The 224,076-nt window shown below is 66.7% G+C and carries 214 protein-coding genes and 3 tRNA genes (2 of these 217 only partly in view); 100 read left to right on the top strand and 117 right to left on the bottom strand.

The genetic code is table 11. The annotated features are described in order from the left end of the window. Both C0V75_RS16360 and C0V75_RS16355 read right to left on the bottom strand, forming a co-directional pair. Positions 1–620, bottom strand: the 5' portion of a protein-coding gene (locus tag C0V75_RS16360; protein WP_101922031.1) for a D-alanyl-D-alanine carboxypeptidase family protein. The gene continues 565 nt to the left of window position 1, outside the view; only the first 620 of its 1,185 coding nucleotides appear in the window; its start codon is at positions 618–620; the stop codon falls past the left edge of the window. Between the two features lie 30 nt (positions 621–650). After that, positions 651–1,583 carry an SPOR domain-containing protein gene (locus tag C0V75_RS16355; RefSeq protein WP_254216506.1) on the bottom strand — a complete coding sequence of 311 codons (933 nt, stop codon included), beginning with the start codon at positions 1,581–1,583 and terminating at the stop codon, positions 651–653. Between the two features lie 261 nt (positions 1,584–1,844). Between C0V75_RS16355 and C0V75_RS16350 the strand changes: the two genes are divergently transcribed. From C0V75_RS16350 to C0V75_RS16340, 3 genes are all read left to right on the top strand, one after another. Further along, positions 1,845–1,934, top strand: a tRNA-Ser gene (locus C0V75_RS16350). Positions 1,935–2,041: 107 nt separating this feature from the next. Continuing rightward, positions 2,042–3,661, top strand: coding sequence for a minor capsid protein (locus C0V75_RS16345; RefSeq protein WP_101922029.1), 1,620 nt, complete (start codon positions 2,042–2,044; stop codon positions 3,659–3,661). Beyond that, entirely contained in the window at positions 3,658–3,939 is a 282-nt protein-coding gene (locus C0V75_RS16340; RefSeq protein ID WP_101922028.1) for a hypothetical protein, read from the top strand. The genes C0V75_RS16345 and C0V75_RS16340 overlap by 4 nt, the downstream gene beginning before the upstream one ends. A 443-nt stretch (positions 3,940–4,382) precedes the next feature. Here C0V75_RS16340 and C0V75_RS16335 read toward each other — a convergent pair whose 3' ends face one another. Continuing rightward, positions 4,383–4,991 (bottom strand): TetR/AcrR family transcriptional regulator, encoded by a 609-nt coding sequence (locus C0V75_RS16335; RefSeq protein ID WP_101922027.1) that lies wholly within the window; start codon positions 4,989–4,991, stop codon positions 4,383–4,385. Positions 4,992–5,133: 142 nt separating this feature from the next. Here C0V75_RS16335 and C0V75_RS16330 point away from each other — a divergent pair, with 142 nt between their 5' ends. The 3 genes from C0V75_RS16330 (at position 5,134) to C0V75_RS16320 (ending at position 11,017) form a co-directional block, all read left to right on the top strand. Beyond that, the gene (locus tag C0V75_RS16330; RefSeq protein WP_101922026.1) at positions 5,134–6,264 is read left to right on the top strand and encodes an efflux RND transporter periplasmic adaptor subunit; all 1,131 of its coding nucleotides are present in this window, start codon (positions 5,134–5,136) and stop codon (positions 6,262–6,264) included. Positions 6,265–6,268: 4 nt separating this feature from the next. Then, positions 6,269–9,373, top strand: a complete 3,105-nt coding sequence (locus C0V75_RS16325) for an efflux RND transporter permease subunit (RefSeq protein WP_101922025.1) — start codon at positions 6,269–6,271, stop codon at positions 9,371–9,373. Positions 9,374–9,754: 381 nt separating this feature from the next. Continuing rightward, complete coding sequence (locus C0V75_RS16320; RefSeq protein ID WP_101922128.1) at positions 9,755–11,017, top strand: DUF4010 domain-containing protein; 1,263 nt, start codon at positions 9,755–9,757, stop codon at positions 11,015–11,017. A gap of 154 nt (positions 11,018–11,171) precedes the next feature. Here the strand turns inward: C0V75_RS16320 and C0V75_RS16315 are convergent, their stop codons facing one another. Then, positions 11,172–12,077: a LysR substrate-binding domain-containing protein gene (locus C0V75_RS16315; RefSeq protein ID WP_101922024.1), complete on the bottom strand. Its 906-nt coding sequence runs from the start codon at positions 12,075–12,077 to the stop codon at positions 11,172–11,174. 155 nt (positions 12,078–12,232) lie between these two features. Between C0V75_RS16315 and C0V75_RS16310 the strand changes: the two genes are divergently transcribed. The 9 genes from C0V75_RS16310 (at position 12,233) to C0V75_RS23020 (ending at position 20,823) form a co-directional block, all read left to right on the top strand. Beyond that, entirely contained in the window at positions 12,233–13,387 is a 1,155-nt protein-coding gene (locus tag C0V75_RS16310; RefSeq protein WP_216821471.1) for a BMP family ABC transporter substrate-binding protein, read from the top strand. A 12-nt stretch (positions 13,388–13,399) separates the two neighbouring features. Next, the gene (locus tag C0V75_RS16305; protein WP_101922023.1) at positions 13,400–14,479 is read left to right on the top strand and encodes an ABC transporter permease; all 1,080 of its coding nucleotides are present in this window, start codon (positions 13,400–13,402) and stop codon (positions 14,477–14,479) included. A gap of 4 nt (positions 14,480–14,483) precedes the next feature. After that, a complete protein-coding gene (locus C0V75_RS16300; protein ID WP_101922022.1) occupies positions 14,484–15,407 on the top strand; it encodes an ABC transporter permease in 924 nt (307 codons plus the stop codon). Positions 15,408–15,415: 8 nt separating this feature from the next. Then, positions 15,416–16,093, top strand: a complete 678-nt coding sequence (locus tag C0V75_RS16295) for a cysteine hydrolase family protein (protein WP_173861087.1) — start codon at positions 15,416–15,418, stop codon at positions 16,091–16,093. After that, entirely contained in the window at positions 16,090–17,640 is a 1,551-nt protein-coding gene (locus C0V75_RS16290; RefSeq protein ID WP_101922020.1) for an ABC transporter ATP-binding protein, read from the top strand. The genes C0V75_RS16295 and C0V75_RS16290 overlap by 4 nt, the downstream gene beginning before the upstream one ends. Continuing rightward, positions 17,637–18,314 (top strand): cysteine hydrolase family protein, encoded by a 678-nt coding sequence (locus C0V75_RS16285; RefSeq protein WP_254216505.1) that lies wholly within the window; start codon positions 17,637–17,639, stop codon positions 18,312–18,314. Before C0V75_RS16290 ends, C0V75_RS16285 begins: the two co-directional genes overlap by 4 nt. Further along, positions 18,307–18,639, top strand: a complete 333-nt coding sequence (locus tag C0V75_RS24145) for a cupin domain-containing protein (protein ID WP_101922018.1) — start codon at positions 18,307–18,309, stop codon at positions 18,637–18,639. The genes C0V75_RS16285 and C0V75_RS24145 overlap by 8 nt, the downstream gene beginning before the upstream one ends. 8 nt (positions 18,640–18,647) lie before the next feature. Next, positions 18,648–20,456, top strand: coding sequence for an allophanate hydrolase (gene atzF / locus C0V75_RS16275; RefSeq protein ID WP_101922017.1), 1,809 nt, complete (start codon positions 18,648–18,650; stop codon positions 20,454–20,456). A gap of 193 nt (positions 20,457–20,649) precedes the next feature. Next, on the top strand, positions 20,650–20,823 hold the full coding sequence (locus C0V75_RS23020) for a hypothetical protein (RefSeq protein ID WP_158241859.1): 174 nt from the start codon (positions 20,650–20,652) through the stop codon (positions 20,821–20,823). Between the two features lie 103 nt (positions 20,824–20,926). Here the strand turns inward: C0V75_RS23020 and C0V75_RS16270 are convergent, their stop codons facing one another. The 6 genes from C0V75_RS16270 to C0V75_RS23015 all read right to left on the bottom strand — a co-directional run bounded on the left by C0V75_RS16270 (position 20,927) and on the right by C0V75_RS23015 (position 30,033). Continuing rightward, positions 20,927–21,823 (bottom strand): transglutaminase family protein, encoded by an 897-nt coding sequence (locus C0V75_RS16270; protein ID WP_101922016.1) that lies wholly within the window; start codon positions 21,821–21,823, stop codon positions 20,927–20,929. Then, positions 21,820–24,228 (bottom strand): circularly permuted type 2 ATP-grasp protein, encoded by a 2,409-nt coding sequence (locus C0V75_RS16265; RefSeq protein WP_101922015.1) that lies wholly within the window; start codon positions 24,226–24,228, stop codon positions 21,820–21,822. The genes C0V75_RS16270 and C0V75_RS16265 overlap by 4 nt, the downstream gene beginning before the upstream one ends. 7 nt (positions 24,229–24,235) lie before the next feature. After that, complete coding sequence (locus C0V75_RS16260) at positions 24,236–27,568, bottom strand: DUF2126 domain-containing protein (protein ID WP_101922014.1); 3,333 nt, start codon at positions 27,566–27,568, stop codon at positions 24,236–24,238. Positions 27,569–27,703: 135 nt separating this feature from the next. Then, positions 27,704–28,441, bottom strand: coding sequence for a type 1 glutamine amidotransferase domain-containing protein (locus C0V75_RS16255; RefSeq protein WP_101922013.1), 738 nt, complete (start codon positions 28,439–28,441; stop codon positions 27,704–27,706). Between the two features lie 12 nt (positions 28,442–28,453). Continuing rightward, positions 28,454–29,008 (bottom strand): antibiotic biosynthesis monooxygenase, encoded by a 555-nt coding sequence (locus C0V75_RS16250; protein ID WP_101922012.1) that lies wholly within the window; start codon positions 29,006–29,008, stop codon positions 28,454–28,456. Further along, the gene (locus C0V75_RS23015) at positions 29,005–30,033 is read right to left on the bottom strand and encodes an NAD(P)-binding domain-containing protein (RefSeq protein WP_158241858.1); all 1,029 of its coding nucleotides are present in this window, start codon (positions 30,031–30,033) and stop codon (positions 29,005–29,007) included. Before C0V75_RS23015 ends, C0V75_RS16250 begins: the two co-directional genes overlap by 4 nt. A gap of 75 nt (positions 30,034–30,108) precedes the next feature. Between C0V75_RS23015 and C0V75_RS16240 the strand changes: the two genes are divergently transcribed. Both C0V75_RS16240 and C0V75_RS16235 read left to right on the top strand, forming a co-directional pair. After that, the gene (locus C0V75_RS16240) at positions 30,109–31,029 is read left to right on the top strand and encodes a LysR family transcriptional regulator (RefSeq protein ID WP_101922011.1); all 921 of its coding nucleotides are present in this window, start codon (positions 30,109–30,111) and stop codon (positions 31,027–31,029) included. A 95-nt stretch (positions 31,030–31,124) separates the two neighbouring features. Then, positions 31,125–31,709, top strand: a complete 585-nt coding sequence (locus C0V75_RS16235; RefSeq protein ID WP_101922010.1) for a hypothetical protein — start codon at positions 31,125–31,127, stop codon at positions 31,707–31,709. On the opposite strand, the gene uvrB is transcribed toward C0V75_RS16235, so the two are convergent. Continuing rightward, entirely contained in the window at positions 31,706–33,883 is a 2,178-nt protein-coding gene (gene uvrB, locus C0V75_RS16230; RefSeq protein WP_101922009.1) for an excinuclease ABC subunit UvrB, read from the bottom strand. The two genes, C0V75_RS16235 and uvrB, sit on opposite strands and share 4 nt — an antisense overlap. Before the next feature lie 334 nt (positions 33,884–34,217). On the opposite strand from uvrB, the gene C0V75_RS16225 reads away from it, so the two are divergent. From C0V75_RS16225 to C0V75_RS16215, 3 genes are all read left to right on the top strand, one after another. Next, a complete protein-coding gene (locus C0V75_RS16225; RefSeq protein WP_101922008.1) occupies positions 34,218–34,529 on the top strand; it encodes an ETC complex I subunit in 312 nt (103 codons plus the stop codon). Then, a complete protein-coding gene (locus tag C0V75_RS16220; protein WP_371410697.1) occupies positions 34,526–34,996 on the top strand; it encodes a GNAT family N-acetyltransferase in 471 nt (156 codons plus the stop codon). The genes C0V75_RS16225 and C0V75_RS16220 overlap by 4 nt, the downstream gene beginning before the upstream one ends. Before the next feature lie 41 nt (positions 34,997–35,037). Continuing rightward, positions 35,038–35,114: transfer RNA gene (locus C0V75_RS16215), tRNA-Arg, on the top strand. A gap of 23 nt (positions 35,115–35,137) precedes the next feature. On the opposite strand, the gene C0V75_RS16210 is transcribed toward C0V75_RS16215, so the two are convergent. The 3 genes from C0V75_RS16210 to C0V75_RS16200 form a co-directional block, all read right to left on the bottom strand. After that, entirely contained in the window at positions 35,138–35,533 is a 396-nt protein-coding gene (locus tag C0V75_RS16210; RefSeq protein ID WP_101922006.1) for a type II toxin-antitoxin system HicB family antitoxin, read from the bottom strand. A 33-nt stretch (positions 35,534–35,566) separates the two neighbouring features. Continuing rightward, the gene (locus C0V75_RS16205; RefSeq protein WP_101922126.1) at positions 35,567–35,755 is read right to left on the bottom strand and encodes a type II toxin-antitoxin system HicA family toxin; all 189 of its coding nucleotides are present in this window, start codon (positions 35,753–35,755) and stop codon (positions 35,567–35,569) included. A gap of 99 nt (positions 35,756–35,854) precedes the next feature. Continuing rightward, the gene (locus C0V75_RS16200; protein WP_101922005.1) at positions 35,855–36,208 is read right to left on the bottom strand and encodes a cupin domain-containing protein; all 354 of its coding nucleotides are present in this window, start codon (positions 36,206–36,208) and stop codon (positions 35,855–35,857) included. A 142-nt stretch (positions 36,209–36,350) separates the two neighbouring features. Here C0V75_RS16200 and C0V75_RS16195 point away from each other — a divergent pair, with 142 nt between their 5' ends. Beyond that, positions 36,351–36,923 (top strand): GNAT family N-acetyltransferase, encoded by a 573-nt coding sequence (locus C0V75_RS16195; RefSeq protein WP_101922004.1) that lies wholly within the window; start codon positions 36,351–36,353, stop codon positions 36,921–36,923. 12 nt (positions 36,924–36,935) lie between these two features. On the opposite strand, the gene C0V75_RS16190 is transcribed toward C0V75_RS16195, so the two are convergent. The 6 genes from C0V75_RS16190 to C0V75_RS16165 all read right to left on the bottom strand — a co-directional run bounded on the left by C0V75_RS16190 (position 36,936) and on the right by C0V75_RS16165 (position 42,945). Next, positions 36,936–38,183, bottom strand: a complete 1,248-nt coding sequence (locus C0V75_RS16190; protein ID WP_101922003.1) for a mandelate racemase/muconate lactonizing enzyme family protein — start codon at positions 38,181–38,183, stop codon at positions 36,936–36,938. Between the two features lie 136 nt (positions 38,184–38,319). Further along, complete coding sequence (locus C0V75_RS16185; protein WP_101922002.1) at positions 38,320–39,531, bottom strand: TCR/Tet family MFS transporter; 1,212 nt, start codon at positions 39,529–39,531, stop codon at positions 38,320–38,322. A 43-nt stretch (positions 39,532–39,574) separates the two neighbouring features. Continuing rightward, entirely contained in the window at positions 39,575–40,303 is a 729-nt protein-coding gene (locus tag C0V75_RS16180; protein WP_101922001.1) for an alpha/beta fold hydrolase, read from the bottom strand. After that, positions 40,296–41,084 (bottom strand): 3-oxoadipate enol-lactonase, encoded by a 789-nt coding sequence (gene pcaD / locus C0V75_RS16175; protein ID WP_101922000.1) that lies wholly within the window; start codon positions 41,082–41,084, stop codon positions 40,296–40,298. Before pcaD ends, C0V75_RS16180 begins: the two co-directional genes overlap by 8 nt. Positions 41,085–41,152: 68 nt before the next feature. Beyond that, entirely contained in the window at positions 41,153–42,124 is a 972-nt protein-coding gene (locus C0V75_RS16170) for a threonine/serine dehydratase (protein ID WP_101921999.1), read from the bottom strand. Beyond that, the gene (locus tag C0V75_RS16165) at positions 42,121–42,945 is read right to left on the bottom strand and encodes an alpha/beta fold hydrolase (protein WP_101921998.1); all 825 of its coding nucleotides are present in this window, start codon (positions 42,943–42,945) and stop codon (positions 42,121–42,123) included. Before C0V75_RS16165 ends, C0V75_RS16170 begins: the two co-directional genes overlap by 4 nt. A gap of 231 nt (positions 42,946–43,176) precedes the next feature. Here C0V75_RS16165 and C0V75_RS16160 point away from each other — a divergent pair, with 231 nt between their 5' ends. Next, the gene (locus C0V75_RS16160) at positions 43,177–44,955 is read left to right on the top strand and encodes an ABC transporter transmembrane domain-containing protein (RefSeq protein ID WP_173861086.1); all 1,779 of its coding nucleotides are present in this window, start codon (positions 43,177–43,179) and stop codon (positions 44,953–44,955) included. 120 nt (positions 44,956–45,075) lie between these two features. Continuing rightward, positions 45,076–46,965: an acyl-CoA synthetase gene (locus C0V75_RS16155; RefSeq protein WP_101921997.1), complete on the top strand. Its 1,890-nt coding sequence runs from the start codon at positions 45,076–45,078 to the stop codon at positions 46,963–46,965. A 7-nt stretch (positions 46,966–46,972) separates the two neighbouring features. Here C0V75_RS16155 and dtd read toward each other — a convergent pair whose 3' ends face one another. From dtd to C0V75_RS16115, 8 genes are all read right to left on the bottom strand, one after another. Next, positions 46,973–47,407: a D-aminoacyl-tRNA deacylase gene (dtd, locus tag C0V75_RS16150; protein ID WP_101921996.1), complete on the bottom strand. Its 435-nt coding sequence runs from the start codon at positions 47,405–47,407 to the stop codon at positions 46,973–46,975. Further along, complete coding sequence (locus C0V75_RS16145; protein WP_101921995.1) at positions 47,404–48,327, bottom strand: carbohydrate kinase; 924 nt, start codon at positions 48,325–48,327, stop codon at positions 47,404–47,406. Before C0V75_RS16145 ends, dtd begins: the two co-directional genes overlap by 4 nt. 58 nt (positions 48,328–48,385) lie before the next feature. Further along, complete coding sequence (locus C0V75_RS16140; RefSeq protein WP_101921994.1) at positions 48,386–49,345, bottom strand: phosphoribosylaminoimidazolesuccinocarboxamide synthase; 960 nt, start codon at positions 49,343–49,345, stop codon at positions 48,386–48,388. A 325-nt stretch (positions 49,346–49,670) separates the two neighbouring features. After that, entirely contained in the window at positions 49,671–50,759 is a 1,089-nt protein-coding gene (locus C0V75_RS16135; protein ID WP_101921993.1) for a primosomal protein N' (replication factor Y) - superfamily II helicase, read from the bottom strand. Between the two features lie 3 nt (positions 50,760–50,762). After that, the gene (locus tag C0V75_RS16130) at positions 50,763–51,857 is read right to left on the bottom strand and encodes an SPFH domain-containing protein (protein ID WP_101921992.1); all 1,095 of its coding nucleotides are present in this window, start codon (positions 51,855–51,857) and stop codon (positions 50,763–50,765) included. Between the two features lie 45 nt (positions 51,858–51,902). After that, a complete protein-coding gene (locus tag C0V75_RS16125; RefSeq protein WP_101921991.1) occupies positions 51,903–52,835 on the bottom strand; it encodes a DUF2927 domain-containing protein in 933 nt (310 codons plus the stop codon). Positions 52,836–52,885: 50 nt separating this feature from the next. Then, entirely contained in the window at positions 52,886–54,058 is a 1,173-nt protein-coding gene (locus tag C0V75_RS16120; protein ID WP_101921990.1) for a toxic anion resistance protein, read from the bottom strand. A 163-nt stretch (positions 54,059–54,221) separates the two neighbouring features. Beyond that, positions 54,222–55,619 (bottom strand): DEAD/DEAH box helicase, encoded by a 1,398-nt coding sequence (locus C0V75_RS16115; RefSeq protein ID WP_101921989.1) that lies wholly within the window; start codon positions 55,617–55,619, stop codon positions 54,222–54,224. 329 nt (positions 55,620–55,948) lie between these two features. On the opposite strand from C0V75_RS16115, the gene C0V75_RS24140 reads away from it, so the two are divergent. The 3 genes from C0V75_RS24140 to C0V75_RS16100 are packed head-to-tail and all read left to right on the top strand — an operon-like array spanning position 55,949 to position 57,066. After that, positions 55,949–56,404: a BrnA antitoxin family protein gene (locus tag C0V75_RS24140; protein WP_216821470.1), complete on the top strand. Its 456-nt coding sequence runs from the start codon at positions 55,949–55,951 to the stop codon at positions 56,402–56,404. Positions 56,405–56,437: 33 nt separating this feature from the next. Then, complete coding sequence (locus tag C0V75_RS16105; RefSeq protein ID WP_101921988.1) at positions 56,438–56,857, top strand: putative toxin-antitoxin system toxin component, PIN family; 420 nt, start codon at positions 56,438–56,440, stop codon at positions 56,855–56,857. Beyond that, positions 56,854–57,066, top strand: coding sequence for a pilus assembly protein HicB (locus C0V75_RS16100; protein WP_101921987.1), 213 nt, complete (start codon positions 56,854–56,856; stop codon positions 57,064–57,066). The genes C0V75_RS16105 and C0V75_RS16100 overlap by 4 nt, the downstream gene beginning before the upstream one ends. 141 nt (positions 57,067–57,207) lie before the next feature. Here C0V75_RS16100 and carB read toward each other — a convergent pair whose 3' ends face one another. Then, complete coding sequence (gene carB, locus C0V75_RS16095) at positions 57,208–60,537, bottom strand: carbamoyl-phosphate synthase large subunit (protein ID WP_101921986.1); 3,330 nt, start codon at positions 60,535–60,537, stop codon at positions 57,208–57,210. A 354-nt stretch (positions 60,538–60,891) separates the two neighbouring features. Here carB and C0V75_RS16090 point away from each other — a divergent pair, with 354 nt between their 5' ends. Both C0V75_RS16090 and C0V75_RS16085 read left to right on the top strand, forming a co-directional pair. Continuing rightward, a complete protein-coding gene (locus C0V75_RS16090; RefSeq protein WP_101921985.1) occupies positions 60,892–62,031 on the top strand; it encodes an aminodeoxychorismate synthase component I in 1,140 nt (379 codons plus the stop codon). Further along, positions 61,989–62,612, top strand: a complete 624-nt coding sequence (locus C0V75_RS16085) for an aminotransferase class IV (RefSeq protein ID WP_371410694.1) — start codon at positions 61,989–61,991, stop codon at positions 62,610–62,612. The genes C0V75_RS16090 and C0V75_RS16085 overlap by 43 nt, the downstream gene beginning before the upstream one ends. Positions 62,613–62,882: 270 nt before the next feature. Here the strand turns inward: C0V75_RS16085 and C0V75_RS16080 are convergent, their stop codons facing one another. Both C0V75_RS16080 and C0V75_RS16075 read right to left on the bottom strand, forming a co-directional pair. Next, a complete protein-coding gene (locus tag C0V75_RS16080) occupies positions 62,883–63,518 on the bottom strand; it encodes an alpha/beta hydrolase (RefSeq protein WP_101921983.1) in 636 nt (211 codons plus the stop codon). Beyond that, on the bottom strand, positions 63,515–64,426 hold the full coding sequence (locus C0V75_RS16075; protein WP_101921982.1) for a ring-cleaving dioxygenase: 912 nt from the start codon (positions 64,424–64,426) through the stop codon (positions 63,515–63,517). Before C0V75_RS16075 ends, C0V75_RS16080 begins: the two co-directional genes overlap by 4 nt. Positions 64,427–64,621: 195 nt before the next feature. On the opposite strand from C0V75_RS16075, the gene aspS reads away from it, so the two are divergent. The 5 genes from aspS (at position 64,622) to C0V75_RS16050 (ending at position 68,740) form a co-directional block, all read left to right on the top strand. Further along, complete coding sequence (gene aspS, locus C0V75_RS16070) at positions 64,622–66,403, top strand: aspartate--tRNA ligase (protein WP_101922123.1); 1,782 nt, start codon at positions 64,622–64,624, stop codon at positions 66,401–66,403. A 176-nt stretch (positions 66,404–66,579) separates the two neighbouring features. After that, complete coding sequence (locus C0V75_RS16065; protein ID WP_101921981.1) at positions 66,580–67,062, top strand: DUF1993 family protein; 483 nt, start codon at positions 66,580–66,582, stop codon at positions 67,060–67,062. A 57-nt stretch (positions 67,063–67,119) separates the two neighbouring features. After that, positions 67,120–67,818 carry a GNAT family N-acetyltransferase gene (locus tag C0V75_RS16060; protein WP_101921980.1) on the top strand — a complete coding sequence of 233 codons (699 nt, stop codon included), beginning with the start codon at positions 67,120–67,122 and terminating at the stop codon, positions 67,816–67,818. 243 nt (positions 67,819–68,061) lie between these two features. After that, a complete protein-coding gene (gene mce / locus C0V75_RS16055) occupies positions 68,062–68,466 on the top strand; it encodes a methylmalonyl-CoA epimerase (RefSeq protein ID WP_101921979.1) in 405 nt (134 codons plus the stop codon). 4 nt (positions 68,467–68,470) lie between these two features. Then, a complete protein-coding gene (locus tag C0V75_RS16050; RefSeq protein ID WP_101921978.1) occupies positions 68,471–68,740 on the top strand; it encodes a DUF1467 family protein in 270 nt (89 codons plus the stop codon). Between the two features lie 254 nt (positions 68,741–68,994). On the opposite strand, the gene C0V75_RS16045 is transcribed toward C0V75_RS16050, so the two are convergent. The 3 genes from C0V75_RS16045 to C0V75_RS16035 all read right to left on the bottom strand — a co-directional run bounded on the left by C0V75_RS16045 (position 68,995) and on the right by C0V75_RS16035 (position 71,556). Beyond that, entirely contained in the window at positions 68,995–69,684 is a 690-nt protein-coding gene (locus tag C0V75_RS16045) for an EI24 domain-containing protein (RefSeq protein WP_101922122.1), read from the bottom strand. A 24-nt stretch (positions 69,685–69,708) separates the two neighbouring features. Further along, positions 69,709–70,272 (bottom strand): nitroreductase family protein, encoded by a 564-nt coding sequence (locus C0V75_RS16040; protein ID WP_101921977.1) that lies wholly within the window; start codon positions 70,270–70,272, stop codon positions 69,709–69,711. Between the two features lie 168 nt (positions 70,273–70,440). After that, a complete protein-coding gene (locus C0V75_RS16035) occupies positions 70,441–71,556 on the bottom strand; it encodes a class II histone deacetylase (RefSeq protein WP_101921976.1) in 1,116 nt (371 codons plus the stop codon). A 66-nt stretch (positions 71,557–71,622) separates the two neighbouring features. Here C0V75_RS16035 and C0V75_RS16030 point away from each other — a divergent pair, with 66 nt between their 5' ends. Further along, positions 71,623–71,877, top strand: coding sequence for a DUF167 family protein (locus C0V75_RS16030; protein ID WP_101921975.1), 255 nt, complete (start codon positions 71,623–71,625; stop codon positions 71,875–71,877). Between the two features lie 74 nt (positions 71,878–71,951). On the opposite strand, the gene C0V75_RS16025 is transcribed toward C0V75_RS16030, so the two are convergent. Then, positions 71,952–72,197 (bottom strand): hypothetical protein, encoded by a 246-nt coding sequence (locus C0V75_RS16025; RefSeq protein WP_101921974.1) that lies wholly within the window; start codon positions 72,195–72,197, stop codon positions 71,952–71,954. Between the two features lie 218 nt (positions 72,198–72,415). Here C0V75_RS16025 and C0V75_RS16020 point away from each other — a divergent pair, with 218 nt between their 5' ends. From C0V75_RS16020 to C0V75_RS16005, 4 genes are all read left to right on the top strand, one after another. After that, positions 72,416–73,144, top strand: coding sequence for a M48 family metallopeptidase (locus C0V75_RS16020; protein ID WP_101921973.1), 729 nt, complete (start codon positions 72,416–72,418; stop codon positions 73,142–73,144). Between the two features lie 108 nt (positions 73,145–73,252). Next, entirely contained in the window at positions 73,253–73,507 is a 255-nt protein-coding gene (locus tag C0V75_RS16015) for a DUF6455 family protein (RefSeq protein WP_101921972.1), read from the top strand. A gap of 88 nt (positions 73,508–73,595) precedes the next feature. Further along, positions 73,596–73,958 (top strand): YigZ family protein, encoded by a 363-nt coding sequence (locus C0V75_RS16010; RefSeq protein ID WP_101921971.1) that lies wholly within the window; start codon positions 73,596–73,598, stop codon positions 73,956–73,958. A gap of 28 nt (positions 73,959–73,986) precedes the next feature. Then, positions 73,987–74,349, top strand: coding sequence for a diacylglycerol kinase (locus tag C0V75_RS16005; protein WP_101921970.1), 363 nt, complete (start codon positions 73,987–73,989; stop codon positions 74,347–74,349). 51 nt (positions 74,350–74,400) lie between these two features. Here C0V75_RS16005 and C0V75_RS16000 read toward each other — a convergent pair whose 3' ends face one another. Genes C0V75_RS16000 through rimO form a run of 3 tightly spaced genes read right to left on the bottom strand, consistent with a single transcriptional unit; the run spans position 74,401 to position 76,494 of the window. After that, positions 74,401–74,766 carry a thiol-disulfide oxidoreductase DCC family protein gene (locus tag C0V75_RS16000; RefSeq protein ID WP_101921969.1) on the bottom strand — a complete coding sequence of 122 codons (366 nt, stop codon included), beginning with the start codon at positions 74,764–74,766 and terminating at the stop codon, positions 74,401–74,403. A 46-nt stretch (positions 74,767–74,812) separates the two neighbouring features. Further along, entirely contained in the window at positions 74,813–75,055 is a 243-nt protein-coding gene (locus C0V75_RS15995; RefSeq protein WP_101921968.1) for a CDGSH iron-sulfur domain-containing protein, read from the bottom strand. Between the two features lie 56 nt (positions 75,056–75,111). Further along, entirely contained in the window at positions 75,112–76,494 is a 1,383-nt protein-coding gene (gene rimO / locus C0V75_RS15990) for a 30S ribosomal protein S12 methylthiotransferase RimO (protein WP_101922121.1), read from the bottom strand. Positions 76,495–76,824: 330 nt separating this feature from the next. Here rimO and C0V75_RS15985 point away from each other — a divergent pair, with 330 nt between their 5' ends. From C0V75_RS15985 to C0V75_RS15975, 3 genes are all read left to right on the top strand, one after another. Continuing rightward, positions 76,825–77,853, top strand: a complete 1,029-nt coding sequence (locus C0V75_RS15985; RefSeq protein ID WP_101921967.1) for a hydroxyacid dehydrogenase — start codon at positions 76,825–76,827, stop codon at positions 77,851–77,853. An 85-nt stretch (positions 77,854–77,938) separates the two neighbouring features. After that, the gene (locus C0V75_RS15980; protein WP_101921966.1) at positions 77,939–79,900 is read left to right on the top strand and encodes an AsmA family protein; all 1,962 of its coding nucleotides are present in this window, start codon (positions 77,939–77,941) and stop codon (positions 79,898–79,900) included. Positions 79,901–80,012: 112 nt separating this feature from the next. Continuing rightward, positions 80,013–81,194, top strand: a complete 1,182-nt coding sequence (locus C0V75_RS15975; protein ID WP_101921965.1) for an MFS transporter — start codon at positions 80,013–80,015, stop codon at positions 81,192–81,194. Here C0V75_RS15975 and C0V75_RS15970 read toward each other — a convergent pair. The 14 genes from C0V75_RS15970 to C0V75_RS15905 all read right to left on the bottom strand — a co-directional run bounded on the left by C0V75_RS15970 (position 81,191) and on the right by C0V75_RS15905 (position 99,920). Next, positions 81,191–81,742 (bottom strand): cysteine hydrolase family protein, encoded by a 552-nt coding sequence (locus tag C0V75_RS15970; protein WP_101921964.1) that lies wholly within the window; start codon positions 81,740–81,742, stop codon positions 81,191–81,193. The genes C0V75_RS15975 and C0V75_RS15970 overlap by 4 nt on opposite strands. A 5-nt stretch (positions 81,743–81,747) precedes the next feature. Further along, positions 81,748–82,239 carry a DUF1993 family protein gene (locus C0V75_RS15965; protein WP_101921963.1) on the bottom strand — a complete coding sequence of 164 codons (492 nt, stop codon included), beginning with the start codon at positions 82,237–82,239 and terminating at the stop codon, positions 81,748–81,750. Positions 82,240–82,290: 51 nt separating this feature from the next. Further along, positions 82,291–82,974 (bottom strand): YafY family protein, encoded by a 684-nt coding sequence (locus C0V75_RS15960; RefSeq protein ID WP_158241857.1) that lies wholly within the window; start codon positions 82,972–82,974, stop codon positions 82,291–82,293. 234 nt (positions 82,975–83,208) lie between these two features. Beyond that, positions 83,209–84,135, bottom strand: a complete 927-nt coding sequence (argF, locus tag C0V75_RS15955; RefSeq protein WP_101921961.1) for an ornithine carbamoyltransferase — start codon at positions 84,133–84,135, stop codon at positions 83,209–83,211. A 67-nt stretch (positions 84,136–84,202) separates the two neighbouring features. Further along, positions 84,203–84,439 (bottom strand): hypothetical protein, encoded by a 237-nt coding sequence (locus C0V75_RS15950; protein WP_101921960.1) that lies wholly within the window; start codon positions 84,437–84,439, stop codon positions 84,203–84,205. Continuing rightward, complete coding sequence (locus C0V75_RS15945; protein WP_101921959.1) at positions 84,426–85,610, bottom strand: aspartate aminotransferase family protein; 1,185 nt, start codon at positions 85,608–85,610, stop codon at positions 84,426–84,428. The genes C0V75_RS15950 and C0V75_RS15945 overlap by 14 nt, the downstream gene beginning before the upstream one ends. Positions 85,611–87,702: 2,092 nt before the next feature. Next, positions 87,703–91,098, bottom strand: coding sequence for a Hint domain-containing protein (locus C0V75_RS15940; protein ID WP_101921958.1), 3,396 nt, complete (start codon positions 91,096–91,098; stop codon positions 87,703–87,705). Between the two features lie 121 nt (positions 91,099–91,219). Beyond that, complete coding sequence (locus C0V75_RS15935; RefSeq protein WP_101921957.1) at positions 91,220–92,179, bottom strand: branched-chain amino acid ABC transporter permease; 960 nt, start codon at positions 92,177–92,179, stop codon at positions 91,220–91,222. After that, positions 92,176–93,054 (bottom strand): branched-chain amino acid ABC transporter permease, encoded by an 879-nt coding sequence (locus tag C0V75_RS15930; RefSeq protein WP_101921956.1) that lies wholly within the window; start codon positions 93,052–93,054, stop codon positions 92,176–92,178. Before C0V75_RS15930 ends, C0V75_RS15935 begins: the two co-directional genes overlap by 4 nt. A 3-nt stretch (positions 93,055–93,057) precedes the next feature. Beyond that, positions 93,058–93,768, bottom strand: a complete 711-nt coding sequence (locus C0V75_RS15925; protein WP_101921955.1) for an ABC transporter ATP-binding protein — start codon at positions 93,766–93,768, stop codon at positions 93,058–93,060. Further along, positions 93,765–94,520, bottom strand: a complete 756-nt coding sequence (locus C0V75_RS15920; protein WP_254216504.1) for an ABC transporter ATP-binding protein — start codon at positions 94,518–94,520, stop codon at positions 93,765–93,767. The genes C0V75_RS15925 and C0V75_RS15920 overlap by 4 nt, the downstream gene beginning before the upstream one ends. Positions 94,521–94,572: 52 nt before the next feature. Continuing rightward, the gene (locus tag C0V75_RS15915; protein WP_101921953.1) at positions 94,573–95,892 is read right to left on the bottom strand and encodes an ABC transporter substrate-binding protein; all 1,320 of its coding nucleotides are present in this window, start codon (positions 95,890–95,892) and stop codon (positions 94,573–94,575) included. Positions 95,893–95,927: 35 nt separating this feature from the next. Beyond that, positions 95,928–97,028 (bottom strand): class II histone deacetylase, encoded by a 1,101-nt coding sequence (locus tag C0V75_RS15910; RefSeq protein WP_101921952.1) that lies wholly within the window; start codon positions 97,026–97,028, stop codon positions 95,928–95,930. Between the two features lie 114 nt (positions 97,029–97,142). Continuing rightward, the gene (locus tag C0V75_RS15905) at positions 97,143–99,920 is read right to left on the bottom strand and encodes a LuxR C-terminal-related transcriptional regulator (RefSeq protein ID WP_101921951.1); all 2,778 of its coding nucleotides are present in this window, start codon (positions 99,918–99,920) and stop codon (positions 97,143–97,145) included. A gap of 149 nt (positions 99,921–100,069) precedes the next feature. Between C0V75_RS15905 and C0V75_RS15900 the strand changes: the two genes are divergently transcribed. Further along, the gene (locus C0V75_RS15900) at positions 100,070–100,675 is read left to right on the top strand and encodes a GcrA family cell cycle regulator (protein WP_101921950.1); all 606 of its coding nucleotides are present in this window, start codon (positions 100,070–100,072) and stop codon (positions 100,673–100,675) included. Positions 100,676–100,811: 136 nt separating this feature from the next. Here the strand turns inward: C0V75_RS15900 and hrpB are convergent, their stop codons facing one another. Both hrpB and C0V75_RS15890 read right to left on the bottom strand, forming a co-directional pair. Next, a complete protein-coding gene (gene hrpB / locus C0V75_RS15895; protein ID WP_101921949.1) occupies positions 100,812–103,253 on the bottom strand; it encodes an ATP-dependent helicase HrpB in 2,442 nt (813 codons plus the stop codon). Positions 103,254–103,304: 51 nt separating this feature from the next. Further along, positions 103,305–104,060: a DUF3108 domain-containing protein gene (locus C0V75_RS15890; RefSeq protein ID WP_101921948.1), complete on the bottom strand. Its 756-nt coding sequence runs from the start codon at positions 104,058–104,060 to the stop codon at positions 103,305–103,307. A gap of 182 nt (positions 104,061–104,242) precedes the next feature. Here C0V75_RS15890 and meaB point away from each other — a divergent pair, with 182 nt between their 5' ends. The 5 genes from meaB (at position 104,243) to C0V75_RS15865 (ending at position 107,403) form a co-directional block, all read left to right on the top strand. Next, positions 104,243–105,244, top strand: a complete 1,002-nt coding sequence (gene meaB, locus C0V75_RS15885; protein WP_101921947.1) for a methylmalonyl Co-A mutase-associated GTPase MeaB — start codon at positions 104,243–104,245, stop codon at positions 105,242–105,244. Positions 105,245–105,510: 266 nt separating this feature from the next. After that, positions 105,511–105,798, top strand: a complete 288-nt coding sequence (rpmB, locus tag C0V75_RS15880; protein WP_101921946.1) for a 50S ribosomal protein L28 — start codon at positions 105,511–105,513, stop codon at positions 105,796–105,798. A gap of 114 nt (positions 105,799–105,912) precedes the next feature. Then, entirely contained in the window at positions 105,913–106,254 is a 342-nt protein-coding gene (locus tag C0V75_RS15875; RefSeq protein ID WP_101921945.1) for a hypothetical protein, read from the top strand. Between the two features lie 64 nt (positions 106,255–106,318). After that, positions 106,319–106,849, top strand: coding sequence for a copper chaperone PCu(A)C (locus tag C0V75_RS15870; protein ID WP_173861085.1), 531 nt, complete (start codon positions 106,319–106,321; stop codon positions 106,847–106,849). A 104-nt stretch (positions 106,850–106,953) separates the two neighbouring features. Next, positions 106,954–107,403 carry a low molecular weight protein-tyrosine-phosphatase gene (locus C0V75_RS15865; protein WP_101921944.1) on the top strand — a complete coding sequence of 150 codons (450 nt, stop codon included), beginning with the start codon at positions 106,954–106,956 and terminating at the stop codon, positions 107,401–107,403. A gap of 7 nt (positions 107,404–107,410) precedes the next feature. Here C0V75_RS15865 and C0V75_RS15860 read toward each other — a convergent pair whose 3' ends face one another. Next, entirely contained in the window at positions 107,411–107,725 is a 315-nt protein-coding gene (locus C0V75_RS15860) for a hypothetical protein (protein ID WP_101921943.1), read from the bottom strand. Between the two features lie 200 nt (positions 107,726–107,925). On the opposite strand from C0V75_RS15860, the gene lepA reads away from it, so the two are divergent. Beyond that, positions 107,926–109,725: a translation elongation factor 4 gene (gene lepA / locus C0V75_RS15855; protein WP_173861084.1), complete on the top strand. Its 1,800-nt coding sequence runs from the start codon at positions 107,926–107,928 to the stop codon at positions 109,723–109,725. Positions 109,726–110,076: 351 nt separating this feature from the next. Beyond that, complete coding sequence (locus tag C0V75_RS15850; RefSeq protein ID WP_101921941.1) at positions 110,077–110,838, top strand: hypothetical protein; 762 nt, start codon at positions 110,077–110,079, stop codon at positions 110,836–110,838. Between the two features lie 88 nt (positions 110,839–110,926). On the opposite strand, the gene C0V75_RS15845 is transcribed toward C0V75_RS15850, so the two are convergent. The 3 genes from C0V75_RS15845 to C0V75_RS23010 form a co-directional block, all read right to left on the bottom strand. Next, on the bottom strand, positions 110,927–111,178 hold the full coding sequence (locus C0V75_RS15845; protein ID WP_101921940.1) for a hypothetical protein: 252 nt from the start codon (positions 111,176–111,178) through the stop codon (positions 110,927–110,929). 1 nt (position 111,179) lies between these two features. Beyond that, positions 111,180–111,434: a hypothetical protein gene (locus C0V75_RS15840; protein ID WP_101921939.1), complete on the bottom strand. Its 255-nt coding sequence runs from the start codon at positions 111,432–111,434 to the stop codon at positions 111,180–111,182. A 200-nt stretch (positions 111,435–111,634) separates the two neighbouring features. Further along, positions 111,635–111,787, bottom strand: a complete 153-nt coding sequence (locus C0V75_RS23010) for a hypothetical protein (RefSeq protein WP_158241856.1) — start codon at positions 111,785–111,787, stop codon at positions 111,635–111,637. A gap of 255 nt (positions 111,788–112,042) precedes the next feature. Here C0V75_RS23010 and parA point away from each other — a divergent pair, with 255 nt between their 5' ends. Further along, on the top strand, positions 112,043–112,669 hold the full coding sequence (parA, locus tag C0V75_RS15835) for a ParA family partition ATPase (protein WP_101921938.1): 627 nt from the start codon (positions 112,043–112,045) through the stop codon (positions 112,667–112,669). Here parA and C0V75_RS15830 read toward each other — a convergent pair. Continuing rightward, complete coding sequence (locus tag C0V75_RS15830) at positions 112,660–112,851, bottom strand: hypothetical protein (protein WP_254216503.1); 192 nt, start codon at positions 112,849–112,851, stop codon at positions 112,660–112,662. The genes parA and C0V75_RS15830 overlap by 10 nt on opposite strands. Before the next feature lie 145 nt (positions 112,852–112,996). On the opposite strand from C0V75_RS15830, the gene C0V75_RS15825 reads away from it, so the two are divergent. Next, on the top strand, positions 112,997–114,961 hold the full coding sequence (locus C0V75_RS15825) for an FAD-dependent oxidoreductase (protein ID WP_101921936.1): 1,965 nt from the start codon (positions 112,997–112,999) through the stop codon (positions 114,959–114,961). On the opposite strand, the gene C0V75_RS15820 is transcribed toward C0V75_RS15825, so the two are convergent. The 7 genes from C0V75_RS15820 to C0V75_RS15790 form a co-directional block, all read right to left on the bottom strand. After that, on the bottom strand, positions 114,958–116,616 hold the full coding sequence (locus C0V75_RS15820) for a phosphoethanolamine transferase (protein WP_254216502.1): 1,659 nt from the start codon (positions 116,614–116,616) through the stop codon (positions 114,958–114,960). The two genes, C0V75_RS15825 and C0V75_RS15820, sit on opposite strands and share 4 nt — an antisense overlap. Before the next feature lie 239 nt (positions 116,617–116,855). Next, a complete protein-coding gene (locus C0V75_RS15815; protein WP_101921935.1) occupies positions 116,856–118,946 on the bottom strand; it encodes an NAD(P)-binding protein in 2,091 nt (696 codons plus the stop codon). A 10-nt stretch (positions 118,947–118,956) separates the two neighbouring features. Next, entirely contained in the window at positions 118,957–119,721 is a 765-nt protein-coding gene (locus C0V75_RS15810; RefSeq protein WP_101921934.1) for a carbon-nitrogen hydrolase family protein, read from the bottom strand. A gap of 74 nt (positions 119,722–119,795) precedes the next feature. Continuing rightward, positions 119,796–120,824: an extracellular solute-binding protein gene (locus C0V75_RS15805; RefSeq protein ID WP_101921933.1), complete on the bottom strand. Its 1,029-nt coding sequence runs from the start codon at positions 120,822–120,824 to the stop codon at positions 119,796–119,798. An 18-nt stretch (positions 120,825–120,842) separates the two neighbouring features. Further along, positions 120,843–121,646 (bottom strand): ABC transporter permease, encoded by an 804-nt coding sequence (locus C0V75_RS15800; RefSeq protein WP_101921932.1) that lies wholly within the window; start codon positions 121,644–121,646, stop codon positions 120,843–120,845. Beyond that, complete coding sequence (locus C0V75_RS15795; protein ID WP_101921931.1) at positions 121,643–122,563, bottom strand: ABC transporter permease; 921 nt, start codon at positions 122,561–122,563, stop codon at positions 121,643–121,645. Before C0V75_RS15795 ends, C0V75_RS15800 begins: the two co-directional genes overlap by 4 nt. After that, a complete protein-coding gene (locus C0V75_RS15790; protein WP_101921930.1) occupies positions 122,563–123,618 on the bottom strand; it encodes an ABC transporter ATP-binding protein in 1,056 nt (351 codons plus the stop codon). Before C0V75_RS15790 ends, C0V75_RS15795 begins: the two co-directional genes overlap by 1 nt. A gap of 75 nt (positions 123,619–123,693) precedes the next feature. On the opposite strand from C0V75_RS15790, the gene C0V75_RS15785 reads away from it, so the two are divergent. From C0V75_RS15785 to C0V75_RS15775, 3 genes are all read left to right on the top strand, one after another. Next, on the top strand, positions 123,694–124,488 hold the full coding sequence (locus tag C0V75_RS15785) for a helix-turn-helix transcriptional regulator (RefSeq protein WP_101921929.1): 795 nt from the start codon (positions 123,694–123,696) through the stop codon (positions 124,486–124,488). A gap of 88 nt (positions 124,489–124,576) precedes the next feature. Then, a complete protein-coding gene (locus tag C0V75_RS15780; RefSeq protein WP_216821474.1) occupies positions 124,577–126,061 on the top strand; it encodes an aldehyde dehydrogenase in 1,485 nt (494 codons plus the stop codon). Positions 126,062–126,290: 229 nt separating this feature from the next. Next, on the top strand, positions 126,291–126,680 hold the full coding sequence (locus C0V75_RS15775; protein WP_101921928.1) for a response regulator: 390 nt from the start codon (positions 126,291–126,293) through the stop codon (positions 126,678–126,680). Between the two features lie 10 nt (positions 126,681–126,690). Here the strand turns inward: C0V75_RS15775 and C0V75_RS15770 are convergent, their stop codons facing one another. The 3 genes from C0V75_RS15770 to C0V75_RS15760 are packed head-to-tail and all read right to left on the bottom strand — an operon-like array spanning position 126,691 to position 128,885. Further along, the gene (locus tag C0V75_RS15770) at positions 126,691–127,053 is read right to left on the bottom strand and encodes an Hpt domain-containing protein (protein WP_101921927.1); all 363 of its coding nucleotides are present in this window, start codon (positions 127,051–127,053) and stop codon (positions 126,691–126,693) included. A gap of 4 nt (positions 127,054–127,057) precedes the next feature. Next, on the bottom strand, positions 127,058–128,482 hold the full coding sequence (locus tag C0V75_RS15765; RefSeq protein ID WP_101921926.1) for a cell wall metabolism sensor histidine kinase WalK: 1,425 nt from the start codon (positions 128,480–128,482) through the stop codon (positions 127,058–127,060). Between the two features lie 19 nt (positions 128,483–128,501). After that, positions 128,502–128,885 carry a hypothetical protein gene (locus tag C0V75_RS15760; RefSeq protein ID WP_101921925.1) on the bottom strand — a complete coding sequence of 128 codons (384 nt, stop codon included), beginning with the start codon at positions 128,883–128,885 and terminating at the stop codon, positions 128,502–128,504. A 495-nt stretch (positions 128,886–129,380) separates the two neighbouring features. Between C0V75_RS15760 and C0V75_RS15755 the strand changes: the two genes are divergently transcribed. After that, the gene (locus C0V75_RS15755; protein WP_371410693.1) at positions 129,381–130,034 is read left to right on the top strand and encodes an acyl-homoserine-lactone synthase; all 654 of its coding nucleotides are present in this window, start codon (positions 129,381–129,383) and stop codon (positions 130,032–130,034) included. Here C0V75_RS15755 and C0V75_RS15750 read toward each other — a convergent pair. Further along, on the bottom strand, positions 129,970–131,076 hold the full coding sequence (locus tag C0V75_RS15750) for a PleD family two-component system response regulator (protein ID WP_158241855.1): 1,107 nt from the start codon (positions 131,074–131,076) through the stop codon (positions 129,970–129,972). The two genes, C0V75_RS15755 and C0V75_RS15750, sit on opposite strands and share 65 nt — an antisense overlap. Positions 131,077–131,463: 387 nt before the next feature. Between C0V75_RS15750 and C0V75_RS15745 the strand changes: the two genes are divergently transcribed. The 9 genes from C0V75_RS15745 (at position 131,464) to C0V75_RS15710 (ending at position 141,902) form a co-directional block, all read left to right on the top strand. Further along, complete coding sequence (locus C0V75_RS15745) at positions 131,464–132,807, top strand: NAD(P)-binding domain-containing protein (RefSeq protein WP_101921922.1); 1,344 nt, start codon at positions 131,464–131,466, stop codon at positions 132,805–132,807. A 303-nt stretch (positions 132,808–133,110) separates the two neighbouring features. Further along, the gene (locus C0V75_RS15740) at positions 133,111–134,499 is read left to right on the top strand and encodes an ammonium transporter (protein WP_101921921.1); all 1,389 of its coding nucleotides are present in this window, start codon (positions 133,111–133,113) and stop codon (positions 134,497–134,499) included. 24 nt (positions 134,500–134,523) lie between these two features. Further along, positions 134,524–134,688 carry a hypothetical protein gene (locus C0V75_RS23005; protein WP_158241854.1) on the top strand — a complete coding sequence of 55 codons (165 nt, stop codon included), beginning with the start codon at positions 134,524–134,526 and terminating at the stop codon, positions 134,686–134,688. A gap of 344 nt (positions 134,689–135,032) precedes the next feature. Continuing rightward, a complete protein-coding gene (locus C0V75_RS15735; RefSeq protein WP_101921920.1) occupies positions 135,033–136,799 on the top strand; it encodes an APC family permease in 1,767 nt (588 codons plus the stop codon). A gap of 239 nt (positions 136,800–137,038) precedes the next feature. Further along, positions 137,039–138,175, top strand: a complete 1,137-nt coding sequence (locus C0V75_RS15730) for an aminomethyltransferase family protein (protein ID WP_101921919.1) — start codon at positions 137,039–137,041, stop codon at positions 138,173–138,175. Between the two features lie 74 nt (positions 138,176–138,249). Beyond that, positions 138,250–138,873 (top strand): dimethylamine monooxygenase subunit DmmA family protein, encoded by a 624-nt coding sequence (locus tag C0V75_RS15725; protein ID WP_101921918.1) that lies wholly within the window; start codon positions 138,250–138,252, stop codon positions 138,871–138,873. Then, complete coding sequence (locus C0V75_RS15720; protein ID WP_101921917.1) at positions 138,870–139,835, top strand: PDR/VanB family oxidoreductase; 966 nt, start codon at positions 138,870–138,872, stop codon at positions 139,833–139,835. Before C0V75_RS15725 ends, C0V75_RS15720 begins: the two co-directional genes overlap by 4 nt. An 11-nt stretch (positions 139,836–139,846) precedes the next feature. Beyond that, positions 139,847–140,890 carry a DUF3445 domain-containing protein gene (locus tag C0V75_RS15715; protein ID WP_101921916.1) on the top strand — a complete coding sequence of 348 codons (1,044 nt, stop codon included), beginning with the start codon at positions 139,847–139,849 and terminating at the stop codon, positions 140,888–140,890. A 4-nt stretch (positions 140,891–140,894) separates the two neighbouring features. Next, entirely contained in the window at positions 140,895–141,902 is a 1,008-nt protein-coding gene (locus C0V75_RS15710) for a GlxA family transcriptional regulator (RefSeq protein ID WP_101921915.1), read from the top strand. Here C0V75_RS15710 and C0V75_RS15705 read toward each other — a convergent pair whose 3' ends face one another. Further along, a complete protein-coding gene (locus tag C0V75_RS15705) occupies positions 141,903–142,745 on the bottom strand; it encodes a DMT family transporter (protein WP_158241853.1) in 843 nt (280 codons plus the stop codon). Positions 142,746–142,852: 107 nt separating this feature from the next. On the opposite strand from C0V75_RS15705, the gene C0V75_RS15700 reads away from it, so the two are divergent. The 5 genes from C0V75_RS15700 (at position 142,853) to C0V75_RS15680 (ending at position 152,414) form a co-directional block, all read left to right on the top strand. Then, a complete protein-coding gene (locus C0V75_RS15700) occupies positions 142,853–145,228 on the top strand; it encodes a DUF1989 domain-containing protein (RefSeq protein WP_101921913.1) in 2,376 nt (791 codons plus the stop codon). A gap of 72 nt (positions 145,229–145,300) precedes the next feature. Further along, positions 145,301–145,969 (top strand): phosphoribosylformylglycinamidine synthase subunit PurQ, encoded by a 669-nt coding sequence (gene purQ / locus C0V75_RS15695; RefSeq protein ID WP_101921912.1) that lies wholly within the window; start codon positions 145,301–145,303, stop codon positions 145,967–145,969. Positions 145,970–146,027: 58 nt separating this feature from the next. Further along, on the top strand, positions 146,028–147,791 hold the full coding sequence (locus C0V75_RS15690; protein ID WP_101921911.1) for an ATP-binding protein: 1,764 nt from the start codon (positions 146,028–146,030) through the stop codon (positions 147,789–147,791). Between the two features lie 7 nt (positions 147,792–147,798). Further along, positions 147,799–149,127, top strand: a complete 1,329-nt coding sequence (locus C0V75_RS15685) for a sigma-54 dependent transcriptional regulator (protein WP_101922117.1) — start codon at positions 147,799–147,801, stop codon at positions 149,125–149,127. Between the two features lie 557 nt (positions 149,128–149,684). Next, positions 149,685–152,414: a ribonuclease E/G gene (locus C0V75_RS15680; RefSeq protein WP_101921910.1), complete on the top strand. Its 2,730-nt coding sequence runs from the start codon at positions 149,685–149,687 to the stop codon at positions 152,412–152,414. 190 nt (positions 152,415–152,604) lie between these two features. Here C0V75_RS15680 and C0V75_RS15675 read toward each other — a convergent pair whose 3' ends face one another. After that, entirely contained in the window at positions 152,605–152,853 is a 249-nt protein-coding gene (locus tag C0V75_RS15675; RefSeq protein ID WP_101922116.1) for a sulfurtransferase TusA family protein, read from the bottom strand. A gap of 88 nt (positions 152,854–152,941) precedes the next feature. Between C0V75_RS15675 and C0V75_RS15670 the strand changes: the two genes are divergently transcribed. From C0V75_RS15670 to C0V75_RS15660, 3 genes are all read left to right on the top strand, one after another. Beyond that, entirely contained in the window at positions 152,942–153,700 is a 759-nt protein-coding gene (locus C0V75_RS15670) for a cytochrome c biogenesis CcdA family protein (RefSeq protein WP_101921909.1), read from the top strand. A gap of 61 nt (positions 153,701–153,761) precedes the next feature. Next, positions 153,762–154,991, top strand: coding sequence for a hypothetical protein (locus C0V75_RS15665; RefSeq protein ID WP_101921908.1), 1,230 nt, complete (start codon positions 153,762–153,764; stop codon positions 154,989–154,991). Continuing rightward, positions 154,988–156,337 (top strand): cytochrome P450, encoded by a 1,350-nt coding sequence (locus C0V75_RS15660; RefSeq protein WP_101921907.1) that lies wholly within the window; start codon positions 154,988–154,990, stop codon positions 156,335–156,337. Before C0V75_RS15665 ends, C0V75_RS15660 begins: the two co-directional genes overlap by 4 nt. 105 nt (positions 156,338–156,442) lie before the next feature. Here C0V75_RS15660 and C0V75_RS15655 read toward each other — a convergent pair whose 3' ends face one another. The 10 genes from C0V75_RS15655 to C0V75_RS15610 all read right to left on the bottom strand — a co-directional run bounded on the left by C0V75_RS15655 (position 156,443) and on the right by C0V75_RS15610 (position 164,083). Beyond that, positions 156,443–156,673, bottom strand: coding sequence for an N-(5'-phosphoribosyl)anthranilate isomerase (locus C0V75_RS15655; protein ID WP_101921906.1), 231 nt, complete (start codon positions 156,671–156,673; stop codon positions 156,443–156,445). Between the two features lie 34 nt (positions 156,674–156,707). Beyond that, the gene (locus tag C0V75_RS15650) at positions 156,708–156,923 is read right to left on the bottom strand and encodes a ribbon-helix-helix domain-containing protein (protein WP_101921905.1); all 216 of its coding nucleotides are present in this window, start codon (positions 156,921–156,923) and stop codon (positions 156,708–156,710) included. Next, positions 156,920–157,096, bottom strand: a complete 177-nt coding sequence (locus C0V75_RS15645) for a DUF4169 family protein (protein WP_101921904.1) — start codon at positions 157,094–157,096, stop codon at positions 156,920–156,922. The genes C0V75_RS15650 and C0V75_RS15645 overlap by 4 nt, the downstream gene beginning before the upstream one ends. Positions 157,097–157,099: 3 nt before the next feature. Next, positions 157,100–158,494 carry a class II fumarate hydratase gene (gene fumC, locus C0V75_RS15640; RefSeq protein ID WP_101921903.1) on the bottom strand — a complete coding sequence of 465 codons (1,395 nt, stop codon included), beginning with the start codon at positions 158,492–158,494 and terminating at the stop codon, positions 157,100–157,102. Between the two features lie 159 nt (positions 158,495–158,653). Further along, the gene (locus C0V75_RS15635) at positions 158,654–159,115 is read right to left on the bottom strand and encodes an SspB family protein (RefSeq protein WP_101921902.1); all 462 of its coding nucleotides are present in this window, start codon (positions 159,113–159,115) and stop codon (positions 158,654–158,656) included. A gap of 96 nt (positions 159,116–159,211) precedes the next feature. Further along, positions 159,212–160,483: a chromate efflux transporter gene (gene chrA, locus C0V75_RS15630; protein WP_101921901.1), complete on the bottom strand. Its 1,272-nt coding sequence runs from the start codon at positions 160,481–160,483 to the stop codon at positions 159,212–159,214. Positions 160,484–160,692: 209 nt separating this feature from the next. Next, a complete protein-coding gene (locus C0V75_RS15625; RefSeq protein WP_101921900.1) occupies positions 160,693–161,226 on the bottom strand; it encodes an adenine phosphoribosyltransferase in 534 nt (177 codons plus the stop codon). A gap of 231 nt (positions 161,227–161,457) precedes the next feature. Continuing rightward, complete coding sequence (locus tag C0V75_RS15620) at positions 161,458–162,288, bottom strand: peptidoglycan-binding protein (protein WP_101921899.1); 831 nt, start codon at positions 162,286–162,288, stop codon at positions 161,458–161,460. A gap of 96 nt (positions 162,289–162,384) precedes the next feature. After that, the gene (locus C0V75_RS15615) at positions 162,385–163,257 is read right to left on the bottom strand and encodes an S-methyl-5'-thioadenosine phosphorylase (protein ID WP_101921898.1); all 873 of its coding nucleotides are present in this window, start codon (positions 163,255–163,257) and stop codon (positions 162,385–162,387) included. Between the two features lie 241 nt (positions 163,258–163,498). Further along, entirely contained in the window at positions 163,499–164,083 is a 585-nt protein-coding gene (locus C0V75_RS15610; RefSeq protein ID WP_101921897.1) for a flavin reductase family protein, read from the bottom strand. 96 nt (positions 164,084–164,179) lie between these two features. Between C0V75_RS15610 and C0V75_RS15605 the strand changes: the two genes are divergently transcribed. Further along, positions 164,180–164,665 (top strand): GNAT family N-acetyltransferase, encoded by a 486-nt coding sequence (locus tag C0V75_RS15605; protein ID WP_101921896.1) that lies wholly within the window; start codon positions 164,180–164,182, stop codon positions 164,663–164,665. A 43-nt stretch (positions 164,666–164,708) separates the two neighbouring features. Then, positions 164,709–165,467, top strand: coding sequence for an EcsC family protein (locus tag C0V75_RS15600; RefSeq protein WP_101921895.1), 759 nt, complete (start codon positions 164,709–164,711; stop codon positions 165,465–165,467). Positions 165,468–165,470: 3 nt separating this feature from the next. On the opposite strand, the gene C0V75_RS15595 is transcribed toward C0V75_RS15600, so the two are convergent. From C0V75_RS15595 to C0V75_RS15565, 7 genes are all read right to left on the bottom strand, one after another. After that, positions 165,471–165,830, bottom strand: a complete 360-nt coding sequence (locus C0V75_RS15595; RefSeq protein WP_173861090.1) for an AAA+ family ATPase — start codon at positions 165,828–165,830, stop codon at positions 165,471–165,473. Between the two features lie 20 nt (positions 165,831–165,850). After that, positions 165,851–166,924: an endonuclease/exonuclease/phosphatase family protein gene (locus tag C0V75_RS15590; RefSeq protein ID WP_101921893.1), complete on the bottom strand. Its 1,074-nt coding sequence runs from the start codon at positions 166,922–166,924 to the stop codon at positions 165,851–165,853. A gap of 2 nt (positions 166,925–166,926) precedes the next feature. After that, on the bottom strand, positions 166,927–167,625 hold the full coding sequence (locus C0V75_RS15585) for a molecular chaperone DjiA (RefSeq protein WP_101921892.1): 699 nt from the start codon (positions 167,623–167,625) through the stop codon (positions 166,927–166,929). 31 nt (positions 167,626–167,656) lie between these two features. Beyond that, complete coding sequence (locus C0V75_RS15580) at positions 167,657–168,145, bottom strand: GNAT family N-acetyltransferase (protein WP_101921891.1); 489 nt, start codon at positions 168,143–168,145, stop codon at positions 167,657–167,659. Then, positions 168,142–168,753 carry a VOC family protein gene (locus tag C0V75_RS15575; protein ID WP_101921890.1) on the bottom strand — a complete coding sequence of 204 codons (612 nt, stop codon included), beginning with the start codon at positions 168,751–168,753 and terminating at the stop codon, positions 168,142–168,144. The genes C0V75_RS15580 and C0V75_RS15575 overlap by 4 nt, the downstream gene beginning before the upstream one ends. A gap of 3 nt (positions 168,754–168,756) precedes the next feature. Beyond that, a complete protein-coding gene (locus tag C0V75_RS15570) occupies positions 168,757–170,310 on the bottom strand; it encodes a Ppx/GppA family phosphatase (protein ID WP_101921889.1) in 1,554 nt (517 codons plus the stop codon). A gap of 96 nt (positions 170,311–170,406) precedes the next feature. Next, on the bottom strand, positions 170,407–172,596 hold the full coding sequence (locus C0V75_RS15565) for an RNA degradosome polyphosphate kinase (protein WP_101921888.1): 2,190 nt from the start codon (positions 172,594–172,596) through the stop codon (positions 170,407–170,409). 143 nt (positions 172,597–172,739) lie between these two features. Between C0V75_RS15565 and C0V75_RS15560 the strand changes: the two genes are divergently transcribed. After that, positions 172,740–173,438 (top strand): DUF1194 domain-containing protein, encoded by a 699-nt coding sequence (locus C0V75_RS15560; RefSeq protein WP_101922115.1) that lies wholly within the window; start codon positions 172,740–172,742, stop codon positions 173,436–173,438. An 89-nt stretch (positions 173,439–173,527) separates the two neighbouring features. Here C0V75_RS15560 and C0V75_RS15555 read toward each other — a convergent pair whose 3' ends face one another. From C0V75_RS15555 to proS, 5 genes are all read right to left on the bottom strand, one after another. After that, positions 173,528–173,920, bottom strand: coding sequence for a c-type cytochrome (locus tag C0V75_RS15555; protein ID WP_101921887.1), 393 nt, complete (start codon positions 173,918–173,920; stop codon positions 173,528–173,530). A 121-nt stretch (positions 173,921–174,041) separates the two neighbouring features. Continuing rightward, positions 174,042–174,725, bottom strand: coding sequence for an ABC transporter ATP-binding protein (locus tag C0V75_RS15550; protein ID WP_101921886.1), 684 nt, complete (start codon positions 174,723–174,725; stop codon positions 174,042–174,044). Next, on the bottom strand, positions 174,718–176,001 hold the full coding sequence (locus C0V75_RS15545) for a lipoprotein-releasing ABC transporter permease subunit (RefSeq protein WP_101921885.1): 1,284 nt from the start codon (positions 175,999–176,001) through the stop codon (positions 174,718–174,720). Before C0V75_RS15545 ends, C0V75_RS15550 begins: the two co-directional genes overlap by 8 nt. Before the next feature lie 104 nt (positions 176,002–176,105). Next, complete coding sequence (locus tag C0V75_RS15540) at positions 176,106–176,771, bottom strand: hemolysin III family protein (protein ID WP_101921884.1); 666 nt, start codon at positions 176,769–176,771, stop codon at positions 176,106–176,108. 199 nt (positions 176,772–176,970) lie between these two features. Continuing rightward, positions 176,971–178,308, bottom strand: coding sequence for a proline--tRNA ligase (gene proS, locus C0V75_RS15535; protein ID WP_101921883.1), 1,338 nt, complete (start codon positions 178,306–178,308; stop codon positions 176,971–176,973). Positions 178,309–178,525: 217 nt separating this feature from the next. Here proS and C0V75_RS15530 point away from each other — a divergent pair, with 217 nt between their 5' ends. The 5 genes from C0V75_RS15530 to C0V75_RS15510 all read left to right on the top strand — a co-directional run bounded on the left by C0V75_RS15530 (position 178,526) and on the right by C0V75_RS15510 (position 182,225). After that, the gene (locus C0V75_RS15530; protein ID WP_101921882.1) at positions 178,526–179,011 is read left to right on the top strand and encodes a type III secretion system chaperone; all 486 of its coding nucleotides are present in this window, start codon (positions 178,526–178,528) and stop codon (positions 179,009–179,011) included. A gap of 21 nt (positions 179,012–179,032) precedes the next feature. Further along, on the top strand, positions 179,033–179,686 hold the full coding sequence (locus C0V75_RS15525) for a hypothetical protein (protein WP_101921881.1): 654 nt from the start codon (positions 179,033–179,035) through the stop codon (positions 179,684–179,686). A 160-nt stretch (positions 179,687–179,846) separates the two neighbouring features. Further along, positions 179,847–180,350 carry a fasciclin domain-containing protein gene (locus C0V75_RS15520; RefSeq protein ID WP_101921880.1) on the top strand — a complete coding sequence of 168 codons (504 nt, stop codon included), beginning with the start codon at positions 179,847–179,849 and terminating at the stop codon, positions 180,348–180,350. A gap of 121 nt (positions 180,351–180,471) precedes the next feature. Continuing rightward, positions 180,472–181,563, top strand: coding sequence for an AI-2E family transporter (locus tag C0V75_RS15515; RefSeq protein ID WP_101921879.1), 1,092 nt, complete (start codon positions 180,472–180,474; stop codon positions 181,561–181,563). Further along, positions 181,560–182,225 carry a DnaA ATPase domain-containing protein gene (locus tag C0V75_RS15510; protein ID WP_101921878.1) on the top strand — a complete coding sequence of 222 codons (666 nt, stop codon included), beginning with the start codon at positions 181,560–181,562 and terminating at the stop codon, positions 182,223–182,225. Before C0V75_RS15515 ends, C0V75_RS15510 begins: the two co-directional genes overlap by 4 nt. 35 nt (positions 182,226–182,260) lie before the next feature. Here the strand turns inward: C0V75_RS15510 and C0V75_RS15505 are convergent, their stop codons facing one another. The 5 genes from C0V75_RS15505 to C0V75_RS15485 all read right to left on the bottom strand — a co-directional run bounded on the left by C0V75_RS15505 (position 182,261) and on the right by C0V75_RS15485 (position 186,160). Beyond that, the gene (locus C0V75_RS15505; protein WP_101921877.1) at positions 182,261–182,551 is read right to left on the bottom strand and encodes a DNA-binding transcriptional regulator; all 291 of its coding nucleotides are present in this window, start codon (positions 182,549–182,551) and stop codon (positions 182,261–182,263) included. A 98-nt stretch (positions 182,552–182,649) separates the two neighbouring features. Continuing rightward, positions 182,650–183,495: a hypothetical protein gene (locus C0V75_RS15500; RefSeq protein WP_101921876.1), complete on the bottom strand. Its 846-nt coding sequence runs from the start codon at positions 183,493–183,495 to the stop codon at positions 182,650–182,652. Continuing rightward, positions 183,495–185,450, bottom strand: a complete 1,956-nt coding sequence (parE, locus tag C0V75_RS15495; protein ID WP_101921875.1) for a DNA topoisomerase IV subunit B — start codon at positions 185,448–185,450, stop codon at positions 183,495–183,497. Before parE ends, C0V75_RS15500 begins: the two co-directional genes overlap by 1 nt. Before the next feature lie 81 nt (positions 185,451–185,531). Beyond that, positions 185,532–185,915: a type II toxin-antitoxin system death-on-curing family toxin gene (locus tag C0V75_RS15490; RefSeq protein WP_101921874.1), complete on the bottom strand. Its 384-nt coding sequence runs from the start codon at positions 185,913–185,915 to the stop codon at positions 185,532–185,534. Further along, a complete protein-coding gene (locus C0V75_RS15485; RefSeq protein WP_101921873.1) occupies positions 185,912–186,160 on the bottom strand; it encodes a hypothetical protein in 249 nt (82 codons plus the stop codon). The genes C0V75_RS15490 and C0V75_RS15485 overlap by 4 nt, the downstream gene beginning before the upstream one ends. Positions 186,161–186,231: 71 nt before the next feature. On the opposite strand from C0V75_RS15485, the gene C0V75_RS15480 reads away from it, so the two are divergent. Continuing rightward, on the top strand, positions 186,232–187,119 hold the full coding sequence (locus tag C0V75_RS15480; RefSeq protein ID WP_101922114.1) for an NAD(P)-dependent oxidoreductase: 888 nt from the start codon (positions 186,232–186,234) through the stop codon (positions 187,117–187,119). 46 nt (positions 187,120–187,165) lie between these two features. Here the strand turns inward: C0V75_RS15480 and C0V75_RS15475 are convergent, their stop codons facing one another. Then, the gene (locus C0V75_RS15475; RefSeq protein ID WP_101921872.1) at positions 187,166–187,810 is read right to left on the bottom strand and encodes a glutathione S-transferase family protein; all 645 of its coding nucleotides are present in this window, start codon (positions 187,808–187,810) and stop codon (positions 187,166–187,168) included. 203 nt (positions 187,811–188,013) lie between these two features. Here C0V75_RS15475 and ppk2 point away from each other — a divergent pair, with 203 nt between their 5' ends. From ppk2 to C0V75_RS15455, 4 genes are all read left to right on the top strand, one after another. After that, positions 188,014–188,919 carry a polyphosphate kinase 2 gene (gene ppk2 / locus C0V75_RS15470; RefSeq protein WP_254216509.1) on the top strand — a complete coding sequence of 302 codons (906 nt, stop codon included), beginning with the start codon at positions 188,014–188,016 and terminating at the stop codon, positions 188,917–188,919. Between the two features lie 64 nt (positions 188,920–188,983). Further along, the gene (locus tag C0V75_RS15465; protein WP_158241852.1) at positions 188,984–189,625 is read left to right on the top strand and encodes a DUF1007 family protein; all 642 of its coding nucleotides are present in this window, start codon (positions 188,984–188,986) and stop codon (positions 189,623–189,625) included. Next, a complete protein-coding gene (locus C0V75_RS15460; protein WP_101921869.1) occupies positions 189,610–190,563 on the top strand; it encodes a nickel/cobalt transporter in 954 nt (317 codons plus the stop codon). The genes C0V75_RS15465 and C0V75_RS15460 overlap by 16 nt, the downstream gene beginning before the upstream one ends. A gap of 108 nt (positions 190,564–190,671) precedes the next feature. Then, entirely contained in the window at positions 190,672–192,054 is a 1,383-nt protein-coding gene (locus C0V75_RS15455; RefSeq protein WP_101921868.1) for an MATE family efflux transporter, read from the top strand. 91 nt (positions 192,055–192,145) lie between these two features. Here the strand turns inward: C0V75_RS15455 and C0V75_RS15450 are convergent, their stop codons facing one another. Beyond that, the gene (locus tag C0V75_RS15450; RefSeq protein ID WP_101921867.1) at positions 192,146–192,562 is read right to left on the bottom strand and encodes a hypothetical protein; all 417 of its coding nucleotides are present in this window, start codon (positions 192,560–192,562) and stop codon (positions 192,146–192,148) included. A 12-nt stretch (positions 192,563–192,574) separates the two neighbouring features. After that, positions 192,575–193,777, bottom strand: coding sequence for a pyridoxal phosphate-dependent aminotransferase (locus tag C0V75_RS15445; RefSeq protein ID WP_101921866.1), 1,203 nt, complete (start codon positions 193,775–193,777; stop codon positions 192,575–192,577). Between the two features lie 83 nt (positions 193,778–193,860). Between C0V75_RS15445 and C0V75_RS15440 the strand changes: the two genes are divergently transcribed. Continuing rightward, on the top strand, positions 193,861–194,136 hold the full coding sequence (locus tag C0V75_RS15440; RefSeq protein WP_101921865.1) for a succinate dehydrogenase assembly factor 2: 276 nt from the start codon (positions 193,861–193,863) through the stop codon (positions 194,134–194,136). Between the two features lie 69 nt (positions 194,137–194,205). Next, positions 194,206–194,703, top strand: a complete 498-nt coding sequence (locus C0V75_RS15435) for a MarR family winged helix-turn-helix transcriptional regulator (protein WP_101921864.1) — start codon at positions 194,206–194,208, stop codon at positions 194,701–194,703. 9 nt (positions 194,704–194,712) lie between these two features. Here C0V75_RS15435 and C0V75_RS15430 read toward each other — a convergent pair whose 3' ends face one another. The 3 genes from C0V75_RS15430 to C0V75_RS15420 all read right to left on the bottom strand — a co-directional run bounded on the left by C0V75_RS15430 (position 194,713) and on the right by C0V75_RS15420 (position 199,297). After that, complete coding sequence (locus C0V75_RS15430) at positions 194,713–196,770, bottom strand: capsular polysaccharide biosynthesis protein (protein WP_101921863.1); 2,058 nt, start codon at positions 196,768–196,770, stop codon at positions 194,713–194,715. Between the two features lie 7 nt (positions 196,771–196,777). Continuing rightward, a complete protein-coding gene (locus tag C0V75_RS15425) occupies positions 196,778–197,917 on the bottom strand; it encodes a polysaccharide biosynthesis/export family protein (RefSeq protein ID WP_371410692.1) in 1,140 nt (379 codons plus the stop codon). Between the two features lie 90 nt (positions 197,918–198,007). Further along, the gene (locus C0V75_RS15420) at positions 198,008–199,297 is read right to left on the bottom strand and encodes a capsule biosynthesis protein (protein WP_101921861.1); all 1,290 of its coding nucleotides are present in this window, start codon (positions 199,295–199,297) and stop codon (positions 198,008–198,010) included. Positions 199,298–199,480: 183 nt separating this feature from the next. Between C0V75_RS15420 and C0V75_RS15415 the strand changes: the two genes are divergently transcribed. The 9 genes from C0V75_RS15415 (at position 199,481) to C0V75_RS15375 (ending at position 206,158) form a co-directional block, all read left to right on the top strand. Continuing rightward, a complete protein-coding gene (locus C0V75_RS15415; RefSeq protein ID WP_101921860.1) occupies positions 199,481–200,080 on the top strand; it encodes a riboflavin synthase in 600 nt (199 codons plus the stop codon). Between the two features lie 25 nt (positions 200,081–200,105). Further along, the gene (locus C0V75_RS15410) at positions 200,106–200,678 is read left to right on the top strand and encodes a hypothetical protein (RefSeq protein ID WP_101921859.1); all 573 of its coding nucleotides are present in this window, start codon (positions 200,106–200,108) and stop codon (positions 200,676–200,678) included. 105 nt (positions 200,679–200,783) lie between these two features. Further along, positions 200,784–201,881, top strand: coding sequence for a 3,4-dihydroxy-2-butanone-4-phosphate synthase (gene ribB, locus C0V75_RS15405; RefSeq protein WP_101921858.1), 1,098 nt, complete (start codon positions 200,784–200,786; stop codon positions 201,879–201,881). A gap of 3 nt (positions 201,882–201,884) precedes the next feature. Continuing rightward, on the top strand, positions 201,885–202,385 hold the full coding sequence (locus tag C0V75_RS15400) for a 6,7-dimethyl-8-ribityllumazine synthase (protein WP_101921857.1): 501 nt from the start codon (positions 201,885–201,887) through the stop codon (positions 202,383–202,385). Positions 202,386–202,405: 20 nt separating this feature from the next. Continuing rightward, positions 202,406–202,843 (top strand): transcription antitermination factor NusB, encoded by a 438-nt coding sequence (nusB, locus tag C0V75_RS15395; protein ID WP_101921856.1) that lies wholly within the window; start codon positions 202,406–202,408, stop codon positions 202,841–202,843. Positions 202,844–202,961: 118 nt separating this feature from the next. Further along, positions 202,962–203,291, top strand: a complete 330-nt coding sequence (locus tag C0V75_RS15390) for a hypothetical protein (RefSeq protein ID WP_101921855.1) — start codon at positions 202,962–202,964, stop codon at positions 203,289–203,291. A gap of 129 nt (positions 203,292–203,420) precedes the next feature. Continuing rightward, complete coding sequence (locus tag C0V75_RS15385) at positions 203,421–204,308, top strand: LysR family transcriptional regulator (RefSeq protein ID WP_143710437.1); 888 nt, start codon at positions 203,421–203,423, stop codon at positions 204,306–204,308. Positions 204,309–204,519: 211 nt separating this feature from the next. After that, positions 204,520–205,350 (top strand): YdiY family protein, encoded by an 831-nt coding sequence (locus C0V75_RS15380; protein WP_101921853.1) that lies wholly within the window; start codon positions 204,520–204,522, stop codon positions 205,348–205,350. A 346-nt stretch (positions 205,351–205,696) separates the two neighbouring features. Further along, a complete protein-coding gene (locus tag C0V75_RS15375) occupies positions 205,697–206,158 on the top strand; it encodes an MmcB family DNA repair protein (RefSeq protein WP_101921852.1) in 462 nt (153 codons plus the stop codon). A gap of 4 nt (positions 206,159–206,162) precedes the next feature. Here C0V75_RS15375 and C0V75_RS15370 read toward each other — a convergent pair whose 3' ends face one another. Next, positions 206,163–206,381 carry a DUF6324 family protein gene (locus C0V75_RS15370; protein WP_101921851.1) on the bottom strand — a complete coding sequence of 73 codons (219 nt, stop codon included), beginning with the start codon at positions 206,379–206,381 and terminating at the stop codon, positions 206,163–206,165. Between the two features lie 141 nt (positions 206,382–206,522). Between C0V75_RS15370 and C0V75_RS15365 the strand changes: the two genes are divergently transcribed. Continuing rightward, positions 206,523–206,599, top strand: a tRNA-His gene (locus C0V75_RS15365). A 31-nt stretch (positions 206,600–206,630) separates the two neighbouring features. On the opposite strand, the gene C0V75_RS15360 is transcribed toward C0V75_RS15365, so the two are convergent. The 11 genes from C0V75_RS15360 to C0V75_RS15310 form a co-directional block, all read right to left on the bottom strand. After that, entirely contained in the window at positions 206,631–208,118 is a 1,488-nt protein-coding gene (locus tag C0V75_RS15360; RefSeq protein WP_254216500.1) for an FAD-dependent oxidoreductase, read from the bottom strand. A gap of 16 nt (positions 208,119–208,134) precedes the next feature. Continuing rightward, positions 208,135–208,935, bottom strand: a complete 801-nt coding sequence (locus tag C0V75_RS15355) for a lytic transglycosylase domain-containing protein (RefSeq protein WP_101921850.1) — start codon at positions 208,933–208,935, stop codon at positions 208,135–208,137. A 135-nt stretch (positions 208,936–209,070) separates the two neighbouring features. Further along, the gene (locus C0V75_RS15350) at positions 209,071–209,502 is read right to left on the bottom strand and encodes a MarR family winged helix-turn-helix transcriptional regulator (RefSeq protein WP_101921849.1); all 432 of its coding nucleotides are present in this window, start codon (positions 209,500–209,502) and stop codon (positions 209,071–209,073) included. 30 nt (positions 209,503–209,532) lie between these two features. Next, positions 209,533–211,785 carry a beta-glucosidase gene (locus C0V75_RS15345; protein ID WP_101921848.1) on the bottom strand — a complete coding sequence of 751 codons (2,253 nt, stop codon included), beginning with the start codon at positions 211,783–211,785 and terminating at the stop codon, positions 209,533–209,535. Beyond that, a complete protein-coding gene (locus tag C0V75_RS15340; RefSeq protein ID WP_101921847.1) occupies positions 211,782–212,348 on the bottom strand; it encodes an isochorismatase family cysteine hydrolase in 567 nt (188 codons plus the stop codon). The genes C0V75_RS15345 and C0V75_RS15340 overlap by 4 nt, the downstream gene beginning before the upstream one ends. Further along, positions 212,348–213,391, bottom strand: coding sequence for an ABC transporter ATP-binding protein (locus C0V75_RS15335; protein ID WP_101922112.1), 1,044 nt, complete (start codon positions 213,389–213,391; stop codon positions 212,348–212,350). The genes C0V75_RS15340 and C0V75_RS15335 overlap by 1 nt, the downstream gene beginning before the upstream one ends. 32 nt (positions 213,392–213,423) lie before the next feature. Beyond that, positions 213,424–214,194 carry an ABC transporter permease gene (locus tag C0V75_RS15330; RefSeq protein ID WP_101921846.1) on the bottom strand — a complete coding sequence of 257 codons (771 nt, stop codon included), beginning with the start codon at positions 214,192–214,194 and terminating at the stop codon, positions 213,424–213,426. Continuing rightward, positions 214,191–215,027, bottom strand: a complete 837-nt coding sequence (locus C0V75_RS15325) for an ABC transporter permease (RefSeq protein WP_216821469.1) — start codon at positions 215,025–215,027, stop codon at positions 214,191–214,193. The genes C0V75_RS15330 and C0V75_RS15325 overlap by 4 nt, the downstream gene beginning before the upstream one ends. 52 nt (positions 215,028–215,079) lie before the next feature. Beyond that, entirely contained in the window at positions 215,080–216,150 is a 1,071-nt protein-coding gene (locus C0V75_RS15320) for a PotD/PotF family extracellular solute-binding protein (protein WP_101921844.1), read from the bottom strand. A 346-nt stretch (positions 216,151–216,496) separates the two neighbouring features. Beyond that, positions 216,497–218,656: a trehalase family glycosidase gene (locus C0V75_RS15315; RefSeq protein ID WP_101921843.1), complete on the bottom strand. Its 2,160-nt coding sequence runs from the start codon at positions 218,654–218,656 to the stop codon at positions 216,497–216,499. Positions 218,657–218,701: 45 nt separating this feature from the next. Next, positions 218,702–219,907: an amidohydrolase family protein gene (locus C0V75_RS15310; RefSeq protein WP_101921842.1), complete on the bottom strand. Its 1,206-nt coding sequence runs from the start codon at positions 219,905–219,907 to the stop codon at positions 218,702–218,704. A gap of 218 nt (positions 219,908–220,125) precedes the next feature. On the opposite strand from C0V75_RS15310, the gene C0V75_RS15305 reads away from it, so the two are divergent. The 3 genes in view from C0V75_RS15305 to C0V75_RS15295 are tightly spaced (each overlapping or abutting the next) and all read left to right on the top strand, a layout consistent with a single transcriptional unit that may run on beyond the window. Continuing rightward, positions 220,126–220,962: a xanthine dehydrogenase family protein subunit M gene (locus tag C0V75_RS15305; RefSeq protein ID WP_101921841.1), complete on the top strand. Its 837-nt coding sequence runs from the start codon at positions 220,126–220,128 to the stop codon at positions 220,960–220,962. After that, a complete protein-coding gene (locus C0V75_RS15300) occupies positions 220,959–223,676 on the top strand; it encodes a molybdopterin-dependent oxidoreductase (RefSeq protein WP_101921840.1) in 2,718 nt (905 codons plus the stop codon). Before C0V75_RS15305 ends, C0V75_RS15300 begins: the two co-directional genes overlap by 4 nt. Next, positions 223,669–224,076: the 5' end (the start) of a 6-hydroxynicotinate reductase gene (locus C0V75_RS15295; protein WP_101921839.1), read on the top strand. The gene runs 1,041 nt beyond the window's last position; the window shows 408 of its 1,449 coding nt (coding positions 1–408); it begins with the start codon at positions 223,669–223,671; the stop codon falls past the right edge of the window. Before C0V75_RS15300 ends, C0V75_RS15295 begins: the two co-directional genes overlap by 8 nt.

The raw sequence follows: 224,076 nt of genomic DNA, 5'->3' as shown, positions 1-224,076 counted from the left end.
GCATTGGCCGGGGCGCGGTCCTTGTAGTTGAACTCTGTCTCGGCGAAGATCGGGTAATATTCGGGGAATTCGAGGATCAGCCGTTTGGCGAGGATGCCCAGATCGCGCATCGACATGCGATGTTCGGGATCGGGCCAGCCGGAGGAATTCTTGAAGACCGCATTGGTCATCCCCAGCGCGCGGCCGCGTTCCGTCATCAGCTTGGAAAAGGCCTCTTCGGTGCCTGCCAGGCCTTCGGCCACGACGACGCAGGCATCATTGCCGGAATTGATGATCATGCCGCGGATCAGGTCCATCACCGTGGGGCGATCCGTTTCGTTCAGGAACATGGTCGAACCGCCCATCGCCATGGCCCGTGACGAGACGGCGAAGGTCGTCTCGGGGGTCACGCGGCCATCGCGCAGCGCCTCGAACAGCATGTTGATCGTCATCAGCTTGGACATGGAGGCCGGGGGGAGGGCTTCGTCGGCGTTCTTGTCCAGCAGGACGGTTTGCGTGGAAACGTCATAGACCCAGGCCGCGGTGGCGCGCGTCTCGAAGGCGCGGGCGGGCAGGGCCGCCAGAAGCAGGAGCGCGGCGAGGCTGGCGGCACGGGCGGCGGCACGAAGCAGGCGGATCATGCGCGGGCAGTCCTTTCTTCGGTTGGCAGGTCAGCGGCGGATCGCATAGGCATCGGCAAAGCCCAGGTCCTTGACCTTGGCGAGCAGGGCGTCGCGGGTGCCCGGGCCGGAGGCGGTGACGCTCCACCATGTCTTGCCCTGCGTGGTTTCCTTGCGCGCGGCGGCGGTGAGGCCGGCCTTCTGGAGCGTCTGCACGGCGCGGTTGGCATTGGCTTCCTGCGAGAAGATGCCGATCTGCACTGTCGCGGTGCCGCCCGCAGGGGCCGCAGCCGCCGGGGCGGCGGCCGTGGCGGCCGGGGCGGGGGTGTCCGCGATGACGGGGGCGGCAGGCTGGGCCGCCTCGGCCTCGTCTATCGCGGTGGCGGCGATGGCTTCGACCGACACGGCTGCCGGGGCTGACGCGCCGGAGGCGGCAGCGGCCCCCGTGCTGGCTGGCGTATTGGCTGCCGCGCTGGCGGTGGTGCTGGCGGCCACGGGTTCATTCGCGTCGAGGAGGGGGCGGGAGGCATCGGTTTCGGCGGCAACCTCCTCGCGGCGCAAGGCGGTGACGGAGAGCGTTCCGGGCTGGCCCGCCAGCAGGCCGAGCGCCTCGGCCGCATCGGAGGAGATCTGGAGCTTCGGTCCGGGATTGAAGACCTCGCGCTTGAACAGCGCGCCGATGACGAATTTTCCGTTTGCGGGGTTGCGCAGGATGACGCGTTCGGGATCGGTGGCATCGGGTGAGGCGACCCAGACACCGCCCAGCGAGGGGCGGCCATCCCAAAGCGCCTGATCGGTGACCTGGAAGACCTCTGGCGCTTCGACATCGCGATCGACGAGGGTGACGGAACGGGCCGAGGGGGCGGCGGTCGCCCCGCCGTCAGCGTTCGCCGCCGTGCCGTCCGCACCGCGGCCGAAGGGGTTCTGACCCGGCTGGCAGGCGGCCAGCGCGATGACTGTCGAAAGAAGAAGCGCACTGCGCATCTGCGGAAATCCTGCCATTCCTCGCCCCATTGCCCGCGCGTTCGCGCCGCGCGTGTTCCCGGCCCGTTGCGGACCTGTCGCTTGTGTTTCCTGCCCTTTGCCCATCCGGCCAAGACGGCAGAGCCGTCCGGCAAGAGAGATTACGCAGTGATCATACAGGCAGGCCGGACGGGTGGAAAGGGCAGGGGGGCGGGATGGGCGGAAATCTCACGCCAACGTGGCCTTTCAGAATCGCACGCCGCAGTCTAGTGAGCACCTGTCGGAGGAGTGGCCGAGCGGTTTAAGGCACCGGTCTTGAAAACCGACGTGGGGGAAACTCCACCGTGGGTTCGAATCCCACCTCCTCCGCCAAGCACGACCGAACGCCACTCAAATCCAACCTTCTCTGGGACCGTACCGTTCGTTAACGATTTACGACCCACAGTGAGGTAGGTTCCCAGGAATTTGCAGGGGGAACCATGAGTTCATTTGGCAGCTTCAAACAGTTCGTACGACACGGCGGCCAAGCGACCATTGTCCTCAGCCTTCGTGCGATTGAACCTGCGATGGAGCTAAGGCAGGCGCGGCTGGACAGCTCCGTTACGGAAGCATTCGAACAGCGGCTGCGTGAGCTTGCGGCAGAGAATTGGTCCTTCTTGACGAGAGCGCTCGCGCGTGCGGGCATTGCCGCCGATCCGGTCGCCGAAAGCATCGAGACCGAGGTCGCCTCGGCGCGAGCGTTGTTCTTGGAACAGGCTTCCGCGATCTTGGAAATCGGTGATCCAGCCGTCGCCGAGGCCGACCTCGCGACGCTGGCAATTTGGCTCGCGCGGCAATTCCTGAGGGACATCAACGAACGGCGCCAACGTGAACTCGGGGTGACCCATTACATCTGGCGCAGCCGAGACGATGCCAAGGTCCGAACGGCACATGCTGAACGGGATGACAGGTTGTTTTCCTGGGATGACCGCTTCAGCGACGGACACCCCGGCCATAGCTACAACTGCCGCTGCACGGCCGAACCTGCGATCCTCGATGAGGCAATCCTGCTGACCGAGGTTACGCTTTCGGAAGGCCTTTCGAACCGGATCGCGGATGCGCAAGGCGCAGGCTTGGCTGATGCGGCGGCTGAAGCGGCAGCGGGTGAGGTCGAAGCGCTTTACTCCACATTACGGTTCTCTTGGCTCGGGTATCGGCGGCTCTTTGGAGTCATCACGCCCGAGGAAGAGGCCGAACGCCTTGCAATGCGCGAGGGGCTGATCCGGACCATCGACACGATCATCAGACTTGATGCCGAAACCGCACGCAGCATGGCCGAGGCGTTTGTCGACCACTTTGACGCGCGCCATTCCGACTTGCGCCTGCTTGACCTCGAACACCGTCTGGGACTTGCCTCGGAAGAGTCCCTGCTGATCGCCTACCGGCAGGTGGCCTACCTTGACGCATCGGTGACACTTGGGGCCGCCGCCTTGACCACCGTCGCGTCGCGTCTGGGAATCGGCGTGACGCGGCTTCGGCCAAGGGATGCCATCGTGGCCTTGCGGACGGCTGCCGCGCGTTACGACAGAATGCTAGGCATGCGTCGGGCGACAGTTGTCTCCTATGTGTCCCGGCGATTTGCCGACCTTTCCACGCAAGACCACGGCCCACAACGTCACGAAGGTGCGGTGACAAGGGCAATGCTTGAGGCGCGCGTTCTGCGCGGGATCGACCCGATGACCGGGACACGGATCGATGGCGTGAAAGGTGGGCGGCATCGGGCGCCGAGAGCGGCGTCCAGATTTACGACCCCCGAAGCCTTTGTGGCGGCTGAAACATATGTGCGCAGTACGCCAGTCTATCGGGCTGCGCGCGACGCGGCGTTGTATGATCCTGATTATCAACGCGGATCCTTCGAGGTTGCAGTTCGAATCGACGATGCTTTGGGGCGCAATCTTCTGTCTCAGGTGGAAGGTGTCGTTCTGACAGGTCCACGCAATGGGATGAACTCACTTGGCGTTATCAATTTCGACGACGGGATTGTCATCGCCCAGTTCAGAATTGCGACCACCGGGGAGCCCCAGCTTATCACGATGTTCCCGGTCGGGAGGCGCGAATGACCGTTCCCTACGAATTCATGATGACAACCCACCTGTTCCTGCACACGAACAACTATCGACCCGATGAGTTGAGGGCGGCTGTTCCAAAACGGTCTGAATGGATCGAGCGTGTCCAGCGGCAGTTTGACGAAGTGCTGCACACACGTTCGGTGACAGTTGACTGGTATGCTGAGCATGCCAACGAATTGTTTGATGACGAGGAAACCTTGTACCGATATCTCAAGGAGGTCTACGACTACGTCTTCTCGAACGGTCCCCGGCCCGTGACGGAAGGGTGATTCTTGCTGGAGAAGGTTCGACGTCAGGCCCTCTCGCTCCGCCACTTTCTCTAGCGAAAGCATGCTTCCGATCGGGTTACGGCCGGATGTTTCCGTTGTTTTCGGGGGTTAGGCGGTTCGGACCGTGAATGGCACCGCGCTGCGGCTCTCGTGGGATGGTTCGTCAGCGGTTGTTTCCCCCGGAAGCCATGCGTCGGGATCGGTTGGTGGCTGCCGATCAAGCGCCAGATGTTATTCGTTTTTTCGGAAACTTTGCGAAGGGGCCCTAGCCCCTTTAGCCTTGTGCGAGAACAGCATGACGCCAAGGCCCCCGGCCCTTGCATGGGGACCATGCGGAGCTGCAATCCTTGCCATTTGCGTCGGCTGCTTCGGGCAGCGGGGCGCGGGAAGCCTGCGGCAAGTCCTGAGGCGGCTGGTGGACGGACCCTCGCGGCCCGGAAATGTCACTCGGCGCCGATGATGGATGCGGTGACCTGCATGAGGAAGCCCCACTCATCCGCCATCTCGAACTTGCCCTTGGTCTTGCGGTCGATGATGAGGAAGGAATGGCCGTGGACGCATGTCCAGAGCGTGTAGGCACGGCTCTGGACCATCGGGTCATCGAGGGATTTGCCGAGAACGGCCGCTACGGCTTGCAGGACCACGGCGAAGCAGCCGAACCCCTTTTCTTCCAGATGCGGGTCTTCTTCGTGGCCCTCGGTGAGGCCGAAGACGAGCCGGAAGACGCCCGGGCCGGAGCGGGCGAAATCGACATAGGCCTGTCCGATGGCTGCGATCGCGGCGATGGAGCCGGGGGGATGGCTGGCCCGTGCGGCCTCCATCGCGCTGCGCAGGCGATCCATGCCCTCGCTCGCCACGGCGCGCAGCAAGGCGGGGCGGTCGCGGAAATGCTTGTAGGGCGCGGCGGAGCTGACGCCCGCACGGCGCGCGGCCTCGGCCACCGAGAAGCCGTCGGGACCATGCGTCTCGACAAGGTCGCGGACGGCGTCGATCAGCTGCGCGCGCAGGTCACCGTGGTGGTAGCTGCTGCGCGGAGGGGTCTGGTCGGACATGGCGCTTTCCGGGCTGGCGGCGGAGTTCAGTGCTGCGGGGCATAAGGGCGGAATCGGGCGGGCGATGCAATGGAACTTGCCAAGTAAGTGATGCTTACTTAAGTTAGCGGTGCTTACTTTGCAAGAATCATCTGGAGTTGCCATGGCACGGGTTTCGGGGCGGCCGATTTGGGCGATCGCGGTTTTCGGAGCGCTTTCGCTGGGGGGGCTGGCGGCAGCAGGGGCTGTCATGGTGCCGGGCCGGCAGGATGCGGCGGTGGTGCCGTCCGAGCGTCCGGCGCAGCCCGTGCGGGTGAGCGTGATCCGCTTTGCGGCGGTCGGGCAGGTTGCGCGCTATACCGGAACGGTCCGCCCCCGGCATGAGGTCGGGATGGGGTTCCGCGTTCCGGGCAAGATCGTTTCGCGGTCGGTGGAGGTCGGGGACCGGGTGGTGCGGGGGCAGGTCCTGGCGCGGCTGGACGATACCGATGCGCGGCTGGAACGGGAACTGGCCGAGGCGGAGGCGGAGGCGGCGCGGGTGGATCATCGCCGCGCGCTGGCCGAGGTGGAGCGGAGCGGGCGGCTTTTCGCGGAGGGGCATGTGGCGCAGGCGGCGCTTGACCGTGCGGTGAGCGTCGAGGCGGAGGCTGCGGCCCGGCTGGACCGGGCGGTGCGGGCGTCGGAACTGGCGGGCAACCGGCTGGGCTATGCGCAGCTTGTGGCGGAGGTTGACGGGGTCGTGACGGCGACACCCGGCGAGGTGGGGCAGGTGGTGAGCGCTGGCCTGACGGTGGTGTCGGTGGCGCAGGCGGGGGCCTTGGACGTGGTCTTTGCCCTGCCGGAGACCGAACGCGGCCATTTGGCGGCGGGCGTGGCGCGGGGGACGGTCTGGGGAGAGGGGGGCGATGCGCTTGCCCTGCGGCTGCGCGACATCTCGCCGGATGTGGACCCTGTCGGGCGGACCTATCGGGTGCGGATGGGGCTGGAGGCCCCGGCTGGCGCGGTGGCTTTGGGGCGGACGGTGACGGTCGAGGTGGATTTGGTTGCTGAGGCGCCTGCGGCGGCTGTGCCACTGGCGGCAGTGATCGACGATGGAACGGGGCCCGGCGTCTGGCGCGTGCAGGGCGACCGCGTGGAGCGGGTGGCGGTCGAGGTGGTGTCGATCTCGGGCGAGGTGGCGCGGATCAGGGGGGCGCTGGGCGAGGGCGACGCCATCGTCAGCCTCGGGGCGCAGAAGGTTGATCCGGGGCGGCCCGTGCGGGTGGTGGAAACCCGTCCGATGGCAGAGGGCTGAACCGATGCGGAACCTGAACCTGTCGCTGCTGTCGGTCACCAATCCGGCGGTCACGCTTTTTGCCATCCTCGTCGCGCTGGCGGCGGGGGCGCTGGCCTTCGTGAACCTTGGGCGGGCGGAGGACCCGACCTTCACCATCAAGACGATGGTGGTGACGGCGGTCTGGCCCGGGGCAACGGCGCAGGAGATGCAGGACCTTGTCGCGGAACCCATGGAGAAGCGGATTCAGGAACTGCCGGAGCTGGATCACGTCCGGACCTTTTCGCGCCCCGGGGCGGTGGTGGTTCAGGTGCAGTTGAAGGATTCGGTGCGCGTGGTGCAGCCGGTCTGGTACCAGATCCGCAAGAAGCTGGGCGATCTGCGGCCCAGCCTGCCGCAGGGGGTGATCGGGCCCTTCTTCAACGATGAATATGGCGACGTCTTCTCGGCCATTTACATGGTGACGGGCGATGGGCTGGGGCGGGCAGAGTTGAAGGCCTATGCCGAAAAGCTGCGGACGCGTCTGCTGGCGGTGGAGGATGCGGCCAAGGTCGCGCTGATCGGCGATGTGGAGGAGCGGGTCTGGGTGGAGATCAGCCACCGCAGACTGGCGACGCTGGGGATTTCCCCGCAAGTGATCTTTGATGCCATCGGGCAGCAGAACGCGATGACGGCGGCCGGGGCGATCCAGACGCAGGCGGATGAGGTGCAGGTTCGGGTCAGCGGGGGATTGGACAGTCTTGCCGCGCTGCGCGATCTGCCGATCCAGGCGGGTGCGGCGGTGATCCGTCTTGGCGACATCGCCGAGCTGCGGCGGGGCTATGAGGAGCCGGCACGGTATCTGGCCTTCTTCGAGGGGCGGCCGACCGTGGGGGTCGGTGTGGCGATGGCGGATGGCGCGAATGTCGTGGCGCTGGGCAAGCGGCTGGGGGACGAGGTGGATGCCTTCCGTGCCGACCTGCCGCTTGGGGTCGAGGTGGTGCAGGCCTCGGATCAGGCGGATATCGTGGTTCATGCCTTCGACGAGTTCCTCAAGACCTTCCTTGAGGCCTTGGTGATCGTGCTGGTCGTGTCCTTCGTCACGCTGGGATGGCGGACGGGGATCGTGGTGGCGCTGTCGGTGCCCATCGTGCTGGCCGTGGTCTTCGTGGTGATGCAGGTCTGGGGGATGAATTTCGACCGGATCACGCTGGGCGCGCTGATCATCGCGCTGGGCCTGCTGGTCGATGACGCCATCATCGCGGTCGAGATGATGGTGGTGAAGATCGAACAGGGCTATGACCGCATCGCCGCCGCCTCGGCCGCCTGGTCATCGACGGCCTTCCCGATGCTGACCGGCACGCTGGTCACCGCGGCGGGCTTTCTGCCGGTGGGATTGGCGCAATCCACGAGCGGGGAGTATGCGGGCAACATCTTCTGGGTGGTGGGCATCGCGCTGATCGTGTCATGGTTCGTGGCGGTGATCGTGACGCCCTATCTGGGGCTGAAGCTTCTGCCGCCACCGAAGCCGGGGGCGCATCATTCCGGCTATGACAGCCGCCTCTACCGGGCGCTGCGGGCCGGGGTGACGGCGTCGCTGCGGCGGCGGTGGTGGGTGATCGGGGCAACCGTGGCGGCGCTGGTGGCGACGGCGGTCGGCATGGGCTTCGTGCAGCAGCAGTTCTTCCCCACCTCGGCCCGCGCGGAGCTGTTCATCGAGACGCGGATGCCGGAGGGATCGTCGATCGAGGCGACGACGCAGGCCGCGCTGACGGCAGAGGCGATTGTGAAGGGCGATCCGGATGTGCGCTTTTCCACGACCTATGTGGGGGCGGGGGCGCCGCGGTTCTTCTTCGCGCTGAACCCGGCGCTGCCGAACCCGTCCTTCGCGATGACGGTCATCATGGCGCAGGACAGTGCGGCGCGGGATCGGCTGCGGGCGAAGATCGAGGCGGCGGTGGCGGCCGGGGCAGTGCCGGAGGCGCGGATACGGGTGGACCAGATCGTCTTTGGCCCTCCGGTCGGCTTTCCGGTGCAGTTCCGGGTGATCGGACCCGACCCTGCCGAAGTGCGCCGCATCGCGCGCGAGGTGCGCGAGGTGATGGTCGCCAATCCCGATGCCATCGAGCCGCAATTCGACTGGAACGAGCAGGCCAAGACCTTGCAGGTCCGGCTGGATCAGGACCGCATCCGCGCGCTGGGTTTGAACACGGCGGATGTGTCGAACACGCTTCAGACCCTGCTTTCGGGGGTGAAGGTGACCGAGTATCGCGAAGGGACCGAGCTGATCGACGTGATCGTCCGCGCCCCCGAAGCGGAGCGGGCCGATCCGTCCCGGCTTGGGGAACTGACGGTGCTGTTGCCCTCGGGGGCGGCGGTGCCGTTGTCGCAGCTTGCCGATCTGTCCTACGGTTTCGAGGAGCCGATCCTGTGGCGGCGGAACCGGGACATGGTGCTGACGGTGCGGGCCGATGTCCCGCCTTCCGTTCAGGCCCCGACGGTGACGGCGGCCCTGCTGCCCGCCTTGCAGCCGATCATCGACGCCTTGCCCGCCGGTTACCGGATCGAGACCGGTGGCGCGGTAGAGGAGAGCGCCAAGGCCAATGCGGCGCTGTTCAAGGTGTTTCCCTTGATGTTCATCGTGATGCTGTCCTTGCTGATGCTTCAGCTGCGCAGCTTCTCCAAGCTGTTCCTGGTCTTTCTGACGGCGCCGCTGGGGGCCATCGGGGCGGTGGCGGCGTTGCTGGTCTTCAACGCGCCCTTCGGTTTTGTGGCGCTGCTGGGAGTGATCGCGCTGGCGGGGATGATCATGCGCAACACGGTGATCCTGGTGGACCAGATCGACCACGACCTTGCCGCAGGGGCGAGCCGCTGGGATGCCATCGTGGAAAGCACCGTGCGACGGGCGCGGCCCGTGGTGCTGACGGCGCTGGCGGCGATCCTTGCGATGATCCCGCTGGCGCGGTCGGTCTTCTGGGGGCCGATGGCGATGGCGATCATGGGCGGGCTGATCGTGGCGACGGTGCTGACGCTTTTCTTCCTGCCCGCGCTTTATGCGGCCTGGTTCCGGGTGAGTGCCGGTACGCGCGCCGTGGAAGTGGCAGAACTGCCTTCGGCGACCATCCAGCCGCTCCGGATTGCAGGGGAATGACGAGGGGGGCATGAGGCGGAGTCCCGGATCGCGTTTCGGACCTGCGGCGTTGACGATTTGAGCAGGCGACGGGATGGGCGGGCCTTTGCCGCCAAGCTGGCCTTGCGGGGGGCAAGTCTTGCGTCCGAAGCGAGGGCCATATGTTGCACATGGGGACGCCTCCGTGGCGCACCGCACGGAACATTGGCGGATGATCCTTCCCGGCGCCTCAAACCGGGTCGCCCCGTCCTGGGCATCTGCGGGGACGGCCTGTGTCATCAGGGGTTTGGCAGTCAGCCCCAGCGGTTTGGACGGAAAGATGACTGGCAGGTGATCCAAATCAATGCCGGGGGGGCTGCGCGGCCTATTCTTGGGTGCTGGACCAAGGCCTTGTCGGACCCCATGGAACATCTGCTGATCCCGGATACGCCCGTGTTGAATCTGGTCAGCGCGGTGGCCGTCGGCGCCCTGATCGGCGCTGAGCGCGAGCGGCGGAAGGGCGAGGGTCCGACGCGGTCTCCGGCGGGCATCCGCACCTTCACGATCACGGCAATCTCCGGCGCTGTCGCGTTCAGCCTTGGGGGAATCCTGCTGCTTGCCGTTCTGACGGCATGTGTCGCGGCGATGGCGGCTGTTTCCTATTGGCGCGCGCAGGATCAGGACCCCGGGCTGACCACGGAGATCGTTCTTGTCCTGACGGCCCTTCTGGGGGGCATGTGCATGCAGTCACCCCAGACGGCTGCGGCCATCGCGGTGACTGTCACGGCGCTGCTTTATGCAAAGGCCTGGCTGCACAACCTTGTCATCACCGTGATCTCGAAAGACGAACTGGATGATGCCCTGATCTTTGCGGCGGCGACGCTGGTCATCCTGCCCTTGGTGCCGAACCAGCCGATGGGGCCGTATCTGGCACTCAATCCCCATTCGATCTGGATCGTGATCGTCATGGTCATGGCCATCAGCGCGGCGGGCTATGTCGCGGTCCGTCTGTTCGGGGCACGGTTCGGCCTGCCGCTTGCGGGGGCGATTTCGGGCTTCATTTCCAGCACGGCAACCATAGGCGCCATGGGCGCGCGTGCCGGGAAAGCGAGGGACCTTCTTCCCGCCTGTGTGGCAGGTGCCGTGCTGTCCAGCGTGGCGACGATCATCCAGATGGCGCTGGTGGTCGCGGCCATCAGCATGCCGACCTTGATCACCCTGTCAGGCCCTCTGCTGCTTGCCGGGGGATGCGCTGTCGCTTACGGGGCGGTCTTCATGGGTCTGGCCGCGCGCCATGCGGGCGGCGACACCGGGCGGACGGGCAGCGTTTTCAGCCTGACGACGGCGCTTGCCTTCGGTTCGGTCCTTGCTGTCGTGCTGCTGATCTCTGCCGCGTTGCAGGATCGGTTCGGCGGGACGGGCGTGTTGCTGGCGGCCATTGTCGGCGGGCTGGTCGATACCCATGCTGCGGCCATTTCGGTGGCCACGCTGGTTGCCTCGGGGAAAGTCGCCGCAAGTGATGCAACAGTGCCGATCCTTGCCGGTCTCACCTCGAACACCGTGACGAAGATCGTCATGGCGGGCGCCACTGGCGGATGGGCTTTCGCCCTTCGGGTTGCGCCCGGTCTGGTTCTTGTTGCCATGGCGGGCTGGCTGGGCATCTTCACCGGGCCGCTGTGGCACTGAGCCGTGGGAAATTGCCGTTCGGGGGGCAGATCGCGGACAACAGGACGGTTTCTGACGGCTGCCGATCGGGTGCGGACGGTTCGTGGATGGGCAGGCGGGCCGCTGATGTGGCGCGCGCCTGACAGGGTTGGCGTCTGATGCGACGGCGCTTCGGTCAGCCGTGATACCGCTGTGCAAGGGTGCCTTCGACCTGGGCCGCGAATTTGGCGGCGGCGACGGGCAGGGTGCGGCCGCGCAACTGGCAGAGATAGAGGCGGCCTTCGGGGATGTCGCGGGTATCCACAGGGCGGGAGACCACGCCCTCGGTTCCCGGGGCTTCGGGCAGGCCTATCGGAATCTGGAAGGAAATGAGCTGTTCCTGCGCCGGATAGCGGCGAAGAAAGTCGAAATTGTCCGATTCCAGCACGGTGCGCAGGCGGATGGAAAAGCGCACGAGGGCGAGGTCGATCAGGGCGCGGACGCCGTATTGCGCGGTGGGCAGGCCCACGGGATAGGCCGCGCAATCGCGCAGGCGGACGGTGTCGCGCGCGGCGAGCGGGTGATCGGTGGCCATGACGGCGTGGATCTGCTGGCGGACCGAGGCGAGGATCTGCACCTCGGACAGGCGGATCGGTTCGAAGATCAGCGCGAGGTCGGCGTCATGTTCGACAAGCGCGGCCTCGGCCGCTGCGCGGTCGCGCAGGTGGACGGCGAAGGTGACGCCGGGATGGTCGCGCCGGTAGCGGCCGATCTGTTCGGGCAGGAAGAAGGGCAGGAGGGCCTGTGAACAGGCGATGGAGACATGGCCCCGCCTTGCCCCGGCGAGATCGGCAAGCTGGCTGCGCAGGCGTTCGAAATCGGAGGCCTGATGGCGCAGGTGGGTGACGAGGAGTTCGCCCGCCGTGGACAGGCGGACGCCGCGGGGCAGGCGTTCGAAGATGGGAACGCCCAGTTCCTCTTCCAGCGCCAGCACGCGGCGGTTCAGCGCGGTGGAGGTGATGGCCAGCGCCTCGGCCGCCTTCCGGATGGAGCCGGCGCGGGCGATGACGTCGATGAACTGATGGGGCGTGAGGGCGCGCATGAGTGATGCATTTCTTGCAGCGGTTAAGTGCAAACTTAGCACAAGACGGCATCGGTGCAATTCCGCATTCTGCATTGCAGAAACAATGACAGGGGCGAGTCGCGGGCCGGAACCCGGACCTGGCGCAGCCCCGGAACCCAACATGGAGAGTGTGAATGACCGTCTTCCGCCCGGCCTCCCCGCGTCTGTCCTCCCCGTCGCTGCTGTCGCGGCGCGATCTGTTGCGCGGCACGGCCGCGCTGGGCGGGATGGCCGCCCTTTCGGCGCTGCCGGGCGCGGCGCGGGCGCAGGCGGGGCTGACCGTGGGCTTCATCTATGTCGGCCCGCGGGATGATTTCGGTTACAACCAGTCCCATGCCATCGGTGCGGCGGCGGTGAAGGCGATGGAGGGCGTGACGGTCGTCGAAGAGGAGAACGTCCCCGAGACGCAGGATGTGCAGAAGTCGATGGAATCGATGATCAATCTGGACGGGGCGACGCTCCTGTTCCCGACCTCCTTCGGATATTTCGACCCCCATATCCTGACGCTTGCCCCGAACAACCCGGATGTGCGGTTCCAGCATTGCGGCGGCCTGTGGTCGGCGGACAAGCACCCGGCCAATGTGGGCAGCTATTTCGGCTATATCGGGATGGGGCAGTATCTGAACGGCATCGCGGCCGGACATGTTTCCGTCAGCAAGAAGATCGGTTTCGTGGCGGCCAAGCCCATTCCGCAGGTCCTGCTGAACATCAACTCCTTCCTTCTGGGGGCGCGGTCGGTTGATCCGACGATCACCTGCCAGGTGATCTTTACCGGCGAATGGTCGCTGGCGGTGAAGGAGGCGGAGGCCACCAATGCGCTGGTGGATGCGGGCTGCGACGTGATCACCTGCCATGTGGACGGGCCGAAGGTCGTGGTGGAGACGGCGGCGGGGCGCGGCGCCTTCGTCTGCGGCTATCACGCGGATCAGTCGTCGCTGGCGCCGGAGAAATACCTGACCGGGGCGGAGTGGAACTGGGCCAAGGTCTATACCGACATGGTCACGGCCACGCTGGCGGGCGAGGCGATCCCGAATTTCGTGCGCGGCGGCCTGGCGGACGGGTTCATCAAGATGTCGCCGCTTGGGCCTGCCGTGCCGGAAGCGGGGCGCGCGCAGTTCGAGGCGGTGAAGGCCGAGATCGAGAAAGGCGGGTTCAGCGTCATCAAGGGGCCGCTGAAGGACAATCAGGGCAATGTGGTTGCCGCCGATGGCGAAGCCTTCCTCGAGACCGACCCGGTGCTGGAGGGCATGGGCTACCTGGTCGAGGGTGTCATCGGTTCGACGTCGTAAGGGGGCAAGGTGATGGCGGTGGTCGAGGCGCAGGGGACAGGGGGCGGGGCCATGGCGGCCCTGCGCCGGGCCGAGCCGGTGGTGATCCCGGTTCTGGCGCTGCTGGCGGGGCTGGCTGTCTTTGCGCTGTTCCTGCTGACACAGGGAAAATCGCCCATCGCCTTTTTCGGCTATGTCTGGCAGGGGGCCTTTGGTTCGGCCTTCTCCTGGATGAACACGCTGTCGCGCGCTGCGCCGCTGCTGCTGGCGGCGCTTTGTGTGGCGCTGCCGGCGCGGCTGGGCCTTGTCGTGATCGGGGGAGAGGGGGCCATCGTCCTGGGCGGTCTGGCCGCCGGGGCGGTGGCCCTGCCGCTGGCCGGGGTGCCTGCGGCGGTGGGACTGCCGCTGATGGCGCTGGCCGCGATGCTGGTGGGCGCGGTCTGGATCGGGATGGCGGGCGCGCTGCGCCATTACCGGGGCGTGAATGAGACGATATCGAGCCTGCTGCTGGCCTATATCGCCATCGCGCTGATGAACCACCTTGTGGAGGGGCCGCTGCGCGACCCTGAAAGTCTGAACAAACCTTCGACCGCGCCGCTGGCCGAGGGGTTGCGGGTCGGGATGCTGCCGGGGATGGATGTGCATTGGGGCCTTGTCTTCGGCATCATCGCCTGTGTCGTGGCCTGGGTTCTGGTGGAGCGGACGAGCTGGGGCTTTGCCGCGCGGATCGCGGGCGGGAATGTGCGGGCGGCCGAGGTGCAGGGCCTGCCCGTGGGGCGGCTGATCCTTGGCTTCACGGCGCTGGGCGGGGCCTGCGCGGGGTTGGCCGGGTTCTTCGAGGTGGCGGCGGTGCATGGGTCGGCCAATGCCTCGCTGGCCGCCGGCTATGGCTATACCGGCATCCTGATCGCGTTCCTCGCCCGGCATAACGGGCTGGCCATCCTGCCGGTCGCGGTGCTGCTGGCGGGGTTCGATGCGTCGTCCGGGCTGATCCAGCGGCGGATGGACCTGCCGGATGCCACGATGCAGGTGCTTCAGGGCATCGTGTTCATGGCGATCCTGATGTCGGACGCGGCCTATGGCCGGCTGCCGTTCTTCAAGGCGAAGGGGTAGGGCGATGGAGAATGATCTGGGCTGGTGGGCGGTTCCCCTTGCCGTGCTGGGCGGCGCGATCCGGGTGTCCACGCCGATCCTCTTCGTGTCGCTGGGCGAGATGCTGACGGAACGGTCGGGGCGGATCAATCTGGGGCTGGAGGGGACGCTCGTCTTCGGGGCGATGGCGGGCTATGCGACGGCGGTGATCACGGGCGACCCCTGGGCCGGGGTGCTGCTGGCGGCGCTGGCGGGGGCGGTGTTCGGGCTGGTGCATGGGCTGATCTGTTCGATGGCGCGGGTGAATGACATCGCCATCGGCATCGCGATGATGCTTCTGGGCACGGGGCTGGCCTTCTATTTCGGCAAGCCCTTCATCCAGCCGGTGGCGCCCGACCTGCCGTCGATCCCCTTTGGCTGGTGGTCCGAGGTGCCGCAGGTGCAGGCGGCGCTGAATGTGAATGTGCTGTTCCTGGCGGGCATTGCGGCGGCGCTGGTGCTGCATTGGGGGCTGCGGTCCACCCGGCCGGGCCTGATCCTGCGGGTGGTGGGCGACAGCACCGATGCGGCGCGGGCGATGGGGCTGCGGCCTGCCGTGATCCGGACGATGGCGACGGCGCTGGGCGGGGCCTTTGCGGGGGTGGGCGGGGCCTATCTGTCGCTGTTCTATCCCGGAAGCTGGAACGAAGGGATTTCCAGCGGGCAGGGCCTGATGGCCGTGGCGCTGGTGATCTTTGCGCGCTGGCAGCCGGTCAACTGCTTCTGGGCGGCGCTACTGTTCGGGGGCGCGGGGGCGCTGGGTCCGGCGCTGCAATCGGTGGGGGTGACGGAGGGCTATTACCTCTTCTACGCCGCGCCTTACGTGCTGACGCTGGGCGTGCTGATCGCCACGTCATCGCCGAACCGCGCCTTGGCCGGGGCGCCGGGCGAACTTTCCATCACGAAATGAGGGGCAGGATGACCACGATCAACGCCAATCCCTATGCCTGGCCATATAATGGAGATCTGCGGCCGGAAAACACCGCGCTGATCATCATCGACATGCAGACCGATTTCTGCGGCAAGGGCGGTTATGTGGACATGATGGGCTATGACCTGTCGATGACGCAGGCGCCCATCGCGCCGATCAAGGCGGTGCTGGGGGCGATGCGGGCGAAGGGGTATCACATCATCCACACGCGCGAAGGGCACAGGCCCGATCTGGCCGACCTGCCGCCCAACAAGCGCTGGCGCAGCCAGCAGATCGGGGCGGGGATCGGCGATCCCGGCCCCTGCGGCAAGATCCTGATCCGGGGCGAACCCGGCTGGGACATCATCCCCGAGCTTTACCCGCTGCCGGGCGAGGCGATCATCGACAAGCCGGGGAAGGGGTCCTTCTGCGCGACCGACCTTGAACTGATCCTGCGGACGCGCGGGATCGAGAACCTGATCCTGACCGGCATCACCACGGATGTCTGCGTCTCGACCACGATGCGCGAGGCGAATGACCGGGGGTTCGAATGCCTCGTGCTTTCGGATTGCTGCGGGGCGACGGATGCGGGCAACCATGCGGCGGCGTTGAAGATGGTGACGATGCAGGGCGGCGTCTTCGGCGCGGTCAGCGACAGCGCCAGCCTGATCGGGGCACTGCCATGAGGCCCCCCGTCACGGCCATCGGCGCCGATCCCCTGCCCCCCGGCGCGCTGGAGGTGGAGACGGTGGGGATGACCATGCGCTTCGGCAGCTTTACCGCGCTGGAGGATGTGTCGATCCGGGTGGCCCCCGGCACCTTCCATGCCCTGCTGGGCGAGAATGGGGCGGGCAAGTCCACGCTGGTGAAATGCATCATGGGGTTCTACCACGCGACAGCGGGGCAGTTGATGGTGGGGCGGCGCGAGGCCGAGATTGCCGATCCCCGCGATGCGCGCGCGTTGGGGATGGGGATGGTCTATCAGCATTTCACGCTGGTCCCCTCGCTGACGGTGGCGGAGAATCTTGTCATCTCGCGCGCCGATGCGCCGGTGGTGATCGACTGGGCGAAGGAACGGGCGGGGCTGGAGGCCTTCATGGCGGCGATGCCCTTTCGTGTGCCGCTGGATCAGCCGGTGGCGCGGCTGGCGGCGGGCGAGAAGCAGAAGCTGGAAATCCTGAAACAGCTTTATCTGGGCAGCCGCTTCCTGATCCTGGACGAACCCACCTCGGTCCTCACGCCGGACGAGGCCGACGAGGTGCTGGGCCATGTGCGCGGGCTGTGCGAGGCGGGGGAGATTTCGGTCCTGATGATCACCCACAAGTTCCGCGAGGTCACGGCCTTTGCCGATGAGGTGTCGGTGCTGCGGCGGGGGCGGCTGGTGGGGCAGGGGCATGTGGCCGATCTGAGCCATGCGCAGATGGCTGCGATGATGATCGGGGCCGAGAAGGAACAGCGCCCCGTGGCGCGGAGCGGCCTGCGTGGGGCGCCGATGCTGGAACTGCGGGGGGTGAAGGCGGCGGACCGGTCGGGGTTGAAGGAGATCGCCGTCGAAAGCCTGACTGTTCATGCCGGAGAGATCGTGGGCATCGCGGGGATTTCGGGCAATGGGCAGATGGAATTGATGGAGGTCCTGACGGGGCAGCGCGCCGCGCGCGGGGGCGAGATCCGGGTGCAGGGCGTGCCCTATGGCGCCACACGGGCCGAGGCGCAGAGCCATGCGGTGCGCTACCTGCCGGAAGAGCCGCTGCGCAATGCCTGCGCGCCGAGGATGAGCGTGATCGAGAACATCGCCTTCCGCAGCTTTGACCGGAACGGGGCCGGGCGGCGGTTCTGGCTGTCGGCGAACGAGATGCGGGCGGCGGCGCGCGACCTGATCGGGGCGTTCAAGGTGAAGGTGGCCGATCCCGATGGGCCGATCGCGGCGCTGTCGGGGGGGAATGTGCAGCGGGCGGTGCTGGCGCGGGAACTGACGGGGGAGGTGAAGCTGCTGGTCATCTCCAACCCCTGTTTCGGGCTGGATTTCGCGGCGGTGTCGGAGATCCGCGCGCGGATCGTCGCGGCGCGCAATGCGGGCGCGGCGGTCCTCTTGATGAGCGAGGATCTGGATGAGGTGCTGGAACTGTCGGACCGCGTGCTGGTGATGTCGGAAGGGCGGATCACCTATGAGGTGCCGGCCGCCGAGGCGAAGATCGCCGAGATCGGCCATTACATGGGCGGGCATGCAGCATGAGCGGGATGCGGGTCATCGAGGCGGCGCAGCCCTTTCCCTTTGCCTTCGACAAGGCGAGGACGGCGGTGATCGTCATCGACATGCAGCGCGATTTCGTGGAGCAAGGCGGCTTTGGGGAAACGCTGGGCAATGACGTGACGCGGTTGCAGGCGATCATCCCTGCCGTTGCGGCGCTGATCGGCGGGGCGCGCAAGGCGGGCGTGCCGGTGATCCATACGCGGGAATGCCATCGCCCGGACCTTTCCGACCTGCCGCCCGCCAAGCGGGACCGGGGCAATCCGAGCCTGCGGATCGGGGATCATGGCCCGATGGGGCGCATCCTCATCGCGGGGGAGCCGGGGGCCGATATCGTGCCCGCGCTTTATCCGGTGCCGGGCGAGCTGGTGATCGACAAGCCGGGGAAGGGGGCCTTCTATGCCACCGACCTGTCGGCCCATCTGGAGCGGCTGGGGGTGACCACGCTGATCTTTGCCGGGGTGACGACCGAGGTCTGCGTGCAGACCACCATGCGCGAGGCGAATGACCGGGGCTTTCTGTGCCTGCTGGCCGAGGATGCGACCGACAGCTATTTCCCCGAGTTCAAGGCAGCGGCCATTGCCATGATCCGGGCGCAGGGGGCCATCGTCGGCTGGACGGCGACCACGGCCGAGATCGTCGAGGCGTTGCATGGATGATCCGCAGGCCTTTGCCGCCCTGCTTGGCACCTGGCGCGGGCGCGAATTCCGTCCGTTCCGCGACGGGGTGGAAATCTGCGTGCTGCGCCCCGGTGCGCCGGGCGTGGCGCTGTTGCGCTATGCCCCGGGGGCGGGCGTGCCGCGCCATCGTCATCCGGCGCTGGAGACGATCCTGGTGCTGGAGGGCGTGCAGAGCGACGAGCGCGGGGATTACCCCGCCGGGTCGCTGATCCTGAACCCGGAGGGGACGGAGCATTCGGTCTGGTCCGAAGCGGGCTGCACCGTGCTGATCCAATGGAACCTGCCCGTGGAATTCGTGGCCTGAGAAAGACAATGACCAAGACAGACCTGCCTGACCTGCCCTTCGACGTGGCACGCCTTCATGCCGCCTATGCCGAGGGCCTTTCGCCGGTTGCCGTGATGGCCGAGGCCTTTGCCCGCATTGCGGCGGCAGAGGACCCCGCCATCTTCCTGCATCTGCGTGACCGGGAGGCGGCGCTGGCCGAGGCGGCGGCGCTGCCACCTTTCGATCCTTCGGCCTATCCGCTCTGGGGTATCCCTTTCGCGATCAAGGACAATATCGACGTGGCCGGCGCGCCGACAACAGCCGCCTGCCCGGCCTTTGCCTATCATCCCGAGGCGGATGCCTTCGTGGTGGCGCGGTTGCGGGCGGCGGGGGCGATCTGGATCGGCAAGACCAATCTCGATCAGTTCGCGACGGGGCTGGTGGGGGTGCGGTCGCCCTATGGCGTGCCGCGGAACGCGCTGGACCCCGAGATCGTGCCCGGGGGATCATCCAGCGGATCGGCCGTATCGGTGGCGCGGGGGCTGGTGAGTTTCGCGCTTGGCACGGATACGGCGGGGTCGGGGCGGGTGCCTGCGGCGCTGAACAACATCGTGGGGTTGAAGCCGTCGCTGGGGGCGCTGTCGGGGACGGGGATGGTGCCGGCCTGCCGGACGCTGGATACGATTTCGATCTTCGGGCTGACGGTGGCGGATGCCTGGCGCGTTCATCGTCAGGCCTGCGCCTTCGATGCGGCCGACCCCTGGTCGCGGGTGATGCCCGCCCCGCCTTTGGCGGCGGTTCCGGCGGGGCTGCGGATCGGGGTGCCGGATGCGGCGAGCATCGCGTTCTTCGGCGACGAGATACAGGCCGCTTCGTTCGAGGCCGAGCTTGTGGCCTTGCAGGCGATGGGCTGCCATGTGGTCGAACTGGACTTCACCCCGTTCCATGACGTGGCGAGGATGCTTTATGACGGGGCATGGGTGGCCGAGCGGATGGCCGCGGTGGAGCAGGTGTTCCGCACGCAGCCGGACGCCTTTCATCCCGTGACGGCCCGGATCATCGGGTCGGCGGATCGGCTTTCGGCGGCGGATGCCTTCCGCGGCATCTACCGGCTGGCCGCGTTGAAACGGCAGGCGATGGCGGCGATGGCCGGGCTGGACCTTCTGGTCGTGCCGACGATCCCGACCTTCTACACCGTCGCTGATCTGGAGGCCGATCCGATTGGCCCGAACAGCCGCCTTGGCACCTATACGAATTTCGTGAACCTGCTGGACATGTGCGGGATCGCTGTGCCGACCGGCCCGCGCGGGGACGGGCGCCCCGGCAGCGTGACGCTGCTGGCGCGCGCGGGGGAAGACGCGAAGATCGCGGCTCTGGCGCAGGTCATCCAGACCGAGGCGGGGTCGCCTCTTGGTGCGACGGGCTGGACCCTGCCTTCGGTGCCGGAGCCCAAGGCGGCGGCCTTGCCCGACGAGATGGCGGTGGTTCTGGTCGGCGCGCATATGACGGGGCTGCCGCTCAATCCGCAGATCGCCGGACTTGGCGGGCGGTTTCTGGAGCGGACGCAGACCGCGCCCTGCTATCGGCTGTTCCGCCTGCCGGGGCCGCCGCCTGCGCGGCCGGGCATGATCCGTGCGGCCGAGGGGGCGGCGATCGAGGTGGAAGTCTGGGCTTTGCCTCTGGCGCAGGTTGGGGCCTTCCTGTCGCTGATCCCGTCGCCGCTTGGTTTGGGGAAGGTGGAACTGGCCGATGGTCGCCTTGCCGTGGGTTTTCTGGCCGAGGCAGAGGGGGTGCAGGGCGCGGAGGAGATCACCGCGCTGGGCGGCTGGCGGGCCTTTCTGGCGCGGCAAGGCTGAGGCCGGGCGCGAAGTGCGGTCGATCCCGCCGTGATGCGCCAGATGCTGCAAGGGGGATAAAGCCCCGATCTGAAGGCCGTCGAGGTCGCGGCGGCGGTGGTGCCGGACTGACCTGCTGCCGTTTCTTCGCCTCTCCGCCGTTCCAATGGCCTTTTTCCGGAAGCATTGCGCGGGCTTTCCGAGGTGTTCCGCGATGCTCAAGCGGGTGGGTGTCTATCCGCTGCGGGACCATTATTACGAGCCTCTCTTCAACGATGGGCATCTGAGCGTTGATCTGGCGCAGCCGCGCAAACTGCCAGGCATCGACTTTCGCCTCGCCGAGCAGATTGCGTTCCTGAAGACCTTGCGGTTCCAGGATGAGTTTTGACTTGCCCGGAAAAAGTGGAGAGCACGAGCCGAGGAACGGGCAGGCGATCCATGGGAAACGGGAACAGACCGACGCTGAAGTTTCGGCGTGAAGCGCTGCGGTGTCAGGACGAAGGGTTGCGCATGATCTCGACCAGATCGACGCTGTGGCTGCCCTGTTGTCCACCGCCAAGGCGCAGCATCCCGGCCACCGGGGCGACATCGCCGTAATCGCGGCCGAAGCCGATGCGGATATGGCCGTCACTGGCGAAGCAGGCATTGGTCGGGTCGTAGTCCACCCAGCCGCTGTCCAGCCCCGTCCAGGCCTGCACCCAGGCATGCATCGCATCGGCGCCGGTCAGGCGCGGCTGGCCGGGCGGGGGCTGCGTGCGCAGATAGCCCGAGACATAGGCCGCGGGTATTCCCAGCGCGCGAAGCCCGCCGATCATGATCTGGGCGAAGTCCTGACAGACGCCACGCCCCTGGGCGAAGGCGCGGTCAGGGGGGGTGTCCACATCGGTCGCCTGGCTGTCGAAGACCATCGCCGTGTTCAAGGCCCGCCCGAGCGCCGCAACGGCAGAGCGAACGGTTTCTGCCCCTGCGGTGGCCTGCCGGGCGAAGGCCGCGATGGCGGCATCCTCGGGAATGCGCGGAGACGGTGGCAGGAAATGATGAGGGGCGGCAGGATCAAGGCCGGTATGGGTGGCGATCTCGGCCTGAAGATCGCCGAGCGAGGGTGAAACGTCGAGGCCGGGTGAGGGCAGGCGACGATCCACCTCGGCCGTCAACGTGAGGGCGAAATCGGTCATGCCGGGTGGAAGGGCGATCTCGATCACCCGCGTCCCGAAGAAATCGGTGAAGTCGCGGCGATCCAGCGGATCGGGCGCGAGGGAGAGGCGGCAATTCCGCACCTCCTGCTGCAAGGGCAGGGTGGCGGGCAGGATGCGCAGATGCTGTCGCCCGCCGCCCACCGGGGGGGAAAAGCTGTACTGGATCCTGAGGGTCAGCGCATAAACCGTCACCGCAGGTAAGTCTCCGTCAGAAGGTCGGAGAGGGCGGCCATGTCGCCCCGGAGCGCCAGAAGCGCGGCGCCATCCAGCGTTTCAGGCTGGCTCGTCGCGGCGTCGGTCTGCAAGCGCAGCATGGCGCGGGCGAGGGGGGACAGGACGCCCGAACGGGCAGCACCGGGCAGCATCTCGACCTGAGCGGCCATTCCGTCGATCTGGTTTCTGAGCGACCGGGGATTCATCGGATCGAGGGCGAGAAGGTCGATCACCGTCTCGCGCGAGGCGGCGACGGTGAAGCGGCGGCGATGGGTCAGGATGCTGTCGCCCAGTTCGATGGCCAGATCAAGCGCGCCGGGGGGCGCCTCGGGATCTCCGAGGAGGGCAAGGATGCCTGCGATGCCCATGCCGCGTTCCAGCGTGCGCCCGATGGTCAGGAAGCGCCAGCCGAGGAAGCGGTACATGTTTTCATGCACGAGGCCGGAAAAGCCTGCGAGCTTGCGCAGAAGGATGGAATGGGCGCGGGCGGCATCATCGCCCGGATGCAGGTGGCCACCCATCCGGCGCATGGATTTCGACAGGTCCGAGAGGGCGTTCCAGCCATCGGGCGAGAAGCGGTCCCGCACCTGTGCGGCACTGGCGACGGCGCTGTCGAGCACGGCGATCAGCCCCTGCGGGATTCCCGCAGACGGATCGACGTCATAGGCGCCGAGAAGGCCATCCATCGTCTTGAGCAAGGGCTGCGCGGCCTGGCCGCTTTCGGCAAGCCGCATGTTGCGGGCGCGCAGAAGGCGGACGATCATCTCGGTCCGTTCGACATAGCGGCCAAGCCAGAACAGGTTGTCGGCCGCGCGCGAGGGCAGGGCGCCCGGTTCGGGGCGGGCATAGGCGCCGGCGCGGGCTTCGACCAGGGTGTCGGGCGCAACCTCGCGCGGGCTGACGATCCAGACATCCGCCGCGCTGCCGCCCCGCTGCATGGCCAGCGCAGTTGGGTCCTGCGAGGCGCCGATGCGGGCAAAGCCGCCCGGCATGGCCTGCCATCCCTGCGCGGTGCGGGCCAGAAAGACCCGCAGCGACAGGGGGCGCGGCTCCAGCCGGCCCTTCACCAGCGCAGGGGTTGTGGAGAGCGAGACCACCTCCTGCGCCACATGGTCGGCCCCCTGCCGGTCGAGGATCGCGGCGAGACCGTCAGGGTCGAGCCTGTCGGCAAGGACCGGGTCTTCCAGCCGGTCGAAGGGCAGGCCGGTCCCCAGCGCGGCGCTGAGCACCAGACCAGACGGATCGGCCAGGACCTGCGCCCGTTCCGCAGCGCCGCCGCACCACCAGGTGGCGATATTGGGCATCATCAATTCGCTGCCAAGCAGCCGCAGCGCGAGCTTGGGCATGAAGGCCATGAGAGCGCGCGTCTCCAGCACACCGGAGCCGAGGGCATTGACCATGGTCAGCCCCTGATCGCGCAGCGCCGAGACCATCCCCGCCGTGCCGATCCGGCTGGCCGGGTTGAGTTCCAGCGGATCGGCATAGCCGGAATCCAGCCTGCGCCACAGCACATCGACCGAGCGCAGACCGGATACGGTGCGGACCATCAGCCGCCCGTCGCTGACCACGAGATCCTCGCCCTGGACCAGCGTGAAGCCGAGGTAGCGGGCGATCCAGGCATGTTCGTAATAGGTTTCGTTCAGGGGGCCGGGTGTCAGGATCGCCACCCGCCCGACAGGATCGGGCCGCAGGTTCAGCAGGGCATCGCGGAAGAGGCGGAAGAACCCGGCGAGACGGTGGACATTCAGGCCCTGATAGACATCGGCGAAGGCGCGGCTGGTGGCGACGCGGTTCTCCAGCGCGAAGCCCGCACCGGAGGGGGCCTGCGTCCTGTCTGCCAGCACCCACCATTTGCCATCCGGGCCGCGCCCGATCTCGAAGGCGAGGAAATGCAGGAAATGGCCCGAGCGTGGCTGGATGCCGACCATCGGGCGCAGCCATTCGGGATTGGCGGCGATCAGGGCGGCGGGCAGGTGCCCTTCGGCCACAAGGCGGTTGGGGCCGTAGAGATCGGCCATCACCCGTTCCAGAAGGTCCGCCCGCTGGGCAAGGGCGGCGCAGATGCCGTGCCATTCCTCTTCGGCGATCAGGACGGGCATATGCGACAGGGGCCAGGCCCGTTCGGTGGACTGGCCGGCGCCGTATTGGCGGTAGAAGACGCCGGAATCGCGCAGATACTGATCCGCGCGGGACAGGGCATGGATGCGCGCCTCGTCCGTCATGTCCTGCAAATGGGCCAGCAGAGGTTGCCAGAGGGGCCGGATGCGGCCTTCCGCATCCATCATCTCGTCCTGCAAGCCCTGTGGCGCACGATAGGCCGAAATCCCGAGCGCGGCGGCGGTCGGGGGGCTGCCTGCCTGTTGCTGTGCCGGGCTGCGATCCATCCCCCGACTAGAGGCCGACGGGGCGGCGCAGGTCAAGCGTCATCGGGAATTCTGCCGAACGGGCCTCGGGCAGAGGCGCAAGACCCTGCGCTGGGCCATAGCCGAAGGGCTGGAACCGGGCCAGACGCCGCGCCTCGGCCTCGTTGCCATTGACGGGGAAGGTGTCGTAGTTGCGCCCGCCCGGATGGGCCACATGATAGACGCAGCCGCCAAGCGCCCGGTTCGACCAGGTGTCGAAGATGGAAAAGGTCAGCGGCGCCTGCACCGGGATGGCCGGATGCATGGCCGATGCGGGTTGCCAGGCCTTGTAACGCACGCCCGCGACGGCCACCCCGCCGCCGATGGGTGTCAGCGGGGCCGTGCGCCCGTTGCACAGGATGCGGTAGCGGGAGGGATCGGCGGCGGTCAGTTTCACCTGAAGCCGTTCGGTGGAACTGTCCGTGTAGCGGACCGTGCCGCCGATGGCCCCCGTCTCGCCCAGCACATGCCAGGGTTCCAGCGCCTGCCGAAGTTCCAGATGCGCGCCCTCCACCTCGACCTCGCCACAGAAGGGGAAGCGGAATTCGGCTTGCGCGGTGAACCATTCCTCGCGCAGGTCAAAGCCGTGATGGCGCAGGTCGGTCAGCACATCGCGGAAATCCTGCCAGACCATGTCCGGCAGCATGAAGCGGTCATGCAGCGCGGTGCCCCAGCGGGTGAGCGGGCCCGGCGCCGGGCTGATCCAGAAGCGGGCGATGAGCGCGCGGATCAGGAGTTGCTGGGCAAGGCTCATCCGTGCATCGGGCGGCATCTCGAAGCCCCGGAACTCCACCAGACCCAGCCGCCCGGTGGGGCCGTCGGGGGAGTAGAGCTTGTCGATGCAGATTTCGGCGCGATGGGTGTTGCCGGTCACGTCGGTCAGCATGTTGCGCAGCAGGCGATCCACCAGCCAGGGCTGGGGCGGCATCGTCGGCCCCGGCGGGGGGATCTGGGCCAGCGCGATTTCCATTTCGTACAGCGCGTCATGGCGCGCCTCGTCGATGCGGGGGGCCTGGCTGGTGGGGCCGATGAAGAGGCCGGAGAAAAGGTAGGACAGCGACGGATGGCGGTTCCAGTGCAGGATCAGGCTGGCCAGCAGGTCTGGCCTGCGCAGGAAGGGGCTGTCCAGCGTGCTGCGTCCGCCCACGACGACATGGTTGCCGCCGCCGGTGCCGCAATGCTTGCCGTCGATCATGAACTTGTCGGCACCCAGCCGCGTCAGCCGTGCCTCTTCATAGACGCCGGTCGTGATCGACACGCAGTCCTGCCAGCTTTCTGCCGGGTGCACGTTCACCTCGATCACGCCGGGATCGGGGGCGACGCGGATCACGTTCAGGCGCGGGTCATGCGGCGGGGCATAGCCTTCGATATGCAGCTTCAGCCCCAGCCGCAATGCGGCCGCCTCGGCCACATGGATGAGGTCGAGGTAATCCTCCAGCGCCGACATGGGTGGCATGAAGACACAAAGCCGCCCGTCGCGCGCCTCGGCCGATAGGGCGGTGCGGACATGGCCGTCGATTTCCGTGGTGATCTGTTCGACGCGGGTCTGTGCGGCGCCATCCGCCACGAAACTGGCCCGCGCCTGCGCCTTTGGCACCGGGTCAAGCGGCGGGGGTTCGGGCAGAGGCGCACGCTCGATGGTCGGGTCCATCGGGTTGACATAGGGGTATTGCGCGGGCGTCAGATAGGGCAGGCTGGCCAGCGGCAGGCGATAGCCGACCGGGCTGTCACCGGGCACCAGCAGCAGCTTGCCCCGCCGCAGACGCCAGCGTTCGGAATTCCACTTCCGCCGCCCGCCCTTGCCCTGCCAGGGCTGCACGGGCAGGACATAGCCAACGGGCTTTGTCAGCCCGCGCGCGAAGACCTGCGCGATGCGGTGGCGGGCTTCCGGGTCTTCGAGTTCCGAGTTCTCGGGCGTGACATTGGCGGGAAGGTTGGCTTCCTTGACCAGCCACTCGGCGGGGTCTTCGAAGGCGGGCAGGACGTGATCGGCGGGAATCTCCAGTTCCGCCGCGATCTCCTGCATCAGGGCCTCGGCCTGCCGGGCCGTCGCGCCCTGATCGACGCCTTCCTCGGCGATGAGGTCGGGGTTTTGCCAGATCGGCTGGCCATCGTTGCGCCAGTAAAGGGAGAAGGTCCAGCGCGGCAGCGTCTCGCCCGGATACCATTTCCCCTGCCCGTAATGCAGGAAGCCGCCGGGCGCGAAACGCCGCCGCAGCCGCCGGATCAGCCGGTCGGCGAGGGTGCGTTTCGTCGGCCCCACGGCGGCGGTGTTCCATTCCGCACTTTCGAAATCGTCGATGGAGACGAAGGTCGGCTCGCCCCCCATCGTCAGGCGAACGTCATTCTCGGCCAGAACCTGATCGACCTTGCGGCCAAGCGCATCCAGCGCCTGCCAGCTCTCCTCGGAAAAGGGTTTGGTGATGCGCGGATGTTCCGAGACGCGGGCGACCTGCATGTCGAAGCGGAAATCCACCTCCGGCACGCCTGCGGCGGAAAAGCCCCCCGCGATGGGGGCAGCATGGCGGTAATGGGGTGTGGCAGCCAGCGGGATATGGCTTTCCCCGGTCAGAAGGCCGGAAGTCGGGTCAAGCCCGATCCAGCCTGCGCCGGGGATATAGACCTCGCACCAGGCATGGAGATCGGTGAAATCCACCTCGGTCCCCGAGGGGCCGTCGAGCGCCTTGAGATCGGGCTTCAACTGGATCAGGTAGCCTGACACGAAGCGGGCGGCGAAACCGAGATGGCGCAGCGCCTGCACCAGGAGCCACGAGGAATCGCGGCAGGACCCGATGGCCTTGCCCAGAGTTTCTTCGGGCGTCTGCACGCCGGGTTCCATGCGGATCGTATAGCCCACCTCGCGGGCGATGCGCGCATTCAGGGCCACGACGAAATCGACGGTGCGGATGCGGTCGCGCGGGGTGGCGTCAAGGAAGGCCTGCAACAACGGACCCACCGGATCGGCGCGGCGATAGATCACAAGATCATCCACCAGATCGGCGGGATAGTCGAAGGGCCAGGTCTCGGCGCTGTCTTCGACGAAGAAGTCGAAGGGGTTGTAGACCGTCATGTCGGCGACAAGATCGACCTCGATCTTCAGCTCGCGCACCGGTTCGGGAAAGACGAAGCGCGCGAGCCAGTTGCCGTAAGGGTCTTGCTGGAGGTTCACGAAATGATTGGAGGGGTGGACCTTCAGCGAATGGGACAGGACCCGTGTGCGGCTGTGCGGGGCGGGGCGCAGGCGGATGATCTGCGGGCCCAGCGTGACCGGGCGGTCATAGATGTAATGCGTCAGGTGGTGGATGCTGGCCTTGATGGACATTGAGGCTCCTTCGTTGGAACCAGCAGTAGCAGGCCGGGGCAGGGCTGCAAACGAAAGCGGCGGGTGGGGTGGGGCAAGCATGGTTGCCCCCGCCCGTTTTCCCGCCACTCTGCCTGTTTTTCGATCAGGTCGCGGTCAGCGACCGAGGGCCTGCACCACCAGTTCCGCCGCCGCCGCGCCGGAATACTGCTGCTGTCCGGTGATCAGGTTTCCGTCGCGCAGGGCGAAGGGCTTGAACATGTTTGCGGTGACGAAGTTGGTATCGGCCATTTTCTTCGCTTCTTCCTCGATCCAGAAGGGCTGAATGCGCTTGCCCACGAAGGCATCGGCGAAGGCCTCTTCGGAATTGGCAAATCCTGTCCAGGTCTTGCCCTTCACCAGCAACTCGCCATTCGACAGCCGCGTCTTCAGAAGGATGCAGGTGCCGTGGCAGACGATGGCGACGATCTTTCCCGCCTCGTAGCTGCGGGCGACGAAGGCGTGCAGGGCGGCGTCGTCGATCATCGTGACCATAGGCGACTGCCCGCCAGCGACGAAGATCGCGTCATAGGCGGCGGGGTCCACTTCGGCGATGGATTTCGTGCCCTTGAGCAGCGCCGCATGGGGTGCGGATGTCTTGAAGCCCAGCGAGAGGATGTCATGGGCGGAATAGCCGCTGGCATCTTCGGGGTCGGAATAGCCGTCGGCGACCAGATCGCCGCCCTTTGGGCTGACGATGTCGATCTGATAGCCGGCTTCGGCAAAGGTCCAGTAGGGATGGGTCAGTTCCGCCCACCAGAAACCGATGGGCCAGCCGGTGGTGGGGGAGGTGCCGGGATTGGCGGCGATCATCAGCACCTTCTTGCTGCCGTGGATGTCGATGGATGCAGACATTGTGTTTACCTTTCAATGGGTTGTTGTGCGGGGATAGATGAAGCGGGCGATCCGGGGCGTCAGGCGGGGCATGATGACATAGGTCATCAGCCCGACCTGGATCGTGACCATGACGAACAGGCGCAGCGGCAGGGGCCAGCCCTGCATCAGCGGGCCGAGCGTCAGGTTCAGGATCAGCACCAGCAGGAAAACCACCGCCACCAGCACCAGCGCCATGCGGTGCGGGCTGGGCTGCGGCACCTTGGTCCCCGCGGGCGGATCGAACCAGAATTCGAGGCCGGTCATGCGGTCCCAGACCGCATCGGCGGCAAAGAGATCGGCGCCTTCCTCCAGCATCCGGGCGCGGAAGGCAGAGCGTTCGAAGGCCTCCAGATGCGCCAGACTGTCAAAGCGGAAGAGGCTGCGATAGGCCTCGCCCGGTGCGGCGGGGCGGTGGAATTCCGCCCCCACATAGCCGGGAAAGTCGCGCGCGGCACCTTCTGTCAGGCGGGCGAGCCAGGACTCATAGGCCGCCTCGCGCCCCGGCCTAACCCGGCGGCGGACAAGGATGGTGACGGCTTCGGTCATGCGGAAACCTGAGGCAGGTCGTACCAGTCGGGTCGGGACTGTTCCCACAGGTTCCTGACGATGCGTTTGCCCGTGGGACCATCGACCAGCCCGGCGGAGACAAGCCAGCGCCCGGCGGCGGTGACTTCCTTCAGAACGCGCGCCCCGCAGGTGCCGCAGAAGGCGCGGCGTGATGCCTCGGACGACTGATACCAGACCAGTGCCTCGCCCCCCGTCAGGGTGATGTCGGCGATGGGGGCGGCGAGGAAGGCGTTGAAATTGCCGTGCATCTTCTGGCAATCGCCGCAATGGCAGGCCAGCACTCCGGCTGCAGCGGCGGGAAGGTCGATCTGCACCAAACCGCAATGGCAGGAGGCGTGGAGGGTGTCGGACATTGTTCTCTCCTCTCTGGGGGTGCCTTGGACGGCCGCGAAGGCCCAGTCGCGGCCCTTGCCGCGCAGGATCGCCTGATTGATCCAGACCATGGCCAAGGGTTCCAGAAGCCGCGCCTTGGTCAGGCCGCCGGCATCGAGCGGGTCGAAGCCAAGGTCGCGCAGCAAGTCCGCCGCCATGGCCTTGGCCGCGCCGTCGTCGCCCGCCATGAACTGCACGGGCCGGTGGGGCAGGTGGGCGTTGCGGGCCATCACCTCGGCCCCCACCTGATTGAGGGTCTTGACCACTCGCGCCTGCGGCAGAAGGGACTGCACCCTCTCGGCCCCGCTGGTGGAATGGCCGATCATCAGGCCGAGCGCGCCATCGACCATGCCCAGCGGGTTCATGCAGTCGATCACCACCTTGCCCGCCAGCGGACCGAGATCCGCGATGGCCGTGGCGGCGGCAGCCCAGGGCAGGGCGAGCAGGACGACATCAGCCGCCTCGGCGGCAGCGCGGGGGGCGGCTGGCCTGGCTCCAGTTTCGGCGGCAAGTCGGGTAACGCCCTCTGTCCCCGGGTCGCGCGCGCCCAGCATCACGGCATGGCCCTTTCCCGCAAGGCCCCGGGCGATGGCCGATCCCACATTTCCCGTCCCGATGATGGCGATCTTCATCCGCGTCTTTCCCTTGCTCATCCCGTTTCAGGAGGGATAAGCAGGAGATGACTGAAACAAAAACGAATAAGGCTAATGTCTGAGTTAAGTCAGAATGAACTCCGCCGCCTGGATCTGACGCTGCTTCTGGTTTTTCTGGGCCTGCTGCGGCATCGCAAGGCCACCACGGTGGCGGCCGAGCTTGGCCTGACACAGTCGGCGATCAGTCAGGCCCTGCGGCGGCTGCGCGAGGTGTTCGGGGATGACCTCTTCCTCCGCCGCCCGCATGGGATGGAGCCGACGGCAGCGGCGCTGGCGCTGGAGGCGCCGGTCGGGCAGGCGGTGGAAATGCTGCGCGGGGCTTTGGGGGCGGTCCGGGCCTTCGATCCGGCGGCAGCGCGGGGCGTCGTGCGGATTGCGGCGCTGGACGCCGAACAGGCGGCGCTGGTGCCACGTCTGGCCGGGCATCTGCGGCAGGTCGCGCCGGGGCTGACGCTGTCTGTCCTGCCCTTGGGGCGGGCGGCGGCGGTCGAGGCCCTGACCGAGGGGCGGGCCGATCTGGCCTTCGGCCTGATCCCCGACCTGCCCGAGACGATCTCGCGTCAGGTCCTGTATGACGAAGGCTATCTGGTCGCGGGCCTGCCCGCCGCCTTGCCGGATGCGCCGGTGATCGGACTTGATGCCTATTGCGCCGCCGATCACGTGCTGGTGTCGCCGGGGGGCGATCTGCGCGGGGTGGTGGATGCGCAACTGGAGCGGATGGGGCGGCAGCGGCGCATCATCCTTGGGCTGCCTGCCTTTCTGCCCGCGCTGGCGGCGGTGGCGCAGTCGGGCGCGCTGGTCACCTTACCGGCGCGTATCGCGGCGGCCTTCGCCCCCGGCTTCGGCCTGCGTCTGGCCGAACCGCCCTTGCCCGTGCGCAGCTTTGCCGTTTCGGCCTATTGGCACCGCCGTGACGAGGCAGATGCGCGGCGGCGCTGGCTGACGGAACAGGTGTCCTTGCTCGTTCAACACTAGGCGCGGGCGATGGCCCAGCAACTGCCGAAGAGCCGCCATGACCTCGCCTTGATCCGAATGGATCGTCAACCGAGCTTTTCTTCGCTGTGAAGACCATGTTGACCCCGTTTCTGCTGCTCTTGCTGAGCCTTCTGTCGGCTCTGGCTCTGCGTCCCCTGCCGGGCGAGACGGCCATCCCCCTTTTCCTGCTCGCCGTTGTCGCGTCTCTGGCCGCCTTGATCCTTTTGTTGCGCGCCATGATCGGCAGGCGCCGAAAGGAAGGCCACGACCGTCGGCAAGACTGCGTGGTGATCGACGGGTCCAATGTCATGTTCTGGCAAGACGATGTGCCGCGATTGGCGGCAGTCACAGCGGTACTCGATGAAGTGAAGCGGGCGGGGTTGAAGCCCATTGTCTGGTTCGATGCAAATGTCGGGTATAAGGTCGCCGATCGCCATATGGGCCCGCGCGACCTGTCACGCGCACTGGGCCTGCCGCTCCGGCAGATCAGGATCGCGCCCTCCGGCACGCCAGCCGATCCGCTGCTTCTGGAAGAGGCTGCGGCGCTGGGTACCGGCGTGGTCACCAACGACCTTTACCGCGATTGGGTCGAGGCCTTTCCATCCGTCCGCGTGCCGGGAGTCCTCGTCTCTGGACGAGTCACTGCGGACGGTCAGGCCTTGTTGAAATGGGCCGCTTAGCGCCGCCGCTTGTTCCCGCCGCGCTGGCCTGCGCGCCCTGCCGTGGACCGGCCCGACATCTTGACCGCAGCCTCGGCTGCCTCTTCCACGGCGGACTGCCGCGCAAGGGGATCGTCGGCCACGGCGAGTTCCACCGCTTCGAGCCGCTTCACCTCGTCCCGCAGGCGGGCCGCCTCTTCGAATTCGAGGTTTTCGGCGGCCTTGCGCATCTGGGCGCGCAGCGCATCCAGATGGGCGGCGAGGTTTGACCCGACCATCGGCTTGTCCACCTTGGCGGTGACGCGGGACTGGTCGGTGTCGCCCTGCCAGAGACCGGCCAGAACATCCTCGACATTCTTCTTCACCGTGGTGGGCGTGATGCCGTGTTCGAGGTTGTAGGCCACCTGCTTTTCGCGGCGGCGGTTGGTTTCGGCCATGGCGCGTTCCATGCTGCCGGTGATGCGGTCGGCATACATGATGACGCGGCCTTCGGCATTGCGCGCCGCCCGCCCGATGGTCTGGATGAGCGAGGTTTCCGAGCGCAGGAAGCCTTCCTTGTCGGCATCGAGGATCGCCACAAGGCCACATTCGGGGATATCCAGCCCCTCGCGCAGAAGGTTGATGCCCACCAGCACGTCGAAGGCACCGAGGCGCAGGTCGCGCAGGATTTCGATCCGTTCGATCGTGTCGATGTCGCTGTGCATGTAGCGGACGCGGATGCCCTGTTCGTGCAGGTATTCGGTCAGGTCTTCGGCCATCCGTTTCGTCAGGGTGGTGACAAGGGTGCGGTAGCCTGCGGCGGAAACCTTGCGCACCTCGTCAAGAAGGTCATCGACCTGCATCTCTACCGGCCGGATTTCCACCTGCGGGTCGATCAGGCCGGTGGGGCGGATGACCTGTTCGGTAAAGACGCCGCCGGTCTGTTCCAGTTCCCATGCCGCAGGCGTCGCGCTGACGAAGACGGATTGCGGGCGCATGGCATCCCATTCCTCGAATTTCAGGGGGCGGTTGTCCATGCAGGAGGGCAGGCGGAACCCGTGCTCGGCCAGGGTGAACTTGCGCCGATAGTCGCCGCGATACATGCCGCCGATCTGCGGGACGGAGACGTGGGATTCATCGGCAAAGACGATGGCGTTGTCGGGGATGAACTCGAACAGCGTGGGCGGCGGTTCGCCCGGCGCGCGGCCCGTGAGGTAGCGGGAATAGTTTTCGATCCCGTTGCAGACGCCCGTCGCCTCCAGCATCTCCAGATCGAACTGGGTGCGCTGTTCCAGACGCTGCGCCTCCAGCAGCTTGCCTTCCTTCACCAGTTGGTCAAGGCGGACCGCAAGCTCTGCCTTTATGCCCTTGATCGCCTGCTGCATCGTCGGGCGCGGCGTCACGTAATGGCTGTTGGCATAGATGCGGATCTGCTTGAACGTATCGGTCTTGGCCCCGGTCAGCGGGTCGAATTCGGTGATGGCCTCCAACTCCTCGCCAAAGAAGGAAAAGCGCCAGGCCCGGTCTTCAAGGTGCGCGGGCCAGACTTCCAGACTGTCGCCGCGGACGCGGAAGGAGCCGCGGGCGAAGGCCTGATCGTTGCGGCGGTACTGCTGCGCCACCAGTTCCGCCATGACCTTGCGCTGGTCATACATCTGCCCGGTGACCAGATCCTGTGTCATGGCGGAATAGGTTTCCACCGAGCCGATGCCGTAGATGCAGGAAACCGAGGCGATGATGATCACGTCATCCCGTTCCAGAAGCGCGCGGGTGGCCGAGTGGCGCATCCGGTCGATCTGTTCGTTGATCTGGGATTCCTTCTCGATATAGGTGTCCGACCGGGGGACATAGGCCTCGGGCTGGTAATAGTCGTAGTAGCTGACGAAGTATTCCACCGCATTGTCGGGGAAGAAGCCCTTGAATTCCCCGTAGAGCTGGGCGGCCAATGTCTTGTTCGGCGCAAGGATGATGGCCGGGCGCTGCGTCTCCTCGATCACCTTGGCCATGGTGAAGGTCTTGCCGGTGCCTGTGGCGCCCAGAAGCACCTGATCGCGTTCGCCCGACAGGATGCCCGCCGTCAGTTCCTTGATGGCCGTCGGCTGGTCGCCCGCAGGCTTGAACGGCGTCTGCATCACGAAGCGCCGCCCCCCTTCCAGCTTGGGCCGGGTAAGGACATCGGCGCGTTCGGTCAGGGCATTGGCGTTGTTGTGGGGCATCGTGATTCCCTCGCGGCCGGGCTGGACTGACAGATTTGATCCGTTTTTGTTCCCCTGCAAGAAGCCTGTGGGAAAGATTGCCGGAAGATGAAGGAAGCCCGATCAATTTTCCGGGTTTTTCATGAAAACACTTCATCCTTGGATTGCATGTCATGCGGAAGTGGTGGAGTATGGACGAGCAAGCAGCAAGGCTGTCGGCCGGTCGCACACACCCCACCCACACTCCCCGTGGCCGGTCGACAGTTCCTTGATCCTGATGGGGCTGGGGCAACCTGCCGCTTGCATCCGCCCCGCCTTTTCGCCACAACACGCCTGCACGATCAGGAGGTTGTCCATGCGCGCCCGTATCTATCAGCCCGCGAAGACCGCCATGCAGTCCGGCACGGCCAAGGCCAAGGGCTGGGTTCTGGAATTCGCCCCCGCTTCGGCCCGCGAGGTGGATCCGCTGATGGGCTGGACCTCCAGCGATGACACGCAGGCACAGGTCAAGCTGCGCTTTGATACCCGCGAGGCGGCAGAGGCCTATGCGACCTCGAAGGGGATCGAGTTCGAGGTGATCGAACCCAAGGCGCGCAAGCCGGTGATCCGCCCGCGCGGCTATGGCGAGAATTTCGCGACCGACCGGCGCGGGGCCTGGACCCACTGACGGGCATGTCGATCACGATCACCGAGGAAAGCCCGGTCGGAACCGATCTGGGCCTGCTGTTCGAACGGCACACGGCGGACATGCATGCCGACACGCCGCCCGAATCGATCCACATGATGGATGCCTCGGAACTGGCCATCCCTGCGGTGCGTTTCTTCGTGATGCGCGATGTCGGGATGCCGGTGGGGATGGGCGCCTTCAAGCGGATCGACGATACCCATGCCGAGATCAAGTCGATGCATGTGCTGTCTGAGATGCGCGGGCGCGGCCTGTCGCGCCGGATGCTGGACCATCTGGTGGATGAGGCACGGGTGATGGGATACCGCCGCCTGAGCCTTGAGACGGGGGTGCAGCCCACCTTCATCGCGGCCCGAGCCCTCTATGCCAAGGCCGGTTTCACGGAATGCCCGCCCTTCGAAGGCTATTGGGACGACCCCAATTCCGTCTTCATGACCAAGATGCTCTGAAGGCTTGCCTGACAGCGCGACCTCGGCCAAAAGGGGGCAACGGTCCCGTAGCTCAGCTGGATAGAGCAGCCGCCTTCTAAGCGGCGGGTCGGGGGTTCGAGTCCTCCCGGGATCGCCAGACCAATTCGGCTGACTTGGCCTTCACGTTCCTGCCAGGGCATGTCTCGCGGCGGCGGCCAGGAAGGATGAGCGGTTCATTCCCCTTGCTTTCGCGGTCTGGTCGATGGCGCGCAGGAGTTCGCGTTCCATCGTTATGTTCACCCGCTCCACCACCGTATCGGCGGGAATGTAGGGAATGTGCATGAGCGTAGCGCCTTCCGCCAATGCCTCAGCGACGTGGGGAATCTGGCGGATCGTGTCGAGGGAGGCGGGTGTCACGTCGGGCATGTCCTCAAACCAGAGGTCGAGGGCTTCGGCGGCGGCGGCAGGAACGGCATCCCAGGTGTCGGCTGCGGCGAAACAGCCCGGCAAGTCGGGGAAGGTCAGGCCATAGGCACGGTCGCCGTCCTGATGCACGAGGGCCGAAAAGAACTTCATCTGCGCGTTGTCCCTGTCACTGCGTCCCTTGGGCTAGCGGAGCCCCGCCGCCTCGTAGATGCTCCGCACGAGGCCGAGGGGCAGGTCTTTCTTGGGGTGAGGCAGGATCACTGTCTGGTTCCCCCTGCGGAGTTTCAGATGCGATCCGCGCTTGGACACTTCTTCGAAACCGGCCGCTTTCAGCAGCTTCAGGAGCTTGCGGGAATTCGTCTCAAGCTCCATCATACCACCTAATGTGTATCAAAGTATACACCACGGCGCGCGCTGCGCAATGGTGTATGTACTATCGTGTGTATTGACGGCCTTGGAGAGGATCCTCCATCACTTCAGCTTGATGCAGAAATGCTTGCGCACCGGCTTTTCGATCTTCCACGTCCCGGCAAAGCCCGGTTCCACCACGAAGCCGTCGCCGGGATGCAGGGTGACGGGGGTGCCGCCATCCGGGGTTATGGTGATCTGGCCGTCGATCAGGTGGACGAATTCATAGAGCTTGTAGGTCGCATGCCAGGTGCCGACCGTTGCCTCCCAGGTGCCGCTGATCACGCTCCCGTCGAGCGAGGTGTGCTGCACCCAAGTCTTCATCGTCGGGTTGCCCTCGACCTTCACCCAGCCGTCTAAGTCGGTCACCATCGGTTCGGGGCCGGGGGCGGGGAAACGGAAAACCATGTCGGCCATGTCTGCTGCTCCTGCGTTCATCCTTCGCCCCAGTGGTAGGACCGGGGCCGCAGGCTGGCAAGCCGGAAAGGCGGAACGGGGCTTGCCTGCCGGGCGGGGATGGGCGAGTGGAAGGGTCTGAACTCTGCGGGGAAGGGCGAAGATGCTGATCCGGGGCGCGACGGCGGCGGATGCTGCACATCTGGTGCGGTTCATCAACATGGCGGCGGATGACCTGCCGCTGCATTTCTGGAAGAAATCGGTGGGGCCGCAGGGTGACCCCTGGGCCTATGGGCTGGAACGGGCGGCACGGGAGACCGGCGGCTTTTCCTATCGCAACGCCTTCGTCGCCGAGGTGGAGGGGCAGGTTGCCGCCTGCCTTCTGGGCTATCCCGCCGAGGATGAGCCCGCGCCGATCGACCCCGACACGCCGCCGATCTTCGTGCCGCTTCTGGAACTGGAGGCGCTGGCGCCGGGGTCCTGGTATCTGAACGTGCTGGCAACCTATGAGGCATTCCGTGGGCGCGGCCTCGGCAGCGCGCTTCTTGCCAAGGCCGAAGAGGTGACGCGCGGCCTTGGCCGCAGAACCGTCAGCCTGATCGCCGAGGACACGCATCTTGATGCCCTGCGGCTGTACACCGCCAAAGGTTACCGCGAAGTCGCCCGCCGCCCTGTCGTCAAGGGCGACTGGGCGGTCGAGGCGCAGGAGTGGATCCTTTTCGTCAAGACGGTCTGACCGCGGCGCGCCTCAGGTCTTGTGCGGCAGGGTGGAGGGGGCGCCGCCCTCGAAACGGTTGCCGTGGCGATAGTCGCAGGGCGCCTCCTGCATCTGGAGGTGAAGGCCGGTGCCGGTGAAGGGATGGGCGCGGGCAACATCCTCGTCGAACTCGATCCCCAGACCGGGGGCTTCGGGGGGAAGGATATAGCCGTCTTCCCACTTGATCGAGTTCTTGATGAGTTTCAGGTGGAAGGCCCCGCCCGTCTCGATCGTTTCCGCGATCAGGAGATTGGGGATGGAGGCCGCGAAATGGACATTGGCCGCCCATTCCACCGGGCCCGCATAAAGGTGGGGGGCCATCTCGGCGTTGAAGATTTCGGCCATGGCGGCGATCTTCTTGGCCTCCCATATGCCGCCGACGCGGCCCAGGGCGGGTTGCAGGATCTTGACGCCGCCCGCCCGCAGAAGCGTGCCGAATTCGTATTTCGTCGTCAGCCGTTCCCCGGTGGCCAGCGGCACGCGGACGGATTTCGCGACTTCAGCGAATTCCAGCAGGTTGTCCGGCGGGATCGGTTCTTCGTACCAGAGCGGGTTATAGGGTTCCAACTCGCGGCCCATGCGGATGGCCCCCGGCGTGGTGAACTGCCCGTGGGTGCCGAAGAGGAGATCGGCACGATCGCCCACGGCTTCGCGGATCGCCTTGCAGAAGGCGATGGAGCGGGTGATGTCGGACATGGCCGGTTCATGCCCGCCGCGGATCGTGTAGGGGCCGGCGGGATCGAATTTCACTGCCGTGAAGCCCATGCCGACGAAGCGCAAAGCGGCCTCGGCAGCGGCATCCGGATCCACCCAGAATTCGGCGCTTTCCTTGCCCGGTTCAGGGTAGAGATAGGTATAGCTGCGGATGCGCTCGTTCATCTTGCCGCCGAGCAGGGCATAAACCGGACGGTTGCGCGCCTTGCCGAGGATATCCCAGCAGGCGATTTCCAGCCCCGCGAAGGCGCCCATCACGGTGGGGTCGGGGCGCTGGGTGAAGCCCGCGGAATAGGCGCGGCGGAACATCAACTCGATGTTTTCCGGGTTCTCGCCCTGCATGTGGCGGCTGAACACATCCTCGATCACCGCCTTCATCGCCGTCGGGCCGACAGTCGAGGCATAGCATTCGCCATAGCCCACGATGCCGTTGTCCGTCGTCAGCTTGGGGAAGATCCAGTAGCGCCCGCCCCAGCCGGGGAAGGGTGGCGCGACGACGAAGATTTCGAGATCCTTGAGCTTCATTCCTGTGTCCCGCCCTTGTCTGGCTGCGGACCGGGGGTTTTGCACCCCCGGACCCCCGCAGAGTATTTTTGCCAAGATGAAGCTAGGGGTGGGTTCACGGCATGGCGCAGGGATTTGCGACGTGAAAGTGACGCTTTCAGCCCTTGGCCCGTCCCGTGACATGCAGGATCAGGCAGACCACCATCAGGGCCGAGGCCAGAAGGAAGGGTGCGCCGGGAGAGAAGACGGGGGCGTCCGGCGCGGTGAAGGCGGCGAAGGTCGTGGTCATGATGAGCGGCGAGGTGATCATCGCGATGGCGTTGAGCGAGGCGAGCACGCCCTGCAATTCGCCCTGCGCATCGGCCGGAGCGGCGCGGCTGGCCAGCGCCTGAAGCGCGGGCGTGACGACGCCGCCCAGGGCCGTGAACGGCGTGATGATCAGGGCATGTGCGCCTTGCGTGACGAGGCCGAGGGCGGCGAGGGTCGTCACATCGACCCACATCCCGTAATGCACCGCGCGATGTTCGCCGAAGCGGCGGATCAGCGGCCCGACGAGCAGGGCCTGACCGGCGGCAAAGCTGATGCCGTAAAGGGCGAGCGACAGGCCCACCATCGTGCTGTCCCAGCCGAAGCGGGCCTGTCCGTAATAGGCCCAGATCGCCGGATAGACGTTCATTGCGATGCCGAGGATCAGGAAACAGGTCAGCACCCGCTTCAACCCCGGCAAGCGCGACACGGCGCGCAGCGCGCCGAGAGGGTTGGCTCGCGCCAGGGAGAGGGGGCGGCGGGTGGCATCTGTCACCGTTTCGGGCAGCACGAAGAAGCCGAAGATCATGTTGGCAAGGGCAAGGGCCGCAGCGGCGTAGAAGGGGGCATGCAGGTCGATGGAGGCCAGAAGGCCGCCGATCAACGGGCCTGCGACGAATCCCACCCCGAAACAGGCCCCGATCAGCCCGAAGCGCGCCCCGCGTTTTTCCGGCGGGGTGATGTCGGCGATATAGGCGGTGGCGGTGGAATAGGTGGCTGCGGTGATGCCGGCCACGACGCGGGCAGCGAGGAGGAGCCAGATCGTTGGCGCCATCGCCATGACGAGATAGTCGAGCGACATCACCGCGAGCGAGATCAGCAGAATCGGGCGGCGACCGAACCTGTCGGAGAGCGACCCGATGATCGGGCCGAAGAGGAACTGCATCACCGCATAGGAGGTGGACAGGACACCGCCCCAGATGGCGGCCTGCGACAGGGTGCCGCCCGTCACGCTTTCGATCAGGTCGGGCATGACGGGGAAGATCAGGCCGATGCCGATGGCATCTATGGTGATGGTGATCAGGATGAAGGCGAGGGCAAGCTTTTCGCGGCGGTCGGACATGCGGGTTCCCTTGCCCAGTGACTGCGCCGGAGGCTAGCGCCTGTCAGGCAAAGTTGACAGAGGCATGATGCGCGATGGCGTCGATCCTTCGGGCAAGGGCTATGGGCGCGGCGAAGAAGGGGGAATGGCCACAGGGCAGGGTGCTGATGTGGTCGAGCGGCAGGTCGGCGGCCATGCTCTGCTGATATTCGGGCGGAATGGCGCGGTCATCGGTGCAGCGGATGTAGAAGCGGGGACGGGTCGCCGCGCGGGCGGTGTCGGGGATCGGGGTTTCCTGCGGGCGGATGGGCTGGCGGCAGAGGCGGCGCAGGGCGAGGGAGACATCCTCGGGCGGGCAGTCGTGGTAGAACAGGGCAGGGGCCTGTTCGGGATCGAAGGTGAAGGTGGTGCGGGTTTCGTCGATCCTGAACGATCCGGCGAGCGGTTGGCGGGGACCGGCACGCCGCATCTCGGCCAGCGACAGGCCGGGTTTGGGCAGATAGGCGCAGAGATAGACCAGGGCGCTGACACGGTCGGGGGCGATCTCTGCGGCGGCGGTGATGGGAAAGCCGCCCATGGAATGGCCGACGAGGATCGTCGGCCCCTCCGTCGCCTCCAGGATGGCCCTGGCATAGGCGTCGAGTGTGACGGTTGCAGGATCGGTGGTGTCATCGCCGTGGGACGGCAGGTCGAGGGCGCGGGCGCGGTGGCCGAGCGCCGCAAGCGCCGGGATGACGCGGTGCCAGCACCAGGCCCCATGCGCCGCGCCATGGACGAGAAGGATGTCAGACATGGCCGATCTCCGCCAGGAACTGGGTCACCAGGGCGGCATATTCGGCCGGCTTTTCGACCATCGGGATATGGCCGGCCCCCCGGATGAGGGCGAAGCGGTGGCCCCGGATCAGCGCTGCCGTCTCGCGCACGAGGTCGGGCGGGGTGGAGCCGTCATTGGCCCCGGCGATGGCCAGCGTGGGCAGGGTGAGGGTCGCGGTGGTTTCGTAGAAATCGCTGCCCGCGATGGCGGCAGCGCAGCCCATCCAGCCGTCGGGGCGGGTTGCAAGGAACAGGGCCGACAGGCGGGGAAGGGCCGGGCTGTCCCGCCATCGCCGCCCGAGCCACCGCTCCATCGTGGCATCATGGATTGCCTGCAACCCGCCGCTGCGGACGCTGTCGATGCGGGCTTGCCACTGTTCCGGGCGCCCGATCTTCGCGGCGGTGTTCGACAGGATCAGCGCGCGGATCAGGTCCAGCCGCTTGACCGCCAGCCCCTGCGCGATCAGGCCGCCGATGGAAAGGCCGAGGATCACCGCCTCTTTCAGCGCGAAGTGATCCATCAGCCGTTCGGTATCGCGGATCAGGGCGCCCATGGCATAGGGTCCGGGGGGCGCATCGGATTGGCCGTGGCCGCGCAGGTCCAGCCGCAAAAGGCGGAGGCCGGGGGGCAGCAGGGGCAGGAGGTCATCCCAGATCACAAGGCTGCTGCCGAGCGCGTGAACCAGAACGAGCGGCGCACCGCCCTCGGGACCGGAGATTTCGGCATTCAGCCGCAGATCGGGAAGGAAGATGGGGGCCATGTTCGGAAAGGAAATCTTTCGGGCGCGTTCAGGCGGTCAGACAGCGTAGATAAGTTCGAAAACGATGATCAGCCTCCGTAACGATCCAGCGCCATGCGGAAGGTCGCCGGGTCGACATTGCCACCGGAGGCCGTGCAGATCACGGTGTCGGAGAGGTCGTCGCGGAAGAGGGCCGCCGCCAGCGCGATGGCGCCGCCGGGTTCCAGCACGATGCGCAGATGGGTGAAGGCCAGCGCCATGGCGTGCAGCGCTTCGTCATCCGTGGCGGTCAGGCCGGGGCCGCAGAGGCGCGAGACGATGGGAAAGGTCAGGCTGCCGGGGGCAGGGGTGAGGATCGCGTCGCAGATGGACCCGCTGCTGGCGGGGTTGCGTTCGATGCGCCCCGTGCGCAGCGAGCGGGCCATATCATCGAAGCCTTCGGGTTCGGCTGTCCGCACGGTGAATGAAGGCGTTTCGGCCTCTAATGAAAGCGAAATGCCGGAAGAAAGGCCGCCACCACCGCAACAGACAATAACATCGGCCTGTTCAATATCGAAACTGCGGGCCTGCTCGGCGAGTTCCAGGCCAACCGTCCCCTGCCCGGCAATGACCTGCGGGTCGTCGAAAGGTTTGACAAGGGTCAGCCCCCGTTCCGCCGTCAGCCGGGCGCCGAGGGTATCGCGGTCTTCATGGTTCCGGTCATAGAGGATCACTTCGGCCCCATAGGCGCGGGTATTGGCGATCTTCACCTGCGGGGCATCCGACGGCATCAGGATGACGGCAGGGATGCCGTGCCGCGCCGCCGCCAAGGCCACGCCCTGCGCGTGATTGCCCGAGGAATAGGCCATCACGCCCTTTTCCCGCAGCGCCGGTTCCATGGCGGAGATGGCGGACCAGCCGCCGCGGAACTTGAAGGACCCTGTGAGTTGCAGGCATTCCGCCTTGACGAAGATGCGCCGCCCCGCGACGGCATCGAGCAGCGGCGCATGCAGAAGCGGCGTCACGCGGGCATGGCCTGCAAGGCGTCCGGCTGCGGCGCGGATCATCGCGATGTCGGTCATGCGCATGCCTTCAGGAAGGCGTGGATGGCCGTCAGGCTTTCGGCTTCGTCGAGGAAGGGGATATGGGCGCGGTCCGGCACCTCGGCGAAGATCAGATCGGGGCGGCGGCGCTGCATCTCGGCGGCTGTTTCGGGGGTCAGCAGATCGGAATTCGCCCCCCGGATCAAAGCCAGCGGGAGCCCCGCGCAAGCATCGTAAAGCGGCCAGAGATCGGCGGGCGGGCCGTCGAAGGCGGCAAGGAAGGCATCGCGCAGGGCCGGGTCATAGGTGATCTTCAGCCCCGTGTCGGTGGCCGTGTAATGCAGCCGCGCCTCGGCCAGCCAGCGGTCGGCGGGCACATTGGCAAAGCCGGGCATGTTGCGCGGCAGGGCCTCGGCCAGCGCCTCATGCGTTTTCGAGGCCGGGTTGCGGCCCACATAATCGAAAATGCGGGTCAGGCCGGGGCGGTGAATCTCGGGCCCGATATCGTTCAGGCAGAGGCCGATCATCCGATCCCGGGCGAGGGCCGCCAGCAGCATGCCGATCAACCCCCCGCGCGAGGTGCCAAGGATCGCAGCCTTCGCCACCCCGAGATGATCAAGCAGCGCCAGCGCATCCTGCGCCTCCTGCGGGACGGTATAAGTGGCGGCACCGGTCCAGTCGCTGGCACCCCGGCCGCGGTAATCCATGCGGATCAGGCGGCAGGGCGGCAGATGCGGGCGCAGATAGTCGAAATCCGCCATCGTGCGGGTCAGGCCCGGCAGGCAGAGCAGCGGCAGCCCCTCGCCTTCGTCGGCAAAGGCTAGGCGTGCGCCATCGCGGGCGGTGAACTGCGCCGTCATGGGCGGCTCCGGTCGGTGAGGGGAAGCTGGGGCATCGGTCCTAAACGGCAGGTGGGGCGGAATGCAGATAGATCGGCAGGGGTCCAGTCTGATGGGAAAGGCCTTACCGAAATCCCGGCAGGGCGCACTCTGTCACAGCGGACGGGCCGGGGTAAGAGGGGCGCGACCTTCCGGGCGCTTGCCGCCCGCCCCGACATTTCCTAAACCCGTCGCGCGCAACAGGGAAGAGACATGGCAAGAGACGACAAGGCAGAGGCTCGCGCCGGTTCGAAACAGGTGGGCGCGCTGCGGGGTCTGGCCCCCTTCCTGATCCCCTATCGTGGAATGACGCTGCTGGCGCTGGCCGCGCTGGTGATCACGGCGGGCATGAGCCTTCTTCTGCCGCTGGCCGTGCGCCGGGTGGTGGACGGGTTCAACGAGGATGTCGCCCTGCTGGATCAGTATTTCGCGGCGGCGCTGGCGATTGCGGCGCTGCTCGCGATCGGGACGGGGGTGCGCTACTATTTCGTCACGAAACTGGGCGAGCGGGTGGTGGCCGATATCCGCCGTGCGGTCTTTGATCGCGTGATGGGCATGAGCCCGGCCTTCTTTGAAAAGCTGATGACAGGCGAGGTGGTCAGCCGCATCACCACCGACACGACGCTGATCCTGTCGCTGATCGGATCGTCGGTTTCGGTCGCGCTGCGCAATCTTCTGATGCTGCTGGGTGGGCTGATCCTTCTGTCGCTGACCTCGCCCAAGCTGACGGGGCTGGTGCTGCTGATCGTGCCGGCGGTGGTGGTGCCGATCATCGTGCTGGGTCGGCGTCTGCGGGGCCTGAGCCGGGAATCGCAGGACTGGATCGCCAATTCCTCGGGTGCGGCCTCGGAGGCGCTGGGATCGGTACAGACGGTGCAGGCCTTTACCCATGAAGGGCTGACCCGCGCGCAATTCGCCGAAGTGACCGAGAAATCCTTCCGTGTCGCCCAGACCCGCACGAAGGTTCGGGCGGTGATGACGATGATCGTGATTTTCCTCGTCTTCACAGGGATCGTGGGCGTGCTGTGGATCGGCGCGCGGGATGTGCGCGCCGGCGCGATGACGCCGGGGGAACTGGTGCAGTTCGTGATCTATGCCGTGATGGTGGCGGGATCGGTCGGGGCGCTTTCGGAAATCTGGGGCGAGTTGCAGCGCGCGGCGGGCGCGACGGAGCGTCTGGTGGAACTGCTGAATGCCGAGGATACGGTGCGCGATCCGGTCCAGCCGAAGGCGCTGCCCCGCCCCGTGCGCGGCGAGGTGGTGTTTCAGGATGTGACCTTCCGCTATCCCGCCCGACCGGAGGTTTCGGCGCTGAACGGGGTCAGCCTGCGCGTTTCGCCGGGCGAGACGGTGGCGCTGGTCGGTCCTTCGGGGGCGGGCAAGACCACGATCCTGCAACTTCTGATGCGCTTCTATGACCCGCAGGCGGGGGCTGTCCGGCTGGACGGGGTGGACCTGCGCGACATGGGTCGCGCCGATTTCCGCCGCGCCATCGCGCTTGTGCCGCAGGACCCGGTGATCTTTGCCGCCTCGGCGCGCGAGAATATCCGCTTTGGCCGCCCGGATGCCACCGATGCCGAGGTGGAGGCGGCGGCGCGGGCGGCGGCGGCGCATGATTTCCTGACCGCGCTGCCGCAGGGCCATGACACCTGGCTGGGCGAGCGGGGGGTGATGCTGTCGGGCGGGCAGAAGCAGCGCGTTGCCATCGCGCGGGCGATCCTGCGCGATGCGCGGGTGCTGCTCTTGGACGAGGCGACCTCGGCGCTGGATGCGGAATCGGAACGCGCGGTTCAGGCGGCGGTGGAGGGCCTGTCGGCAGGGCGCAGCGTGCTGGTTGTGGCGCATCGTCTGGCGACGGTGAAGCGGGCGGATCGGATCGTCGTCTTCGATCAGGGGCGCATCGTGGCGGAAGGCACGCATGAGGCGCTGGTGGCCGAAGGCGGCCTTTATGCGCGGCTGGCGCGACTGCAATTCACCGACGGTCAGGCCTGATGCCGGTCTGACGTTGCGTTTGCCCGTGCAGTCCAGCCTTGCGGGGCGGGGACGGAGCCATCATCCTCGGTCGGCACCCTTCGGGAGGACAGGAGGGGCAAGGTGACAGGGGAGGACGTCATGGGTGAATTCGCCAGTCTTGCGGATGTGAAGGCCGTCGAGGCCGAGATGCCGTGGGAGGCGCGCGGGGCCGCGCGCACGATCCATGAATTTCTGGGCCGGGCAAAGGCGGCGCATGGGACAAGGCCCGCGATCAGCTATCAGATCCTGTCCGGTCCGAAGGACAAGGCCGAGACGCTGACCTGGAACGGGCTGCATGCCAAGGTCACGCAGGCGGCGAACCTGTTCCGCAGTCTGGGCGTGACCGAGACCGATGTGGTGGCCTATGTGATGCCCAACAGCCTGGAGACCGCCATCACCCTTTTGGGCGGGGCGGTGGCGGGCATCGTGAATCCGATCAACCCGCTGCTGGAGGCCGAGCAGATCAGCGCAATCCTGCGCGAGACGCAGGCCAAGGTGGTGGTCACGCTGCGGGCCTTTCCCAAGACCGATCTGCCCCAGAAGGTGGCCGAGGCGGTGAAGCACGCCCCCAGCGTGCGGACGGTGCTGGAAGTTGACCTTGCCCGCTATCTGACCCCCCCGAAAAGCTGGATCGTGCCACTGGTCCGGCCGAAGAACCCGGTCTCGCACACGGCCAATCTGTTGAATTTCCATGCCGAACTGGCCAGGCAACCGGCCGACCGGCTGACATTCGAGGAACGGAAGGAAGACCGTGTCGCCGCCTATTTCCACACCGGCGGCACCACGGGGATGCCCAAGGTGGCGCAGCACAAGGTCTCTGGCATGGTCTATAACGGCTGGCTGGGGCAGCGGCTGCTGTTCAAGGAAACCGATTGCGTGATGTGCCCCCTGCCGCTGTTCCATGTCTTCGCGGCCTATCCGATCCTGATGTCGATGATCGCCTCGGGGGCGCATGTCGTCTTTCCCACGCCTGCCGGGTATCGGGGCGAGGGGGTGTTCGACAATCTCTGGAAGCTGATCGAACGCTGGCGCTGCACCTATCTGATCACCGTGCCGACGGCGCTTGCCGCGCTGATGCAGCGGCCGATCGACGCCGATATCTCCAGCCTGAAGAATGCCTTCTCCGGTTCCGCCCCGCTGCCGGTGGAACTCTACAACCGGTTCTACAGGGCGACGGGGGTGGAGATCGTCGAAGGCTATGGCCTGACGGAATGCACCTGCCTTGTGTCGGTCAACCCACCGGGGGGGACGAAGAAGATCGGGTCGGTCGGGCTGCCCTTCCCGCATACCCATGTGCGCATCTTGCAGAAGACTGGCGACGGGTTCCGCAAATGCGCGGTGGATGAGGTGGGCGAGATCTGCGTGGCCAATCCCGGCGTCTTTGAAGGGTCAACCTATACCGAGGTGGACAAGAACAAGGACCTCTTCGCCGAAGGACGGTTCCTGCGGACGGGCGATCTGGGGCGGATCGACGGGGACGGCTATCTGTTCATCACGGGCCGGGCGAAGGACCTGATCATCCGGGGCGGGCACAACATCGACCCGGCGGTGATTGAGGAAGGACTGATGAAGCACGAGGCGGTGGCCTTTGTCGGCGCCATCGGCCAGCCGGATGCCCATTCGGGCGAACTGCCCTGCGCCTATGTCGAACTGGTCAAAGGCAAGGAGGTGGGGGTGGAAGAGCTGATGGCCTATGCCCAGACCCATATCCACGAACGCGCCGCCGTGCCGAAGCATGTTGAAATCCTTCCCGAATTGCCGAAGACGGCGGTGGGCAAGGTGTTCAAGCCCGACCTGCGCCGCATGGCGATCACCCGTGTCTATGACGCGGCGCTGGCCGAAGCGGGGATCGCGGCCCATGTCGGCGAGGTGGTGGAAGACAAGAAGCGCGGTCTGGTGGCGCGGCTGATGCGGAACGGTCCGGTCGATCAGGCCAAGGTGCAGGAGGTTCTGGGCGGCTTCACCCGACCCTGGGAATGGACGGACTGACCGCGCGTCAGACGTCCATCCAGATCGTAACGGGGCCGTCATTGTTCAGGCTGACATCCATGTCGGCCCCGAAGATGCCATTGGCCGTGGGGATGCCCTCGGCCTGCACCTTCGCGGTGAAATATTCATAGAGCCGCTTGCCTTCGTCGGGCTTCGCGGCGGTGGAAAAGCCGGGTCTGTTGCCGCGCAGATCGGCGGCCAGCGTGAACTGCGACACGATCAGGGCGGAGCCGCCGATATCGCGGATGGACAGGTTCATCTTGCCCTGATCATCCTTGAAAATCCGCAGCTTGGCGATCTTGGCCGCCAGCTGGTCGGCCTTGGCCTCGGTATCCCCGTCCATCGCGCAGACGAGGATCAGGAGGCCCGCGCCGATTTCGCCCGTCACCCGGCCTTCGACCGTGACAGAGGCGCGGGAGACGCGCTGAAGGACGGCCCTCACAGCTCGTGCCGCCAGGGCGGATTGGCGCCGGGGCGGGAGACGGTGACGGCGGCGGATTTCGTGCCGAGCGTCAGGGCCGCATCCAGCGTGGCGTCGGAGAGATTGGCCAGCGCGGATTTTGTCAGGGCGCCCGCCTCGTGCAGGGCGGTCAGCGCACCTGCGTTGAAGGTGTCGCCCGCGCCGACGGTATCGGCAACGGTGACACGGGTGGCGGCGACAAAGCGGTTTTGCGTGGCGGTGATGGCGCGGGCGCCTGCCGCACCTTCAGTGATGAAGACGAGTTTCGGCCCCTTTTCAAGAAGTTGCCGGGCCAGCGCCGAGACATCGCCCGCGCCTTGCAGCCAGTGCAGGTCTTCATCCGAGAGCTTCACGATATCGGCGCGGGCGATCATCCGTTCGATGCGGGCGCGGTATTCGGCTTCTTTCCCGGCGATGAAGCCGGGGCGGATATTGGGGTCGATCATGGTGACACGGGTGGCGGCTTCGCGCGCCTGAAGCGCCTCGTAAGTGCTGGCGGCAGGGTCGTTCACCAGAGAGATGCCGCCGAAGAAGAGGGTGGTGATGCTGGCAGGCAGTTTCGGCAACTGGTCCTGCGACAGCAGGCGGCCGGCGGTGTTTTCGTCATAGAAGGCATAGGTCGCCTGACCCTCCACCAGCTTGACGAAGGCGACGGTGGTGGGCCGGTCGGAGCGGGCGCAATGTGCCGTATCGACCTTGGACGTTTCCAGCGTTTCGGTCAGGATCTGGCCCAGCATGTCGTTGGAAATGCCCGAGAAAAAGGCCGAGGGCGCGCCGAGGCGACCCAGCGCGATGGCGGTGTTGAACACCGCGCCCCCGGCATAGGGCGAAAAGGCGGGTTCGCCCAGCGTGGTGGTGCGGGGCAGCATGTCGATCAGGGCTTCGCCACAGCTGAGAATCATTCGGGCCTCCTATCCGTGGCGCGGACCATAGCGGATCGCGCGATGTTAGCGCAAACAGTCAGGCGGTGAACCAGGGCGCAAGGTTCGCGCGGACGCGGGCAAGGGGGGTGTCGCCGCTCGTGTCGGGGGTGAAGGTCTGGCCCGTGATTGCCTCATAGGCGTCGATATAGACCTGCGCCGTCTGGCGGATCATCTCTGCCGGGATTTCGGGGATGTCGTCCTTGTAGGGGTCGCAGCGGGCGGCGACCCAGGCGCGGATCACGTCTTTGTCGAAGGAGGGCGGGCGGGTGCCGGTTTCGAAGGCCTGTTTGTAGCCCGAGGCGATCCAGTAGCGCGAGGAATCGGGGGTGTGGATTTCGTCGGCCAGAAGGATGTTGCCTGCCTCGTCGGTGCCGAATTCGTATTTCGTATCGACCAGGATCAGGCCGCGTTCGGCGGCCATCTGCTGGCCCCGCGCGAAGAGGGCGAGCGCCTTGGCCGACACGTCATCCCACTGTGCCTGGGTCAGAAGCCCTTGGGAAACAATCTCTTGCGCGGTCAGCGGTTCGTCATGGCCGCCGTCGAAGGCCTTGGAGGTGGGGGTGATGATGGGGGCGGGCAGGGCCTGATTGTCGCGCAGGCCATCGGGGAGGGTGTGGCCATACATGGCGCGCTGGCCCTGTTTGTAGAGCGTCAGGATCGAGGTGCCGGTGGTGCCCGCGAGATAGCCGCGCACGACGATTTCGACGGGCAGGATCGTCAGCCGCTTGCCGATCACGACATTGGGGTCGGGGTAGGAGATCACATGGTTCGGGCAGATGTTGGCGGTCTGTTCGAACCAGAATTTTGCTGTCTGGGTCAGGACCTGGCCCTTGAAGGGGATGGCGGCGAGGATGCGGTCGAAGGCGGAGATGCGGTCGGAGGAGATCAGGATGCGGGTGCCATCGGGCAGATCATAGCAGTCGCGGACCTTGCCGAAATAGGGGTTGGGGAGTTCCGGGATGCGGGCCTCGGACAGGATGCGGGTGAGGTCGGTCATCAAGGCCCCCATGGCAGCTATGGCGGGGTGATGGGGCGGGGGATGCGTGGAGTCAAGCGGGGCTTTGGGCGGGAGGCCAAGGCCTTGCGAACGCTGGGTTAATCGGCGGGGAGGGGGCGAAAGGGCTGTGCCGTGTCCTGTGCCGCATTCTGTGCAGCAAACTGTGGCCACGCGCGGTGGCGTCGCGGGGCGTTAAGCTTTGCCCGAGTCGGGGCGATTTCTGGCGCAGAAATCGCGCCGGAAATTGACGCAATTTCCGGGGGTGACGGTTCCATCCGATTTCTGCGGGCAGAAATCGGCGCGGAAACTGCGTCAGTTTCCGCTGTCACCGCGATTGGGTCACCGCCAGAACGATGCCGCCGACGATCAGCGCCGCCAGCACGGCGAAGGCGATCTTCCAGGCGCTGTACGGCCGTTCGCCCTGCACCTTGCCGGTCTGGCCGTTGACCACGAAGCGATAGCTTTTCCCGTTGTATTTGTAGGCCGCCATCCAGATCGGCAGGAGGATATGCTTGAAGGTTTCATCCTTCCAATCCGTCTCGACCCGGTCGATGCGCTGTTCGTCGCCGCCGATATCGGCGCGGACATCCTGGCGGATCACGCCTGCCATCACCTCGCGCCCCATGGCATGGCCATCGGCGAGCGAGACGGTATAGCCCTCGGCGGTGAAACCGGCGAGGAAGTCGTTGCGGAAGGGTTGCAGCGCCGACAGGTCCCAGGGGGCGAGATTGTCGGTATAGGCGCGCGGCAGGCTCTGGCTGGCAAGGATCAGCACATCGTCAAAGCGGCGGGCCACCCAGCCCGAGCGGGCGGACCAGCGGGTGCGGCGGACCTGTTCGGTCTGGGTCTTGCCGTTGCGGGTGACGCTGCGGCTTTCGTAGTAATGATCCCCCCGCGCGCCCGCGTAATGCGACCGTGTGGCGGCGTCGAAGGTCCAGTAGGGGACATAGAGGCCATTCAACGCCCGGCCCTTGCGGGCATAGTCCTGAAGGCCGTTCGGGGCGAACCAGAGGCTGCCCAGCCAATCCGTCATCGCGGCCCGCGCCTGCCCTTCGTTCAGCACGAAAGGCAGAACGGCCTGCGGCTTGATCCGGCGTTCCTCGCCCGTGCCGATGGCAACGGGGGTGGCGCAGAAGGGGCATTCCGTGGCGTGTTTCGCGCCCTGGAATTCCACCTGCGCGCCGCAGGAGGGGCAGGGGGTGATGCGCACCTGTTCCATCTGCGCCGCCGGAAGGTCATCCGACAGGCCGCGCGCGAGGTCGATCTCGTTCAGGGCGCGGCTGCGGGCGGCGGGGGCATCCGGGATGTCCTGCCGGGCGCCGCAATGGTCACAGACAAGTTCGGTGGCGCCGGGTTCATAGCGGAGGTCGGCCCCGCATTGATTGCAGGGCCAGGTCTTGCGGTCGTCCGGCATGGATCAAACCCCGGGCGGCGGGGGCGGGGGGACCGAGGCGAAGAGCCGCGCGAGGTCGGTTTCGGCGGCGGGTTTCCAGCCGTCCATCCCCGCCGACCAGACCTGCGTCGCGCGGGTGAGGCTGCCATTTGCCGCCATGGTGCCAAGGTCGGCTTCGGAGAAGGGGCCTTTGGTCGCGCCATTCTCGGCGATGTGCCAGACCTTGCCGGCGGGTGGCGGGGGCGGCGGGGGCGCGGCCTGCGCCCCGCCCGAAGCCCCCCATGGCCCCATGTTCTGCGCCATGGCCATGCCCATGGCCGCGCCCATGCCCGCCGTCATCGCATCGCCCGCCGATCCGGGCTTGCCCATCGCCTCGGCGGCCGAGAATTGCATGTATTTGTTGAGGTCCCCCGCGATGCCGACGGAGGTGCGCTTGTCCAGCGCCTTTTCCACCTCTTCGGGGAGCGAAATGTTCTCGATATAGAATTCCGGCAGGGTCAGGCCGTATTCGGCCACCTGCGGCGCGATGGCGGTGGTGATCAGCTTGCCCAGATCGGCAGTATTCGCCGCCATGTCGAGGACGGGGATGCCGGAGGAGGCGATGACGCGGGAGAATTCCTGCACGATGATGTTGCGGATCTGGAAGCTGATCTCATCCGCCGTGAATTCGCCGTCGGTGCCGACAATTTCCTGCATGAACTTCGCCGGGTCCGAGACGCGCATCGCATAGGTGCCGAAGGCGCGCAGGCGGACGGGGCCGAATTCCGGGTCGCGCGCCATGATGGGGTTCTTGGTCCCCCATTTCAGATCGGCGAAGCGGGTGGTGGAGATGAAATATACCTCGGCCTTGAAGGGCGAGTTGAAACCGTGATCCCAGTGCTGGAGCGTGGTCATCACCGGCATGTTGTTGGTTTCGAGCATGTAGAGGCCGGGGCCGAAGACATCGGCCAGTTGCCCTTCATGGATGAAGACCGCGGCCTGACCTTCACGCACGGTCAGCTTGGCGCCGTATTTGATCGCGTTGCCGCGCCGTTCAAAACGCCAGACCATCGTGTCGCGCGTGTCATCCGTCCAGTCGATGACGTCGATGAACTCGCCCTTGAGGAAATCGAAAACCATGTCACAGCCTCCTTGCCGGTCGCCTGGCCACGCCAGGCCACCCGCTCAACTTTCGCCGCCCAGAAGCCGGGTCGCAAGCGATTCCACGATGGGGCGCGCCTCGGCCTCGGTCATGCCGGGGCGGAGGGCGGGGGAGTAGAGCATTTTCAGCATCAACTCGTCCTGCCGGGTCAGCAGCGCGAATTCCTCGTCATCGTTGAAGATGGAGGGGCGGGCGGTCGGGCTGTCATTGGCAAGGCCCAAACCTTGGGTGATTTCCTCATGCAGGCAGGACAGGCGGAGGAGATCGGGATGTTCGGCCCGGATCACCGCGAAGGCGCGGGTATAGGTCGCGCCATCCGCCGCCGACATGGCATAGACGAGGCAATAGGTGGAGCGCGGCATGTCGGTGATGGCCGCAACCTCGGAGCCGGAAAGGCCCGGCAGGGCGGCGCGGATTTGCGGGCCAAGGGCGCGGCGTTCGTCTTCCGAGACGATCTGGACGAAGAAATTCGGCGCGCGGTCATCCAGCGCGATGGGATGGCCGGTCAGCCCCGAGAGACGCTTGAGGAAGGAGGCGACGCGGGCAGTATCGGCGGCGCGGCGGTCGGCCGGGACCGAGGCGCCGAAGCGCAGGCCGACGCGGACGGGGCCGGTCCATTTGCGCAGGCGGCTTTCGGTCATGCGCTGCACGGGGCCGCCCGCGGTGCGGGTGTATTCGTCGAAAAGCGCGATGCGGATGAAGTTTTCGGCCAGCATCCGGTCGGTGAAGGGGGTATCGGTGCCGCCGCCATCGGTGCGCAGCAGGCCCTGCGACAAAAGCTGTGCCTGCACCCGCCCGTAATGCGCCGCCGCGACGGCGGAGGCCGGGGTCATGCCGCTGGGCGCGACCACGGTGATCGGGGCGGCCGTCTGCGGCGGGGGGCCGGGCGGCAGGGCGGGTGTGCAGGCGGTGAGCCCTGCCAGCGCAAGCGCGGCGAGGGGCGAGGGGGTCTTCATGATGCGGGTTCGGACTTCGGCTGGAGGGGGAGGGGGGCGAAAGGCGTGTGTCAGGGGGCGGGCGGTCCGCCCGTCGTGCGGGCGCGGGCGGCGGAGAGGGTGTCGCGCAGATCCCCCTCCATCTTCTTCAGTTCGGTTTCGGCAGTGGCGCGGCGGGCCTTGCCTTCATCGGCGATGCGGAGGCTTTCCTCGATCGTGGCGATCAGGGTTTCATTGGCGGCGCGCACGGATTCGATGTCGAAGACGCCGCGTTCCATTTCCTCGCGCACCACGCGGTTGGCCTGTTGCAGGTTTTCCGCGTTTGATTTCAACAGCTCGTTGGTCAGGTCATTCGCCTCGCGCACGGCTTCGGCGGCCTCGCGCGAGCGCTGGATCGTCACCGCCTGCGCAAGCTGGGTTTCCCAGAGCGGCACGGTGTTGACGAGGGTGGAATTGATCTTGGTGACAAGGCTCTTGTCGTTTTCCTGCACGAGGCGGATCGAGGGAAGCGATTGCATCGTGACCTGACGGGTCAGTTTCAGGTCATGCACCCGGCGTTCCAGATCATCGCGCGCGGCGCGGAGGTCGCGCAACTCCTGCGCGCGCTTCACCTGATCGGCTTCGGGCGCGGCGGCGACCTCGGCCTCCTTGGCGGGGATGGTGGTCTGGTCGGTCTCGGCCAGCTTTGCTTCGCCCGCCGCGATATAGAGGGCGAGTTCGTCGTAGAAGCGCAGGGTCTTTTCATAGAGCAGGTCGAGCGCCTTGATATCCTTCAGCAGCGCATGTTCGTGCTTCAGAAGGTTTTCGGTGATGCGGTCGATCTGGCCCTGCACCTCTTCGTAGCGGGCGACGAATTTGGCGATGGGGGCGGCCTGACCGGTGAGCTTGTCCCACCAGCTCCGCTCGCGGCCGAGGTCGAGTTCTTCCGAGGAAAAGCCCCGGATGGTGGTGACGATCTCGCGCAGGGCATCGCCTGCGGGGCCGACATCCTTGTTCTTCACGCCGGCCAGCATGTCTTGCGAGATGACCTGCAATTCGGCCTGCGCCGCGGAGCCGAAGGAGATGATGGATTGCGTGTTGGTCAGGTCAACCTCTTGCATCCGCTGGCGAATTTCGGCGGCGCGGTCGGCGGGGGAGGCGTCGAGGGGAACAATCTCGCCCGCCGGGACGGGCAGGAGCGCGGTGGTGACGGCCTCGACCTCGGCCAAGGCCTTGGCGGCGTCTTCGCGAATGGTTGTCGACATGATCCTACCCTCCTGCCGGGGAGGCGCCCCCGGTCCGTTCCTGATTGTCCTAGGTCATCAAATGGGGGCTGGAGCCCGTGCCGCAGCCTGCGACAGGTTGGCGCGATTTTCCAGTGACCATTTGCGCAAGCGGCGCAGAAAAGCGCCGCCGGCGGGGATGGGATCAGGCCGGCTGGCGGTTGCCCTGACGGCGGGGCTTGCCGCCCTGACCCTGACCATGGCCCTGGCCATGACCCTGGCCCGGCCGGGTCGGGGACTGGCCGCCGCCCATCGGGCGGGCGGGCTTGGCGCCGGGGCGGGGTTGCGGCTTGGGGGCCTGGTTCTTGTGTTCGGGGCGGCCGCCCTGCGGCTTGCCCTGGCTGCCGGGACGGGCGCCGGGACGCTGGCCGCGATTCTGGCCGGGCTTGGGCGCGGCGGCCACGATATCGGCGGCCCAGGGCGCGCCGCCGATCACCGGGATCTGCTTTTTCAGAACCTTTTCAATGGCTTGCAATTCGCCCATCTCGGCCGGTGCGCAGAAGGCCACGGCATTGCCTTCCGCCCCCGCCCGCGCGGTGCGACCGATGCGGTGGACGTAGTTTTCCGGCACATTGGGCAGGTCGTAGTTATAGACATGCCGCACGCCGGGAATGTCGATCCCGCGCGCGGCGACATCCGTTGCCACGAGGACATCGAGTTCGCCATTGCGGAACTCGGTCAGGGTGCGGTCGCGCTGGTTCTGGCTTTTGTTGCCGTGGATCGAGCCGACCTTGAAGCCCCATTGTGCCAGCAATTTGCTAAGTTTCTCTGAACCGTGCTTGGTGCGCCCGAAGACGAGCGCCTGTTCGCCGGGATGCTTTTTCAGATAATCCTCAAGCAGTTTCGCCTTGTCGCCATTGGGGATGAAATGCACCCCCTGCACGATCTTTTCGGCGGGCTTGCCCGGAGGGGCGACCTGCACGCGGACGGGGTCGCGCAGATAGGTTCCGGCAATTTCCTCGATATCCTTGGGCATCGTGGCCGAGAAGAGAAGGGTTTGCCTTTTCAAGGGGATATGCTTGGCGATCTTGCGCAGCGCATGGATGAAACCCATGTCGAGCATGTGGTCCGCCTCATCCAGCACCAGATAGCCGGTGGCCTGAAGCGAGACATCGCCGCGTTCCAAAAGGTCGATCAGGCGGCCGGGCGTGGCGACGAGGACATCGGCCCCGCGGGCCAGCGCCATGGCCTGCCGGTTGAGCGAGGCACCGCCGACGACGGTGAGCACCTTGACGGGGGTGCCCTTGGTGAAAATCGTAAGATTGTCAGAGATTTGCGTGACCAGTTCCCGCGTCGGCGCAAGGATCAGGGCGCGCACGTTGCGCGGCCCCGGCGGGTGGCCGATGTCGAGCAGGCGGTGCAGAAGCGGCAGGCCGAAGGCCGCCGTCTTGCCGGTGCCGGTCTGCGCCAGACCCATCAGGTCGCGCCCCTTCATGATATGGGGGATGGCCTGCACCTGGATCGGCGTGGGGTCCTTGAGGGTGGTTTTCTCAAGGGCTTTCAAAAGCTTGGGCGACAGGCCCAGTTCGGCGAAAGAAGTCATGTCTCGTGTCTTTCCGGCCTTTTGGGAAAGGCCAAAGGGGGCCGCGCATCGGGGCGGCCGGTGGCAGTGGCTGCGCCGATTGCACGGCGCGGAACCCCTGCGTGAAGGTGGGAACCTGTGGCCCGGTCCGGCTCCCCTAAGGGCTGCTCACGCGGCAGCGGAGGGCGGGCGTGAGGGGGAGATGGGGCTTTCGGGGGGCAAAGTCAACCATGCCGTGTTCCGTGCCGCCTTTTGTGCCGCAAACCGTGGCCACGCGGCGGGCGGTGGGGTGAGGGGGTGTTAACTGCGGTCGCTCATGGTCAGGGCGTGATCTGGGCGCGGAGGATGCGATGGAACCGGGGCGGATGCGGGGCAAGGCGGCGGCGCATTATCACTACATGGCCGATGCGATGCGGCGGCTGGAATGGGACCTGCATCACCGCATCGAGGTGACGGGGCGGGTGCCCGTGGAATGGCACGAGATTGCGCAGGAGGAGGGCCGCGTCGGAACAGAGCGGGTTGGGCTGCGGCTGGACAAGGATGTGCTGCGCTTCTTCCGGTCGATGGGGCTGGGCTATGGGCCACGGATCAACCGGGTGCTGCGGGCCTATATGCATGCGCGGCTGGCGGGCGTGATCCGGGGGGCGGAGACAGCGCCGCAGTTCCGGCGGCGGCCGGAGGGGGAGCGGCCGCTCTGGGGCGCGACGGCGGCGGCGCTGGGGGAGGGCGAGGGGCCGGACGACGCCGAGCGCGCGGTGGAAGCGCGCGCGCGGATGGAGGAGAGGGTGCGGGGGATGGGCCTATAGCGCCACAGGTGATGTTACGCTATATTTGACGTCATGCGTTTGGTTCTGGATACGAATGTGCTGGTGGCAGGGGTGCGGAGCCGGAGCGGAGCGTCGAATCCGCTGATCCTCGCGGGGTTTCGGCGGCAGTTCATTTGGCATTGTTCGGTGCCCCTGTTCTATGAGTATGAGGATGTGCTGGGACGGGCCGACCTGTTGCTGGATGCGGGCCTTGATCGCGCGACGGCGACGAAGTTTCTTGGCGTTGTCGCACGTACGATCACGCCCGTCGAAGTAAGTTATCGGTGGCGTCCGCAATTGTGCGATCCGGATGATGAAATGGTGTTGGAAGCCGCGATCAACTGCCGGGCCGACATCGTCACACACAACGCGCGGGATTTCGGGGATGTGCCAGCGCGGTTCGGTCTGTCTGTCCTGTCCCCGGCAGAAGCCTTGAGGAGAGTTCTGGCATGAAAGCCCGTGTTTCGTTGAACCTACCCCGGTCGCTCAAGAAAGCCGCCGAGGAGTTTGCGGCGCGCGATGGTGTGTCGGTGAACCAATTCATCGCCCTGGCTTTGGCAGAGAAGGTCGGGGCTATGGGCGCAGCGGAGTTCTTTGCCGAGCGCGGGAAAGATGCAGATGTCGAGTGGGGAATACGGTTTCTGGAGGGCCGCCCGGAATAGCGGGCATAGGGTCGGCCTTGGCGGAGCAATGGCGGGGAGACCCCCGCCCTACGGGTGTTTGTGCGGGGTTGCGAGTTGCGGCTTGGCGGGGTGAACCCCGCCCTGCCGGGGGTGTAGGGCGGGGTTTACCCCGCCTTTCGCTTACCCCTGCAAGGTCCGCACGCCATACCCTTCACCCCGCGCCTTCATCGCCGCGACGGCGGCGATGCTGGCCGCAGCCGTCGTGAAATAGGGGATCTTGTCCATCAGCGCCACACGGCGGATGTCGCGGCTGTCGCTCACGGCCTGGCTGCCTTCGGTCGTGTTCATCACCAGCGCGATCTCGCCGTTCTTCAGCCGGTCCACGATATTGGGGCGGCCTTCATAGACCTTGTTGACGCTTTCCGCCTTCACGCCCTGCGCCTTGAGCCAGTCGGCGGTGCCGCGGGTGGCCACGATCTCGAACCCCATGGCGACAAGGTCCTTGGCGGCAGCGGCCAGCGCCGCCGTCTTGTCCATGTCCTTGACCGACAGGAAGACGCGGCCCGCCTCGGGGAGCATGGTGCCGGCACCCATCTGGGCCTTGAGGAAGGCCAGCGGGAAGGTGCGGTCCCAGCCCATCACCTCACCCGTCGAGCGCATCTCGGGGCCAAGCAGGGGATCGACGCCGGGGAAGCGGGCGAAGGGCAGCACCGCCTCTTTCACGCTGAACCATGGGGTTTGCGGGTTGGCGAGCGTCAGCGGATCGGCCAGCGGCAGGTCGGTATCGGGGCCGACGCCCGCCGGATAGGGGGCGCGGTGGGGGAAGTTCGACAGCGGCTCGCCCGCCATGAGGCGCGCGGCGATGGAGGCGATGGCAGAGTCGGTGGCCTTGGCGACGAAGGGCACGGTGCGGGACGCGCGGGGGTTCACTTCAAGGACGTAGATCACCCCGTCCTTGATGGCGAATTGCACGTTCATCAGGCCGACCACATTCAGGGCGCGGGCCATGATGACGGTCTGGCGCTTCAGCTCTTCCACCGTTTCGGGCGAAAGCTGGTGCGGGGGCAGGCAGCAGGCGGAATCGCCCGAATGGACGCCCGCCTCTTCGATATGTTCCATGATCCCCGCGACATGGACATCCTTGCCATCGGAGAGGGCATCGACATCCACCTCCACCGCGCCGGAGAGATAGCTGTCCAGCAGGACCGGGCTGTCGCCCGAAACCTGAACGGCGGTGGTGATGTAGCGTTCAAGCTGTTCGTCGGAGCGGACGATTTCCATGGCCCGCCCGCCCAGGACGAAGGAGGGGCGGATGACGAGGGGATAGCCCACCTGTGCGGCGATGGCGAAGGCCTCGTCGCGGCTGCGCGCGGTGCCGTTGACGGGCTGTTTCAGGCCAAGGTCATGGAGCAGCTTCTGGAAGCGTTCGCGGTCTTCGGCGAGGTCGATGGCATCGGGCGTGGTGCCGAGGATCGGGATGCCCTCTTCATGCAGCGCATTGGCGAGTTTCAGGGGCGTCTGGCCGCCGAATTGCACGATCACGCCGTGCAGGGTGCCATTCTCCTGCTCGACCCGCAGAATCTCCAGCACATGTTCCAGCGTCAGCGGTTCGAAATAGAGCCGGTCGGACGTGTCGTAATCGGTAGAGACGGTTTCCGGGTTGCAATTGACCATGATGGTTTCATAGCCCGCGCCGGTCAGCGCATAGCAGGCATGGCAGCAGCAATAGTCGAATTCGATGCCCTGCCCGATGCGGTTCGGGCCGCCGCCGAGGATAACGACCTTCTTGGCCTTCGACGGCCGTGCCTCGCATTCCACATCGCCCATGACGGGGCTTTCATAGGTGGAATACATATAGGGGGTCTGCGCCTCGAACTCTGCGGCGCAGGTGTCGATCCGCTTGAAGACGGCGGTGACGCCGAGGTTGCGGCGGGCGCGGCGGACCTGGCCTTCCTCGCGGCCCGTGAGTTTCGCGAGCCGGGCATCGGTGAAGCCGAGCATCTTGAGGCGGCGCAGCCCTGCCGCATCGACGGGGAGGCCGGATTTGCGGACCTGCGCCTCGGTGTCGATGATTTCGCGGATGCGGGCGAGGAACCAGGGATCAAAGGCCGTGGCGGCCTGAATCTCGTCATCCGTCAGGCCGTGGCGCATGGCTTGCGCGATGACGCGGAGGCGGTCGGGCGTCTGCTGCGACAGGGCCTTGATGATGGCGGCCTTGTCGGGGGCACCCGGAATGGCGATTTCGTCAAAGCCGGTCAGCCCGGTTTCGAGGGAGGCCAGCGCCTTCTGCATCGATTCATGGATCGTGCGGCCAATGGCCATCGCCTCGCCCACCGATTTCATCGCGGTGGTCAGGTTGGGTTCGGACCCGGGGAATTTCTCGAAGGCGAAGCGCGGGATCTTGGTCACGACATAGTCGATGGAGGGCTCAAAAGACGCGGGGGTGACCTTGGTGATGTCGTTGTCCAACTCGTCCAGCGTATAGCCGACGGCGAGTTTCGCGGCGATTTTCGCAATCGGGAAACCCGTCGCCTTCGAGGCCAGCGCGGAAGAGCGCGACACGCGGGGGTTCATCTCGATCACGACCATGCGGCCATCGGCGGGGTTGATGGCCCATTGCACGTTGGAGCCGCCGGTTTCCACCCCGATCTCGCGCAGCACGGCGATAGAGCCGTTGCGCATGATCTGGTATTCCTTGTCGGTCAGCGTCAGGGCCGGGGCGACGGTGATGCTGTCGCCGGTATGCACACCCATCGGATCGACGTTTTCGATGGAGCAGACGATGATGGCATTGTCGGCGCGGTCGCGCACCACCTCCATCTCGTATTCCTTCCAGCCGAGGAGGGATTCATCGACGAGGACCTGGGCGACGGGGGAGGCTTCGAGGCCGCTCTTCACGATGGCCTCGTAATCGTCGCGGTTATAGGCCACGCCGCCGCCGGTGCCGCCAAGGGTGAAGGCGGGGCGGATGATGGCGGGCAGGCCCACGTATTCGAGGGCGGCCATAGCTTCGGCTACGCCTGCCGCGATGTCGAACTTGCCGGAGGGCAGTTTCGGGGCGGCGATGATGGTGGCCTTGGGGTTTTCCAGACCGATCCGATCCATCGCCTCGCGGAAGAGCTTGCGGTCTTCGGCCATTTCGATGGCCTGCCGGTTCGCGCCGATGAGTTCGACGCCGAACTGATCCAGCACCCCCATATCGGCCAAAGCGAGGGCCGTGTTCAGCCCGGTCTGCCCGCCCATCGTGGGAAGAAGCGCATCGGGGCGTTCCTTTTCGATGATCTTGGCGACGACTTCGGGGGTGATCGGTTCGATATAGGTGGCGTCCGCCAGCCCCGGATCGGTCATGATCGTGGCGGGGTTCGAGTTCACCAGGATGACGCGATAGCCTTCCTCGCGCAGCGCCTTGCAGGCCTGGGCGCCGGAGTAATCGAATTCGCAGGCCTGTCCGATGACGATGGGACCGGCGCCGATGATCATGATGGAGGAGATATCGGTTCTTTTCGGCATGGTCCTGTCCCGCATGTGCCATCCCGAGGCGCATGGCCTGCGGGTGGAGGATTCGTGTTCCGCGCAAATTGACGGGTCTTTAGGGGAGCGGGGCGCGGGGCGCAAGGGATTGTGGGTGTCGGCGATTTCTGTCGCAGAAATCGCGCAAAATTCTGGCGCAGAATTTTGCGGCAGGCGGCGGCCCCGCCGGGGCGGAGGCGAAATCTGCGTCAGATTTCGCGGCATTTTCTGCGCCAGAAAATGCGCCCCCGGCGGCGGGGGCGGCGGTTCGGGGCGGCAGGGTGTCGCGCCCGGACTGGTCGGGGGGCGGGGGGGGTGCTATTTCGGCCCTTCGGACGGCTAGTGAGGCGGCGCGTGATCCTTTTCGAACATGGTCCGGGCGGGGTGCCCGCGCTTTTCGACCGGCCGCGCGAGGTGATCGTGGCGCGGCGGGCGGATCAGGTGCGGGCGGCGCTGATGCGGGCCGATCGGGCGCGTGCGGCGGGGGCCTGGATCGCGGGCTATATCGCCTATGAGGCGGGCCATGCGCTGGAGCCGAAGCTTGCCCCGCTGATGCCGCGGCGGCGGCCGGGGCCGCTCTTGGCGCTGGGGGTGTTCGACGGGCCGGGCGCGGCGGCGCCTTTGCTGGCGCAGGCGGCGGCAGAGGCCGGGGGGGCGCGGCTGTCCCGGCTGCGCCGCGGGATCAGCCGCGCGGCCTATGGCGCGGCCATCGCGCGGGTGAAGGGCTATATCGCGGCGGGCGACTGCTATCAGATCAACCTGACCTTTCCGCTGTCGGCGCGGCTGGAGGCGGGGACGGCGCTGGGCCTGTATGGCGCGCTGCGGGCGCGGCAGGCGGTGGGCTATGGTGTCTTCTGCGATCTTGGGGTCGGGCCTGTCGTCATGTCGCGCAGCCCGGAGCTGTTCTTCCGGGTGGAGGGGGGCGTGATCTCGGCCCGCCCGATGAAGGGGACGGCGCCGCGCGATGCGGACCCCGCGCGGGATGCGGCGCTGGCGGCGGAATTGTTCGCCTCGGAAAAGGCGCGGGCGGAAAACCTGATGATCGTGGACCTCTTGCGGAACGACATCGCCCGCATCTCGGAGGTGGGGTCGGTGAAGGTGCCGGAGCTTTATGCGGTGGAGCCTTTCGCGACGGTGCATCAGATGAGTTCGACCGTCGAGGGGCGGCTGGTGGCGGGGGCCGATCTGGCGGGGCTGATGGCGGCGCTTTTCCCCTGCGGGTCGATCACGGGGGCGCCGAAGTTCCGGGCGATGGAGATCATCGCCGAGGTCGAGGGGCGGGCGCGGGGCGTCTATTGCGGGGCGATGGGCTGGATGGCGCCCACGGGCGATGCCGTCTGGAATGTGGCGATCCGGACCCTGTCGCTCTTTCCCGGGGGGCGGGTGGTGTTGAACGTGGGCGGCGGGGTGGTGCAGGACAGCACGGCCGAGGGCGAATGGGAGGAGGCGCTGTGGAAGGCGCGCTACGCGGAAGGGCTGGCGACGTCCGGCTGATCGAGACCTTGCTCTGGGACGGGGCGCGCTTTCCCCGGCTGGCGCTGCATCTGGCGCGGCTGGCGGCAGGGGCGGGGGAGCTGGGCTTTGCCTGCGACACCGGGGCGGTGGAACGGGCCTTGCGCACGGCGGTGGCGGAGCACCCGCTGCGGGTGCGGCTGACGCTGGGCGCTGCGGGGGATATCGAGGTGACGGTGGCGCCCCTGCCTGCGGCAAAGGCGGAATGGCGGCTGGGGCTGGCAGAGGCGCGGCTGGACTCGGGCGATCCCTGGCTGCGGGTGAAATCCACGCGGCGGGCGGCCTATGATGCAGCGCGGGCGGCGCTGCCGGAGGGGGTGGATGAGGTGGTCTTCCTGAACGAGCGCGGCGAGGTCTGCGATGGCACGATCACCACGGTCTTTTTCGACCGGGGGCAGGGGATGCGGACGCCGCCCCTTGCCTCGGGCCTGTTGCCGGGGGTGTTGCGGGCGGAACTGGCGGTGCCGGAAGAGGTGCTGCGGGCGGCGGACCTGCCGCGGGTGCGGCTTTGGGTCGGCAATGCGCTGCGGGGGTTGATCCCGGCTGTCTGGGCGGGCAATTGAACGGAGCGCTGGCGCGCAAGCCTTTCCTGTCGTCGGCGCCTGCGCGCCTCCTCCGCGGTCAGGGGGCCTTCTGCCCCCTCTTGTCCCGCCTGCGGCGTGCCAATTCACCCCCGAGGATATTTGAAGACAGAAAGTGGAGGAGAGGCAGGCGGTTGACGTGGGCCTGCTGTCTGATCCCCATGGCCTGTCTGCGGATATCTTCACGGGGGGAAAGGCCGGGCGCGCAGGTGCCGACGGACGGACAGGCTGGTGCGCCAAGGCCCGGCCGGATCAGGCGAGCAGTCGGCGCAGGGCGCTGATATCCTCGCGCATCACGCCATGGCCTGCGCCCGGATAGGTCTTCACCTCTACCTCGGCGCCGAGGGCAGTGAGGGTGGCGGCCGTCTCCTGCACGCGGGCGAGCGGGATATGCGGGTCGCGTTCATGTACCGAGAGCCAGACCTTGCCGGGGCGGGTGCCGCTATAGGCGAAGCCCTTGGGACGGTGGCCATAAAGCGCCTCGGACGGGCCGCCTTCGGCATCGGCGGTGCCGACGAGGCCGCCGGAGAAGGCGAGCAGGCCGGCAAGGGGGGCGCCGATCCTTGCATAGGCCTCGGCCGCAAGGCAGGCGCCTTGCGAGAAGCCCGCCAGCCAGATGCGATTGGCGGGGATGCCTTCGGCCCGAAGCGTGGCGATGGCGGTTTCGACCTGGGTCAGGGCGCGGGTCACGAAGGGTTCCATCTGCGCCGTGGGGGCGAGGAAGCTGGTGGGCCACCAGCTGTTCCCCGCTGCCTCGGGCGCGATGGCGGCGATGTCGGGGAGGGCGGCATGGGCCATCAGCGACAGGATATCCGCCGCCGAGCCGCCGCGACCGTGCAGAAGCACGATCGCGGTGCCGGCCCCGGAAGAGGGACCGGCGCGTCTCATGCCGGCACCTTGAGCGGCGGCAGGATCGCCTCGATCCGGTCGCGCAGCCGTTCATGCTGCGGCGGCAGCATCAGGGCAGAGCCCATCGTCGCGGCGGGTTCGTCCACGGCGAAACCCGGCGGATCGGTGGCGATTTCGAACAGCACGCCGCCCGGTTCGCGGAAATAGATCGCGTTGAAATACTGCCGGTCGATGACGGGCGTCGTGCGATGGCCGAATTTCAGCAGCGCCTCTTGCCAGTGGTGCTGATCCTCCTGCGTTTTCGCCCGGAAGGCGATGTGGTGGATCGTGCCCTTGCCGGGGCGGGGCACGGTGGGGACATCGGCGCGCCAGATGTCGATGATATTGGCGCGGTCATTGCCCGGTGCCTTCAGCCGCAGCCTTTCGCCGCCGGGGGCGCGTTCGCTGCCCTGCACCTCGTAGCCGAAAGCCTCGGTCAGGAGGCGGGCGGTCGGGTCGGGATCGCGTTCCCAGAGGGTGACGGAATGGAACCCGTTGCGGTCGGTCGCGCCCTCCGTCTCGATCAGTTCGACCGGCGCGCCGTCAGGGTCGCGCAGGGTGATGACGCGCTGACCGAAGCGGAGCGTCGGGGCGGGGATGTGGCGGTCGCCTTCCGAGAGTTCGTCGATCATCATGTCGAATTCCGCCTTCGGGATGGCATAGGCATAGGCCGAGGCCATGCCGGGGCCGGCGCGGCCGGGGCCGGCTTCGGCGAAGGGGAAGAAGGTCAGGATGGTGCCGGGGCTGCCCGCTGTGTCACCGTAATAGAGGTGATAGGTGTCGGGGGCGTCGAAATTCACCGTCTTTTTCACCAGCCGCTGTTTCAGCAGGCCTGCGTAGAAATCCACATTCTCCTGCGGCGGGCCGGAGATGGCGGTGACATGGTGAAGGCCGGGGATCTTGGTCATGGCGTGCCCTTTCGGGTTGGATTGCTGTTGCCCCCCATATGGGGCAGGTGCGGCGATGCGGGAAGCGGGCAGGGATGCGCGGGACTTGTGCAATGCTGCACGGAGGGGCGCGCGGGCGGGGGCGGGCCTTGACTTCGCCCGCGCCAAGGGGTGTATCGGCGCGATGATCCTTTCAGCCTCGTCAGGGGACCCATGATGCACGCCTATCGCAGCCATACCTGCGCCGAGTTGAATACCGCCCATGTGGGCCAGACGGTCCGCCTGTCGGGTTGGGTGCATCGCGTGCGCGATCATGGCGGCGTCTTGTTCATTGACCTGCGCGACCATTACGGGATCACGCAGGTTCTGGCCGACAGCGACAGCCCGGCCTTTGCTGCCGTGGAAAAGGTGCGCGCCGAATGGGTGATCCGCATTGATGGCCGCGTGAAGGCGCGTGATGCGGCGCTGGTGAACCCCAAGATCCCCACCGGCGAGGTGGAGGTCTATGTCACCGGGCTGGAGGTGCTGGGCGCGGCGGAAGAATTGCCGATGCCCGTCTTCGGCGAGGTGGATTATCCCGAGGAAACCCGGCTGACCTATCGCTTCCTCGACCTGCGGCGGGAAAAGCTGCATCGCAACATGATGCTGCGGTCGAACGTGGTGCGGTCCTTGCGCAACCGGATGTGGGGGCAGGGGTTCAACGAGTTTCAGACGCCGATCATCACGGCCTCCAGCCCCGAAGGGGCGCGGGATTTTCTGGTGCCGAGCCGTCTGCATCCGGGCAAGTTCTATGCCCTGCCGCAGGCGCCGCAGCAGTTCAAGCAGTTGATCATGGTGGCGGGGTTCGACCGCTATTTCCAGATCGCGCCCTGTTTCCGCGATGAAGACCCGCGCGCTGACCGTTCGCCCACCGACTTCTACCAGTTGGACGTGGAGATGAGCTTTGTCGAGCAGGAGGATGTCTTCGCCGCCGTGCAGCCGGTGATCCAGGGCCTGTTCGAGGAGTTCCGTCCCGATTGCAAGGTGCCCTCCGACTGGCCGCGCATCGCCTATAAGGATGCGCTGCTGTGGTACGGGTCCGACAAGCCGGACCTGCGGAACCCGATCAGGATGCAGGTCGTCAGCGAGCATTTCCGGGGATCGGGCTTTGCCGTCTTTGCCAAGCTGCTGGAAAATGAGGGGACCGAAATCCGTGCGATCCCTGCGCCGACGGGCGGCAGCCGCAAGTTCTGCGACCGGATGAATGCCTATGCCCAGAAAGAGGGCTTGCCGGGGATGGGGTATATCTTCTGGCGCGAGGCCGAGGATGGATCGGGCATGGAAGCCGCCGGTCCCCTGGCCAAGAATATCGGGCCGGAGCGGACGGAGGCGATCCGTCAGCAGCTTGGCCTTGGCCTTGGCGATGCGGCCTTTTTCCTGGGCGGCAAGCCCGAGCAGTTCGAGGCTTTCGCAGGCCGGGCGCGCAACGAGATCGGGCGCGAGCTGGGTCTGGCCGAGACGGATACCTTCCGTTTCGCCTGGATCGTGGATTTCCCGATGTATGAGAAAACCGATGACGGGAAGATCGATTTCTCGCACAATCCCTTCTCCATGCCGCAGGGCGGGATGGAGGCGCTGATGGGCGATCCGCTGGCGGTGCATGCCTATCAGTATGACCTTGCCTGCAACGGCTATGAGCTGATCTCGGGCGGCATCCGCAACCACAAGCCGGAGATCATGTACAAGGCCTTTGAACTGGCAGGCTACCCGAATTCAGAGGTGGACAAGCGCTTCGGGGGCATGGTGAAGGCGTTCAAATATGGCGCACCGCCCCATGGCGGCTGTGCCATGGGGATCGACCGGGCGGTGATGCTTCTGGCGGATGAGAGCAACATCCGCGAGGTCATCATGTTCCCGATGAACCAGCGCGCCGAGGACCTGCTGATGGGCGCGCCGTCGGAGCCCACGAATGAGCAACTGCGCGAATTGCGGCTGCGGGTGGTGCCGAAGGATCAGTGAGAGAGTCCCCTGCGCGGGGTCTTGAGGGGCGCCTGTGGGCGCCCCTTTTCCTTTGGCATGGGTCGGGGGCGGTGCGTGGGGACCACGCACCCTACGGGATGCAGGCGGCGTGACGCCGCCCTCGCCAAGCCCGCCTTTCCCTGCCAGTCTGGCGCACATCGTTCACGAGGTTGCCGATGCCGCCCCATCCCCCGCTCTATACCGCCTCGGTGCCGGTCTTCCGGCATTACCTCGATCTTGTGGCGCGGATGGCCGAAGGGGCGGGGGTGGCGCTGGATCAGCGCATTGCCGACAGCTTTCCCGCCCGGCAGCATTTCGCCACGGCGGCGGGGTTCGCCCTGCGGGTGGCCTGCCCCCTGGCGGGGCGCGAGGTGCCGGGGCTTCCGGCCGCGCTGGGCCCCCGGCTGGCGGTGGCGCGGGCCACCCTGGGCGCGATGCGGCCCGAGGAATTTGCCGGGGCCGAGGGGCGGGTGATCGCCCATCGCGCGGGCGAGGCGGAGCTGGAGCAGGACGGGGCCAGCTTCCTGCATCTTTACGGGATGCCCAACTTCCTGTTCCACGTCACCATGGGATATGCCAGCCTGCGCGCGGCGGGGGTGCCGCTGGGCAAGGCGGATTTCGACGGGTTTCACCACTACCCTGCGGGCTTTGCCTTCTGATCTTGCGGTGGCCATGCGGGCCGGGGCAAGCTGGCGCAACGGCAGGGGAGACGGGCCATGGCGGGCGAGGTGGTGGCAGGCTGGAGGGCGGCGGACTGGCCGGGGACGGACCCGCTGATCGGGCGTCATGCCCGGCTGGACCGGCTGGATGCCGATGCCCATGCGGCGGACCTTTTTGCCGCTTTCGCAGGCCATGACGATCTGTGGGACTACATGCCCTATGGCCCCTTCCACTCCGCCGCCGCCTATCACCGCTGGGCCAAGGAGGCGACGGCGGGCCGCGATCCGGCCTTCTGGGCGATCACGCCCGAAGGCGCGGCCCATCCGGCGGGGGTGGCGTCCTTCCTGCGGATCACGCCGGACCATGGCACGATCGAGGTGGGGCATATCTGCCTCTCTCCCGCCTTGCAGCGCAGCCGCGCCGCGACCGAGGCGATGTTCCTGATGATGGATTGGGCCTTCACCCATGGCTATCGCCGCTTTGAATGGAAATGCAACGCGCTGAACCTGCCGTCGCGGCGGGCGGCGCAGCGGCTGGGCTTTTCCTATGAAGGGGTGTTCCGGCAGCACATGGTCATCAAGGGCCGCAACCGCGATTCCGCCTGGTTCGCGATGATCGACAGCGAATGGCCGGCTCTGCGCGAGGCCTATGCGGCCTGGCTGTCGCCCACGAATTTCGATGCGGCGGGGCGGCAGCGGGAACGGCTGTCGGATCTGACGCGGCTGGTGCGGGCGGCGTCGGACCCCGCGCTCTAGGCCCGGTCAGCCGGGATAGAGGGTGACAAGCCGCTGGTTCACCGCATCGCGCAGGGGCGGCGGCGGGGCAGGCGGGGCGGGGTGATCGGGCATAGGCTTGCCTCCTGTCCGGGATCGCGCCCCAGCCTGCGCCACGGCCCGTTAACGCGCGGTAAAGCCGCCCCTGCGACCGCGGCACCCCTTGCAGGCCGCGCGGGCCGCACCCATAACCCAAGGCAAGCGAGAGATGCGGGGGAGTGACAGATGATCGGGCGCCTGAACCATGTGGCCATCGCCGTGCCGGACCTGACGGCGGCGGCAGAGCAGTATCGCGGCACGCTGGGCGCAAAGGTCGGCGCGCCGCAGGACGAACCCGATCACGGGGTGACGGTGGTCTTTATCGAATTGCCCAATACGAAGATCGAACTCCTCTACCCCTTGGGCGAGAATTCCCCCATCGCGGGCTTTCTGGAAAAGAACCCGGCGGGGGGCATCCATCACATCTGCTATGAGGTGGAAGACATTCTCGAAGCGCGCGACCGGCTGAAGGCCTCGGGCGCGCGGGTGCTGGGAACCGGCGAGCCGAAGATCGGCGCGCATGGCAAGCCGGTGCTGTTCCTGCATCCCAAGGATTTCAACGGCTGCCTCGTCGAACTGGAACAGGTCTGACGCCATGAGCATCACCTCCGCCATCGTCCTTTATGCCGTGAGCTGGTTCATGGTCTTCTTCATCGTGCTGCCGATCCGCTTTGTCAGCCAGGGTGATGCGGGGGCGGTGGTCCCCGGCACGCCGCCGGGGGCACCGGCCACCCATGTCGTGGCGCGGAAAGCGCGCATGACGACCTGGATCGCGGCGCTGGTCTGGCTGGTGCTGGCAGGCATCGTCACCTCGGGCGTGATCTCGGTGCGCGATATCGACTGGCGCGGGGTGATGGCCGACTGACCGGCCTTCCTGAAGAAGACAGGAGCGCTGACGCGCAAGCCTTTCCTCTCGCCTTCGCGCTGCCGCGCTCCGGCTCGGCGTTTCTTGAGTATTTGGGCCAAGATGAAGACCTTGCCCCTTCATCTTGGCGGGAAATACTCTCGGGGGTGAATTGGCCGCATGGCCAAGAGGGGGCAGAAGGCCCCCTGACCCCGGAGGAGGCGCGCAGGCGCCGACGACGCCAAAAGGCTTGCGGCGCAGGCCGCTCCGCCGGATCAGCGGCGGTTCAGGCGGTGGAAAAGATGGGTGAAGGTCGCCACGCCGAAGACCGGGATCAGGAGGTTCACCAAAGGGATAGACAGGGGCGCGGCCATCAGGATGCCCGCCCCCCAGATCCGCGCCCGGTTGCCGCGCCAGAGCGCCTTTGCCTCGGCCCGCCCGATGCGGCGCTGCGCGACGAGGGTGAAGTATTCCCGTCCCAGCAGATAGCCGTTCAGCGACCAGAACAGCACCGGCACCAGCGGCCCGGCAAAGGGCCAGAGGAAGAGCGCGACGATATTCGCCCCCAGCGCGATGCCGAAGAAGTTCACCGCACCGAGCAGCCCTTCGCCCAGGGTCTGCGCCCTTGCATCGGGCAGGGTGGGGAAATGGCGGTCTTCGACGGCATCCACCACATCCTCGAGGAACAGCCCGGTGAAGGCCGAGGCGACGGGGACCATCAGGAAGACCGAGGCCGCGAGCATCAGGATGATGGACCCGATGGAGAGGAGCGTGTCGAGCCCGCCGACCGGGCCGAGGATCGGCAGATCGGTGGTTTCCGGCACGACCCACTGGATCGCCGTCAGCATCAGGGCGTAAAGCGCCACGAGAAGCGCCAGTGTCAGCGCCACGCCGATCATGACCACGCGGCGGAAGCGGCCATCCGACCATTGCCCCAGCGCGGCGGTGAAGGAGGCCAGAATCATGCCCATCGGATCATACCCATCGGATCAGGCCCATCTGACGACCTGCGCGAGGTCGGGGCGCGGCCGGTCCGGCGCGGGGGCGCCTTTCGTGCCGATATGGACGATCCCCGCCACCCATTCCTGCGGGGCGCAGCCGAAGGCGCGGGTGATGAAGGGGCGGTCATGGCTGACCCAGCCGGTCAGCCATTGTGCCCCCCAGCCGGCCGCCGTCGCGGCGGTGACGAGGTTCAGGCAGAGCGCGCCGGCCGAGAGGGTCTGTTCGATCTCGGGCACCTTCTCGGCGGCCCTGGGGCTGGCGATCACCACCACCGCGCAATGGGAACGGTCGAATTGCCCGCGCCCTTTCTCGATCCGCAGCGGATCATCGCCCAATTCGCGCGCCCGCGCCTCGCCCAGATCGGCCCAGGTGGAGAGGGCCGCGCGATAGCCCACGACCAGCCGCCAGGGGTGCAGGTTGCCGTGATCGGGCACGCGCAGCGCGGCGCGCAGGATCGGTTCCAGCGCGGCGCGGTCGGGGGCGGGGCCTTGCAGGGCCTTGGAGGGGTAGCTCTGGCGGCTGGCGAGGAAGGTGAAAGGGTCTTGGGTCATTGGCGGTGCCTCATCCCCCGGCCTTTGCGCGGGGCGGAAGGGTGGGGTTTCTGGCGGAGCGGGCCCGCAGGCCCGCATTGCTTTTGTCTCGCCTCCGCGCTTTTGCGCTTCGGCTCGGGGTTTTGAGTATTTGGGCCAAGATGAAGGGGCAAGGGGATTTCGGGGCGATCAGGCAGAGGTGAAGAGCCGGTCGAGATCGTCGATCCAGGCGGAGAGGAAGGCGTCGAAGCGGGCATCGGGCTGGCGGGCGGCCAGCGTGGCGGCAAGGGGATCGGGCGCGTCGATCGGGCTTTGCGCGAGTTCGGCGATGACGGCATGGCCGCAGAAGGGGAGATAGGCCTCGGAATAGCCGCCTTCATGGACGGCGACGAGGCGGCCATCGCAAAGCGTTTCGGCGGCCTCGCGCGTGAGGCGGGTCATCTGGCGGAAGGTGTCGGCGGTGGCGAGCATCCGGCCCAGCGGATCGAGTGCCGCGGCATCGAAGCCGCAGGCGATGAGGATGGCGTCGGGGCGGTGGGCGTGCAAAGCGGGCAGGACGAGGCGCTGGAACGCCTCCAGATATCCCTTGTGGCCCGTGCCGGGGGGAAGCGGGATGTTGAGGTTGGTGCCCTTCGCCGCGCCTTTGCCCCGGACCTCGGCCCCGCCGGTATCGGTGGGATAGTTGCGGTCCTGATGGAGGGAGATGGCGAGGATCTCGGGATCGTCGAGGAAGATGGCCTCGGTCCCGTTGCCGTGATGCACGTCCCAGTCGATCACGGCAAAGCGGCGGAAGGGGGTTGCGGCCTGGGCCGCGCGGATGGCGATGGCGATATTGGCCAGAAGGCAGAAGCCGTTCGGCCGGTCCGGAAGGCAATGGTGGCCGGGTGGGCGGCAGAGGGCATAGGCATTGGTCGCCCTGCCCGCCAGCACATCGATAAGCGCCTGTTTCGCAAGGCCTGCGGAGAGGCTTGCGATGTCATAGCCGCCTTTGCCGAAGGGGGCGCGGGGGCCAAGCTCGCCGCCGTCGGCATCCGAGAGGGATTTGAAACGGTCGAGATAGGCGGCGGGATGGACGCGGAGCAGGTCGTCGCGCGCGGCGGGTGGGGCGGAGCGCTGGGAAAGGGTGGCGAGGAGACCCGTCACCTCCAGCAGGTTCTTCAGGCGGCGCTTGGTCTCGGGGCTTTCGGGCAGGCCCGCGCCGGGCTGGACAAGGCCGCCCATCGGCCCGCCGACCGGCAGGGTCAGGGCATAGTTGCCGCCATGGTGCCAGAAGCAGCGTTCGTCGGAATAGAAGGCGGTGGTCATCTGGGGCTTTCCGGCAGGGGGATTTGGCGGCAGGTTAGGCGCGGGGGCGGCGAAGGGCCAGAGGCGATGAAGAAGGGCGAACAGGCGGCGCTGGCGGTGCCGGGGGCGGAATTCGTGGTCCGGGCCGTGCCGCGCGCGCGGGTGGAAAGCTGCGTGCTGGAGGGCGGGGTCTGGCGGATCGCGGTGAATGCGCCGCCGGAGGAGGGCCGCGCCACGGCGGCGGTGGCCGAGGCGCTGGCCCATGCGCTGGGCGTGGCCAAGGGGCGGCTGGTGCTGCTGCGCGGGGCGGCGTCGCGGGACAAGCGGTTTCGGCTGGAATGAGCGGGGGGCCGGGGGCGATTGACGGGATCGGCCAGAGGGGGCGCAGAGGATGAGACGCAGAGGATGGGGCGGCGTCAGCCCTTGCCGGGCTTGGCCTCGATCCGGTAGCTGCCTTCGGGCAGGTCCAGCGCGGCGGCGAGGTCGCGCAATTGCGCCATCGACAGGGTGATGCGGACGGGTTCCTCGGTCATCGGGTCAAGCTGTTCCAGCGTCACGCAATCCTCGAAGGCGAGGATGGTGACATCTTCCATCAGCCCTTCATGCCCCTCGTCGATGAGGGTGATCACGGTGGCGTCGAAATCGTGCTCGATGGTGAACATGGCGCGAGGCTAGCGCGGGCGGGGCCGGGGTGGCAATGGCGAATTCTGAGGGAATTCCGGGGGCCAACCGGGCTGCGACGGACGGGCGGCGGGTCGCTGACGCCTGCGTGATCGGGCGATCCGGGGCTGGTTCGCGCCGTCGGCCTTGCTATCTTGCGCGGCACAGGCAGGCGAGCGCCCCGACCCGAGGCGGGAGGGGGCCGGGACAGGCAGAGGCGATGCGGTCATATCTTTTTGCACTCTTGGCGGTGGCCGGGCTTTCGGCCTGCGTGCCGACCTATCCGGTGGACGGGCCCATGGGCGGGGTCGGGACCCCCGTTCCCGCAGCGGCCCCGGCGCCGCTGGCGCCCCGGCAGGCGGCCTCGAACTTCATCCGCGTCGTCAGCCGGGTAGAGCCGATGACGGAAGAGATCTGCCGCGCCCGCACGCGGGGGGTGAATTGCGATTTCCGCATCGTGATCGACGATCGCCCCGGCATTGGCCCCAATGCCTTTCAGACGCTGGACGAGACCGGGCGGCCGATCCTTGGCTTCACCCTTGCGCTGATTGCGGATGCGCGCAACGAGGATGAGATCGCCTTTGTCCTGGGCCATGAGGCGGCGCATCACATCCTGGGCCATATCCCGCTGACGCAGCAGACGGCGATGGCGGGGGCGATGATGGCGGGCATCCTGGCCCAGGCCACGGGCGCCGATCCGGCGGCGGTGCAATCGGCGCAGCGCCTGGGGGCCACGGTGGGGGCGCGGCGCTATTCGCGCGCCTTCGAGCTGGAGGCGGATGCGCTGGGGACCGAGATCGCCTTCTATGCGGGCTATGACCCGGTGCTGGGGGCGGGCTTCTTCGACCGTCTGCCCGATCCGGGGGACCAGTTCCTCGGCTCACATCCGCCCAATGCAGAGCGCAAGGCGCAGGTGCAGGCGGTGGTGGCGCAGCTCCGCGGGTTCTGAGGCGGCCCGATCTGCGGCCTGAACCGTGTCAGCTTGATCTGCGTCAAGGCGCCGCGGCGCGGGCGGCCGCAGTCTGGGCGCAGCAGGCAGCGCGGAAGGACGGCGGCGATGATCGGATATGTGGAGGCCCCACTGGCCTGGGGCCTGACGCGGGGGATGGGGCGCGTGCTGGGCGTGAACCTTGCCGATGCGGTGATCGAGGGCTGGCTGAGCCGGGCGGAACTGGCCGTGCTGGTGGGCCGCTGCCAGGCCTGCGACCGCGCCCGGGATTGCACGGCCTGGCTGGCGCGTCAGGTGGCGGCCGAGGCGCTGCCCGGCTTCTGCCCGAACAAGGGGCCGCTGGAGGCGATGGTGGCCCGCTGACCTCTGCCCGGGCCGCAGCGCCGGGGCGCGGGAGTTGAGCCATCGCGCAGGACATGACAGGTTTCCGCCAGATCAGGAGGCGGAAGCGATGATCCAGCTTGGCGAAGTGCTGCGCGACCGGGGGTCGCGCTATGCCGTCTCGGGCGGGCCGGTACAGGGCCGCGACGGGGTGGAGGCCTTTCTGGCCGAGCTGAAGCGCGAAAAGCGCTATGCCAAGGCCACCCATAACACCTGGGCCTGTCTTCTGACGGACGGGGGGCCGTCCAAGGGGGATGACGGCGAGGCGGGCGCGGGGGCGGTGATCCTGAAGATGCTGGAACGGGCGGCGCTGCGCGACCATGTGGTGGTGGTCACACGCTGGTATGGCGGGGTGCATCTGGGGGGCGACCGTTTCGCCCATGTGGTGACCTGCGTGCGGGCCTATCTCGACGCGCTGGGGCGGGCGGGGTAAGGCTGGCGCAGGGCTGCGGGAGAGGCGGATGATCGACTGGCTGATGGCGGAGCTGCGGCGGATCGGGAACACGACGAAATGGTCGTGGGAGGGCTGGGTCGCCGCCTGGGCGCGCGAGAAATCGCTGCGGCAATGGACGCTGGTCAATGTGATCTCGGCCGTGGCGGCCTTTGCCATCGAGATGACGCCGGGGGAACGGGCGCTGATCCTGGCGCTGGGGCTGCTGCTGCTGGCGGCGGAACTGGCCAATACGGCGATCGAGGAGGTGGTGGATTACATTTCCGAAGAGATCGACCCGCGGGCGAAACGGGCCAAGGATGCCGGGTCTGCAGTGGTGGCGGTGACGGCGCTGGCGGGCGGGGTGGCCTGGGCGGTGATCCTGATCGGGTAGGGTGCGTGCTGGCACGCACCTAGCCACGTCTGGTGCGTGCGAGCACGCACCCTACGGGCGGCGTTGCCGTCTGAGATGCGCGCGGTAGAGGAGCGGGGCGGCGATCCGGTCGTAAAGCACCGTCAGCGCGGGGCGGATCACCGGCAGGCCCGTCAGGCGGGCAAGCCAGCGCCAGCGCGGCAGCGTGGCCCAGATGGCGCGGAAGGCGGCGAGGCCCGACAGGAGTTCCCCCTGGTGGACGACATGCAGGCGGCGCGCGGCCTGATCCTCGGTCAGGCCCCATTTCGCGGCATCGGCCAGCCGGTCAAAGCGCAGGGGCGCGCCCTCGCGGGCGGCGGCGGCGCGGTAATGGTCGATCTCGAACCGGCAGAGCGGGCAGGTGTCGTTGTAGAGGATGCGGGTGTCTTGGTCGTCCATGGGCGGCAGATAGGCGCGGGCCGCCCCGCGCCAAGCCCCTGCGGCATCAGAGCCGGGAATGCGACCCGTCGCAGAAGGGCGCCTTGGCCGAGGCCTTGCAGCCGCAGAAGAACATCTTCTTCCCCACTTCCGCCGTCACCTTGACGGGGGTGAAGCTGGTGCCCTTGTGGCTGCCGTCGCAGAAGGGCTGGTTCTTCGACTGCCCGCAGGCGCACCAGAAATAGGACTTCCCCGCCTCCACCTCGACCGGGTAGGGGGCTTTCTGGGCGATCTTCGGGATGTCGGTCATCGGCTGGCTCCTTGCTGGCACTCTGCCGCCAGCATCTGCGCCGCGCGGGCGCGGGGTCAAGCCGTCAGGCGACCCCAGAGGTCATAGTCGCCCGCCTCTTCCACCTCGACCGTGACGATATCGCCGGGGGAGAGCGTCTCGAACCCGTCGTCGATGAAGAGGTTGCCGTCGATTTCCGGCGCGTCGGCCCTGGTGCGGCAGGTGGCGCCGTCTTCATCCACCTCATCCACGATGACCTGCATCCTCTGGCCGACCTTGGCGGCGAGTTTCGCGGCGGAAATGGCCTGCGCCTTTTCCATGAAGCGATCCCAGCGGTCCTGCTTCACCTCTTCCGGCACATGGTCGGGGAGCGCGTTCGACCGCGCGCCGGGGACGTTTTCATATTTGAAGCAGCCGACGCGATCGAGCTGCGCCTCGTCCAGCCAGTCGAGGAGGGTCTGGAATTCGGCCTCCGTCTCGCCCGGATAGCCCACGATGAAGGTGGAGCGCAGGGTGATATCGGGGCAGGTCGCCCGCCAGGCGGCGATTTCGTCCAGCGTCTTCGCGGCAGCGGCCGGGCGGGCCATGCGTTTGAGGACATCGGGATGGGCGTGCTGGAAGGGAATGTCCAGATAGGGAAGGATCAGCCCTTCGGCCATGAGCGGGATCAGGTCGCGCACATGCGGATAGGGATAGACGTAATGCAGCCGCACCCAGGCGCCGAGCTGGCCCATTTCCCGTGCCAGATCGGTGATATGGGCGCGGACCTGACGGTCCTTCCAGGGGCTTTCGTCATGTTTGCGGTCCACCCCATAGGCCGAGGTGTCCTGGCTGATGACCAGAAGTTCGCGCACCCCGGCCTCGACCAGTTTCTCCGCCTCGCGCAGGATGGCATGGGCGGGGCGGCTGACCAGTTTCCCGCGCATGTCGGGGATGATGCAGAACTTGCACTTGTGGTTGCAGCCTTCGGAAATCTTCAGATAGCTGTAATGGCGCGGGGTCAGGCTGACGCCTGTCGCGGGCAGAAGGTCGATGAAGGGATCGGGCTGCGGCGGCACGGCCAGATGCACCGCATCCAGCACCTGTTCATATTGATGCGGCCCGGTGACGGCCAGCACCTTGGGATGCGCGCCGGTGATGTATTCGGGCTCGGCCCCGAGGCAGCCGGTGACGATGACGCGGCCGTTTTCCTTCAGCGCCTCGCCGATGGCATCGAGGCTTTCGGCGCGGGCAGAGTCGAGGAAGCCGCAGGTGTTGACGATGACAGCATCGGCGCCGGCGTAATCGGGGCTGATCGCATAGCCTTCGGCGCGCAGGCGCGTCAGGATGCGTTCGCTGTCCACCAGCGCCTTGGGACAGCCGAGCGAGACCATGCCGATGGTCGGCTGGCCCTCGCGCCGGTCGTCGGGGACGGTGGCGCGGGCAAGGTCGGGGCGGAGGTTGGGCGGGTTCTGCGTCATCCGCGCGCCATAGCGCAAAGCGCGCGCCACGGGAAGGGCGGTGATCCGCCGGAGCGGCCTGCGCCGCAAGCCTTTTGGCGTCGTCGGCGCCTGCGCGCCTCCTCCGGGGTCAGGGGGCCTTCTGCCCCCTCTTGGCCATGCGGCCAATTCACCCCCGAGAGTATTTCCCGCCAAGATGAAGGGGCAGGGTCTTCATCTTGGCCCAAATACTCAAGAAAACGCCGAGCCGGAGCGCGGCAGCGCGGAGGCGAGAGGAAAGGCTTGCGCGTCAGCGCGCGTCTTGCTCCGGCGCGGGGGGCGGCATAGCGTCCGGGGGAAGAGGAGACCCCGATGACCGATACCCGCCCCCTGATCCTGTCCTGCCCCCTGCCGCGCAGCCTGCCGCTGATCTTTGCCCCCGACCGGCTGGCCGCGTTGCGCGCGCGCTACCGGATCGTCGAGACGACGGATGCCGACCTGCCCGGCCTGCCCGATGCGGTGCTGGGCGCGGCGCGCTATATCCTTGGGCAACCGCCGCTGGATGCGGCGACGCTGGCGCGGCTGTCTGCGCTGCGCTGCATCTTCAATGTGGAATCCAATCTTCTCAACAACATGCCCTATGATGAGGTCTTCCGCAGGGGGATCCATGTCGTCACCACGGGGGCGGTCTTTGCCCAGCCGGTGGCGGAGATCGGGCTGGGCTTCGCGCTTTCCCTGCTGCGCAACATCCATGGGGCGGATGCGGATTTCCGGGCGGGGCGGGAATTGTGGGGGGGCGAGGGGAACGGGTCGGCGCGGCTTCTGACCGGGGCGGAGGTGGGTATCCTCGGGTTCGGCGATCTGGGGCGGGCCTGCGCGCAGGTTCTGGCCGGGTTCCAGACGCGGCTGCGGGTCTTTGATCCCTGGCTGCCCGCCTCGCGCATCCGCGCGGCGGGGGCGGAACCGGCGGGGCTGGCCGAGGTGATGGCTGCGTCCGATGTCGTCTTCTGCACGGCCGCCGTGACCAGCGAGAATCGCGGCTTCCTCGGTGCGGCGGAATTCGCGGCGATGCGGCGGGGGGCGATCTTCCTGCTTTTGTCCCGCGCCGATGTGGTGGATTTCGCCGCCCTGATGGCGGCGGTGCAGGGGGGCCATATCCTTGCCGCCTCTGACGTCTTTCCCGAAGAGCCGCTGCCTGCGGATCACCCGGTCCGCTCCATCCCCGGCTTTCTTCTGTCGGCGCATCGGGCGGGGGCCCTGGATATCGCCTTCAAGCGGATGGGCGAGATGGTGCTGGAAGATCTTGCCCTGCTGGACCAGGGTCTGCCGCCCATGGTCTGCAAGCGGGCAGAGCGCGAGACGGTGGCGCGGTTCCGGTCGCGGCCTGTCACGGTGAACTGATCCGCCGAAGGCCGCCGATCGGCTTGCCCGGACCGGGCGGCCGGGGATAGCCTTTCGTTGCAGGCGGGTGATTTGGGGGGCGGCGATGCGCTGGATATTCCGGGTGCTGGGGGTTCTGGCGGTGCTGGTCGTGCTGGGGGCGGGGGCGCTGCTTCTGATCCCGTCGGACCGGGTGGCGGCGCTGGCGGTGCAGCAATTCGAGAAGGTGACCGGGCGCGAGCTGAGCATCGAGGGCGGGGTCACCCCCACGCTCTGGCCCGTGCTGGGGGTGGAGACGGGGCGGATCAGCATTTCCAACGCCGACTGGTCGGAGGATGGGCCGATGCTGGTGGCCGAGGGCATGGCCATCGGGATCGACGCCAATGCGTTCTGGGGCGGCGCGCTGCGGATCACCGGGCTGGAACTGACCCGGCCGGAAATCCTGATCGAGGTGAGCGAGGAGGGCGTGGGCAACTGGGTCTTCGGCGGCGCGCAGGGCGGCACGGCGACGGCGGACATGGCCGGGGCGCAGACGCCCTTCACGCTGGACCTCGGTGTGATCCGCGAGGGCAATATTGGCTTTATCGACCATGGCACGGGCCGGGCGGTGCAACTGACCGGGGTTGATCTGGAGGCGCGGCTGGCCGCCTATGACGGCCCGTTCGAGATGACGCTGTCTGCCGAGGCCGGGGGGCAGCCGGTGACGCTGGACCTGGTGCTGGCGGCCTTTCGCGCGGCCTATGAGGGGGGCGTGTCGCCCGTCACGCTGGCCGCCACGGCGGGGGCGGCAAGCATCGGCTTTGAGGGGCGGGCGGGGATGATGCCGGTCAGCGCCGAGGGGCGGCTGGAGGCCGATCTGGCCGATCTGTCGGCGCTGTCGGCGCTTTTGGGGATGGAGCGGCCTGCGTTGCCGCAGGGATTCGGGCGCGACAGCGTGCAAGTGGCGGGCGATGTCACGCTGACGGCGGCCGGATCGGTGCATCTGCGCGCGGGGCGCATCGTGCTGGACGGCACGGCGATCACCGGCGATCTGGACCTGACACCGGGCGAGGATCGGCCCCGGCTGGTGGCGCGGCTGGCGACGGGCGATCTGGCGATTGCCGAGAACGTGGCGGGTGGCACCGGCGCGGGGGAAGGCGGCGGCGCGGTCGCCACGGCGGGCTGGTCGGAGGCGCCCATCGACGTGTCGGGGCTGGCGGCGCTGGATGCGGAACTGGGGCTGCGGGCGGCCTCTCTCGACCTTGGGGCGGTGACGCTTGGCCCCGTGGCGGCGAGCGTGACGCTGGACCGGTCACGCGCGGTGGTGCAACTGACCGAGGTGGGGGCCTATGGCGGCACGGTCGCGGGGGAATTCGTGGTGAATGGCCGCAAGGGCCTGTCGGTCGGCGGCGATCTGGCCTTCCGCGACATCGCGCTGCAACCCATGCTGTCGGACCTGACCGGGTTTTCCCGGCTGGTGGCGACGGGTGACCTGACGCTGGATTTCCTCGGTTCGGGCAATTCGGTTGATGCCATCATGCGCAGCCTTTCGGGGTCGGGTGTCCTGAACCTTGGCGCGGGCGAGATACAGGGACTCGATATCGCGGGCATGATCCGCACGCTGGACACGGGCTTTGTCGGCGAGGGGCAGCGGACGGTGTTTGACAGCCTCTCGGCCAGTTTCGACATCGACGGGGGGGACCTGTTCAACAGCGATCTTCTGATGGCCGGGCCGGTGATCAGCGCCGAAGGCGCGGGCCGCATCGGCCTTGGCGCGCGCGATCTGGAATACCGGCTGCGCCCCACCGCATTGCGCGGGGCGGATGGGGATGGCGGGATCACCGTGCCGCTCTGGATCACCGGGTCCTGGGCCGCGCCGAGCTTTGCCCTCGATCTGGAGGCGCTGGCGCAGGAACGGTTGCAGGACGAGGCAAAGGCGCTGGAGGACGAGTTGAAGGCCAGAGCGGCCGAGGAACTGGGGCAGGTGGAGGGCGAAAGCCTGGAGGATGCCGCGCGCCGCAAGCTGGAAGAGGAATTGCAGCAGGGTGCGGGCGACCTGCTGCTTGATCTTCTGGGGGGCGGGAACTGAGGCGCTGAAGCGGCAGGAACTGAAACGGGGCGAAACAAATCGTCGGCCGACGCCCCCTTCCGCGCCGCGCGCTTCCGGTCTATGGCGGCGCTGAGATATACGGAGCCTGTCGATGTCCGATCTTTCTGCCGCGCGCCGGGGCCGTTGGGCCGTGGCGGCGATGTTCCTGGCCAATGGCTTTACCATGGGGGCCTGGGCGCCGCAGATCCCGCTGCTCTTGCCGCGCCACGGGATCGACGAGGGGACGCTGGGCCTTCTGATCCTTGTCCTTGGCCTTGGGGCCGTGGGGGCGATGCTGTTCTCGGGGCGGCTGATCGCGCGGTTCGGCGTGCTGGCGGTGCTGCGCTTTTTCGCGCTGGCCTTCATCCCGGCGCTGCCGGCTGTGGTCTTTGCGCCGAACCTGGCCACATTGGCGCTGGCCATGGCCGCGCTGGGCGCGCTCCTGGGCTGCATGGATGTGGCGATGAACGCCAATGCGGTGGAGGTGGAGCGGCGGCTGGGCCGGGCGATCATGTCCTCGTCCCACGGGTTCTGGAGCCTGGGCGGCTTTTTCGGCGGGGGTCTGGGCGGTTGGGTCATCGCCCATTGGGGCGCGGGGGGGCAGGCGATCTGGGCGGCGGCAGTGGCGGGGGTCGCCGTTCTGGTGGCGATGCCCTTCCTGATGCCCGACAGCCCGGAACCGGCCCGGCCCGAGGGCGAGGCCGCGCCGCGCGCCGGGCTGCTGCCGCGCGATGCGGCGCTGTGGATGCTGGGGGTGCTGGCGCTGTTCTCGATGGTGCCGGAGGGGGCGGTGCTGGACTGGGCGGCGCTGTACCTTCAGCAGGAGCTGGGGTCGGATGTCGCGACATCCGGTCTGGCCTTTGCCCTCTTTTCCGGGACGATGGCGGTGATGCGCTTTGCAGGCGACGGGGTCAGGAACCGCTTCGGCGCGGTGGCGACGCTGCGCTGGTCGGGGCTGATCGCGGCGGCGGGGGTGATGGGGGCGGCGCTGGCGCCGACCGACACGCTGGCCATCGCCTGTTTCGCCTTTGCCGGGCTGGGGGTGGCGAATATGGTGCCGATCCTGTTTTCCGCCGCCGGGAACCATCCGGGGCTTGCCCCCGGCGCAGGCATCGCGGCGGTGACGATGATGGGCTATTCCGGCATCCTCGTGGCCCCTTCGACCATCGGCTTCGTGGCCGAACATGCGGGCTTCCGCGTGACCTATGCGGCGCTGGCCGCCTGTCTGGTGGTGGTGGCCCTGCTCGCCCCGCGCGGGGCGGCGGCGGATGGGATACGGCCCCTGGCGGCCTAGGCCGCCAGCGCCGCCGCCACCTGATCGGTGGTCACCAGCCGCGCGAAATCCGCGCCCAGCAGCGACAGGGTCACCCGCAGGAGGGTGGCGGCATCCAGCCGTCCGCCGTCATGGGCGGGCAGGTCGAAGGCCAGCAGCGCATCGCCCGGCAGGATCACCTGAAAGCCAAGGTCCGAGGCCGCGCGCACCGTGGAGGTGACGCAGAAGGCGGCAACCGCGCCGATGACGACGATCCGGTCGATGCCCCGCTGGCGCAAGAGCGCCTCAAGCCCGGTGCCTGCAAAGGCGGAGGAGCGGGATTTCCACAGCACCGTTTCATCCGGCAAGGGCAGGGCGCAGGGCATCGGCGCGCCCCCCGGCAGATCGCGGGCGAAGGGGGTGCCCGCCTCGTCATGCAGCACATGGATCACGGGCCGCCCTTCCGCGCGGAACAGCGAGAGCAGCGACGCGACATGCGCCTCGGCCCCCGGATTGGCCTGTTCGCGGCCGGCGGCGATGCGGTCCGCCATGCCCATCTGCATGTCGATGACAAGAAGCGCGGTGGTCATGGCCCTCAGCCCCCCATGTAATCGCCCTTGCCCAGATCCACCCCGTTATGGCGCAGGATGTTGTAGGCGGTGGCGATGTGGAAATAGAATTGCGGCAGGGAGTAGAGGTTCAGGAACGCCTCGCCCGCCATCTTCACCTCCTGCCCGCGCATCTTGATGCGGATCTCGCGCGTTTCGGCCCCCTCATAGGCGGCGGGATCGAACCCGGCCATATAGCCCCGCGCGGCGGCGATGCGGTCCTGCAATTCGGCGAAGCTGGTTTCGGTGTCGGGGAAACTCTTGGGCTCTTCTCCCGCCAGGCGCGCACAGGCGCGGGCGGCGAAATCGCAGGACAGTTGCACCTGTCTGACAAAGGGGAACATGTCGGGAAAGAGGCGGAAGGTCAGCATCGCCTCGGGCTTGATGTTCTTCGCCGTGCAATGCGCCTCGGCCTTGGTCAGGAGGTGCGAGAGGTTGTTGAGGAACCGGTCATAGACGGCGACGGAACGGTGATGCATGAAAGGACCCCTTGTCGGTTGGCCCGACCGTCCGCCCGCCGCCCGTCCGTGTCAATCGCCTTCGTCACCGATCAGATCGCCATTTTCCGGGTCCCAGCGCGTGGCGGCTGCCGGATCATGGCGCCGCCAGTCGGCCAGCAGGGCCGCGCGCGGTTTCGGAAGGCCGGGGCCGATCTCCGGCGCGGCGATGGAGTCGATGCGGAAGGTGCGGAAATCCTGCCGCAGGGTGCAGAAGGCCAGAAGGCAAGTGCCGTGATGCGTCAGCCCCGCAGGCCAGACCTCGCGCGCGCTGCGCGCGCCATCAGCGGCGGTGTAGAGGAAGCGCAGCGCGCGTTCCTCGTGCAGGGCGGTCAGCACCGCCGCCCGCACCGGGCTTCCGGCGCGGCCATCCGGGCCGATGACGGGCGGCAGAAGCGACAGGTCGCCGCCCGCAAGGGCGATATGGCGGCTCCGCGTCGCGGGCGAGAGCGATCCCATCACCTGATGCAGGATCTCGGCCGCATCGCCCAGCATGGACCGGCTGTGGCCATGCTGGCGGATGGCGCGAAGCGCGGCGACCAGCGTCGTGACCTCGTCCGAGGACAGATGCAGGACGACACGTTCCTCCTTGCCCGTCCAGACCAGATGGTTGCGCCCGATGAAGTCCATCGGTGTGCCCGCGGCGATCCAGCCGCGCATCTCGGCCCGCAGGTCGCGCCGCCGGGTCCCGAAGGCCCGGCACAGGCGCCGGGTCACGCGCAAGGTCCCCCTGTGGGACAGAAGGGTGGTGAAAAGGCTTTGCCGGAGCGCGGCATCGGGCGGAAAGATCGAAGGGTGGGGCATGGCGGCAACTCGTTACAGGATACAGATTTGCGGGACCGGGCGCTCCGCGGGAGCGCCAAATTTCTTCGAAGAAATTTGCAAAAATCTTCGAAGATTTTTGGGTTCTTCACTTCCAGAGATGTAGGGCGGGGCTGCCCCCGCCTTTGCTCACACCCCCAGACACCAGCGCATGATGGCCTTCTGTGCGTGCAGGCGGTTCTCGGCCTCGTCGAAGATCACCGAATGCGGGCCGTCCATCACGGCGCTCGTCGCCTCGTCATTCCGATGGGCGGGCAGGCAATGCATGAACAGGCTGTCGGGCTTGGCCCGGCTCATCAGTTGTTCGTTCACCTGATAGGGGCGGAGCTGGTTGTGGCGCCGTTCCTTGGCGGATTCGGGGTCATGCATCGACACCCAGGTATCCGTCACCACAAGGTCCGCGCCTTCGACGGCGGTGAAAGGGTCGCGCTGGATCGTGACCTTCGATCCCTTGTCGCGGGCGAACTGGACGAATTTCTCTTCGGGGTCGAGCGTTTCGGGCCCGGTGAAGGTGAAGTCAAACCCGAACTGCCCCGCCGCATGGAGGAAGGAGGCGCAGACATTGTTGCCATCGCCGCACCACACCACCTTGCGCCCGCCGATGGGGCCGCGATGTTCCTCATAGGTCATCACATCGGCCATGATCTGGCAGGGATGGGTGCGGTTCGTCAGGCCATTGATGACCGGGACGGTGGCATGTTCCGCCATCTCCAGAAGCGTCGCCTCCTCGAAGGTGCGGATCATGATGAGGTCCACGTAACGGCTCAGGACGCGGGCCGTGTCGGCGATGGTCTCGCCATGGCCAAGCTGCATTTCCTTGCCGGACAGGACCATCGTTTCGCCCCCCATCTGGCGGACGCCCACATCGAAGGAAACGCGGGTGCGGGTCGAGGGTTTCTCGAAGATCAGCGCGACCATGCGGCCCTTCAGCGGCGTTTCATCATCGGGCGAGCCCTTCGGGCGGCCATTGCGCGCCGTCTTCATCGCATGGGCGCTGTCGATCATGGCGCGCAATTCGCTGGCGTCGGTCTTGTGGATGTCGAGGAAGTGTTTCATTTCATTCCGTTTTTCTGTGGCGGAGGCCGCCGGGGGCATTCTGCCCCCGGACCCCCTGAGAGTATTTTCACCAAGATGAAGGGGCGGGGGCGAATTCCATCACGAGGACCGGGTCGCCATCCTCGCAAGGCAGGATGCCGCGGGGCATGAAGCCGGCGCGTCGGTAGGCGCGGATGGCGCGGTCATTGGCGGGATCGGGATCGCCCCACCAGTCGCGCACATGCGGCTGGGCGAGCCAGCCCCGCAGCAGCGGGTACTCCGCCCGCGTCACGCGCGGGAAGCTGTAGGCCTCAGGCTGCGGCATCGGCCTTCACCCGGGTTGCGGCGCGGTCGAGCCGGGCCAGCGCCTCGCCGATATCGGCCTCGGTGATGGTCAGCGCGGGCAGGAGGCGGATCACGTTATCCGCAGCCGGCACCGTCAGCAGATGTTCCGCATAGGCGGCCTTCACCACATCGGTATTGGCCGCCTTGCACTTCAGGCCGAGCATCAGGCCCTGGCCACGCACGGCCTCGAACACGTCCGGATGGCTGGCCACCAACCCCTCCAGCCCCTGGCGGAAGCGGGCGCCCTTCTGGCCGACCTCGGCAAGGAAGGCGTCGTCGGCGACAATCTCCATCACCTTCGCCCCCACCGCGCAGGCGAGCGGATTGCCGCCATAGGTGGAGCCATGCGTGCCCGCCACCATGCCCACTGCCGCGCCTTCGGTCGCCAGCACGGCGCCGAGGGGGAAGCCCCCGCCGATGCCCTTGGCCACCATCATGATGTCAGGCGTCACCCCGGCCCATTCATGGGCGAAAAGCTTGCCCGTCCGGCCCATGCCGCATTGCACCTCGTCGAAGACCAGGAGCGCGCCGGTCGCGTCGCACAGGTCGCGCAGGCCCTTCAGGCAGGCATCGGGCAGGGTGCGGATGCCGCCCTCGCCCTGCACGGGTTCGATCATCACGGCGGCGGTCTTGTCCGTCACCGCCGCGCGCAGGGCATCGTGGTCGCCGAATTTCAGATGGGTGAAGCCCGGCATCAGGGGGCCGAAGCCCTTGACCATCTTCTCCGATCCTGCCGCGGCGATGGCCCCGGTGGACCGGCCATGGAAGGACCCTTCAAAGGTGATGATCTCCACCCGCTCCGGCTGGCCCTTTTCGTACCAGTGCTTGCGCACCATCTTGATCGCCAGTTCCGCGGCTTCGGTCCCCGAATTGGTGAAGAAGACGGTATCGGCGAAGGTGTTGGCGACCAGCAGGTCGGCCAGTCGTTCCTGTTCCGGGATGCGGTAGAGGTTCGACACATGCCAGAGCTTTGCCGCCTGGTCCGTCAGCGCCGCCACCAGCGCCGGATGGGCATGGCCAAGCGCGTTCACCGCGATCCCGGCGCCAAGGTCGAGGTATCGGCTGCCATCCTCGGCCCAGAGCCAGGACCCTTCGCCCCGGGTGAAGGCGATGGGCGCGCGGTTATAGGTCGGCAGGACGGAAGCGATCATGGGAGATGTCCTTGGAAGCGAAGCCCTAGCCGTAAAGGCCGGGCAGGGGGGGTGTCAACTTGGGAGGAGCGGCCCGCAGAGGCAGGCCATGGCAGAGCGGCCGACGGTCAGCGTCGGCGTCGGGGCAGCGCGAAAAGGGCGGTGCAAGTGCTCATGCCCGTGGTGATACGGCAGATGCGCGCCGTTGCAAAGCGAAACCTTCGCCCGGCGGGCGTGCCGGGTGGCGAAAGGGGCCGCCATGATTCTGCCACAGTGATTCTGGAAACCTTCAACCTTTGGTTGTGATCCAAGCGTTTCAGAAATCCGGGCGCGGAAACAATCGTTAACAACAGCGCGGATCATCCATCGAATTATGGCAAAAAGTATGTAAACCCGGCCAAAAGTTGACGGGAATATGGCGAAAGACCTAGCGCAGAGGGGCAACCGGATGGAACGCCATCCCAAAACACAGGTCCCAAATGCCCCCCTTTGCCCCCCGTCGTCTTGCCCTCGCCTCTGCTCTTCTGCTCTCTGTCTCGCTTCCCTTTTCGGCATCCGCCGCAAGCGGTGGTGGTGAGCTCTGCGCAATGGCATCGGCTGATCCCGTTGCCTTTGTCGCCCATCCCGAATTCGCCGAACGCCTGATGGAAATGCAGGGAAGCTGTGACGACCTGATCTTCGCGCTGACCAGCGTGACCGGCTCTATCGCCTCGGCCGAACGTGCCGGCAGCGCCGATGCCAAGTCCACCGTCGCAGCCCCCGACTACAGCGACCTGATCACCCGTCTGGAAAAGGCGACCGACGATCTGAACGGCGCGACCGAAACGGTGGCGAAGAAACAGGCGGCGCTCGACCGCACGATCCGCCGCGCCCGCAAGCTGGGCATCGCGGAGGGCGACATCCGCCTCTTCCTCGCGATGGAAGACCGCGCGACGGTTGACGATGACAAGATCCGCTACGAGCGTGTGCTGCCGGACTTCACCGCCGCCAAGCGCCGCGCCCTGGAAAAGGTGCTGGAGGCGCAGCAGGCGCTGGACAAGGCCAATGACGACCTCGCCGCAGCGACCGAAAAGGCCAAGCCCCTGGTCGAGAAGGCGGCGGAACTTTCCGGTCTTGCCGATACGGCGCAGGAAGATCTGGCGGCGGTTCTGGGCGGGATGAGCGCCGAGGAACTGGCCGACCAGTTCCGCCAGACCATCGCCACGGCCAAGGACGAGGCGGCCGCGCTGGCCCAGAAGGCCGGGCAGGTGGAAGCCGAACGCGCCGCCGTGGACAAGGCGCTGAAGGCGGCGCTGTCGAACAGCCGCTATCGCAAGGCCCTGGCTGATGTGGCGGAAGAGGAAGAGGACTATGCCGAGGCCAAGGAAGATCTGGCCAAGGCCCAGGCCGCCTTCGATACTGCAAAGGCAAAATACGATGCGGCCCGCGCGACGGACAGCAGATGCCGGTCGCGGGCCTGCGACGCCGCCGAGGAAGCCGCCAAGCGGGCCGAGCGCAACCTGCGCGAGGCGCGGGAAGAGGTGGAAGACGAGGCCCGGGATCTGGAGGAAGAGAAGCGTGACCTCGCCCGGGTGGAGAAGGAGCTGAAGATTGCCGATCTTTCGGCATCGCTCGTGGCGCTGACCGGCAACCTGACGGAAGTAAAGCAGGCCGAGGCCGCCGCCGCCGCCGCCGCCGAAGCCGCCGAGGCGAAGGCGCAGGAACTGACCCGGCTGCTGGATCAGGCCTGCGCGGCGCTGTCCAAGGCCCGCGCCGCCTCTGCCGAGGCGCAGGCTGCGACCGCCGAGGAAGAGGCCGATGTCCTGGCCGCCGAGGCCGCGCTGAAGGCCGCGATGGCCGAGGCTGAAGAAGCGCTGGAGGGCAGCCCCGAAGAGGCCGCAGCGTTGCAGGCGGTGCTGGATGCGCAGGCCGATCTGACCGAAGCGCTGGCCGCCCTTGGCGCGGCGCAGGACAGCGCCGAGGCGCTGGTGCAGGAGATCGCGCAGATCAACGCCCCGCCCGCCGAGGTGACCGAGGCCGCCGAAACCCTGTCCGACAGCGTCGAGGCCAGTGAAAAGGCCGAGTCCCCTGCGGAAGACAGCCTCGATGCGGCGGAAGAAGCCGTTGCCGATCATCAGGACGCGACCGAAGACCTGAAGGCGGCACTGGACGAGGCCCAGCCCGATGCGCCCGAGGCCGCTACGACCGACAGCGATGCGGCGGCCGATGCCGGCGCGGCGGAGGGGTCCGACGCCAATAGCTGATCCTGCGCGCCCGGCACGATGGGGGCATCGGGGGGCGGGGCGCAGGAGGCCGGACGACAGGGGGCTGTCGGATCGGCCGGGCGGGCCGTGCGAGGGATCGCGCGGCCCGCTTCCTTTTTGGATCGGCCCGATCCGTGGCTGGCCGGAGGCGGGGCAGGGGCCGCCGAAAGCGGGCGCAGCGGCCCGGCCGCGCGCAGGTCGCGCCGCGTCAGCAGCGGATGGGCGCGGGGGCCATAGAGATCGGCCAGCGATGCGCCGATCCGGGCGGCAGCCCGGTCCGGTGCCAGGCGGCACAGCGCGGCGGTGATCTGAAGCCGCGCCAGCCCGCCCAGCATCTTCAGCGTTTCTTCCCCCGGATAAAGGCTTTCGGCAGGGGCTCCGGCAGCACAGAGGATGGCGTGGCGGGGCAGCAGCAGGTGGTGATAGGTCACCCGCCGCACACCCTGCGCCACCCGGCAGCCGCGAAAGCGCAGCTCGGCCAGATGCCTGGCGCGCACCAGCACCGGATCGCCCGTCGCCCTTTCCAGCAACACCGCATGCTGCGGCGACAGGCGCAGGTCGGCATGGTTGCCGATGGCCCCGGCCGGCAGGTGGATCGGGCGCAGCTTCGGATCGGCCGCCAGCGCGGCCGGCCCCAGGGCGCGGCCCCCCGCCCAGATCACCGGCATCGGCCCTTCGGCGGTGGTGACAGGGTCGCCGGGACGAAGCGCCTCGACCGGGCGCCAGCCTTCGGGCGTCAGCAGGGGGGTGCCTGCGGTAAAGCAGGGAATCCCCATCGCCACCAGTTCGCGGTAGCTGTCCACCTGATCGGGGCGGATGCCGGGCAGGACGACCCTCTCTCCCCCCGGAAAGACGAGGATGGCATCCCCGCTGCCATCGCCGACCGTGTCGCTGACCGTGATGTCATGCCAGCGCAGCGGATCGTTCTGCGCATCGCGCAGGGCCGAGACGTCAAGCTGATCCGTCGCCTGCCCGCCGACCCGCGTCAGATCGAAATCGGTGATCGTGTCCTGCCCGCCGCCCGCCGCAAGGGCAAAGACATCCCGCCCGTCGCCCCCGCTGAGCTGGTCATTCCCGCCGCCGCCCGCCAGCCGGTCGCTGCCCAGCCCGCCGGTCAGCGTGTCATTCCCCGCGCCCCCCGTCAGCGCGTCATTGCCCGCGCCCCCCTCGATCAGCAGGGCAGAGGTGGCGGCGCTGGCATTGATCGTGTCATTCCCGCTGCCGGTGCGGACATGGTCGATGTTCTGGAACTGCGTGTTGCCGGCCTCGCCCCCGCTCGCCGAGGTGAAAGTGATGCCGAGCGATTTGCTTTCCCATCCGGCATCCAGAAGGTCGATCCCCGCGCCGCCATCCACCGTGTCATTGTCGGACAGGGCGATCGTGTCATTGCCGTCGCCGCCCTCCACCAGATCGGCACCCGGCCCCGGCTGGAAGACATCCGCGCCCGATCCGCCGAACATCGAATCGTTGCCGTTGCCGCCCAGAAAGCTGTCTGCCCCGGCGCCGCCATAGAGCGCGTCGCCGCCATCGCCGCCGGCAAGGGTGTCGCTGCCGGTGCTGCCGAACAGCCGGTCGTCATTCGCGCCGCCATCCAGCGCATCATCGCCCGCGCCGCCTGTCAGGCTGTCATCGCCCGCCCCGCCGGTGACCGTGTCATTCCCCGTCCCGGCGTTGACCGTGTCGTTTCCTGCCGCGGCCTCGATCCGGTCATCCGGCCCGTCGTCGCCGTCGATCTGGTCGCCTCCGGCATCGGCATAGCCCACCCCCATCGACTCGGCGGCCGCCGTGCCCTCGACGATCCCGTCGGGCAGAAAGGCCGCCACCGGGATCGGGCCGGAGCTGAAGGCGCCGGTGCCGCTGCCGTCGGAATGGCCGGCCCAGGCGACGGTGAAGCTTTGCGTGACAGGGTTCCACAGGACCTGGACCTGATCCCAGTCAAAGCCGTTCTCGTGGCTGAGCGCGGCGCTGGCACCGCTGGCGACGAGGGGGATATCGCCGGTCAGCGGCGTGCCGCTGGCATCGAAGATGCGATAGACGAGGCCGGTCGAGGACAGGAAGGACTGGTCCCCGTCGGCGAAGACAAGGGCGAAGCGCCCGCTGTCGCCGAAGGCGACGATGCGGGCAGGGCCGGGTTCGGGATGGTCTGGGCTTTGCGGCACGTCGATATCGGCGGCGATGACCGTGCCGGTCGCCGTGTCGAGGATGGCAAGCTGCGGGTGATTGTGGCCACCGGGAGAGGTGTCGCTGTTCGCGACATAGGTGATCGCGACGCGGCCGGGGGCGATTTCCGCCATCTCGACCATGGTGCTGTCATACCAGTCCCAGCCATCCACCGCGCCGTTGCCGATGCGGATATCGCCCGTGGCGGCACTGCCATCGGCGTTGAAGATCCGGCCCTCCAGCGTCATGGAGGTTTCGTCATCGCTCAGCCCGTCATTGACCCAGAGCGCCATCCAGCGCCCGTCCGACAGGGCCAGCAGGACGGGCGGCGATTCCCATGGCGTATCCTGCGCCTCGCCGTCGCTGCCCTCCACCTCGGTCGTGGGGCGGATCACCGCGCCTGTCTGGCTGAGGAGGGTGAAGACCGGCTCATCCTCGCCCGCCTCTTCATTGTTGCGCAGCCAGCCGATCACGACATTGCCGTTGGCCAGGGTGATGACCGACAGGTTCGCCAGGTCATAGCCATCCGACCCGTCCACCCCGACCGAGCCGATGGTGAAGTCGCCGCTGTTCCAGCTTGCCGTCGCGGGGTTGTAGATCCGGCCTTCCAGCACCATCCCGCCGGTGTCATCCGACAGCGCGTTGTTGGACCAGACGAAAAGGATCGTGCCATTGTCCAGCACCGTGGTCACGGGCGGGCTTTCGCTGCCCGAGGCATTGCTGGCCTGGATATCCGTCGCGGGGGTGGTGATGGTCAGCCCGGTCGCGCCGGGCGTGGCGATGGCGAAGACCGGCGCCTCGCCCCCGGCGGCGGTGTTGCTGCGGACATAGCTGATGACCACCCGCCCGTCGGGCAGCAGGTCGAGGTCGAGATTGTCCCAGTCAAAACCATCCGACCCGTCGATCGGCGGCAGCGAGGACAGGCTGAACTGCGCGCCGGCCGGGCTGCCATCGGCGTTGACGATGCGGCCCTGAAGCACGAGGTCGGCATCATCGTCCAGCGCATCGTTGGACCAGATGTAAAGCGTGCGCCCATCCTGAAGCAGCAGCATCCGGGGCGGCGACTGGTTGCCGGTGGCGGTGGTGTTGATCTGGGTTGGGCTCATCCTCGGGTCCCGTGCTGTGCCGCCGCGATGCGGGGGCGCGGCCGGATCAGCCTAGAAGGACTTTCCCAAGGGAGGGTTAAGCCGCGCAGCGGCCAGAAAGGGCGGCCGAGGGCGGGGGGGTCTAGCGCCGGGCCAGCCCCGCCAGACCGCGCGGCAGCAGGATCACGAAGAGCGCCAGCACCAGGCCCAGCCCGATCTCGCGCAGGGTGCCGAATTCGCGCAAACCCTCATCCGCCGCCATCAGGAGCGCCGCGCCCAAAAGCGGCCCCCAGACCGTGCCCATCCCCCCCACCACGATCATGGCAAGCAGGAAGAGCAGCATGGAAACCGAAAAGACGATGGGACCCACGACCCCGAAATGGGCGGCGTAGAAAGCCCCGGCCAGCCCGGTGAAGAAGGCCGACAGGCCAAAGACCCAAAGCTGATAGCGCAGCCGCCCGACCCCGCGCGACATGGCATAGCCCGGATTGTCGCGCAGCGCCCGGAAGGCCAGGCCCAGTGGGCCGCGGATCAGCAGGATGCAGAAGACCTGCGCCGCCAGCAGCAGCGCCAGCCCCACATAGTAATGCCCGATGTAGAATTTCGATCCGATCAGGTCGCGGAACCCCAGATCGCCAAAGCGCGAGAAGCCCCTCACCCCGCCGAAAAGCGGCAGGCAGCCCGAGGGCGGGTTGGTGAAGCAGGCCGTGTCATTCACTACGATCAGATAGATGACCTGCGCGATGGCCAGCGTCAGCAGCGCCACATAGGCCCCCTTCAGCCGCAGGCAGGCGAAGCCGATCACCAGGCTCGCCGCCACCGTCACCAGCGCCGAAAGCGGCATCGCCGCCAGAAGCGGCAGCCCGCCGTAATAGGCCAGCATCGCCGTGCCATAGGCCCCGATGGCAAACAGCGCCATCTGCGCCAGCGAGAAGATGCCCGCCACCCCGAGGACGAGGTTCCACTGCGTCACCACGATGCCCCAGATGAAGAACAGCGTGATCTGGGTGACGATGTAGCGCGTGCCAAAGACCAGCGGCACCAGCGCCATCAGCGCGGCCAGCAGGAGGCAGATCAGGACGTCGCGGCGCGCCCCGGTCACAGCCGCACCACCTGACGCCGGCCGAACATGCCATAGGGCCGCCAGATCAGCACCGCGATCACCAGCGCCAGCAGGATCGCAAAGGCATATTGCACCCCGAAGAGATACTGGATCACCGCCTCCAGCAGGCCAAGGATCAGCGCCGCCACCGCCGCGCCCGGCACATTGCCCAGCCCGGCCACGACACAGATCACGAAGGCCTTCAGCATCGGATCGGCCCCCATCGTGGGCAGCAGCCCCGACAGCGACGAAATCATGATCCCCGACAGCGCCGCCAGCGCCCCCGACAGCATCAGGACCTGCGCATAGACCCGCCCGATGCGGATGCCCATCAGTTGCGCCGCCTCGCGGTTCTGGGCCGTGGCGCGGATCGCCAGACCCGCCCGCGTGCGCCCCAGCAGCCAGGCCACCCCCGCCAGCATCGCCGCCGCCACGGCAAGGATCAGGATATTCTGCAAGGGCACCACCACCCCCGCCACCGACAGGCCGCCCGGCAGCGTCAGGGGCTGCGCCTTGGGCTGCGGCCCGAAAAGTTGCAGCACCAGGCTTTGCAGCACCGACCCGATGCCGATGGTGGCGATGAAGATCTGCGTCTCGAAGGCGGGCGAGGCCAGCATCGGCCGCGCCACGAAAAGATAGATCGCCAGCCCCAGGAGCCCGCCCACCGCCATCGCCGCCAGCACCGCCAGCGGCGCGGGCAGGCCCAGCGTCGCCATCACGAAGAAGCAGACATAGCCGCCAAAGGCCAGCAGCGCCCCCTGCGCCATGTTCAGCATGTTCAGCGCGCCATAGACCAGCGCCAGACCGATGGTCGAGACCGCATACATCGCGCCCAGCGTCAGACCGGAGGCAAGGACCTGAACCGCCGTCTCCATCGCTCAGCCCCCCAGATAGGCCGAGAGGATTTCAGGGCGCGACAGGAAATCCTGCCCCGGCCCCTCCCATCCGATGCGGCCATTGTCCATCAGATGCATCCGGTCGGCCATTTCGGCGATCCGCATGGCATTCTCCTCCACGACAAGGATGGTGCGCCCCGAGGCGGCGAGGCTGCGCACGACCTCGTAGATCTGGTCGATCACGATCGGCGCAAGGCCGAGCGAGGGTTCATCCAGCATCAGCACCCGCCCCCCGGCCATCAGGCCGCGCCCGATGCCGACCATCCGCCGCTCGCCCCCCGACAGGGTGCTGGCGACCTGGCCCCGGCGTTCGCGCAGCTTGGGCAGCAGGTCAAAGACCTCGTCCAGCCGCCGCGCGGCCTCGGCGGCGGCGGCGGGCAGATAGGCCCCGAGGCGGAGGTTCTCCAGAACCGTCATCTCGGGAAACAGCATGTCGCCCTGCGGCACATGCACCACGCCCGCCGCGACGATCTGGTCGGGGCGCAGCCTGTCGATCCGTTCACCGGCAAGGCGGATCGTGCCGCCGCGCGCGCGCAGCAGGCCCGATACCGTCCGCAGGGCCGTGCTCTTGCCATGTCCGTTGGGGCCGACCAGCGCGGCGAAACTGCCCTCCGCCAGCGCGAGGTCCAGCCCCCGCAGCACGGTCTGCGCGCCGTAACCCGCCTCCAGCCCCGCGATTTCCAGAAGGCTCATGGCGCCGTCTCCCGCAGCAGCGCCGCCAGCCGGGCCGAGGCGCCTTCGCCCAGATAGACATCGACCACCGTCCGGTCGGCCACCAGCCCGGCGGGCGGGCCTTCATAGATGCGTTCGCCGTGATGCAGGATCATCACCCGGTCCGACAGGGCGACAAGGAAGCGCATCACATGTTCGATCAGGATGATGGTCACGCCCTGCGCCTTGATGCGGCGCACCGCCGCCATCATCTGGTCGGTCTCGGCATGGGTCAGGCCGCCCACGGGTTCGTCCATCAGCAGAAGCTTCGGCCGCGTCGCCATCGCCCCGGCCAGCATCAGCAGCTTGCGGTCCAGCACCGGCAGCGCGCCGGCGACCAGCCCCGCCTTTCCCTCCAGCCCCACCAGCGCCAGCGCGGCCTCTGTCGCCTCCTCCGCCTCGGGCGAAGGGCGCAGCCCCGGCAGGCCGCGCGCCGCCCGCCCGAACAGCGCCCCGACCTGCACATTCTCGCGCACTGTCAGGCTGTCGAAACAGGCATTGAGCTGGAAGGTCCGCGCCAGGCCCGCATGGCAGATCGCTTCGGGCGCGGCGCGGGTGATCTCCTGCCCGTCCAGCCGCACCCGGCCCGATGTGGCCGGGTTCAGCCCCGACAGCACGTCGAACAGCGTGGTCTTGCCCGCGCCGTTCGGCCCGCCGATGCCCAGGATTTCGCCCCGGCGGGCGGTGAAGGACAGATCCTTCACCGCCGCCAGCGATCCGAAGCGCTTGGTCACGCCGTCGCAGACAAGAAGGGCGTCGCTGCCGTCCAAGACCTGCCGCCCCGCGTCACTTGATCCAGGACGGCAGCACGAAGGGGGCTGTGTTGTAGGGCGGCGGGGCGACCAGCAGCCCGCCCTTCGTCTTGTCCTGGATTTGCAGGAACTGGTGCGGCATCCCCAGCGACGGGTCATTGGTCTGGGTCGGATAGGTATAGGCCGTGTTCTCGGCCGGGTTGAAGCGCGTGGTCCCCGTCACGCCGCGCCAGATCAGGCTGCGCATCCGGTCGGCCACCTTGCGGTTCTGATCGGCATTGTCCGGCTCTCCCGTCCCGCCCGCCAGCGCGGCGGCGGTGGCCCAGACATAGCAGCCATCATAGGGCTGCGCGCCCGAGTTATGCCCGGCATTCGCGCCGAAGCGCGCCTTGTAGCGGGTTTCGAAGGCGGTGCCGATCTCGTCCTGAAGCGCGCCGACCACGGTGGCATAGAGCACGCCGACCGAGGCATCCCCCGCGATCTCGCGGAAGGCGGGGATCGAGGGGCCGTATTGCATATAGACGAGCGAGGGCGTCGGATCGGTGGCGAATTGCACCATGAATTGCGCAAGGTCGGCGGGCAGGAAATGCGTCACCGCGATGACCGAGGGCGGATCGGCGCGCAGCTTGGCCAGCGTCGGCCCCCATTCCGAGATGGGCACATTCACCGTCTCGAACAGGCTGATCTCCCAGCCATAGCTGGCCGCCTGTTCCTGGATCGCATTGGCGATGTTGGCGGCATAGACGCCCGCCGACAGGATCACCGCCATCTTGTTGTTGTTGCGCGTGTATTCGCCCCGCTCCTCCAGCCCCTTGAGGAAGGCGAGGAAGCCCGGCCCGTACCAGTATTCCGCCGGATCGCCCTGGAAACTGCCGAAATAGCGATCCGGGTCCGAGGCGATCAGGGCATTGTGGCCGATCGTGGTGTCGTAATGGACATAGATGATCCCGCTGTCGGCTATGACATCCTGGATCGCCGCGCCCGACCCGATGTTGTAGCCGTTGATCACCGCATGCACGCCGTTGCGGTCGATCAGGCGCTGCACGGCCTGCACATTGGTCGCATCGCCCATCTGGGCGGTGTCCTCGAAATAGGGTTCCAGCGGCCGGCCGAGGATGCCGCCCAGGGCATTGATCTCTTCGCAGGCCAGCGTCAGCCCGTTCTGGAATTCCACCCCGTCGGCGGCGGCGAAATCCGTCAGGGGGGCGGCCTGCCCGACGGGTATGGCCGCGCCCTGCGCGCGGGCGCCATCATTCATGGCGGCCAGCATCGCCGCGCTGCCGCCAAGGGCGGCGGCCCCTTTCAGAAAGACGCGGCGGCTGGGGATGATGGAAGGGGCGGTCAACTTCGTCATGGATCTGTCTCCCTGTGTTTCTTGTTGTTCCACGTCTATCGGATATCCGCCAGCAAGGCGGCGGCGGCCTCGATGGCGGCGGCCTGATGGGGTTGCAGCGCCTGCTGCCCCCATTCGGCGATATGCGGCCCCCAGGGATCGGCGACCCCGGTGCGATGGCCGCTCAGTTCCTCCAGCACGGCAAGGCCGCAATAGGGGGCATACATCGCCGAATAGCCGCCCTCATGCGACATCACGATCCGCCCGCCGCAAAGCCTGTCGGCCGCCTCCATCAGCAGCCGGGTCATCTGGCGGAAGCCCTCGGCCGAAACCATCATCCGCCCCAGCGGATCGACACCCCCGGCATCGAAGCCCGACGGCACCACGATCACCTCGGGGCGATAGCGTTCCAGCGCAGGGAGGACGACGCGCCGCATCGCCTCCAGATAGGCGCCATCGCCGCAGCCGGGGGGCAGGGGAATGTTCAGGTTGTAGCCGAAGCCCGCCCCGGCCCCGCGCTCGTCCAGCCCGCCCGACCGGGCGGGAAAGAGATTGTCCTGATGCAGCGAGATGGTCAGCACGCCGGGATCGTCATAAAACGCCGCCTGCGTGCCATTGCCGTGATGCACGTCCCAATCGACCGTCGCCACCCGCCCGACGCCGCGCACCGCCTGCGCATGCAGGATCGCGATGGCCACATTGCCGAAAAGGCAGAAGCCCATGCCCACATCCTGCGTCGCATGATGCCCCGGAGGGCGCACCAGCGCATAGGCATTGCGCACCCGCCCCGCCAGCACCGCATCCATCGCCTCGATCGTGCCGCCCGCCGCCAGCAGCGCGATCTCATAGCTGCCCGTCCCGAAAGGCGTGAGTTCGCTGGCATCGCCGCCGCCCGCCGCGCTCATCCGGCGGATCTTCTCCAGATGCGCGGCGGTGTGAAAGCGCAGGATCTCGGTCTCCGTCGCCGGGCGCGGGCGGATCGCAACCAGATGGTCGCTCAGCCCCGACACCTCGACAAGGTTCTTGAAACGCCGCTTGGTTTCCGGATTCTCGGCATGTTCGCCGGGCTGCACCGTCAGGCCGGGCGGAAAGACCAGCGCCCAGTTCTGGGTATTGTGCCAGAGATACAGCTCGTGAAAGACGAAACCTGTCGCCATGCACACCTCCTGCCGACGCCTGGGGGAAAGCGTTTCACCGGGCGCGGGGATTGTCACTGTCCGAACGGGTAACCGTCGCGCAGGCCACCCCACCCGAACGGGTGAGATTTCCGATCAACCCCTTGGCGCGTCAGAGGAAACACCCATTTCGCGCAGCCGCAGAACGGCCTGGGTCCGGGTCTCGACCCCGAGTTTCGAGAAGATGTTCTTCAGATGCCATTTCACCGTATCGGGCGCCATCTGCAACGCCGCCGAAAGATCGCGGTTGGTCAGCCCCTCGGACAGGCGACGGGCCACCTCGGATTCCTTGGGACTGAAGCGGGGGCGGGCGGCGGGGCGGGGCCGGACCGAAGCCGCGCCCGTGGTTGCGCCCGGGGCCGCGCCCATCGTCGAACCCGGGGCCATCGCCGTGGCCGCATCGCCGAGGATGCGGTCAAGGAAGGTCGCCGCCTCGCTGCGCGACCGCCAGCTCGGCACCTTCTCGCGCCCGAAGAGCAGCACCTCGCGCAGCGGCGCGCCCTCGTCGATCAGGGTCCGCACCGCGCCCTGACGGCGGCAGATTTCCACCGCATCCACGATGGCGGCCAGCGTGGCAAGCCCGTCGCCCGTGGCGAAACAGGCGATGGCGGTGACGGCGCGGATCTGGGCCAGGCGGCGCAGCCGACCTTCCTGCCGCACACGTTCGGCCAGCGCCTCCATCAGCCGGATCGCCGCCTCGGGGCGGCCCTCCGCGATCAGCAGCCGGGCCAGCGCGATATGTTCCATCTCGCAGGCCGGGCGGCGGGCATCGGGGCTGCGCGCCCAGGCCTCGGAGATCCCGCGCGAGGCCAGCACATGCCGCGCCAGCGAGGTTTCCCCCCGCAGGATCAGAAGCCGTACCCGATCATTCAGCGCGGTGGCCGTCAGTCGGCGGTAGCGGCTTTTCACCCCCTGCCGTTCGGCCCGTTCCAGCACGGCCAGCGCCTCTTCCGTCCGTCCCCGCGCGGCGGCCAGCCGCGCGACATGCAGCTTGCAGGCGATGTCATGCACCACGAGGCCGCATTCCTCGATCAGCGGGCGGTGGCGCAAGAGCAGCGCCTCCGCCTCGGCCATGTCGTTCCATTCGTAATGCAGTTCCACCCGGAAGATGCCCGCCAGCGCCTCGGCATAGGAATCCGGGCCAAGCGTTTCCAGCGCGCTGCGCGTGGCGCGGCTGAAATGCTCTCCCGCCAGCGCAAGATTTCCCGCCCCCTTTTCGATCAGGCCGAGGATCAGGTCGGAATAGACCGTGCCGAAAACCGACTGCGCCTCGGCATGGCTGTCGCGGGCGGCGAGGCAAGCGCGCCGCGCCGGGCCATAATCGCCCAGCGAATACAGGCTGTAGCCCAGGATATTGCCCAGCGTGCCCTTCAGGAAGGGCAGATCGTCCGGGATCGTGGGCAGCCGCGCCTCGGCCAGCCGCACGGCCGAGCGCGAGCGTTCCGCGGCACTCAGCACCCCCGCCGTCAGCACCGCCAGTTCGGCCGCCAGCGCGCCTTCGTCCCGCGCGCTCAGCCGTCCCTGCCGCAGGGCAAGGGCAAAGCTGTCCCGCGCCGTCTTCAGCGCCGCCGCCGCCGAGCGCGGGCGGCTGGTCTGGAACTCGATCCAGACCTTGGCCAGCAGCAGCCGCGTTCGCCGCTCGATCAGCGCATCGGGCAGGCGCGACAGCCAGTCCTGCACGCGGGTCAGATGGCTCTGCCGGATCAGCGGCATGCAGCAATCCTCCACCAGCGCCGCCGCCGCCTCGCTGTCGCCCGCCGCCAGCGCATGATGCACGGCATCGGCGGGCTGGTCGCGCTCCGCCAGCCTCTGCGCGGCGCGGCGATGCAGGGCGATGAGGTCCTCGGGATGGCGCTGCACCAGCAGCGTGCGCAAGAGATCGGCAAAGAGATGATGATAGCGGAACAGCGTCCGCTCGGCATTCAGCGGCACGAGGAAAAGGTTCGCCGCCTCGATCTCACGCAGCCGGGCGCGGGCATCCTCCTGCCCCGAGACGGCGGCGGCCAGATCGGCATCGAACCAGTCGAGGATCGCCGTCCGAAGAAGGAAGTCGATCAGCCCCGGCGACAGCCGCGCGATCACGTCCTGCAACAGGAATTCCGCGATATCCCCCGAGGCGCCGGAAAACTGGCGCAGGAACCGCGCCCGGTCCCCCGTCTCGGCCTCGGTCAGCGCGAGGCTGGCCAGTTGCAGCGCCGCGATCCAGCCCTCCGTCCGCGTCTGAAGCGCCAGGATCTCGGGATCGGCCAGCGACAGGCCGCGGCAGCCGTTCAGGAAGGACACCGCCTCTTCCAGCGAAAAGCGCAGCGCCGTCTCGTCCAGCCGCACCACCAGCCCGCGCATCCGCAGCGTCGCGACCTTCACCGGCACATGCCCCCGCGTGGCCAGCAGGATGCGGAAATTGCGCGGCGCATAGGCCAGCAGCGCATCGAGGATCGCCCCCGCCTCGGGATCGGTCAGGAAATGCGCGTCGTCGATGGCCAGGATCAGCTCGCGCCGCCAGGCGGTGATGCCGTTGATCAGCCGCGTCAGGATCACATCCACCAGAAGGGTTGGCGAGGCATCCACGATGGCGGGCAGCGTCGCCACGATCTCTTCCGACACCCGCCCCAGCGCCCCGATGATATGGTCGATCAGCCGGCCCGGTTCATTCTCGCGCTCGCCCAGCGACAGCCAGGCCACGTCGATGCCCCGCGCCTGCGCCGCCTGGCACCATTGGCCCAGAAGCGTGGTCTTGCCGAAACCGGCCGGCGCCGAGACCACCGCCAGCCGCCCCTCCATCACGCGGTCGAGCTGCCCCAGCAGCGCCCCGCGCGCCACGAGGCGGGGCAAGAGCACGGGGATCGCGAACTTGGTGTCGATGAACAGCGGCATGCCCCAGTGTTGCCGCATCTTCCGCCGCAAGGGAACATGCGATGCAACGGGCCGCGCCGGGTCATCGGTGCTTGATCTTGCCACGCGCGGCTTGTATCCCGCACCGTCCCGTCTAGAATGGCGGGGAACCAGTCATCGAAGGGGTTGCCATGTCCTGGACCGACGAGCGCGTCGAGACGCTGAAGCGCATGTGGGCCGAAGGCCAGTCGGCCAGCCAGATCGCCAAGGAACTGGGCGGTGTCACGCGCAATGCGGTGATCGGCAAGGTCCACCGCCTGGGCCTGTCGAACCGCGCCCCCGGCGGGCGCGAGGACGAGGAGGACACGCCCGTCGCCGCCAAGCCCGAACCCAAGCCCGAACCCGCCGCCGCGACCGCCGCATCGGCCGCGCGCGCCGAACCCGCGGCACGCCCCGCTCCGGAACGCGCCGCCACGGCCGCCCCGGCGCCCTCCAATGTCACGCCCCTTCCCGTGCGCAAACCCATCGTGCCCGCCGGGCAGCCCCTGCCGCCGCAGCCCTCCGCCAACGAGATCAGCCCCGAAGCGCTGGCTTCGGTGCGCGAGGTGGAAAAGCGCGCCCGCCGCCTGACGCTGATGGAACTGACCGAACGCACCTGCAAATGGCCGATCGGCGATCCGGCGACGGATGACTTCTGGTTCTGCGGCCTGCCCTCGCTGCCCGGCAAACCCTATTGCGAGGCCCATGTCGGCGTGGCCTTCCAGCCGATGAGCGCGCGGCGCGACCGTCGGCGCTGAGCCGCAGCGCCGGCGCGAAAGTTTCCACTGGAAACTTTCCCCATGCCCGGCCTTTGGCCGGGCGAAAAATTTTCGCCGAAAATTTTTCGGGAAGAGAAGATTTTTCGTACGAAAAATCTTCGCGCCCTGGCGGGCGTCACGTCCCGCGCGGCTTGGCGCGCAGGGTGGGCTCTGCCACGGTCGGGTCTTCGGGCCAGGGATGGCGCGGATATTGCCCGCGCATGTCCTTGCGCACATCGGCATAGGACGCGGCCCAGAAGCCCGGCAGGTCCATCGTCACCTGCACCGGGCGCTGGGCGGGCGACAGCAGCGTGATGCGCAGCGGCGTCCGCGCCGCGCCGACGACGGGATGGCTGGTCACCCCGAACATCTCCTGCAACCGCACCTCGATGCCCGGAACCTCGTCCTCATAGTCGATCGGCACGCGGCGGCCGAGCGGGGTCTCGAACTGCCCCGGCGCGATGCGGTCCAGCGCCTGCATCTGGTCCCAGTCGAGCATCCCGCGCAGCGCTTCGGTCAGGTCCAGCGCGCGCAGATCGGCCTCGGTCCGGGCCCGGCCCAGATGCGGCAGAAGCCAGTCTTCCAGCCCCGCAAGCAATGCGGCATCGGTCATGTCGGGAAAGCCCGCCCCGCCGCCGCGCGCCAGTTCCACCCGGGCGCGGAAGCGCCGGGCAGAGGGCGTCCAGGGCAGGCCGATCTGGCGGAGGCCGTCCAGCGCCGCCCGCGCCACCGCCTCGGCCGGGGCTTCGGGCCATGTCCGATCCTCCAGCACCAGCGCGCCCAGCCGTTCCTGCCGCCGGGTCAGCACCTTGCCCTCGCGGCGCGACCATTCGCAGAGGTCGTGCCAGCGGATGCGGTCGCTGTAGAGCGCGCGCACCTCCGCCTCGCTGATCGCCACTGCCTGCCGCACCGCCGCCTCGCGCGGGTCGCCGTCCAGATCGGTCGCCACGATCAGCCGCGCGCCGGACAGCGGCAGGCCCGCCGCCATCACCGCCCCCTTGCCGCCCGAGAGGACCCAGCGCGGCGCCTCGCCCTTGCGGCGCAGGCCGATCCGGTCGGGATAGGCCAGCGCCGCCATCTGCGCGGGGGACATCCCCGTTTGCGTCCCCTGCGGCACGGCGCGGGCCAGACGCTTCGCCTCGTCCCGGATGCGGTCGATCGTGCCGCGATGGGCCTGTGGCGGCGGGCGGTCCAATGCCTTCAGCCGCGCCAGCAGATCGGGCGGTTCGCCCCGCAGCGGGTCGCGCTCGGCCAGCAGCGCAGCCAGAGGCGCGGCGGCCGGTCCCGCCAGCGCCAGCATATGGGCAAGGCGCGGATGCAGGGGCAGGGCGGCCAGACGCTTTCCATGATCGGTGATCCGCCCCGCGCCATCCAGCGCGCCCAGATCGGCCAGCAGTGCCTGCGCCTCGGCCAGAATGCCGGGATGGGGCGGGGTCAGGAAGGGCAGGTCCGCGCTGCCCCAGAGCGCGAGTTCCAGGGCCAGCGGCGTGAGGTCCGCCGCCTCGATCTCGGCAGGAGGGAAGGGGGCCAGACCGCCCTCTTCGCCCCGCGTCCAATAGCGGTAGCAGAGGCCTTCCGCCACCCGCCCCGCGCGGCCGCGCCGCTGTTCGGCTTCCGCCCGCGTCACCCGTTCCGTCACCAGCCGCGACATGCCGGACGGCGCGTCGAAGCGCGCCCGGCGGGCGCGGCCCCCATCCACCACAACCCGCACATCCGGGATGGTGAGCGAGGTTTCGGCGATTGAGGTGGCCAGCACCAGTTTCCGCCCCGCCACCGGGGCCAGCGCCGCGCGCTGCGCCGCGAACTCCATCGCGCCGAACAGGGGCCGGATCACCACGCCTGCGGGCAGGCGCCCCGACAGCAAACCCTCTACCCGCCGGATCTCGCCTTCGCCGGGCAGGAAGACCAGCAGCCCGCCGGTCTCCGTCTCTTCCAGCGCCTGCTGGACAAGGTTCGCCACCCCCGCCTCATAGCGCAGCGAGGCATCGGGCGGGCGCGGCAGCCAGCGCGTCTCGACCGGGAAGGCACGGCCTTCCGAGGTGACCATCGGCGCCTCCCCCATCAGCCGCGCCACCGGGGCCGCGTCCAGCGTGGCGGACATGACCAGCAGCATCAGGTCCTCGCGCAGCGCCCCCCGGATTTCCAGACAGAGCGCCAGCCCCAGATCGGCGTTCAGCGAACGTTCGTGGAATTCGTCGAAGATCACCGCCCCAATCCCCGAAAGCCCCGGATCGGACTGGATCATCCGGGTCAGGATGCCTTCGGTCACCACCTCGATCCGCGTCGCGGGCGATACCTTTGCCTCGCCCCGGATGCGATAGCCGACGGTCTGCCCGACCGTCTCGCCCAGGGTTTCGGCCATCCGCTCTGCCGCCGCCCGCGCCGCCAGACGACGGGGTTCCAGCATCACGATGCGCCCCTCGGGCACCAGACCGGCGGCAAGGATATCCAGCGGCACGCGCGTCGTCTTGCCCGCCCCGGGCGGGGCCTGCAACACGGCCATGCCGCGCGCGGCCAGCGCCGCCCGCAGGTCGGGCAGGGCGGCATCAATCGGCAGGGCAGGGCGCGAGTCGGTCATGCCCCCTTATCGCGGCGCGCGCCGCGCAGGGCCAGAGGGCAGCCGCGAGGCTCAGCGCCGGATCAGCCGCGCCTTGCCATAGAGGCTGTCCATCGTCACCTCCACCACCTGCATCCGCCCGTCCGCGCCGGGCAGATAGGTGAGCGAGAAGGGAAAGCTGGTCTTCTCGGCCATGTCTTCGGGGGCAAATCCCGCCACGCGGCGATATTCGCCCGAACAGGTCACCGCCCCGCCTTCCAGCGCCTGCGGCGGCCCCAGCGTCAACTGGCTCGCCCGCCGCCCGTCGAACATCTTCAGCGCGCGGTTGCATTCGCCGCCCGGCGCCACGTCGCGCAGCGTGGCATAAAGCGCGGTCAGCGGGTCCACCGTCCCGCCCTGCGTCGCTGCCTCCACATCCCAGGGGGCGGGATCGCGCGGCGGGTTATAGACCCGCACCTGCGGCACGCCGCCCTTGTATTCCATCACGGATTCCGAACTCCGCTTGCCGGTATCCGCCGTCTCGGCATAGCGCGCGGGGATATAGGTCCCGTCCCGGATCGCCCCTTCGGCGCGGGCGTCATAGCTGACGCGGCGGATCATCGCCATGATGCCGGAAGAGGCAAGCCGCCCGACCACGGCATAGCCCTCGCCCTGCTGATTGGCCGAAAAGGTCAGGCTCCCCGCCGTGATCCCCTTCATCACAAGGTCGAACCGCGCCTGATCCTGCACGGTCTGGGCCGGGGCCGCGGGCGGCAGGGCCAGCGCCAGCAGCGCGGTCAGGGCAAGGCCTGCGACAGGTCGGGCGGGACGGCGGGCAGTCGGCAGCATCGGCGATGGCCCTTTCTCTCTCCTGCGGCGGCGGGCCGCCAGTATCGCCACTGGCATAACCCGCGCCGGTCGGGCAAAAAAGCCCCGCAGGCCCCGCCCGCGGTCATTTCCGCGCGAGCGGCGGCCTGATCGGCAGGGGATCGCCCAGGGCGATCGTCCGAAGGGGCAGACCGGGGGGCGGCATGGCCAGAGGCGAGTTCGACGTGGCGGCACTGGCCGCAGGCGTGGCGGCAGGCGACCGCCGGGCGCTGGCGCGGGCCATCACGCTGGTGGAAAGCGGGCGCGCCGATCACCGGGCGCAGGCGCTTGACCTGCTGGCGCGGCTCCAGGTGCCGGACAGCCCTGCCGCCGGGCGGCAGGCCTTGCGGCTGGGCCTGTCGGGCACGCCGGGAGTGGGCAAATCCACCTTCATCGAAAGTTTCGGCCTGATGCTGACGGGGCAGGGCAAGCGCGTCGCCGTGCTGGCTGTCGATCCCTCCTCGGCCCGCTCCGGCGGGTCGATCCTCGGCGACAAGACCCGGATGGACCGCCTGTCGCGCGACCCTGCGGCCTTCATCCGCCCCTCTCCGTCGCAGGCCCAGATGGGCGGCGTCGCCCGCCGGTCGCGCGAGGCGGTGGCGCTGTGCGAGGCTGCGGGCTTCGACCTCGTCCTGATCGAAACCGTCGGCGTGGGCCAGTCCGAAACCGTGGTGGCCGAGCTTTGCGACCTCTTCCTCCTCCTCCTCGCGCCCGCAGGCGGCGACGAACTTCAGGGCGTGAAGCGCGGGATCATGGAAATGGCGGACCTCATCCTCGTCAACAAGGCCGATGGCGACCTGAAACCGGCGGCCCTGCGCACCATGGCCGATTACGCGGGCGCGCTGCGCCTTCTGCGTCGCCGCCCGCAAGACCCGGAAGGGTTTCCCAAGGCGCTCTGCGTCTCGGCGCTGGAAACCTCGGGTCTCACGCCCGCCTGGGACGAGATGCAGGCGCTGGCCCTCTGGCGGCGCGAGACCGGCCACTGGACCGCCCGCCGCGCCGCCCAGGCCCGCCACTGGTTCGAGGAAGAAGTGCGCCAGGGCCTTCTTGCCGCCCTGACCCGCGATCCGGCCCGCGCGCGGATGGAGGCGCTGGGGCAGGCCGTCACTGAAGGCCGCCTGACGCCCGAGGCCGCCGCCGCAGACCTGCTGCGCAGCCTGACCTGACCCTGTCCACTTTCTGTCTGGAAATATCCCGGGGGAATCGCCCGCGCCCCGCGCGGGCGATGGGGGATGGCCCCCTTACTCTTCCCCTCTCCCCCGCCCGGCGCCTGCGAAAAAATCCCGCTTCCCGCCCTGCCATTCGCCCAAGGGTCGCTTGACGCCGGACGGCTTTCCACTTACACGCCCTCAATCGAATTCGGACGCCCGGGGTGACTCGGGTCCCCCACTATTACGGGTCACGTCCCGTCTACACACGAAGGAACACGACGATGTCGCGCGTCTGCGAACTGACGGGCAAGGGCCCGATGACCGGCAATACCGTGAGCCACGCGAACAACAAGTCGCGTCGCCGCTTCCTGCCGAACCTGAACGAAGTGACCCTGATCTCGGACGTGCTGGGCCAGTCCTTCAAGCTGCGCATCTCGGCCGCCGCGCTGCGGACCGTGGATCATCGCGGCGGGCTGGACGCCTTCCTCGCCAAGGCGAAGGATGACGAGCTTTCGGCCGCCGCGCTGAAGATCAAGAAGGACATCGCCAAGGCCCAGGCTGCCGCCTGATCGCCCCGGCCCTGACGGAATGCGAAGGCCCTGCCCCCGTGGCGGGGCCTTTTCCATCTGTCGCGACCTTTGGCCGTCTTTCCATCCCCGCCAGGGTCGCCTAAATCTGCGCCCATGTCGCAGCGCCTTGCCGCCCTCTTCCTGTCGCTCTGCCTCGCGCTGACCTCGGTCACGGCGGCCATCGCGCATGTGCAATCGGCAGGCGCGCATCAGATCGTGCTCTGCGGCACGCCGGGGGTGGAAGAGACGATCACCCTCAACGCGATGGGTGACCCGATCCCCACGCCGCATCACTGCCCGGACTGCCTTGCCGTCACGGCGGGCGAGGCCCCCGCCGCCGCGCCGGTGCTGCGCCCGCAGACGCGCGGGGAACGGCAGGCGCTGGCCCTGATCGCCGCGCCCGATACGGGCGAAACCCTCTCTCCCAGCGCGCGCGGCCCCCCGGAACGGACCTGACCGGCAGGGTAGTGCCCTGCGGATGAAGCCCAGGAACCACAGTCTTCACATCAGGACCGATCCGATGACCTTTCGCATGACCTTTGCCGCGCTGGCGGCTGCATTCGCCTTTTCCCTGCCCGCCACCGCGCAGGAGCATCCCGAGGGGATGCATGTCCATGACGTCTATGCCCGCTCCATGGGGCAGGTCGGGGCCTCCGGCGCCGTCTTCCTCATGATGCACAACAACACCGCAACCGATGACCGCCTGATCGGCGTCACCGCCGATGTGGCGGAACGGGTGGAACTGCACACCCACAGGGAAGATGCCAATGGCGTCATGCAGATGATCCATGTCGAAGAGGGCTTCCCCCTCGCGGCGGGCGAGATGCACGAACTCGCCCGTGGGGGGGATCACGTCATGCTCATGGGCCTGACGCGGGAACTGGCCGATGGCGACACCTTCCCCGTCACCCTGATCTTCGAACAGGCGGGCGAGATCACGGTCGAGGCGGTGGTGGACAATGACCGCAAGCCGGGCGAGGGGATGATGGATCATTCCGGCCATGGCGACATGGACCATTCGCAGCACATGAACCACGGGTCGGGCGGCTGATCCCTGACCGCGCCGGGGGGGGGGCGTTCGGCCCCCCTGCACCGCCCCGTTTCCCGCCTGCATCGCCCTTGCCCGACCATGGCGCGCCTTGCTAGGCAAGGCGGATGACCGCATCCCGCATCCTCTTCGTCTGTCTCGGCAATATCTGCCGCTCACCCAGCGCCGAAGGCGTGTTCCGCCACATGGCCGCCGCCGAAGGGCTGGAGGTGACGGTTGACAGTTGCGGCACCGGCGCCTGGCATCTGGGCGAACCGCCAAGCCCCGCCGCAATCACCGCCGCCCGTGCGCGCGGCTATGATCTCTCGGCCCTGCGCGCCCGCCAGTTGCAGGCCGCCGATTTCACCCGCTTTGACCGCATCCTCGTGATGGACCGCGCCAATCTGCGCGATGCCCGCGCCCTGCGCCCGCCGGGCGGGACAGAGCCGGAACTGTTCCTCGCCCATGCGCCGCAGCACGGGCAGGACGTGCCTGACCCGTGGTATACGGGCGATTACGAAGGCGCCCTGGACATGATCGAGGATGCGGCGCGCGGCCTGATCGCCGCGCTGCGCTAGTCGCGCCTCAGCCCGCGCAATAGGCCTCGGCCGTGGCGCCGAAATTCTTGTAGCGCTCCCAGAAGGCATCGTCGCTGGCGCGCTGCGACAGCCAGGTCTCATGCGCCCGGTCGGGATCGGAGAAGAACTTCGCCGCCCGCCGCTGGTCGCCATTGCGCAGCGTCATGTCGGCCACCTGCTGGATGCAGGAACAGATCGACCGGTTCGCGGCATCGCGGTCCGACCGCAGGCAGGCGCGCTCGATCGGCCCCGCCAGGGCCGCCGTCTGCATCAGGGTAAGCAAAAGCGCGGCCATCACCGCGCCGGAAAGGATGGTTTTCATCGTCTCTGCCTCTTGCCGCGGGACCTGTGCCCGCAGTCATTTTCTGCGGCGGAGTATGCCGATCCGGCGGATTTTTTCAATCCATCCCCGCCCCCGCGCCGGATCACATTTCGCCGCATCTGCCCAAGGCCCCCAGACGCCCGCCGATCTTGCCCGCCGAGGGGCTTTCCGACCCTTCCCCGACAGGCTATATGCGCGCCATGACCCAGCTTGACCTCATCCGCAATTTCTCCATCGTGGCCCATATCGACCACGGCAAATCCACCCTCGCCGACCGTCTGATCCAGATGACGGGGACGGTGGCCGAACGCGACATGAAGGCCCAGTTGCTGGACTCCATGGATATCGAGCGTGAGCGGGGCATCACCATCAAGGCCAACACGGTGCGGATCGAATATCCCGCCAAGGATGGCCGCACCTATATCCTCAACCTGATCGACACGCCCGGCCATGTGGACTTCGCCTATGAAGTCTCCCGCTCCATGCGCGCCGTCGAAGGCTCGCTTCTGGTGGTGGACGCCTCGCAAGGCGTCGAGGCGCAGACGCTCGCCAATGTCTATCAGGCCATCGACGCGGGGCACGAGATCGTGCCGGTCCTGAACAAGATCGACCTCCCCGCCGCCGATCCCGACCGGGTGAAGGAAAACATCGAGGATGTCATCGGCCTTGATGCCTCTGACGCCATCCCGATCTCGGCCAAGACCGGCCTCGGCATCCCGGATGTGCTGGAGGCCATCGTCCACCGCCTTCCCGCCCCCAAGGGCGACCGCGACGCGCCGCTGAAGGCGATGCTGGTCGATAGCTGGTATGACGCCTATCTCGGCGTCGTCGTCATGATCCGCGTGATGGATGGCGTCATCCGCAAGGGCGACCGGGTCAAGATGATGCAGACCGGCGCCGTCTATGGCATCGACAAGCTTGCCGTCCTGAAACCCCAGATGGTCGATATCCCCGAACTCGGCCCGGGCGAGATCGGCGTTCTCACCGCCTCGATCAAGCAGGTCCGCGACACCCGCGTCGGCGACACCATCACCCATGAACGCAAGGGCTGCGAAACGCCCCTTCCCGGCTTCAAACCCGCGCAGCCCGTGGTCTTCTGCGGCCTCTTCCCGGTGGATGCGAATGATTTCGAGGCGCTGAGGGATGCCATCGAGAAACTCGCCCTCAACGACGCGAGTTTCAGCTACGAGATGGAAACCTCCGCCGCCCTCGGCTTCGGTTTCCGCTGCGGCTTCCTCGGCCTTCTGCACCTCGAAGTGATCCGCGACCGGCTGGAGCGCGAATATGACCTCGACCTCATCACCACCGCGCCTTCGGTGGTGTTCAAGCTGCACATGAAGGGCGGCGAGGTGCGCGACCTGCACAACCCCGCCGACATGCCCGACCTGACCCTGATCGACCACATCACCGAGCCGCGCATCAAGGCCACGATCATGGTGCCCGACGAATATCTGGGCGATATCCTGAAACTCTGCCAGGACCGGCGCGGCATCCAGCTCAACCTCACCTATGCGGGCAACCGCGCCATGGTGGAATATGACCTGCCCCTGGCCGAGGTGGTCTTCGATTTCTACGACCGGCTGAAATCGGTGACCAAGGGCTATGCCAGCTTCGACTACCAGATTTCCGAGTATCGCGAGGATCATCTGGTCAAGATGTCCATCCTCGTGAACGAGGAACCGGTCGATGCGCTCTCCATGATGGTCCACCGCGACCGGGCCGAGATGCGGGGGCGGGCGATGGTGGAAAAGCTCAAGGAACTGATCCCCCGCCACATGTTCAAGATCCCGATCCAGGCGGCCATCGGCGGCCGCGTCATCGCGCGCGAGACGTTGAGCGCGATGCGCAAGGACGTGACGGCCAAATGCTATGGCGGCGACGCCACGCGGAAGCGGAAGCTCTTGGAGAAGCAGAAGGCCGGGAAAAAGCGGATGCGCCAGTTCGGCAAGGTGGAGATCCCGCAGGAGGCGTTTATCTCGGCGTTGAAGATGGATGGGTGATCATCCGTCATGCGCGGGCCTGACGCTTCGCCTTACTTCTGACTTTGGATAATCCCCGCTCCGGTCCTGACCCGGATCCTCTGCGCCCAGCCTTGCTGCGTATATCTCGGGAGGTCCTCGGCCAAGTCCGGGACGGGGGCTTCACTGCACGCTCTGGCCGCCCGTGACCTGCACGGTCCCCACGCATTTTCCCGCGGTAGGGCGGGGTTCACCCCGCCACACGCCCCACCCCACCCGCGCAAGGCGGGGTGAACCCCGCCCTACCACCACCCCGGCCCTCCCCCCCATCCCCCTTGATTCACGCCGCCGCGCGGGTCACCATCCGTCCCGTGGGCTTTCCGGGGTGCGGACATGTTTTCGCGGTTGCGGCGGGCGGCGGTGGCGCATGGGCCGCTCTTCTCCTCGCTCTCGGCGCTGGTGGCGCTGGTCGCCTCCGTCGGGGGCATCGTCATGTCGCCCACGGTGCGGGAACAGGCCATCCACCTGCTCGGCGGCGTGACCCTTGCCGAACGCGATGCCGCCCTCGCCGAACGCGACAAGGCCGATGCGGAGTTCCGCAGCGCCATGCTAAACCAGATGCCCAATTTCACCATCTTCCTCGCCGGAGGCCTTTCGAATGACGACTGCCTCATTGCCGCCAAGGCCGCCGCCGATGCCATCGCGCTCCCCCATGCGCCGCGCGACAGCAACCCCTGGGCGGCGCAGGCGCGGGGGATCGAATTCGATCTCGTCTTCGAAGACCGCAATATCGGGCGGGGGATGGTGACCTGCTTTCACCAGGATCTTTCGGCCCTGCCGGGGCATCGGATGGGCTTCATCGTGGTCGCCTATGACACCCTGCCCGCCGATGAGGGGCTGCCGGAACTCAAGGCCTTCACCCAGAACTACATGCAGGCCTTCAAGGCGCAGCTTCCCGAAGGCACGACAAGCCTGCCGCCCAGCCCCTTTGAACCGGACCTCGATTCCGCGGGGCGCCTGGTGATCGGCAGCCGTTTCCTCGACCATGACATCGTTCTTGGCCCGCTGCGGGATTGGGGGGCCGAGAATGGCGATCTCGTATCACCGGGCGGGCCGACGGTGGCCGAACTCCTGACGCTGATCGAGCAGGAGTGACCCCCGCCCTACCGCCCCGCCCGTAGGGTGCGTGGTCCTCACGCACCGCCCCCGGCCACACGCCGGAGCTCTCTCCCACCCGGAGACCCTACTTCCCCCGAACCCGCCGATAATGCTTCGGCGCCGCCTGTGTCGCCCGGCCACCCGTGCGGACCAGGGCCGAAAGCGGCAAATCCCTGCCGGATGCGCCTTTCGGCCCTGCCGCCTTTGCCGCTTCCTCCGCCAGTCGCGCCCGCGCGTCCAGCAGCGCCTTGCGTTCGCGGGAAATGCCGATGTGGCTGACCCCGGCGATCAGCAGGCCGAAGATGCCAATCGCAAGGATTGTCAGGAACGCCGTCACACTACACCACCATCTGATCCAGCCGACTGTTCCCCAGAAGATGGAAGATCGTCCCGACGGCGCAAGAGAGGATGATCCCCGGCGGATGGAAGGTCGGGGCCTGGCTGATAGGGTTCGCCACAGGTCCGGCGGTCACCACCGCCACGCCGAGATTGTAGAAGAACCCGCTCTGCGCCTTGCACTTCTCGTTCAGGATGAACCTGCGCCGTTCCGACCCGTCTTCATCCGGCGCAAGGGAGTCGGGCTTTGCGAACATGGGGAACTCGTTAAAGACTGCCTACCGGCCCAACTTTAGCGAGACCCCGGCGGCTTGCAAGAACGCCCCTCGGTTGCTTGGTCCCCCAACCGACCCGCGCAAGGCGGGGTGAACCCCGCCCTACCGCGCCCCGCCCGTAGGGTGCGTGGTCCCCACGCACCGCCCCTCGCCGTAGGGCGGGGTTGACCCCGCCAAACCCCTCAAAACAACCCATCCCCCCCTTGCGTCTCTTCCACCACCGTATCCGCCGCCACCGCCCCGGCGCCGACAAGCACGACGGGCGCGCAGGCGGGCAGGGTGAGAAGGGCGATCAGCGCCGCGATCCCGGTCTTTCGCATCGGTGCCATCTGCATCGGGCAATCCTTTCCATGTCGTCGTCCGCCAGCCTAGCCATCCACCCCCCGCCTGTCACCGTCCCATAACCTCAGCCTATGGCCTGACTGCATGGTTAACCAGAACCGCGCCCCCAGCGTGCGCTGCGTGGCCACAGTTTGCGGCACAGTTTGCGGCACAACATCCGGTACAGCCGTTTCGGGGGGCGATTCCGCCACATTGACGCACTGCCGCGAAGATGCTGCAATGCAGCATAGACGCGGATGGAGAGTCGCATGGGCAAGGTCATCACCGTCGCACAGCAGAAGGGCGGGGCCGGCAAGACCACGCTCGCCGTCAATCTGGCGGTGGAATTTCTGCAACGGGGTCAACGGGTTGCGCTGCTGGACACCGATCCGCAAGGCAGCCTTGGCCGCTGGTTCATGGCCCGCCGCGACGGGGTTGGGGTGGAGGGGCTCGACTTCTCCACCGCCTCGGCCTGGGGGGTCAGCTATGAATGCGAAAAGCTGCGCAAGATCAATGATCTGGTGATCGTGGACACCCCCCCCAAGGTCGACGCCGACCTCCGCCCCGCCCTGCGCGAGGCCGATCTGGTGCTGATCCCCGTCGCCTCCAGCCATCTCGATCTCTGGGCGGTGGACGGGGTGCTTGACCTGATCCTGCGCGAATCCCGCCCCGCGATGATCGTGCTGAACCGCTGGAAATCCGGCACCCGTCTGGCGGATGAGGTCGCGCAAGCCGCTGAAGGCAAAGCGGAAATTGCCGCATCCCGCCTCGGCTCCCGCGTCGCCTATGCCGAGGTTCTGGGGCAGGGGCGCGGGGTGGCCGAAGGGCCGAAAACCCCCGCGCGGGCCGAGATCGCCGCGCTGGCAGACGAGATCGCCGCCCGGCTTCAGCCCTGACCGGGGCCTTTCACGATCAGCACCCAGAAGGCGTAAGCCCCTGCCGCGCCAAACAGAACCGCCCAGAGCGGGTTGCCCAGCCACAATTCGAACCCCGCCCAGACCAGCGGCACCCCCGCCGTCAGCCAGCGCACCCAGGCGCGCCGGAACATCGGGTGGTTTGCGTCGAGAAAGCCTTTCATCCGAACCTCTTGCCGGTTTTCCCTCATATGGCGCAGGCGGCGGGCTTTGTCCAAGATTTCGCGACCCCGCCCCTGTCGGGGATGGGATGGCCCGCGCGGCGGGGCTGCGCTAGGCTGGGTGAAACTTCAGGGCCAAGCCACGGAAATGACGACAAAACCCGCGATGTTCCCGCATCTCTTCTCACCCCTCACGATCCGCGGCGCGCGGATCCGCAACCGCATCCTTTCCACCGGTCATGACACGGTGCTGCCCACCGATGGCACGGTGAATGACGCGCTGATCGCCTATCATCGCGCGCGTGCACAGGGGGGCGCGGGGCTCATCGTGACGCAGGTGGCGGGCGTGCACGAGACGGCCCGCTACACCTCGCACCTCCTCATGGCGACGGATGATGCCTGCATCCCCGGCTACCGCGCCCTGGCCGAAGCGGTTCATGCCGAGGGCGCGACCATTTTCTCGCAGCTTTTCCATCCGGGGCGCGAGATCATGGAAAGCGCCGATGGGCTGCTGGCCGTGGCCTATGCGCCATCCTCCGTGCCCAATGAACGGTTCCACGTCATGCCGCGCGCCCTGACCCTGCCGCTGATTGCCGAGATCGTCGCGGGCTATGCCTCTGCCGCGCGGCGGATGTGGCAGGCGGGGCTGGACGGGGTGGAGGTGGTGGCCAGCCACGGCTATCTGCCGGCGCAATTCCTGAACCCGCGCGTGAACTTGCGGATGGATGGCTATGGCGGGGATGAGGTCGGCCGCCAGCGTTTCCTGCGCGAGGTGCTGCGGGCGATCCGGACCGAAACCGATGCGGATTTCGTGGTCGGCCTGCGGATCAGCGCGGGAGAACGCGAGGAAGACGGCCTGACGGCCGAGGAGGCGCTGGCCGCCTGCATCGCGCTCCAGTCCGATCTGGACTATGTGAATGTCACCACCGGGACGTCGGCCACGCTCGGGGGCGCGGTGCATATCGCGCCGCCGATGGCCTTTGCGCCCGGCTATGTGGCCCCGGACGCGGCGGCCTTCAAGCGGGCCTTGACCCTGCCGGTCTTCGTCGCGGGCCGGATCAACCAGCCGCAGGAGGCGGAGGCCATTCTGGCCGCAGGGCAGGCCGACATGTGCGGGATGACCCGCGCGTTGATTGCCGATCCCGAAATGCCTGCCAAGGCCGCGCGGGGCGCGGTGGACGATATCCGCGCCTGCATCGGCTGCAATCAGGCCTGCATCGGGCATTTCCACAAGGGGCTGCCCGTGTCCTGCATCCAGCATCCCGAAACGGGGCGCGAACTGGCCTATGGCCGCCTGACACCCGCCGCGCGGCGCAAACGGGTGATGGTGGTGGGGGCAGGGCCTGCGGGGATGAAGGCGGCGGTCACGGCGGCAAAGCGGGGGCATGAGGTCACGCTCTGGGAGGCGGCGGCGCAGCCCGGCGGGCAGGCCGCCTTGGCGCAATTGCTGCCCCGACGGGCGGAATTCGGTGGCATCGTCACCAACCTGATGCGCGAGGTGGAACGCGCGCAGGTCCGCCTGCGGCGGGGCGTGACGGTGACGGAAGCGGTGCTGCGCGAGGAAGCCCCCGAAGCGGTGATCCTTGCCACCGGGGCCGTCCCGCATCTGCCGGACCTGCCGATGGATGGCGGGGTGCAGGTGGTGACGGCCTGGCAGGTCCTGCGGGGCGAGGTGAAGGTCGGCGCGCGGGTGGTGGTGGCCGACTGGCGCTGCGACTGGATCGGGCCGGGGGTGGCCGAGACGCTGGCGAAAGCGGGGTCCTCGGTCGTGCTGGCGGTGAACGGGCTGCATGCGGGCGAGGTGCTGCCCCTTTATGTGCGCGACGATATCGCGGCGGCGCTGCATCGCTTGCGGGTAGAGGTGCGGCCCTATGCGCGGCTATACGGGACTGCGGGGGAGACGGTCTTTCTCCAGCACACGCCCAGCGGCGAGGCGATGGAGGTGGAGGGGGTCGATACCCTCGTTCTCTGCCTTGGCCATCGGCCTGTGGACGATCTGGCCGAGGTGGCCGCGCGGCTGGGGATCGAGCTGCATATGGCGGGCGACTGCCTTGCCCCCCGCACCGCCGAAGAGGCGGTGTTCGAGGGGCTGAAGGCGGGCGTCGCCGTCTAGCCGCAGCTTGCCATGAGGTCGAGCGCAGGGTCGCGCACCTCGGTCTGGATATCCATCAGGCCGAGGACGGTATGAAAGACGATGTCCTGGCTTTGCGGCAGCGTGGCCTTGGCATCAAGGCAGGGGCGATCCACCTTGAAGGCCTGCGCATAGCTGTCGGGCATCCACATCACCATGGGCACGGTGGTCTGGGTTTCCGGCGCCATGAAATAGGGCGCGGCATGCAGGTAGAGCCCGTCTTCGCCCAGGCTTTCGCCATGGTCTGACAGGAAGAGGACGGCGGGAACCACATCGGTTTGCGCGGCCAGAAGGTCGATCGTCTGCGCGATCACCTGATCGGTAAAGCGGATGGAATTGTCATAGGCGTTGACGATCTCTTCCGTCGTGCAATCGGCGAATTCGGGCGTCTGGCAGGCCGGGCTGAAATGTTCGGCGGCCTTGGGGTAGCGGAGGAAATAGCTGGGTCCATGGCTGCCGATCATGTGCAGGAAAAGCACGGTGTCGCGCGTGATCTTGGGCAGGGCCTGTTGCAGGGGGCCAAGGAAGACGGCATCGGTGCATTCCCCTTCGGCGCAGGCGGCGGGGTCGTCGGCAGCGGTCATCCGACGGGGTTCCGCGATGCGGCTGGCCGTGCCCTGATCGCCGGTATTGTTGTCCCACCACAGGACATCGACATCGGCATGGTGCAGCACGTCGATCAGGTTTTCCTGCCGGATGGACCGGTCATAGGAATAGCCGTCCCGCGTCAGGTTCGACATCATGCAGGGCACCGAAACAGCGGTGGAGGTGCCGCAGGAGGTGACATCGGTGAAGTTGATGACATCGCGCCGGGCGAGTTCGGGCGTGGTGTCGCGACCATAGCCGTCCAGCCCGAAGTTCTGGGCGCGGGCGGTTTCGCCGACGAAGACCACGGTCAGCACGGGCTTGTCCAGCGCGGTGATGAGCGGGCCCTTCTTCGCGTCGCGTCCCAGCGGGGCGACGGTCACATCCTTGGCCTTCAGCATCATCTTGGCATAGCGGGCGGCCCCGCCGATGGCGGCACCGGGCTGATAGCTGGCCAGCAGTTCCTTGCGTTCGCGGGCCACGGCGGAATAGGCCTTGAAGTCGCTGAAGAGCGCGCCGGTGAAGACGGCCAGCGTGACGATGACGGTAAGCACCCAGCGCCCGAGATTGCCGAGGAAAGGCGTCGGGCGGACCTTGACCCAGAGCGCGGCACTGGCCGGCAGCACACCCCAGACCGCCACATGGATCAGGAAATGGGCGGTGATGAGGTGCTTGCTTTCCGTCACTGTCGTCAGCATCGCGTTCTGGATCATCTCGCGGTCGATGACGATGCCGAGTGTATCCATGTAGTAGGAGGTGACGGCGGCGAGGATCAGCAGGAAGGCCGCCATCGGGCGCAGGAGCCAGCGGAAGCCAAAGAGCGTGAGGGTGAGCAGCGTCAGCATCGAGACGGCCAGACCCCAGCCCGCGAGTTGGCGCAGGTTGCCGTCGAAGACCTCCCACCCGCGCTGCCAGAAAGTGATGTTGTCGGCGGCCATGATGAAGGCCGTCACGGCAAGGCTGTAGGGCAGGGCGCCGACGATGGGCCGGGTCGGGCGGAAGCGCAGGGCCAAGGCGGTGGCCGGCGGGACGGGGCTGGTGGTGGGTTGCAAGACAGATATCCTGTGACAGGGACCGGGCGCTGGTCCATGTCACGCTGCTAATCCCCGCTTCCCGCGCGCGCCATAACACCGGAGGGGTGGCAGCCCTGTCTGCAACCGAAGTTGCAGGGGCCTTGCAGGGGCCGTCTCAGCCCGCCGCAGGGCGCGGCGGCACCGTCCAGCGCTTTAGACTTTCGAACAGATCAATTGCCTAACCAGGGCGCTATTCGCCCCAGGTTTTCACTTTTTCATCATGGCGTCAGACGCGGTGCATCCATCAGACCTGCAATCTCGCGCCGGAAGGAGAGGGCATCACCCCGGTCGGGGGCATCCAGTTCCTCGGCATAGCGGCGGCCGGCATAGGTGGCCCAGGCGATGGGTCCGGGCGCGGCGGCATCGCCGATCAGCTTCAGTGAAGCGATCCCGGCCCCCTGCCAGTCGCAGGATTTCAGACTGTGGTAAAGCGCATCCTCGGGCTTGCGCGAGGTGACCATCAGCACCGCGTCGCAGTCCAGCGTGACGGTCTTCCCGCTCCATGTGCAGGTCAGATCGGCCCCGGAGGCATGGATGGCGTCGGGCGCGTGCGACAGGTGCAGGATCACGCCAAGGTCTGCAAGACGGCGCTGGATCGTCGCCTGTTCCAGCGTGTTGTCCGTCCATTCCGCCACCTTCACCGCCGGGGTCACGAAATGAACAGTGCAACCGCGTGCGACGAGGAGTTCGGCAAGGACGGACCCCATGTAGAAATGGTCGTCATCGTAGAGGAGGATCGTGCCGCCCGTCGGACCGCCGCCCGCCATGAGGTCATCCGGGGTGAAGATCGGCATGGCCGGGTCGGTCGGGATCGGATGCAGATGCAGCCGCGCCACGGCATCGCGCCGCCAGTGGCAGCCGGTGGCGATGGCGACATGTTCGATGCCGAAACCGAGGATGTCATCGGCGGTCAGGCGGCTGTCGAGATAGGTCTGCACATTCGGCATGGGGGCGATCTGGCCCGCGCGGTAGTCGGCCACGCGACCCCAGGCGGCAAGACCCGGCAGCATCCTTTCCCGCGCCACGCGACCGCCCAGCGTGGTGGTCGCTTCGGCCAGCGTCACCTGATAGCCGCGCTTGCCAAGGATATGCGCGGCCTCCAGCCCCGCAGGTCCTGCGCCGACGATCAGCACGCTTTCCGACCGGCCCTTGGGGTGCATTCGTTCGGGATGCCAGCCCTTGCGCCATTCCTCCATGAAGGCGGTGTTCTGGGTGCAGCGGCTGATGCCCTGGGTCATGTCACCAGATACGCAGATATTGCAGCCGATGCATTCGCGGATGTCGTCGAAGCGGCCTTCCTCGATCTTCTTCGGCAGGAACGGGTCGGCGATGGAGGGGCGGGCGGCGCCGATGAAATCGAGAATGCCCGCCTTGATCTGCCGCACCATGGCATCGGCCGAGGTGAAGCGGCCCACACCCACCACGGGTTTGGAGGTGAGTTGCTTGATCCCTTTCACAAGGTCTTCCTGCGCGCCTTCGGGCTTGAAGCGCGAGGTGCCTGAACAGGCCTCCCACGTGCCTTGGGCGAGGTCCCAGATATCGGGCAGGTCGCCGTGCATTTCGATGAAATCGCGCAACTCGGCGTTGGAAAAGCCCAGCTCGCCCGCCTCGTGCAGCGACAGGCGCAGGGAGATGGCAAGCTCGCCCTTCGTCTCGTCGCGCGCCTCTTCCACGATCTCGCGCAGGAAGCGGGCGCGGTTTTCGAGGCTGCCGCCATATTCGTCGCTGCGGTGGTTGGTGTTGCGTGACAGGAAATGTTGCAGGATGCCAAAGCCATGCGCGCCGTAAAGGCAGATCAGGTCGAAGCCCGCGGTCTGCGACCGACGAAAGGCGTTGCGGAACCAGCGGCGCAGGTCGCGGATATCCTCGCGGTCCATGGTGCGGGCCTGCACGGGATCGGAGGTGAAGGTGAGGATCGGGCCACCCGAGACGGCGAGCGGCACTTCGCGGGAATAGAGGTTCGGGCCGTTGATCCCGGAATAGGCAAGCTGGATGCCTGCAAGGGCGCCGTGGGATTTCATCGCCTCGGCCATGCGGGCCAGCGCGGGGATATCGCGGTCGTCCCAGAGATGCTGTTCGATGAAGGGGGTTATCTCGCTGGTGGGGTGAATCTCGGTCTGTTCGGTGAAGATCACGCCCCAGCCGCCTTCGGCCTTGGTGCGGCGCATCTCCACCACGGCAGAGGGGTCGCGATAGCCGCCGCCATTGCAGTGGGGGACCTGGTAAAAGCGGTTCTTGGCGATCTTCGGCCCGATGCGGAGGGGTTCGAAGAGGATGTCGTAGCGGCTGTCGCGGGTGTCCTTGGGCATGGGCAGGGCCTCAGATCGGGCGGTAATCGGTGAGTTGGGTCTGCATCAGCGCAGGGTCGGGCTGGCGGTCGATATCGGCGATGAGGAGGGCCGGGCCGGGACCGGCGGCGGCAAGGATCGCGGCATCGGGGGCCGCGATGACGGAGGCGCCGCAATAGGTGATGTCGCCTTCCGGCCCGCAGTAATTGGCATAGACGATGGTCAGGCCGTGGTTGATGGCATGGGCAGGCACGACAAGGCGGCTGACATGGGTATTGGGTTCGGGGTTCGCCGTGGGAACCAGGATCAGATCGGCGCCCTCTTCCGCCAGTCGCCGGATCAGATGGGCGAATTCGACGTCATAACAGATGAGCATTGCCGCCCGGATGCCATGCAGATCGAAGGTCGAAACGGCATCGCCGGGGGCGTAGATGGATTTCTCGCGCGGGCCGAAAAGCTGCACCTTGCGGTAATGGCCCAGTTCACGCCCATCCGCGCCAAGGGCAACGGCAGAGTTGTAGATGCTGTCGCCGTCCCGTTCGGCATAGCCGATGACGATGCCGCAGCCATGGGTGCGGGCAAGGGTGGCAAGACGCTGGTGCCACGGGCCGCCACGCGGTTGGGCGCGTGCGGGAATGTCGGGCTGGTTATAGCCGGGAAGGAAGACTTCCGGTGCGACAAGGGTGATGGCCCCCAATGCGGCAGCGGCGCGGAGGGCCGCGTCAAGGGCGGCGAAGGCGGCCTCGTCCGATCCTTCGGGCGAGGGACCCTGCCAGAGCGCGATGGGAAAGGACATGCGGCCTCCGATCCCCCGAAGCCGGGGGCGTCATGCGGGTGGGGAAGGGCCGGGTCACCCCGGCCCCTCGAGGATCACTTCTTCAGGTTCGTCCAGATCGCATCATAAAGCTTTTGCGTCTCTGCATCGCAGACCTGCGCAAAGACGCCCGGCGCGGCATCGGCGGGCGGGTTGTTCTCGGGGCTGGTCTTGATCGCCTCGTCGAGGAAAGGCTCCACCCCCGCCACGCCCGAGGTATAGGCGGCATAGTTCGTGACCGCTGCCGCGTTTTCCGGTTCCAGCAGGAAGTTCATGAACTTGATCGCATTTTCCCGGTTGGGCGCGTCCTTCAGCAAGACCACATTGTCCATCCAGACGACATGGCCTTCCTTGGGATAGGAATACTCCACATTCGCCCCTTCGGCGCGGGCCTTGGCGGAAAAGCCGTTATAGATCATCCCCGCCGCCGCATCGCCGGAAACCAGAACGTCCTTCGACGTGTCCGATCCGAACGAGGCCCAATGCTGCTTGGCGTTCAGCAGCATGTCATTCAGCGCCTTGAGCTGTTCCCGGTCGGTGGAGCATTGCGGGATGCCGAGGTAGAGCGAGCCGAGGATCAGCACTTCGTTCTGGCTGTCCAGCACGTTGATCTTGCCCTGCAATTCGGCGGGCGGATCGAAGATGATGCCAAGCGAGGAGATGTCGCCCGTATAGACGTCGCGGTTGACCGAGAAGGAGGTGGAACCCCACTGATAGGGGATGGACGAGCTGCGGCCCGGATCGAACGGCACGTCCATCCATTGCGGGGCGATATTGCCGAGATTGGTCATCTCTTCCGGCGTGAAGGTGTCAAGCATCCCTTCATCGCGCATGATCTGGACCATGAAATCGGCCGGCACGGACACGTCATACTGGCCCAGCTTGCCCGCCTTCAGCGCGGCCAGCATGGATTCGTTGCTGTCATAGGTGTCGATGGTGACGGCGATCCCGGTTTCGGCGGTGAACTTGTCCACCAGTTCCTGCGGGATGTATTCGAACCAGTGATAGACTGACAGTGTGCCTTCCGCCTGCGCAGCCCCGGAGAGCAGCGCGAAGGCGGTGGCGGTGGTGAGAAGCCGTTTCATGGAAAACTCCCGTTGGGTTCAGGATCGGGTTCTCTGCCCGATGCGGTTGACGAGGTAGGAGAGGGTGACGAAAAACACCGAGACGGCCAGCATCATGGTGGAAATGGCCATGATATTGGGTTTGATCCCCTGCTTCACCGATCCGAAGATGGCGGTGGGCAGGGTCTCCATCCCGGCACCCTTGACGAAATTCGTGATGATGAAGTCGTCAAGCGAGATGATGAAGGCAAGAAGGAAACCCGAAAGGATGCCGGGCATCATCAGCGGCAGCAGGATCAGCCGGAACGCCTGCCCGCGCGTGGCATAGAGGTCGCGGGCGGCCTGTTCATAGGTATCCTCGATCCCCTGAAGCCGCGCCGCGATGGGCAGATAGGCGAAGGGGATGCAGAAGGTGATATGGGCAAGAAGGATGGTCAGATAGCCGGTGGTCAGCCCGATGGTGGAAAAGAAGATCAGGCAGGCCACGGCGACCACGATCTCGGGCACCATCAGCGGCAGGTTGATCAGCGCGAAGGTGGCCGATTTGCCCCGGAACCGCCCGCCCCGGATCATCGCTACGGCGGCGGCCACGGCGATGGCGGTGGCGGTGGTGGCGGCGATAAGGGCGATGGACAGGGAGTTCCACGCCGCCGCCTTGAAGCGCGGCGCCTCCGGCCCGGTGAAGACATCGGCATACCATCGCCACGAGAACCCGCCCCATGTGGTGATCGAGGTGGAGCCGTTGAAACTGTAGATCATCACCACGACCAGGGGCGCGTAGAGGATCACGAGGCAGCCCACGGCCATGGGCAGGAAGCCGGGATAGTGGCGCACGCCCTTCATCGCGCCTCTCCCTTCGCCTGCGCGCGGGCGTAGATCATCAGCACGATCAGCACGAGCGTCATCAGGATCATCGCCGCCGCCGCCCCGAAGGGCCAGTTGCCCTGCGATCCGCGGAACTGTTCGTCGATCAGCGACCCGATCATGAAGGTCTTGGCACCCCCCAGAAGATCGGGCGCGAGAAAGGCCCCCAGCGAGGGCACGAAAACGAGGATGCAGCCCGCCACGATGCCGGGTTTGACCACCGGCAGCACGATCTCGCGCAGCGTGACCCAGCGGCTGGCGTAAAGGTCGGCCGCCGCTTCGGAGAGCGCGAAGTTGTAGCGTTCCACGGCGGCATAGATGGGCAGCACCATGAAGGGCAGGTAGCTGTAGAAGAGGCCGAGTTGCACGGCGAGGTTCGTGTTCACCAAGGGCAGCGGATCGGTGATCAGCCCGATGGACATCAGGCTTTCGTTCAGCGGCCCGTTCTCGCGGATCAGGAATTTCAGGCTGACCGTGCGGATCAGAAGGTTCACCCAATAGGGAATGGTGACAAGGAACAGCCAGACGGCCCGCGCCTTGGGCGGGCGGGTGGCGATGAACCAGGCCGTGGGAAAGCCCACGATCAGGCAAATCAGCGTGGCCACGGCCGCCTGCCAGATCGACCGCCAGAAGATGGTGATATAGGTCCATTCCAGCGTGGGGGGCTCATCCCCGAAAAGGCCCCGGTTCAGGAAGAACTGGTCATAGGCGGCCAGCGTGAAATCCCAGATCACCCCGCCGCGGAATTCCTTGGTCAGGAAGGAATAGACCGCCATCAGCAGCACGGGCAGGACAAGGAAAATGCCGATCATCGCCCATGTCGGAAGCAGCAGCGGCGCGACGAGGCTGCTATAGCCCGTGCCGTTTTCCTTTGGGGCGGGTGTCATCCCCGCCATCAGTCGGCCAGAAGGCGGGCCGCGCCTTCCTCCAGATGCAGGGCGACGGTCGATCCCGGCGCGGGCAGTTCCGTCCGGGCAGAGTTCTGCAACCGGACGTGGAATTCCTCTCCCGTGGTCAGCCGGGTCAGGAGTTGCAGGTCGGTGCCGAGATAGACGATCCGCTCCACCGTCGCGGTCAGATCGCCGGTCGCGGCCAGAGACAGCCGTTCCGGGCGGATCGAGATATGGTGCTTGCCCGGCCCGTTTCCGGCCGCCGCGCAGGTGATGGCATGGCCACCGGGTAGGATCACGCGAGCGCTGTCGCCCTCGACCCGGTCCACCACCACCTCCAGAAGGTTCGTCTCGCCGATGAAATCGGCCACGAAGCGGTTCACCGGCGCCTCATAGATGTCGCGCGCGGTGCCGATCTGCTGCACCCGGCCCTGGGACATGACGGCGATGCGGTCCGACATGGTCAGCGCCTCTTCCTGGTCATGCGTCACGAAGATGAAGGTGATGCCGGTCTGTTCCTGTAGCGTCTTCAACTCCACCCGCATCGCCTGCCGCAGCTTCAGGTCCAGCGCGGAAAGCGGTTCGTCCAGCAACAGCACCTTGGGTTCCGGGGCGAGCGCGCGGGCCAGCGCCACGCGCTGCTGCTGGCCGCCCGAAAGCTGCGCCGGCAGGCGGTCGGCAAAGGCGGAGAGATGCACCATTTCCAGCATCCGGCCCGCCCGCGCGTTGCGGTCGGACAGGCCCATCCCCTTCATCTTCAACCCGAAGGCCACGTTTTCCAGCACGGTCATGTGCGGAAACAGGGCATATTGCTGAAAGACGGTGTTCACGGGGCGGTGGTTCGGCTCAAGCGCTGCGATATCCTGCCCGAAAAGCCGGATCTCGCCCTCCGTCACATCCTCGAACCCCGCGATGCAACGCAGAAGCGTGGTCTTGCCGCAGCCGGAGGGGCCAAGCAGCGTGAAGAATTCATTGTCAGAGATGGACAGCGATACCCCGTGCAGCGCGGTGGCGGTGCCATAGCGCTTGACCACGGAACGGATGTCGATGGCGGTTGACATGCGGCCCCATACCCCTTGCTGTATCGGCCAAGGTTAAGTTTGGCGAAGCCGGGGGGTATATACCCCCAGAGAGGTATGATGCAGCCGCTGCCCAATACCGCCGAGGGCCAATTGGCCCAGGTCATCCGCCGCGTCGGCGGGGCAGGGTTCGAAGGGGCCTTGCAGGACTGGTTCCGCCGCTGCGTCGCGCCGGACAACCTCATCATCCTTGCCTATCGCGATGCCGGCCCGCCGCAGGTCCTGTTCCGGCAGGCCGATCATCCGCAGGTCTTTTCGCAGCTCGACAGCACCTATCTCGCCGGGGCCTATCTGCTCGACCCCTATCACGACCTGCATATGAGCCGGGTTCCCGCCGGGGCCTACCGGCTGCGCGATGTGGCGCCGGATGCCTTTCACCGCAGCCGCTATTTCCGCGAGTATTACCAGCAGACGACGCTGGTGGATGAGATCACCTTCCTTCTCTATCCGGTGGCCGACGTGTCGCTGAACATCTGCCTTGGCCGTGACGCAACCTCCGGCCTGCCCTTCACCGCGCGAGAGGTGGAAACCTGCCAGAGGCTGGCGCCGATCGTCGCCGCGCTGGCAGAAGCGCATTGGCAAGGTTTGCGGGCGGAAAGGGTGCAGGCAGACGATGTAACCGGCCAATTGATGCGAAGCCTCGCCTCAGAGCGGGAGATTCGCCTTTCGCCGCGGCAGGCGGAAGTGGCGCTTCTGATCCTGCGGGGGCATTCCACAGTGTCCATCGGATTGCGCCTTGGCGTCAGCGCGCAGACCGTGAAGGTCTTTCGCAAGCAGCTTTATGCGCGGTGCGGGATCACCTCGCAGGCCGAGCTTTTCGCGCTGATGCTGCCGCTTTTGGCAACGGCTTAGGTTTTTCCGAAGCAATGGGGTGGAAAACTGTTGTCGTGGGCGGAGGGCCGGACTGGCAGTTTCGCAGGGCGAACAGGAGGAATGGATGATGGCGACAGCGGTGGACTGGCGGGCGCAGGCGGCAAGGATGACACCGCGCAGCGGGCTCTGGATTGACGGGCGCTGGCGCGACGCGGTCTCTGGCGCGCGCTTTCCCAGCGTGAACCCGGCCACCGGGGCGGTGCTGGCCGAGGTGGCGCGGGGCGATGCGGCGGATGTGGACCTGGCCGTTCAGGCCGCGCGGCGGGCCTTCGAGGAAGGGCGCTGGGCGCGCAAGTCGCCCTCTGACCGCAAGGAGGTTCTGCTCCGGCTCGCCGCCCTGATCCGGGCCAATGTGCCGGAGCTTGCGCTGCTCGACACGCTGGACATGGGCAAACCGATTGCCGAGTCCTCCACCATCGACGCGCCGGGATCGGCGCATTTCTTCCAGTGGCATGCCGAGGCCATCGACAAGCTTTATGACGAGATCGCCCCGACTGGCCCCGGCGATATCGCCATGATCCGTCGCGAGGCTCTGGGGGTGGTGGGGGCGGTGGTGCCGTGGAATTTCCCATTGGACATGGCCACTTGGAAACTGGCCCCCGCGCTGGCGATGGGCAATTCGGTGGTGCTGAAACCTGCCGAACAGTCGCCGCTGTCGGCGTTGCGGCTGGCGGAACTGGCGGCCGAGGCGGGGCTGCCCGACGGGGTTCTGAACGTGGTTCCGGGTTACGGGCACGAGGCGGGCCAGGCGCTGGGCCTGCACAAGGATGTGGACTGCCTCGCCTTCACCGGATCGACAGAGGTGGGCAAGCTGTTCCAGACCTATGCCGGGCGATCGAACATGAAACAGGTCTGGCTGGAGACCGGGGGCAAGTCGCCCAATCTGATCTTTCCCGATGCCGATCTGGACCGGGCGGCGGATATGGCCGCTTTCGGCATCTTCTTCAATGCGGGCGAGGTCTGTTCCGCCAATTCGCGGCTGCTGGTGCATCGCGATGTGCATGATGCGATGGTGGAACGGCTTGTGGCACGGGCAGGGGCGGTGGTGCAGGGCGATCCTCTGGACCCGGCCACCACGATGGGGCCGATGGTGGACAGCCACCATGCCGGCCGGGTGGCGGGCTTCATCGACAGGGCGACCGCTGCGGCGCGGCTGGTGACGGGAGGGCAGCGACTGACGCGCGACGGTTCCGACGCCTGGATCACCCCGACGATCTTCGACCATGTGGACCCGCAAAGCGAACTGGCGCGGGAAGAGGTCTTTGGTCCTGTTCTGGCCGTGATCCCCTTCGCCGACGAGGCTGAGGCGGTGCGGATCGCCAATGATACGGCCTATGGACTCGCGGCTTCGGTCTGGACGCGCGACATCGACCGCGCCTTCCGCATCAGCGCGGCCCTGCGGGTGGGGACAGTCTCGGTCAACACGGTGGATGCGCTGTCGGCCATGACACCCTTCGGCGGGGTGAAGCAGTCAGGCTTTGGCCGGGATCTTTCGCTGCACAGCTTCGACAAGTACAGCGCGCTCAAGACCGTCTGGGTCAAGCTCGGCTGACGTTGCGTAAGCCTTTGCGACTCGTTCACGACTGGCTGTATACCTAAGGCGGCCGTTCTGGTGTGCCGGCACCGTCGTCCCGGACTATTGGGGCGTTTGGAAACAATTCGTTCCGTGAACTTTGTTGGAAAATGAAAAGCAGCGATTGACGCAGCGTCATGCTGGCGTCACGCTGCTGGGGTTCACGGGTCGGGGATTACCGGTGGACTGGGCGCTTCGGGGGGTGCCGATGACAGAATTGAAGCGGATTCTTCACGTCGAGGACGATGAGGATATCCTCATGATCGCACGTCTTGCGCTTGCCGATCTTGGCGGGTTCGAGGTCATGCAATGCATGTCCGGCCCGGAAGCCTTGGAAAAGGGGGCCGCTTTCGGCCCTGATCTGCTGCTTCTGGATTTCATGATGCCCGAAATGAACGGGTTGCAGACGCTGCAAGCGCTGCGCGGTCAGCCGACGATGTCGGATGTGCCGGCCATATTCATGACCGCCAAGCAGATCGAGGTTTCGCAGGCAGAGTTCGACGGGCTGGGCGTTCTGGGCAAGATCACGAAACCCTTCGATCCCGTCGCCCTGTCGAATGACATCATGCGGCTTTGGGCGACGCGTCCGCAGCCCTAGGGCCGGGCCGTCACGGCCCTTTCGCGATGGTCTCTTCGATTTCGTCTAGCAGGGTTTCCAGCGCGGCGTGAAGTTCCGGCGGCACTTCCACGCTGTCCTGCGCGTCCTTCCACGGATCGAGCATCTCGTCCACATGTCCGGCGGCACGGCCCAGCGGCTCGAATCCCAGGGTCAGGGCCACGCCGCGGACCTTGTGCGCATCTTCCTGGAGCAGGCGCATCACAGCGGGCGCAGGCATGCGGAAATCCGCAGAGCGCAGGTAGGTGGCAAGGCGTTCGCGGCGCGGGCCGAGAGTGGCCACGAAATGCGCGCGGATCGGCGCAAGACGGGCGGCCAGATCGGCCTGCTGGGGAACATCTGCCTGAAAAGTCATGTCGTCAGTCCTTCAACGGAAAATCAATGACGAAGGTTGTGCCTTCGCCAAGCGTGCTCGTGTAATCGACGCTGCCCCCATGCGCCGCCATGATTTCCTGTGCGATGCACAGGCCCAGCCCCGTACCGCCATGCGAGCGGCGATCCGAGGAATCGACCTGGGTGAATTTCCCGAACACCTTTTCGCGCGAATTGGGCGGGATACCGATGCCATGATCCTGTACTTCGACCCAGGCCCGGCCGCCGGTGCGGCGGATGCGCACCTCGACCTTTTCGCCCCGGCGCGAGAATTTCACCGCATTCGAGAACAGGTTGTCGAGCACCTGATGCAGCCTGTCCCGATCCGCCCGGACAAAGACCGGTTGCAGCGAAGGCGAGAAGTCGAAGCTGATTCCATAACTCTGGGCGAAGGTTTCCATGGCCGCGATGCATTCGTCCACGATGTCGGAAAGGTCAACCTCATCGAAGCTGTAACTCATCTGCCCCGACTCGAGCTTTTGCAGGTCGAGCAGGTCATTGATCAGGGCGGACAGGCGGATGCTGTTCTTGTGGGCGATTTCAAGAATGTTGCGCGCCTTGGCCGGATCGTTGTCATAGGCCCCCGTCCGCAGCAGGCCGAGCGCGCCATTGATCGAGGTGAGCGGGGTGCGCAACTCGTGGCTGACGACCGACACGAATTGCGACTTCACCTCATAGGCGGCCTGAACGCGGTCGCGTTCGCGGCGCAGTTCATCCAACTGGTCAAGGCCGCGTCGATAGAGCCTGAGGAAGATGATCGAACATTCGATCACGAAGAACAGCACGAAGACCACAGTGAACAGTTGCAGCCACAGGAAATTCTTCAGCGGCGGCATCACCGCCAGCAGGTCGGAAATCGGGATGTAGAGGAAGACACCGGTATAGACGACCAGGCGCAGCAGCAGGATCTGCGGGATCTGATGGTTGTTCACCGCCGCGAACAGCCCCGCCGCGAAAAGGAAGAAAAGCGGCATGAAATGGGAGGAAATCCCTTCCAGATGCGCGACGATCCCGGCCCATAGCGCGACGGAGATACTGCTGAGGGTGGCGGTCAGGAACAGAAGGTTTCGATACCGTCGCGCCTCGCGCAGGCTGCCACCCTTCCAGCGCACGATGCGCAGCGAGACCCAGGTGTCTGAGAATTCGCAGAACTGTATGAAAAGATAGCAGAAAACGGCGATTTCGACATCATAGTAGAAGCCGCAGAGCAGCGCCGCCGCACCATAGATCGTCTGGCGTTTCCAGAACAGGACAAGGCCGCCATTCACATAGTCGCGCACCTGCTTTTCCAGACGCGCGGCGCTGGTTTCCATCCGCAGCATCCCGCGAAAATAGCGACGCAGCCGCATGAGGGCAGACATGCGCGGGTTGCGGTCTGCCGAGGCGCTGGCGCTGAGCGGGGCGGAGGTCATTCCAGAGCGGCCTTTGTCCCTAGTGCAACCGCACCCGCCGCAGTGCTTCCATGGCCACGTCGATCGTGGCCGGAATCAACTGCTCGGGCAGCGGAACCCGGCGATAGTCAAGCATCAGGAAAGTGGTGTCGATGCAGGTCGTCCGGTGAGGGACATAGTCCGTCTGCGCGAAGGTTCCATGGGCTTCGATCGCATCGCCAAGGGACACTTCGCCCAGAAAACGTTCCATCAGCGAAGGATCGGAGAGGGTGAAGGTACTGCGCTGCGGATAGGGGTTGCGACCTTGCCCGGTCTGGGCAGGCTCGAGCGAGATATCCACGAGAAGCCGGCGTTCCGGCCGTTCCAGCAGCAGAAGATCGGCCACTTCGCCGAAGACGCGGAAGGATTGGAAATAGCGCGGCATGACTGGCCCCCGACAAGGTCTTGCATCGCGCCGCACGGGCAATGTGCCGGATGCGGGCAGGTTCAAGCCTTCGGTTTCGCCGTTCAGTTGGACCATTTTGTGGTGACCCTGCGGTGATTTGTGGCGCTTTCGCGCCGGAGTCGCGTGATTCGCGCAAAAGCTGTCTTGAAATATCAATATTCCCGTGTAGGCAGAATGTCGACGAGGGGGAAACAGTGGTGGATGCACGGCATTTGGGCAGATGTCCGGAAACCACAAATTCAGCAGGAAGGGTAACATGAGGACCCACCCACAAAATGTTGTATGGAAACGGTTTTTCGCCTTTGCGGATTTGCCACAGTTTTGCCAGATTCACAGAAAGTGGGTAAATTGGGTTAGCGTTTTGCCGAGACGCATGCCCTTGTAATTTAAGAATTGTTACCAAGTGAGCGACCAATGGCCAGCCTTCCACCCCAAAGACGCGACGCCCGTTTTGCCACGGCGTCAGGGGCAGAAGTGACCGACGGGAAGACTCTTCCCACCATCGGACCTGCGCGTGAGGCAGGTGAAACCGGGACTCTGATGCTGACGACGACACTCTCCTTCCAGAACATGCACCAGCATGGTGACCTGTTCGTTAATCTCCTGCGCGCGCGCCGCAATTCCTTCATCGTAAGGAACAACTGGCGTCTGCCCGAGGCCGAAGGGATGGAGTTCGACCAGTACGACACACCCGCCAGCCGCTGGATCGCGGTGCATGAGAATGGCGAGGTTCTGGCCGGTGTCCGCCTGACACCCACCACGGCGCGGGTCGGCATGTACACCTACATGATTCGCGATGCGCAGCGCGGGATGCTCGATTCGATCCCCTCCGACCTGATGGATTTCGAGGCGCCGGTCGATCCGAAGATCTGGGAAGCCTCGCGCATCTTCGTGTCCAACCGGGTGCCGGCGCGGCTGCGCAAGAAGGTTCAGGGCGATCTGATGTATGAGATGATCCGCACGGCGCGGTCTCTCGGGGCGCAGAAGATCATCGCCTTCGGCCCTGCGGTCTGGCCGCGCTGGATCGGCAAGCTGGGCCTGAAGGCCACGCCTGCCGGTCCGATCATGGAACTTGACGGCGTGAAGGTTCAGGTTGCTGTGATGGACCTGGACCCACGCCTCCATTGAGTTCGCCGCGCAGGCGGGCAAGGTCATCGGTCAGCATCTGCCGCAACATGCCTTCATAGGCGGTGCGGTCCTGTTCCCCGCGATAGCGCGCCAGAGACCGTTCCGGCAGGCTGCGGGGCAGGGGCGCGTTGGCGCCCACGTTCTGCAACTTGCGCTCTACCGCCGCGGCGGCCTTGTTCACCGATTGCAGCGATCCGAAACGCGTGATGGAACCAAGCGACATCCGGTCGCCCACGGCGACCGTGATCCCCTGACCGGCAAGGATGGAGCCGTTGATATGCGCCTCGATATCCTGCGGCGCCATGCGGCTGCGGTTGTGGCTGATCGCAAGGAAGATACCATTGCCGCGATAGGACAACACGCTGCCCTCGCCCTCGGTCGCCTCGGCAAAGGCCTGGCCCACCATGCGCAGCCGGGCAAGGAATTCCGAAGGGCGGTGCTGGGCATGCATCCGTTCGACATCCAGCATCTTCAGCGCCATGACATTGGAGGTGAAGAGCCGGGCCCGCGTCAGCGACAGGATGTAATTCTCGAAGGAAAGATAGGCGATGGTGCGCGGCAACGATCCCAGATCGACGGGATCATGCAGCGACACCGCCGGGAAGGTCTTGATCTCGCGCTTCAGCCTTTCGATCATGGTCTGGCTGTCGGCCACGCGGTTGCGTTCCTCGACAAGCCGATGGGCCATCCCGATCCGGGCCGAAAGCTCCAGCAGGTCGAAGGGCTTGGTGATGTAATCGGTGGCCCCGGCCATGAAGGCGCGCTCGATATAGTCGCGCTGCGACATGGCGGTCAGCATCAGGATGGGCGTGGTGGGATAGGCGTGCAGGCTGCGGATCTCGCGGCACAGCGCGATTCCGTCCATGCCGGGCATCTGGATATCAAGAAGCAGGCAGTCGAAGGGCGTGGTGGTGGCGGCGATCACGCCCAAGGCCTCATGCGCCGAACGGGCCCGCGCCATGCGTTCATGGCCCGAAAGCGCCAGCGCCTCGGCCAGAAGGTCCAGGATCGTGTCGTCATCATCGACGGCGAGTATTTTCATGCTGAAACCAGCTGCCTGAGGACGTCCGCAGGTCATCACCGGAACTCGATCCGCGCAGTCGGACTTCCGCACGGGCACATACAGCACTCACATCACTGAACCCCTTCTCTTCGGGCAAATCATGTCCAGAGCGGGGCAGAAATCCGGCGTTTTGGCCGAAAGGACGGGGAATCTTCGCGGCAGGCAGGGTTTGTTTCGGTTGCCGCGACAGGTGCAGCACCGGCGCAAGGGTCCAGATGAGGGTCGCGGTCAGGGCCGGAAGGCGGGGGATCGCGCGGTCTTCTGCGTCAAATTATTTCATCAAGGGAAAATAATTTGACGGGGATTGCGTGCCACGTTTAGCCTTCCACCAACAAACCACAAGAGACGAACGACAAGGAGGGTGATGTGACCAAACGTGTAGCGGTGATCGGGGCGGGGCCGTCGGGCCTTGCGCAGCTCAGGGCATTCCAGTCGGCCAAGGCCAAGGGCGCGGATATCCCCGAGGTCGTCTGTTTCGAGAAGCAGTCGAACTGGGGCGGGCTCTGGAACTACACCTGGCGCACCGGTCTGGACGAGAATGGCGAGCCGGTCCATTGCTCCATGTACCGCTATCTGTGGTCCAACGGCCCGAAGGAGGGTCTTGAATTCGCCGACTATTCCTTCGAGGAACATTTCGGCAAGCAGATCGCCAGCTATCCGCCCCGCGCCGTGCTGTTCGACTATATCGAGGGGCGGGTGAAGAAGGCCGGGGTGCGCGACTGGATCCGCTTCTCCACCACCATCCGCATGGTCAAGTACAATGAGGCGAAGGGGAATTTCACCGTCACCGCGCATGACCTGAAGGCCGACCGGATGTATGACGAGGACTTCGACAATGTCATCGTCGCCTCGGGCCACTTCTCGGTGCCGAATGTCCCGGAGTATCCGGGTTTCGACAAGTTCAACGGCCGCGTCCTGCATGCCCATGACTTCCGCGACGCGCGGGAGTTCACGGGCAAGGACCTGCTGATCATGGGCACCTCCTATTCGGCCGAGGATGTGGGATCGCAGTGCTGGAAATACGGCGCGAAGTCGATCACCAGCACCTATCGCCGCGCGCCCATGGGCTTCAAATGGCCCGCGAACTGGGAAGAAAAGCCCGGTCTGGTGCGGGTGGACGAGACACATGCCTATTTCGGCGATGGCAGCAGCAAGAAGATCGACGCCATCATCCTCTGCACCGGGTACAAGCACCACTTCCCCTTCCTGCCCGATGACCTGCGGCTGAAGACGGCGAACCGGCTGGCGACGGCCGATCTCTACAAGGGGGTGGCCTGGGTGCATAACCCCAAGCTGTTCTATCTGGGCATGCAGGACCAGTGGTTCACCTTCAACATGTTCGACGCACAGGCCTGGTGGGTGCGCGACGCCATCATGGGGCGCATCGCGATCCCGGCAGACAAGGCCGTGCTTCTGAAGGATGTGGAGGATCGGGTCGCGGGCGAGGATGCCGGGCAGGATGCGCATGACGCCATCCATTACCAGGGCGATTACGTGAAGGAACTGATCGCCGAGACGGACTATCCGTCCTTCGACGTGGACGGCGCCTGCGAAGCCTTCTTCGAATGGAAGGACCACAAGAAGAAAGACATCATGTCTTTCCGCGACAATGCCTACAAATCGGTGATCACGGGGACGATGGCGCCCATCCACCACACGCCCTGGAAGGAGGCGCTGGAGGATTCCATGGAAAGCTATCTGCGCAACTGACCCCCGACCGGCGGGCGCGCAGCGCCCATCCCCCGCAGATGCGAAGACGACCCCGGCCATGTCCGGGGTCGTCCTGTCTTGGCGCCCCGATTGTTGCGGCCCAGACTGGAATTGCTGAAATCTTGATCCATTAGGTGCATCTTTGCCTGATGTTTGGTCATTTCCTTTCGCATTTTCACCTTGTCGTGAAACAAAGTTACCTCACATCACAATTTGCGGTCGGGGCTTTGCCCGCCCGTGCTTAACTTTGGCCGCCAGCTTCCGGGTCACATGGAGGCGGCAGAACAGCTGGGGAGTGCACGCATGGAAGAACAGATCGCCGCCTTGACGGCGGAACTGGCCGCGCTGAAGGACGCGACGGCCGGCCTGAACAAGACGACTGCCGAAACCTTCTACTGGTTGACGATCCCCCTCATGGTGCTGATCCATGCAGGGTTCTTGTCCTATGAGATGGGCGCCTCGCGCGCCAAGAACGCGCTGGCCTCGGGGATCAAGAACATCCTCGCCTTCGCCTTCATCATCCCGACCTTCTACTATGCGGGCTGGTTCATCTACTGGGCCTTCCCCACGGGTTTCAGCATGTCGCCCGGCCCGATCGGCACGTCTGGCCTTGAATATGCCCTGGCTGCGGCAAGCCCGGTGGGCCCCGCGATGGGGCCGAACGTGGCCGACAGCGCGACAGGCGTCTTCTTCGGTGCCTTCGCCATGTTCGCGGCGACCACCGCCTCGATCATGTCGGGCAGCCTGATCGAACGCATCCAGATCGTGGGCTTCACCATCCTTGCCATCGTTCTGGGCAGCTTCGTCTGGATCCTCGGCGCGGCCTGGGGCTGGCATGCGGATGGCTGGCTGGTCACGGCGCTGGGCTATCACGACTTCGGCGCGTCCGGCGTGGTTCATGCCATCGCGGGCTTCTTCACACTTGGGGTTTTGATCAACCTCGGGGCAAGGGTGGGCAAGTTCAATCCGGACGGCACGGCAAATGCCATCGCGGGGCATTCGATGCCTGCCGCGCTGGTCGGGCTGATGCTCATCATCGCGGGTTTCTGGGGCTTCCTCATGGGCTGCGTGATCTTCCCGGGCGAGGCATGGTCCTGGGGCACCGGCATCTTCCACACCATCTACGGCACGCCTGTCACCCTTTCGGCGATGACCTTCAACATCCTGATGGGCTTTGCCGGGGGCGCCATTGCGGCCTGGGTGATGACGCATGACCCGTTCTGGATGATGTCCGGCGCGCTGGGCGGGATCATCTCGGTCGCGGGCGGGCTCGATCTCTACTGGCCGCCGATGGCCTTCGTGATCGGCACGATTGGCGGGATCATCATGCCGCTCGTCGCCAGCTATGTCGAGAAGATGAAGATCGACGATGCCGTCGGCGCGGTCGCCCTGCACGGGGTGGTGGGTCTCTGGGGCGTGATCGCCGTGGGCATCTTCGCGGCCGGTTATCCCGCATTGCCCGCCGAGGGAGCACCGACCATCACCCTCTATGGGCAGGTGATCGGCGCGCTGGTCATGGCGGTTCTTGGCTTCGTTCCGGGCTATGTCGTGTCTCTGGTCCTGAAGAAGCTCGGCATGCTGCGCGTTCCGAAAGAGGCCGAACTGCTTGGTCTCGACAAGGTGAAGGTGCCGATTGAGGCCTATCCGGAATTCTTCGGCGGCGCTGCCGCATCGAAGACCCCGGCCGAGTGAACCCAGACGAAAGGAAGGACGATCATGCTGGTTGGAACTGACATCACCGACTGGGCCGCCGTGGAAGGCGCCTATTACGCCGGCGCAGGGACCGAGGCCATCTGGCTGCTTCTGTCGATGCTGCTCTGCATCGGCGCGCTCGTGGCCGGATCGCGGCATGAGCGGGCCGCCTACAGGAAGGCGAAGTAGGCCGCGCCGCAAGCCGGTATACAGGAAAGGGAAAGGCCCGGGCAATGCCCGGGCCTTTCTGCATGTCGCGCCCGCCTTTCGCTGCGATGCGGCTACAGGAAAAAAAGTTTCGCAAGAATAAAAATATCTCGCCTTGTGAATAACTCCGTGCTTTGCTGGAGGCATCGGGCAGGGGTCTGCGGGCGCGGGGACGTGACCGCGGCCGCCTCCCGGGCGCGGCTGTATGGGCCGCCAATGCCGAAAACCGTTCCGGCGGATGGGCCGGGCCGGCAATCACAAACCGGAGCGCGGACGTGGTGATGACCGCGCAACCGGTGCCAACAGGGAACGAGGGAGTTCACGGAATGTCGTCAACTACAACGAACGGCGAGCTGCATCGCGCGCTGGATTGGAAGGGTGCCTTCTGGGTTGCCGCGGGGGTGCCCCCGCTTGTGCTGTTTTCGCTGGGCGGGATTGCCGGCGTGGCCGGGCAGGCGGCCTTTGTCGTCTGGATGCTGTCCATGTGCATGGGCTTTCTGCAATCCTTCACCTATGCGGAAATGGCGGGCATGTTCGGCAACAAGTCGGGCGGTGCTTCTGTCTATGGCGCCACGGCCTGGCTGCGCTATTCCAAGCTGATCGCGCCGCTGTCGGTCTGGTGCAACTGGTTCGCCTGGTCGCCGGTGCTGTCGCTCGGCTGCGTGATCGCGGCGGGGTATATCCTGAACGCGCTCTTCCCGATTCCGCTGGCCGAAAGCCAGGCGGTGGTGGATTGGGTGGCGGCCAATCTTGCCAATTACACCGCCGAGACCCCCGCCGTGGCGGAATACATGGCCGCCAATGCCGGATCGACGGTCGAGGCCGCCATCACGGCGGTTGCGACGGCGGATGGCGTGGCAGCCCTGACCCCGGCCTTCCGGGTGTGGGAGGCCTTCAACATCGCGGTGCCGGGTCTGGGGACGCTGCACTTCAACTCCACCTTCGTGATCGGCGTCATCCTGATGTCGATCATCTTCATCATCCAGCATCGCGGTATCGCCTCCACCGCGAGCGCGCAGAAGGTGCTGGCGGTGATCGTGCTGATTCCGCTCTTGCTGGTGGGGATCGTGCCGATCCTGACGGGCCAGATCGACAGCATGAATGTCACCGGCATCGTGCCGCCGACCGCCGCCTATTCGGGCGAGAACGGCGCATGGGATATCGGCGGCTGGACGCTGTTCCTGGGTGGCATGTATATCGCCGCCTGGTCCACCTACGGCTTTGAAACCGCGGTCTGCTATACCCGCGAATTGAAGGACCCCAAGACCGATACCTTCCGGGCCATCTTCTATTCCGGCCTGCTCTGCATCGTGTTCTTCTTCCTGATCCCCTTCTCCTTCCAGGGGGTTCTGGGCCATTCCGGGATGCTGGCGACCGGCATCGTCGATGGCACGGGGATCGCGGCAGCGCTGGGCGGGTTCCTGGGATCGTCCAATGTCATCATCCAGCTTTTCGTCATCCTGATGATCATGGCGCTGTTCCTGGCCATCATGACGGCGATGGCGGGGTCCTCTCGCACGCTCTATCAGGGGTCGCGGGACGGCTGGCTGCCGAAATACCTGAGCAAGGTGAACGGCAATGGCGCCCCGACAGGCGCAATGTGGACGGATTTCGGCTTCAACCTGATCCTTCTTGCGCTGGCTTCGGATGTGGCGGGCTACTTCTACGTCCTCGCCATCTCCAACGTCGGCTACATCCTGTTCAACTTCCTGAACCTGAACGCGGGCTGGATTCACCGGATCGATTCGCCGCATATGGAACGGCCGTGGAAGGCGCCCACCGTCCTGATCTGGATCAACACGGTGCTGGCCTTCGTCAACGCGCTCTTCCTTGGCGCCGGGGCAAAGGTCTGGGGCTATTCCAACGCGCTCTGGGCCGGTCTGATCTTTGCCGCGCTGATCCTGCCGGTCTTCGCCTGGCGGCATTACATCGTGGACAAGGGGCATTTCCCCAAGGAAGCGATGGAGGATCTGGGCCTGTCGGACCACGGCGATCTCGGGCCGCGCCGGGCCGGGATGCTGCCCTATCTCGCGCTGATTGCGGGTGCGGCGGTGGTGCTCTGGTCCAACTGGTTCTTCGTGCTGCCGGGCTGATCGGGGCCGAACCTGACGACGGAAAGGGGCGGCCGCAGGGCCGCCCCTTTGCCATTCCGGGATGCCGGGCTTCCGCGCTGCCGATTCTTCGGGCGGGACGCGGCGGTTTTCGGCGGTGCGGGCCGGAAACGGACAGCGAACTTTCCCTGAGAGGAAAACTTTTTGCACAAGAAGGTTGATTTCGAGGGGGGATGGTTGGAGAGTATCGGCAACAAACAAGTCCATCGGGAGGGACGGAGATGACGAACTCGTGGCGCTTTTCCACGCTGGGTGACCGGCACCGTGCGCTGGGATCGAACCTTGAGGATTGGAGCGGGATGGGAACCGCCTGGTCCTATGACGGCGACCCGGATGCCGAATACATGGCAATCCGCACCAAGGCCGGGCTGATGGATGTGTCGGGCCTCAAGAAGGTTCACATCACCGGGCCGGCGGCGAGCCATGTGGTCGAACGGGCCACGACCCGGAACATGGAAAAGCTGATGCCGGGCCGGTCGGTCTATGCGACCATGCTGAACGATCAGGGCAAGTTCATCGACGACTGCGTGATCTACCGCATGGCCCCCAATGCCTTCATGGTGGTCCATGGGTCGGGGCAGGCGCATGAGCAACTGACCATGGCCGCCACGGGCCGCGATGTTTCCATCCGCTTTGACGACAACCTGCATGACCTGTCGCTGCAAGGCCCGCTGGCGGTGGAGTATCTGGAAAAGCACGTGCCGGGCATCCGCCAGCTTCCCTATTTCGCCCATATGCAGACCAGCCTCTTCGGCAAGCCCGCCATGATCTCGCGCACCGGCTATACCGGCGAGCGGGGGTATGAGCTGTTCGTGCGCGGGCAGGATGCGCCGATGATCTGGGACCGCATCCTTGACGAGGGCAAGTCGATGGGGATCATCCCCTGCCGCTTCACCACGCTCGACCTGCTGCGCACCGAAAGCTATCTGCTCTTCTTCCCCTTCGACAATTCCGAGATGTATCCCTTCGAGGATGAAGGTCCGGGCGATACGCTGTGGGAACTGGGCCTCGATTTCACCGTCTCCCCGGGTAAGGTGGGCTTCCGCGGCGCGGAAGAGCATTACCGTCTGAAGGGCAAGGAACGGTTCAAGATATGGGGCCTGAAGATGGAAGGCACCAATCCGCCCGGCAATGGCGCGCCCGTGTTCCAGAACGGCAAGAAGGTTGGTGTGGTCACGCAGGCGATGTATTCGCCGCTGAACAAGCACAACATCGCCATCGCCCGCATCCCCGTCGATTGCGCCAATAACGGGACGAAGCTGGTGGTCAATTGCGCCACCCACGGGGAAATCCCGGCCGTGACCCATTCGATGCCCTTCTACGACGTGGAAAAGAAGCGCCGCACGGCGAAGGACTGAAACGCCAGGGGCGCGCGCCGCAGCATCGCGGCGCGCCTCCTTCACAACCGGGGCCAGCCGGAACTCGCAGGACCATGAGCCAGACCGTTTTCGAAAAGTCGATCCGCAGCCGCCCGGTCTATGGCCTGCTGCAACCGCGCGCGGGCACCGCGCATCTCTGCGTGGCCGATGGCGAAGGGGCGGGGGCGATCTGCGACCTCTTTGCCAAGGCCGGGGCCGAGGCGCCCGCGATGCTGGCGCGCACCCATATCATCTACATGCCCAGCAGCGCGAACGGGACGGACGACTTCGCCAGTCTTGAGGCGCTGGGGGCCGCGCAATGCCACCGCTCGCCCTCCTTCTGGGCGGCAGAGCCGCGCTTGAAGAAGGTGCTGGCCGATGCCCATATGGGCCTTCAGGTCTATCTGGCGGGGACCGAGACGCTGATCGGCCTTGCCCAGCGCGATGTGATGGAGGCGGGGCTGCCGCATGACGCCGTGCAGACCGAACATCGCGGATCGCTGGCCCGCCGGGTGCAATGCGTCCATTGCAAGGGGATCACCGAAAACGTGACGACCGACCCCTTCATCTGTTCCCATTGCGGGCTGAACCTCTTTGTCCGCGACCATTACTCCCGCCGCCTTGCGGCCTTTCAGGGGGTGAATATCGACGCCGAGGAACCGGGCAATGTCCCCCCGGCGGTGGAGCGTTTCAAATGAGCGTCGGGGCCCCGAGGATAGACGTCACCGTGACCGAGGTGGTGGAGGTGAACCCCCTCATCAAGCGGTTCCGCTTCGAACGCGCGGATGGCGGGGACATGCCGCATTTTTCCGGCGGGGCGCATGTGGTGGTCGAGATGGACGATCACGGCACGCGGCGGATGAACCCCTATTCGCTCATGTCCGATCCTTCGGACACGAAGGGCTATGAAATCTCGGTCCGCCGGGATGAGGCAGGGCGGGGCGGGTCGCTGTACATGCACCGCCATGTCGTGCCGGGGATGCGGATGCAGATCGGGCATCCGGTGAACCTCTTCCCGCCGGATGCGCGGGCGAAGAAGCACCTCTTCCTTGCGGGCGGCATCGGGATCACGCCCTTCATGTCGATGATGTCCCAGCTTGCGCCCCGCGGCGTGCGGTTCGAACTGCACTATTCCGTGCGGTCCGAGGCGCTGGGGGCCTATGTGGACCGGCTCAAGAACGCCTATCACGAACGCGTCCACATCTATGTGGATGACAAGGGGCAGGCGATCGACCTGAAAACCCTGCTCGCCACCCAGCCGCTGGGCACTCATCTCTATGTCTGCGGGCCGAAGGGCATGATCAATTGGGTGAAATCCACGGCCCATGCGATGGGCTGGCCCGTGAACACCGTCCATTCCGAGGAATTCCTCGCCCCGCCCGTGGGGCAGCCCTTCACGGTGGAACTGGCGGCATCCGGCAAGACCGTGCAGGTCGGGGCCGCGCAGTCGATCCTGGAGGCGATGGAGGCGGCGGGGGTGGATGCGCCCTATCTCTGCCGGGGCGGGGCCTGCGGGCAATGCGAGACGAATGTGATCCGTTGCGACGGCCATATCCACCACCACGACCATTGGCTTTCCGATGACGAAAAGGCCAGTGGAACCAAGATCATGCCATGCGTGTCGCGGTTCGAGGGCAAGTCCCTCGTCCTTGACCGCTGAGGGAGGACGCGATGGGTTTCGAGTTCAACAACGAGACGTTCCGCAACGATTTCACCTTCAAGAATTCGGAACGTGCGATCAAGCGCTTCCCGTTCCCCTTCGACCGGGACGATTACATGTATTCCGTCAATATGGAGCCGCATGTGCCGGGCCGCCCGGGATCGGTCTTCGAACATGCCTTCGACGTGGATGAGCATTATCTGGCCGAGATGCGCGACCGCGACCTTGTCCTGAAGGAAGACCCGCTGCGCTGCCAATCCCTGCCGCATATGGAACTGGCCGGGTGGGACCTTCTCGAACTCATCATGGAAAGCAAGGCGCGCGACTATCCGCACTGGTTCGAGTTGCACAAGACCGGCAACCGCTGGACCTGGATCAACAGGCCGATGCAGATCGAACAGACCTTTACTTTCCTCGATCCCTCGACGCTGCCCTATGGGCCGATGGAATACATCACCCGCCAGACCCAGGGCGATTTCACGCTTCAGGACCAGCGCGACGAAAGCCTCTGGATCGAAGCGGGGATGGTGACGACGCAGGCCGACTGGTCGCTCGACTTCGACATCGGGATGAGCTTTCACGAATGGCACGCCCCCGTGCCCTTGGCGCATGAGAAGGGGGTCTTCGACCGCGCGCTGAAATTCCTGCTGAAGCTTCAGCACGGTGCCCCGGTGCGGCGGTTCAACTGGACCCATACGGTGGACCCGCTGCTGGATACGAGCCCCGAGAACTATCCCAAATGGGGTCCGACCCGGACCGAGATCACGATGGAAAACCTCGGCCAGCGGATGCATCTGCGGGTGGAGTTGCAGACGCTGTGGCGCCTGCCGCGATCCAATGCCATCGCCTTCCCGATCCGCTGCTATCTGATCAAGTATGACGAACTGGTCACCGTGCCGAAATGGGCGCGGCGGATGCATCGCGTGGTGCGCGACATCCATCCTGACCTTGCCGCCTACAAGGGCTTTCTGCGCAACCGCGATCTGATGACGGCATGGCTGGCGCAATATGACGATGGCGCGCCCACCTCGCCGGGCTGGTGGCCGGAGGATTGAGACAATGACCGAGGGCGGGCAGCCCACCACGCTCGGCTTCCTGCTGTTTCCCGGTTTTCCGATGGCCTGCCTCACCTCGGCCATCGAACCGCTGCGGGCGGCGAACGAGATCGTGGGGCGGCGCGAATTCGCCTGGCGGCTGCTGGCCGAAGAGGCTGGCCCGGTGCGCTCTTCTGCCGAGGTGAAATTTGACCCCGACGCCACGCTGACAGAGGCGGGGCCGCTGGATTGCCTGTTCTTCCTTTCCATGCCGCAGTCGAATTTCGTCCATCCGAAACGCTCCAACGCGCAGGTGCGCTGGATGGACAGGTCCGGGGTGGTTCTGGGCGGATTCTCCGGTGGTATCTTCCCGCTGGTGCGGTCGGGGGTGATGGGCGGGCATGTCTGTTCGGTCCACTGGTGCTATGACGCGGCCTTCAAGGCCGAGTTTCCCGATATCGCCGCCAGCCAGTCGGTCATCATCCGCGACCGTCGGCGCCACACCGCCAGCGGGGCCGGGGCGGTGTTCGACCTGATGCTGCGGATGATCGAGGAAAAGCTGGGCCGCGACACGATGACGGAAGTGGCCTGCTGGTTCCAGCACCCCTTCGTGCGCGCCGATGATGCCTCGCAGAAGGTGCCGGTTCAGAAACGCGGCGGAACCGACGACATGCTGCCCGAGGCGATCCGGCAGGCGATCCAGGTTTTCTCCGACCATATCGAGGACCCGGTGCAGATCTCCGACGTGGCCGAGGCGCTGGGTATTTCGGAACGCCATCTGGAGCGCAGCTTCAAACAGGCGACTGGGCAGAGCCCGCTGAAATACTACCGCCTGATGCGGTTGAAGAAGGCGCGGCAGAAGGTGCTTTATTCCACCCAGTCCATCACCGAGATCGCGCTGTCGGTCGGCTATGCCAGTTCCACCCCCATGACCCGCCATTATGCCGAAGCCTTCGGCGTGAACCCGGCGGATGAACGGCGGCGCCTCGTCGGCCTGCGCGGCCTGGCCGGGGCGCTGCCGCCTTCGGAATAGTCAGGCCAGACCCAGCGCCGCGATCCCGGCAAAGACCAGCGCCACGCCGCCCCATTGGAAGGCGCGCATGGGTTCGTGCAGGAATTTCCACGCCAGAAGGATCGTCACGATCCCGAAGATGGACGAGGCGACCGAGGCATATTCGGCATTCTCCATCCCCCCCGCCAGCGTCACCGCGCTGACCGCGCAGACGTCGAGACAGCCCATCAGCAAAAGCGCGGGCCATATGCCGCCAAGGCCCGCAAAGGAGGGACGCCGCTGCAACAACCAGACCCCCGCGATGACCAGCGCCGTGACGCGGGTGATCGCCGCCACCGGCATATGCGCCCCCGTCTCGGCCGACCATTGCGCCAGCCCGAAGGTGACCGCAAAGGAGACGGAGGCCAGCGCCGCCCATCCCGCCGCCGCCACCCGGCTGCCTGACGAGGCACCGCCTTCCCCCCGCGCCACGATGGCGACACCGGCCACCACGGCCAGCACGGCCAGCCATTCCTGCAACCCCGCCTCTTGCCCCCGCGCGATGGCGAAGAGAACCGACAGCACGGGGTAGGACCCGCAGATCGGGGCCACCAGCGACACCGGCCCGATGGTGAAGGCGCGGTAGAGCGCGATATTCGCGCAGACCGTGCCGACGCCCGCCGCCAGCGCCAGCAGCACCTGCTGCGTCCCGATCGCCCCCCAGCCGCCCACCAGCAGCGCGATGGGGACCAGCGGGATCAGGCCGAAGATGGTGACCAGCGCGAACATCGCCGCCACGTCGGCCTTGCCGCCCACACGGCGGATGGTGAAATCATGCAGGCCCCAGCACAGCGCCGCGACAAGTCCGAGGGAAACTGCGATCACGGCGGGGCCCCATTTGCTCATCATGGCGCTTGCCCGGACGGCGCGCGCCGCATATTCTTTTTGTGAAACAGTTTTTACACTGATGCAACTCTTCAGGAGGGCAGGGCATGCTTGATCTCTATCCCAGGGTCATCCCCGGCCCGCCACGGCCCAGCCGAATCCTGACCGCCGCCTCTGCTCTGCCGCAGTCCGGCAAGGAACGGTATGAGGTCGCGGGCAACGGCGCCATCCTGATCCGCATTTCCGCCGGAGACCGGGTGACCATCGCGAATACCGAAGGCGGCCAGCGCGCCGAACTGGTGGCGGCGGATGACAGGGGGCGGATCGACGCCGGGATCCTGGGTGTGGCAGCCAATTCCGATGCGGGCGGGCTGAAGGCCCTGCTTGCCGCCGGGCCGCGCCTCGGCAGCGGGATGGGCGGCCTGCGTCTGGGTCTGGAACGGCGCGGGATCGACCTTGCCACGGCAGGGGCGGTGGCGGTTTTCGGGGCAGAGACTCCGGCGGGGCTGGAGGAAAACTTTACCATCACCCGTGACGGCGTGCTGGTCATCGCCGCGCCGGGCGGCGAGATGGCCCCCGACGGTCAGGATACGGCCACGCCGATCCTTGTTCTCGTGCAGCGCTCCGCCCTGCTGACGGTGAAGCAGTTCGATCTGCCCGATCCGCTGGCCGATCCGGTGCTGGACCTGCGGGTGAAATCGGCCACGGCCAAGGCCTATTTCGTCAAGGCGGGTGACTATATCCAGATCATCGACGTGGACGGGCGGCAATGCACCGATTTTCAGGCCTTCGCCGCCCGCAAGCTCGACAAGGGCATCGAACATGCGCTGGACGTGACCACCTCGCGCACCCTGATGGGCCATGCCTATTCGATGCCGGGGCTGCATTCGAAATACTACGATCAGGACATGCTGCCCCTGCTTGAGGTGGTGCAGGATACCGTGGGCCGCCATGACGCCTTCGCCATGGCCTGCGCCGCCAAGTATTACGATGACATCGGCTATCCCGGCCATGCCAACTGTTCAGACAACTTCAACGGCGCCTTGGCGGAGTTCAACGTGTCGAGCCGCCCCGGCTGGATGGCGGTCAACCTCTTCTTCAACACCGGCATCGACGCGCATGGCGTGCTCTACAGCGACGAACCCTGGTCGCGGCCCGGCGATTATGTCCTGTTCCGGGCGCTGACCGATCTGGTCTGCGTGTCCTCGGCCTGCCCGGACGACACATCGCCCGCCAATGGCTGGTATCTCAGCGACATTCATGTCCGCACCTATTCCGGGGCGGAGAAGTTCAGCCGGGCCATCGCCTGGCGCGCCACCCCTGACTCGGAGCCGAAGATGACCAAGGACACCGCCTTCAGCGAACGGACGGGGGCGCTAACGCGCCATGTGGTGGAATACAAGGGCTATTGGCTGCCGCAGGTCTATTCCTCCAACGGCGCGATCGAGGAATACTGGGCCTGCCGCGAAAAGGCCGTGGTGCTGGACCTGTCGCCTTTGCGCAAGTTCGAGGTGACGGGACCGGATGCCGAGGCGCTGATGCAATGGACGCTGACGCGCGATGTGAAGAAGCTGAGCGTGGGTCAGGTCGTCTATTCCGCCATGTGCTATGACCATGGCGGAATGATCGACGACGGCACTTTGTTCCGGCTGGGGCGCGACAATTTCCGCTGGATCGGCGGCGATGACTACGGCGGCATCTGGCTGCGCGAACAGGCCGAAAAGCTGGGCCTGAAGGTGATGGTCCGCTCTTCCACCGATCAGTTGCACAACCTCGCCGTCCAGGGGCCGAACAGCCGCGAGATCATGTCCCGCATGATCTGGACCGCGCCGCATCAGCCCTCCATCGCCGAACTCGGCTGGTTCCGGCTGACCGTGGGCCGTCTCGGCGGGCCGGAGGGCGCACCGGTCGTGGTGTCGCGCACCGGCTATACCGGGGAGCTTGGGTTCGAGGTGTTCTGCCACCCCAAGGATGGCAACGCCGTCTATGATGCCGTGTGGGAACATGGCCGCGATCTGGGGTTGAAACCGATGGGCCTTGCCGCGCTCGACATGGTGCGGATCGAGGCGGGGCTGATCTTCGCGGGCTATGATTTCAGCGACCAGACCGACCCGTTCGAAGCCGGGATCGGCTTCACCGTGCCGCTGAAATCCAAGACCGACGATTTCATCGGGCGCGAGGCGCTGATCCGGCGCAAGGAAAACCCGCGCTGGAAATTCGTGGGGCTCGACATCGACGCGAATGTCGATGTGGGCCATGGCGACCCGATCCATCTGGGCCGCGCGCAGGTCGGGGTTGTCACCTCCTCCATGCGGTCGCCGCTTCTGGGCAAGAACATCGCGCTGGCGCGGGTGGATGTGGCCCATGCCGAGGTCGGAACCGCGCTGGAGGTGGGCAAACTCGACGGCCAGCAGAAGCGCCTGCCGGCAGTGATCGTGCCGCTTTCGCATTACGACCCCAAGAAGACGCGCCCGCAGAGCTGAGGATTAAGGGTGGCGGGGCAGGGCGCTTTGCGCTAATTCCCGGCCATCCCCTGCTTGCGAAAGGATGCCAAGATGAAGGCCGCCGTCGTCACCTTCCCCGGTTCCAACTGCGACCGCGACCTTGCCGTCGCCTTCGAACGGGCGGGATGGGATGTGGCCCGCGTCTGGCACAAGGATACCGACCTGCCGCCCGGCGTGGATGTGGTGGGCATTCCCGGCGGGTTTTCCTTCGGCGATTACCTGCGCTGCGGCGCGATTGCCGCGCAATCGCCCATCGGCGCGGCGGTGAAGGCCCATGCCGCGCGCGGCGGCTATGTGCTGGGCGTCTGCAACGGATTTCAGGTCCTGACCGAGATGCAGCTTCTGCCCGGCGCCCTGATGCGCAATGCGGGGCTGAAATTCGTCTGCCGGATGCAGGGCCTGCGTGTCGCCACCACTGACAGCGCCTTCACCGCAGACTATGGCCGGGGGCAGGTGATCACCGTCCCCGTCGCCCATCACGACGGCAATTACACCATCGACGCCGAAGGTCTTGCCCGGTTGCAGGCCGAGGATCGCATCGCCTTCACCTATGACCAGAACCCCAACGGGTCGATGGCGGATATTGCGGGCGTCCTGTCCGAGAATCGCCGCGTGCTGGGAATGATGCCCCATCCCGAGCGGGTGGTGGACCCGGCGCAGGGCGGAACCGACGGCGCGGCGCTGTTCAAGGCGCTGATGGGCGGGTTGACGCTTGCCTGACGGGGGCTTTCCCGCGGCCCGCTTGAAGGGGCCAGCGGCGCGGGCCTAGATTGGTGTCATGCAGGACGCCGACCTCCAGACTCCCGAGACCGACAGCCCGCCCGGCATCTCGTGGCGGGTGAAGCTTGTGATCGGCCTGCTGGTGCTGCTGGCCATCGGTGTGGTGCTGGTGACCAACCGCTGGCTTTCCGAACGTTTCACCGAAACCACCCGCAACCGGGCCGAATTGCGGCTTGCGCTTTACTCCGGGAACATGGTTTCGGAGTTGCAACGGACCTCGGTCGTTCCCCTGCTGCTGGCCGGTGACCCCGCCCTGATCGAGGCGCTGCGCAATGGCAGCTATGCCGACACATCGCAGAAACTGATCCGCGTGCAGTCGGAAATCGGGGTCGCCTCGATCCTCCTGATCGACGCCGATGCCCGCACGGTGGGGGCGACCAACCGCAACCTGTTGGGGACGAACCACCGCAACAGCGCCTATTTCGTAGAGGCGCAGCGCAACAAGGATACCGTCTTCACTGCGCAGGCGCGCGAAGGCGGGGGGTTCGACTTCACCTATTCCCGTGCCGTTCTGGTGGATGGGCGTTTCGCGGGCGTGATCGTCGTCGCGGTCGATCTGATGAAATACGAACGCGCCTGGGCGGGCCTTCAGGACGCGGTCATGGTGACCGACAGCGAGGGGACGGTGATCCTCGCCACGGAACCGCGCTGGCGTGGGCTGCCGATGGAAGAGGCGCTGGCGGTGCGCGACGCGCCCTCGGCGCTCAGCCGCGCCTTGCAGGCGACGGCGGATTGGGCGCAGGCCCCGCCCGATGCCTATGTCCGCGGCGAGGCGGTGATGAAGACCGAGGCGCGGGTTCCGTTTCGCGGTTGGCGCATGGTGACCTTCACCGCCTATGACTCGGTCCGCGAACGGGTGAATGGCATCCTCGCGCTGGAGATCATGGGCTTTGCCATCCTGATGGCGCTGACCTTCTACTTCCTGTCCCGCAAGGCCTGGTCGCAGAGCGTGAGCTTTCAGAAGGAATCCGCCGAATTGCGGATGCTGAACGCCCGCCTGCAACGCGAAATCGCGGAACGCGAGAAGGTGCAGAAGGACCTTGCCGTTGCCGAACTCACGCTGGCGCAATCCTCCAAGCTGGCCGCGCTGGGCGAGATGTCGGCGGCCGTGTCGCATGAATTGAATCAACCACTTGCGGCGATGAAGACCTATCTCGCCGGGGCGCGGCTTCTGCTGCAACGGAAGCGGCCGGAAGAGGCGCTGTCATCCTTCCAGCGGATCGACGATCTGATCGAACGCATGGGGGCGATCACCCGGCAGCTCAAATCCTATGCCCGCAAGGGCGGCGAGGCTTTCGAGCCGGTCGATCTGCGATCGGCCCTGTCGGGTGCCCTGTCGATGATGGAGCCGCAGTTGAAACAGCGGGTGGTCAAGATCACCCGCACCCTGCCGCGGATGCCCGTTATGGTGATGGCCGACCGCATCCGTCTGGAACAGGTCATCATCAACCTTCTGCGCAACGCGCTGGACGCCACGCGGGACCGCAGCGATCCGCAGATCGACCTGATCCTGTCTTCGGGCGATGTGGCGATGCTGGCGGTGCGCGACAATGGCACGGGAATCAAGGACTTGGACAATCTGTTCGAGCCTTTCTACACGACCAAGAAACCCGGCGAGGGGGTGGGGCTTGGCCTTGCCATCTCGTCCGGGATCGTGAACGACCTTGGCGGTCGTCTGACCGCGCGCAATGCCGAAGGCGGCGGCGCGGTGTTCGAGATGCAACTGCCCTTGCTGGGCAAGGAAGTCGAAGCAGCGGAGTGAGGTGGACATGGCACGCGCGATGAAGGTGGCGATCGTCGATGACGAGGCGGACATGCGGCAGTCCATCAGCCAGTGGCTGGCGCTTTCCGGTTTCGATACAGAGACTTATGCCAGCGCCGAAGAGGCGCTGAAGGGCATAGGGCCGGAGTTTCCGGGCGTCGTGGTCAGCGACATCAAGATGCCGGGGATGGATGGCATGGCCTTCCTGAAGCGGCTGATGGGGATGGATTCGGGCCTGCCCGTGATCATGATCACCGGCCATGGCGACGTGCCGATGGCGGTAGAGGCGATGCGGGTCGGGGCCTATGACTTTCTGGAAAAACCCTTCAATCCCGACAGGATGACGGAACTGGCCAAGCGGGCGACGCAGGCCCGCCGCCTGACGCTGGACAACCGCGCACTGCGGAAGGAGTTGTCGGACGGGTCGATCCTGATGAAGAAGCTGATCGGGTCGAGCCCGGTGATGGACCGGCTGCGCGAGGATATTCTCGATCTGGGTCAGGCAGATAGCCATGTCCTGATCGATGGCGAGACGGGCACGGGCAAGACGCTGGTCGCCCATGCGCTGCATGCGGTGGGGCCGCGCGCATCGAAGAAATTCGTCACCATCTCCTGCGCCGCATGGTCGGAGGATCAGTTGGCGGCCAAGCTGTTCGGCCCGTCCGAGGATGGGCAGATTCCGCTGGTGGAAGAGGCGCGGGGGGGGACGCTCTGCCTTGAGGATGTGGAGGCACTGAGCCAGCCCTTGCAGGCACGGCTGCTGACGCTGATCAACGATCAGGGCACCCCGCCCGAGACGCGCATCATCGCCATCTGTAACGAACATGCCCCCGACAAGACGCTGGAAGATGTGCTGCGGTCGGATCTCTACTACCGCTTGGGGGCTATGACCATTCTCTGCCCACCCCTTAGGGTGCGGGGCGAGGATATCCTGACGCTGTTCACCCGCATGTCGGAGCAATTCGCCGAGGAATACGGCTGCGACGCGCCGCAGGTGACGGCGCAGGAGGCGGCGCAGTTGTTGCAGGCGCCCTGGCCGGGGAATGTGCGGCAGCTTGTGAATATCGCCGAACGGGCGGTCTTGCAGAACCGCCGGGGATCGGGGTCGATTGCATCGCTTCTGATGGCGGATAACGAGGCGACGGGGCCCGCGATGACCACCGAAGGCAAACCCTTGAAGGAATATGTGGAGGCCTTCGAGCGGATGCTGATCGACAACACGATGCGGCGCCACAAGGGCAGCATCGTCGCGGTGATGGACGAGCTTTGCCTGCCGCGCCGGACCCTGAACGAGAAGATGGCGAAATATGGCCTCAGCCGGGCGGAGTATACCTGAAACGGCATTAACCTGCTGAAATCGTTTAAAAAGCCTGTGCCGCATCCTGTGCCGTATCCTGTGCAGCAAACTGTGGCCACAGGGTGCAGCCTGCCCGCCCGTTAACCTTAACCAGTGGTTGATTCTGGGCCTCCCCCTTGCACCCCTCGGTGACGGGATGCAGGGGGCGGTTAAATTCACCCATTGTGTTTTGCGCGGCTTTGCCGCTAGGGTCACGGGACGCGGGGTTTGCCCCGCCGATGAATTCTCTGCCCAGCCCCGCCGGACCTGTGGAATGGACCGTGAGGCTGGCAGTCGGATCGGCCGAAAGGTCGTCAGTTTGCCCGTCAGGTCACAAGACGCAGCGGGCTTAATCAGGTGGGCGCCGTCAGGCGCTCGAAAGAGAACCGCGATGACGCGCGCTATTTCGATGACGAAAGCCGAGGGGTGCCCACCGGGCATGGCCCGGCCCATCGTTCCGCGCCGTCTTGCCCAGACAAGCCGCCTTCCCATGTCCGACCCCGATCCCGGAGTTCGCTCCGGTCGGGCAAGGCCTGGCCGGGGCGCATCAGGATATCATGGCCAAGAAGATGCTTATCGACGCCACGCATGCGGAAGAGACCCGCGTCGTGGTGGTGGACGGAAACAAGGTTGAAGAATTCGACTTTGAGACGGTGAACAAGCGCCAGCTTGCTGGCAACATCTACCTCGCAAAGGTCACTCGGGTGGAGCCGTCATTGCAGGCGGCCTTTGTCGATTACGGCGGGAACCGGCATGGTTTCCTTGCCTTCGCGGAAATCCATCCGGATTACTACCAGATCCCCGTCGCGGACCGGAAGGCGCTGCTGGAGGAAGAGCGCGCCTATAACCGCGCGCAGGAAGAGGAAGAGAACCGCCGGTCGCGCAGCCGGTCGCGCCCGCGCCCCGAAGGCGCGCGCCGCGATGCGGTGAAGACGGTCGAGATCGGCGGGATGGATGTCGTCGATCTGGGCGAGGAGGAGGGCGAAGAGGCCACGGCCATCGTCGCCGAGACCCCCGCTACCGAGACTGCGGCGCCCGAGCAGGGGCATGAGCAGGGCCACGATCATGGCCATGGGCACGACCATGGGCATGACCATGGCGAGGGCGGCGAGGCCGGGTCGGAAACCGGCGAACGGCCCTATCGCGCGATGGACCATGCCAGCGAAACCGATGACGAGATCGAATCGGTCGCCGAAGAGGATGTCGCCGAAGAGATCAGCGCGCCCCGCAAGCCGCGTCCGCGCAAGTACAAGATTCAGGAAGTGATCAAGGTCCGGCAGATCATGCTGGTCCAGGTCGTGAAGGAAGAGCGCGGCAACAAGGGCGCGGCGCTGACCACCTATCTCTCGCTGGCGGGCCGCTATTGCGTGCTGATGCCCAACACGGCGCGGGGCGGCGGCATTTCCCGCAAGATCACCCAGGCCGCCGACCGCAAGAAGCTGAAGGAAATCGCAGGCGAGATCGAGGTGCCGGAAGGCGCGGGACTCATCATCCGCACGGCAGGTGCCAAGCGCACCAAGGCCGAGATCAAGCGCGATTACGAATATCTGATGCGGCTGTGGGAACAGATCCGCGAACTGACACTGAAATCCATCGCGCCGGCGGCGATCTATGAGGAAGGCAACCTCATCAAACGGTCGATCCGCGATCTTTACAGCCGCGAGATCGACGAGGTTCTGGTCGAAGGCGAGGCGGGCTATCGCACCGCCAAGGATTTCATGCGGATGATCATGCCGTCCCACGCCAAGGTGGTGAAGCGGTATGAGGATACGATGCCGCTTTTCGCCCGCTATCAGGTGGAAAGCTATCTGGGCGGCATGTTCAACCCAGTGGTGCAGTTGAAATCCGGGGGCTACATCGTCATCGGGGTGACCGAGGCGCTGGTCGCCATCGACATCAACTCGGGCCGGGCCACCAAGGAAGGGTCGATCGAGGAAACCGCGCTGAAGACGAACCTCGAGGCGGCGGAAGAGATCGCGCGGCAATTGCGCCTGCGCGACCTGGCCGGTCTGATCGTGATCGACTTCATCGACATGGAAGAGCGGAAGAACAACGCCGCTGTCGAAAAGCGCCTGAAGGAAAAGCTGAAGACCGACCGCGCCCGCATCCAGGTGGGCCGCATCTCGGGCTTTGGCCTGTTGGAAATGAGCCGCCAGCGGCTGCGTCCGGGGATGCTGGAAAGCACCACCCAGCCCTGCCCGCATTGCCATGGCACGGGTCTGATCCGGTCGGATGACAGCCTCGGCCTGCAAATCCTGCGCGCGCTGGAGGAAGAGGGGACGCGGAAACGGTCCAAGGAGGTGCTGCTGAAGGCGCCTGTGGGGATCGTGAACTTCCTCATCAACCAGAAGCGCGAACATATCGCCCTGATCGAGGCGCGCTATGGCATGAGCGTGCGGGTCGAGGGCGATCCCTCGCTGGTCAGCCCGGATTACGTGATCGAGAAATTCAAGACGGCGACGCGGGTCGTGCCGGAACCTTCGACGGTGATCTCGGGCCATGCGGGCCTGATGGGCGCGCCGGTGGACGAGGAGGAGGACGAAGATCTGCCCTTCGACGAGGAACTGGACGAGGTCGAGGAGGCCGAGGTCGCGGAAGAGCCGCGCGAGGCGCGGGCCGAGGGCCGGGCCGAAGGGCGGGGCGATGGCCGCGCCCCGGCGCCGGGCGAAGGTGGCGGCAAGAAGAAGCGCCGTCGGCGCCGGAAGAAGAAGCCGGGCGGGCCGAATGGCGTGCCGGGTTCTGACAGCGCGATGACGGCGGGCGAGGGCGGCGAAGGGTCCGAGAGCGACGAGGAGGACGGCGAGGAAGCCGATGCCGCCGCGACTGAGTCCGTGACGGAAACCCCGGCCGAGGCTGTGGCCGCGCCGGAGCCGGAGGCCGAGGCGCCGAAGAAGAAGGTGACCCGGTCGCGCAGCCGCAAGACGGCGGCGCCGGTGGTGGCGGCTGTGGCAGAGGCGGCAGCAGAGGCTGCGGCAGAGGCCCCCGCCGCTGTGGCGGAGGTGGCCGGTGAGACGGAAGAGACGGCGGCGAAGCCTGCAAAGAAGGCCCCCGCCAGCCGGTCACGCGCGAAGAAGAAGCCCGAGGCGGAGGCTGTGGCAGAAGCCGCGGCAGAGGCCCCGTCCTTCCCCGCCGATCCGGGCCTTGCACCCGCGCCGGAGGCCGCGCTGATTGCCGATCCGGGCGAGGCGGAGGTGGCGGCCATCGCCCCGGCCCCCGCGCCGGAAGCGGCGGCCGAAGAGGGCCCGCCGAAGCCGCGCAAGAAGGGCTGGTGGTCGCTGGGCCGATAAGGCCTGCGGCTGGAACGATCAGGGGGGCCGGGGCGCGATGTCCCGGCCCTTTTCCTTGCCGTGGCCAGTGAAGCGGAGCGCCTTGCGGCGCAAGTGTCCTGGGTCGCCTGCGCGGCCTGCGCCGCTTGGCTCCGCCGGGGGTCCCCCCCGGACCCCCGGAGTATTTTGGGCCAAGATGAAGGGGCGGTCGTCAGGCGAGGGGGGCGGGGCCGCGTTCGATGAGATAGGCGGTGACGGGGCCGGTCTCTTCTGCCGCGAGGAAGCGGTGGCCGGTTTCGGCGCAGAAATGCGGCAGGTCGATCGCGGCCATGCGGTCTGTCGCGGTGAGGCGCAGGATCTGGCCCGGTGCCATGGCCGCCAGCGCCTTGCGGGCGCGCAGCACGGGCAGGGGGCAGAGCAGCCCTTCGCAATCGAGGGTGAGGTCGGGGGTGCGGGTCATGGCGGCGTCATAGCCCAAGGGGCGGGGCCACGGCAATGTGACGAAGGGCGCTGGTGACGGCGGGCGCGGAAGCGGGTAAGGGAGCGGAATGTTCGGCGTGGAGATCATGGAAGCGGGAATGGGCGCGGCAATGCTGGTGGCATTGCTGGGCGGCATCCTGTCTTTCCTGTCGCCTTGCGTCCTGCCCATCGTGCCGCCCTATCTGGCCTATATGGGCGGCATCTCCATGGGCGAGATGACGGGGGGCGGCGCGGCCCGGCGGCGGGTGATGCTGCCGGCGCTGTTCTTCGTGCTGGGGCTTTCGACGGTCTTCCTGCTGCTCGGCTTCACCGCCAGTGCCTTCGGGGCCTTCTTCCTGCAAAACCAGACGATCTTTTCGCAGGTGGCGGGGGCCGTGGTCCTGATCTTCGGGCTGCATTTCCTGGGCGTCTTCCGCATCGGTCTTCTGGACCGCGAGGCGCGGCTGGATGCGGGGGATCGCGGCGGATCGGCCTTCGGGGCCTATGTGCTTGGCCTGGCCTTCGCCTTTGGCTGGACGCCCTGCATCGGGCCGCAGCTCGGGGCCATCCTGTCGCTGGCGGCGCAGGAAGGATCGGTGCAGCGCGGCACGGTTCTTCTGGGCGTCTATGCGGCGGGGCTGGGGATCCCCTTCCTGCTGGCCGCGATGTTCATCGAACGCGCCATGGGCATCATGCAGCGGCTGAAGCCCTATATGAAATGGATCGAGCGGGCGATGGGCCTGCTTCTGGTCGGGGTCGGGCTGGCGCTGCTGACCGGGGCTTTCACCGATTTCAGCTGGTGGCTTCTGGAAACCTTCGACAGGTTGGGCATTCCTCTCTTGGGCTGAGCCCTGCGACGCGCCATAGTGGGGGCCGGTGCGGGGTGCAGGCAGGGTGCAGGGTGTTTCGATGACGGAACTGGGGCCACGGGATACCGGGCAGGTGCGGCGGCGGCGCGTCTTCTATATTCCGGGTTTCGATCCCTTGCAGACGCGGCGCTATCGGCAGTTCTACCGGCAGGAAGGGCCGCGGCAGGCGGCCATTTCCGGTTACGCGCTGGAGGTAGGGGCAAAGCCCGCAGGCCTCGCCCATGGCTGGAGCGTGACCGCCCAGATCGACGGCGAGGAGGTGCGCGCGGAGGTCGAGGTGCTGGCCTGGGCCGACATCATCAGCGGGTCCATGCGGCGGACGATTGCCGCGACCTATGGGCAGATGCTGCGCACGGCCTTCATCTATGTCGCCTCCGGGGCGCTGTTCCGGCTGGGGCGGCTGCGCAAGGGGCCGACGCTGGCGGCGCTTTATCCGGTGGTTATGCTGTCCTTGCAGGCGGTTCTGGCGGCGCTGGCGGGATGGGCTGTCGGGCGGGGCCTTGTGGCGCTGCTGCCGGGGCCTTTCGGCATCGCGCTGGGCCTGCCGGCGGGGCTGGCGCTGGGCTGGGCCGTGCTGCGCCTGTTCCAGCGGGCGGATCGCCGCTTCCTCGCCTATTACCTGATGCATGACTATGCCTTTTCGGCCGGGCATTGGGGGGCCTATCCGCCCCAGCTTGACGCGCGGATGGCGGAATTCGGCGCCCGCATCCGCGCCGCGCTGGAGGGCGAGGTGGATGAGGTTCTGGTCGTGGGCCATTCTTCCGGGGCCATCCTCGGGGTGACGATCCTTGCCGATCTGCTGCGCGCCGGTCTGCCGGGGCGGGGGGCGGTGCTGTCCTTCCTGACCCTGGGGCAGGTGGTGCCGATGGTGTCCTTCCTGCCCGAGGCGAAGCGGCTGCGCGCGGATCTGGCCTATCTCTCGGCGCAGGACGAGGTGACCTGGGTCGATGTCACCGCGCCGGGGGATGGCTGTGCCTTTGCGCTTTGCGATCCGGTGGCGGTGACGGGGGTGGCGCCTGCGGGCAAGCGCTGGCCGCTGGTGATGTCTTGCGCCTTCACCCGGACCTTCAGCCCCGAGCGCTGGCGCAAGATGCGCTTTCGCTGGTTCCGGCTGCATTTCCAATACATGTGCGCCTTCGACCGGCCCGGCGATTACGACTATTTCCGCATCACCGCAGGGCCCCTGACGCTGGGCGCGCGCTATCGCGGCAGGGCACCGTCGAAAAGCCGGATCGAGCGGCCGCTTTCGGGCCATCGGAGCCTGGCATGAGGGTGCCGAAGCCTGCACCACGCCCCGACCGCGTGTCGCTCTGGCGCTATCTGCGGCTGTTCCGGGAAGACATCCTTTCGGCCCAGCCCGCGCGGCTCTATCGCGCCTGGATGGCGGAGTTTCGCACGCCCTTCTTCCGCAGCTACATGTGCAATGACCCGGCGCTGGTGCGGCGGGTCTTGCAGGAGCGCCCCGACGATTTCCCGAAATCCGACCGGGTGCGCGAGGGGCTGGCGCCGCTGCTGGGCCAGTCGGTCTTTGTCACCAACGGGGAGATGTGGAAACGCCAGCGCCGGATCATCGACCCGGCCTTCGAAGGCGGGCGGCTGCGCGATACCTTTCCGGCGATGTGGGCGGCGGGCGAGGCGGCGGTGGCGCGGATGGGCACGGGCCTGGTGGAGGTGGAGGAGTTTGCCAGCCATGCGGCGGCGGATGTGATCTTTCGGACGCTGTTTTCCATCCCCATCGAGGATCGGGATGCGACGGCCGTCTTTCATGCCTTTCGCGCCTATCAGCGGACGCAGCCGATCCTGAACCTCGCGGCCTTTGTCCCCCTGCCGCGCTGGCTGCCGCGCGGGTTCCGGCGCGGCACGCGCGCGGCGGCGGCCGAGATCCGCCGTCTGATCACCGCGATGACGGCCCGGCGGGCGGCAGAGATCGCGGCGGGGACGGCGCCCGACGATCTGGCCACGAAGATCATGGTGACGGCGGACCCTGTGACGGGGGAACGGTTCGAAACCGAAGAGATGGTGGATCAGGTCGCCATCTTCTTCCTTGCGGGGCATGAGACGAGTGCAAGCGCCCTGGGATGGGCGCTCTGGCTGCTGGCGGCGCATCCGGAGGTGCAGGAGGCGGTGGCGGCCGAGGCGGCGGGGATGGTGCCGGAGTTTTCGGCCCTGTCGCGGCTGAAACTCACCCGCGATGTGTTCCGCGAGACGCTGCGCCTGTTCCCGCCCGTGCCGATGATGGTGCGCGAGACGACCTGCCCCGAGGACTTCCGCGGGCGGGCGGTGAAGCCGGGGGCGCAGGTGGTGCTGTCCTCCTGGCATCTGGGGCGGCATGAGCGGATCTGGTCAGATCCCGATGGCTTTGATCCCGCCCGCTGGGGGCGGGAAGAGACGAAGGCGGCGGCGCGGGACGGCTGGCTGCCGTTTTCGGCGGGGCCGCGGGTCTGCACGGGGGCGGGGTTCGCCATGGCAGAGGGGGTGCTCCTGCTGGCGATGCTGGCCCGGGCCTTCCGCTTCGAGGTGGTGGAGGGGCGGGTGCCGGTGCCGGTGGCGCATCTGACGGTGCGGGCGAAGGACGGGATCTGGCTGCGGGTGACGCGGCGGGGGGGCGAAATCTGACGCAGATTTCGCGACGATTTCTGCACGCAGAAATCGGGTGGCAGGCGCGGCGCTTGTTGGCGGAATTTGCGTCAAATTCCGCTGCGATTTCTGCGTCAGAAATCGCTATACGACGCGGCGGATCGGTTCCTGATTGCAGATGATGATGAACTGGCCCGAATTCTCCAGCACAGGAAAACCGCGCCGCCGCATCTCGGCCAGGAACACCTCGCGGCCCACATAGCGCTCCACGTCGCGGACCTGCCGCCGGATGACCCCGCCATCCCGCGCGGCTTGCGAGTTGAAGAGATGGGCGATCCATCCCTCGGTCGTATAGGGCAGAAGAGTGCGGTTCATGCTTGCAGCCTGCCGCAGACAGGTAAACACCCGGTTAACCGCGATAGCGCCGCAGCACGAAGACGCGGATCGCCGAGGCGAGGCCCACATCGCCCTCGCGCGCCTCGTCCACCTCCACCGCAAGCTGGTTCAGCGTAAGGCCCCGCTCGGTGGCGATGGCGCGGAAGGCCTGCCAGAATTCCTCTTCAAGGCTGACGCTGGTGCGATGCCCGCGCAGGGTGAGCGAATGCTTGGCGGGCCGCGCGGTCATTCATCCCTCTTGTGGGCGTCGAGGTCGCGGGCGGCCTTTTCCGCCCGCGCCTGCTCAAGCTCCCGCTCGGCCCTTGTCCGGCCGAACTTCGCGGCATTCTCGTCCCCCTTGGCGCGGGCGGCCTTGCGGGCCGCCTCCTTCCGTTTCGCGCGCAGGTTGACGATTTCGGCCATGGGTCAGCCTTTCGGCCCGATCATGTCCTCCGGCCGCACCACGCGGTCGAAGGTCTCGGCATCGACGAAGCCGAGGGCAATCGCCTCTTCCTTCAGGGTTGTGCCGTTCTTGTGGGCGGTCTTGGCGACCTTGGTCGCGTTGTCATAGCCGATGGTGGGCGCCAGCGCCGTCACCAGCATCAGCGATTCCTTCATCAGCTTGTCGATCCGCGCCACATTGGCCTGCGTGCCCACCACCATATTGTCGGTGAAGGACCCCGCCGCATCGCCCAGAAGCTGCATGGATTGCAGGACGTTGTAGGACATCATCGGGTTATAGACGTTCAACTCGAAATGCCCCTGGCTGCCGGCAAAGCCCACCGCCGCGTCATTGCCCATGACATGGGCGCAGACCATGGTCAGCGCCTCGGCCTGGGTCGGGTTCACCTTGCCCGGCATGATCGACGATCCGGGTTCATTCTCCGGCAGGATCAGCTCGCCCAGACCGGAACGGGGGCCGGAGCCCAAAAGCCGCAGGTCATTGGCGATCTTGAACAGCGCCGCCGCCACGGTCTTGAGGGCACCCGAAAACATCACCATCGCGTCATGGGCGGCCAGCGCCTCGAACTTGTTCGGCGCGGTGACGAAGGGCAGGCCGGTGATCTCGGCGATCCTTGCCGCAACACGGGTATCCCAGCCGACACGGGTGTTGAGCCCCGTGCCGACGGCAGTGCCGCCCTGGGCCAGTTCATAGATGTCGGGCAGGCAGGCCTTCACCCGCGCGATGCCCTTGTCCACCTGCGTCGCATAGCCGCTGAATTCCTGGCCCAGGGTCAGGGGCGTGGCATCCTGCGTATGGGTGCGGCCGATCTTGATGATGTCCTTGAATTCGTTGGACTTCGCCCAGAGCGCCGCCGACAGCTTTTCCAGCCCCGGCAGCAGCACGTCGCGGGCCATCATGCCGATGGCCACATGCATGGCGGTGGGGAAAGTGTCGTTGGAGGATTGCCCCATGTTCACGTGATCATTCGGATGGACCGGCTTCTTCGACCCCATCACACCGCCGAGCATTTCGATCGCGCGGTTCGAGATCACCTCATTGGCGTTCATGTTGGACTGGGTGCCCGATCCTGTCTGCCAGACGACAAGGGGGAAGTTGTCGTCGAACTTGCCGTCGATCACCTCCTGCGCCGCCGCGGCGATGGCGTTCCCCAGTTCGGGCGCGATATCGCCCTGGTCGATATTGACCAGCGCGCAGGCCTTCTTGATGACCCCCAGCGCGCGGATGATGGCGACGGGCTGGCGTTCCCAGCCGATGGGGAAATTGATGATCGACCGCTGGGTCTGCGCGCCCCAGTACTTGTCGGCGGGAACCTCGAGCGGGCCAAAGCTGTCGGTCTCTGTGCGGGTGGCGGACATGGGCAAGCCTCCTGTTTTCGCTCTGCCCGCCTTAGCCGGGGGCGCGCGCGAAATCAATTGGCATACCGTCGCATACCGTGAGGGCCGAAGAATTTTCGTCCGAAAATTCTTCGCTTTCGAAAAATCTTCGGACGAAGATTTTTCGGCCCCTGCGGGGCATCACTGCTTGCGGAACTTGTCGAGGCTGACGATCTCGGCATCCTGATGGGGCGGCGGATCGTCGTCGCCGTCATCGTCGCCATCGTCCTCCTCTTCGTCGTCGCTGTCGTCATGCGTCTCGAAGCGCAGGCCGAATTCCACGGAAGGATCGACGAAGGTGCGCACCGCATCGAAGGGGATGACGAGCGGTTCCGGCTGGTTTCCGAAATTGAGCGTCACGGTGAAATGGTCCTCGGTTACCGTCAGGTTTTCGTACCAGTGTTGCAGCACGACGGTCATTTCGGACGGGTAGCGGTCCTTCAGCCAATCGGCGATGGCGACGCCGGGATGGGTGGTGTCGAAGGTGATGAAGAAGTGATGCGCGCCCGGCAGCCCGTCGCGGGCCACGTCGCGCAGGACAGTCTGGATCAGGCCGCGCATCGCCCGGTGCATCAGGTTGCCGTAGTCGATGGATCGGGCCATGCGCTGTCCTTTCCGCTGCTCATGCCAATTAAGGGGAATTCGGGTGGGAAGGAAAGGGGGCGGTTCGGGAAGTTGTCGCTTTCGCCAGTCCTGCGGTCAGGGAAGGAGGGGATGCGACAGCCCGGCCGCCGTCAGCCCGAGCCCGCCCAGCGCGGCGAGGGCCAGCACGAGGGGCAGGGGCATATGGCGGCGAAGCAGCAGCCAGCCCGCGATCAGCGCCAGCGCGGCCAGGCCGGGGCGGAAGCTGGCCATGTCGGGGGTGATCATGTCGAAGGGGCCAAAGGCGGCGCGGCCGATGCGGGCGAAGAAGACATGGGCGGCGAACCAGAGGGCGAGATTGGCGATCACCCCCACCACGGCGGCCATGATGGCGGCCAGCGCGCCGGCAAGGCGCGGATCGGCGGTGATCCGGGCGATCCACGGGGCGCCTGCGAAGATCATCAGGAAGGACGGCACGAAGGTCACCCAGAGCGTGACCGCCGCCCCTGCGATGCCCAGCCTCCAGCCGCCTTCGCGATGGGCGGCCATATAGCCCACGAATTCGGTGACGAGGATCAGCGGGCCGGGCGTGGTTTCCGCCAGCCCCAGCCCGTCCATCATCTGCGTCAGGGTAAGCCAGCCCTTCTCTTCCACCACGGCCTGCGCCATCCAGGCCAGAACCGCATAGGCCCCGCCGAAGGTGAGGATGGCGAGCTTGGCGAAGAAGGCGCCGATTTCCGTCAGGATGCCGCCTTCGACGACCCAGAGCAGGGCGAGGGGGGCCAGCCAGATCGCGGACCAGAGGGCGACCGTGCCGAAACTGCGGGCCAGCGAGGGCCCCGCCTCGGGCATCGGGCCGGGCGTGCCGCGGGCCGAGGCATAGCCCCAGAGCCCTGCGGCAAGGATCACCAGCGGGAAGGGCGCGGCAAAGAGGAAGAGGGCAAGGAAGGCGAGGATGGCCAGCACCAGCGCCGCGCGGCCCTTCAGCGCCCGCTTGCCCACGCGCAGCAGCGCCTCGATCACGATGACGGCCACGGCGGCCTGCACCCCGGCGAAAAGCCCCTGCACCAGCGGCACGTTCCCGTAGGCGGCATAGATCATGGCCAGCGCCAGCACCACGGCTGCCCCCGGCAGCACGAAGAGCAGCCCCGCGATCAGCCCGCCCAGCGTGCCTTTCAGCCGCCAGCCCGACCAGGTGGCAAGCTGCATCGCCTCGGGCCCCGGCAGGAGCATGCAGAAGGAGAGGGCCGAGAGATAATCCTTCTCGGTCAGCCATTTCCGGTCTTCCACGAGAACCCGGTGCATCAGCGCGATCTGCGCGGCCGGGCCGCCGAAGGACAGAAGGCCGATCTTGCCGAAGCTGCGGATGAGGTCGCTATAGGAAGTCATGGGGGCGACATAGCCCGCCCTGCATGACGGGACAATGACGATGCGCCGGGGGAGGGACGGGCCTGTAGAGAAAACCCCGCCGGGCTGAACCGGCGGGGGGTGGGGTTGTGGTCCCTGCAAGCAGCGCCGGGGTGGGTAGCCCCGACACGACTCACCTTAGCGCGGCAGGGGTTAAGGAAGGGTTAGCGCGGGCGATCCGCGCGCCGCGGTCAGAGCCCTTCGAAGGCGCAGAGGGCATGGACCTCCATCCCCAGCGATTCCAGTTTCCGGCGCCCGCCCAGATCGGGCAGGTCCACCACGAAGGCGCAGCCGATCACCTGCGCGCCCAGCCGTTCGATCAGCCGGATGCCCGCCTCGGCGGTGCCGCCGGTGGCGAGCAGGTCATCGACCAAGAGCACCTTCTCGCCGGGCTGGATGGCGTCGTCATGCACCTCGACCGTCGCCTCGCCATATTCGAGCGTGTAGCTTTCGGCGATGGTCGCCCCCGGCAGCTTGCCCTTCTTGCGGATCGGGATGAAGCCGGTGGAAAGTTGATGCGCCACGGCACCGCCGAGGATGAAGCCCCGCGCCTCCAGCCCCGCGACCTTGTCGATCCGCATCCCGGCATAGGGGGCGAGCAACTGGTCCACGCACATCCGGAACCCGCGCGGATCGGCGAAGAGGGTGGTCACATCGCGGAAGAGGATGCCTTCATGCGGGAAGTCCACGATGGTGCGGATGTAGTCCTTGACGCTCTTGGCCATGACGCCCCCTTTGCTTTTCCCCTTGGTTTAGCGGGAGGTTGCGGGGGCGTCGAGGGGCGACGGGGGGCATCCTGGGGCATCTGCGTCGCGGGGGGGGCAGCGTCGGACCTGCGGTCCGTCTGCCCCCCGGCTGTCGGCGCCCCAAGGCCCGGCGGCAGGGCGGGGGGAGAGGGGGGCTGTGAGTATTTGGGCCAAGATGAAGCCCATGCGGCGGTCTGTTCCCGGGATGGATCAGTCCAGCCGGGCCGCCTGGACATGCATCCAGTCATAGTTGCGGCTGCGACCGAGCGAGACCCAGCCTTCGGCTTCCCAGATGTCCCAGAAGGGGCGGTATTCGGGCCGCGCCAGCCGCGCCCGGTCTGCCCCCCAGTGCAGGCGGTTCTGGGTGTCGTCGAAATCATAGGCGATGCCCCAGGCATGCATCGACCATCTGGTCGTGCTGCCGCGCATCAGGCGGGGATCGTAATCGCCCGAAAAGATGTCGAGCCGCAATTCGCGCAGGCGGCTTTCGCCATAATGCAGGTGGATGCGCGACAGGATGCGGGCGACGGAGTCGGCGGTCTTTTCATGGGCCCAGAGAAAGCTGCGCGTCTGGGCAAGGTTCCAGGCGATGCGGAAGGTCCAGGGCGAGGGGACCTTGACGAGCGGGGGGCGGTGTCCTTCGGGCGTGCCATGCGGGCCGTAGAAAGCCGTCACGCCGCTTTCGCCGGGCCAGCCATTCGGGTTGGCGCGGCCGGGGGCGATGTCGCGCCAGTCGGGCTTCTGCCCGGTGGCGGCAAGATGCAGGAGGGCATTCGCAGCGTAATCGGTCTGTGGCCCCCACCAGCCGTCGATCGGGCCGGGGTCGAGGCCGGCGTCGCGCGCCAGAAGCTGAAGACAGGCGACCGCCTGCCGCTTCGCCGTCCAGCTTGTCCAGTCGCCGGGCAGCGGGGCGCCGAAGCCGGGCAGCGCCTTCCGGATGGCGGCATCCGTGGCAGGGCCGCGCAGGCCGTCGATGGACCCGGCATAGTGACCGAGGGCGGCAAGGCGGGATTGCAGCAGGCGGATATGGGAGGTGAGCATGACAAGGCTCCACTGGTGAAAGGGGGCAGAACACGCCCCCGGGAGGAGAGTAGCACGCGGCAGGATGCTTTACGCGGGGTAAATGCCGCGTGCGCCTCAGGCCCCCAGCACCCGGCCCGCCACGGCATCGAGCCGTGCCAGAAGATCGGGGTCGCGCTTGTCGGGCGCGGTCATCAAGGCCATGTCGAGGGCGCGGTCGCAGCCATGCGGGCAGGGCGCGCGGTCGGGGCCGAGCCGCGCGGGCAGACCCGCCACCAGCGCCCGCGCATGGCCCGCGTTGGCCGTCAGCGTGGCGATCACGGCGGCCACATCCACCGCGTCATGGCCCGGATGCCAGCAGTCGTAATCCGTCACCATGGCGACGGAGGCATAGCAAAGCTCGGCCTCGCGGGCGAGTTTTGCCTCGGGCATCCCGGTCATGCCGATCACATCCGCGCCCCAGGACCGGTAGAGCCGCGATTCGGCGAGGGTGGAGAATTGCGGACCCTCCATCGCGACATAGGTTGCCCCCTCATGCACCGTGACGCCGGCGCCCCGCGCGGCCTCTGCGCAGGCGGCGGACAGGCGCGGGCAGGTGGGATGGGCAAAGCCCACATGCGCCACGCAGCCCGCCCCGAAGAAGGATTTCGGGCGGGCGAAGGTGCGGTCGATATACTGATCGACGATGACGAAATCGCCGGGGCGGAAATCCTCGCGCAGGCTGCCCACGGCAGAGACGGCCACGACATCGGTGCAGCCCAGCCGTTTCAGCGCGTCGATATTGGCGCGGAAGGGGATGTCGGAAGGGGCATGGACATGGCCGCGCCCGTGCCGGGGCAGGAAGGCCATGGGGATGCCGTCCAGACGGCCCAGCAGCACCTCGTCCGAGGGTTTGCCCCAGGGGGTTTTCACCTTCACCCAGCTTGCACCTTCCAGCCCGTCGATCTGATAGACCCCGGAGCCGCCGATCACGCCGATCATCGTTTTCATCTGTCGTCCCGCCTTCTGTGACCGGGGGCAGATTAGGCGGCGGGGCAGGGCGCGGGAAGGGGGCATCGGGACGGGGGTATCGGGACGGGGCTGTCGGGACGGGCGTGGCGCGGGATGGGCACCGGTGCAGGGGGGCTGTCTGCCCCCCTCGTCGCTTCGCTCCTCACCCCCCGAGGATATTTTTCGACAGAAAGTGGATAGGGGGGATGGCGGCTCTGGCGCGACGGCGGGCTGAGGCGGGTCAGCCTTCGCCGGGACGCCGCAACTCGAACACCTCCGTCACCACGCTGTAATCGCGATAGCCCATGCGGGCCAGCGGCCGGAACCGCGTCACGTCGAACCGCCCCTCCGTCAGGCAATCGTCGCGCAGATGGATGCCCACCACCTCGCCGATCACGAGGAAATTGTCCCGCCCGCGCAGGGTGAGGATATCGACCAGCGCGCATTCCAGCGTGGCCGGGGCCTCTGCGACCCGGGGGCAGGGGATTTCGCGGCATTCGGCCTTGTCCACCCCGGCATGGGCGAATTCGTCGATCTCGGGCGGCAGGGCGGCGGAGGTTTCGGACATCGGATGCAGCATCTCTGCCGCGACGATGTTGACGGAAAAGACCCCGGTCGCGCGGATATTGGTCACGCTGTCCTTCAGGCCGGTCGAGGCGAAGGTCACCTGCGGCGGGCTGTAGGCGGCGGCGTTGAAGAAGGAATAGGGGGCGAGGTTGTCGCCCTGCGGCCCGCGCGTCGCGATCCAGCCGATGGGCCGGGGCGTGACGATGGCGTTGAAGGGATTATGCGGCAGGCCATGGCCATCGGCGGGGCGGTAGAACATCGGGGCGCGGCTTCCTTCCGGGATGGCGGCTGGTCGATTTGAACCTGTCGTATTCGCATGTTACGGGCGGTTCCAGAGGATTCGGAGGCCGCCCGCTTGTACCGTCTGGACGAGGAAACCGAAGAGGATTGGTGGGAGGTGGAGGCGCTTTACGACCTCTGCTTCGCGCCGGGGCGCACGGCGCTGTCCTCCTACCGGTTGCGGGACGGGGTGCCGACGGTGGCGGCGCTCTGCCTGACGCTGCGGGATGGTGACGGCACGCTGGCCGCGGCGATCCGCTATTGGCCGGTGCGGGTGGGCGGGCGCGATACGCTGCTTCTGGGGCCTGTCGCGGTGCACCCGACGCGGCAGGGCGAGGGGCTGGGGGGCCTTCTGATCAACGAAAGCCTGGCCGAGGCGCGGCGTCTGGGCTGGGAGCGGGTGATGCTGGTGGGGGATGCCCCCTATTATTCGCGCTTCGGTTTCCGCAAGCTGATGGCGGTGGAGATGCCGCCCCCCACCAACCCCGACCGCGTGCTGGGGCTGGCCCTGAAGGCCGGGGCCTGGGATGGCGTGGCGGGCGCGGTGACCAAGGCGACCTGAGCCGCCCCTTGCGGGCGGGCCGCGATGTGCCCACATTCGGGACATGGAAACCCTGCCCGCCATCGCCGCCCCCGACCGCAGCGCCGAGATCAAGGCGCTGGCCCGCCGCTATCGCCGGGCGAATGGTCCTGTCATGACGCTGGTGAACCGCATCGGCGGCGGGCTGGAGGAGAAGATGGCCGCCATCCCCGACGGCGTGAAGGCGCAGATCGGTGCGGTGACGGAACGCGCGCTGCTGGCGGCGCATGGGCTGGCGGCGAAGGGTGATCTGGCGCCCGATCTCGGGCGGCAGGGGCCGCTGGCGGCGGCCATGGTGACGGGGGCCATCGGCGGGGCGGGGGGGATTGCCACCTCGGTTGCCGAACTGCCCGTCACGATCACGGTGATCCTGCACGCGATCCGCCGCGCCGCGCGCGAGGCGGGCTATGACCCCGACGATCCCGCGATCCGGGCGGAATGTCTGCGCGTCTTTTCGGCGGGCAGCCCCTTGGCGATGGATGACGGGGTGAATACCTCGTTCCTGTCGGCCCGGCTGACGGTGACGGGTCCGGCGCTGGCGCAGGTGATCGGCGCGGTCGCGCCGCGCCTTGCCACGGCGATGGGGCAGAAGCTCGCCACGCAGGCCGTGCCCGTCCTTGGCGCGGTGGCGGGGGCGGCGCTGAACGCGGCCTTCCTGCGCTATTACCGCGAAATGGCGGAGATCCGCTTCGCCCTGCTGCGCCTTGCCGAACAGCACGGGGCAGAGCCGATCCTCACCGCCTTTGCCGAGGCCGTCACCCCGCCGAAGATCGCCAAGGCGTAAGCGTCAGAGATCGACCCCCGGCGCCTCGGCCTCTGGCGGGGCCACGGGCGGCGCATCGGGCTTGCGGCGGATGATGATGTCGCCGTTTTCCAGCATTTCCGGCATCTGGTAATTGGTCATGCTGTCGATCATGCCCATCAATTCGTCGATCGCGGGCTGCATTTCGCCCAGCGCCTGACCCATGCCTTCCAGCGCAGGTTCCATCTCCTGGCGGAAGCCTTCGAAGAACAGGGAAAGCCCCCGTTCCATCAGGCTTGGCCCCTCCTCGGGTTCGGCAGGGGCGGCCTCCTGCGCGGCAAGGGGCAGGGGGGCCAGCAGGGCCAGCGACAGAAGGGCGGGGGCGAGAAGCGTGCTGCGGGTCATCATGGCCCCAAGATGGGGGTTCAGGGGGCAGGCACAAGAGGGGCGGCGAAATCCAGCGTGACGGGGAAATGGTCGGAGGCGGCCAGAAGGGCGGCGCTCAACACCGGATCGGCGGCAAGCGCCGCGTCATCCTGCGGGTGCCAGATGCGCCAGCGCGGGCCGGCGGCGCGGAGATCGGGCGAGACCATGATGAAATCGAGCAGCGCATCGAACCACCGCCCCTGCGGCGCGATGAAGAAGCGCGCGGAAGAGGGGGCCACCCCCACCCGCTGGGTGATCGCCATCACGGCATGGGGATCGTAAAGCCGCGCCTCGGGCGGGGCGTCGCTGCCCAGGACCACCTCCACCCCCGACCGGCCGAAAAGGCGTTCATATTCGTCCAGACCGGGGCCGTCATTCAGATCGCCCAGCACGATCAGCGCATCGCCCGCCGCCAGATGCCCCGCCACCCGCTGCCGCAGCCAGAGGCATTGCGCCAGTTGCTTTCTGCGGTTGTCGATGGCAAGGCGCGTCGCCTCGGCCCCGTCGCGGGCGCCGTGATTGGCCTTTGACTTGGCATGCACCCCGATCAGCCGCAGCGCCATCCCGTCGCAGGTCACGGCCAGTTCAAGCGGCGGCTTGGAAAAGCGGATCACCTCGCTGATGCCGTCGGCATCAAGGTCATAGCGGAAGGCAGTGTCGAAGCGCGGCGCGTCATGCCCGCCCTGCCGCGGCGCGGGGTCGCCCTGCGGATCGTGGCGGACCGTCAGGCGGTCAGGATCGTAGAGGAAGGCGATTTCCTGCTCGGTCTCCGAAGGATAGCCGATGATCGCCTTGCGTGCCCGGAGCCCCGCCTGCGCCGCGAAATGGTCCAGCGCGCGGGTGGTGGAGCGTCTGCTGCCGGTATCGGGTGCCTCGATCACCAATATCCCATCCGCATCCAGCGCCCGGAACACCGCCGTCAGGGCGTCGACCTGCGCGGCCCGCGTCACGCCATAGCGCGCGGAAGGCGCTCCATCCGCCAGAAGATGCCCCCGGTCATCGAACAGCGCGTTGAACCATTCGACATTATAGGTGGCCAGCCGCAGCCAGGGCCGGGCCGCGCCCACCGCCATGGTCAGGCGGCCCGCCGGGCGGAAATCTCTTCCCAGGCGGCGTTCAGCGCGATCAGGCGGCGTTCGGCCAGCTTGATTGCCTCTTCCGGCACGCCGCGTGCCAGCATCCGGTCGGGATGGCTTTCCTTCACCGCGCGCTTCCAGGCCTCGCGCGCCTCTTCCAGCGAGCTGCCGGGGGGGATGCCCAGCACCTCATAGGGGTCGCGCGGCGCGCCTTCCACGAAACTGGCGCGCAGGGCGCGGAAACAGGCATCCGACAGGCCGAAGATATCGGCCACGTCGCGCAGAAACTCATCCTCGCGCGGGTGATAGGACCCGTCGGCCAGCGCGATCAGGAACAGCCCTTCCATCAGGTCTTCCAGCACGTCCCGGTGTTCGGGGCCGAACATGCGGGCGATCTTGCGGGCATAGGCATCGAAGCCCGCCACATCCTGCCGGGCGAGGTTATAGACGCGGGCGGCATTGGCTGCCTCCGCCTCGTCCAGCGTGAAGACGCGGCGGAAGGCGGTGACCTCGTCCTTCGTCACCTGCCCGTCGGCCTTGGCGATCTTGGCCCCCAGCGCGATGACCGCGATGGTGAAGCCGACCGAAAGTTCGGGCTGGTGATCGACATGGCCCTGCAACTTGTCGAAGACAACCGACAACGGCTCGCCTTGCGCGAGGGCTGACAGCGCTTCGGCGATGCGGGTCCAGATCGACATTCGGATATGATAGTGCGGTTCGCGACAGAAGTCAGGCGAGGAACTTCTGCATCAGGACCAAATCCATCGTCCGCCCGAATTTGAACCCCACCCGTTGCAGGATCGCCACCTCGGCAAAGCCCATGCGGGCATGAAAGGCCCGTCCGGCGCTGTTTTCGGCAGAAACGCCGCCGATCAGCGCGGTCATTCCTGCCGCGCGGGCATGGTCTTCCAGCGCGCGCATCAGCGCCCGGCCCAGCCCCCGGCCCTGGGCGACAGGGTCCAGGAGAATCGTGTGTTCCATCGTGCGGCCATAGCCGGTGCCGGCGCGGAACTGCGCATAGCTGGCAAAGCCCGCAATCCGCCCCGCCTCTTCGGCCAAAAGGAAGGCATGACCCGCGGCCTGCCTGTCGGCGATCAGGCCGGCAATATCGGCCTCGGTCTTCTCGGCGCTGTTGAAGGTGATGGACGTGTCGCGGATCACCGGGTTCCAGATCGCGGCGATGCCTGCCGCATCCCTGGCGGTTGCGTCGCGGATCATGTCAGCACCCGCTCCCCCTGCGGCGTGGCGATGGTGGCGCGCAGGGACGCAGGCCCCTGCCGCAGAAGGATACGCGGATCGTCCAGCCGCGACAGGGCCGACCGCAAGGCGGCGGCGTCGGGATGGGTGATCTCCAGCCGCGCGAGCCTTGCGCCGTGATCGGGCAGGCGCGGCGCGGGATGGGCGGCCCCCTCCCACTGGATCAGCGCGGGGAAATGGTTGTCAAAGGGCAGGATGCCGGTCTCCGGCACCGCCATCCGCCAGCGGAAATCGCCCCGTTGCAGCGCAACCGGGGTCCCGCTGCCCGGCGGCGCATGGGCCAGTTCGGCGTCAAGATCGTCGCAGGCGCAGATCCAGTTGGTCAGGCGCGGCGGGCCGTCGAAGCGGTCCAGATCGAACCAGCGTGGCCAGGCCGGGCGGGGCTGGCCGGGATCGGCGGCGATCACTTCGAGATAGAGATCGGGGCCGAGCGAGAGCAGCCGGTTATGCGTCGCCATATGCGGATGTTGCCCGCCGGGGGCAAGCGGCAGGCCCAGTGCCGCCTCCACCGCCGCCACGCCCTCGTCCAGCGCGCGGCAGGAGATCGCCAGATGATCCAGCCGCAGCATGGATCAGGCCGAGATGACGCGGGTCGTGGCCTTCATCGACAGGGCGAGCGCGGTGAACCGCGCCTGCGCCACCTCGCCGAACAGCGCATGGCCCCGCTCTGTCAGCGCCAGTTCCAGCACCTTCTTCTTGGGCTGCCAGCGCAGGGAACCCGCCTCGGCCGGATCGGCGATGGAGAACATGGCCCCAAAGCGCATCGCCTTGCCCAGCACCTCGGCCTCCTGGATCTGCTGGTCGGTCAGCAGGCGGAACAGCGGTTCCAGCCGCGACCCGGAGCGGGAATTCTTGTAGCGGTGCAGCAGCGACAGGCCAAGGAAGACGCGCCCCGGATGGTCAAGCCCGCCAAGGTTCGCACGGGTGGCATTGTCGAAACAGACCTCGGCCCGGTAATCGGGATGGGCGCGCCAGGTCGTGTCATGCAGCAGGCAGGCGGCCTTGATGAGCCGGAGCCGTTCCTTGTCGGCCTCCTTGAACAGAGGCAGCAGGAAATCATAGAGCTTCTTGCCAAAGCCGGGGATGCGGGCCGAGGTGAGTTCGGCCATCCGCGCCGCCTCGATCAGCGGGTCGCGGGCACGCAGGCGGGGGGGCATCTGTTCGTACAAGAGCCCTTCGCGGATGCCATAGGCCGACACGTCGATCTCGGACGGTTTCAGGATGCGGATCAGCTCGCGCAGCACCTCGCAGGCCAGCGGCACAAGTTCCATCCGCTCGGACGAGGTGCCGGTCTTGGCGCGCAGGATGGCGCTGTCGCTGGCGGCGATCCAGTCCAGCGTGTCGATCAGGCTGTCGGGCGTCATCCGGTATTCGTGCAGCACGGTCAGCGGATAGTTCCGCCGTTCCATGTCCAGCCGCGCGATGACGCGCCATGACCCGCCCACCAGATAGATGCGTTCGCCGGTGGACCGGATCTGCGCCTGCGCGGTGGTGATCACCCGGTCGATCAGCTTGCGCCGCTTGGAGGCATCGCCCTTCACCTGTTGCAGCCGGAACGGGCCGAGGGGGGTAGAGATGCGCCGCCCCACCTTGCCATCGCCGATCCGCGCCAGTTCCATCGAATTGCCGCCGATGTCGCAGACCACGCCCTTCGCCTCGGGCCAGCCCAGAAGCACGCCCTGTGCCGAGAGCCGCGCCTCTTCATCGCCGTCGATGACCCAGAGCTTCAGCCCCGTCTCGCGCAGCACCTCGGCCTGAAACTCCGGCCCATCCTCGGCCTCGCGCGTGGCGGCGGTGGCGACCACGGTCAGGGGGCCGATCCCCATGCCTTCGGCCAGATAGGCAAAGCGCTTCAGCGCGGCCAGCGCCCGGACCCGGCCCTGCGGATTCAGGCGGCCCGTTTCGTGCAGCCCCTTGCCAAGGCCGCACATGATCTTTTCGTTGAAGAAATAGGCCGGGCTGCGCGCCGCCCCGTCAAAGACCACCATCCGGACGGAATTCGACCCCACATCCACCACGCCGACGCGCGACAGCGCCCGCACCGACGGGTCATCGAACAGGGGGCGGCCGAAGGGCCCCCAATCCTCGTCACTGCCTGTCTCGGGGGCTGTGGCGGTATCGGTCATGGGCGCGGTCCTTCGTCTTCCGGGCCGCAAGGTGGCGCGGAACGGGGGGCGTGGTCAAGGATTCGGGATCGTGAATACGGGGCGGCTGCCCCCGCGTCACATCCCCCCCGGATCGTCGCGCAACTGTGCCAGCCGCTGCACATCCTTGGCCCCCGCCGTCCCCCGGCCCGAAAGCGAGGGGTTCTCCATGAAGAAGCGGTGGCAATTGAACAGCACGCCATCGGCGGGGGCGAGTTCGCGGTGATAGCTGCCATCGGGCCGCAGGACCCAGCTTTGCGCCTCGTCCGCCAGATTGGCCGCCATGATCTGCCCTTCGATCTGGGCCTTCACGGTGGGGTTCATCACCTCGACCAGCGTTTCCACCCGGCGGTTCAGGTTGCGCCCCATCCAGTCGGCCGAAGACAGGAAGACCCGCGCCTTCTGCGACGGCAGGCCATGGCCCGACCCGAAACAGACGATGCGCGAATGTTCCAGAAACCGCCCGACGATGGATTTCACGCGGATATTCTCCGACAGGTCCTTCACCCCCGGACGCACCCCGCAGATGCCGCGCACGACAAGGCTGATCTTCACCCCGGCCTGCGACGCCGCATAAAGCGCGTCGATCACCTCGGGGTCGATCAGGCTGTTCATCTTGGCCCAGATTTCCGCAGGCCGCCCGGCCCGCGCATGATCCGCCTCTGCCGCGATCAGCGACAGCAGCCGCGGCTTCAGGCTGATCGGCGAAATGGCAAGGTTTTCAAGCCCCTCGGGCTGCACATAGCCCGACAGATAGTTGAAGACCTTGGTCGCGTCCCGCCCCAGCGCCGCATCGCAGGTGAAGAAGCTGAGGTCGGTATAGATGCGCGCCGTGATCGGGTGATAGTTCCCGGTCCCGTAATGGGTATAGGTCACAAGGTTCTCGCCCTCGCGCCGGACGACAGTGCTGATCTTGGCATGGGTCTTGTAATGGATGAAGCCATAGACGACATGCGCCCCCGCCCGTTCCAGACGGCGCGACTGGCGGATATTGGCGGCCTCGTCGAACCGCGCCTTGAGTTCCACCAGCGCGGTGACGGATTTCCCCGCCTCTGCCGCCTCGCAGAGCGCCGAAACGATCGGGCTGTCCCATGAGGTTCGGTAAAGCGTCTGCTTGATCGCCAGCACGTTGGGATCGCGCGCCGCCTGTTCGAGGAAGCGGATGACAAGGTCGAAGGACTCATAAGGGTGGTGCAGCAGGATGTCCTTCTGCCTGATCGCGGCGAAAAGGTCGCCATCATGATCCTGCACCCGTTCCGGGATGCGCGAGGTGAAGGTCGGCCACAGAAGATCGGCCCGCGAGGACAGCACCAGCTCCTTCAGGTCCGCGATGCCCAGAAGGCCGCGGATTTCCACCACCATATCCTCGGTGACGGCCAGTTCATCCATGATCAGCGCGCGCAATTCGGGCGGCGCGCCGGCCGACAGCTTCAGCCGGATCACCTCACCCCGCCGCCGCCGCTTCAGCGCCGTCTCGAATTCGCGGACAAGGTCTTCGGCCTCGTCCTCGACCTCCAGATCGCTGTCGCGCAGCACGCGGAAGATGCAATGGCCCCGGTCGGTATAGCCCGGAAACAGCATGTTCAGATGCAGGAGAAGCAATTCCTCCAGCGGCAGGAAGCGATGTTCGCCCGGCTTGCCGGGCAGGGCCACGAAGCGCGAAATCTGCTGCGGGATGGGCAGCAGGGCCTGAAGGCTGCGGTGATCGCTTTCCCGCTCCAGCTCCAGCGCCAGCGAAAAGCCGGTATTGGGGATGAAGGGGAAGGGATGCGCCGGGTCGATGGCCAGGGGCGACAGGACCGGGAACACCTTGTTCAGGAAATGCTCTTCCAGATGCTTCAGGTCGCGCGCCGTCAGCTTGGACCGCGTCAGGATGGAAATGCCCTGCGTTTCCATCTCTTTCTTCAGCTTGTTGAACACCGTCTGCTGCGTCTGCATCAGCTTGCGCGCATCGTCATGGATCAGGGCAAGCTGTTCCGCCGGGCTGCGGCCATCCTCGGAATGGGCGGCATTGCCGTTGCGGACCAGCGCCCGCAGGCCGGCCACCCGGACAGTATAGAATTCGTCCAGATTGGTGGCCGAGATCGACAGGAACCGCAGCCGTTCCAGCAGGGGAACGGCGGGGTTCGAGGCTTCGTCCAGCACCCGCCAGTTGAAGGCGAGCCAGGAAAGTTCGCGGTTGAAGAACCGCTGCGGCCCCATGCGCTCCGCTTCGGGAAGGGGGATGGGGGCGGGGAAGGGGGCCTTGAGGAAATCGGACTGGGTCATGACACGCGGGGGTAAGGGGGAAAAGCAACGCTGTGATGACAGATGATCACCGGCGCGCGGAACTGTCCAGCGCCGCGCGGGCGGGCGGGGGCCGCACCATTTCGTGATCTTTCCTGTCGCCGCTTCTGTCCTACCATCCCGTGATGCGGATATGGCCCTTGCTCCTTGCCCTCCTGTCCACGCCCCTCCATGCGCAGGAGGTGGATCTGGAACTGGTGCTGCTGGCCGATGCCTCCGGCTCCATCGACCAGGCCGAGATCGACCTGCAACGGCAAGGCTATGCGGCGGCGATCACCCATCCCGATGTGCTTTATGCCATTTCCTCCACCCTGACCGGGTCCATCGCGGTGACCTATGTGGAATGGGCCGCCAATCAGGCCGTGGTGGCCGATTGGGCGATCATCGCCACGCCCGAGGATGCCGAGGCCTTCGCCGCCGCGCTGCTTGGCCCGCCCCGGCTGGCCTCGGGGCGCAACGCCATCGGCGCGGCGCTTCTGGAGGGCAAGCGGCTGATCGAGGCGAATGAGATCACCGGTCTGCGCCGGGTGATCGACTTTTCCGGCGACAGCGCGAACAACTGGTCCGGCCCCTCGATCGAGGAGGCGCGGGACGAGGTGCTGGCGGCGGGCATCACGATCAATGCGCTGCCCCTGATCCGCGATCCGGCAGATGGCTGGGAAAGCCCGCTGGTGCAGATCTACGAGGAACGCATCATCGGCGGCCCCGGCGCCTTTCTGGTGGCCGCCGATACCGGCGCGCGCTTCACCGAGGCGGTGCGGCGGAAGCTGATCCTCGAAATCGCGGGGATGCTGCCCGAAACCGTGCCGACCTCCGCGCCCTGAAACAGGGTTTACAGCGCGTTAACCAAGGGCCTGTGGCAGCGCGCGCTGCGTGGCCACAGTTTGCGGCACAGTTTGCGGCACGCTTTGCGTTACGGCTTTTGCAGGGTCTTCAGATGCTCGGCCAGTTCCACAAGGCGGATTGGCGTCGGTGTCATGATACCGTCGCCGCCGTCATAGGGCACCAGTTCCCCATCCAGCAACGCCGCGAATTGCGGCATCACCCGCCCGCCATCCTGCCCGCCCGTATAGCCCCAGATCTGCGCCATCACCCGCGTTGTGGGGAAGGTGCCGCCATTGCCCTTTGCCAGCGCCGTCAGGTCCGCAGGCTTCTGCGACAGGCCCGCCGCCATCTCGCCATCGCCCTTGCCTCCGGCTCCATGGCAGCCCGCGCAGAAGGCTGCGTAATCCGCCGCGCCCGTGGTCTGTTCGGCCCGCTCCGCCCCCGGAAGGACGCAGGCCGCAAGGCCGAAAAGCGCAATCATGCCAATGGGATATAGGAATACACGTTGCACTGTCGCCTCCGTTTTTGTGATTGGGTGCAGTCAATCACAACCCCGCCCGCCGATCAACGCCTGTGCCTTCGCCGCGCCCTGGGGACGGCCATCAGCCGCCCGTCACGCGCCCCTGATCCAGCCGGACGATGCGATCCATCCGCGCCGCAAGGTCAAGGTTATGGGTCGCGATCAGCGCCGAAAGCCCGGTCTCGCGCACCAGATCCATCAGCGCGGCAAAGACCTGATCCGAGGTTGCGGGATCAAGGTTCCCCGTCGGTTCATCCGCCAGCAGAAGCTTGGGCCGGTTGGCCAGCGCCCGGCAGAAGGCCACCCGCTGCTGCTCCCCCCCCGACAGCGCCGCAGGCCGATGCCCCGCCCGCCCCGCAACCCCCACCCGCCCCAGCAGATCCAGCGCATGGGCCTCTGCCACACGCTGCGCGACGCCATTGGCAAGTTGCGGTAACACGATGTTTTCCAAGGCAGAAAACTCGGGTAGCAGGTGGTGGAACTGGTAGATGAAGCCCACTTCGGCCCGCCGCGCCTCGGTTCGTGCGCGGTCCGAGAGGCCGCCCATCTCGCGCCCGCCATGCAACACGCGGCCCGCATCCGCCGTGTCCAGAAGCCCCGCAATATGCAGAAGCGTGGACTTCCCCGCGCCGGAAGGGGCCACCAGCGCCACCACCTCGCCCCGCGCAACGGTCAGCGTGGCGCCCCGCAAGACGATGACTTCGCTGGGTTTTCCCCGGTTATAGCCCTTTTCGATCCCGTCCAGAACCAGCGCGGCGTCATTCATAGCGCAGCGCCTCCACCGGGTTCATCCGCGCCGCGCGGCGGGCCGGAAACAGCGTGACGACAAAGGACAGGAACAGCGAAAGCCCCACCGCCGACAGCACATCGCCCAACTGCAGTTTTGCAGGCAACGCATAGATGCCCCGGATCGACGGATCCCAGACCCCGCCCCCCGCCATGTAGTTCACGAAGGAAAAGATCGGGTCGATATAGATTGCGAAGAGGCAACCCAACACCACCCCTAGTGCCGTGCCGACAAGGCCCGTGGACGCGCCGCAGAGGAAGAAGACCCGCAGCACCGCGCCCTCCGTCAGGCCCATGGTGCGCAGGATGCCGATGTCGCGGCCCTTGTTCTTCACCAGCATGATCAGGCCCGAGATGATGTTCATCGAGGCGATCAGCACCAGGATGGACAGGATCACGAACATGATGTTGTCCTCCACATCCAGCGCCCGCAGGAAGGCCCCGGCAGAGTCGCGCCATGTCCAGAGCATCCCGTCGGGGCCAGAGGCGGCCAGCAGCGCGCCCGACAGGTCATCCACCCGTTCGGGCTCTGCCACCATCACCTCGATCTCGTCGGCGCGGCCTTCCTTGTTGAAATAGGCCTGCGCCTCGTCAAACGGCATGTAAAGCCGTGTGCGATCAATGTCATAGCGCCCGGCGGTGAAGATATAGACCACCTCATAGGCATTGACGCGCGGGCTGGTGCCGAAGGCCGTCTTGACGCCCGAGGGCGCGATGACGCGGACGCGGTCGCCCAGACCGACGCCCAATTCGCGCGCAATGCCCGACCCGATGGCGATGCCTTCGGCAAAGCGGGCGATGTCGCCCTCGGCATTGGCGCCGATGCCGACGCGGGGGATCGCCTCCAGATCGGCGGGGCGGATGCCGAAGACCTCGGCCCCCGTGGTGCCTTCGCCCGCCGTCACCATGACCTGCCCCTTGATCAGCGGCGCGGCGCGGGTGACGCCCGGCACCTCGGCCAGCCGGGCGGCCAGCGCGTCATAGTCGTCAAACCCCCGGATCAGTTGGCCATTTTCGGTCACGCGGCCCGCCGAATAGACGGTCACATGGGCATTGGCACCCAGGATCGTGTCCACAAATTCCGCCCGGAACCCGGCGCGCACCGACAGCGTGGCGATCAGCGCAAAGACGGCCAGCGTGATGCCCGCCAGGCTGATCCAGGTCATCACGCTGACCCCGCCCTCGGCGCGGCGGGCGCGCAGATAGCGCCAGGCAATCATCCATTCGAAGCGCGAGAAGGGGGCTGTCGTCGCCATGTCCTGCCTGAGAAAACGCCCCGCGGGGCTGTGCGGGCGGACAGTGTCGGCAAGCCTTGCGAAGGTCAAGCCACGCGCCCGTGAAAGGGCGGCGGCGGGCGGCTTCACCCCGCCACGGCCAGCGCGACAGCGGCGAAATGCAGCCCGGCCGCCACGGCCACGAAAAGATGCCAGATGGCATTGTGGAACTTCAGCCCGTGCCAGCGGTAAAACCCCACCCCGGCGACATAGGTGATCCCGCCCAGCACCAGAAGCCAGAGCGAGGCAAGCGGCAGCGCCTCCCGTGCCGGGCCGATGGCGGCGACGCCCACCACACCCAGCGCGATATAGGCCAGCACCGACAGCCGGTCGAACCGCCCCGGCAGCGCGACCTTGACCACGACCCCCAGCACGGCCCCCGCCCAGACCACCCCGGCCAGAACCGCCGCGAAAAGCCCGTCCTCGAAATGCACCACCACAGCGGTATAGGTGCCCGCGATCATCACATAGATGGCGGAATGGTCGAACCGCCGCAGCACCCATTTCAGCGCCGAATTCGGCACCATGTTATAGGCCAGCGAAAAGCCGAACATCGCGAAATAGCCCGCCGCATAGACAGCCAGCGCCGCGAAGATGCCGATCTCTCCCAGCGTCAGAACATGGCCAAGCAGCACGGCAAAGGCGATCACGCCCGCCAGCAGCGCCACGGCATGCACGATGCCATCGGCCAGAAGCTCGCCCGTGGTGAAGGGCCGCTTTGTCAGACGGGGATGATTGGCAGGAAGGGACATGCGCGGCGCTCCGTTGCAGGCGGCGACAGGATGCGCCCGGCCCTTGTGAAGTCAACGCGACAGCCCGTCCCCTGACGCTACGTCATGCCCTTCATCTTGGCCTGAAATACTCCGGGGGGAACGGCCCCGCAGGGGCCGTGGGGGGCAGGCCCCCCGAAAAATTTTCGTATGAAAATTTTTCCCCCGCCCGAAGGCGGGATCAGCGCCCGGCGTAGATCTGGGCGATGCGGTCTACCGCCGCCTCGGGCGACATCTCTTCGCTTTCGCCCGTGCGGCGCGAGGTCAGTTCCACCACGCCATTGGCAAGGCCGCGCGGCCCGACCGTGATCCGCCAGGGCAGGCCGATCAGGTCCATCGTGGCGAATTTCGCCCCGGCACGTTCGTCGCGGTCGTCATAAAGCGCCTCAAGCCCCTTGGCCGCCAGCGCCTTGTAGATCCCCTCGCAGGCCGCATCCGCAGCGCCGTCGCCCTGTTTCAGGTTGACGATCCCCACCGGGAAGGGCGTCACGCCTTCCGGCCAGATGATGCCCTTGTCGTCATGGCTGGCCTCGATGATCGCGCCCAAAAGGCGGCTCACGCCGATACCGTGCGACCCCATCTCCACCGGCACGCGGCTGCCATCGGGGGTGACGACGGTCGCGCCCATCGCTTCGGAATATTTGGTGCCGAAATAGAAGATCTGCCCCACCTCGATCCCGCGACCCACCTTGCGATGCGCTTCGGGCACGGCGTTGAACACGGCCTCGTCATGCGTTTCATCCGTGCGGGCATAGAGGGTGGTGAACTCCTCGCAGACCTTCGCCACCTGCGCGCGGTCGTCATAGTCGATGTCGCGCGCGCCAAGTTTCAGGCCGGTCACCCGGTCGTCATAGAAGACCTCGGATTCCCCCGTCTGCGCCAGCACGAGGAATTCATGCGTGTTGTCCCCGCCGATGGGGCCGGAGGCCGCGCGCATCGGAATGGCGGTCAGGCCCATGCGCTCATAGGTCCGCAGATAGCTGACCATGTGGCGGTTATAGGCGTGGATCGCGGCATCGCGGTCGATGTCGAAATTGTAGCCGTCCTTCATCAGGAATTCGCGCCCCCGCATCACGCCGAAACGCGGGCGCATCTCGTCGCGGAACTTCCACTGGATGTGGTAAAGCGTCAGCGGCAGGTCCTTGTAGCTGTTCACATGGGCGCGGAAGATGTCGGTGATCATCTCCTCATTCGTCGGGCCATAGAGCATCTCGCGCTTCTGCCGGTCGGTGATGCGCAGCATTTCCTGCCCGTAATCGTCATAGCGCCCGGATTCGCGCCACAGGTCCGCCGGTTGCAGCGTCGGCATCAGAAGCGGGATATGACCGGCGCGGATCTGTTCCTGATGGACGATCTCCTCGATCCGCTTCAGCACCCGATAGCCCAGCGGCAGCCAGGAATAGATGCCCGCCGCCTGCTGCTTGATCATGCCCGCGCGGAGCATGTAGCGATGCGACACGATCTGCGCCTCGGCGGGGTTTTCCTTCAGGACGGGCAGGAAGTAGCGGGTCAAGCGCATGATGGCCTCGTGAGAACGGTTCGGCCCCGTTCCTAGCGGGAAGCCGGGGGTGAGGCAACGCCCCTGCCGCCGGGGCTGGCCTTTCCTGGCTGCGCCATCGGGCGGGGGACGGGGCGGATGCCGCCGCCCTATCGGCGCGCCCGCTGTGCCGAACGGCACGCCCGCCCTCGGGTTCAACGGCTAGGCTGCCGGAACAGCCTTGCAGAAGGGGGCCGAGATGACCGAGGCACAGCACCGCCCGAAATGGCTTGACGACATGATTGCCGAACTGGGGGCCGAGATCGGGCTGGACGATCTGGGCTTTGGCGACGCGGGGCTGTTCGAGCTGTCCTTCGACGGAACCGAGATCGCCGTCTTCGATGCGGGCGAGGCGGGCGGCATCGTGCTGAAGTCGGCCCTGTCCCTGCCGCAGCCCTTGCCGCAGAACGCCCTCTTCCTGCTGCACGAGGCCAATCTTTCGACCTTCCAGTCGGGGCGCGGCTTCGTCACGCTCGACCTTGAATTCGGCTGCTGGGTCTGGACCGACAGGATAGACCGCGCGCAACTCACCCTGCCTCACCTGCGCGCGCGGCTGGAAGCAGGGGCCATGGCGGCCCGCGACTGCGCGGCGCGCCTTCCGCATCTGCTGTCCGGCAGCGCGGCCCCTACCGCGCCGGAGGCCGCGCCCGACCCGCCGGGCACCGACCTTCTCTTCCGCCTTTGACCATAGACCCGGAGCGCCATCATGGGACGTGACCTTTCGAGCCTGACCAACAAAAGCCTTGTCAGCCTGATGAAAAGCGCCTCTTTCGGCACGGTCCAGTCGGATGACCAGAGGGGCCTGAAGAAAAGCGCCCTTTTCGCGGGCCTAGCGAAGATCAAGGCGCATTTCGACCCGGAAACCCAGACGGCCAACCGTCAGGCGCGCGAGGATTTCGCAAAAGCCCTGATCAAGGAGTTCGGCATTTCGGGCAATAGCGGGGCGGGAAAGTCGCTCAAGGAATTCTGCACGGGGGAGAACAGCGGCAAACCGCTGTCGATCCGGACGGCACAACGGATGATCGGGACCTTCCTTTCGATGCGAGAGGGAAACCGCCCGCCCGAAACGCCGCAAGACAGCAAGGCCCTGTCGGAAATGGTGAAGGACTTTCAACGATATGAACATGCCGTCATCCATGATGACCAGATGCGGTTCGAACAGACCGCCGACCGGACGGATGAGAACATCGGTCACCAGGACCTTGGCAGCCTCAAGAACCAGCTTCTGCCGCTGCATTCCAGGAAAGGCGAGGCGGCGCGGGAAGAGATGATCGAGATGTCCCGGCAATGGCTGCGGCTGGCCGACCGCGAGGATACGCGCGAGGCGGCGCTGTCCTTGCTGAAGGAAATGGGTCTGTGATCCGCGTCTCCGCGGCGGGGTTGAAACAATCCGCGCCCGGCGATCACGCCGGATAACGCCTTTGCCAGAGCGTTGAAATGCGGTGATCGGGCCGAGGGGGGCGGCGCGTAGCCCCTTGCGACATGGCAGTTCCGCCCTGTCGCATCCACGGGGACGTATCATGAAATTCAAGCTTGCACTGGCCGCACTGGCCCTTTCCGCCACCACCGCTTCGGCCCAAAGCATCGTCGATATCGCGGCGGGGGATGAGCGCTTTACCACGCTCGTCGCCGCCGTCACGGCGGCCGGTCTGGCCGAGACGCTGGCCGGACCCGGCCCCTTCACCGTCTATGCCCCGGTGAACGAGGCCTTCGCCGCCCTGCCCGAAGGCACGGTGGAGACCCTGCTGAAGCCGGAAAACAAGGGCCAGTTGACCGATGTCCTGCTCTATCACGTCGATGACCGGAACTTGCCCGCCGCCGCCATCCCGGCAGGGTCAAACTATTTCAAGCCGCTCCTGACCTCGCAGCGGCTCTGCATCACGGCAGGGTCGGGTGGCGTGACCATCGCCGATGGCACGGGCGAGGTGGCCAATGTCATCATCGCCGACATCAAGGCCGACAATGGCGTGATCCATGTGATCGACAAGGTCCTGCTGCCCGGCACCCGCCCCGCCTGCCACTGATCGGGCAGGGCGGGCCGCATTATCGGCACGACAAGGCAAGGGCGGGCGCAGGGACATGCGCCCGCCCTTGCACCTTTGGCCGCAAGGCATGATATCATGCATCCGCAACCCGGAGGCGCGTATGGCCCTGCCTGTCAGGCAACAGCTTTTCTACTGGGGGATCGCGATGGCGGTCTTCCTCTTCCTGCTCTGGGCGCTGGGCAATGTGATGCTGCCCTTCCTCGTGGGCGGCGCCATCGCCTATTTCCTCGACCCCGTCGCCGACCGGCTGGAACGGCTGGGCCTGTCGCGGGTGGGGGCGACGGTGACGATCTCGCTCGTCGCGCTTTTGCTGGCGGTGCTTCTGGTGCTGGCGATCATCCCGACGCTGATCCAGCAATTGACCGGCCTCATCAACGCCGCGCCCGAGATTTCGCAGCGGCTGCAAGCTTTCCTCGTGGAACGCTTCCCGGAACTGTCGGACAGCACCTCGACCATCCGTCAGACGCTGGCGCAGATCGCGACGACGATCCAGGCCAAGGGCGGGCAATTGGCCGAGACGCTGCTCTCTTCCGCCATGGGCCTTGTCTCGGCCATCGTTTTCATCGTCGTGGTGCCGGTGGTGGCCTTCTACCTGCTGCTGGACTGGGATCATATGGTCGCCAAGATCGACAGCCTGCTGCCGCGCGACCATGCGCCGACGGTGCGGCGACTGGGGAACGAGATCAACGCCGTGCTGGCGGGCTTTGTGCGCGGGCAACTCTCGGTCTGCCTGCTGCTGGGCAGTTTCTACGCCATCGCCCTGATGATCGCGGGGCTGCAATTCGGTCTGGTGGTGGGGGCCATCGCCGGGGCGATCACCTTCATCCCCTATGTCGGGTCGCTGGTGGGGGGCGCGCTGGCCATCGGCCTTGCGCTGTTCCAGTTCTGGGGCGACTGGATGTCGATTGCCATCATCGCGGGCATCTTCGCGGCGGGGCAATTCATCGAAGGCAATATCCTGACGCCCAAGCTGGTGGGGAATTCGGTCGGCCTGCACCCGGTCTGGCTGCTCTTTGCGCTGTCGGCCTTCGGGTCGCTCTTCGGCTTTGTGGGGATGCTGGTCGCGGTGCCGGTGGCGGCGGCCATCGGGGTGCTGACGCGGTTCGGCATCCAGCAATATCAGGCGAGCCTTCTTTATCGCGGCTATGCGGGGCGTGAGCCGCCAGAGGCAAGGGACGAGGCGGCGGAGTGATCCGGCAACTGACCTTCGACCTGCCCGCCCGCACGGCCTGGCGGCGGGAGGATTTCTTCGTCTCGCCCGCCAATGCGGCGGCGCTGGCCGCGCTGGACGACTGGCGCCACTGGCCCGGCGGCAAGATGGTGCTGACGGGGCCGAAGGGCAGCGGCAAGACGCATCTGGCAAAGCTCTGGGCGGCCGAGACGGGGGCGGCGGTGCTGCCCGCCACGGCGCTGGCCGGGGCAGACCTTCCGGCGCTCTCGGCCCATGGCGCCGTGGCGGTGGAGGATGCAGAGGCCGTCGCAGGCGATGGCGCGGGGGAGGCGGCCTTCTTCCATCTGCACAACCTTGTCACGCAAGCCGGGCACCTTTTGGTGACGGCCGCGACCCCACCGCGCGACTGGCCCCTTGCGCTGCCCGATCTTGCCAGCCGTTTGCAGGCGGCGGGGCTGGCGCGGATCGAGGCGCCGGATGACGCGCTTCTGTCGGCGGTGCTGATCAAGCTGTTTTCCGACCGCCAGATCGCCGTCCCGCCTGCCGTGATCCCCTATATGGTGGCGCGGATGGAGCGATCCATCGACGCCGCCCGCGATCTGGTGGCCGCGTTGGACGCAAGGGCGCTGGCCGAAGGGCGGCCGATCACGCGGGCCCTGGCGGCAGAGGTGATGGGGGGGTAGGGGCGGGTTTGGGGCGGTGCGTGCGAGCACGCACCCTACGCCAGCATCCTTTGCACGATGGTCGGGTCCTTGGCGATCAGCGCCAGCAGGACGCGCGCCGGGCCTTCGGGGCGGCGGCGGGCCTGTTCCCAATTCACCAGCGTCCCCTTGCTGACCCCGATGGAGCGGGCGAAGTCGGCCTGACTGAGGCCGGTGCTGGCGCGGATCGCGCGCACGTCGGGGGTGGGGACTTCGATATGATGGGTGATGGCGCCGGAGGTGTTGCCTTTGAGATAGGCTTCGACCTCGGTCAGGCCGCGCATGATGCTTTCGAAGGTTTGGGACATAGGGTTGCCAATTTAACTTACGCGAGTGCTTTGGGCGGTGTTTGGGGCGATTTCAATCGTCTTGACTGTAGCCTATCTGCCTGAATTATGCGCATTCACTAACTGGTGGCAATTTGGAAGTAGAAGTCCTCGACCATATCTTGGAAGCGTTGCGTTTCAATCTCATCACGTCTCTTTCTAAGGCACTCCAAGCACACCTCTATGTCGGGCATGCCGAAGTCCTTTAGCAATCGTGTGTGCCCGTCTTCAAATGCATATTCGAAGTACTCAGATAGAGGGTAGATTTTTGTGCTTGGGAGCTCTGTGCCGCAATCTGCGCAGGACTGCGGATCCTCACTATACATACAATGAAGACAAATGAACCTTCCCTTGCGTATCACAAGAAAGTCTTCAACGCAGTCTGGGCAGCAATAGACATTTTCGTTCTCGATGAGTTGATTCTTTGCGTGATTTAGGAACTCTTCGCGCCGTCGAGCAATTTCGAGGATCTTCTTAAGTGAGTTCTTGTTTACAAAGCTGGAGAGATCTACATTAAATTCGCTTTGAAGAAAAAAGCGAACAAACGCAAACACCTCAAAGCACTTTGATGCAATTGATTTTTCATTCTCAAACAGCACTCCATGAGAAACTCCATTCCTCAGGTCGACGGCGCTTGCGATACTGTGTTCTGCTTGTTGGGGTATCCGAAGTCCATAAATCTCCGGGTCCTTCAGTCTCGCTAGCGCTTGAACTAAGCTGATTGATCGCCTTTTCGAGTCAAGTGTCTCCCTGACAAGCACTGGGTGCACCGAAATTAGCTTTGCCTTTAAGGAAAGCTCAAGTGCTGCCACGAGGTTCACCGCAGCAAACTTCCAGCGCGATTGGTTTGCCTGTGCTTGAATAATGTTTTCTATGGCTTCCGAGAGAAAGTCCTCAGCACTAGCCAAGTAATTCTTTTCCAGCATCACACATCCAACTCCTCCACAAACCGCGCGTTCTCCTGGATATACTGGAACCGCAGTTCCGGCTTCTTGCCCATCAGGCGTTCCACCAGATCGCCCGTCTCGCCCGGCGCGTCCTCGTCGATGCTCACCCGGATCAGCTTGCGCGACTTCGGGTCCATCGTCGTGTCCTTCAGGTCCTTGGCATCCATCTCGCCCAGACCCTTGAAGCGCTGCACGTCGATCTTGCCCTTGCCGCCCAGGCCCTTGGCGAGCCATTCCTCCTTTTCGGCATCCGAGGCCACATAGATGCGCTTCGCCCCTTGGGTCAGCCGATACAAGGGCGGGCAGGCGAGGTAGAGGTGGCCCTTGTCGATCAGCGGCCGCATCTGGGTGAAGAAGAAGGTCATCAGGAGCGAGGCGATATGCGCCCCGTCCACATCGGCATCGGTCATGATGATGATCTTGTCATAGCGCAGATCGTCGACCTTGAACTTCGTGCCCATGCCCACCCCCAGCGCCTCGCAGATGTCGCGAATCTCGCTGTTGTCGTGCAGCTTGGCCGAGGCCGCGCCGAGGACGTTCAGGATCTTGCCCTTGAGCGGGAGGAGCGCCTGCGTTTCCCGATCCCGCGCGCCCTTGGCGGAACCGCCGGCCGAGTCGCCCTCCACAATGAACAACTCCGTCCCCTCGCGCGATTTCGCGGTGCAATCGGTCAGCTTGCCGGGAAGGCGCAGTTTCTTGGTCGCGGATTTGCGGGCGGTTTCCTTTTCCATCCGCCGCCGCAGCCGTTCCTCGGCCCGCAGGACGAGGAAATCGAGGATCGCGCCTGCCGATTTGGTGTCATTGGCCAGCCAGTTGTCGAAATGGTCGCGCACCGCGCCTTCGACCCATTTGGCGGCCTCTTCTGTCGCCAGACGGTCCTTCGTCTGCCCCACGAATTGCGGTTCGCGGATGAAGCAGGAGACCAGCGCGCAGCCCCCCGCCAGCAGGTCGTCGCGGGTGATCAGTTCGGCCTTGCGGTTCTTGACCAGATCGCCATAGGCGCGGATGCCTTTCAGGATCGCGGCCCAGAAGCCGCCCTCATGCGTGCCGCCTTCGGGCGTGGGCACGGTGTTGCAATAGGACTGGATGAACCCGTCCCGCGCGGGCGTCCAGTTGATGGCCCATTCGACGGAACCGGGGACATTGTATTTCGCGGTAAAGCTGACCTTTCCGGCGAAGGGGCGGTCGGCATAGGTGGATGTCTTGGCCAGCGAGTCGGACAGGTAATCGGCCAGACCGCCGGGGAAATGGAACACCGCCTCTTGCGGGGTTTCGCCGTCGGAAATGGCGGATTTCCAGCGGATTTCCACGCCCGAGAAGAGATAGGCCTTGGAGCGGACCATCTTGAGCAGCCGCGCGGGCTTGAAGGTCTGGCTGCCGAAGATTTCGTGGTCCGCATGGAAGGTGACGGATGTGCCGCGCCGGTTGGGGGCTGGCCCCACCTTTTCCACCGGCCCCTTGGGGATGCCGCGCGAGAATTCCTGGGCAAAAAGCTCGCGGTTGCGCGCCACCTCCACCCGCATGTGATCGGACAGGGCGTTGACGACGGACGCGCCGACCCCGTGCAGACCGCCCGAGGTGGCATAGGCATCGCCGCCGAACTTGCCGCCTGCATGGAGCGTGCAGAGGATCACCTCCAGCGCGGATTTGCCGGGGAATTTGGGGTGAGGGTCGATCGGGATGCCGCGCCCGTTGTCGCGGATGGTGACGGCGTAATCGGCGTGAAGTTCCACCTCGATCCGCGTGGCATGGCCGGCCACCGCCTCATCCATGGCGTTGTCGAGGATTTCCGCCACAAGATGGTGAAGCGCGCGTTCATCCGTGCCGCCGATATACATGCCGGGGCGTTTGCGAACGGGTTCCAGCCCTTCGAGCACCTCGATGGAAGAGGCGTTGTAGCTCTGGTCCCCGGAGGAGAGGAGGTCATTGGCCATGCGCGATGCTCGATTCTTTATGGATGCGATGTAGCGCGGGATTAGAGCATCGCAGGGGGGGCGGGCGCAAGATGTGGGGTCTTACCCCCTGGCCGCGCGTTGGCGGAGCCAAACGGCAAGCTCCCCCTCATCCATCAGGCGCTGCGCGGCGCGGATGATGGCCTGGCCGGTCTCCTCGGTTTCGAACACCATCTGTATGCCGTTCAGGGCAAGGACTGCATGCATCGCTCGGAACGCCGTTCGCTTGTTCGCATCGTTGAAGCAGTGGCCTTGGGCGATGGCGATGGCATAGGCGGCAGCAAGATCGAAGGCATCTTCGATCATCCCATAGGTCAGGCGATTGTCCACCCGGCCAAGCGCGCCTTCAAGGGATTTGTCGCGCGCCCGACCGGGGATCTCGCCAGGGTTCAGGACATGGTCGTGAATACGCTCGACCAACTCGGCACTCAGAAGGATGAAGGTCATTTGCCACGCAGATAATCGAGGATGGGCTGGACACGCTCGCGGGAACGTTCGAGAACCTCCATCACCTCTTCCAGCGTCGCCACGCGGTGTTCGGTCTGATCCACCGCCTCGACCGGGACGAGATAGCCGACAAGGGCAGAGTTCTTGAGGATCGCCACCGGCTGGCCATTGGCGCGGTCGAAAACCTTTTGCGGTTCCCGCAACTCGGTCATGGTGCAGATGTTCGGCGTGGCGAGGCGGGTCATGGGGCGTCTCCCTTGAAGAATGTGGAATGGAATATACACTGCATCATACAAATTTCCAAGGGAGGCGGATCATGCGGGTTCTGTTCACGGGCGGGTCGGGGAAGGCGGGCAAGCATGTGGTGGCCTATCTCGCCGCGGCGGGGCATCGGGTGGTGAATCTGGACCGCGTGGCCCTGAACCATCCCGGCGTGCATGATTTCATCGCGGACATCACCGATGCAGGGCAGATGTTCTCGGTCATGTCCGGCCATGCGGGCTATGACGAGCTGGATCAGGGCCCGGCCAAGCCCTTCGACGCCGTGGTGCATTTCGCAGCCATCCCGCGGCTGATGATGTGCGCAGATACCGAAACCTACCGCGTCAATGTCATCGGCACCTATAATGTGATCGAGGCAGCGGTGAAGCTGGGCATCCGCAAGATCATCATCGCGTCGAGCGAGACGACCTATGGGGTGTGCTTCTCCGAAGGGGTGGTGGACCCCAAGGTCCTGCCGCTGGAAGAGGATTACGATATCGACCCGATGGACAGCTATGGCATGTCCAAGAAGGTGAACGAGGTCACGGCCCGCAGTTTCCAGCGCCGGTCGGGATTCGACATCTATGCGCTGCGGATCGGGAACGTGATCGAACCGCACGAATATGCGACGGTCTTTCCGCCCTTGAAGGATGATCCGGGTCTGCGGCGGCGGATCACCTTTTCCTATATCGACGCGCGCGATCTGGGGCAGATCGTGGATCTCTGCCTGAAGAAGGATGGGCTCGGCTATCAGGTCTTCAACGCGGTGAATGACACGAATTCGGTGCCGCAGGAGAATGCGGAGCTGCTGGCGCGGTTCTTCCCGAAGGTGCCGCTGTCACGTCCCGTCGGCCCGCAGGAAAGCCTGCTGTCGAACCGCAAGATCCGCGAAGTGCTGGGCTTCAAGGAACAGCACAACTGGCGCCATTATGTGAAAGGCTAGGGCGTAGGATGGGCAGTATTGCCCATCCTACCCGGCCTCGGCTGCGCTATTCCGGTTCCGCCATGCGGCCTGCCCACATCTTCTGGAAGGCGGGGCGGGCCTGCGCGGCCTTCAGCCAGCGGTCCACCTCGGGGAATTCGGCGATCAGGGCCGCATGGCCCTGCGCATAGCGCAGGCATTCGGCGGTGTTGATATCGGCCACGGTGAAGCGGTTGCCGACCAGCCAGTCGCGTCCCGCCAGATGGGCGTTCAGTCGGCCCAGGGGACGGCGCAGCTTTTCCGCAGCGACTGTGACGATCCCTTCGCCCATCGTGCCCGCCGGGGCCTGAAGGATTTCCAGCGCCGGGCCTTCGACGGAGGTCGCGGCAAAGAGCGCCCATTGCTCCATCTGCGCGGTTTCCGCATCGTCCTGCGGGCCGAAGTCCCCGCCATGGCGGCGCGCAAGATAGAGCGAGATGGCAAGGCTTTCGGTCAGGATCAGCGCGCCCTCCTGCATCACGGGGATCTGGCCCTGCGGGTTGATCTTCAGGAAATCCGGCGCGGCGGTGTGCAGCGGTGCATCGGCGGCCCCCGGATCGGGCAGGCGATAGGCCTGAATGACGGGGACATGGGTGAAGGGCGTCCCGGTTTCGTGCAGCAGCCAGAGCGGGCGTGTCGCCCGCGAGCGGTAAACACCATAAAGCGTGATCATGGTCGGTCCTTCGGAGTCCTTGGTCTGTTGCCGGACGCTAGACCGGGACTGCGGGCAACACAAAGCGGAAGTTTTGCCGTTCTTGACGGGGATCAAGGCGCGATGCCGGCGGATCGGGCCGGATCGGGCTTTACCGGCATGGGAGGTTCGGCATGGACGGCGACAGCATCACCTCGGTCGAGACGGCAACGGCCCTGCGGCCGATGGAGGCCAATGAGGCGGAGGATGACCGCCCGCAAGGCCCGCAGCATTACCCCTCGGTCGATGCCGACCGCATCCGCGCGACCTTTGAAGGCGGGGTCTATCCCTATCACCGCCCGCTTGGCCGCAAGGCCTATGAGGCCGAGAAGGCCGCGCTTCAGGCCGAACTTCTGAAAGTGCAGATCTGGGCGCAGGAGACGGGGCAGAAATTCGTCATCCTGATGGAGGGGCGCGATGCCGCGGGCAAGGGCGGCACGATCAAGCGCTTCATGGAACATCTGAACCCCCGCTATGCCCGCGTCTGTGCCCTGACCAAGCCCAGCGATGTGGAAAAGGGGCAGTGGTTCTTTCAGCGCTACATCGCGCATCTGCCGACGGCGGGGGAAATGGTCTTCTACGACCGCAGCTGGTACAACCGCGCCGGGGTGGAGCGGGTGATGGGCTTCTGCTCCCCGTCCGAATATCTGGAATTCATGCGGCAGGTGCCGGAACTGGAACGGATGCTCGTCCGGTCGGGGATAAGGCTTTACAAATACTGGTTTTCCGTCACGCGGGAAGAGCAGCGCAAACGCTTTCAGGCGCGCGAGACGGACCCGCTGAAGCGGTGGAAGCTGTCGCCCATCGACAAGGCGTCGCTCGACAAATGGGAGGACTATACCGAGGCGAAGGAGGCGATGTTCTTCTACACCGACACCGCCGATGCGCCCTGGGTCATCGTCAAGTCCGACGACAAGAAGCGCGCGCGGCTGAACGCGATGCGGCATTTCCTGACGACGGTGGACTATCCCGAAAAGAACTGGGACGTGATCGGCATCCCCGATCCGCTGATCGTGGGGCGGGCCAGTCAGGTGATCAACGGGGCAGGGCATATCCTGGATGCCGCGACCCACCCGGCGGTTCGCCGCTGAGGGTGGTTGCGGCGGGGCGGGCGGGGGCCTAACTCTGGCGGCGTTAAGGTCGGCCGGAGGGGGCATGCATCTGGCGGTGGCGATGGCTGGGGCGATGGCGGGGGTGATGGCGCTGGCAGGGCCTGCGGGCGCGCATCCCCATGTCTTCATGGACACCGAGTTGGAGGTTCTGCGCGATGCCGACGGGCGCGCGGTCTCGTTGCGCGTGACCTGGACCTATGACCCGTTCTTCTCTCTCGTCCTGATCACCGAACGGGGGCTGGACCCGGACGGGGATGGCAGCCTGACGCCGGAAGAGACGGCGGCGCTTCAGGGGTTTGACATGAATTGGGAGCCGGGCTTTCCGGGCGATACCTATGCCTTCGCCGGGGCGCAGGAGGTGGCGCTGTCCGGGCCGCGCGACGGGGTGGCGCGCTATGAGGGGGGGCGCATCATCTCGTCCCATCTGCGCGATCTGGCAGAGCCGGTGGCGGGCCTTCTGGTGGTGAAGAATTACGACCCGACCTATTACACCGAATACACGATCCGCGCCGTGCGGGCCGAGGGGTGCGGGACCGAGATCATCGCGCCGGACCTGACGGCGGCCGAGCGGGAATTGCAGGCGGCGCTGGCCGAAATCCCGGCGGATGTGGATGTTGAGATGGGCTTTCCGGAGGTGGGCGCTGTCTTCGCGCAGGAGGTGCGGGTGACATGCGGCGGGGCCTGACGCTTGCGGGGATCGGCGTGGCGCTGCTTCTGGTCCTGCTCTGGGGCCTTGGTGGCTTCGATGCCCTGGCCCGGATCGCGGCCGAGGCGCAGCGCGCCTTGCAGGCCCCGCTGGCCGGGGCGGTGCGCGCGGTGCAGGCGGGGCAGCCTCTGGCCTGGGCGGGCCTTCTGGCGGTCTGTTTCGGCTATGGCGTCGTCCATGCGGCGGGGCCGGGCCATGGCAAGTTCGTGATCGGCGGCTATGGCCTGGCGCGGCGGGTGCCGCTGGCGCGGCTGGCGGCGGTGGCGCTCGCGGCTGCGCTGGCGCAGGCGGGCGTGGCGGTGGCGCTGGTCTATGCCGGGGTGCTGGCGCTGGGCTGGACGCGGGAGCGGATGGTGGGGCTGGCCGAGGGGATGCTGGCGGCGGCAAGCTGGGGGGCGATCGCGCTCTTGGGTCTGTGGCTGGTCTGGCGCGGCGCGCGCGGGGCGCTGCAGCAGAGCCGGGAGGCGAGGGCCGGGGCCCTGGAACCGGCAGGGCACCATCACCACCATCACCATGCCCACGACCATGGCCACGACCATGGCCATGACCACGGTCCCGATTGCGGCTGCGGCCATGCCCACGGGCCGAGCGTGGAGGAGGTGGCCGGTCTGACCGGCTGGCGCGATACTCTGGCGCTGATCGGCAGCGTGGCGATACGGCCCTGTTCCGGGGCGCTTTTCCTGTTGATCCTGACCTTCCAGATGGGCATCGGCGCGGCTGGTGTGGCCGGGGCCTTCGCCATGGGTCTGGGTGTGGCGGTCGTCACGCTTGGGGTGGCGGGTCTGGCCATCTGGTCGCGCGAAGGGGTGCTGGCGGGCCTGGGCGAGGCGCGTGTCTGGCGGGCGCTGCCGGTGATCGAGATCGCCGCGGGAGCAATGATCGCGGCGCTGGCTTTGGGAATGCTGATCGGGGCGTAGGATGGGCATTATTGCCCATCCCGCCGGCTGAACTCCGGCGCAGATGACGCCGCAGCGCGGCGAGGGTCATCTCTTGTTCCCGTCGTGGCGCGGGGATAATCGGAGCAGATGACACAGAGCCTGACCCTTACCGGCCATGCGCGGGCGATCCTCGTGCTGGGCCTGCCGCTCGTCGGCAGCCACCTCGCGCAGATGGCCCTGCATGTTGCCGATACGGTGATGATGGGCTGGTATGGCGTCACCGAATTGGCCGCCACCGTGCTGGGCGCATCGAGTTTCTTCGTCATCTTCATCCTCGGTTCAGGCTTCGCCCAGGCGGTGATGCCGATGGTGGCCGCCGCGCTGGCGGAAGGGGATGAGACGCAGGTCCGCCGCGACGCCCGGATGGGGCTGTGGCTGTCGATCCTGTTTGGAACGGCCTGCTATCCCCTGTTCTGGTGGTCGGGGCCGATCCTTCTGGCGCTCGGGCAGAAACCCGAGGTGGCGGCGCTGTCGCAGGCCTATCTGCGGGTGGCGGGGCTGGGCATGATCCCCGCGCTGATGGTCATGGCGCTGAAAAGCTATCTCGCCGCGTTGGGGCGGACGCAGGTGGTGCTCTGGGTCACGCTCGGTTCGGTCGCGCTGAACGTGGCGATGAACTGGGTCTTCATCTTCGGCAATTGGGGCGCGCCGGAATTGGGCGTGGTCGGGGCGGCGCTGGCGACACTGGCGGTGCAACTGGCCAGTGTGCTGGCGCTGGGTCTCTACGCGGGCTGGTTGCCCGAATTGCGGCGCTTCCGCCTATGGCAGCGGTTCTGGCGGGCCGATTGGGTGGCCTTTGGCCGCGTCTTCCGGCTGGGCTGGCCCATCGGGCTGACCGGGCTGGCCGAGAGCGGGATGTTCCAGGCCAGCGCTCTGATGATGGGCTGGATAGGTACGGTCGAACTGGCCGCCCATGGCATCGCGATGGAGGTGGCAGCGCTGGCCTTCATGGTGCATCTGGGCCTGTCGAACGCAGTGACGATCCGCACCGCCCATGCCGATGGGGCAGGGGATCCGCGCGCCATGCGGGATGGCGCGCTGATGGGGATCGCGCTGTCCTTTGCCTTTGGCGTGGCGATGGTGGTGCTGTTCCTCGCGCTGCCCGAACCGATCATCGCGGTCTTCCTCGACATGGCGAAACCCGAAAGCGCGGAGATCGTGGCCTTCGGCACGGTGCTGCTGGCCTTGGCGGCGCTGTTCCAGCTTGCCGATGCGATGCAGGTCATCGCGCTGGGCCTGTTGCGCGGGGTGCAGGATACGAAAGTGCCGATGTGGCTGGCCGCGATCAGCTATTGGGGCATCGGCATTCCCTCCAGCTATGTGCTGGCCTTCCCGCTCGGCTTGGGGGCGGTGGGGCTGTGGCTGGGGCTTGTGGTGGGGCTGACTTGTGCCGCGGCAAGCCTGATGTGGCGGTTCTGGGCGGGGTATCGTCGGCGGGCAGGGGCGGTGGGGGCAGCCGTGGCGGGGTGAACTCCGCCCTACGTTTTGCGGGCCAGAGGCGGGGTGAACCCCGCCCAACGTTTTGTGGCCAGAGGCGGGGAGACCCCCGCCCTACCTGCCGTCACTCGGCCGCCTTCGCGCCTTTCGCCAGACGGTCGGCCTTGCGCCGGATCAGCACGGTGCGCAGGTCATGCATGGCCAGAAGCAGATCGTCGGTCACCTCTTCCAGCTGCTCTTCCGTCGCCCGCGACTGCGCCCAATGCGCCGTCAGGTTCAGGTGATCCACGGCGCGGCGGATGTCGTCGATGTCGCGGCGGGCAAGTTCGGCACTCCGCGCGGCGATCCAGTCCTTGATCAGCGCGCGCTCCTCAGCCGTCAGCACATGGTCACCATGCGGCCGGACATTGCCGTTCTTCAGGTTGATCGTCGCGATCTCGTCAAGTTCGATGCGGCGCTGGCGGTTCTCGGTATCCACCTTGAACAGCACGGCGCCGTTGTCGCGGATGCGGAAATAGTAATCCGGCAGATCGCCCGGCATCCCGTGCCTTCCCTACAAGAGCCCCGCGCAGAAGTTGCGGATGCGCGTGCAGGCCTCGGCCAGCACGGCATCGGACGTAGCGTAGCTGACGCGGAAGTTCGGGGAAAGGCCGAAGGCGGCGCCAAAGACGACGGCGACGCCGGTTTCCTCCAGCAGCGCCTCGGCAAAGACCTCGTCATTGGTGATGATCTTGCCGCTGGCCGTGGCCTTGCCGATACAGCCCGAAATGTCGGGATAGACGTAGAAGGCGCCTTCGGGCGTCGGGCAGGTGATCCCCGGTGCGGTGTTCAGCATCGACACGACCAGATCGCGGCGGCGCTGGAACAGGGCGCGGTTCTCGGCCAGAAAATCCTGCGGGCCGGTCAGCGCCTCCAGCGCCGCATATTGCGCGACGGATGAGGGGTTGGAGGTGGATTGGCTCTGGATCGTCCCCATCGCCTTGATCAGGGCCACGGGGCCCGCGGCATAGCCGATGCGCCAGCCGGTCATCGCATAGGCCTTGGACACGCCGTTGCAGGTGAGCGTCCGGTCGTAAAGACCAGGTTCCACCTCGGCCGGGGTGCAGAATTTGAAATCGTCGAAGACGAGGTGTTCGTACATGTCATCCGACATCACCCAGACATGGGGATGGCGCATGAGTACATCGGTCAGGGCCTTCAACTCGTCCCGCGTATAGCCCGCCCCGGTGGGGTTGGAGGGGGAATTGAAGATGAACCATTTCGTCCGCGGCGTGATCGCCGCCTCAAGCTGGGCAGGCGTCAGCTTGAACTGCGTCTCGATCCCCGCCACGACGGCGACGGGCGTGCCCCCGGCCAGCATGACCATATCCGGATAGCTGACCCAATAGGGGGCGGGGATGATGACCTCGTCGCCGGGGTTCAGCGTGGCCATCAGCGCGTTGTAGAGGATCTGCTTGCCGCCCGTGCCCACTGTCACCTGCGCGGGCGTGTAGGTCAGGCCATTCTCGCGCAGGAATTTGGTGCAGATCGCGGCCTTGAGTTCCGGGATGCCATCGACGGCGGTGTATTTGGTCTTGCCTGCGTCAATCGCGCGCTTGGCGGCGTCTTTGATGTTCTGCGGCGTGTCGAAATCGGGCTCGCCCGCGCCAAGGCCGATGATGTCGCGCCCCGCCGCCGCCAATTCGCGCGCCTTGTTGGTGACGGCGATGGTGGGCGAGGGTTTCACGCGGGCAAGCGTGTCGGACAGGAAGGCCATGGGAACCTCGTGCGGGGTGGAACTGGATCGCGTGCTGTCTTAGGGTGCGGGGGATGGCGGTTCAAGCTGGATCGAGGCGGCAGATGACAGAGACGGCGGAGGCACGCCTGAAACGGATGGCGATGCGGAGCTGGCGGCGGGGGACCAAGGAGATGGACCTCATCCTCGGCCCCTGGGCCGATGCGCATCTGGCAACGCTGGATGAGGGGCGGCTTGCGACCTATGAGCTTCTCCTCGCCGAGAATGATCAGGACCTGATGGCCTGGATCTTCGGGCAGGCCCGCCCGCCCGCGCGGATCGCGGCCCTGCTGGATGAGATCGCGGCCTATGCGCGGGCGCGGCTGACGGCGCAGGGCTGAGGCCGCTTTACCGGATATTGGGATTTTCGCGCGAATCTCCCTTCCGTGACAGCGTTGCGGAGGGTTGCGATGACGGTGCAGGAAACGGTGCTGGACGGGTCGGATCGGGCCTTCCTTGTTGGCTATCTTGACATGCTCGGGCTGGTGGAGCGGCTGCATCGCCTGCTGCTCGACGTGATCAAGGATGAGTTCGAACGGCTTGGCATTGCCGAGGTAAACCCGGTGCAGGGCCTGTTGCTGTTCAATATCGGCGAGAATGAGGTGAGCGCGGGGGAATTGAAGTCGCGCGGCTTCTATCAGGGGTCGAATGTCAGCTACAATCTGAAGAAACTGGTCGAGGCGGGCTATATGCACCATCAGCGGTCCGAGGTGGATCGGCGATCCGTGCGGGTCAAGCTGACGGACAAGGGGCGGCGGCTGCGCGCGACGATTGCGGATCTCTTCGCCCGCCATGCCGCGCTGATGCAGCGGCGCGGGGTGCTGGATCTGTCGGGCATGGATCAGATCGGGCAGGGCCTGCGGCGCACGGAACGGCTGTGGATGGATCAGATCCGCTACATCTACTGAGGCTGGTCTTCAGCGCCGCCACAGATGGGCATGGCCGGCAAGGGCACCTTGCAGCTTGGCCAGCAGGCGGTTGGCGCGGCCGGGATGCGGGATCGGGCCATGGGCGAGCCGGTCCAGCGCCACTTCGGGCGGGCAGGGGCGACGGGTGACCGGGTCGAAATAGCGCGGATAGGCGATCAGCGCCGCATGGACCAGCGCCGCCAGCGTCGGGCGCGGTTGCAGGCTGCCATCCGGGCGGCGCAGGCGGCGCGGTGGAACCGGGCCAAGGTCGCGGGTCAGCCCCCAACCGGCATAGAAGGGCGCGCCCAGCGTGGTGACGGGCTTGCCCCGCAAGAGCGCCTCGAAGCCAAGGGTCGAGGTGATCGTCCAGACCTCATCACAGGCGGCAATCAGGGCGATGGGATCGGCGTGGAGGAGGGTCATATCGGCCAGACCGGCCAGTTCATCGGCAGGGATCGCCCCGGGGCGCAGCCCTGCCTCCACGTCCGGGTGCGGCTTGTAAAGGATCACCGCATCCGGATTGGCCCTGCGGACGGCCTCCAGCAGGGCGCGGTTCGTGCGGGTCTCTCCGGCACCGAGGCGGATCGAGGCGTCATCCTCCACCTGGCCCGGCACAAGCAGGCGGCGGCCTTGCGGCAGATCGGGCAGCGGCGCGGCGGGCAGATTGTATTTCGACAGGTTCAGCGCCGTGAGGCGGGCAATCAGCCGCTCCGCCCGCGCTGCGCCGCCGGGGGGCAGGGGCGCGAGGATCATCCGCTCGAGTCGGCTGTCGCGGGTCGGATCGAAATAGAGCCCCAGGTCATCGGTCACCAGCGACAGGGGGGGGATCAGATCGGCCCCCAGCCCGCGCGACCGCAGAAAGCCATCCTCGACCCGGATCAGCCCGGGCAGATCGGGCGGCGCGGCCCCCCAGGCGATCAGGCGGCGGCCGCTGCGTTCGGCTATGGTCTGCGCCTCTTCGGCTGATGTCGCAAAGATCACCGGGCGCTCCCGCCCGAAGACCTGCTGTAGGGGGCGGCGCTTCCACAGCCGCATGTTCAGCGCGACATGCCCGTGACGGTCGGCCCGCCATGCCCGCACATCTGCCTCAAGCTGATCGACGGCCTCCTCGAAACTGCACAGGCGATCCCGGCAGGGATCATGCCATGTCGGCGCAAGGATCATCGCGGCGGCGAAGAGCTGCGCCTTGGTCAGGCTGCGCCTGCGCCGCGGGAGCGCCTGTTCATCGCTGCTCAGCCCCCAGCCCGCATAGAAGGGCTGGCCGAAGACGCGGGGGCGATGACCCGCAAGGATCGCCTCGAACCCCATCTGCGACGACACGGTATAGACGGCGATGGCCCCGTCCAGCAGCTTCCAGGGCGAGACGGGATCAAAGAACAGCGTCACGCCGGGCGGAAGGCTGGCGGGGTCGAAATGCCCGGGGCGCAGGCCTGCCTGCGTTTCGGGATGGGTCTTGATCAGGATGCGCGCGGTCGGATGTTCCTCGCGCGCCATGGCAAGCATCGCCGGAAAGCTGGCCTCCGAGGCCCCGGAATACCGGATCGACGCATCGCCGCGAGTCTGGTCCACCAGCAGCACATAGCCTGCGGCGGGCGCAGGCAGGTCTGGATCGTGAATATTGTATTTTGACAAGTCACTGGCGATCAGACGGGCAATTCCGTCCCTTGCCCGCATCAACAGGTTCGAATCGTCCAAGCCATCGGTGGCGATGATCCGCTCGATCAGCGACGGGCAACTGCCGTCGAAATGCACCCCGACCGGATCGACCAGCAGGCCCAGCGGGCCATTCCCGCGCCCGCCCTGACGCCCGGGACGGAGCGAGCGGAGAAAGGCGTCCTCCACCCGGATCAGCGGCGCGCCCGCACGGGCCGCCGCCCTTTCGCCGCGCCACGCTACGGGGGACCGGCCCCAGACGACCACCCCTTCGCCGGGACGGGGCAAACCGGGGCGCAGTTCGTGACCTGCGGCGGCCAGGATGCGCCGCAGATCGCGGTTCAGAAAACCGCCATTCAGGAAACGCAACCGCCGGGGAATGGCCCCGGCGGTGCTGTCGGTCTGATCCGGCATGGCCGCGTCAGTTCGCCCCGGTCGCGCTGGCAAGCGAATCCGCGGCCCCCGCGGCCCCGGTGAGGGCGCCGATGGTCTTCTGCCACTGCACATAGGGCGCTTCGGTCACATAGACGGTGTCGCCGTCGCGGATCAGGAAATCGCGCGCCTCGAACATGCCCGTGGGCTGGGTGAGGTCGAGCACGTAGATCATCCGCTGCGCCCCGACCAGATCCTCGCGGCCCAGCACGACATTGGCCACCTCCGCCGCCTCGTTGCGCAGCACGAAGACGCCGGTCGGATCGGCAAGGTTGGTGTTCAGCCCGCCGACAATCGCCAGGGCCTCGATGGCAGACAGGTTCTGCGTCTCGAAGGGCACGCGGCTCTGCGCCCCGGTCGCGCCCATGGCGACGAAGGCGCGGGTGTCCTCTTCGATCACGATATGATCGCCCGCCCGCAAGGCGATGTCGAGGCGCGGGTCCTCGTAAAGGTCGAGCAGCCAGACCTTGCCGGTATGGCCGTTGCGGGTCACCCGCACGATGGCGGTTTCCGGGTCGATGGACACACCGCCCGCCCGCGCCACCATGGCCGAAAGCGTGCGCGTGGGCCGTTCGATCGGATAGACCCCCTGCGACCCTGCCGCGCCCGAGATGGTGACGGTAGAACCGTCACCAGCAACGCGCTGCACGATGACCTGCGGGTCCGGCGTCTGCGGGTCCAGCTTGGTCGCGATCTCGTTGCGCAATTCCTCGGGCGAGGCCCCGGCGGCGCGGATGCGGCCCGCATAGGGGATGAAGATGAAGCCGTCGCCATCCACCTGCAATTCATTGAGCTGCGAAAGACGCTGCCCCGTATTGCCCAGAAGCGGGTCATCCTTCACGTTTTCATAGACCGTGACGGAAAGCCTGTCGCCTGCGGCGATGGTATCCGATCCGACGCGCCCCGCGCTCAGGAAACTGGACGAGAAGCCCAGCGCCGGGGTGACGGCGGTGGCCTGCGCGACACGGCTGTTGACCGTCACGACAAAGGCATCGCCTTCCCGCAGGACAGAGCCTGCGAAAATCTCGCTCTTGTTCGGGCCGCTGCGCGGCAGACCGCAGCCCGCAACTGCGGCAACAAGAACACAAAGGGCCGCGGCGCGGGCCCCGTCATAAACCGTCATTTTCACTGCTCGGGCTCCTTAAGTGGAGTTTGCCTCAAGTTTTGACGGTAACCCTACAGGAAGACAGGCCGATTTGCCAAACACCTTCTGCGCGCGTCATCCCACAGGGTGCAACTGTTGCCGATGCGCCGCGTTTCCCAGACGCAGGGCATCATAGGGATCGTCGGGCGAAAGCATCATGTCGGTCACCTGCCGCAGCAGTTCCCGCCGCCCGCGCGCCGAATAGAAACCGCCCGGAACCTGCGAGGTTTCCAGCAGATAGCGGCGGTAATCGCGATAGGCCCGCAGGTCCGGCCGGGTGGGGGCGGCGAAGAAATCGGCCAGGGGCTGGGATGAGACGAATTCCGGCTTGGCAAAGACGGCGGCACCAAAGGTGCGCAGCGGCAGGCCGCGCCACAGCACCTGCTGGCCCGCCGTGGAATTCACCGTGACGGCCGAGCGGGCAAGGTTCAGAAGCTGGCCCAGCTTGCCACCCGGAATGTAATGCACGCGGTCCTGCACGCCATGCTGCCGGGCCAGGCGGCGGATTTCGCGGCGCAGCGGCACGCGCCCATCCTCAAGTGGATGCGCCTTGAACACCAGATGGTGATGCTGCGGCGCCCCGGTGGCGAAACCTTCCATCACGATGGCAAGGAATTCGGTCATCGACTGGAACGGGGAATGGGTCCGGAAGCTGGCATCATGTTCCAGTTGCAGCAGCACCAGATGCAGCGGATGGCCGGACTGGCGGATCAGCAGGGTGCGCAGCATCCGCTCCCAGCGGTGCAGCGGTTGCAGCACAAGGCGGCGCAGGTGCAGCTTGGCCTCCTGCCAGACGCTCAGGGCGCGGTGCGGGCGATAGCCCGGATAGGCCCGCGCGCCGATGAAGACGAACCAGTGATAGAGCGCGCCCCAGAAGATATGCTGGCGCATGTCGCCCCAGGAGGTGGGGGCCTCTGGCTGGTCAGAGGGCGAACGCACCAGGGCGGCGCGCATGTCGTCGATCGACAGCCGCATCAGGCGCGAATTGCCGTTCGATCCGCCGCGTTCATAGGTCACCCAATAGGGACGGAGATAGCCTTCCTCGAAGACATGCAGCGTCAGGCCATGGCTATGTGCGGCGGCCACGGCGGCGGCATGGACGGGACGGGTGTCGCCGTAAAGCACGATGTCGGTGATGCCCAGACCGTTGATTAGGGCGTCCAGCCGGGCGGGCCAGCCCTCCAGCGGGTCGCGGAAGGCGATGAAACTGGCGCGGTCCGGCCAGAAGGCCTGATCCCCGCGGTTGAAGCCCACGCGATGCACCTGCGCCCCCGCCGCCCGGAGCATCTGCCCCAGCCGATGAAAGAACGGCCCATGCGGACCCTGAAGAAAAAGGAAGCTGCGGCCTTGGCCGGATACTCGCATCTGGCGCCCCACGGGACGGGCCTCCTTTCCTGCCCCTGACGGGGTTGGGGAAAGATAGGGGTTACTTGTTACAAGGGCCAGCATGACGATGGAGAAGGGCAGAATTAGGGCGACGCGCGATGCATTGCCGAAGGCGGCCCGCGGGGCTAGGTCTTGGGCGGAAGCGGATGAAGGAGAGGCGGGATGTTCACCGGGATCGTCACGGATATCGGCGAGGTGCTGGAGACGGAACGGCGCGGCGATCTGCGCGCCCGCATCGGCACAGGCTATGACGTGGGCGGCATCGACATCGGCGCCTCCATCGCCTGCGATGGCGTCTGCCTGACGGTGATCGCGCTGGGAACCAGCCCGCGCAACTGGTTCGACGTGGAAATCAGCGCCGAAAGCCTGTCGAAGACCAATCTCGACGGCTGGGCGCCGGGCAAGCGGATCAACCTGGAACGCGCGCTGAAGGTGGGCGATGAACTGGGCGGGCATATCGTTTCGGGCCATGTGGACGGGCTGGCCGAGGTGGTGGGTCTGCGCCCCGAGGGGGATTCGCTGCGCGTGACCTTCCGCACGCCCCATGCGCTGGCCGGCTTCATCGCGCCGAAGGGATCGGTCGCGCTGAACGGCACCTCGCTGACGGTGAACGAGGTGGAGGGGGTGGAGTTCGGCATCAACTTCATCCCCCACACCCAGAAGGCGACGACCTGGGGCGAGGTGAAGCTGGGGGATCGCGTCAATCTCGAAGTGGATACGATGGCGCGCTATGTCGCGCGGCTGCGGGAATGGGGCCAATGACGGGACTAGTGACGGGGCGGACCGGATGACGTGGATCGGCCATAACGGCGGGCCGTCACCGGAACCGGGCCAGACATGGCGCCGGCATTGCTGGCAGCAGGCGCGCGAGCGGCTCCTGCCCACGCTGCCGGTGGAAGTGGTGCGGCTGCGGGTGAAGCGGGCGGCGGAACTGGGCCTTGACTACCGGACCTATGCCTCGGTCCGCGCGGCGACGGGGCATGACGTGGTGGCCTTTCTCTTTTCCTCCAATGCGCTGCGCCTGCTGGCGCCCGCGTCTGTCCTGCCTGCGGACCGGGCCGCGAAACTCGCCTCGCTTGCCGATTGCGGCCGGGTGGCCCTGGCCATCCGCCCGCTGACCGTTGCAGATGTGGCGCGGGCCGCCACAGCCCGGGCGGGCGGCCCGCTGCTGGAGGCGGTGCATCCGGCGCCCGATCTGCTGGGTCGCTGGCGCGAGGCGGGCCTGGCGCTGCGCTCCGCCCTGGGGCAGGTGCCGGGGGACCGGGTCATCCTCGTGGGCGAGACGGCGCTGGAGCGGGACTGGTGCGCGGCAGGGCGTCTGGCGGGCTGGATCGCCGCCGACCGCTATTTCGGCGCCTGACAGCCCCCGCATGTCGGCGCACAGGGGCTGTGCGTCGGGTCCGCTCTGGCCTTCGCGCGCAAGCCGCGCTAGGACCGCTGGCAAGAGCTGCCGGAGCGCCTGACCATGAGCGAGACGAAGACCGATTATTCGGATGCGATTTCCTCCGTCGAGGAGATCATCGAGGATGCCCGCAACGGGCGGATGTTCATTCTTGTCGATCACGAGGATCGCGAGAATGAGGGTGATCTTGTGATCCCGGCGCAGATGTGCACGCCGAATGCGATCAACTTCATGGCGACGCATGGGCGCGGGCTCATCTGCCTTGCGCTGACCGCCGCGCGGGTGGATCAGCTCGGTCTGGAACTGATGGACCGCAAGAATTCCTCGCGCCACTCCTCGGCCTTCACCCTGTCGATCGAGGCGGTGGAGGGCATCGCCACCGGCATCTCCGCCGCCGACCGCGCCCGGACCGTGTCGGTCGCCATCGACCCCACGAAGGGCGCGGCGGACATCGCCTCGCCGGGCCATATCTTCCCGCTCCGCGCCCGCGATGGCGGCGTGCTGGTGCGCGCCGGCCATACCGAGGCGGCGGTGGATGTGGCACGGCTGGCGGGGCTGAACCCGTCCGGCGTGATCTGCGAGATCATGAACGATGACGGCACCATGGCGCGGCTGCCCGACCTCATCACCTTCGCGCAGAAGCACGGGCTGAAGATCGGCACCATCTCGGACCTGATCGCCTATCGGCGGCGGCATGACAATCTGGTCAACGAAAAGGCGGTGAAGGCCGTCACCTCCAGCCATGGCGGCGATTGGCTGATGCGCGTCTATTCCGATGAAACGCAGGGGGCGGAACATGTCGTCCTGACCAAGGGCGATCTGACCGGGGCCGAACCGGTGCTGGTGCGCGTCCATGCGCTGAACCCGCTGGAAGATGTGCTGGGCATCGGCGGCGGCGGCGACCTGCCCGCGGCCATGCGCCTGATCGCGGCAGAAGGGCGGGGGGTCGTGGTCCTGCTGCGCGACACCACGATGAAGATGGTCGAAGGCGGCGAACATTCGCCCCAGACCCTGCGCCAATACGGGCTTGGCGCGCAGATCCTGTCGGCGCTTGGCCTGTCCAGGATCACGCTGGTCACCAATTCGGCAGCCCCCCGCGTGGTCGGGCTGGAGGCCTATGGCCTGTCCATCGCGGGCACCCGCCCGATCCGGGAGGCATGATCCATGGCCGCGACTGAAGGTCACTACACCCTGCCGCTTCCGGTCTTCGACAAGCCGGTGAAACTCCTGATCGTGGTCGCGCCCTATTACCGCACCATCGCCGACAACCTGATCGCCGGGGCGCGGGCGATGGCGGCGCGATGCGGGGCCGAGGTCGATCTGGTCGAGGTGCCGGGCGCGCTGGAAGTGCCGACCGCCATCGCCATGGCCGAACGGATGGCGAAATATGACGGCTACGTCGCGCTGGGCTGCGTGATCCGGGGCGAGACGACACATTACGACACGGTCTGCAACGATTCCAGCCGCGCCATCACGCTGCTTGGCCTTCAGGGGGCCTGCATCGGCAACGGCATCCTGACGGTGGAGAACAAGGCCCAGGCCGAAGTGCGCGCCGATCCGGCAGGGCAGGACAAGGGCGGCGGTGCCGCGGCGGCGGCCTTGCATCTGATCGCGCTTTCGCGCAACTGGGCCGGCCAGACCAAGGGGATCGGATTCCGGGCATGACCGCGCCTGACGCAAAGAGAATGAGATCGGCGGCGCGGCTCTATGCCGTGCAGGCCCTGTTCCAGATGGAGAGCAGCGGCCAGACTGTCGAAGCCGTGGTGCGCGAGTTCGAGACGCACCGCTTTGGCGAGGTCTTCGACGATGTCGAGATGGAAGAGGGCGACCCCTCCCATTTCCGCAAGGTCGTGGATGCCGCCGTGAACTGGCAGGCGAAGATCGACCAGATGACCGACCGCGCCCTGGTGGCGAAATGGCCGATCGACCGGATCGACCCGGTGCTGCGCGCCCTGTTCCGCGCCGCAGGGGGCGAGATCGTGGGGATGGACACGCCCCCCAAAGTGGCGATCACCGAATATGTCGATGTCGCCAAGGCCTTCTTCCCCGAGGGCAAGGAAGCGAAATTCGTCAATGCCGTGCTGGACCACATGGCACGCGAGGCCAAACCTGCGGCCTTCTGACGCCTGTTCCGGCAGAAAGGCGCGCAGCGGGGGGCCGGTCGGCCCCCTGCGGCATTTTGGGGCTGGAAGTGGCGCGATCCGGGGCTAGGCTCCGTGTCAGGGAAAGAGGAGTCGCGTCATGCCGAAACTCGTGCGTCTTTACATCCAGAGCATCGCGGTCGGCCTCGCGCTCTCTGTCATCTTCCTTGTCGCGCTGATCGCGCTCGATATCGGCGGGCTGGGCGGGTTGATCCTCGGCTCTTCGACGGGCTACGTGGCGGCCGCCATGCTGATCGTCTTCAACGGGGTGATATTTTCGGGCGCGCAATTCGCCTATGTGATCATGCGGATGGCCGATCCCGAGGATGGCCCGCGCGGCGGGCGCATGATGCGGCTTGAACCGATCCGCCTGCGCGAAACGGCGCCCGCGCCGAAAAGCCAGATCCATCTGCGCCGCACTCGGCGCTGACGGCCTGACCACATTTCCTTGATTTGACACCGCCCCGCTTCGGGGCGACCCGGTGCAAGGCCCTTCCGCGATGCGGGGGGCCTTTTGCTTGGCGGCGCGCAAGGCGCCCGCAATCTTGTTGCACAGGTGATGATGATGGATTTGCAGCTTTTGCGGACTTTTCTGGATGTGATCGACACGGGCTCCTTTGCGGCGGCGGCGGACCGGCTGCATGTCACGCAATCGGCCGTGTCCCTGCGGATCAGCCGGCTGGAAGGACAGTTGGGCCGACCGTTGTTCCAGCGCGGCAAGACGGGCGTGACGCCCACCCCGGCAGGGCGCGAGTTCCGGCGTCACGCGGCGGCCATCCTGCGCAGTTGGGATCAGGCGCGGATGCAGGTCGGCGGGGCCGAGGTGCCCTCCGCCGCGCTTTCCATCGGGGCGGAAGTGTCGCTCTGGTCGCGTCTGGGGTTCCGCTGGCTGGACGCGCTGGCAACGTCCGAGCCGCGCATCGCGCTCCGCAGCGAAGTGGACGGGCCCGAGGCCCTGATGCGGCGGGTGGCCGAAGGAACGTTGCAGGTGGCGCTGACCTATGCCCCGGCGGTGCGGGGCGGGCTGGATTGCGCGGTGCTGATGGAGGATGACCTGATCCTCGTCTCCCCCTGGGAAGACGCCCAGATCGCCGATCTGAAGGGGCGCTATGTGCTGGCTGACTGGGGGCAGGATTTCCTGCGCTTCCACGAAAGCGCCCTGCCGGACCTGCCCGTCCCCGATGTGCAGATGGCCGTCGGCACGCTGATCCTGCGCTATATCGCGGCGCGGCCGCTTGCGGCCTATGTTCCGGCCCGCGCGGTGCACAGCTATGTGGCGGCGGGCCAGCTTTTCCCGGTGACGGACGCGCCGAGTTTCGCGCAAGAGATCTGGGCAGTGTGGCGCAATGACATCGACCCGGCCCTGCGGCAGACCGCGCAGATGGCGCTTGAGGCGACCGTAGCCCAGGCCCAGGCCGATGTGGCAGAGCTGATCGGGGATCTCTGATCCCCGGTCAAGCCAATGAAATCAATGGATTTTACTTCCTCCGCTGGCTTCGGCTAGGCTTGGTGGCGGTGTCCGTCAAGGGGCAGGGGATACGAGTAATTCTTGGGTCCGCCTTGAGAATCTTTAAAATTTTCTCAGAAATTCAATCGCTTATGTCCAGTCCCGTGGAAAGCGGGCGGCCCGGTGGCCGCCTTTCAGGAAAGGACATGACATGACGACCATGACCAGAACGACGGCGGCTTCCCTGCTGGCGATGATGCTGGCGGCCCCCGTGATGGCGCAGACCACGATCACCGGGGTGCGCGACGTGAATGACCGCATCGACGATATCAACGAGGTGGTGGACGAGGATTTCGCCCGCTCCGAAGACGCCGCGCGCTTCGGCAATCCCGAAACGCGGCCGGGTCTGACCGGCAGCGCCTCGATTGGCTATTCCGGCAAGACCGGGAACAACGAAAGCCAGGAGCTTTCGGCCGGGGTGCGCCTGTCCTACACGCAGGGCAATTTCGTCCAGACGCTCGGCGCGGCCCTCGACTTTGCCGAAGATCAGGACCGCAAGACGAAGGAAGACATCCTCGCCGTCTATGACGCCAACCTCTATTTCGACCAAAGCCTTTACGGCTTCGTTCTGGCGCGGATCGAGGCGGATGGGCTGGCAAACACGGCAGGTGACGTGCGACGTGACGCGTTTCTGGGCTTCGGTCCGGGCTATCGGGTCATCAACACGCCCGACATGACCTGGCGCCTTCAGGCCGGTATCGGGGTCAGCTATCTGGAAGACGGCCTGCGCAATTCGGTGACCGAGACGGGCTATCTCGCCGCCTCGCGCTTCTACTACCGGATCAATGACGGCATCTTCCTGACCAATGACACCGATATCCTGTCATCGGATGCCGCGCTGCGGGTGAACAACGACCTTGGCGTGAATTTCCGGGTGACGGATGCCGTCTCCACCCGGATCAGCTATGTCACCGAATACAATGACAGCCGCGCCATCCGCAGCGACAACAAGCTGGGCGTGTCGCTGGTCTTCGGTTTCTGACCGTCACCGCTTGCCAGTGAACCGGGGGGCGTGCCACGGCGCGCCCCCTTTGCATCGTTCCGTGTCAGGCAGGTGGCGGGCCCGCAGCGACCGTGGATGGCATGGTTTCCCGAGAGCCAGAGGTCTCAGGTGGGCGCCAGGTAGCAGGACCAGGATCCTGCCAGAGCCAGCCCCCATTCGTTTGCTTATCGGCCACTGGAAAAGAGCCTCGCACGCGAAGAGCAGCACCCGCCGCCTCCCGAGATAGGGCGCGGCGTCCCGGGGCGCAAGGCTGATCTGCGGCGGGGTCCGGCAGGGCAGGGAGCGGGGGCTTGCAGGATGTTCACGATTGGTTCATGTTTCCGGCATGGGCCAGCCCGTTGATCCCCTTCCCCAGATGCCCGGCCAGCGCCTCGCGCGCGGGGTCTGCCGCGCCTTGCGGGCGCTGGATTTCGTCACGGTGGAAGAGATGATCCCTGCGCCGGGGCTGCGGGTGGATGTGATGGCGCTGGGTCCGAAGGGCGAACTCTGGGTGATCGAATGCAAATCCGGCCGCGCGGATTTCGCGGCGGATCGCAAATGGCAGGGCTATCTCGACTGGTGCGACCGGTTCTTCTGGGCGGTGGATGCCGAGTTTCCGGTCGATATGCTGCCGGACCAGACGGGGCTGATCCTCGCCGATGCCTATGACGCCGAAATCCTGCGGATGGGGCCGGAAACGGCCCTCGCCCCGGCACGGCGCAAGGTCATGGTGCAGAAATTCGCCCGCCATGCGGCGCTGCGGCTTCAGGCCGTCCGCGATCCCGGCGCCCTGATCGCGGGCTGGTAGCCGGTCATCGGCGGCCGGGCTTTCGCGGGGCCGGGCTGCCCAGGGTGCGCGCTGCCTCGGCGGCGGCACGCAGTTCCTCGGCGATCTCTTCCGCCTCGTCCGGATCGAAGTCGAGCGGCAGTTCGATGCCACCCTCCGCCTCGACATAGATCCGCACCATGCCCTGATCGGTGGGGCCGATCTGGATGTTGGCGGCGATGTCGCTCTGCTTGTCGATGCCCATGATTGCGTATCCTGTTTCCGATGTGATCTGCCCTAGCGCGGCAAAGGGGGCGAGGCAAGACGGGCCGCATCACGGGCTGCGCGCGGCAGGGCAATCATCCTCTTGCAATCGTCGGGGCAGGGGGGTAAACGGCCCGCGAGTGCCGCCTTAGCTCAGTTGGTTAGAGCACCAGATTGTGGATCTGGGGGTCCCCCGTTCGAGCCGGGGAGGCGGTACCATCTTTTCCCGCAGATGCCAGATGCTGCCTCCTTACTGGGGCCGCGCCGCCAGATGCGCGCCCAGTCGCAGGGCCAGCGCGGCCACCGTCAGCGACGGGTTCACGGCGGCCGAGGTGGGCAGGACCGAGGCATCGGCGATGTAGAGATTGTCGAACTCATGCGCCCGCAGATCGGGCGTCACGACCGAGGTCGCAGGGTCCAGCCCCATCCGTGCCGTGCCGCATTGATGGCTGGGCTTCGACTTGGGAAAGCCCTTGGCCAGAACGATGGGCCAGCCTGCGCGCCGCATCGCCCGTTTCAGCCGCGCCACAAGCAGGTCATGCGCGCGGGTGTTCGTCCGCCGCCAGTCCAGCACCACCTGACCGCCCCGCCACATCACCCGGCTGTCGGGATCGGGCAGGTCCTCCGACATCGCCATGATATGGATCGACCGATCCGCCATCCAGCGGGCCAGCGGCAGGGGCAGCCCCGCCTCGCCCGCCAGAATCGGCCCGGTGATCCGGCCCAGCATCTGCACATTCCCCAAAGGTTCGCCCTCCGGCCCCCCGGTCAGATACCAGTCGTTGAACTGGATGGTCTTCTCATAGACCGTCCGGTTCTGCCGGAACGGGTTCAGCGCGATCATCCCCGTCAGGTTGTGGTTCATGAAGTTGCGCCCCACCTGATCGGACGCGTTGGCCAACCCACGCGGATGCGCCTCGGATGCCGAGGCCAGCAGCAGCGCCGCCGTCATCACCGCTCCGGCACAGAGGCAGACCTGCCCGGCGGTCAGGATGGCAGGGCCGCCCGGCCCCTCCACCTCCACCCCCGTCACCTTGCGCCCCTCCGCCCGTATCCGCGTCACGCGCAGGCCCGTCCGCAGCGTCACATTGGGATGGCGCAGCGCCTCGGCCAGCGCGCAGCTTTCGGCATCCGACTTCGCCCCGGTCGTGTCGGGAAAGGCGTCCCAGGTGGTGGGCGCGCGGGCGAGCCAGGCCTGAAGATCAACCCCCAGCGGCAGCGATGACGGATGCAGCCCCTGCGCGGCAAAGGCCCGGCGCAGGGCGGCGATGTCGGGCTCATCCGGCACTGGCGGGAAAGGGTAGGGGGCCGATCGGGGCGGTTCCGTCGGATCGCCCGCCGCATCGCCGCGCACGCGATACAGCCGCTCTGCCGCGCTGTAGAAGGGCTCCAGTTCCCCATAGGCGAAGGGCCAGCCGGGGGTGATGCCCTCGATATGCCGCAGCGGCCGGAAATCCGCCTCGCGATAGCGCAAGAGCACGGCCCCGTAGAATTTGGTATTGCCGCCCACGCAGGCATAATTGCCGGGGTTGAACGGCTGGCCCGCCGCATCCAGCCAGGTCTCCTTCGGCCGGAAATGGCCGCGCTGGAAGATCGCCGCCGGATCGCGCGCCTCGGCGCTGTCCTCCAGCCTTTCGCCCCGCTCCAGGATCAGGATGCGCCGTTCCGTCGGGGCCAGCGCCGCGGCCAGCGTCGCACCCCCCATGCCGGACCCGATGATGAGGATGTCGGCATCCACGCCGGGGCTGTCCCGCTCAGCCGTCGATCCGCGCCGCCATCAGGGCAATCGCCTGCTGATAGACGGTCGCGGCATTCCATTCCTCGATCACCGCGAAATTCGGCTCGCCCTGCTGATAGCCCGCGCCGGGGCGCCACCCCTTCTGCCGCAGGAAATTGGCGGTCGAGGCCATGGCATCGACGATATCCGTCAGGTCCACGCGCCCATCGCCATTGCCATCCACGCCATAGGTCAGGGCATTGCCCGGCAGGAATTGCGTATGGCCCAGCTCGCCATGTTTCGCCCCCACCGTGGCGGGCGAAATCGCCCCCATATCCACCAGTTTCAGCGCCGCGATCAGATGCGGCGTGAAGAAATCGCTGCGGCGGCAGTCATAGGCCAGCGTCGCGATGGCCGAGACGACATTGGTATCGCCCATGAAATTGCCGAACCCCGTTTCCATCCCGTGAATGGCGATCAGCACGCCCGCCGGCACGCCATATTGCCGCTCCAGCGCGGCGTAGAACTCCGGGTTCTGTGCCTTGCGCTTGCGGCCAAGGTTCACGATGGCATCGGCCCCCCGCACTTCGAGGAACTTTTCCAGACTGTAGCGAAAGCTCTTCTGGTTGCGATCCGCGCCGATCGTGGCCTTGGAATAGCTGGTGTTCATCAGCGCCTCGATCCCCCGGCGCCCCACGCCCGCCGCCTCGGCCTCGGCGGCCATCAGGGGTTTCCAGTCCTCGTACTGCCCCCCGGTATCGGAACATTGCACCGCCGCGGCGGCCGACGGCAGCAGGGCGGCAAGGAGAAGGGCTTTTCCAAAGGCAAAGGGACGCATGAAACACCGTGTCTGGCCTGATTTTCCCCGGCAGGATAGGCAAGATCACCGATCCTGCAAGCTGTCTTGGGGACAGTGGAAAATCTCTGCCGCCCCGCGCCCGTGCCGGTTGTGCGGCCCTGCCGAAAGGCCCGATCAGACGGCCATCTTGGCCAGCAGGGCAAGGATCTGCTCGCGCTCCCGCGCCGTAAGCCCCTTCATCGTCAGGGCCGAAACATCATGCGCCGCCGCCATCTTTTCGGTGATGAAGGCCTCGCCCTCCGGGGTCAGCGACACTTCCAGCCGCCGCAGGTCATTGGTCGATGCCTGCGTCCGCACCAGCCCCTTGTTCCGCAGGCGGGTGACCACGCCATTCGTGGTCGCCGCATCCATCGCCACCAGCCGCCCCAGATGGTTCTGCGACAGCACGCCCAACTCCTTCAGCTTGACCAGCGTGGCGAATTGCGTGGGCGTCACATCCGGAATGGTGGCCGCGAAGATTTCCAGATGGCGCTGGTTCGCAAGGCGCAGGCGAAAGCCGATCTGGTCTTCCAGCACATAGGCTTTTGCGGCGTCCGCGTCCGACATTCCTCAACTCCGGGTGTTTTCGGATACCTGTCACGGATTGCGCGCAAGGTCCAGAAGGTCTCGTCCCCGATCCAGTTCCGCCTGAAAGGCCGCTTCGGAAAGCTCGGGGCCGACATACCAGGTCAGCGTGTCGTAAAGCCCGAGGAAGGACCCCCGGCAGCGCCCCACCAGCGCATCCGCCTCGGGCTCCGACAGGGGCAGACAGCGCGTCAGGGCCTCGGCCACGATCCGGGCCGAAGGCGGATGCGCCAGCAGGACATCGGCAGGCGTCCCGGTTCGCAGCGGCGGGGCTGCGGCGGGCTCTGCCACGCAGTCGATCCGTTCGGAAAGGCGGATGTCGCGGGACGAGGCGGCGGCCTCGATCACAAAGCCCTTCGCCCGCAGCACAAAGCGCCCCTCGGCCGGGTCGAAATGGCAGAAATCGCGGTCGGTCAGGGGGAAGGTCAGGGTGGTGCTTTCCCCGGGTTGAAGATCGACCTTGGCAAAGGCCTTCAACTCGCGCGGCGGGCGGCGCAGCGCCGGATCGAGGGGCCGGATGTAGAGTTGCACGATCTCCTTCCCCCGGCGCGCCCCGCTATTCGTCAGCGTCACCTCCGCCGTGATCCCGCCCCCCCGCGCGATGGCCGCGCCGGACAAGCGCAGCGCCTCATAGCGGAAGGTCGTATAGCTCAGCCCGTGACCAAAGGGATAGCGCACCGGCATCTCGCGCTGGTCATAGCCGCGATAGCCCACGAACACCCCTTCGCCATAGGAATGATGGCCGTTCTCGCCGGGATAGGACAGGAAACCCGGAATATCTCCCATCCGCAGCGGGAAGGTCGTGGTCAGCTTGCCCGACGGGTTCACCGCGCCCGACAGGATGTCGCGCAGTGCCGCGCCCCCGCCCTGACCGGGATAGAAACAGCACAGGATGGCCGAAACCTCCTCTGCCCAGGGCAGGTCCACCGCATCGGGGCAGGTCAGGGTGACGATGACCCGATGCCCCGCCCGGGCAAGGGCGGTGATCACCTCCGACTGGCCGGGGGCAAGGGCCAGCGTGTCGCGGTCCGCCCCTTCGCCTTCGCGGCTCCCTTGATGGCTTGCAAAGACGAGGACGGCGTCCTGACCGGCCGCCGCCTCCAGCATCTCGCCCGCCGTGCCGAAGGGCAGATGGGTGCAGTGGTAGTGCCGCTGCAACGCCTCCAGCGGCTGATCCACCTGCGTCGGCCGCGTGGTCGCCGACCCGGCCCCCTGGATCACCGGATGGATGGCACCTTCCCCGATCACCAGAAGGCGGCAGGGCGCCAGAGGCAGCGTCCCGTCATTTGCCAGCAGGACGATGGACTGCGCGGCGATCTGCCGGGCCAGGTCGTGATGTGCCGCCAGATCGTTCGGCGGCGCGGGCGGCGCCGCCTGCGCCCGTTCGACCAGCCGCGCCATCCGCGCGCAGGCCGCGTCAAGCGCGGCCTCCGGCACCCGCCCCTCCGCCACCGCCGCACTCAGCGCCGCCCGGCGCGGGGCGCTTTCCGGCATGTCCAGATCCGTCCCCGCCAGCAGCGAGGCCGGGCGATCCCGGATCGCGTGCCAGTCCGACAGCACCAGCCCGCGATAGCCCCAGTCCTCGCGCAGCACCGTGGTCAGCAGCCATCCATTCTCGGCGCAGGCCACCCCGTTCAGGGGATTATAGGCGGCCATCACCGTCCAGGGGTCGGCCTTGGCGATGGCCCGCTCGAACCCCGCCAGATAGATTTCCCGCAAGGCGCGCAGGTCCACATCGGAACTTGTGGTCGTCCGGGCGATTTCGGAATTGTTGCAGGCGAAATGCTTCAGGCTGGCGCCCACGCCCTGATCCTGAAGGCCGCGGATCATCGCCGCCGCCAGATCGCCGCTCAGCACCGGGTCCTCGCTGAAATACTCGAAGGCGCGCCCGGCCAGCGGCGTGCGCCGGATGTTGATGCCGGGGCCAAGCAGGATGTTGACCCCCAGCGCCCGCGCCTCGATCCCCAGCGCCGCGCCCAGGCGATAGGCCAGGTCCAGATCCCAGGAACAGGCCGAAAGGCAGGCATTGGGAAAGCAGGTCGCCGGGGCGGTGTCGCCGAACATTCCCGTGTCGCCCCGCGCCACAGCAAGAAAGGCCGCAAGGCCCTGCGCCGCATCGTCGATCTGCGAGGTGGAATAGCGCAGCCCATGCGTCCCGTCCGTCATCACCAGCGCGGGGATTCCCGCGACGGCACGGCTGCGCCACAGGCCCTGCCCGTTCAGGAAGGCCACCTTCTCGTCGCGGGTCAGGGGCGGCAAGGTCATGCCCAGGCCCGCAGGATGTCATCCGTCGCGGCCAGTTCCACCTGACAGGGCAGGCGGCGGGCGATCATGTCCAGCGTCGCCTCGTGCGCGGCCATGTCGGAACTGGTGACGGCATCCCGCGCCAGGATCACGCGCAGCCCCTTGTCCACCGCGCCCAGAAGGCTGGCCAGGACGCAGGCATCGGTTTCCGCCCCCGAAAAGATCACCGTATCCGTGCCCGGCGGCAGCTTCAGCGCCGGAAAGACCGAATAGGTCGTCTTGTCGAGGATGCGCCCATGCGCGGCCAGCGCCTGCAACTCCGGCACAAGGTCCAGGATGCCGCGTTCCAGCCCGGTCACCTGCGGATAGGCGCGGTAAAGACTGCGCCACTGGCCCTTGGCGGCTTCGGGCACGGGCGGTGTCAGAAAGCGCGAATAGATCGCCGCTTCGGGATGGGCCGCGCAGAGCCTGCGGACATTGGGCAGGATCGCGGCGATGGAGGGCACCTGCCAGCCGTGATCCTCGGCGAAAAGCCGCTGCATGTCGATGACCAGATGCAGGGTCCGATGGGACAGAACCTGCATCAGTCGGCCACCGGGATGGCATGGTCGGGCGACCAGCCAAGGCTGATCGTCTCGCCCTCGGGCAGCACCGTCCCGTCGCGGTTCGCCAGGAACAGCTTCAGCTTCGTGCCGTCGCGGGTTTCCAGCAGATAGGACAGCACCGGTCCGGCATAGATCACCGTCACGATCCGCGCCGTAAGCAGGTTGGCCGCGCTTTCCGTCACGGCCATCTTCTCGGGCCGGATGGCAAGGGTCACCGGGCTGCCCTCGGCGGGCAGGGGATGCGCCGTCTGCACCACCGTCCCATCGCCAAGCCGCACCGCGCCTTGCGACACGGTTCCGCTCAGGAAGTTGGAATCGCCCAGGAATTCGGCCGCGAAACGGGTTTCGGGGCGTTCATAGATATCCGCCGGGCGGCCCGCCTGCACGATGCGGCCCTTGTCCAGAATGGCGATGCGGTCCGACAGGGTCAGCGCCTCTTCCTGGTCATGGGTGACAAAGATCGTGGTCAGGCCCGTCTCGCGCTGGATGCGCAGCAGTTCCACCTGCATCTCCTGCCGCAGGCGCCGGTCCAGCGCCGACAGCGGTTCATCCAGCAGCAGCACCGACGGCTTGATGACCAGCGCCCGCGCCAGCGCCACCCGCTGCTGCTGCCCGCCCGAAAGCTGTTTCGGCATCCGGTCGCCGAACCCCGTCAGGCGCACCATCTCCAGCGCCTGACCCACGGCGCGGGCGGCCTCTGCCCCCCGGATTCCCCGCCGTTCCAGGCCGAAGGCCACATTGCGCGCCACCGACATATGCGGGAACAGGGCATAGGACTGGAACATCATCCCGATATTGCGCCCCCAGACGGGGACGTCCGTCACGTCCCGCGCGCCAATGGTCACGCGCCCCTCATCCGGCGTGACAAAGCCCGCAACAATCCGCAGGAGCGTCGTCTTCCCTGATCCCGACGGCCCGAGCAGGCTGGTGAAACTGCCCGGCGCAAAGCTGGTGGTGATGTCGCTCAGGACAGGGACCGTGCCAAAGCGCTTGGCGACGGACTGGATGGCGACATGGGTCACAGGGGCAGTCGCTGGGGCATTCACTTGGGCATTCACTTGGGCGCTCCGGGTCTGGCGAAACGGGCGAAGATCAGGATTACGGTCATCGACCCCAGCAACAGCAGGGTGGAGATCGCGTTGATCTCGGGCGTGAAGCCCTTGCGGATCGCGGAATAGATTTGCACGGGCAGCGTCACATAGCCCGGTGAGGACAGGAAATAGGACACCACGAACTGATCCAGCGACACGGCAAAGGCGAACAGCGCCGCGCCAAGGATCGACGGAAACAGCAGGGGCAGGGTGATCGCGAAAAAGGCATGGATCGGGGTGGACCCAAGGCTCATCGCCGCCTCCTCCAGATCGGCCCGCACCGTCTGCAATCCGGTGCCGACCACAAGCACGACATAGGGCACCGCCAGCGCCACATGCCCGATCACCAGCGCATGCATCCCGCGCCCGATCCCCGTCCAGAAGAAGAAGATCAGCATCGCCGTTCCCGTGATCAGCCACGGAATGGCGATGGGCGGCAGCAGCAGCAATTGCAGCAGGCTGCGCCCCCGGAAATGTCGCCGCGACAGGGCAAGGGCCGCCAGCGTGCCGATGGCCGTCGCCAGGACCGAGGTGATCAGCGCCAGCACGATGGAATTGAACCCCGCCGTCAGGAGGCTCTCATTCCCCATCAGGTCGGAATACCAGCGGGTGGAGAATTCGAAGGGCAGCTCATACAGCGGCGAGGCATTGAACCCCATCGCCATCAGCACGAGGATCGGCGTGTAAAGAAACAGCAGCACCATCCCCAGAAAGACCAGACCAAGCCGCGTCATGACGCCCCCGCCGTTCCGCGCCGCAAGACGCCCGAGAAGGTGGCAAAGATCGCCAGCACCACCGCCAGCAGCGTGAAGGACAACGACGCGCCAAGGGGCCAGTTGAAGGCCTGTGTGAACTGGTCCTCGATCACCGTGCCCAGCGTCATGCCCACCGGCCCGCCCAGGATGCGCGGCTCCATGAAGGACCCGATCACCGGCACGAAAGTCAGCACGGCGCCCGAAATCAGCCCCGGCAGCGCCAGAGGGATCAGGATGCTGCCAAGTACCGTCCACCACCGCGCGCCAAGGCTCTGCGCGGCCTCGATCACCGCATCGTCGATGGTCACCAGCGCGATGTAGCAGGTCAGGATCATGTAAGGCAGATAGCCATGCACAAGGCCCAGGATGATCGCCGGCCGGGAATAGAGAAAGCCCACCGATCCGTCGCCCACCAGATGCCACAGGCTGTCAAGGAACCCGTTCTCGCGCAGCACCATGGTCCAGGAAAACACCCGGACAAGGCCGTTGGTCCAGAAGGGCAGCAGGATCAGCACCAAGAGCATCTCGCGCGACCGGCCGAAACTGCACCGCACCAGCGCCAGCGCCGCCAGAAAGCCCAGCACGGCACAGATCAGCGTGGTCCAGACCCCCATCATCAGCGTGTTCCAGGCCACGCCCAGAAGATAGGGCTGGTCGATGAAGGCCCGGTAATGGCGCAGGGTGAACTCGACCGGGGCCTGACCCATCGGCGTCTTGTTCAGGAAGGAAAAGACGAACATCGTCAGAAGCGGCAGGAACACCGCCAGCGTCAGCCAGGCATAGGCGGGCAGCAGCAGGGCCGTCGTCGCCATCCAGTCCGGCAATCTGCGCGGGCCGACCGGCCCGCGCAATGCCATGTCTGCCTCATTCGGCATAGAAGGCCTTCACCTCTTGCCAGGCGGCGTTGAAGGCCTCGCGCCGTTCGTCGGGCATGGCGGACATGACGTTCTTCGACACCATGAACTCCGCCTTGTGAACCTGCGCCGAAAGGTCATCCGCCGGCAGCCCCGCCAGCGCCTGCGCATTGGCCGAAGCCGGCGCGCCGACCTTCGTCGCCCATTCCACATAGAAGGCCGGGTCGATCATCCAGTTGATGAAGGCCGCCGCGCCATCCGGGTTGGGCGCGCCCGCCGCCATCGCCAGCCCGTCCACCCAGACCACCGCCCCTTCGGCGGGGACGACGAAATCCACCGGCAGATTGGCATTGCGCCGCGACCGGACAGACCCGCCCGACCAGAATATCGACACGTCGAACTCGCCCGCCGCGAAGGACTTGTTCCACTGGTCCTCGGACGACCACAGCATCTTCACATTGGGCTTCAGCGCCTTCAGCGCCTCTTTCACCGCCTCCATATCGGCGGGGTCGTTCAGATCCTGCCCCGTGGTCAGCGCCCCCAGCGCCACCGCGATCATCGCATCGTCATTCATCGCGAACCGCCCGGCATAGGCCTCGCTCGCCAGGTCCTTGTAGGAGGCCGGCTTGGCGATGCCTTCGCGCACCGCGATGGAGGTCATCCCCCAGACCCACGGCACGGCATAGCCCTGCCCGTCGATCGAGAAGTTGGGATTGGCCAGCAGATCGGGCGAGATATTGGCCGCATTCGGCACCTTCGACAGGTCCGCAGGTGCGATCAGCCCTTCCGAAGCCGCCGTCGAGACGCGGGCCGAATTCAGCAGCACCACGTCATAGGCGCCCGGATTGGTGCGCAGCTTCGTCAGCGTCTCGGCCTCGGACGAGAAATAGTCATGCACCACCTCGATCCCCGTCGCAGCCATGAAGGCCTCAAGCGCCCAGGCCTCGTCGGTGCCATAGCCCTGCCAGTTCAGGACGGTGATCTTGCCGCCCTGCGCCCGCGCCGGGAAGCTGCCCGCCGCACCGGCGGCCAGCGCAGCCGTCAGCATCCGCATCGTGTCGCGTCTTGTGAAATTCGCCATGTCAGACCTCCGTTGGACGAGTTTTGTGATGGGCCATCCCTGCGGACGGCGATGGTATTCCGCGCCTCTGCCCAGGGTCCGGGCAAAGGCTTTTCCTGCGGTCCGGTCCGCGCACGGCAGGGGCCACAGCCCATCCGCGCCCGGCAACCGGCCAAGCCCTTCGATCTTCGTCGCGCAAAGCCCGTGACCTGACGATGACGCGCGCACATCGCGGTCGGTCCAAGGCGCAGTTTCCCTGTCGCAGATCACCTTCCCCGGTGATCAAATTTGTTGGTATGCATACTATTATTTTCCCGTCCCGACCTGTCAAATCCTTTTTTCCCGCACTGTTTTCCTGGAGAAAAACTCAACGAAACCAGAGGTCAAGCCTTTGGCCCTCGGTCAGGTCAAAGGCCTGTCCGCCCGCAACGGCCTGCGCTCGAATCGCCGCGCCGTCGCACAGCGCCAGCACCGGCGCCTCCCGCCGCAGGGTGATCCGGCAGGGCGCGGCCGCGCGGGCCGAGACGTGATCGCCGCGCAGGATGACGCTGTCGATCCCGCCGCCCTCCACCAACAGAAGCTCGCGCCCGTCCAGCGCCACGCTCAGCCCCTGTTCCGAAGAGGCGACCGTCATCGCCCCCCAGGGCGAAACCATCGGCCCGATCCGCCGCTGCGCCCCCGGTTGCAGGACGAGCCCGCGCCAGGGATCGAAATCCGCCGTCTCGCCCATCTCCATCAAAGGCAGCAGCGCCGCCCAGATGTAGAAGGGATCGGTATCCCCCTGATCCATCGCCTCGCCGGTGACGGCGCTGTAATTCTCGGCGGCGATGCGCCGCCCCTCCCAGTTCTTGCGGAACAGGGCGGCAGATCGGTCGGCCAGCGCCTTCGCCTCCGCCGCCCGCCCGGCGCGGCGCAGCCCGAGCCAGACCAGATAGTTGACATTCGGCCAGATGCGCCCGCGCCAATAGACATTCTCGGCAAAGGCGGGATCGTCCCGCGTGGCATTAGGCAGCACCCAGTCGCCCGCAAAGGTCGCCGGATCGGCCAGATGCCGCATCAGATGCGCGGTCTGCGCCGCATCCGCCGCCCCGCAAAGCAACGGGTAGAAACTCGTCGGCGACACCGACCGCACGAAACCGCCCCGCCGCTGGCGATTGGCAAAGATCTTCCGCCCGTCATCCCAGAGTTCGCTGCGGATCAGCGCCCGGTGCCGCTCGGCCAGGGCGGCGAATTCCGCCGCCTCCTCCCGCCGCCCCAGCACCTCGGCCATGCGCGCCAGCATCTCGGCATCCAGTGCAAGCACGCAGTTCAGCCCAAGGTCCCAGGTCGAAAGGGTCCGCGTCTCGGGGTCATAGACGGCTTCGTCATGCGTCGCGGAATTGTCCATCCCCGTCTCGTTCCGCGCCCCGAAGGCGGTGCCCTTGTACAGCGCCTCGCCCACATCCGACGTCCCGCAGGAGACCAGCCCCGTCCCTTCCGGATCGCGCATCCGCCGCCACCAGCGATGATTGCGCGCCATCGTGTCGAAGACCTGCTCCAGCACCGACCGCTCGCCGCTGCGCTGATACAGCGTCCAGGCGATCAGGCTGCCCAGCGGCGGCTGGCTGCGATCCACCCAGGTATCGCGCGACGTGGCGATGCAGGCGAAATTGCCCTGCGGCGTGGCATGAGACAGGGCCACCGCCAGGTTCTCGCGCGCCAGTTGCATGTCGAAGACCCCGGCCAGCAGCGCGGCATAGGTCTGGTCATTGTGCCAGACTGCCCAGTCGCCCAGGTTCCAGATGCGCGTCACGGCGGTATAGGGGCGGGCATTCGCCCCGTCCCAGACCGTGTTCCAGGCCACGATGTCGCGGATCGCCTCGCAGGCCGGGTCCAGCGCCGTAGCCGGGGCAGGTGGGGCCAGCGCCGCACGCGCCTGCGCGATGGCCAGCGCCTCGTCATCCGCCACAGCGGCGGCATAGGCGCCGCTCCGCATCATCTCCAGATTGAAGCGCAGCGCCAGCACCGGCGCTGCCTCCGCCCGGCTGTCGCGGTGGAAATAGCCATGCGTCTCATACTCCGCGCAAAGCGCGTCCAGGCTCTCATGCCCGGTCACCTGCACCGGCGCCTGATCCGCCACCAGCGCGACATGGCGGTCCCCAAAGCGGATCACCGCAGCCCCGTCCACCATCCGCGCGGTCTCGCCGCCCTCGGCATGAATCGCGAGGGTCACCCAGAAGCGCAGCCCCCATTCCGATGGCCGCCCGGACCAAGAGCCGCGAAAGGCAAAGGGATCGGGCTTGGTGGTGGAAAAGGCCACCACCGTCCCCGCCAGATCGGCCTCCCATTCGATCAGCGACCCGTCGATCGCGTGCCGCCCCAGCCGCATCGCATCCCGTCGCGGCTCCATCCGCGCCGTCTGCCGCAGGCGGGAAGAATAGAGGATCGGCGTCACCCGCAGGCCGAGCGGCAGGAACACCATCTCGCCGGGCCGGTCCGACCAGGAATTCCAGGCGCGTTCGGGCGGGATGGTGATGTGGCGCAGCATGGGTCCTCCTGTCGCGGCCAGCAAAGCAGAAAGGGCGCAGCCTTCCTAGTGGCCGCCGCCCTCGGCCGGGGCGGGCTGGCGCAGGATCTTCGGCACCCGCCAGGCGGGCGGGGTGTTGCGGCTGCGCTGGCTGCGCACCACCCCGTCGATGATCGTCATCCCCACGCCCGGCAGATTGCCGAACTGCACGGACTCAAGGATCGTCTTCCCCGCCGTATGCTGCGCCTGATCCATCAGCACGAAATCCGCGCAATAGCCCGTCTCGATCATGCCCGTGTCCAGATTGCGCTGCCGCGCCGTGTTGCCGGTGCCAAAGCAGAAGGCGATCTCTGCCGGCACATTGCCCAGGCTCGACAGCATCGCGATCATCCGCAGGATGCCCAGAGGCTGCACCCCCGATCCGGCCGGCCCGTCGGTGCCCAGAAGAATGCGGTCCATCTGCCCCAGTTCCCGCGCCGTGTTCAGCGTCAGCAGCGCCGCCCGTTCATTGCCGTTATGCACGATCTCCAGCCCCATGCTGCAACTTTCGCACAGGCAGATGATCTGGTCATCGGGCAGGGCGGAATGGCCGCCATTCACATGGCCGATGATGTCCGTCCCCGTCTCCAGCACCATATCCGCGTCGATCAGCCCCGATCCGGGGATCGAGGGGCCGCCGGTGTGGATCGTGCTCTGGATGCCGTATTTCCGCGCCCAATCCACCATCTGCCGCGCGGTCTTGCCATCCTTCACGGTGCCAAGCCCCACCTCGCCCAGAAGCTTCACCCCGGCGGCGGCCAATTCGCGAAAATCCTCTTCCACCAGACCATGCTCGATGACCGGCGCCCCCGCCATCACCTTCACGCCCGAGGGGCGGAAATTCTCGTACCAGCGCTGCGCCGCGATCGCCATGGCCTTCAACCCGACGATGTCGCGCGGGCGACCCGGCATATGCACCTCGCCCGCCGAGATCAGCGTCGTCACCCCGCCATGCAGGGTGGAATCGATCCAGTTCAACTGGCTCTGCCGTGGCGTGTAATCCCCCACAACCGGGTGGACATGGCTGTCGATCAGCCCCGGCGCCAGGGTCGCGCCCTGCGCGTCGATCTCGGTCGTGGCCCCCTCGGTATCCAGATCCGCCGCCCGCCCCCAGGCGGTGATGCGCCCGTCCAGCGCGATCAGGCAATCGGCATCGAGGATCGGGGCCTCCATCCGCCCCGACAGCATCAGGCCGACATTCCGGATCACCAGCTTGCTCTGCGTCTCGCTCATGTGGCACCTCCGGATGAGCCTGTGGTCCTGTCATTCGTAGGCTAACAGTCTTTCCCCACGGATCAAGCGCATCTTGCAGGATCGTTCTTTCAGCGCGCCCCCCGCCCGAAGGCCGCCGCGGCGGATTATCGGCACGGCGGCCGTCGATAGGATTTGACAGAAGCAGCGGGCCGGGTTCTTATTTGCATGCGAACAAGTTTCAAGCCCAGGTCCCCAGGATGAGCTATCTTTCTGCAACCCGGATGGAAGAGGCCCTCGCCGCACTCTCGCGCGGGCCCGTCGCGGTGATCGCCGGGGGGACGGACTGGTTCGCCGGGCCGCGCGACCATCTCACCGATCTGCCGATCCTCGACGTCACCGCGCTGCCCGGCTTTCGCGGCATCTCGCAGGGGCCGGAGGGCTGGCGCATCGGCGCCGCCACGACCTGGACGGACATCGCCGAGGCCGATCTTCCCCCCGCCTTCGACGGCCTGCGCGCCGCCGCGCGCGAGGTGGGCTCGCTCCAGATCCAGAATGCCGGCACGATCGGCGGCAATCTCTGCAACGCCTCCCCCGCCGCCGATGGGGTGCCGCCGCTTCTCACACTCGATGCGCAGGTGGAACTCGTGTCGCCGCGCGGGGTCCGGGTACTTGCCCTGGCCGACTTCCTGCTCGGTCCGCGCCGGACGGCGCGGCAGCCCGATGAACTTCTCTCCGCCGTGCTCGTCCCCGATCCCGAAACCCCGCTGGCGGGCTTCGCCAAGCTGGGCGCCCGGCGCTACATGGTCATCTCCATCGTCATGGTCGCCGGCGCGCTGCGCCTGTCGGAGGGGCGGCTGACCGACGCCCGCCTGGCCGTCGGCGCCTGTTCCCCTGTCGCCCGCCGCCTGCCGCGGCTGGAGGCGCGTCTGCGCGGCCATCCCGCGGACCAACCGGTCCGGGTGGAGGCAGGGGATCTCGACGGATTGGCACCGCTGACGGATATCCGGGGAACCGACGCCTTCCGTATCGAGGCCGTGGCCGAGATGCTGTCGCGCTTGTTGGATGAACTGATCGCGAAAGGGGCAGGCGCATGACGGTGCAGGGGCAATCGGCGGCTGTCCATTTCACCCTGAACGGCGGGCCCGTCACCGCCCTGCCCGAGACGGGCGAACGCCTGTCGCATACCTTGCGCGAAACGCTCGGCGCGCGCGAGGTGAAGCTTGGCTGCAATGCCGGCGATTGCGGGGCCTGTTCCGTGCTGGTCGATGGCCGCCCCGTCTGTGCCTGCCTGATGCCCACCCATCAGGCGGCCGGGCGGCGGGTGGAAACGCTGAAAGGCGTCCTCGCCGACCCTGTCGCAAAGAGGCTGGTGCAAAGCTTCGAATCGCATCAGGCGGCACAATGCGGCATCTGCACGCCCGGCATGATGGTTGCCGCCGTGGCGCTCCTGCGCGCGGTGGCAGACCCCACCACCGCCGAGGTGCAGGATGCGCTGGGCGGCGTCCTCTGCCGCTGCACCGGCTATCGCAAGATCATCGACGCTGTGGTGGGGGCGGGGCAGGCGGCGGCGGAACCGGGCGGTGTCGGCACCGCCATGCCCCGCATCGACGGCCTGCCCAAGATCACCGGCGACGAAGCCTATGGCGATGACGTCGCCCCGCCCGATGCCCTTGTCGTGAAGGTCATCCGCTCGCCCCATCCCCGCGCCGCCTTCCGCTTCGGCGATCTGGCGGCATGGTCCGCGCAGACCGGCCTTGTCGTGCTGACGGCCCGCGATGTGCCGGGGCGCAACGCTTTTGGCGTCATCCCGGCCTTCGTCGATCAGCCGGTCTTCGCCGAAAGCGAAGCCCGCTTCCGCGGCGAGGCCATCGCCGCCGTGGTGGGCGAGGCCGACCGCATCGCCCGCTTCGACCCTGCCACCTTCCCCGTGACCTGGACCCCGCTCCCCGCCGTCCTCACCCCGGCCGAGGCGCTGGCCGAGGATGCGCCGCTCCTGCATCCCGACCGCGCCGGCAACGTGATGTGCCGGGGCCGCGTGCGGCGCGGCGATGCCGAGGCGGCGCTGGCCGCCGCCGCCGTGGTGGTCGAGGGTCATTTCGAGACCGGCTTCGTCGAACATGCCTATATCGAACCCGAGGCAGGCTTCGCCCGGCTCGTCGGCGACAGGCTGGAGATTCACGCCTGCACCCAGGCCCCGGTGATGGATCAGGAGTCCATGGCCGAGGTCCTCGCGATGGACCCGTCCCGTATCCGCATCGTCCCGACGGCGGTCGGCGGCGGCTTCGGCTCCAAGCTCGACATCTCGGTCCAGCCCTTCGTGGCGCTGGCCGCGCTGAAAACCGGGCGCCCCGCGCGCATCACCTACAGCCGCACCGAATCCATGCAATCGACAACCAAGCGGCACCCCTCCGCCATCCGCCTCCGGCTCGGGGCGACGGCAGAGGGGCGGCTCTCGGGGATGGTGTTCGAAGGCGATTTCAACACCGGCTCCTATGCCTCCTGGGGGCCGACCGTGGCCAATCGCGTGCCGGTCCATGCCTCCGGCCCCTATCTCGTGCCGGATTACCGGGCCGAGACGCGGGCCATCCACACCCATTGCCCGCCCTCCGGCGCCTTCCGCGGCTTCGGCGTGCCGCAATCGGCAGTGGCGCAGGAAGGCCTCTTCGACGAACTGGCCGCCCGGCTGGGGATCGACCCGCTGGAATTCCGCCTGCTCAACGCCCTGCGCAACGGCCAGCCCACGGTCTGCGGCCAGGTCTTCCCGCAGGGCGTGGGCATCGCCGCCTGCCTCGAAGCCCTGCGCCCCGCCTATGACCGCGCCCGCGCCGAAACCCGTGCCTTCAACGCGGGCGCAGGCCCGCTGCGGCGCGGGGTCGGCCTCGCCTCCGGCTGGTATGGCTGCGGCAATACCTCGCTGCCCAACCCCTCCACCATCCGGGCCGGTGTGCAGGCCGACGGCACCATCGTCCTGCATCAGGGCGCCATGGATATCGGGCAGGGGGCCAATACCGTCATCACCCAGATCTTCGCCACCGCGCTGGGCGCGCCGATGGGCCTGATCCGCCTGATCGGCCCCGATACCGACCTCACGCCCGATGCCGGCAAGACCTCCGCCTCGCGCCAGACCTTCGTCACCGGCAACGCGGCCCGGCTGGCGGGCGAGGCCTTGCGCCGCGCCATCACCACCCGCCTCAATGTCGCCCCGGATGCGGCCCTGACCTTCGGCCCCGGCACTGTCGCCGCCGCCGGCCAGCGGCTGGACCTCGCGACCCTGCCGCCCGACAGCTCCGGCTATGTCCTCGCGGCACAGGAAAGCTACGATCCGCCCACCCGGCCGCTCGATGCCGACGGGCAGGGCGCGCCCTATGCCCAGTTCGGCTATGCCGCCCATCTGGCCGTGGTCGAGGTGGATGTGAAGCTCGGCCTCGTCCGCCCGCTCTCCTTCACCGCCGCGCATGATGTGGGCCGGGCGATCAACCCGCTCCTCGTCGAAGGCCAGGTTCAGGGCGGCATCGCCCAGGGTCTCGGCATGGCGCTGATGGAGGAATACATCCCCGGCCGGACCGAGAACCTGCACGACTACCTGATCCCTACCATCGGCGACCTCCCCCCCATCGAGACCTTGATCATCGAGGAACCCGATGCGCATGGTCCCTACGGGGCCAAGGGGCTTGGCGAACATGTGCTGATCCCCACCGCGCCCGCCATCCTGAACGCGATCCGCGACGCGACAGGGGTGTCGGTCCGCCGCCTGCCCGTGACGCCCGCCCGGCTGCGTGCCGCCCTGAAGGAAGCCGGATATGACTGACACGCCCACCCCCGAAAAGATCCGCTGCGATGCCTGCCCGGTGATGTGCTACATCGCCGAAGGCCGCGCCGGGGCCTGCGACCGCTATGCCAATCACAAGGGCGAACTGGTCCGGCTCGATCCGCTCACCGTGCTGCAATCCGGCGCGCAGGCGGTGCCGTTCCTTACGACCGAGGATTGGGACGGCGACCTGATCCAGGGCGGACGGACCTTCGTCACCGCCGTCGGTGCCGGAACCACCTATCCCGATTACAAGCCCGCCCCCTTCATCGTCAGCCAGAAGATCGACGGGGTGGACATGGTCACCGTCGTCACCGAAGGCATCTTCAGCTATTGCGGCGTCAAGGTGAAGATCGACACCGATCGTCATATCGGCGCCGAACGCGCGCTGGTGCGGGTG

This window comes from Tabrizicola sp. TH137, assembly GCF_002855575.1.
Taxonomy (GTDB): domain Bacteria; phylum Pseudomonadota; class Alphaproteobacteria; order Rhodobacterales; family Rhodobacteraceae; genus Paragemmobacter.
This window is presented reverse-complemented; position numbering and strand designations above follow the sequence as displayed.

Excerpts from the sequence above, each read along its gene's own strand:
- C0V75_RS15650 (WP_101921905.1), bottom strand. The coding sequence starts at position 156,923 with ATGACCGCGCGGCCCGCCAAGCATTCGCTCACCCTGCGCGGGCATCGC.
- rpmB (WP_101921946.1), top strand. The coding sequence starts at position 105,511 with ATGTCGCGCGTCTGCGAACTGACGGGCAAGGGCCCGATGACCGGCAAT.
- C0V75_RS15975 (WP_101921965.1), top strand. The coding sequence starts at position 80,013 with ATGTCCGATCTTTCTGCCGCGCGCCGGGGCCGTTGGGCCGTGGCGGCG.
- C0V75_RS15840 (WP_101921939.1), bottom strand. The coding sequence starts at position 111,434 with ATGTTCGCAAAGCCCGACTCCCTTGCGCCGGATGAAGACGGGTCGGAA.
- C0V75_RS15980 (WP_101921966.1), top strand. The coding sequence starts at position 77,939 with ATGCGCTGGATATTCCGGGTGCTGGGGGTTCTGGCGGTGCTGGTCGTG.
- C0V75_RS15370 (WP_101921851.1), bottom strand. The coding sequence starts at position 206,381 with ATGGGCATCGACAAGCAGAGCGACATCGCCGCCAACATCCAGATCGGC.
- C0V75_RS15780 (WP_216821474.1), top strand. The coding sequence starts at position 124,577 with ATGGCGACAGCGGTGGACTGGCGGGCGCAGGCGGCAAGGATGACACCG.
- C0V75_RS16045 (WP_101922122.1), bottom strand. The coding sequence starts at position 69,684 with ATGATTCTGGCCTCCTTCACCGCCGCGCTGGGGCAATGGTCGGATGGC.
- C0V75_RS16340 (WP_101922028.1), top strand. The coding sequence starts at position 3,658 with ATGACCGTTCCCTACGAATTCATGATGACAACCCACCTGTTCCTGCAC.
- rimO (WP_101922121.1), bottom strand. The coding sequence starts at position 76,494 with ATGACGCAGAACCCGCCCAACCTCCGCCCCGACCTTGCCCGCGCCACC.
- C0V75_RS15815 (WP_101921935.1), bottom strand. The coding sequence starts at position 118,946 with ATGCCCAAGGACACCCGCGACAGCCGCTACGACATCCTCTTCGAACCC.
- C0V75_RS16165 (WP_101921998.1), bottom strand. The coding sequence starts at position 42,945 with ATGACGGCGCAGTTCACCGCCCGCGATGGCGCACGCCTAGCCTTTGCC.
- C0V75_RS15550 (WP_101921886.1), bottom strand. The coding sequence starts at position 174,725 with ATGAATGACGCCGCGCTGGTTCTGGACGGGATCGAAAAGGGCTATAAC.
- C0V75_RS15400 (WP_101921857.1), top strand. The coding sequence starts at position 201,885 with ATGGCCGCGACTGAAGGTCACTACACCCTGCCGCTTCCGGTCTTCGAC.
- parA (WP_101921938.1), top strand. The coding sequence starts at position 112,043 with ATGGGCAAGGTCATCACCGTCGCACAGCAGAAGGGCGGGGCCGGCAAG.
- C0V75_RS15985 (WP_101921967.1), top strand. The coding sequence starts at position 76,825 with ATGACCGATACCCGCCCCCTGATCCTGTCCTGCCCCCTGCCGCGCAGC.
- proS (WP_101921883.1), bottom strand. The coding sequence starts at position 178,308 with ATGCGCTTGACCCGCTACTTCCTGCCCGTCCTGAAGGAAAACCCCGCC.
- C0V75_RS15445 (WP_101921866.1), bottom strand. The coding sequence starts at position 193,777 with ATGGCCTTCCTGTCCGACACGCTTGCCCGCGTGAAACCCTCGCCCACC.
- C0V75_RS15750 (WP_158241855.1), bottom strand. The coding sequence starts at position 131,076 with ATGAAAATACTCGCCGTCGATGATGACGACACGATCCTGGACCTTCTG.
- C0V75_RS16295 (WP_173861087.1), top strand. The coding sequence starts at position 15,416 with ATGACCACGATCAACGCCAATCCCTATGCCTGGCCATATAATGGAGAT.
- C0V75_RS15685 (WP_101922117.1), top strand. The coding sequence starts at position 147,799 with ATGGCACGCGCGATGAAGGTGGCGATCGTCGATGACGAGGCGGACATG.
- C0V75_RS15475 (WP_101921872.1), bottom strand. The coding sequence starts at position 187,810 with ATGATCACGCTTTATGGTGTTTACCGCTCGCGGGCGACACGCCCGCTC.
- C0V75_RS15340 (WP_101921847.1), bottom strand. The coding sequence starts at position 212,348 with ATGCAGGTTCTGTCCCATCGGACCCTGCATCTGGTCATCGACATGCAG.
- ppk2 (WP_254216509.1), top strand. The coding sequence starts at position 188,014 with ATGGAGGCCAATGAGGCGGAGGATGACCGCCCGCAAGGCCCGCAGCAT.
- C0V75_RS16180 (WP_101922001.1), bottom strand. The coding sequence starts at position 40,303 with ATGTCTGACATCCTTCTCGTCCATGGCGCGGCGCATGGGGCCTGGTGC.
- C0V75_RS16040 (WP_101921977.1), bottom strand. The coding sequence starts at position 70,272 with ATGACCCAAGACCCTTTCACCTTCCTCGCCAGCCGCCAGAGCTACCCC.
- pcaD (WP_101922000.1), bottom strand. The coding sequence starts at position 41,084 with ATGGCCCCCATCTTCCTTCCCGATCTGCGGCTGAATGCCGAAATCTCC.
- C0V75_RS15500 (WP_101921876.1), bottom strand. The coding sequence starts at position 183,495 with ATGCTGGAAAAGAATTACTTGGCTAGTGCTGAGGACTTTCTCTCGGAA.
- C0V75_RS15740 (WP_101921921.1), top strand. The coding sequence starts at position 133,111 with ATGGAAGAACAGATCGCCGCCTTGACGGCGGAACTGGCCGCGCTGAAG.
- C0V75_RS15555 (WP_101921887.1), bottom strand. The coding sequence starts at position 173,920 with ATGATTGCGCTTTTCGGCCTTGCGGCCTGCGTCCTTCCGGGGGCGGAG.
- C0V75_RS16320 (WP_101922128.1), top strand. The coding sequence starts at position 9,755 with ATGGAACATCTGCTGATCCCGGATACGCCCGTGTTGAATCTGGTCAGC.
- C0V75_RS16265 (WP_101922015.1), bottom strand. The coding sequence starts at position 24,228 with ATGGATCGCAGCCCGGCACAGCAACAGGCAGGCAGCCCCCCGACCGCC.
- C0V75_RS15350 (WP_101921849.1), bottom strand. The coding sequence starts at position 209,502 with ATGTCGGACGCGGACGCCGCAAAAGCCTATGTGCTGGAAGACCAGATC.
- C0V75_RS15690 (WP_101921911.1), top strand. The coding sequence starts at position 146,028 with ATGCAGGACGCCGACCTCCAGACTCCCGAGACCGACAGCCCGCCCGGC.
- purQ (WP_101921912.1), top strand. The coding sequence starts at position 145,301 with ATGAAGGCCGCCGTCGTCACCTTCCCCGGTTCCAACTGCGACCGCGAC.
- C0V75_RS16080 (WP_101921983.1), bottom strand. The coding sequence starts at position 63,518 with ATGAGACGCGCCGGTCCCTCTTCCGGGGCCGGCACCGCGATCGTGCTT.
- C0V75_RS15700 (WP_101921913.1), top strand. The coding sequence starts at position 142,853 with ATGCTTGATCTCTATCCCAGGGTCATCCCCGGCCCGCCACGGCCCAGC.
- C0V75_RS16290 (WP_101922020.1), top strand. The coding sequence starts at position 16,090 with ATGAGGCCCCCCGTCACGGCCATCGGCGCCGATCCCCTGCCCCCCGGC.
- C0V75_RS16345 (WP_101922029.1), top strand. The coding sequence starts at position 2,042 with ATGAGTTCATTTGGCAGCTTCAAACAGTTCGTACGACACGGCGGCCAA.
- C0V75_RS15385 (WP_143710437.1), top strand. The coding sequence starts at position 203,421 with ATGATGATGGATTTGCAGCTTTTGCGGACTTTTCTGGATGTGATCGAC.
- C0V75_RS15785 (WP_101921929.1), top strand. The coding sequence starts at position 123,694 with ATGATGCAGCCGCTGCCCAATACCGCCGAGGGCCAATTGGCCCAGGTC.
- C0V75_RS16160 (WP_173861086.1), top strand. The coding sequence starts at position 43,177 with ATGGCAAGAGACGACAAGGCAGAGGCTCGCGCCGGTTCGAAACAGGTG.
- C0V75_RS16285 (WP_254216505.1), top strand. The coding sequence starts at position 17,637 with ATGAGCGGGATGCGGGTCATCGAGGCGGCGCAGCCCTTTCCCTTTGCC.
- C0V75_RS16195 (WP_101922004.1), top strand. The coding sequence starts at position 36,351 with ATGCTGATCCGGGGCGCGACGGCGGCGGATGCTGCACATCTGGTGCGG.
- C0V75_RS16020 (WP_101921973.1), top strand. The coding sequence starts at position 72,416 with ATGCGGTCATATCTTTTTGCACTCTTGGCGGTGGCCGGGCTTTCGGCC.
- C0V75_RS16100 (WP_101921987.1), top strand. The coding sequence starts at position 56,854 with ATGAAAGCCCGTGTTTCGTTGAACCTACCCCGGTCGCTCAAGAAAGCC.
- C0V75_RS15460 (WP_101921869.1), top strand. The coding sequence starts at position 189,610 with ATGCGGCGGGGCCTGACGCTTGCGGGGATCGGCGTGGCGCTGCTTCTG.
- C0V75_RS15430 (WP_101921863.1), bottom strand. The coding sequence starts at position 196,770 with ATGCCGGATCAGACCGACAGCACCGCCGGGGCCATTCCCCGGCGGTTG.
- C0V75_RS16005 (WP_101921970.1), top strand. The coding sequence starts at position 73,987 with ATGATCGACTGGCTGATGGCGGAGCTGCGGCGGATCGGGAACACGACG.
- C0V75_RS15465 (WP_158241852.1), top strand. The coding sequence starts at position 188,984 with ATGCATCTGGCGGTGGCGATGGCTGGGGCGATGGCGGGGGTGATGGCG.
- C0V75_RS15795 (WP_101921931.1), bottom strand. The coding sequence starts at position 122,563 with ATGGCGGGGATGACACCCGCCCCAAAGGAAAACGGCACGGGCTATAGC.
- C0V75_RS15570 (WP_101921889.1), bottom strand. The coding sequence starts at position 170,310 with ATGACCGATACCGCCACAGCCCCCGAGACAGGCAGTGACGAGGATTGG.
- C0V75_RS15485 (WP_101921873.1), bottom strand. The coding sequence starts at position 186,160 with ATGACCCGCCTCGCCACGCCGAACATCTGCACCATGACCGAGTTGCGG.
- C0V75_RS16010 (WP_101921971.1), top strand. The coding sequence starts at position 73,596 with ATGATCCAGCTTGGCGAAGTGCTGCGCGACCGGGGGTCGCGCTATGCC.
- C0V75_RS15580 (WP_101921891.1), bottom strand. The coding sequence starts at position 168,145 with ATGATCCGCGACGCAACCGCCAGGGATGCGGCAGGCATCGCCGCGATC.
- C0V75_RS16120 (WP_101921990.1), bottom strand. The coding sequence starts at position 54,058 with ATGTCGACAACCATTCGCGAAGACGCCGCCAAGGCCTTGGCCGAGGTC.
- C0V75_RS15575 (WP_101921890.1), bottom strand. The coding sequence starts at position 168,753 with ATGCTGCGGCTGGATCATCTGGCGATCTCCTGCCGCGCGCTGGACGAG.
- C0V75_RS16115 (WP_101921989.1), bottom strand. The coding sequence starts at position 55,619 with ATGACTTCTTTCGCCGAACTGGGCCTGTCGCCCAAGCTTTTGAAAGCC.
- C0V75_RS15565 (WP_101921888.1), bottom strand. The coding sequence starts at position 172,596 with ATGACCCAGTCCGATTTCCTCAAGGCCCCCTTCCCCGCCCCCATCCCC.
- C0V75_RS16155 (WP_101921997.1), top strand. The coding sequence starts at position 45,076 with ATGGGTGAATTCGCCAGTCTTGCGGATGTGAAGGCCGTCGAGGCCGAG.
- C0V75_RS15625 (WP_101921900.1), bottom strand. The coding sequence starts at position 161,226 with ATGGCCAAGAGCGTCAAGGACTACATCCGCACCATCGTGGACTTCCCG.
- C0V75_RS15305 (WP_101921841.1), top strand. The coding sequence starts at position 220,126 with ATGAGCTATCTTTCTGCAACCCGGATGGAAGAGGCCCTCGCCGCACTC.
- C0V75_RS15800 (WP_101921932.1), bottom strand. The coding sequence starts at position 121,646 with ATGAAGGGCGTGCGCCACTATCCCGGCTTCCTGCCCATGGCCGTGGGC.
- C0V75_RS16240 (WP_101922011.1), top strand. The coding sequence starts at position 30,109 with ATGTCTGAGTTAAGTCAGAATGAACTCCGCCGCCTGGATCTGACGCTG.
- aspS (WP_101922123.1), top strand. The coding sequence starts at position 64,622 with ATGCACGCCTATCGCAGCCATACCTGCGCCGAGTTGAATACCGCCCAT.
- C0V75_RS15515 (WP_101921879.1), top strand. The coding sequence starts at position 180,472 with ATGGCCCTGCCTGTCAGGCAACAGCTTTTCTACTGGGGGATCGCGATG.
- C0V75_RS15525 (WP_101921881.1), top strand. The coding sequence starts at position 179,033 with ATGGGACGTGACCTTTCGAGCCTGACCAACAAAAGCCTTGTCAGCCTG.
- C0V75_RS16025 (WP_101921974.1), bottom strand. The coding sequence starts at position 72,197 with ATGTTCACCATCGAGCACGATTTCGACGCCACCGTGATCACCCTCATC.
- C0V75_RS15950 (WP_101921960.1), bottom strand. The coding sequence starts at position 84,439 with ATGCCGCAGCCTGAGGCCTACAGCTTCCCGCGCGTGACGCGGGCGGAG.
- C0V75_RS15995 (WP_101921968.1), bottom strand. The coding sequence starts at position 75,055 with ATGACCGACATCCCGAAGATCGCCCAGAAAGCCCCCTACCCGGTCGAG.
- C0V75_RS15610 (WP_101921897.1), bottom strand. The coding sequence starts at position 164,083 with ATGTTCTACCGCCCCGCCGATGGCCATGGCCTGCCGCATAATCCCTTC.
- C0V75_RS15925 (WP_101921955.1), bottom strand. The coding sequence starts at position 93,768 with ATGAGCCTTCTGGAAATCGCGGGGCTGGAGGCGGGTTACGGCGCGCAG.
- C0V75_RS16145 (WP_101921995.1), bottom strand. The coding sequence starts at position 48,327 with ATGATTCTCAGCTGTGGCGAAGCCCTGATCGACATGCTGCCCCGCACC.
- lepA (WP_173861084.1), top strand. The coding sequence starts at position 107,926 with ATGACCCAGCTTGACCTCATCCGCAATTTCTCCATCGTGGCCCATATC.
- C0V75_RS15595 (WP_173861090.1), bottom strand. The coding sequence starts at position 165,830 with ATGACCCGCAGCACGCTTCTCGCCCCCGCCCTTCTGTCGCTGGCCCTG.
- C0V75_RS15965 (WP_101921963.1), bottom strand. The coding sequence starts at position 82,239 with ATGCATCACCGTTCCGTCGCCGTCTATGACCGGTTCCTCAACAACCTC.
- C0V75_RS16305 (WP_101922023.1), top strand. The coding sequence starts at position 13,400 with ATGGCGGTGGTCGAGGCGCAGGGGACAGGGGGCGGGGCCATGGCGGCC.
- C0V75_RS15790 (WP_101921930.1), bottom strand. The coding sequence starts at position 123,618 with ATGTCAACCGCCATCGACATCCGTTCCGTGGTCAAGCGCTATGGCACC.
- fumC (WP_101921903.1), bottom strand. The coding sequence starts at position 158,494 with ATGTCCGCCACCCGCACAGAGACCGACAGCTTTGGCCCGCTCGAGGTT.
- mce (WP_101921979.1), top strand. The coding sequence starts at position 68,062 with ATGATCGGGCGCCTGAACCATGTGGCCATCGCCGTGCCGGACCTGACG.
- C0V75_RS15490 (WP_101921874.1), bottom strand. The coding sequence starts at position 185,915 with ATGACCTTCATCCTTCTGAGTGCCGAGTTGGTCGAGCGTATTCACGAC.
- C0V75_RS15870 (WP_173861085.1), top strand. The coding sequence starts at position 106,319 with ATGACCTTTCGCATGACCTTTGCCGCGCTGGCGGCTGCATTCGCCTTT.
- C0V75_RS16330 (WP_101922026.1), top strand. The coding sequence starts at position 5,134 with ATGGCACGGGTTTCGGGGCGGCCGATTTGGGCGATCGCGGTTTTCGGA.
- C0V75_RS16255 (WP_101922013.1), bottom strand. The coding sequence starts at position 28,441 with ATGTCTGCATCCATCGACATCCACGGCAGCAAGAAGGTGCTGATGATC.
- C0V75_RS23015 (WP_158241858.1), bottom strand. The coding sequence starts at position 30,033 with ATGAAGATCGCCATCATCGGGACGGGAAATGTGGGATCGGCCATCGCC.
- C0V75_RS15620 (WP_101921899.1), bottom strand. The coding sequence starts at position 162,288 with ATGCTCACCTCCCATATCCGCCTGCTGCAATCCCGCCTTGCCGCCCTC.
- C0V75_RS15915 (WP_101921953.1), bottom strand. The coding sequence starts at position 95,892 with ATGACGAAGTTGACCGCCCCTTCCATCATCCCCAGCCGCCGCGTCTTT.
- C0V75_RS15665 (WP_101921908.1), top strand. The coding sequence starts at position 153,762 with ATGACGGAACTGGGGCCACGGGATACCGGGCAGGTGCGGCGGCGGCGC.
- C0V75_RS16170 (WP_101921999.1), bottom strand. The coding sequence starts at position 42,124 with ATGACCGACATCGCGATGATCCGCGCCGCAGCCGGACGCCTTGCAGGC.
- C0V75_RS15520 (WP_101921880.1), top strand. The coding sequence starts at position 179,847 with ATGAAATTCAAGCTTGCACTGGCCGCACTGGCCCTTTCCGCCACCACC.
- C0V75_RS16065 (WP_101921981.1), top strand. The coding sequence starts at position 66,580 with ATGCCGCCCCATCCCCCGCTCTATACCGCCTCGGTGCCGGTCTTCCGG.
- uvrB (WP_101922009.1), bottom strand. The coding sequence starts at position 33,883 with ATGCCCCACAACAACGCCAATGCCCTGACCGAACGCGCCGATGTCCTT.
- C0V75_RS15325 (WP_216821469.1), bottom strand. The coding sequence starts at position 215,027 with ATGGCGACGACGGCCCTGCTGCTGCCCGCCTATGCCTGGCTGACGCTG.
- C0V75_RS16185 (WP_101922002.1), bottom strand. The coding sequence starts at position 39,531 with ATGTCCGACCGCCGCGAAAAGCTTGCCCTCGCCTTCATCCTGATCACC.
- nusB (WP_101921856.1), top strand. The coding sequence starts at position 202,406 with ATGAGATCGGCGGCGCGGCTCTATGCCGTGCAGGCCCTGTTCCAGATG.
- C0V75_RS16335 (WP_101922027.1), bottom strand. The coding sequence starts at position 4,991 with ATGTCCGACCAGACCCCTCCGCGCAGCAGCTACCACCACGGTGACCTG.
- C0V75_RS16105 (WP_101921988.1), top strand. The coding sequence starts at position 56,438 with ATGCGTTTGGTTCTGGATACGAATGTGCTGGTGGCAGGGGTGCGGAGC.
- C0V75_RS15645 (WP_101921904.1), bottom strand. The coding sequence starts at position 157,096 with ATGGCCGAAATCGTCAACCTGCGCGCGAAACGGAAGGAGGCGGCCCGC.
- C0V75_RS16260 (WP_101922014.1), bottom strand. The coding sequence starts at position 27,568 with ATGTCCATCAAGGCCAGCATCCACCACCTGACGCATTACATCTATGAC.
- C0V75_RS15760 (WP_101921925.1), bottom strand. The coding sequence starts at position 128,885 with ATGCCGCGCTATTTCCAATCCTTCCGCGTCTTCGGCGAAGTGGCCGAT.
- C0V75_RS15390 (WP_101921855.1), top strand. The coding sequence starts at position 202,962 with ATGCCGAAACTCGTGCGTCTTTACATCCAGAGCATCGCGGTCGGCCTC.
- C0V75_RS16060 (WP_101921980.1), top strand. The coding sequence starts at position 67,120 with ATGGCGGGCGAGGTGGTGGCAGGCTGGAGGGCGGCGGACTGGCCGGGG.
- C0V75_RS15410 (WP_101921859.1), top strand. The coding sequence starts at position 200,106 with ATGACGTGGATCGGCCATAACGGCGGGCCGTCACCGGAACCGGGCCAG.
- C0V75_RS15655 (WP_101921906.1), bottom strand. The coding sequence starts at position 156,673 with ATGAACCGCACTCTTCTGCCCTATACGACCGAGGGATGGATCGCCCAT.
- C0V75_RS15345 (WP_101921848.1), bottom strand. The coding sequence starts at position 211,785 with ATGACCTTGCCGCCCCTGACCCGCGACGAGAAGGTGGCCTTCCTGAAC.
- C0V75_RS15355 (WP_101921850.1), bottom strand. The coding sequence starts at position 208,935 with ATGCGTCCCTTTGCCTTTGGAAAAGCCCTTCTCCTTGCCGCCCTGCTG.
- C0V75_RS15530 (WP_101921882.1), top strand. The coding sequence starts at position 178,526 with ATGACCGAGGCACAGCACCGCCCGAAATGGCTTGACGACATGATTGCC.
- C0V75_RS15775 (WP_101921928.1), top strand. The coding sequence starts at position 126,291 with ATGACAGAATTGAAGCGGATTCTTCACGTCGAGGACGATGAGGATATC.
- C0V75_RS15735 (WP_101921920.1), top strand. The coding sequence starts at position 135,033 with ATGTCGTCAACTACAACGAACGGCGAGCTGCATCGCGCGCTGGATTGG.
- C0V75_RS23010 (WP_158241856.1), bottom strand. The coding sequence starts at position 111,787 with ATGCAGATGGCACCGATGCGAAAGACCGGGATCGCGGCGCTGATCGCC.
- C0V75_RS15435 (WP_101921864.1), top strand. The coding sequence starts at position 194,206 with ATGACGGTGCAGGAAACGGTGCTGGACGGGTCGGATCGGGCCTTCCTT.
- C0V75_RS15450 (WP_101921867.1), bottom strand. The coding sequence starts at position 192,562 with ATGCCGGGCGATCTGCCGGATTACTATTTCCGCATCCGCGACAACGGC.
- C0V75_RS15615 (WP_101921898.1), bottom strand. The coding sequence starts at position 163,257 with ATGAAAACGATGATCGGCGTGATCGGCGGCTCCGGGGTCTATCAGATC.
- C0V75_RS15480 (WP_101922114.1), top strand. The coding sequence starts at position 186,232 with ATGCGGGTTCTGTTCACGGGCGGGTCGGGGAAGGCGGGCAAGCATGTG.
- C0V75_RS15420 (WP_101921861.1), bottom strand. The coding sequence starts at position 199,297 with ATGCGAGTATCCGGCCAAGGCCGCAGCTTCCTTTTTCTTCAGGGTCCG.
- C0V75_RS15875 (WP_101921945.1), top strand. The coding sequence starts at position 105,913 with ATGTCGCAGCGCCTTGCCGCCCTCTTCCTGTCGCTCTGCCTCGCGCTG.
- C0V75_RS16075 (WP_101921982.1), bottom strand. The coding sequence starts at position 64,426 with ATGACCAAGATCCCCGGCCTTCACCATGTCACCGCCATCTCCGGCCCG.
- C0V75_RS24140 (WP_216821470.1), top strand. The coding sequence starts at position 55,949 with ATGGAACCGGGGCGGATGCGGGGCAAGGCGGCGGCGCATTATCACTAC.
- C0V75_RS15675 (WP_101922116.1), bottom strand. The coding sequence starts at position 152,853 with ATGACCCGCACCCCCGACCTCACCCTCGATTGCGAAGGGCTGCTCTGC.
- C0V75_RS15710 (WP_101921915.1), top strand. The coding sequence starts at position 140,895 with ATGACCGAGGGCGGGCAGCCCACCACGCTCGGCTTCCTGCTGTTTCCC.
- C0V75_RS15905 (WP_101921951.1), bottom strand. The coding sequence starts at position 99,920 with ATGCCGCTGTTCATCGACACCAAGTTCGCGATCCCCGTGCTCTTGCCC.
- C0V75_RS15635 (WP_101921902.1), bottom strand. The coding sequence starts at position 159,115 with ATGGCCCGATCCATCGACTACGGCAACCTGATGCACCGGGCGATGCGC.
- C0V75_RS15890 (WP_101921948.1), bottom strand. The coding sequence starts at position 104,060 with ATGCTGCCGACTGCCCGCCGTCCCGCCCGACCTGTCGCAGGCCTTGCC.
- ribB (WP_101921858.1), top strand. The coding sequence starts at position 200,784 with ATGAGCGAGACGAAGACCGATTATTCGGATGCGATTTCCTCCGTCGAG.
- C0V75_RS15680 (WP_101921910.1), top strand. The coding sequence starts at position 149,685 with ATGGCCAAGAAGATGCTTATCGACGCCACGCATGCGGAAGAGACCCGC.
- C0V75_RS15860 (WP_101921943.1), bottom strand. The coding sequence starts at position 107,725 with ATGAAAACCATCCTTTCCGGCGCGGTGATGGCCGCGCTTTTGCTTACC.
- C0V75_RS15330 (WP_101921846.1), bottom strand. The coding sequence starts at position 214,194 with ATGACGCGGCTTGGTCTGGTCTTTCTGGGGATGGTGCTGCTGTTTCTT.
- C0V75_RS15830 (WP_254216503.1), bottom strand. The coding sequence starts at position 112,851 with ATGAAAGGCTTTCTCGACGCAAACCACCCGATGTTCCGGCGCGCCTGG.
- chrA (WP_101921901.1), bottom strand. The coding sequence starts at position 160,483 with ATGACTTCCTATAGCGACCTCATCCGCAGCTTCGGCAAGATCGGCCTT.
- C0V75_RS16135 (WP_101921993.1), bottom strand. The coding sequence starts at position 50,759 with ATGCCGGACGACCGCAAGACCTGGCCCTGCAATCAATGCGGGGCCGAC.
- C0V75_RS15765 (WP_101921926.1), bottom strand. The coding sequence starts at position 128,482 with ATGACCTCCGCCCCGCTCAGCGCCAGCGCCTCGGCAGACCGCAACCCG.
- C0V75_RS16190 (WP_101922003.1), bottom strand. The coding sequence starts at position 38,183 with ATGAAGCTCAAGGATCTCGAAATCTTCGTCGTCGCGCCACCCTTCCCC.
- C0V75_RS15940 (WP_101921958.1), bottom strand. The coding sequence starts at position 91,098 with ATGAGCCCAACCCAGATCAACACCACCGCCACCGGCAACCAGTCGCCG.
- C0V75_RS15930 (WP_101921956.1), bottom strand. The coding sequence starts at position 93,054 with ATGGAGACGGCGGTTCAGGTCCTTGCCTCCGGTCTGACGCTGGGCGCG.
- C0V75_RS15730 (WP_101921919.1), top strand. The coding sequence starts at position 137,039 with ATGACGAACTCGTGGCGCTTTTCCACGCTGGGTGACCGGCACCGTGCG.
- atzF (WP_101922017.1), top strand. The coding sequence starts at position 18,648 with ATGACCAAGACAGACCTGCCTGACCTGCCCTTCGACGTGGCACGCCTT.
- C0V75_RS15585 (WP_101921892.1), bottom strand. The coding sequence starts at position 167,625 with ATGTCGATCTGGACCCGCATCGCCGAAGCGCTGTCAGCCCTCGCGCAA.
- C0V75_RS15970 (WP_101921964.1), bottom strand. The coding sequence starts at position 81,742 with ATGACCACCGCGCTTCTTGTCATCGACATGCAGATGGGCATGGCGGAC.
- C0V75_RS16315 (WP_101922024.1), bottom strand. The coding sequence starts at position 12,077 with ATGCGCGCCCTCACGCCCCATCAGTTCATCGACGTCATCGCCCGCGCC.
- C0V75_RS15770 (WP_101921927.1), bottom strand. The coding sequence starts at position 127,053 with ATGACTTTTCAGGCAGATGTTCCCCAGCAGGCCGATCTGGCCGCCCGT.
- C0V75_RS15720 (WP_101921917.1), top strand. The coding sequence starts at position 138,870 with ATGAGCGTCGGGGCCCCGAGGATAGACGTCACCGTGACCGAGGTGGTG.
- C0V75_RS15310 (WP_101921842.1), bottom strand. The coding sequence starts at position 219,907 with ATGAGCGAGACGCAGAGCAAGCTGGTGATCCGGAATGTCGGCCTGATG.
- C0V75_RS16310 (WP_216821471.1), top strand. The coding sequence starts at position 12,233 with ATGACCGTCTTCCGCCCGGCCTCCCCGCGTCTGTCCTCCCCGTCGCTG.
- C0V75_RS15300 (WP_101921840.1), top strand. The coding sequence starts at position 220,959 with ATGACGGTGCAGGGGCAATCGGCGGCTGTCCATTTCACCCTGAACGGC.
- C0V75_RS15375 (WP_101921852.1), top strand. The coding sequence starts at position 205,697 with ATGGGCCAGCCCGTTGATCCCCTTCCCCAGATGCCCGGCCAGCGCCTC.
- C0V75_RS16210 (WP_101922006.1), bottom strand. The coding sequence starts at position 35,533 with ATGAAGTTCTTTTCGGCCCTCGTGCATCAGGACGGCGACCGTGCCTAT.
- C0V75_RS16300 (WP_101922022.1), top strand. The coding sequence starts at position 14,484 with ATGGAGAATGATCTGGGCTGGTGGGCGGTTCCCCTTGCCGTGCTGGGC.
- C0V75_RS15600 (WP_101921895.1), top strand. The coding sequence starts at position 164,709 with ATGGAAACCCTGCCCGCCATCGCCGCCCCCGACCGCAGCGCCGAGATC.
- C0V75_RS16130 (WP_101921992.1), bottom strand. The coding sequence starts at position 51,857 with ATGGTTTTCGATTTCCTCAAGGGCGAGTTCATCGACGTCATCGACTGG.
- C0V75_RS15825 (WP_101921936.1), top strand. The coding sequence starts at position 112,997 with ATGACGACAAAACCCGCGATGTTCCCGCATCTCTTCTCACCCCTCACG.
- argF (WP_101921961.1), bottom strand. The coding sequence starts at position 84,135 with ATGAAACACTTCCTCGACATCCACAAGACCGACGCCAGCGAATTGCGC.
- parE (WP_101921875.1), bottom strand. The coding sequence starts at position 185,450 with ATGGCCAATGACCTCCTCTCCTCCGGGGACCAGAGCTACAACGCCTCT.
- C0V75_RS15670 (WP_101921909.1), top strand. The coding sequence starts at position 152,942 with ATGTTCGGCGTGGAGATCATGGAAGCGGGAATGGGCGCGGCAATGCTG.
- C0V75_RS16050 (WP_101921978.1), top strand. The coding sequence starts at position 68,471 with ATGAGCATCACCTCCGCCATCGTCCTTTATGCCGTGAGCTGGTTCATG.
- C0V75_RS15945 (WP_101921959.1), bottom strand. The coding sequence starts at position 85,610 with ATGATCGCTTCCGTCCTGCCGACCTATAACCGCGCGCCCATCGCCTTC.
- C0V75_RS24145 (WP_101922018.1), top strand. The coding sequence starts at position 18,307 with ATGGATGATCCGCAGGCCTTTGCCGCCCTGCTTGGCACCTGGCGCGGG.
- C0V75_RS15440 (WP_101921865.1), top strand. The coding sequence starts at position 193,861 with ATGACAGAGACGGCGGAGGCACGCCTGAAACGGATGGCGATGCGGAGC.
- C0V75_RS15380 (WP_101921853.1), top strand. The coding sequence starts at position 204,520 with ATGACGACCATGACCAGAACGACGGCGGCTTCCCTGCTGGCGATGATG.
- C0V75_RS15455 (WP_101921868.1), top strand. The coding sequence starts at position 190,672 with ATGACACAGAGCCTGACCCTTACCGGCCATGCGCGGGCGATCCTCGTG.
- C0V75_RS15910 (WP_101921952.1), bottom strand. The coding sequence starts at position 97,028 with ATGGCGACAGGTTTCGTCTTTCACGAGCTGTATCTCTGGCACAATACC.
- meaB (WP_101921947.1), top strand. The coding sequence starts at position 104,243 with ATGGCCAGAGGCGAGTTCGACGTGGCGGCACTGGCCGCAGGCGTGGCG.
- C0V75_RS15725 (WP_101921918.1), top strand. The coding sequence starts at position 138,250 with ATGAGCCAGACCGTTTTCGAAAAGTCGATCCGCAGCCGCCCGGTCTAT.
- C0V75_RS15560 (WP_101922115.1), top strand. The coding sequence starts at position 172,740 with ATGCGGATATGGCCCTTGCTCCTTGCCCTCCTGTCCACGCCCCTCCAT.
- C0V75_RS16355 (WP_254216506.1), bottom strand. The coding sequence starts at position 1,583 with ATGCGCAGTGCGCTTCTTCTTTCGACAGTCATCGCGCTGGCCGCCTGC.
- C0V75_RS16000 (WP_101921969.1), bottom strand. The coding sequence starts at position 74,766 with ATGGACGACCAAGACACCCGCATCCTCTACAACGACACCTGCCCGCTC.
- C0V75_RS15810 (WP_101921934.1), bottom strand. The coding sequence starts at position 119,721 with ATGTCCTTTCCCATCGCGCTCTGGCAGGGTCCCTCGCCCGAAGGATCG.
- C0V75_RS16205 (WP_101922126.1), bottom strand. The coding sequence starts at position 35,755 with ATGGAGCTTGAGACGAATTCCCGCAAGCTCCTGAAGCTGCTGAAAGCG.
- C0V75_RS15415 (WP_101921860.1), top strand. The coding sequence starts at position 199,481 with ATGTTCACCGGGATCGTCACGGATATCGGCGAGGTGCTGGAGACGGAA.
- C0V75_RS15505 (WP_101921877.1), bottom strand. The coding sequence starts at position 182,551 with ATGTCCCAAACCTTCGAAAGCATCATGCGCGGCCTGACCGAGGTCGAA.
- C0V75_RS16225 (WP_101922008.1), top strand. The coding sequence starts at position 34,218 with ATGCGCGCCCGTATCTATCAGCCCGCGAAGACCGCCATGCAGTCCGGC.
- C0V75_RS16030 (WP_101921975.1), top strand. The coding sequence starts at position 71,623 with ATGAAGAAGGGCGAACAGGCGGCGCTGGCGGTGCCGGGGGCGGAATTC.
- C0V75_RS15715 (WP_101921916.1), top strand. The coding sequence starts at position 139,847 with ATGGGTTTCGAGTTCAACAACGAGACGTTCCGCAACGATTTCACCTTC.
- C0V75_RS15545 (WP_101921885.1), bottom strand. The coding sequence starts at position 176,001 with ATGGCGACGACAGCCCCCTTCTCGCGCTTCGAATGGATGATTGCCTGG.
- C0V75_RS16015 (WP_101921972.1), top strand. The coding sequence starts at position 73,253 with ATGATCGGATATGTGGAGGCCCCACTGGCCTGGGGCCTGACGCGGGGG.
- C0V75_RS23020 (WP_158241859.1), top strand. The coding sequence starts at position 20,650 with ATGCTCAAGCGGGTGGGTGTCTATCCGCTGCGGGACCATTATTACGAG.
- C0V75_RS23005 (WP_158241854.1), top strand. The coding sequence starts at position 134,524 with ATGCTGGTTGGAACTGACATCACCGACTGGGCCGCCGTGGAAGGCGCC.
- C0V75_RS15320 (WP_101921844.1), bottom strand. The coding sequence starts at position 216,150 with ATGGCGAATTTCACAAGACGCGACACGATGCGGATGCTGACGGCTGCG.
- C0V75_RS16125 (WP_101921991.1), bottom strand. The coding sequence starts at position 52,835 with ATGAAGACCCCCTCGCCCCTCGCCGCGCTTGCGCTGGCAGGGCTCACC.
- C0V75_RS16235 (WP_101922010.1), top strand. The coding sequence starts at position 31,125 with ATGTTGACCCCGTTTCTGCTGCTCTTGCTGAGCCTTCTGTCGGCTCTG.
- carB (WP_101921986.1), bottom strand. The coding sequence starts at position 60,537 with ATGCCGAAAAGAACCGATATCTCCTCCATCATGATCATCGGCGCCGGT.
- C0V75_RS15315 (WP_101921843.1), bottom strand. The coding sequence starts at position 218,656 with ATGCTGCGCCACATCACCATCCCGCCCGAACGCGCCTGGAATTCCTGG.
- C0V75_RS16325 (WP_101922025.1), top strand. The coding sequence starts at position 6,269 with ATGCGGAACCTGAACCTGTCGCTGCTGTCGGTCACCAATCCGGCGGTC.
- C0V75_RS15540 (WP_101921884.1), bottom strand. The coding sequence starts at position 176,771 with ATGTCCCTTCCTGCCAATCATCCCCGTCTGACAAAGCGGCCCTTCACC.
- C0V75_RS16140 (WP_101921994.1), bottom strand. The coding sequence starts at position 49,345 with ATGACCGACCTCACCCGCATCCTGTCCGAGGCCCGCATCCCGGAACTC.
- C0V75_RS15590 (WP_101921893.1), bottom strand. The coding sequence starts at position 166,924 with ATGGCGGTGGGCGCGGCCCGGCCCTGGCTGCGGCTGGCCACCTATAAT.
- C0V75_RS15900 (WP_101921950.1), top strand. The coding sequence starts at position 100,070 with ATGTCCTGGACCGACGAGCGCGTCGAGACGCTGAAGCGCATGTGGGCC.
- C0V75_RS16250 (WP_101922012.1), bottom strand. The coding sequence starts at position 29,008 with ATGACCGAAGCCGTCACCATCCTTGTCCGCCGCCGGGTTAGGCCGGGG.
- C0V75_RS15850 (WP_101921941.1), top strand. The coding sequence starts at position 110,077 with ATGTTTTCGCGGTTGCGGCGGGCGGCGGTGGCGCATGGGCCGCTCTTC.
- C0V75_RS16035 (WP_101921976.1), bottom strand. The coding sequence starts at position 71,556 with ATGACCACCGCCTTCTATTCCGACGAACGCTGCTTCTGGCACCATGGC.
- C0V75_RS15805 (WP_101921933.1), bottom strand. The coding sequence starts at position 120,824 with ATGAAACGGCTTCTCACCACCGCCACCGCCTTCGCGCTGCTCTCCGGG.
- C0V75_RS15865 (WP_101921944.1), top strand. The coding sequence starts at position 106,954 with ATGACCGCATCCCGCATCCTCTTCGTCTGTCTCGGCAATATCTGCCGC.
- C0V75_RS15660 (WP_101921907.1), top strand. The coding sequence starts at position 154,988 with ATGAGGGTGCCGAAGCCTGCACCACGCCCCGACCGCGTGTCGCTCTGG.
- hrpB (WP_101921949.1), bottom strand. The coding sequence starts at position 103,253 with ATGACCGACTCGCGCCCTGCCCTGCCGATTGATGCCGCCCTGCCCGAC.
- C0V75_RS16200 (WP_101922005.1), bottom strand. The coding sequence starts at position 36,208 with ATGGCCGACATGGTTTTCCGTTTCCCCGCCCCCGGCCCCGAACCGATG.